The sequence below is a fragment of the Pantoea sp. Ae19-2 genome (genome assembly GCF_059801205.1).
Map to the genome: position 1 here is coordinate 3969953 of NZ_JBCHWE010000001.1, position 228307 is coordinate 4198259.

At 53.1% G+C, this 228307-nt stretch carries 209 protein-coding genes, 4 tRNA genes, 3 rRNA genes and 2 riboswitches (2 of these 218 cut by a window edge); of the genes, 100 read left to right on the top strand and 116 right to left on the bottom strand.

Translation table 11 applies throughout. The annotated features are described in order from the left end of the window. Both yihI and hemN read left to right on the top strand, forming a co-directional pair. Positions 1-418 carry the 3' portion of a Der GTPase-activating protein YihI gene (gene yihI / locus AAIE03_RS18215; RefSeq protein WP_014332987.1) on the top strand. It extends 104 nt beyond the left edge of the window, so the window shows 418 of its 522 coding nt (coding positions 105-522); the start codon falls outside the window, past its left edge; it ends in the stop codon at positions 416-418. Between the two features lie 234 nt (positions 419-652). Further along, positions 653-2026: an oxygen-independent coproporphyrinogen III oxidase gene (gene hemN, locus AAIE03_RS18220; protein WP_088900799.1), complete on the top strand. Its 1374-nt coding sequence runs from the start codon at positions 653-655 to the stop codon at positions 2024-2026. 40 nt (positions 2027-2066) lie between these two features. Here hemN and glnG read toward each other — a convergent pair whose 3' ends face one another. From glnG to glnA, 3 genes are all read right to left on the bottom strand, one after another. Continuing rightward, entirely contained in the window at positions 2067-3476 is a 1410-nt protein-coding gene (gene glnG, locus AAIE03_RS18225; RefSeq protein WP_014332989.1) for a nitrogen regulation protein NR(I), read from the bottom strand. A gap of 7 nt (positions 3477-3483) precedes the next feature. After that, on the bottom strand, positions 3484-4533 hold the full coding sequence (gene glnL, locus AAIE03_RS18230) for a nitrogen regulation protein NR(II) (RefSeq protein WP_014332990.1): 1050 nt from the start codon (positions 4531-4533) through the stop codon (positions 3484-3486). Positions 4534-4726: 193 nt separating this feature from the next. Then, positions 4727-6136 (bottom strand): glutamate--ammonia ligase, encoded by a 1410-nt coding sequence (gene glnA / locus AAIE03_RS18235; protein ID WP_014332991.1) that lies wholly within the window; start codon positions 6134-6136, stop codon positions 4727-4729. Positions 6137-6568: 432 nt separating this feature from the next. On the opposite strand from glnA, the gene typA reads away from it, so the two are divergent. The 5 genes from typA (at position 6569) to fabY (ending at position 11527) form a co-directional block, all read left to right on the top strand. Then, positions 6569-8392 (top strand): ribosome-dependent GTPase TypA, encoded by a 1824-nt coding sequence (gene typA / locus AAIE03_RS18240; protein ID WP_014332992.1) that lies wholly within the window; start codon positions 6569-6571, stop codon positions 8390-8392. Between the two features lie 224 nt (positions 8393-8616). Continuing rightward, entirely contained in the window at positions 8617-9213 is a 597-nt protein-coding gene (yihX, locus tag AAIE03_RS18245) for a glucose-1-phosphatase (RefSeq protein ID WP_014332993.1), read from the top strand. A gap of 3 nt (positions 9214-9216) precedes the next feature. Further along, positions 9217-10086 carry a virulence factor BrkB family protein gene (locus AAIE03_RS18250; RefSeq protein ID WP_013027778.1) on the top strand — a complete coding sequence of 290 codons (870 nt, stop codon included), beginning with the start codon at positions 9217-9219 and terminating at the stop codon, positions 10084-10086. Further along, the gene (gene dtd / locus AAIE03_RS18255) at positions 10083-10520 is read left to right on the top strand and encodes a D-aminoacyl-tRNA deacylase (protein ID WP_013027777.1); all 438 of its coding nucleotides are present in this window, start codon (positions 10083-10085) and stop codon (positions 10518-10520) included. The genes AAIE03_RS18250 and dtd overlap by 4 nt, the downstream gene beginning before the upstream one ends. A 59-nt stretch (positions 10521-10579) precedes the next feature. Beyond that, on the top strand, positions 10580-11527 hold the full coding sequence (gene fabY, locus AAIE03_RS18260) for a fatty acid biosynthesis protein FabY (RefSeq protein ID WP_026020958.1): 948 nt from the start codon (positions 10580-10582) through the stop codon (positions 11525-11527). A 32-nt stretch (positions 11528-11559) separates the two neighbouring features. On the opposite strand, the gene AAIE03_RS18265 is transcribed toward fabY, so the two are convergent. The 7 genes from AAIE03_RS18265 to gmk all read right to left on the bottom strand — a co-directional run bounded on the left by AAIE03_RS18265 (position 11560) and on the right by gmk (position 20677). After that, a complete protein-coding gene (locus AAIE03_RS18265; RefSeq protein ID WP_028715919.1) occupies positions 11560-13239 on the bottom strand; it encodes an AsmA family protein in 1680 nt (559 codons plus the stop codon). Between the two features lie 111 nt (positions 13240-13350). After that, on the bottom strand, positions 13351-14730 hold the full coding sequence (locus AAIE03_RS18270) for a nucleobase:cation symporter-2 family protein (RefSeq protein WP_498563112.1): 1380 nt from the start codon (positions 14728-14730) through the stop codon (positions 13351-13353). An 84-nt stretch (positions 14731-14814) separates the two neighbouring features. Beyond that, complete coding sequence (gene recG, locus AAIE03_RS18275; RefSeq protein WP_498563113.1) at positions 14815-16893, bottom strand: ATP-dependent DNA helicase RecG; 2079 nt, start codon at positions 16891-16893, stop codon at positions 14815-14817. Further along, the gene (gene trmH / locus AAIE03_RS18280; protein ID WP_014332997.1) at positions 16890-17591 is read right to left on the bottom strand and encodes a tRNA (guanosine(18)-2'-O)-methyltransferase TrmH; all 702 of its coding nucleotides are present in this window, start codon (positions 17589-17591) and stop codon (positions 16890-16892) included. The genes recG and trmH overlap by 4 nt, the downstream gene beginning before the upstream one ends. 3 nt (positions 17592-17594) lie before the next feature. After that, positions 17595-19703 carry a bifunctional GTP diphosphokinase/guanosine-3',5'-bis pyrophosphate 3'-pyrophosphohydrolase gene (spoT, locus tag AAIE03_RS18285; protein ID WP_426144394.1) on the bottom strand — a complete coding sequence of 703 codons (2109 nt, stop codon included), beginning with the start codon at positions 19701-19703 and terminating at the stop codon, positions 17595-17597. A gap of 20 nt (positions 19704-19723) precedes the next feature. Next, positions 19724-19999 carry a DNA-directed RNA polymerase subunit omega gene (rpoZ, locus tag AAIE03_RS18290; RefSeq protein WP_498563114.1) on the bottom strand — a complete coding sequence of 92 codons (276 nt, stop codon included), beginning with the start codon at positions 19997-19999 and terminating at the stop codon, positions 19724-19726. 54 nt (positions 20000-20053) lie between these two features. Then, positions 20054-20677: a guanylate kinase gene (gene gmk / locus AAIE03_RS18295; RefSeq protein ID WP_014332998.1), complete on the bottom strand. Its 624-nt coding sequence runs from the start codon at positions 20675-20677 to the stop codon at positions 20054-20056. A 240-nt stretch (positions 20678-20917) separates the two neighbouring features. On the opposite strand from gmk, the gene ligB reads away from it, so the two are divergent. Continuing rightward, entirely contained in the window at positions 20918-22687 is a 1770-nt protein-coding gene (gene ligB / locus AAIE03_RS18300) for an NAD-dependent DNA ligase LigB (protein WP_498563115.1), read from the top strand. On the opposite strand, the gene AAIE03_RS18305 is transcribed toward ligB, so the two are convergent. The 6 genes from AAIE03_RS18305 to AAIE03_RS18330 form a co-directional block, all read right to left on the bottom strand. Beyond that, positions 22601-23218: a trimeric intracellular cation channel family protein gene (locus tag AAIE03_RS18305; RefSeq protein ID WP_013027768.1), complete on the bottom strand. Its 618-nt coding sequence runs from the start codon at positions 23216-23218 to the stop codon at positions 22601-22603. The genes ligB and AAIE03_RS18305 overlap by 87 nt on opposite strands. Before the next feature lie 456 nt (positions 23219-23674). Beyond that, positions 23675-24337 carry an oligosaccharide flippase family protein gene (locus tag AAIE03_RS18310; protein WP_498563116.1) on the bottom strand — a complete coding sequence of 221 codons (663 nt, stop codon included), beginning with the start codon at positions 24335-24337 and terminating at the stop codon, positions 23675-23677. 760 nt (positions 24338-25097) lie between these two features. Continuing rightward, entirely contained in the window at positions 25098-26021 is a 924-nt protein-coding gene (gene lpxP, locus AAIE03_RS18315) for a kdo(2)-lipid IV(A) palmitoleoyltransferase (RefSeq protein ID WP_145033219.1), read from the bottom strand. 517 nt (positions 26022-26538) lie between these two features. Next, entirely contained in the window at positions 26539-26814 is a 276-nt protein-coding gene (locus AAIE03_RS18320) for a YmdA family protein (protein ID WP_019105388.1), read from the bottom strand. A 915-nt stretch (positions 26815-27729) separates the two neighbouring features. Then, positions 27730-28206, bottom strand: a complete 477-nt coding sequence (locus AAIE03_RS18325; protein WP_498563117.1) for a GNAT family N-acetyltransferase — start codon at positions 28204-28206, stop codon at positions 27730-27732. 92 nt (positions 28207-28298) lie between these two features. Next, positions 28299-29537: a hypothetical protein gene (locus AAIE03_RS18330; protein ID WP_498563118.1), complete on the bottom strand. Its 1239-nt coding sequence runs from the start codon at positions 29535-29537 to the stop codon at positions 28299-28301. Positions 29538-29563: 26 nt separating this feature from the next. Between AAIE03_RS18330 and AAIE03_RS18335 the strand changes: the two genes are divergently transcribed. Further along, positions 29564-29995, top strand: a complete 432-nt coding sequence (locus AAIE03_RS18335) for an ASCH domain-containing protein (protein WP_498563119.1) — start codon at positions 29564-29566, stop codon at positions 29993-29995. Next, the gene (locus tag AAIE03_RS18340) at positions 29992-30519 is read left to right on the top strand and encodes an AAA family ATPase (RefSeq protein WP_498563120.1); all 528 of its coding nucleotides are present in this window, start codon (positions 29992-29994) and stop codon (positions 30517-30519) included. The genes AAIE03_RS18335 and AAIE03_RS18340 overlap by 4 nt, the downstream gene beginning before the upstream one ends. A 418-nt stretch (positions 30520-30937) precedes the next feature. Here the strand turns inward: AAIE03_RS18340 and AAIE03_RS18345 are convergent, their stop codons facing one another. The 6 genes from AAIE03_RS18345 to AAIE03_RS18370 all read right to left on the bottom strand — a co-directional run bounded on the left by AAIE03_RS18345 (position 30938) and on the right by AAIE03_RS18370 (position 36145). Continuing rightward, positions 30938-31762, bottom strand: coding sequence for a hypothetical protein (locus AAIE03_RS18345; protein WP_498563121.1), 825 nt, complete (start codon positions 31760-31762; stop codon positions 30938-30940). 15 nt (positions 31763-31777) lie between these two features. Beyond that, positions 31778-32053 carry an ogr/Delta-like zinc finger family protein gene (locus AAIE03_RS18350; protein ID WP_110016039.1) on the bottom strand — a complete coding sequence of 92 codons (276 nt, stop codon included), beginning with the start codon at positions 32051-32053 and terminating at the stop codon, positions 31778-31780. Between the two features lie 366 nt (positions 32054-32419). Next, positions 32420-35092: a DUF927 domain-containing protein gene (locus AAIE03_RS18355; protein WP_498563122.1), complete on the bottom strand. Its 2673-nt coding sequence runs from the start codon at positions 35090-35092 to the stop codon at positions 32420-32422. 9 nt (positions 35093-35101) lie between these two features. Next, positions 35102-35479 carry a DUF5375 family protein gene (locus AAIE03_RS18360; protein ID WP_013027753.1) on the bottom strand — a complete coding sequence of 126 codons (378 nt, stop codon included), beginning with the start codon at positions 35477-35479 and terminating at the stop codon, positions 35102-35104. Then, complete coding sequence (locus tag AAIE03_RS18365; RefSeq protein WP_058701262.1) at positions 35476-35760, bottom strand: hypothetical protein; 285 nt, start codon at positions 35758-35760, stop codon at positions 35476-35478. Before AAIE03_RS18365 ends, AAIE03_RS18360 begins: the two co-directional genes overlap by 4 nt. Positions 35761-35788: 28 nt before the next feature. After that, positions 35789-36145, bottom strand: coding sequence for a hypothetical protein (locus tag AAIE03_RS18370; protein WP_498563123.1), 357 nt, complete (start codon positions 36143-36145; stop codon positions 35789-35791). A gap of 238 nt (positions 36146-36383) precedes the next feature. Between AAIE03_RS18370 and AAIE03_RS18375 the strand changes: the two genes are divergently transcribed. Continuing rightward, positions 36384-36572 (top strand): toxin-antitoxin system HicB family antitoxin, encoded by a 189-nt coding sequence (locus AAIE03_RS18375; RefSeq protein ID WP_210448616.1) that lies wholly within the window; start codon positions 36384-36386, stop codon positions 36570-36572. A gap of 22 nt (positions 36573-36594) precedes the next feature. Here AAIE03_RS18375 and AAIE03_RS18380 read toward each other — a convergent pair whose 3' ends face one another. From AAIE03_RS18380 to AAIE03_RS18405, 6 genes are all read right to left on the bottom strand, one after another. Beyond that, entirely contained in the window at positions 36595-36801 is a 207-nt protein-coding gene (locus AAIE03_RS18380) for a helix-turn-helix transcriptional regulator (RefSeq protein WP_013027749.1), read from the bottom strand. Positions 36802-37177: 376 nt separating this feature from the next. Next, positions 37178-37888 carry a hypothetical protein gene (locus tag AAIE03_RS18385; RefSeq protein ID WP_498563124.1) on the bottom strand — a complete coding sequence of 237 codons (711 nt, stop codon included), beginning with the start codon at positions 37886-37888 and terminating at the stop codon, positions 37178-37180. Continuing rightward, positions 37888-39108: a tyrosine-type recombinase/integrase gene (locus AAIE03_RS18390; RefSeq protein WP_498563125.1), complete on the bottom strand. Its 1221-nt coding sequence runs from the start codon at positions 39106-39108 to the stop codon at positions 37888-37890. Before AAIE03_RS18390 ends, AAIE03_RS18385 begins: the two co-directional genes overlap by 1 nt. A gap of 333 nt (positions 39109-39441) precedes the next feature. Further along, a complete protein-coding gene (locus tag AAIE03_RS18395) occupies positions 39442-39921 on the bottom strand; it encodes a DUF943 family protein (protein ID WP_019105390.1) in 480 nt (159 codons plus the stop codon). Next, positions 39918-40733: a DUF3289 family protein gene (locus AAIE03_RS18400; protein WP_019105391.1), complete on the bottom strand. Its 816-nt coding sequence runs from the start codon at positions 40731-40733 to the stop codon at positions 39918-39920. Before AAIE03_RS18400 ends, AAIE03_RS18395 begins: the two co-directional genes overlap by 4 nt. Positions 40734-41085: 352 nt before the next feature. Next, a complete protein-coding gene (locus tag AAIE03_RS18405) occupies positions 41086-41949 on the bottom strand; it encodes a YicC/YloC family endoribonuclease (RefSeq protein ID WP_013027746.1) in 864 nt (287 codons plus the stop codon). A 157-nt stretch (positions 41950-42106) separates the two neighbouring features. On the opposite strand from AAIE03_RS18405, the gene AAIE03_RS18410 reads away from it, so the two are divergent. Further along, complete coding sequence (locus tag AAIE03_RS18410) at positions 42107-42541, top strand: DUF3574 domain-containing protein (protein ID WP_498563126.1); 435 nt, start codon at positions 42107-42109, stop codon at positions 42539-42541. 35 nt (positions 42542-42576) lie between these two features. Here AAIE03_RS18410 and AAIE03_RS18415 read toward each other — a convergent pair whose 3' ends face one another. Continuing rightward, complete coding sequence (locus tag AAIE03_RS18415; RefSeq protein WP_498563127.1) at positions 42577-43761, bottom strand: NupC/NupG family nucleoside CNT transporter; 1185 nt, start codon at positions 43759-43761, stop codon at positions 42577-42579. A gap of 153 nt (positions 43762-43914) precedes the next feature. Here AAIE03_RS18415 and rph point away from each other — a divergent pair, with 153 nt between their 5' ends. Both rph and pyrE read left to right on the top strand, forming a co-directional pair. After that, on the top strand, positions 43915-44631 hold the full coding sequence (gene rph / locus AAIE03_RS18420) for a ribonuclease PH (protein WP_013027743.1): 717 nt from the start codon (positions 43915-43917) through the stop codon (positions 44629-44631). 49 nt (positions 44632-44680) lie between these two features. Next, complete coding sequence (pyrE, locus tag AAIE03_RS18425; RefSeq protein WP_013027742.1) at positions 44681-45322, top strand: orotate phosphoribosyltransferase; 642 nt, start codon at positions 44681-44683, stop codon at positions 45320-45322. A gap of 28 nt (positions 45323-45350) precedes the next feature. Here the strand turns inward: pyrE and slmA are convergent, their stop codons facing one another. From slmA to coaBC, 3 genes are all read right to left on the bottom strand, one after another. Beyond that, on the bottom strand, positions 45351-45947 hold the full coding sequence (gene slmA / locus AAIE03_RS18430) for a nucleoid occlusion factor SlmA (protein WP_013027741.1): 597 nt from the start codon (positions 45945-45947) through the stop codon (positions 45351-45353). A 120-nt stretch (positions 45948-46067) separates the two neighbouring features. Then, positions 46068-46526, bottom strand: a complete 459-nt coding sequence (gene dut / locus AAIE03_RS18435) for a dUTP diphosphatase (protein ID WP_014333008.1) — start codon at positions 46524-46526, stop codon at positions 46068-46070. Further along, positions 46504-47724 carry a bifunctional phosphopantothenoylcysteine decarboxylase/phosphopantothenate--cysteine ligase CoaBC gene (gene coaBC, locus AAIE03_RS18440; protein ID WP_228225475.1) on the bottom strand — a complete coding sequence of 407 codons (1221 nt, stop codon included), beginning with the start codon at positions 47722-47724 and terminating at the stop codon, positions 46504-46506. The genes dut and coaBC overlap by 23 nt, the downstream gene beginning before the upstream one ends. 180 nt (positions 47725-47904) lie before the next feature. Between coaBC and radC the strand changes: the two genes are divergently transcribed. From radC to mutM, 4 genes are all read left to right on the top strand, one after another. Next, positions 47905-48561, top strand: a complete 657-nt coding sequence (gene radC, locus AAIE03_RS18445) for a RadC family protein (protein WP_014333010.1) — start codon at positions 47905-47907, stop codon at positions 48559-48561. Between the two features lie 238 nt (positions 48562-48799). Continuing rightward, positions 48800-49036, top strand: coding sequence for a 50S ribosomal protein L28 (gene rpmB, locus AAIE03_RS18450; RefSeq protein WP_006121249.1), 237 nt, complete (start codon positions 48800-48802; stop codon positions 49034-49036). A gap of 20 nt (positions 49037-49056) precedes the next feature. Further along, entirely contained in the window at positions 49057-49224 is a 168-nt protein-coding gene (gene rpmG / locus AAIE03_RS18455) for a 50S ribosomal protein L33 (RefSeq protein ID WP_001051798.1), read from the top strand. Positions 49225-49293: 69 nt separating this feature from the next. Then, positions 49294-50103 carry a bifunctional DNA-formamidopyrimidine glycosylase/DNA-(apurinic or apyrimidinic site) lyase gene (gene mutM / locus AAIE03_RS18460; protein ID WP_498563128.1) on the top strand — a complete coding sequence of 270 codons (810 nt, stop codon included), beginning with the start codon at positions 49294-49296 and terminating at the stop codon, positions 50101-50103. Here the strand turns inward: mutM and coaD are convergent. From coaD to AAIE03_RS18490, 6 genes are all read right to left on the bottom strand, one after another. Next, a complete protein-coding gene (gene coaD / locus AAIE03_RS18465) occupies positions 50100-50579 on the bottom strand; it encodes a pantetheine-phosphate adenylyltransferase (RefSeq protein ID WP_014604743.1) in 480 nt (159 codons plus the stop codon). The two genes, mutM and coaD, sit on opposite strands and share 4 nt — an antisense overlap. Beyond that, positions 50576-51355, bottom strand: coding sequence for a glycosyltransferase family 2 protein (locus tag AAIE03_RS18470; RefSeq protein WP_498563129.1), 780 nt, complete (start codon positions 51353-51355; stop codon positions 50576-50578). Before AAIE03_RS18470 ends, coaD begins: the two co-directional genes overlap by 4 nt. Beyond that, complete coding sequence (gene waaA / locus AAIE03_RS18475; protein ID WP_013027734.1) at positions 51355-52629, bottom strand: lipid IV(A) 3-deoxy-D-manno-octulosonic acid transferase; 1275 nt, start codon at positions 52627-52629, stop codon at positions 51355-51357. The genes AAIE03_RS18470 and waaA overlap by 1 nt, the downstream gene beginning before the upstream one ends. A gap of 90 nt (positions 52630-52719) precedes the next feature. Beyond that, a complete protein-coding gene (locus AAIE03_RS18480; protein WP_013027733.1) occupies positions 52720-53856 on the bottom strand; it encodes a glycosyltransferase family 4 protein in 1137 nt (378 codons plus the stop codon). Then, the gene (gene rfaQ, locus AAIE03_RS18485; protein WP_128391685.1) at positions 53849-54925 is read right to left on the bottom strand and encodes a putative lipopolysaccharide heptosyltransferase III; all 1077 of its coding nucleotides are present in this window, start codon (positions 54923-54925) and stop codon (positions 53849-53851) included. The genes AAIE03_RS18480 and rfaQ overlap by 8 nt, the downstream gene beginning before the upstream one ends. Before the next feature lie 73 nt (positions 54926-54998). Continuing rightward, complete coding sequence (locus AAIE03_RS18490; protein WP_089517731.1) at positions 54999-55988, bottom strand: glycosyltransferase; 990 nt, start codon at positions 55986-55988, stop codon at positions 54999-55001. 175 nt (positions 55989-56163) lie between these two features. On the opposite strand from AAIE03_RS18490, the gene AAIE03_RS18495 reads away from it, so the two are divergent. Continuing rightward, complete coding sequence (locus AAIE03_RS18495) at positions 56164-57186, top strand: glycosyltransferase family 9 protein (RefSeq protein WP_072139127.1); 1023 nt, start codon at positions 56164-56166, stop codon at positions 57184-57186. 159 nt (positions 57187-57345) lie between these two features. Here the strand turns inward: AAIE03_RS18495 and AAIE03_RS18500 are convergent, their stop codons facing one another. Further along, positions 57346-58443 (bottom strand): glycosyltransferase, encoded by a 1098-nt coding sequence (locus AAIE03_RS18500; RefSeq protein WP_014594900.1) that lies wholly within the window; start codon positions 58441-58443, stop codon positions 57346-57348. A 326-nt stretch (positions 58444-58769) separates the two neighbouring features. On the opposite strand from AAIE03_RS18500, the gene AAIE03_RS18505 reads away from it, so the two are divergent. Next, the gene (locus AAIE03_RS18505) at positions 58770-59777 is read left to right on the top strand and encodes a polysaccharide deacetylase family protein (RefSeq protein WP_013027728.1); all 1008 of its coding nucleotides are present in this window, start codon (positions 58770-58772) and stop codon (positions 59775-59777) included. Here AAIE03_RS18505 and AAIE03_RS18510 read toward each other — a convergent pair. The 6 genes from AAIE03_RS18510 to rfaD are packed head-to-tail and all read right to left on the bottom strand — an operon-like array spanning position 59740 to position 66112. Further along, entirely contained in the window at positions 59740-60729 is a 990-nt protein-coding gene (locus tag AAIE03_RS18510) for a glycosyltransferase family 2 protein (protein WP_013027727.1), read from the bottom strand. The two genes, AAIE03_RS18505 and AAIE03_RS18510, sit on opposite strands and share 38 nt — an antisense overlap. After that, positions 60729-61985: an O-antigen ligase family protein gene (locus AAIE03_RS18515; protein WP_014594899.1), complete on the bottom strand. Its 1257-nt coding sequence runs from the start codon at positions 61983-61985 to the stop codon at positions 60729-60731. Before AAIE03_RS18515 ends, AAIE03_RS18510 begins: the two co-directional genes overlap by 1 nt. Beyond that, the gene (locus AAIE03_RS18520) at positions 61982-63151 is read right to left on the bottom strand and encodes a glycosyltransferase family 4 protein (RefSeq protein ID WP_029570790.1); all 1170 of its coding nucleotides are present in this window, start codon (positions 63149-63151) and stop codon (positions 61982-61984) included. The genes AAIE03_RS18515 and AAIE03_RS18520 overlap by 4 nt, the downstream gene beginning before the upstream one ends. Further along, complete coding sequence (rfaC, locus tag AAIE03_RS18525; protein ID WP_014594897.1) at positions 63148-64116, bottom strand: lipopolysaccharide heptosyltransferase RfaC; 969 nt, start codon at positions 64114-64116, stop codon at positions 63148-63150. The genes AAIE03_RS18520 and rfaC overlap by 4 nt, the downstream gene beginning before the upstream one ends. Continuing rightward, on the bottom strand, positions 64104-65162 hold the full coding sequence (gene rfaF, locus AAIE03_RS18530; protein WP_013027723.1) for an ADP-heptose--LPS heptosyltransferase RfaF: 1059 nt from the start codon (positions 65160-65162) through the stop codon (positions 64104-64106). The genes rfaC and rfaF overlap by 13 nt, the downstream gene beginning before the upstream one ends. 17 nt (positions 65163-65179) lie before the next feature. Beyond that, positions 65180-66112, bottom strand: a complete 933-nt coding sequence (rfaD, locus tag AAIE03_RS18535; RefSeq protein WP_014594895.1) for an ADP-glyceromanno-heptose 6-epimerase — start codon at positions 66110-66112, stop codon at positions 65180-65182. 228 nt (positions 66113-66340) lie between these two features. Between rfaD and kbl the strand changes: the two genes are divergently transcribed. Further along, positions 66341-67537: a glycine C-acetyltransferase gene (gene kbl, locus AAIE03_RS18540; protein WP_014594894.1), complete on the top strand. Its 1197-nt coding sequence runs from the start codon at positions 66341-66343 to the stop codon at positions 67535-67537. Positions 67538-67546: 9 nt separating this feature from the next. Continuing rightward, complete coding sequence (gene tdh, locus AAIE03_RS18545; RefSeq protein ID WP_013027720.1) at positions 67547-68581, top strand: L-threonine 3-dehydrogenase; 1035 nt, start codon at positions 67547-67549, stop codon at positions 68579-68581. A gap of 86 nt (positions 68582-68667) precedes the next feature. Here the strand turns inward: tdh and AAIE03_RS18550 are convergent, their stop codons facing one another. Beyond that, positions 68668-69579, bottom strand: coding sequence for a divergent polysaccharide deacetylase family protein (locus AAIE03_RS18550; protein ID WP_022622376.1), 912 nt, complete (start codon positions 69577-69579; stop codon positions 68668-68670). Further along, positions 69580-70881 (bottom strand): murein hydrolase activator EnvC, encoded by a 1302-nt coding sequence (envC, locus tag AAIE03_RS18555; protein WP_019105399.1) that lies wholly within the window; start codon positions 70879-70881, stop codon positions 69580-69582. It lies immediately after the preceding gene. Between the two features lie 252 nt (positions 70882-71133). Here envC and AAIE03_RS18560 point away from each other — a divergent pair, with 252 nt between their 5' ends. The 5 genes from AAIE03_RS18560 (at position 71134) to cysE (ending at position 74247) form a co-directional block, all read left to right on the top strand. Continuing rightward, entirely contained in the window at positions 71134-71565 is a 432-nt protein-coding gene (locus tag AAIE03_RS18560; protein ID WP_013027717.1) for a rhodanese-like domain-containing protein, read from the top strand. A gap of 16 nt (positions 71566-71581) precedes the next feature. After that, a complete protein-coding gene (gene grxC, locus AAIE03_RS18565; RefSeq protein WP_498563130.1) occupies positions 71582-71836 on the top strand; it encodes a glutaredoxin 3 in 255 nt (84 codons plus the stop codon). Positions 71837-71872: 36 nt separating this feature from the next. Then, positions 71873-72343, top strand: coding sequence for a protein-export chaperone SecB (gene secB, locus AAIE03_RS18570; RefSeq protein ID WP_013027715.1), 471 nt, complete (start codon positions 71873-71875; stop codon positions 72341-72343). Then, positions 72343-73359: an NAD(P)H-dependent glycerol-3-phosphate dehydrogenase gene (gene gpsA, locus AAIE03_RS18575; protein WP_013027714.1), complete on the top strand. Its 1017-nt coding sequence runs from the start codon at positions 72343-72345 to the stop codon at positions 73357-73359. Before secB ends, gpsA begins: the two co-directional genes overlap by 1 nt. A 66-nt stretch (positions 73360-73425) precedes the next feature. Next, on the top strand, positions 73426-74247 hold the full coding sequence (gene cysE / locus AAIE03_RS18580) for a serine O-acetyltransferase (protein WP_013027713.1): 822 nt from the start codon (positions 73426-73428) through the stop codon (positions 74245-74247). Here the strand turns inward: cysE and trmL are convergent. Genes trmL through cpxR form a run of 3 tightly spaced genes read right to left on the bottom strand, consistent with a single transcriptional unit; the run spans position 74244 to position 76827 of the window. Next, on the bottom strand, positions 74244-74717 hold the full coding sequence (gene trmL / locus AAIE03_RS18585) for a tRNA (uridine(34)/cytosine(34)/5-carboxymethylaminomethyluridine(34)-2'-O)-methyltransferase TrmL (protein ID WP_013027712.1): 474 nt from the start codon (positions 74715-74717) through the stop codon (positions 74244-74246). The two genes, cysE and trmL, sit on opposite strands and share 4 nt — an antisense overlap. 35 nt (positions 74718-74752) lie before the next feature. Next, positions 74753-76132: an envelope stress sensor histidine kinase CpxA gene (gene cpxA / locus AAIE03_RS18590; RefSeq protein WP_013027711.1), complete on the bottom strand. Its 1380-nt coding sequence runs from the start codon at positions 76130-76132 to the stop codon at positions 74753-74755. Continuing rightward, positions 76129-76827 carry an envelope stress response regulator transcription factor CpxR gene (cpxR, locus tag AAIE03_RS18595; protein ID WP_014604760.1) on the bottom strand — a complete coding sequence of 233 codons (699 nt, stop codon included), beginning with the start codon at positions 76825-76827 and terminating at the stop codon, positions 76129-76131. The genes cpxA and cpxR overlap by 4 nt, the downstream gene beginning before the upstream one ends. A 148-nt stretch (positions 76828-76975) precedes the next feature. On the opposite strand from cpxR, the gene cpxP reads away from it, so the two are divergent. From cpxP to AAIE03_RS18625, 6 genes are all read left to right on the top strand, one after another. Further along, positions 76976-77485 (top strand): cell-envelope stress modulator CpxP, encoded by a 510-nt coding sequence (gene cpxP, locus AAIE03_RS18600; RefSeq protein ID WP_013027709.1) that lies wholly within the window; start codon positions 76976-76978, stop codon positions 77483-77485. An 825-nt stretch (positions 77486-78310) separates the two neighbouring features. Further along, positions 78311-78472, top strand: coding sequence for a KGG domain-containing protein (locus AAIE03_RS18605; protein WP_029569270.1), 162 nt, complete (start codon positions 78311-78313; stop codon positions 78470-78472). Positions 78473-78705: 233 nt separating this feature from the next. Next, entirely contained in the window at positions 78706-79608 is a 903-nt protein-coding gene (gene fieF / locus AAIE03_RS18610; protein ID WP_014604761.1) for a CDF family cation-efflux transporter FieF, read from the top strand. Between the two features lie 206 nt (positions 79609-79814). Then, positions 79815-80777 carry a 6-phosphofructokinase gene (gene pfkA / locus AAIE03_RS18615; protein WP_006121288.1) on the top strand — a complete coding sequence of 321 codons (963 nt, stop codon included), beginning with the start codon at positions 79815-79817 and terminating at the stop codon, positions 80775-80777. A gap of 146 nt (positions 80778-80923) precedes the next feature. Continuing rightward, positions 80924-81913, top strand: coding sequence for a sulfate ABC transporter substrate-binding protein (locus tag AAIE03_RS18620; protein ID WP_015699313.1), 990 nt, complete (start codon positions 80924-80926; stop codon positions 81911-81913). Between the two features lie 108 nt (positions 81914-82021). Next, complete coding sequence (locus tag AAIE03_RS18625) at positions 82022-82795, top strand: CDP-diacylglycerol diphosphatase (RefSeq protein ID WP_041458036.1); 774 nt, start codon at positions 82022-82024, stop codon at positions 82793-82795. A 31-nt stretch (positions 82796-82826) separates the two neighbouring features. On the opposite strand, the gene tpiA is transcribed toward AAIE03_RS18625, so the two are convergent. Continuing rightward, positions 82827-83594: a triose-phosphate isomerase gene (gene tpiA, locus AAIE03_RS18630; protein ID WP_029570786.1), complete on the bottom strand. Its 768-nt coding sequence runs from the start codon at positions 83592-83594 to the stop codon at positions 82827-82829. A 120-nt stretch (positions 83595-83714) separates the two neighbouring features. Then, positions 83715-84305 (bottom strand): DUF1454 family protein, encoded by a 591-nt coding sequence (locus AAIE03_RS18635; protein ID WP_014604764.1) that lies wholly within the window; start codon positions 84303-84305, stop codon positions 83715-83717. 97 nt (positions 84306-84402) lie between these two features. Here AAIE03_RS18635 and AAIE03_RS18640 point away from each other — a divergent pair, with 97 nt between their 5' ends. Next, complete coding sequence (locus AAIE03_RS18640; protein WP_013027700.1) at positions 84403-84837, top strand: DUF805 domain-containing protein; 435 nt, start codon at positions 84403-84405, stop codon at positions 84835-84837. Here the strand turns inward: AAIE03_RS18640 and fpr are convergent. Next, positions 84828-85574 carry a ferredoxin--NADP(+) reductase gene (fpr, locus tag AAIE03_RS18645; protein ID WP_013027699.1) on the bottom strand — a complete coding sequence of 249 codons (747 nt, stop codon included), beginning with the start codon at positions 85572-85574 and terminating at the stop codon, positions 84828-84830. The two genes, AAIE03_RS18640 and fpr, sit on opposite strands and share 10 nt — an antisense overlap. A gap of 271 nt (positions 85575-85845) precedes the next feature. Here fpr and emrD point away from each other — a divergent pair, with 271 nt between their 5' ends. Continuing rightward, positions 85846-87039 (top strand): multidrug efflux MFS transporter EmrD, encoded by a 1194-nt coding sequence (emrD, locus tag AAIE03_RS18650; protein WP_019105403.1) that lies wholly within the window; start codon positions 85846-85848, stop codon positions 87037-87039. On the opposite strand, the gene glpX is transcribed toward emrD, so the two are convergent. The 3 genes from glpX to AAIE03_RS18665 all read right to left on the bottom strand — a co-directional run bounded on the left by glpX (position 87029) and on the right by AAIE03_RS18665 (position 90524). Further along, positions 87029-88039, bottom strand: coding sequence for a class II fructose-bisphosphatase (gene glpX, locus AAIE03_RS18655; protein ID WP_014604766.1), 1011 nt, complete (start codon positions 88037-88039; stop codon positions 87029-87031). The genes emrD and glpX overlap by 11 nt on opposite strands. A gap of 94 nt (positions 88040-88133) precedes the next feature. Further along, a complete protein-coding gene (gene glpK, locus AAIE03_RS18660; RefSeq protein WP_014594886.1) occupies positions 88134-89645 on the bottom strand; it encodes a glycerol kinase GlpK in 1512 nt (503 codons plus the stop codon). Positions 89646-89675: 30 nt separating this feature from the next. Next, positions 89676-90524, bottom strand: coding sequence for an MIP/aquaporin family protein (locus AAIE03_RS18665; RefSeq protein ID WP_013027695.1), 849 nt, complete (start codon positions 90522-90524; stop codon positions 89676-89678). Between the two features lie 417 nt (positions 90525-90941). On the opposite strand from AAIE03_RS18665, the gene zapB reads away from it, so the two are divergent. Continuing rightward, on the top strand, positions 90942-91181 hold the full coding sequence (gene zapB, locus AAIE03_RS18670) for a cell division protein ZapB (RefSeq protein WP_014594885.1): 240 nt from the start codon (positions 90942-90944) through the stop codon (positions 91179-91181). Positions 91182-91234: 53 nt separating this feature from the next. Here the strand turns inward: zapB and rraA are convergent, their stop codons facing one another. From rraA to priA, 6 genes are all read right to left on the bottom strand, one after another. Beyond that, positions 91235-91720: a ribonuclease E activity regulator RraA gene (gene rraA / locus AAIE03_RS18675; protein WP_013027693.1), complete on the bottom strand. Its 486-nt coding sequence runs from the start codon at positions 91718-91720 to the stop codon at positions 91235-91237. A gap of 161 nt (positions 91721-91881) precedes the next feature. Further along, positions 91882-93219: an ATP-dependent protease ATPase subunit HslU gene (hslU, locus tag AAIE03_RS18680; protein WP_013027692.1), complete on the bottom strand. Its 1338-nt coding sequence runs from the start codon at positions 93217-93219 to the stop codon at positions 91882-91884. A gap of 10 nt (positions 93220-93229) precedes the next feature. Beyond that, on the bottom strand, positions 93230-93760 hold the full coding sequence (gene hslV, locus AAIE03_RS18685; protein ID WP_024471414.1) for an ATP-dependent protease subunit HslV: 531 nt from the start codon (positions 93758-93760) through the stop codon (positions 93230-93232). A gap of 88 nt (positions 93761-93848) precedes the next feature. Beyond that, positions 93849-94811, bottom strand: coding sequence for a cell division protein FtsN (ftsN, locus tag AAIE03_RS18690; RefSeq protein ID WP_498563131.1), 963 nt, complete (start codon positions 94809-94811; stop codon positions 93849-93851). 153 nt (positions 94812-94964) lie between these two features. Continuing rightward, the gene (cytR, locus tag AAIE03_RS18695; RefSeq protein ID WP_014604768.1) at positions 94965-96002 is read right to left on the bottom strand and encodes a DNA-binding transcriptional regulator CytR; all 1038 of its coding nucleotides are present in this window, start codon (positions 96000-96002) and stop codon (positions 94965-94967) included. A 164-nt stretch (positions 96003-96166) separates the two neighbouring features. Next, positions 96167-98362, bottom strand: coding sequence for a primosomal protein N' (priA, locus tag AAIE03_RS18700; RefSeq protein ID WP_112900664.1), 2196 nt, complete (start codon positions 98360-98362; stop codon positions 96167-96169). A gap of 225 nt (positions 98363-98587) precedes the next feature. On the opposite strand from priA, the gene rpmE reads away from it, so the two are divergent. Next, positions 98588-98803 carry a 50S ribosomal protein L31 gene (rpmE, locus tag AAIE03_RS18705; protein ID WP_006121308.1) on the top strand — a complete coding sequence of 72 codons (216 nt, stop codon included), beginning with the start codon at positions 98588-98590 and terminating at the stop codon, positions 98801-98803. 72 nt (positions 98804-98875) lie between these two features. Here the strand turns inward: rpmE and metJ are convergent, their stop codons facing one another. After that, entirely contained in the window at positions 98876-99193 is a 318-nt protein-coding gene (gene metJ, locus AAIE03_RS18710; protein WP_013027687.1) for a met regulon transcriptional regulator MetJ, read from the bottom strand. Between the two features lie 271 nt (positions 99194-99464). On the opposite strand from metJ, the gene metB reads away from it, so the two are divergent. The 3 genes from metB to metF all read left to right on the top strand — a co-directional run bounded on the left by metB (position 99465) and on the right by metF (position 104168). Next, the gene (gene metB / locus AAIE03_RS18715) at positions 99465-100625 is read left to right on the top strand and encodes a cystathionine gamma-synthase (RefSeq protein ID WP_013027686.1); all 1161 of its coding nucleotides are present in this window, start codon (positions 99465-99467) and stop codon (positions 100623-100625) included. Positions 100626-100627: 2 nt separating this feature from the next. After that, on the top strand, positions 100628-103063 hold the full coding sequence (locus tag AAIE03_RS18720; RefSeq protein ID WP_015699320.1) for a bifunctional aspartate kinase/homoserine dehydrogenase II: 2436 nt from the start codon (positions 100628-100630) through the stop codon (positions 103061-103063). Positions 103064-103271: 208 nt separating this feature from the next. After that, a complete protein-coding gene (gene metF, locus AAIE03_RS18725) occupies positions 103272-104168 on the top strand; it encodes a methylenetetrahydrofolate reductase (protein ID WP_498563132.1) in 897 nt (298 codons plus the stop codon). Positions 104169-104261: 93 nt separating this feature from the next. Here metF and AAIE03_RS18730 read toward each other — a convergent pair whose 3' ends face one another. The 3 genes from AAIE03_RS18730 to argE form a co-directional block, all read right to left on the bottom strand. Beyond that, positions 104262-105896: a methyl-accepting chemotaxis protein gene (locus AAIE03_RS18730; RefSeq protein WP_498563133.1), complete on the bottom strand. Its 1635-nt coding sequence runs from the start codon at positions 105894-105896 to the stop codon at positions 104262-104264. Positions 105897-106258: 362 nt separating this feature from the next. Next, a complete protein-coding gene (ppc, locus tag AAIE03_RS18735; protein WP_498563134.1) occupies positions 106259-108907 on the bottom strand; it encodes a phosphoenolpyruvate carboxylase in 2649 nt (882 codons plus the stop codon). Positions 108908-109257: 350 nt separating this feature from the next. Then, positions 109258-110406, bottom strand: a complete 1149-nt coding sequence (gene argE, locus AAIE03_RS18740; protein WP_013027681.1) for an acetylornithine deacetylase — start codon at positions 110404-110406, stop codon at positions 109258-109260. Between the two features lie 168 nt (positions 110407-110574). On the opposite strand from argE, the gene argC reads away from it, so the two are divergent. The 5 genes from argC to oxyR all read left to right on the top strand — a co-directional run bounded on the left by argC (position 110575) and on the right by oxyR (position 116348). Further along, positions 110575-111579 (top strand): N-acetyl-gamma-glutamyl-phosphate reductase, encoded by a 1005-nt coding sequence (gene argC / locus AAIE03_RS18745; RefSeq protein WP_014594874.1) that lies wholly within the window; start codon positions 110575-110577, stop codon positions 111577-111579. A 14-nt stretch (positions 111580-111593) separates the two neighbouring features. Beyond that, positions 111594-112370, top strand: a complete 777-nt coding sequence (gene argB / locus AAIE03_RS18750; RefSeq protein WP_013027679.1) for an acetylglutamate kinase — start codon at positions 111594-111596, stop codon at positions 112368-112370. A gap of 24 nt (positions 112371-112394) precedes the next feature. Continuing rightward, complete coding sequence (locus tag AAIE03_RS18755) at positions 112395-113612, top strand: argininosuccinate synthase (protein WP_013027678.1); 1218 nt, start codon at positions 112395-112397, stop codon at positions 113610-113612. Positions 113613-113700: 88 nt separating this feature from the next. Beyond that, positions 113701-115074 carry an argininosuccinate lyase gene (gene argH, locus AAIE03_RS18760; protein ID WP_498563135.1) on the top strand — a complete coding sequence of 458 codons (1374 nt, stop codon included), beginning with the start codon at positions 113701-113703 and terminating at the stop codon, positions 115072-115074. Positions 115075-115430: 356 nt separating this feature from the next. Further along, the gene (gene oxyR / locus AAIE03_RS18765; protein ID WP_015699323.1) at positions 115431-116348 is read left to right on the top strand and encodes a DNA-binding transcriptional regulator OxyR; all 918 of its coding nucleotides are present in this window, start codon (positions 115431-115433) and stop codon (positions 116346-116348) included. Here the strand turns inward: oxyR and sthA are convergent. Continuing rightward, the gene (gene sthA / locus AAIE03_RS18770; RefSeq protein ID WP_013027675.1) at positions 116331-117731 is read right to left on the bottom strand and encodes a Si-specific NAD(P)(+) transhydrogenase; all 1401 of its coding nucleotides are present in this window, start codon (positions 117729-117731) and stop codon (positions 116331-116333) included. The two genes, oxyR and sthA, sit on opposite strands and share 18 nt — an antisense overlap. A 193-nt stretch (positions 117732-117924) precedes the next feature. Between sthA and fabR the strand changes: the two genes are divergently transcribed. Both fabR and AAIE03_RS18780 read left to right on the top strand, forming a co-directional pair. Beyond that, positions 117925-118572: an HTH-type transcriptional repressor FabR gene (gene fabR / locus AAIE03_RS18775; protein WP_013027674.1), complete on the top strand. Its 648-nt coding sequence runs from the start codon at positions 117925-117927 to the stop codon at positions 118570-118572. Positions 118573-118586: 14 nt separating this feature from the next. After that, positions 118587-118940 carry a YijD family membrane protein gene (locus tag AAIE03_RS18780; protein WP_014604773.1) on the top strand — a complete coding sequence of 118 codons (354 nt, stop codon included), beginning with the start codon at positions 118587-118589 and terminating at the stop codon, positions 118938-118940. A 32-nt stretch (positions 118941-118972) separates the two neighbouring features. On the opposite strand, the gene trmA is transcribed toward AAIE03_RS18780, so the two are convergent. Beyond that, the gene (gene trmA / locus AAIE03_RS18785) at positions 118973-120076 is read right to left on the bottom strand and encodes a tRNA (uridine(54)-C5)-methyltransferase TrmA (protein ID WP_013027672.1); all 1104 of its coding nucleotides are present in this window, start codon (positions 120074-120076) and stop codon (positions 118973-118975) included. A 121-nt stretch (positions 120077-120197) separates the two neighbouring features. Continuing rightward, a riboswitch (cobalamin riboswitch) is annotated at positions 120198-120380 on the top strand. A gap of 66 nt (positions 120381-120446) precedes the next feature. On the opposite strand from trmA, the gene btuB reads away from it, so the two are divergent. From btuB to AAIE03_RS18830, 9 genes are all read left to right on the top strand, one after another. Further along, entirely contained in the window at positions 120447-122303 is a 1857-nt protein-coding gene (gene btuB, locus AAIE03_RS18790) for a TonB-dependent vitamin B12 receptor BtuB (protein WP_013027671.1), read from the top strand. After that, positions 122248-123099, top strand: a complete 852-nt coding sequence (murI, locus tag AAIE03_RS18795) for a glutamate racemase (protein ID WP_013027670.1) — start codon at positions 122248-122250, stop codon at positions 123097-123099. The genes btuB and murI overlap by 56 nt, the downstream gene beginning before the upstream one ends. A 397-nt stretch (positions 123100-123496) precedes the next feature. Continuing rightward, a 16S ribosomal RNA gene (locus AAIE03_RS18800) occupies positions 123497-125036 on the top strand. Between the two features lie 73 nt (positions 125037-125109). Continuing rightward, positions 125110-125186 (top strand) — tRNA-Ile (locus AAIE03_RS18805). A 142-nt stretch (positions 125187-125328) separates the two neighbouring features. After that, a tRNA-Ala gene (locus AAIE03_RS18810) sits at positions 125329-125404 on the top strand. Between the two features lie 206 nt (positions 125405-125610). Then, positions 125611-128515: ribosomal RNA gene (locus AAIE03_RS18815) — 23S ribosomal RNA — on the top strand. A 229-nt stretch (positions 128516-128744) separates the two neighbouring features. After that, a 5S ribosomal RNA gene (gene rrf, locus AAIE03_RS18820) occupies positions 128745-128860 on the top strand. The 16S, 23S and 5S rRNA genes sit together here with 4 tRNA genes alongside, the layout of an rRNA operon. Before the next feature lie 235 nt (positions 128861-129095). Then, positions 129096-129172: transfer RNA gene (locus tag AAIE03_RS18825), tRNA-Asp, on the top strand. An 8-nt stretch (positions 129173-129180) separates the two neighbouring features. Further along, positions 129181-129256 (top strand) — tRNA-Trp (locus tag AAIE03_RS18830). A gap of 112 nt (positions 129257-129368) precedes the next feature. Here the strand turns inward: AAIE03_RS18830 and hdfR are convergent. After that, the gene (hdfR, locus tag AAIE03_RS18835; RefSeq protein WP_014604774.1) at positions 129369-130193 is read right to left on the bottom strand and encodes an HTH-type transcriptional regulator HdfR; all 825 of its coding nucleotides are present in this window, start codon (positions 130191-130193) and stop codon (positions 129369-129371) included. Positions 130194-130314: 121 nt separating this feature from the next. Here hdfR and AAIE03_RS18840 point away from each other — a divergent pair, with 121 nt between their 5' ends. Next, complete coding sequence (locus AAIE03_RS18840; RefSeq protein ID WP_006121163.1) at positions 130315-130653, top strand: MaoP family protein; 339 nt, start codon at positions 130315-130317, stop codon at positions 130651-130653. 23 nt (positions 130654-130676) lie between these two features. Here AAIE03_RS18840 and AAIE03_RS18845 read toward each other — a convergent pair whose 3' ends face one another. Further along, entirely contained in the window at positions 130677-132197 is a 1521-nt protein-coding gene (locus AAIE03_RS18845) for a YifB family Mg chelatase-like AAA ATPase (RefSeq protein ID WP_014604775.1), read from the bottom strand. Positions 132198-132527: 330 nt separating this feature from the next. Here AAIE03_RS18845 and ilvL point away from each other — a divergent pair, with 330 nt between their 5' ends. The 6 genes from ilvL to ilvA all read left to right on the top strand — a co-directional run bounded on the left by ilvL (position 132528) and on the right by ilvA (position 139084). Beyond that, a complete protein-coding gene (ilvL, locus tag AAIE03_RS18850) occupies positions 132528-132626 on the top strand; it encodes an ilv operon leader peptide (RefSeq protein WP_071785161.1) in 99 nt (32 codons plus the stop codon). 150 nt (positions 132627-132776) lie between these two features. Beyond that, positions 132777-134423, top strand: a complete 1647-nt coding sequence (gene ilvG / locus AAIE03_RS18855; protein ID WP_014594867.1) for an acetolactate synthase 2 catalytic subunit — start codon at positions 132777-132779, stop codon at positions 134421-134423. After that, positions 134420-134677: an acetolactate synthase 2 small subunit gene (ilvM, locus tag AAIE03_RS18860; protein WP_013027665.1), complete on the top strand. Its 258-nt coding sequence runs from the start codon at positions 134420-134422 to the stop codon at positions 134675-134677. Before ilvG ends, ilvM begins: the two co-directional genes overlap by 4 nt. An 18-nt stretch (positions 134678-134695) precedes the next feature. Next, positions 134696-135625, top strand: a complete 930-nt coding sequence (locus tag AAIE03_RS18865; RefSeq protein WP_014604777.1) for a branched-chain amino acid transaminase — start codon at positions 134696-134698, stop codon at positions 135623-135625. A gap of 59 nt (positions 135626-135684) precedes the next feature. Then, positions 135685-137535: a dihydroxy-acid dehydratase gene (gene ilvD, locus AAIE03_RS18870; protein ID WP_014604778.1), complete on the top strand. Its 1851-nt coding sequence runs from the start codon at positions 135685-135687 to the stop codon at positions 137533-137535. A gap of 1 nt (position 137536) precedes the next feature. Then, positions 137537-139084, top strand: a complete 1548-nt coding sequence (gene ilvA / locus AAIE03_RS18875; RefSeq protein ID WP_014604779.1) for a threonine ammonia-lyase, biosynthetic — start codon at positions 137537-137539, stop codon at positions 139082-139084. Here ilvA and ilvY read toward each other — a convergent pair whose 3' ends face one another. Further along, the gene (gene ilvY / locus AAIE03_RS18880) at positions 139085-139966 is read right to left on the bottom strand and encodes an HTH-type transcriptional activator IlvY (protein ID WP_014604780.1); all 882 of its coding nucleotides are present in this window, start codon (positions 139964-139966) and stop codon (positions 139085-139087) included. Between the two features lie 161 nt (positions 139967-140127). Between ilvY and ilvC the strand changes: the two genes are divergently transcribed. Beyond that, the gene (gene ilvC / locus AAIE03_RS18885; RefSeq protein ID WP_013027660.1) at positions 140128-141603 is read left to right on the top strand and encodes a ketol-acid reductoisomerase; all 1476 of its coding nucleotides are present in this window, start codon (positions 140128-140130) and stop codon (positions 141601-141603) included. A gap of 118 nt (positions 141604-141721) precedes the next feature. On the opposite strand, the gene AAIE03_RS18890 is transcribed toward ilvC, so the two are convergent. From AAIE03_RS18890 to AAIE03_RS18915, 6 genes are read right to left on the bottom strand one after another with little or no spacing between them, the layout of a single operon-like run. Continuing rightward, positions 141722-142963 (bottom strand): MFS transporter, encoded by a 1242-nt coding sequence (locus tag AAIE03_RS18890; protein ID WP_013027659.1) that lies wholly within the window; start codon positions 142961-142963, stop codon positions 141722-141724. A 46-nt stretch (positions 142964-143009) separates the two neighbouring features. Beyond that, complete coding sequence (locus AAIE03_RS18895) at positions 143010-144266, bottom strand: ATP-grasp domain-containing protein (RefSeq protein ID WP_013027658.1); 1257 nt, start codon at positions 144264-144266, stop codon at positions 143010-143012. Between the two features lie 48 nt (positions 144267-144314). Beyond that, positions 144315-145049: an SDR family NAD(P)-dependent oxidoreductase gene (locus tag AAIE03_RS18900; RefSeq protein ID WP_014604781.1), complete on the bottom strand. Its 735-nt coding sequence runs from the start codon at positions 145047-145049 to the stop codon at positions 144315-144317. Continuing rightward, positions 145037-145780: a 3(1)-hydroxy-L-isoleucine 4-dioxygenase HilB gene (hilB, locus tag AAIE03_RS18905; protein WP_014594864.1), complete on the bottom strand. Its 744-nt coding sequence runs from the start codon at positions 145778-145780 to the stop codon at positions 145037-145039. Before hilB ends, AAIE03_RS18900 begins: the two co-directional genes overlap by 13 nt. 47 nt (positions 145781-145827) lie before the next feature. Further along, positions 145828-146718, bottom strand: a complete 891-nt coding sequence (hilA, locus tag AAIE03_RS18910; protein WP_014594863.1) for an L-isoleucine 3(1)-dioxygenase — start codon at positions 146716-146718, stop codon at positions 145828-145830. A 29-nt stretch (positions 146719-146747) separates the two neighbouring features. After that, positions 146748-147719: an amino acid ABC transporter substrate-binding protein gene (locus AAIE03_RS18915; RefSeq protein ID WP_014594862.1), complete on the bottom strand. Its 972-nt coding sequence runs from the start codon at positions 147717-147719 to the stop codon at positions 146748-146750. 118 nt (positions 147720-147837) lie between these two features. Here AAIE03_RS18915 and AAIE03_RS18920 point away from each other — a divergent pair, with 118 nt between their 5' ends. After that, positions 147838-148749 carry a LysR family transcriptional regulator gene (locus tag AAIE03_RS18920; protein ID WP_013027653.1) on the top strand — a complete coding sequence of 304 codons (912 nt, stop codon included), beginning with the start codon at positions 147838-147840 and terminating at the stop codon, positions 148747-148749. A gap of 64 nt (positions 148750-148813) precedes the next feature. On the opposite strand, the gene AAIE03_RS18925 is transcribed toward AAIE03_RS18920, so the two are convergent. The 3 genes from AAIE03_RS18925 to AAIE03_RS18935 all read right to left on the bottom strand — a co-directional run bounded on the left by AAIE03_RS18925 (position 148814) and on the right by AAIE03_RS18935 (position 152380). Continuing rightward, entirely contained in the window at positions 148814-150145 is a 1332-nt protein-coding gene (locus AAIE03_RS18925; protein WP_013027652.1) for an MFS transporter, read from the bottom strand. Positions 150146-150422: 277 nt separating this feature from the next. Then, the gene (gene yhjD, locus AAIE03_RS18930; RefSeq protein ID WP_181416457.1) at positions 150423-151442 is read right to left on the bottom strand and encodes an inner membrane protein YhjD; all 1020 of its coding nucleotides are present in this window, start codon (positions 151440-151442) and stop codon (positions 150423-150425) included. A gap of 38 nt (positions 151443-151480) precedes the next feature. Continuing rightward, the gene (locus AAIE03_RS18935) at positions 151481-152380 is read right to left on the bottom strand and encodes a LysR family transcriptional regulator (protein WP_013027650.1); all 900 of its coding nucleotides are present in this window, start codon (positions 152378-152380) and stop codon (positions 151481-151483) included. Between the two features lie 115 nt (positions 152381-152495). Here AAIE03_RS18935 and AAIE03_RS18940 point away from each other — a divergent pair, with 115 nt between their 5' ends. Continuing rightward, a complete protein-coding gene (locus AAIE03_RS18940; RefSeq protein WP_014594859.1) occupies positions 152496-153254 on the top strand; it encodes an SDR family NAD(P)-dependent oxidoreductase in 759 nt (252 codons plus the stop codon). A gap of 39 nt (positions 153255-153293) precedes the next feature. Here AAIE03_RS18940 and AAIE03_RS18945 read toward each other — a convergent pair whose 3' ends face one another. Continuing rightward, positions 153294-154142 (bottom strand): PhzF family phenazine biosynthesis protein, encoded by an 849-nt coding sequence (locus AAIE03_RS18945; RefSeq protein WP_014594858.1) that lies wholly within the window; start codon positions 154140-154142, stop codon positions 153294-153296. Between the two features lie 105 nt (positions 154143-154247). On the opposite strand from AAIE03_RS18945, the gene AAIE03_RS18950 reads away from it, so the two are divergent. After that, entirely contained in the window at positions 154248-154871 is a 624-nt protein-coding gene (locus AAIE03_RS18950; protein WP_014604785.1) for a glutathione S-transferase family protein, read from the top strand. On the opposite strand, the gene AAIE03_RS18955 is transcribed toward AAIE03_RS18950, so the two are convergent. After that, positions 154838-156328, bottom strand: coding sequence for an aminotransferase-like domain-containing protein (locus tag AAIE03_RS18955; RefSeq protein ID WP_064411843.1), 1491 nt, complete (start codon positions 156326-156328; stop codon positions 154838-154840). The genes AAIE03_RS18950 and AAIE03_RS18955 overlap by 34 nt on opposite strands. 134 nt (positions 156329-156462) lie before the next feature. On the opposite strand from AAIE03_RS18955, the gene AAIE03_RS18960 reads away from it, so the two are divergent. Beyond that, the gene (locus AAIE03_RS18960; protein ID WP_498563136.1) at positions 156463-157050 is read left to right on the top strand and encodes a LysE family translocator; all 588 of its coding nucleotides are present in this window, start codon (positions 156463-156465) and stop codon (positions 157048-157050) included. A 108-nt stretch (positions 157051-157158) separates the two neighbouring features. On the opposite strand, the gene mqo is transcribed toward AAIE03_RS18960, so the two are convergent. Together mqo and AAIE03_RS18970 are read right to left on the bottom strand one after the other, a co-directional pair. Then, a complete protein-coding gene (gene mqo / locus AAIE03_RS18965) occupies positions 157159-158772 on the bottom strand; it encodes a malate dehydrogenase (quinone) (RefSeq protein WP_014594855.1) in 1614 nt (537 codons plus the stop codon). Between the two features lie 622 nt (positions 158773-159394). Beyond that, positions 159395-159637: a DUF1158 family protein gene (locus tag AAIE03_RS18970; protein WP_013027643.1), complete on the bottom strand. Its 243-nt coding sequence runs from the start codon at positions 159635-159637 to the stop codon at positions 159395-159397. A 305-nt stretch (positions 159638-159942) separates the two neighbouring features. Between AAIE03_RS18970 and mntP the strand changes: the two genes are divergently transcribed. The 5 genes from mntP to AAIE03_RS18995 all read left to right on the top strand — a co-directional run bounded on the left by mntP (position 159943) and on the right by AAIE03_RS18995 (position 164184). Continuing rightward, a complete protein-coding gene (gene mntP / locus AAIE03_RS18975) occupies positions 159943-160515 on the top strand; it encodes a manganese efflux pump MntP (protein WP_024472222.1) in 573 nt (190 codons plus the stop codon). Between the two features lie 109 nt (positions 160516-160624). Continuing rightward, complete coding sequence (gene azuC / locus AAIE03_RS18980) at positions 160625-160702, top strand: stress response protein AzuC (protein WP_112900613.1); 78 nt, start codon at positions 160625-160627, stop codon at positions 160700-160702. A 267-nt stretch (positions 160703-160969) separates the two neighbouring features. Beyond that, positions 160970-161806, top strand: coding sequence for a fumarylacetoacetate hydrolase family protein (locus tag AAIE03_RS18985; protein WP_210451134.1), 837 nt, complete (start codon positions 160970-160972; stop codon positions 161804-161806). A gap of 73 nt (positions 161807-161879) precedes the next feature. Then, positions 161880-162800 carry an alpha/beta fold hydrolase gene (locus tag AAIE03_RS18990; RefSeq protein WP_243408622.1) on the top strand — a complete coding sequence of 307 codons (921 nt, stop codon included), beginning with the start codon at positions 161880-161882 and terminating at the stop codon, positions 162798-162800. Then, complete coding sequence (locus tag AAIE03_RS18995; RefSeq protein WP_210451135.1) at positions 162793-164184, top strand: hypothetical protein; 1392 nt, start codon at positions 162793-162795, stop codon at positions 164182-164184. Before AAIE03_RS18990 ends, AAIE03_RS18995 begins: the two co-directional genes overlap by 8 nt. A gap of 10 nt (positions 164185-164194) precedes the next feature. Here the strand turns inward: AAIE03_RS18995 and AAIE03_RS19000 are convergent, their stop codons facing one another. Next, positions 164195-165544, bottom strand: coding sequence for an MFS transporter (locus tag AAIE03_RS19000; protein WP_015699336.1), 1350 nt, complete (start codon positions 165542-165544; stop codon positions 164195-164197). Positions 165545-165712: 168 nt separating this feature from the next. Further along, positions 165713-166615 (bottom strand): GntR family transcriptional regulator, encoded by a 903-nt coding sequence (locus AAIE03_RS19005; protein WP_210451136.1) that lies wholly within the window; start codon positions 166613-166615, stop codon positions 165713-165715. 137 nt (positions 166616-166752) lie between these two features. Here AAIE03_RS19005 and AAIE03_RS19010 point away from each other — a divergent pair, with 137 nt between their 5' ends. Next, a complete protein-coding gene (locus tag AAIE03_RS19010; RefSeq protein WP_072404726.1) occupies positions 166753-167781 on the top strand; it encodes a zinc-binding alcohol dehydrogenase family protein in 1029 nt (342 codons plus the stop codon). A 33-nt stretch (positions 167782-167814) separates the two neighbouring features. On the opposite strand, the gene AAIE03_RS19015 is transcribed toward AAIE03_RS19010, so the two are convergent. Continuing rightward, entirely contained in the window at positions 167815-168732 is a 918-nt protein-coding gene (locus tag AAIE03_RS19015; RefSeq protein ID WP_013027635.1) for a nucleoside hydrolase, read from the bottom strand. A gap of 244 nt (positions 168733-168976) precedes the next feature. Then, positions 168977-169053, top strand: a riboswitch (Fluoride riboswitch). A 93-nt stretch (positions 169054-169146) separates the two neighbouring features. Here AAIE03_RS19015 and crcB point away from each other — a divergent pair. Beyond that, the gene (gene crcB / locus AAIE03_RS19020) at positions 169147-169524 is read left to right on the top strand and encodes a fluoride efflux transporter CrcB (protein WP_015699341.1); all 378 of its coding nucleotides are present in this window, start codon (positions 169147-169149) and stop codon (positions 169522-169524) included. Positions 169525-169553: 29 nt separating this feature from the next. Here the strand turns inward: crcB and AAIE03_RS19025 are convergent, their stop codons facing one another. Further along, complete coding sequence (locus AAIE03_RS19025; RefSeq protein WP_072138376.1) at positions 169554-170159, bottom strand: alpha/beta hydrolase; 606 nt, start codon at positions 170157-170159, stop codon at positions 169554-169556. Between the two features lie 181 nt (positions 170160-170340). Between AAIE03_RS19025 and AAIE03_RS19030 the strand changes: the two genes are divergently transcribed. Beyond that, entirely contained in the window at positions 170341-171465 is a 1125-nt protein-coding gene (locus AAIE03_RS19030) for a GNAT family N-acetyltransferase (protein WP_029569256.1), read from the top strand. Here the strand turns inward: AAIE03_RS19030 and AAIE03_RS19035 are convergent. Then, positions 171462-173294: an ABC transporter ATP-binding protein gene (locus AAIE03_RS19035; RefSeq protein ID WP_014594844.1), complete on the bottom strand. Its 1833-nt coding sequence runs from the start codon at positions 173292-173294 to the stop codon at positions 171462-171464. The two genes, AAIE03_RS19030 and AAIE03_RS19035, sit on opposite strands and share 4 nt — an antisense overlap. A 71-nt stretch (positions 173295-173365) precedes the next feature. Here AAIE03_RS19035 and AAIE03_RS19040 point away from each other — a divergent pair, with 71 nt between their 5' ends. The 8 genes from AAIE03_RS19040 (at position 173366) to AAIE03_RS19075 (ending at position 182940) form a co-directional block, all read left to right on the top strand. After that, positions 173366-173869, top strand: a complete 504-nt coding sequence (locus AAIE03_RS19040; RefSeq protein WP_028724494.1) for a GNAT family N-acetyltransferase — start codon at positions 173366-173368, stop codon at positions 173867-173869. Between the two features lie 147 nt (positions 173870-174016). Then, entirely contained in the window at positions 174017-175183 is a 1167-nt protein-coding gene (locus tag AAIE03_RS19045) for an HD-GYP domain-containing protein (protein WP_019106351.1), read from the top strand. 110 nt (positions 175184-175293) lie between these two features. Beyond that, on the top strand, positions 175294-175383 hold the full coding sequence (gene kdpF / locus AAIE03_RS19050; protein ID WP_015699348.1) for a K(+)-transporting ATPase subunit F: 90 nt from the start codon (positions 175294-175296) through the stop codon (positions 175381-175383). Then, positions 175383-177065: a potassium-transporting ATPase subunit KdpA gene (kdpA, locus tag AAIE03_RS19055; RefSeq protein WP_013027627.1), complete on the top strand. Its 1683-nt coding sequence runs from the start codon at positions 175383-175385 to the stop codon at positions 177063-177065. Before kdpF ends, kdpA begins: the two co-directional genes overlap by 1 nt. 2 nt (positions 177066-177067) lie before the next feature. Continuing rightward, positions 177068-179113, top strand: a complete 2046-nt coding sequence (gene kdpB / locus AAIE03_RS19060; RefSeq protein WP_013027626.1) for a potassium-transporting ATPase subunit KdpB — start codon at positions 177068-177070, stop codon at positions 179111-179113. 10 nt (positions 179114-179123) lie between these two features. Beyond that, on the top strand, positions 179124-179693 hold the full coding sequence (gene kdpC / locus AAIE03_RS19065; protein ID WP_014594840.1) for a potassium-transporting ATPase subunit KdpC: 570 nt from the start codon (positions 179124-179126) through the stop codon (positions 179691-179693). Between the two features lie 13 nt (positions 179694-179706). Further along, the gene (gene kdpD, locus AAIE03_RS19070; protein WP_013027624.1) at positions 179707-182382 is read left to right on the top strand and encodes a two-component system sensor histidine kinase KdpD; all 2676 of its coding nucleotides are present in this window, start codon (positions 179707-179709) and stop codon (positions 182380-182382) included. 54 nt (positions 182383-182436) lie between these two features. Further along, complete coding sequence (locus tag AAIE03_RS19075) at positions 182437-182940, top strand: TIGR00645 family protein (RefSeq protein ID WP_014604798.1); 504 nt, start codon at positions 182437-182439, stop codon at positions 182938-182940. A gap of 61 nt (positions 182941-183001) precedes the next feature. On the opposite strand, the gene AAIE03_RS19080 is transcribed toward AAIE03_RS19075, so the two are convergent. Continuing rightward, complete coding sequence (locus tag AAIE03_RS19080) at positions 183002-183934, bottom strand: LysR family transcriptional regulator (protein WP_014594838.1); 933 nt, start codon at positions 183932-183934, stop codon at positions 183002-183004. A 93-nt stretch (positions 183935-184027) separates the two neighbouring features. Between AAIE03_RS19080 and AAIE03_RS19085 the strand changes: the two genes are divergently transcribed. From AAIE03_RS19085 to AAIE03_RS19100, 4 genes are all read left to right on the top strand, one after another. Continuing rightward, the gene (locus tag AAIE03_RS19085; RefSeq protein WP_014594837.1) at positions 184028-185236 is read left to right on the top strand and encodes an MFS transporter; all 1209 of its coding nucleotides are present in this window, start codon (positions 184028-184030) and stop codon (positions 185234-185236) included. A gap of 61 nt (positions 185237-185297) precedes the next feature. Then, complete coding sequence (locus AAIE03_RS19090) at positions 185298-186641, top strand: cation:proton antiporter (protein ID WP_013027620.1); 1344 nt, start codon at positions 185298-185300, stop codon at positions 186639-186641. A gap of 30 nt (positions 186642-186671) precedes the next feature. Beyond that, the gene (locus AAIE03_RS19095; RefSeq protein ID WP_015699351.1) at positions 186672-187010 is read left to right on the top strand and encodes a hypothetical protein; all 339 of its coding nucleotides are present in this window, start codon (positions 186672-186674) and stop codon (positions 187008-187010) included. 170 nt (positions 187011-187180) lie between these two features. Further along, positions 187181-188116: an alpha/beta hydrolase gene (locus AAIE03_RS19100; RefSeq protein WP_013027618.1), complete on the top strand. Its 936-nt coding sequence runs from the start codon at positions 187181-187183 to the stop codon at positions 188114-188116. A gap of 106 nt (positions 188117-188222) precedes the next feature. On the opposite strand, the gene AAIE03_RS19105 is transcribed toward AAIE03_RS19100, so the two are convergent. The 7 genes from AAIE03_RS19105 to AAIE03_RS19135 all read right to left on the bottom strand — a co-directional run bounded on the left by AAIE03_RS19105 (position 188223) and on the right by AAIE03_RS19135 (position 195286). Next, the gene (locus AAIE03_RS19105) at positions 188223-189302 is read right to left on the bottom strand and encodes a porin (protein ID WP_013027617.1); all 1080 of its coding nucleotides are present in this window, start codon (positions 189300-189302) and stop codon (positions 188223-188225) included. 199 nt (positions 189303-189501) lie between these two features. Next, on the bottom strand, positions 189502-190248 hold the full coding sequence (locus AAIE03_RS19110) for a glycerophosphodiester phosphodiesterase family protein (protein ID WP_013027616.1): 747 nt from the start codon (positions 190246-190248) through the stop codon (positions 189502-189504). A 37-nt stretch (positions 190249-190285) separates the two neighbouring features. Then, a complete protein-coding gene (locus AAIE03_RS19115) occupies positions 190286-191389 on the bottom strand; it encodes an extracellular solute-binding protein (RefSeq protein WP_014594836.1) in 1104 nt (367 codons plus the stop codon). Positions 191390-191420: 31 nt separating this feature from the next. Continuing rightward, positions 191421-192257, bottom strand: a complete 837-nt coding sequence (locus AAIE03_RS19120; protein ID WP_014594835.1) for an ABC transporter permease — start codon at positions 192255-192257, stop codon at positions 191421-191423. Next, entirely contained in the window at positions 192257-193123 is an 867-nt protein-coding gene (locus AAIE03_RS19125) for an ABC transporter permease (protein ID WP_014594834.1), read from the bottom strand. The genes AAIE03_RS19120 and AAIE03_RS19125 overlap by 1 nt, the downstream gene beginning before the upstream one ends. Continuing rightward, positions 193120-194220, bottom strand: a complete 1101-nt coding sequence (locus AAIE03_RS19130) for an ABC transporter ATP-binding protein (protein ID WP_014604801.1) — start codon at positions 194218-194220, stop codon at positions 193120-193122. The genes AAIE03_RS19125 and AAIE03_RS19130 overlap by 4 nt, the downstream gene beginning before the upstream one ends. 292 nt (positions 194221-194512) lie before the next feature. Beyond that, positions 194513-195286, bottom strand: coding sequence for an inositol monophosphatase family protein (locus AAIE03_RS19135; RefSeq protein ID WP_072139116.1), 774 nt, complete (start codon positions 195284-195286; stop codon positions 194513-194515). A gap of 299 nt (positions 195287-195585) precedes the next feature. Here AAIE03_RS19135 and AAIE03_RS19140 point away from each other — a divergent pair, with 299 nt between their 5' ends. Further along, positions 195586-196716 (top strand): ROK family transcriptional regulator, encoded by a 1131-nt coding sequence (locus tag AAIE03_RS19140; protein WP_014604803.1) that lies wholly within the window; start codon positions 195586-195588, stop codon positions 196714-196716. A 59-nt stretch (positions 196717-196775) separates the two neighbouring features. Here the strand turns inward: AAIE03_RS19140 and gorA are convergent, their stop codons facing one another. Then, the gene (gene gorA / locus AAIE03_RS19145) at positions 196776-198128 is read right to left on the bottom strand and encodes a glutathione-disulfide reductase (RefSeq protein WP_022622539.1); all 1353 of its coding nucleotides are present in this window, start codon (positions 198126-198128) and stop codon (positions 196776-196778) included. A 124-nt stretch (positions 198129-198252) separates the two neighbouring features. On the opposite strand from gorA, the gene rnz reads away from it, so the two are divergent. Further along, entirely contained in the window at positions 198253-199164 is a 912-nt protein-coding gene (rnz, locus tag AAIE03_RS19150) for a ribonuclease Z (protein ID WP_014604804.1), read from the top strand. Between the two features lie 3 nt (positions 199165-199167). On the opposite strand, the gene AAIE03_RS19155 is transcribed toward rnz, so the two are convergent. Further along, complete coding sequence (locus AAIE03_RS19155) at positions 199168-199983, bottom strand: CPBP family intramembrane glutamic endopeptidase (protein ID WP_145032897.1); 816 nt, start codon at positions 199981-199983, stop codon at positions 199168-199170. A 61-nt stretch (positions 199984-200044) separates the two neighbouring features. Continuing rightward, positions 200045-200887, bottom strand: a complete 843-nt coding sequence (locus tag AAIE03_RS19160; protein WP_013027606.1) for a 23S rRNA (adenine(2030)-N(6))-methyltransferase RlmJ — start codon at positions 200885-200887, stop codon at positions 200045-200047. Positions 200888-201258: 371 nt separating this feature from the next. Here AAIE03_RS19160 and prlC point away from each other — a divergent pair, with 371 nt between their 5' ends. Together prlC and rsmJ are read left to right on the top strand one after the other, a co-directional pair. Beyond that, positions 201259-203301: an oligopeptidase A gene (gene prlC, locus AAIE03_RS19165; RefSeq protein ID WP_210451138.1), complete on the top strand. Its 2043-nt coding sequence runs from the start codon at positions 201259-201261 to the stop codon at positions 203299-203301. A 7-nt stretch (positions 203302-203308) separates the two neighbouring features. Then, the gene (rsmJ, locus tag AAIE03_RS19170) at positions 203309-204058 is read left to right on the top strand and encodes a 16S rRNA (guanine(1516)-N(2))-methyltransferase RsmJ (RefSeq protein WP_014604807.1); all 750 of its coding nucleotides are present in this window, start codon (positions 203309-203311) and stop codon (positions 204056-204058) included. 53 nt (positions 204059-204111) lie between these two features. Here the strand turns inward: rsmJ and uspA are convergent, their stop codons facing one another. Continuing rightward, the gene (uspA, locus tag AAIE03_RS19175) at positions 204112-204549 is read right to left on the bottom strand and encodes a universal stress protein UspA (RefSeq protein WP_014604808.1); all 438 of its coding nucleotides are present in this window, start codon (positions 204547-204549) and stop codon (positions 204112-204114) included. 423 nt (positions 204550-204972) lie between these two features. Between uspA and uspB the strand changes: the two genes are divergently transcribed. Next, positions 204973-205308 (top strand): universal stress protein UspB, encoded by a 336-nt coding sequence (gene uspB, locus AAIE03_RS19180; RefSeq protein ID WP_014604809.1) that lies wholly within the window; start codon positions 204973-204975, stop codon positions 205306-205308. 36 nt (positions 205309-205344) lie between these two features. Here uspB and pitA read toward each other — a convergent pair whose 3' ends face one another. Further along, positions 205345-206847, bottom strand: coding sequence for an inorganic phosphate transporter PitA (pitA, locus tag AAIE03_RS19185; protein WP_128574381.1), 1503 nt, complete (start codon positions 206845-206847; stop codon positions 205345-205347). Positions 206848-207089: 242 nt separating this feature from the next. On the opposite strand from pitA, the gene AAIE03_RS19190 reads away from it, so the two are divergent. Next, the gene (locus AAIE03_RS19190; protein ID WP_014604810.1) at positions 207090-208274 is read left to right on the top strand and encodes a BaiN/RdsA family NAD(P)/FAD-dependent oxidoreductase; all 1185 of its coding nucleotides are present in this window, start codon (positions 207090-207092) and stop codon (positions 208272-208274) included. A 21-nt stretch (positions 208275-208295) separates the two neighbouring features. On the opposite strand, the gene AAIE03_RS19195 is transcribed toward AAIE03_RS19190, so the two are convergent. From AAIE03_RS19195 to AAIE03_RS19230, 8 genes are all read right to left on the bottom strand, one after another. Beyond that, positions 208296-209546: a D-amino acid dehydrogenase gene (locus tag AAIE03_RS19195; protein WP_110015619.1), complete on the bottom strand. Its 1251-nt coding sequence runs from the start codon at positions 209544-209546 to the stop codon at positions 208296-208298. A 73-nt stretch (positions 209547-209619) separates the two neighbouring features. Continuing rightward, positions 209620-210570, bottom strand: a complete 951-nt coding sequence (locus tag AAIE03_RS19200; RefSeq protein ID WP_210451139.1) for an ABC transporter ATP-binding protein — start codon at positions 210568-210570, stop codon at positions 209620-209622. Next, complete coding sequence (locus AAIE03_RS19205) at positions 210563-211549, bottom strand: ABC transporter ATP-binding protein (RefSeq protein WP_013027597.1); 987 nt, start codon at positions 211547-211549, stop codon at positions 210563-210565. The genes AAIE03_RS19200 and AAIE03_RS19205 overlap by 8 nt, the downstream gene beginning before the upstream one ends. Then, positions 211549-212442: a D,D-dipeptide ABC transporter permease gene (gene ddpC / locus AAIE03_RS19210; protein WP_014594822.1), complete on the bottom strand. Its 894-nt coding sequence runs from the start codon at positions 212440-212442 to the stop codon at positions 211549-211551. The genes AAIE03_RS19205 and ddpC overlap by 1 nt, the downstream gene beginning before the upstream one ends. Positions 212443-212445: 3 nt before the next feature. Beyond that, the gene (locus AAIE03_RS19215; RefSeq protein WP_026021054.1) at positions 212446-213462 is read right to left on the bottom strand and encodes an ABC transporter permease; all 1017 of its coding nucleotides are present in this window, start codon (positions 213460-213462) and stop codon (positions 212446-212448) included. A 54-nt stretch (positions 213463-213516) separates the two neighbouring features. Next, entirely contained in the window at positions 213517-215082 is a 1566-nt protein-coding gene (locus tag AAIE03_RS19220) for an ABC transporter substrate-binding protein (protein ID WP_013027594.1), read from the bottom strand. Beyond that, positions 215079-215663 (bottom strand): D-alanyl-D-alanine dipeptidase, encoded by a 585-nt coding sequence (gene ddpX / locus AAIE03_RS19225; RefSeq protein ID WP_442829114.1) that lies wholly within the window; start codon positions 215661-215663, stop codon positions 215079-215081. Before ddpX ends, AAIE03_RS19220 begins: the two co-directional genes overlap by 4 nt. Positions 215664-215681: 18 nt before the next feature. After that, a complete protein-coding gene (locus tag AAIE03_RS19230; protein ID WP_013027592.1) occupies positions 215682-216548 on the bottom strand; it encodes a MurR/RpiR family transcriptional regulator in 867 nt (288 codons plus the stop codon). Positions 216549-217179: 631 nt separating this feature from the next. Here AAIE03_RS19230 and AAIE03_RS19235 point away from each other — a divergent pair. From AAIE03_RS19235 to AAIE03_RS19250, 4 genes are all read left to right on the top strand, one after another. Beyond that, positions 217180-217377, top strand: a complete 198-nt coding sequence (locus AAIE03_RS19235) for a hypothetical protein (RefSeq protein WP_013027591.1) — start codon at positions 217180-217182, stop codon at positions 217375-217377. A gap of 1 nt (position 217378) precedes the next feature. Beyond that, positions 217379-218200: a hypothetical protein gene (locus tag AAIE03_RS19240; RefSeq protein WP_013027590.1), complete on the top strand. Its 822-nt coding sequence runs from the start codon at positions 217379-217381 to the stop codon at positions 218198-218200. 133 nt (positions 218201-218333) lie between these two features. Further along, positions 218334-219014, top strand: coding sequence for an SDR family oxidoreductase (locus tag AAIE03_RS19245; protein WP_015699365.1), 681 nt, complete (start codon positions 218334-218336; stop codon positions 219012-219014). Positions 219015-219137: 123 nt separating this feature from the next. Further along, complete coding sequence (locus AAIE03_RS19250) at positions 219138-219797, top strand: epoxyqueuosine reductase QueH (RefSeq protein ID WP_014594818.1); 660 nt, start codon at positions 219138-219140, stop codon at positions 219795-219797. Positions 219798-219813: 16 nt separating this feature from the next. On the opposite strand, the gene AAIE03_RS19255 is transcribed toward AAIE03_RS19250, so the two are convergent. From AAIE03_RS19255 to proP, 3 genes are all read right to left on the bottom strand, one after another. Further along, positions 219814-220278 (bottom strand): helix-turn-helix domain-containing protein, encoded by a 465-nt coding sequence (locus AAIE03_RS19255; RefSeq protein WP_024472236.1) that lies wholly within the window; start codon positions 220276-220278, stop codon positions 219814-219816. 287 nt (positions 220279-220565) lie between these two features. Then, the gene (gene hemB / locus AAIE03_RS19260; protein ID WP_014594817.1) at positions 220566-221543 is read right to left on the bottom strand and encodes a porphobilinogen synthase; all 978 of its coding nucleotides are present in this window, start codon (positions 221541-221543) and stop codon (positions 220566-220568) included. Between the two features lie 129 nt (positions 221544-221672). After that, positions 221673-223178, bottom strand: coding sequence for a glycine betaine/L-proline transporter ProP (gene proP / locus AAIE03_RS19265; protein ID WP_013027585.1), 1506 nt, complete (start codon positions 223176-223178; stop codon positions 221673-221675). A gap of 492 nt (positions 223179-223670) precedes the next feature. Here proP and AAIE03_RS19270 point away from each other — a divergent pair, with 492 nt between their 5' ends. Beyond that, positions 223671-223991 (top strand): hypothetical protein, encoded by a 321-nt coding sequence (locus AAIE03_RS19270; protein ID WP_498563137.1) that lies wholly within the window; start codon positions 223671-223673, stop codon positions 223989-223991. Positions 223992-224041: 50 nt separating this feature from the next. Here AAIE03_RS19270 and AAIE03_RS19275 read toward each other — a convergent pair whose 3' ends face one another. After that, positions 224042-225622 carry an EAL domain-containing protein gene (locus AAIE03_RS19275; protein WP_013027583.1) on the bottom strand — a complete coding sequence of 527 codons (1581 nt, stop codon included), beginning with the start codon at positions 225620-225622 and terminating at the stop codon, positions 224042-224044. 428 nt (positions 225623-226050) lie between these two features. Then, positions 226051-227235: a mannonate dehydratase gene (gene uxuA, locus AAIE03_RS19280; protein ID WP_014604819.1), complete on the bottom strand. Its 1185-nt coding sequence runs from the start codon at positions 227233-227235 to the stop codon at positions 226051-226053. 148 nt (positions 227236-227383) lie between these two features. On the opposite strand from uxuA, the gene AAIE03_RS19285 reads away from it, so the two are divergent. Next, entirely contained in the window at positions 227384-228067 is a 684-nt protein-coding gene (locus tag AAIE03_RS19285; protein ID WP_013027581.1) for a FadR/GntR family transcriptional regulator, read from the top strand. On the opposite strand, the gene AAIE03_RS19290 is transcribed toward AAIE03_RS19285, so the two are convergent. Continuing rightward, a protein-coding gene (locus AAIE03_RS19290; protein ID WP_013027580.1) for an AI-2E family transporter crosses the window boundary here: on the bottom strand, positions 228056-228307 show its end. Its footprint extends 804 nt past the window's final position; 252 of the gene's 1056 nt are visible here — the last part of the coding sequence; the start codon falls outside the window, past its right edge; it ends in the stop codon at positions 228056-228058. The two genes, AAIE03_RS19285 and AAIE03_RS19290, sit on opposite strands and share 12 nt — an antisense overlap.

The following is a 228307-nucleotide window of genomic DNA, read 5'->3' on the forward strand; positions in this document are numbered from 1 at the left end:
AAAGCATCGTGGCCATGCGTCAGGCAGCCGTGCTAATCCGCAAACGCAGAGCAACAACGGCAAGCAAAGCGCCGCTGCGAAAGACCCGCGTATTGGCAGCAAGAAGCCAGTGGCATTGATCGCTGACGAAAAGGCCGCACCGGCAAAAGCGAAAAACGTCGCGACCAAACCGGCGAGGGAGAAAAAAGTGTCTCTCACGCCTGAAGAGGAGCTGGCGCAGCTGGAGAACAGTGAGCGCCTGGATGCGCTGCTCGATCGTCTTGAAAAGGGTGAAACGTTGTCATCAGAAGATCAGGGCTGGCTTGACGTGACGCTGGATCGCATTGATGAACTGATGGAACAGCTTGGTATTGAAATGGACGAAGAGGAAGACCAGGAGGCGGAAGAGGATATGTATCGCCTGCTAAAAGGTAACTAAGCTGTATTGATCGGCATGCGCGCATGCGCATGCCATGCTTAACAGGTAAACGACAATGTTTTGGCCTGGATCAATTTTCGTGTTGTTGATGACATGTTATCTGCTGTGGTTATTGTTTAAACTACGGCGACTGTCGCGTCTGAAGCAGCGTTTACGTCGGGTTTCCGCCCGCTCACCTCTCTTTCCTTCTGGATCGCGACCTTTACGACGGCAACGTAAGCGGAAGGAGTGAGCATGTCAGCAATGCAGATCAAGTGGGACCAGGCGTTAATTGAAAAATATAACTCTGCCGGTCCGCGTTACACGTCTTATCCCACCGCCTTAGCGTTCAACGATAAGTTTACCGATAACGACTTCAGACACGCCATTGAACGTTATCCGCAACGTGCCTTATCGCTGTATATCCACATCCCGTTCTGTCATCGCCTGTGCTACTTCTGTGGCTGCAATAAGATTGTCACGCGTCAGCTGCATAAAGCCGACCGTTATCTGAATGCGCTTGAGCAGGAGATCACTGCCCGCGCACCGCTGTTTAAGGGTCGTCAGGTTAGCCAGCTGCACTGGGGCGGCGGAACGCCTACGTTCCTTAATAAACAGCAAATCAGCCGGCTGGTGGCGCTGTTGAAGCAGCACTTTACCTTTATCGACGACGCAGAGATGTCGATCGAGGTCGATCCACGTGAAATTGAACTGGATATGATCGATCACCTGCGCGCGTGTGGTTTCAATCGCCTGAGCATGGGCGTGCAGGATTTCAATAAAGCCGTGCAGGAGCGGGTGAATCGGGTACAGGATGAAGCGGTCATTTTTGCCTTGATGGCGCGGGCGCGCGAGCAGGGATTTCGTTCAACCAGCATCGATTTGATTTACGGGTTGCCGCTGCAAACGCCTGAAAGCTTCGCTTATACCTTGCAGCGCGTTATCGCATTGGATCCTGATCGCCTCAGCGTCTTTAACTATGCCCATCTCCCCGCGCTGTTCGCCGCACAGCGTAAAATTAAAGAAGATGAGCTGCCCTCAGCACAGCAGAAGCTGGATATCCTCCAGCAGACCATTACCACGCTGACCCAACAGGGCTATCAGTTTATTGGTATGGATCACTTTGCTAAACCGCAGGACGAGCTGGCAGTCGCGCAACGTGAAGGAAAACTGCACCGCAACTTTCAGGGTTATACGACACAGGGCGACAGTGACTTGCTGGGGCTTGGCGTATCTGCGATTAGCATGATCGGCGACAGCTATGCGCAAAACCAGAAAGGGCTTAACGACTGGTACAGTCAGGTTGAAAAACAGGGCCATGGCCTGTGGCGCGGATTACTGCTGAGTGAAGACGACTGCTTACGTCGCGACGTGATTAAAAGGCTGATCTGCAATTTCTCACTTGATTTCAGCACGGTCGAAGCGCAGTGGAATATTCAGTTTGAACGCTATTTTGCGGAAGACATGGCGCTGTTAGAACCGCTGATTAGTGATGGGCTGGTGGAGCAGCATGCAACGGACCTGAGAGTGACGGGAGCCGGACGCTTGCTGATTCGAAATATCTGTATGTGCTTTGATGCGTATCTACGTCACAAGGCGCGGCAGCAGCAGTTTTCACGCGTCATATAAAAAAGCCGGAGCAGCCTGCGCTGTTCCGGCAGTGGATTTCTTATTCCATCCCCAGTTCTTTGAGCTTACGCGTCAGGGTATTTCTCCCCCAACCCAGCAAACGTGCCGCTTCCTGTTTGTGGCCCTGAGTATGACGGAGCGCCGTGGTCAGCAACGTACGCTCCATCTCCGGCTGGGCTTCAGACAGTAGATTTTGATGACCGGAACGCAAGGCGCGGTCAGCCCACTGCGCCAGCAGGGTTGCCCAGTTATCCGGCAACGACTGAGTAGGGCTTTCCGGGGTACTGGATTCAAACAGCTCTGGCGGAAGATCCTGGATCAGCACTTCCTGTCCCGCAGCCATAACGGTTAACCACCGACAGGTATTCTCCAACTGGCGCACGTTACCCGACCAGTGCAGACGTGTCAGCGCGGTTTCGGTTTCCGCGTGCAGAATCTTGGCCTCAACCCCCAGTTCCCGTGCCGCAACCTGGAGGAAATAACGGGCCAGACGCGGGATATCCTCACGGCGCTCACGCAACGGCGGCAGATGCACGCGGATGACGTTCAGACGATGGAATAAATCCTCACGGAACTTGCCTTCCTGCACCCGCAGTTCAAGGTTCTGATGCGTTGCGGCAATAATACGGACGTCAACTTTTACCGGCGCATAGCCGCCGACGCGGTAAAATTGCCCGTCAGCCAGAACGCGCAGCAGTCGTGTCTGAACATCCAGCGGCATATCGCCGATTTCGTCTAAAAACAGCGTGCCGCCATCAGCCTGTTCAAAACGGCCCTGACGGATCTGATTGGCACCGGTAAACGCCCCTTTTTCATGACCAAACAGTTCTGACTCGATCAAATCCTTGGGAATCGCGGCCATATTCAGGGCAATAAACGGCGCTTTGCTGCGAGGGCTGTGGCGATGCAGCGCATGCGCAACCAGTTCTTTACCCGTACCGGATTCCCCGTTGATCAGGACGCTGATCGACGAGCGAGAGAGACGGCCAATAATACGAAACACATCCTGCATGGCGGGCGCTTCGCCGATAATATCGGTGGTCGGGCCGCTGACAGGCTGATTACGTGGCTGCTGCTGTTCCTGATAGTGGCTGATGGCGCGCTCGACCAGCGCAACAGCCTCATCAATATCAAACGGCTTGGGCAGATAATCAAAGGCCCCTTGCTGATAGGCACTGACCGCGGCATCCAGATCGGAGTGCGCCGTCATGATGATGACCGGGAGCATGGGATGGCGCTGTTTAATCTGTTTTAGCAGCGTCAGCCCGTCCATTCCGGGCATACGAATGTCTGACAATAAAACGTCCGGCGTTTTTGTCGCTAATGCGTTCAGCACGTCGTTCGCACTGTCAAAGGTCGCACAGCTCAAACCGGCTCCAGTGAGCGCGCGTTCAAGCACCCAGCGGATGGAGCTATCGTCATCGACGATCCAGACTATCCCTCGTTGCATAGAAACCTCACTGGCGAATAGGCAGGTAAACCGAAAATTCGGTATGACCTGGCCAACTGTTAAACTCAATTTTTCCTGAATGCTGATCAATCAGGCTACGGGCAATAGAAAGACCTAAACCGGTTCCGCCTTCACGTCCGCTTACCATCGGATAAAACAGCGTATCCTGAAGCTGAGCCGGAATGCCGGGACCGTCATCTTCGATATCAATACGGGCGACCAGGCGATACCGCGTACCGTGCAGCGTCAGCTGAAAGGCGGTACGGGTGCGAATGACTATCGTGCCACCGTCCTCGCCCAGCGCCTGCAGCGCATTACGCACCACATTCAGCAGTACCTGTTCAATCTGGTCGGGATCGTGGGGCAACTCCGGCAGGCTGGGATCGTAATCGCGGACCAGAGACACATTTTCTGGCAGCTCCATCGAGACCAGGTTGACCACCCGTTCGGCGACCTGATGAATACTCTGGGTGATGTGCATCCCGGGCTGTTGCGGCCCTAATAAGCGATCCACCAGATTCCGCAGGCGATCGGCCTGTTCAATAATGACTTTGGTATATTCATTCAGCGCGGGATCGGGCAGGGCGCGAGACAGCAGCTGGGCCGCACCGCGCAGTCCGCCTAACGGATTTTTAATCTCATGAGCCAGCCCACGCACCAGATCGCGTGCCGCAACCTGCTGAGCATGCTGGAGTTGTTCCTGGCTCAGGCGACGTTGATTATCCATGGGCGCCATTTCCAGCAAAATCAGGCCATCAGGCAAGCGCTGCGCTGTCAGCGACATAATATGTGCCCGACCATCGACCACCAGGGTAACTTCACTGTCCGTAAAGCCCTGGCCCGCCTCAAGACTCTCGCGCATTACCTCGACATTCAGCGAAAAGTAGCCGGTCAGTTCAGGTAACGGCGTGCCGAATAATTTACGCGAGCTTTGCGCCAGTAATTGCTGTGCCGCGGGGTTGGCGTAGTGAATAACCAAATCGTTATCCACCAACAAAATACTGTTGATTAAGGTATTGAGAATCTGCCCGGCATCGGGCAGTGAGGCAGTTGCCATACAGCGTTCCTCTGCACTGATTTAGTGCATTGTAATCTTTAAGCCGGAATTAAAGCGAATGAACGATGAATTCGCGGAGAAAAAAGCCCATCCGAAGATGGGCTAAAGTTTCCACGGCAACAAAAAAACGTTTCAGACTATCGGTGCCGCCTTTGCAAGATCTGTCTGCGGCACCCATTTGCTTATTCTGAAATTAAACGCTGTAGTACAGTTCGAACTCAACCGGGTGCGGCGTCATGCGCACACGATCGTTTTCGGATTTACGCAGTTCGATATAGGCATCGATCGCGTCATCAGTGAACACGCCGCCACGGGTCAGGAACTCGCGGTCTTCGTTCAGGGCAATCAGCGCTTCTTCCAGTGAACCTGCAACTTTTGGAATTTCAGCTTCTTCTTCCGGTGGCAGGTCATACAGGTTTTTGTCCATCGCATCGCCAGGATGGATCTTGTTGATGATGCCATCAAGACCCGCCATCAGCAGTGCGGTAAACGCCAGGTATGGGTTAGCCGCTGGATCCGGGAAGCGCGCTTCAATACGACGTGCTTTCGGGCTGGCAACAACCGGGATACGGATTGAGGCTGAACGGTTACGCGCTGAATAGGCCAGCATCACCGGCGCTTCATAACCCGGCACCAGACGCTTGTAGGAGTTGGTGGTTGGGTTCGCCAGGGCGTTAATAGCTTTAGCATGCTTGATGATGCCGCCAATGTAGAACAGCGCCATTTCAGACAGGCCGCCGTACTTATCGCCAGAGAACAGGTTCTGACCGCCTTTAGACAGCGACATATGGCAGTGCATACCGGAACCATTATCACCAAACATCGGTTTTGGCATAAAGGTCGCCGTTTTGCCGTAGGCATGAGCCACGTTGTGAACGACATATTTGTAGATCTGAATTTCGTCAGCTTTTTTGGTCATGGTATTGAAGCGAGTAGCCACTTCGTTCTGACCTGCTGTTGCAACTTCATGGTGATGGGCTTCAACAACCAGACCCATTTGCTCCATGGTCAGACACATGGCAGAACGGATGTCCTGTGATGAGTCAACCGGTGGAACCGGGAAGTAACCGCCTTTCAGGCCTGGACGGTGGCCTTTGTTGCCGCCTTCGTATTCTTTGCCGGTGTTCCAGGCTGCTTCGATATCGTCGATAGCAACATGAGAACCCGAAGTTGAAGAACCAAAACGAATATCGTCAAACAGGAAGAACTCTGGCTCTGGGCCAAACAGAACGGTATCCGCAATGCCTGAAGAACGCAGGTAATCTTCCGCGCGCTTAGCGATAGAACGTGGATCGCGGTCATAGCCCTGCATGGTGCCTGGCTCAAGAATGTCGCAACGAATGATCAGGGTAGAATCTTCAAAGAAAGGATCCATTACCGCCGTGGTTGCATCCGGCATCAGCACCATGTCTGATTCGTTAATGCCTTTCCAGCCGCCGATGGAAGAGCCATCGAACATCTTGCCTTCTTCGAAGAAGTCAGCGTTAACCTGGTGAGCCGGAATAGTAACGTGCTGTTCTTTACCTTTGGTATCGGTAAAACGCAGGTCAACAAACTTAACTTCATGCTCGTTCATCATCGAGAGAACGTGTTCAGCGGACATACTCAACTCTCCTGGAAATGGTCATTGTCTACATGGCGAGAACCGGGTTACGGAATAGACGACTGTTAACTGTCTTTCCTGAATCTGATCCTGACCAGCTCTGTAACCGTTGTCTTACATCGTTTTCATCTGGATAATACAAAGCGAATTCTGTGCCAACTTTATTTCTTTGCACAAAATCGCGCTGTCATGCACCTTTTTGTCATAAAGGTCATGCACCATGATAGTTGCATTGCACTGTTTGTGTGCGGTTGGGTTGAAAGTGAGCACTTTTTTGGTGCAAAACATCGACGCTGTGCAAATTTTGCACGCCTATTAGTGCGATTTTGCGACAATGCAATAAACTTTCAGTGAAAAGTGTGATCGTGTTCAGTCTCCCGCTTAATCCGTGTACAATACCGCGTTATTTCTAATGCCTGAGGCAAAAAAGCTGTGATCGAAAATTTGCGTAACATCGCCATCATCGCGCACGTTGACCATGGAAAGACCACCCTGGTTGATAAACTGCTGCAACAGTCCGGTACTTTCGATGCCCGTACTGAAGCCACCGAGCGCGTGATGGACTCCAATGATTTGGAGAAAGAGCGTGGGATTACCATCCTCGCAAAAAATACCGCCATTAAATGGAACGACTACCGTATCAACATCGTTGATACCCCAGGACACGCCGACTTCGGTGGTGAAGTTGAACGCGTAATGTCTATGGTGGATTCGGTACTGTTGGTTGTAGATGCGATGGATGGCCCTATGCCGCAAACCCGCTTCGTAACCAAAAAAGCGTTCGCGCATGGTTTGAAGCCGATTGTGGTTATCAACAAAGTTGACCGTCCTGGCGCGCGTCCTGATTGGGTTGTTGATCAGGTATTTGACCTGTTCGTTAACCTGGATGCGACTGACGAGCAGCTCGACTTCCCTATCATTTTCGCCTCGGCGCTGAATGGTATTGCCGGTCTTGAGCACACAGACATGGCTGACGATATGACCCCGCTGTATCAGGCTATTGTCGACCATGTATCGCCTCCACAGGTTGAAGCGGATGCCCCGCTGCAGATGCAAATCTCTCAGCTGGACTACAACAACTACCTGGGCGTTATCGGTATCGGCCGCATCAAGCGCGGTAAAGTGAAGCCTAACCAGCAAGTCACTATCATTGATAGCGAAGGTAAAACCCGTAACGGTAAAGTCGGTAAAGTGCTGACTCACCTGGGCCTGGAGCGTATTGACAGCGACCTGGCAGAAGCAGGCGATATCATTGCGATTACCGGTCTGGGCGAGCTGAACATTTCTGACACCATTTGTGATCCGCAGAACGTGCAGGCGCTGCCAGCACTGAGCGTGGATGAGCCAACGGTTACCATGTTCTTTAACGTCAACACCTCTCCGTTCTGCGGTAAAGAAGGTAAGTACGTGACGTCTCGTCAGATCCTTGAGCGTCTGAACAAAGAACTGGTTCACAACGTAGCACTGCGTGTTGAAGAAACCGAAGATGCTGACGCGTTCCGCGTATCGGGCCGTGGTGAGCTGCACCTGTCTGTTCTGATCGAGAACATGCGTCGTGAAGGTTTCGAACTGGCGGTATCCCGTCCGAAAGTTATCTTCCGCGAATTCGAAGGCCGTAAGCAAGAGCCCTTCGAGAACGTGACGCTGGATATCGAAGAAACGCATCAGGGTTCAGTCATGCAAGCCATGGGCGAGCGTAAAGGCGACCTGAAAAACATGGATCCAGATGGCAAGGGCCGCGTACGTCTTGACTACGTGATCCCAAGCCGTGGCCTGATCGGTTTCCGTAACGAATTTATGACCATGACCTCAGGTACCGGTCTGCTGTACTCCACCTTCAGTCACTACGATGATATTCGTGCGGGCGAAGTGGGCCAGCGTCAGAACGGCGTGCTGATCTCTAACGGTCAGGGTAAAGCGGTTGCGTTCGCCCTGTTCGGTCTGCAGGATCGCGGCAAGCTGTTCCTGGGTCACGGTGCAGAAGTTTATGAAGGCCAGATCATCGGTATTCACAGTCGTTCTAACGACCTGACTGTAAACTGCCTGACCGGTAAGAAGCTGACTAACATGCGTGCTTCCGGTACTGACGAAGCGACGACGCTGGTTCCACCTATCAAAATGACACTTGAGCAGGCTATCGAGTTCATTGATGATGACGAACTGGTCGAAGTGACCCCTCAGTCAGTGCGTATCCGTAAACGTCACCTGACTGAAAACGACCGTAAGCGTGCTTCACGCGGCGGTAAAGACGCATAACTGCGCTGTAGGAAGCCCCGTTTAAACGGGGCTTTTTTTTTCCTGCGCGATTGCTACCCAGAGTTAAATCTACCCTAAACCAGCCCGTAACTTCTTCTCTCCGCCCTTTCAACGTTGTGTCGTCGTGCCTTAATTTACTGTTTCTGTTTTTCTCGTCCAGGCTGCCTGTTCAGGCTGCGCTTTTACCGCTAGAGTGAATGATCCAGGGAACCCGAGGAGGCACCATGCTGTATATCTTTGATTTGGGCAATGTGATTATCGATATCGACTTTAACCGCGTACTGGGCGTCTGGAGTGACCTCAGCCGCGTGCCGCTGGCTTCGCTTCAAAGCCACTTCCATATGGATGACGCATTTGAACAGCATGAGCGCGGCGAAATCAGTGATGAGGCCTTTGCAGAAGCCCTGTGTGAGAAGCTGGATATCGCGCTGAGCTATGAACAGTTCGCGGCAGGCTGGCAGGCGGTTTTTGTGGGTGTCCGGCCGGAGACGCTGGCCGTAATGCACCAGCTAAGACAGGCGGGACATCGGGTGGTGATTCTCTCCAACACCAACGCCCTGCACTGTACCTTCTGGCCAACGCAATATCCTGACGTACAGCAGGCGGCTGACAAGATCTACCTGTCACAGGAGCTGGGCATGCGTAAACCTGAAGCGAGAATCTATCAGCATGTGTTAGATGCTGAAGGGGTGAGCGCCGATCAGGCCGTGTTCTTCGATGACAATGCCGCGAATATTGAGGGCGCGCGGGCGCTGGGAATTAACAGCGTGCTGGTAACCGACAGCACAACCGTGCCGGACTGGTTTGCAGGTCAGCATTAAGCCATGAAGTTACGTCATTTTCGCCCCGGGCTTCATGCGTTCTGGTTGTGGCTTAAGCTGCTGTGGAAGCGCATTGATAATGATGCCATGACGACGCAGGCAGGCAACCTGGCCTTTGTCTCGTTACTGGCGCTGGTGCCGTTGATTGCCGTGGTCTTTGCGCTGTTTGCTGCGTTTCCTGTGTTCTCTGATATTAGCGTACAGCTTAAGAATTTCATTTTTACCAACTTCATGCCCGCTGCGGGTAACACGCTGCAACGTTACCTTGAGCAGTTTGTGGCAAACGTGCACCGGATGACGGCCGTGGGCGCGGTGGGGTTGATCGTAACGGCGCTGTTGCTCATGCATTCCGTGGATTCGGCGCTGAATGCGATCTGGCGCAGCGACAAAAAGCGGCCGCTGGTCTATTCCTTTGCGGTTTACTGGATGATATTAACGCTCGGGCCCTTGCTGGCGGGTGCCAGTTTAGCCATTAGCTCTTATCTGCTGTCGCTGAAATGGATCAACGTGACGGGCGTAACCAGCCTGGTCGATCAGATGCTGCGTTTCTTTCCGCTGCTCTTATCGTGGCTGTCGTTTTGGCTGTTATACAGTATTGTCCCGACACAGCGGGTTCCTTCGCGCGATGCGTTGACGGGGGCGCTGGTCGCCGGACTGTTGTTTGAGCTGGGGAAAAAGGGCTTTGCGCTCTATGTTACGATGTTCCCGTCTTACCAGCTGATTTATGGTGTGCTGGCGGTGATCCCCATTTTATTCCTGTGGGTTTACTGGACCTGGTGTATCGTACTTCTCGGTGCGGAAATTACCGTGACCTTAGATGACTACCGCCAGTTCAAACGGCAGGAAAGAGAAAAAGAACGAGAGGACGGATGATTGCTTTAATTCAACGCGTTCAGCGTGCCAGCGTCAGTATTGATAACGCTGTTGTGGGTGAAATCGGACAGGGATTGTTAATACTGTTGGGCGTTGAAAAAGGTGATGATGACAAGCGCGCCGAGCGGCTGGCGGAGCGGGTGCTGGGCTATCGTATTTTTAGTGACGACCAGGGCAAGATGAACCTGAACGTCAAACAGGCGGGCGGCAGTGTGCTGGTGGTGTCTCAGTTTACGCTGGCTGCCGATACGCAAAAGGGCATGCGCCCCTCATTTTCCGGCGGGGCTGAGCCACAAGAAGCAGAACGGCTGTATGACTATTTCAGCGCGTGTTGCCGTCGCCATGACGTGATGACCGCGAATGGCCGTTTCGCCGCGGATATGCAGGTCGCGCTGGTCAACGACGGGCCAGTGACATTCTGGTTACAGGTATGACGCCGCATACCGCGCTGTTAAACCTCCGCCATCCCGCATCAGACCGAGAGAAACATTTTATGTATCATCTTCGTGTGCCACAAACGGCGGAAGAGCTGGATGTCTATTATCAGTTCCGCTGGGAAATGTTACGAAAGCCGCTGCATCAACCCCAGGGTTCTGAACGTGATGCCTGGGATGCGTTAGCGCATCATCAAATGGTAGTGGATGAGCAGGGTAAACCCGTTGCGGTAGGGCGACTTTACATCAATGCGGATAATGAGGCGGCGATCCGTTTTTTAGCCGTACACCCAACCGTTCAGGGGAAAGGCCTGGGCACGCTGGTGGCGATGACGCTGGAGTCGGTTGCGCGTCAGGAAGGCGTCAAACGTGTGACGTGCAGTGCGCGTGAGGATGCGGTGGCGTTCTTTGCCAAGCTCGGATATGTCAATCAGGGCGAAATTACTGCTCCACAGACCACGCCGGTGCGCCACTTTCTAATGATTAAGCCGGTTGTTACGCTGGATGATATCTTACACCGCGCGGACTGGTGCGGGCAGCTACAGCAGGCCTGGTACGAGCACATCCCCCTGAGTGAAAAAATGGGCGTGCGGATTCTGCAATATACCGGGCAAAAATTTATTACCACCATGCCGGAAACAGGTAATCAAAACCCGCATCATACCTTGTTTGCCGGAAGCCTGTTTTCGCTGGCCACGCTTACCGGCTGGGGGCTGATCTGGCTGCTACTGCGTGAGCGCCATCTCGGTGGCACCATTATTCTGGCCGATGCGCATATTCGCTATAGCCGTCCGATCACCGGCAGGCCGGGTGCTATTGCCGACCTTGGCTCACTGAGTGGCGATCTCGATCGCCTGGCACGGGGTCGCAAAGCCCGTGTTCAGCTGGACGTGCAGCTATTCGGTGATGATGAGTGTGGTGCGGTATTTGAAGCGGTGTACATCGTGTTGCCTGTGGATCCGGACGGGCCGCTCGAAGAGGGCGGCTCAGGGGCGCGCATCAATTAAACGACAGGGCCGCGATTGCGGCCCTGTGTGTTTTACCTCACCTGACCTGCCTGCATGGTCTGCTGCAGTTGCTGGCTGTCTGTATTCACCGACAGCGTAGCGTTAACCGACGGTGCCAGCGGCTGATCGGCCTTCAGGGAGGCATTCAGGCGCAGCTGGAAATTGCTGTCGCCTTCCAGAGGAAGGGCGGGCCAGCCCCAGTTTTGCAAGACATTGACGGGTACGCCGCGACCAGTCAGGTTAAGGCTAACCGGGCGGTCGGTTTGCTGACCTACGGTTGCCGTGCCTTCCAGTAAACCCTTAGCGCTAAACGCGCTGAGTTCCGTCACCCTGATCTGCCGATCGTCAGCCTCCAGCGCAATGGACGGATGGCGTAAATCCGTGCGGTTAAAAGTAGACTCCGCTGCATTCAGGCTCAGTTTCCCTGACCAGATCCCCCATTGATGCTGACGGGCCAACTGCAGATTCTCACCATTGCCATCCAGTGAGGTAAGCTGGAAAGGAAACGCAGGATTGATGTCGATAATCAAATTGCGGTTTGAGGTGAAACGGGTCACGGTAATCCCATCCAGCCAGTCAGGAAGGGGATCCTGCCATAACGCCCGCCAATTCTGTGGCAGCGTATATTCCAGGCCCGCGACGGCCAGGTTATTCAGTGTTAAGCGTCTGTCGTTACGTGACCAGTTACCGTCAGCCCGGATCACGCCGTTGGCCCAGCGTGAGCTGAACTGGGTCAGGGCAATCCCCTGTGGCGAGAAGTCCATATTGATAATGGGATCGTTGAGCTCGAATTTGCCATTGATAAAGTTGCCTGCGTTCATCGCCAGTGAGCCATCCTGACTCTGCCAGTCCCGGCCTTTCCAACTGATATTTTTCAATGTCAGATCGAGATCGGTTACCGCCCAGTCAGGGCCCTGCAGCCGGGCATCGGTAATATCGACGCGGTTCAGCGTAACTGAGGGCACCTCTTCAAACGGCTTCAGGAAATCGACAAGCGAGCTGGCGGTTTGCAAACGGATATCGTTCAGGCGGAGCTGATTGATCTTCCAGTTTCCCTGCGCATCGCGCTCTCCGTTACCGGTCATCGAGCCCCGGGCTAAATCCGCGCCGATGTTGCTAAACGTCATACGGCCCTGGGACACGTTGCCCTGAATCAGCACGTTTTCACCTGCCACGCTATTGAGCGTCATCTTGCCTGCACTCATCTGGAACTGTGCATCTCTACCCAGCACATCGTCGGGCAAGGGTTTCCACGGCAGAATGCCGCCATTCACCTGCAGTGCGGAAAGCGGTAAAACGGAAGCGGGACTGTCGATGCGCATGTTGTTCAGTTGCAGGCGATCGGCCTGCACGGGTAAGGCGCTATTCCTGGCCAGATTGGTCAGGTTAACCTCACCGTCACGGAGCTCTATGCTGGCAAAATGGAAGGGATCGCTGAACTGCATCAGGGCGATGCCAAGATCGACGCGTTTGGCGACCAGCACGGCCGGTTGTCCGTCATGGCCAAAACTGAAGTCATCCAGAATAATGTGTGTAGGTGATGAAAAGTTATGTTCGATTTTGCTCAGCGACAGATGCCATTCCGTTTTGTCGCTCACCCAACGGCTAAACCAGCCCGCGCCCCACTGTGTTTGCAGCAGTACATACAGCACCACTAACGCAAACAGTAGTAGTAACAATAAGGTAAGGAAAAACTTTCCTATAAATTTCATCGTATCCTTCCCGGGTTCAGTCCGCTGAAAGGTTGTTATGCCTGAATTATCGTTATAGCTCAACCGCCTGGATGTAAATCAGCATAAATAGCAGGCAGGCCGCAGCCTGCCTTAAAACGACTTTTCCGGTGGAAAGACGAGATTAAGCACAATCGCTGTGATGCCCCCTGCGGCAATGCCGGAAGACAGTAAGGTTTTCAACCAGTCCGGTGCAAACTGCAAAATCAGCGGTTGCTGTGACACGCCAAGTCCTGCGGCCAGTGAGAGGGCGATAATCATGATTGCACGCCGGTTGAGCGGCTCTCTGGAGACAATACGTACGCCGGATGCGGCGATGGTACCAAACATCACGATAGTTGCGCCGCCCAGAACCGGCTCAGGAATATGCTGCACCAGTCCACTCACCGCCGGAAACAGACCCAGCAGGATAAGCATCAGCGCTACAACAAAACCAACATAGCGGCTGGCAACGCCGGTCAGCTGGATAACGCCGTTATTCTGCCCAAAACAGGAGTTAGGAAAGGTATTAAACAGGCCAGAGACAAAGGAGTTCAGGCCGTTAGCGAGCACGCCGCCTTTCAGGCGCTTCATATAGATGGGGCCGCTCACCGGTTGTTCCGATACATCTGAGGTTGCGGTGATATCACCAATCGTTTCCAGTGAGGTCACCATAAACACCAGCATGAGCGGGATGAGCAGATTCCAGTCAAAACCCAGACCGTAATAAAGCGGAGTCGGCAACGCAACGATCGGCTGATCGGCCGGTGTGCTGATGGATGGCAGCATATTCATCGCCCAGGCCAGCAGGTAGCCCACCGCCATTGCAATCACCAGGGAGGCAACGCGGAGATAAGGATTTTTTTGACGGTTCAGAAGGATAATCACGACCAGAACGACGCCGGCCAGCAGCAGGTTTTTCGGTGCGCCGAAACTGTGATCGTTCATGGCGGCAAAGCCGCCGCCGACGGAGGTGAGGCCAACCTGAATAAGCGATAACCCAATGATCATTACGACAATACCGGACACCAGGGGCGTGATGATACGGCGAGCCAGGTGCAGCACCCGTGACAGTACCATTTCCGTGCAGGATGCGACCATCAGCGTTCCAAACAGCGCCGCCATCATCGTGGGCACATCTGCGCCGCCGTTCTTCAGCGCCATCCCACCCATAATCAGCGGTGTGACAAAGTTAAAGCTGGTGCCCTGAATAGACAGCAAACCTGAGCCAACCGGCCCCCACGTTTTAATTTGCAGCACTGAGGCTACGCCAGAGGCAAACAGGGACATGCTGATGATGTGCTGTGTGTCCTGCGCCGGTAAACCCAATGCCTGGCAGATGAGCAGCGCGGGCGTAATCACCGCAACGAACATGGCCAGCAAATGCTGACCGGCTGCAAACAGGGTTTGCGCAAGCGGCGGGCGATCTTCCAGGCGGTAGATCAGTTCACTTTTACTGACGGATGAGGAGGCTGTCTGCTGATTGGTCGACATTGTAACGGTTCCCAAAAAAAGTGAGGCGATTGTAATCTGCAACGGCTCAAAAGCAAACGTTTGCTAACGGTGGCAAAAAAAGTGTCAGGCGTTGCTGTAGCGGCCGGTTTCCGGCAGCCAGCGCTCGATTAGGGCCTGTGCCTGTTCAGGATAGTGCTGGTGGATATGCCGTGCGACGCGTTGAACTTCAGGAATCATGGCCTGATCGCGCAGGAGATCGGCAACCTTAAACTCAGCATTACCGGTTTGGCGCGTTCCCAACAGTTCACCCGGCCCCCGAATCTCCAGATCGTGTTGGGCAATCACAAAGCCGTCGTTGCTGTCGCGTAGCACCTGCAAACGCTTCTGCGCCGTTTTGCTCAGCGGCGCTTTGTACAGCAGCACACAGTGAGAGGCAACCGCACCCCGTCCCACGCGTCCGCGTAGCTGGTGCAGCTGAGCCAGCCCAAGCCGTTCCGGGTTTTCAATAATCATCAGGCTGGCGTTTGGCACGTCCACGCCGACTTCAATTACGGTAGTAGCGATTAACAGCTGGATCTCGTTCGCTTTGAAAGCCTGCATGACTGCCAGCTTTTCCGCCGGTTTCATACGACCATGCACCAGTCCCACCCGCAAATCAGGCAGCGCCACGTTGAGTTCTTCCCATGTGGCTTCTGCCGCCTGGGCTTCCAGCAGGTCCGATTCTTCAATCAACGTACAGACCCAGTAAGCCTGACGGCCCTCGTGACAGGCCTTTTGTACGCGCTCAATAATCTCACTGCGACGGCTGTCCGGAATGGCAACGGTCGTGACCGGCGTCCTGCCTGGCGGCAATTCGTCAATGGTTGATGTATCCAGATCGGCATAGGCGGTCATGGCCAGCGTGCGCGGAATGGGAGTGGCGGTCATGATCAGCTGATGGGGATGAAAACCCTGCTCCTCCCCCTTTTCCCATAGCGCGAGCCGTTGATGAACACCAAACCGGTGTTGCTCATCAATAATCACCAGCGCCAGCCCGTTGAACTTCACCTGCTCCTGAAACAGTGCATGTGTGCCAACGACCATGGCGACACTACCGCTCGCGATGGCATCCTGCTGCGCCTGACGCGCTTTGCCTTTTTGTTTACCTGCCAGCCAGCCAACTTCCAGACCCAGTGGCGCGAGCCATTGACGAAAATTGATTGCATGCTGTTCGGCCAGCAACTCTGTCGGTGCCATCATCGCCACCTGTTTGCCATGAGCAATAACGTTCAGGGCGGCGAGCGCCGCGACCAGCGTTTTACCCGATCCCACGTCGCCCTGGACGAGCCGCAACATGGGATAATCGTGCGCTAAGTCTTTTTCGATTTCCGCCACGACGCGTTTCTGAGCCGACGTGGGCGAAAAAGGCAGAGCGGCCAGTAACTGGTCACTCAATGTATGTCGGGCAGGCATGGGCAGAGCATAATGGCGCTGTGCGCCAGCCCGAACCGCCAACATACTCAGGTTATGCGCCAGCAGTTCTTCCAGAATCAGCCTGCGCTGCGCAGGATGGTGCCCGCTTTCAAGTTCGCTGAGTTTCTCATCTGGCGGTGGCCGATGCAGCGTATGTAAGGCCTCGGGCAGGCTGATCAGTCCGCCGCTTAACGCCTGCGGCAACAGCTCCGTAATCGGGCAGTTTTCCAGCAAAGTTAACGCCTGGTCGGTAAGGTTGCGCAGCGTCGCCTGACGAATGCCATCAGTTGTGGGATAAACGGGCGTCAGGGTTTCTTCCAGCGTCACGGTGCTGTGCTCGCCCTGTACACGGTATTCCGGATGAATGATTTCTGCACCGCGCTGGCCACGTTTTATTTCACCATAGGCGGTGACACGTCTGCCCGGCGCGAGGCTGTTTTTCATCCCGGCATTAAAGTTGAAGAAGCGCATGCTCAGCACGCCGCTGCCGTCACTGATTTGGCACACCATCATGCGCCGGCGGCCAAAAGTAATCTCGGTATGCAGGACATCGCCTTCAACAGTTGCCCAAATGCCCGGTAACAGGTCATTAATGGCATAAAGTTGGGTACGATCTTCATAACGCAGGGGAAGGTGAAGCAGTAAATCCTGAATGGTATGCAGGCCAATTTTAGCCAGCTTTGCCGCCTGACTGGCGCCGACGCCGGTCAGGGTACTGAGCGGGATGGCATCCAGCAGACGGCCTTTCATTTCTTACTTCTGCCTGTAGATTGCATCGTTGCCCACCAGGTTTCATCGGCTTCTATCTCGCCCTGAGCATTGATATAAGGATACGGCATGCGCTTGTGCTTTGCCACGCGGGCCAGAACGGGATAGCCACCCTCAAACAGCAGGCGCTGTTGCTCTTCCGGGGCTAAAAGGCTGGCCTGACGTTGATACATACCGGCATTTTGACGCTGGCGCTGCGCTTCATAAAGAATCAGGGCAGATGCAACGGAAACGTTGAGTGACTGAACCATACCGACCATCGGAATAATGATATGACGATCGGCCAACGCCAGAGCTTCATCAGTAATACCGGTTTTTTCCTGCCCCATCAAAATGCAGGTGGGTTTGGTGTAATCAATCTCACGAAAATCCACGGCGTCAGCAGAGAGGTTGGTCGCCAGTATCTGCATGTTTTGCGTTTTAAGATGGCTAATGGCGTCGTTGATTGAGCGGTGCGTTACCACGTTCACCCAGCTGTTACTGCCGGCCGATGCCGACGCCTGGGTGCGCATGCGCTGGCTGGGCCATACGGCATGGACCTCATGAATCCCTACCGCGTCGGCGGTACGAATGACAGCGGAAACGTTATGAGGCTTATGCACCTGCTCCATGCAGACGGTAAGGTCGTGCTGGCGCAGGGCCAGCATTTCCTGGATACGAGCAAAGCGTTGAGGATTCATGCACTAGTTACGGTTGCGGTGAACTTTGATCACATCCGGCATCACACGAATCTTACGCATGATATTCGCCAGGTGGACGCGATCGCGTGCGGTCAGACGGATAAAGGCACTGTAAACGCGGCCATCGCGCTCTTCGGTATTCAGACTCTGAATATTGGATCCGGCGGTATTAATGGCTGCCGTGAGATTAGCCAGTGCACCCTGGTGGTTAAACATATCCACCTTGATCTCAGCCACAAACTCCTGTTCGGTGACTTTATCCCACTCTACCGGCATGAATTTTTCTGGCTCTTTTTGGTAGCCGCGAATATTTCGACAGGATTCATGGTGAACAACCAGGCCTTTACCGGGGCTGACGTGAGCGACAATGGGATCGCCAGGAATAGGGCGACAGCATTTCGCAAAGGTAATCAGCACACCGTCTGCACCTTTGATGGGCAGCTTGCCTTGTTTTTTGTTATTGCTGAGCGTGCTGGTGTCGGTCTGGAGCAGGTTCTTGGCCACGACCACGCTCATTGCATTACCCAGACCGATTTCCGCTAACAGATCGTCCAGTGACGTCAGTTTCATGCGATCAAGCTCATGCTTGATGTTTTCAGCCGGTACTTCCGCCAGTTTACGACTGCCGCCTATTGCATGGCTGAGCAGGCGACGTCCCAGGTTTACCGAGTCTTCGCGCTTGAGGTTTTTCAGTAGCTGACGGATCTTAGCGCGAGCTTTGGAACTGACCACGAAGTTGAGCCAGGCGGCGTTAGGACGCGCGCCGGGCGCGGTGATGATCTCGATAGTTTGGCCGCTGGTGAGCGTCTGAGACAGCGGATAAGGCTGACGATCAACGCGCGCGCCTACACAAGCATGACCAATATCGGTATGTACCGCGTAGGCGAAATCGACCGGCGTGGAGCCTGTCGGCAGTTCGACGATACGGCCTTCTGGCGTAAAGACGTAGATCTCATCCGGGAAGAGATCGGATTTCACGCTTTCGATGAATTCAAATGAACTGCCGGCGCTCTGTTGCAGTTCAAGCAGGCTTTGCAGCCAACGCTGAGCGCGGATTTGCGCCGTGGTACCGCTTTCGCCTGCCTGCTTATAGGCCCAGTGCGCGGCAACCCCCATTTCAGCCATCTGATCCATATCTTCGGTACGGATTTGCACCTCAACCGGTACGCCATGTGGCCCGATCATCGAGGTATGCAAAGATTGATAGCCGTTAGCTTTGGGGATTGCAATATAGTCTTTTACCCGGCCCGGACGCGGCTTGTACAAGCTGTGCATCTGACCCAGCACGCGATAACAGGTATCTAAATCTTTGACGATAACGCGAAAGGCATAGATATCCATGATCGAGTGAAAACGCTGCTCTTTGAGCGTCATTTTGCGGTAGATAGAGTAAAGGTGCTTTTCGCGCCCACTTACCCGGCAGGGGATACCGGCTTCCTGCAGGCGGCCATCGATTTCAGAGAGGATTTTTTGAATCATCTCTTTACGGTTGCCGCGGGCCGCTTTCACGACCTCTTTAATCACCCGAAAACGATTGGGATAGAGCGCTTCAAAACCGAGCTCTTCCAGTTCTGTTTTTAGGTGATGAATACCCAGGCGGTGCGCCAGTGGACTGTATATTTCCAGCGTTTCGAGCGCGATGCGACGACGTTTATCGGGACGTAACGACCCGAGCGTTCGCATGTTGTGGGTACGGTCAGCCAGCTTGATGAGAATGACACGGATATCCTGCACCATTGCCATAATCATCTTGCGGAAGTTCTCTGCCTGCGCCTCTTTCTTGTCACGGAATTTCAGCTTATCCAGCTTTGAAACGCCTTCAACCAGTTCGGCAACGCTCTTGCCAAACAGCTGTTCCATATCCTGATAGGTGGCTGGCGTGTCTTCAATAACATCGTGCAAAAGCGCGGCCATGAGCGTTTCATGGTCGAGCTTCATTTCTGCCAGAATACAGGCTACTGCAACAGGATGGGTGATGTAAGGCTCGCCGCTGGAGCGTGTCTGTCCCTCGTGGGCATCACGTGACACAAGATAAGCTTGCTTGAGGCGCTTAATCTGGTCCTCAGGCAAGTATTGTTCAATCAGTTGATTGAGACTTTCAAACAGATACAAGGTTGACCTGCAGCTAGCTGTTAACGACGACCTTCAGCGATAGCGGTAACGGCCTTTAACTCAGCGGCTTCCTGCTCTTGCTGCTCCTGACGATCACGCACATCTAAAATCTGATTGGTGACCAAACCTTCTTCGATTTCGCGCAGTGCGATAACGGTAGGTTTATCGTTCTCTTCCGGAACCAGCGGATCTTTTCCGCCTACCTGCATCTGACGTGCACGACGTGCAGCGACCAACACCAGGTCAAAACGATTACCAACTTTTTCTACTGCGTCCTGAACGGTTACGCGTGCCATAGGTGTGCTACTCCACAGATGAAGAAATGACTCGGCATCATACTGAAACTGGGTTCAGACTGCCAACAGTTTGCTGATTAAAGCATCATGGCGCGCTTTCTGACGGGCCATGCGCAGACGTTCTGCGCGAATAATGGTTTTCAGATCCGATAACGCCAGATCAAAATCATCATTCACAATTAAATAGTCGTATTCGGCGTAGTGGCTCATTTCTGCCACGGCCTGTGCCATCCGACGTGCAATGACCTCTTCGCTGTCCTGACCGCGACCACGCAGGCGACGATCCAGTTCTTCTTTCGAAGGCGGCAAGACAAATATGCTGCGCGCTTCTGGCATCTTAGCGCGAATTTGCTGCGCGCCCTGCCAGTCAATATCAAGAAAAACGTCCACGCCGGTCGCCAGGACCTGTTCAATTGCCTTACGCGAGGTGCCGTAATAGTTGTCGAAAACTTTCGCGTGCTCCAGAAAAGCATCTTCCGCGATCATTTTTTCGAACTCATGCTGTTGAACAAAGAAGTAATGTTCACCATGCGCTTCGCCCGGACGCATACCACGGGTGGTATGGGAAACAGACACTTGCGTATCATACAGCGGCTGCGTTTTTAACAGTGCCTGAATCAGACTGGATTTTCCTGCACCACTGGGCGCAGAAACAATATAGAGCGTACCTTGGGCCATGATTTTCTTGAATTGATTAAGTGCGGAGTCGGTTTCCTGCACAGTATACACAGCTTCCCCGCCCCACGCAGCGTTTGCGCCATCCTCAAAGCGAAAAGTTTATGCGACATGCTACGCAGCCCAGTCCGCAGCAGCTGAAAACACAACTCTTTGTTCGCCTAACCCGTTCCAGAACACCGGAACAGGGCTGGCTCAGCCTGATGTTCAGAGATTGAATGGTTCAAAATCAGGAGGTGACGAATGAGAGGGATGTTTATTGTTGGGCTGCTACTGGTATTCAGCACGTTTTCTTCCCTTGCGGCTTTGTGCCCCGCCTGGACGTCAGCGCGTGCCGTCAGTGAGATCGCGCATTTGCAACAGCAACTTCGGCAGTGGGATAAGGCGTATTTCCAGCAAGGGCGCTCGCTGGTTAGTGACGCAGACTACGATAGCTTGCAGCAGCGGCTTAACCACTGGCAGCGCTGTTTTACTCAGGCTGCGGATGAATATGTGCCTGCCTTGCCTGAGGACGGTACGCAGTGGCATCCCGTTGCGCACACCGGCGTTAAAAAAGTACGGGATAAACGTGCGCTGGGTTACTGGATGCAGGCACGAAACGATCTTTGGGTACAACCAAAAATCGATGGCGTTGCCGTCTCCCTGATCTATCGACAGGGAAAACTGGTCTCGCTAATCAGCCGCGGCGATGGGTTACACGGCGAGCAGTGGCTGGCGAAAGCCCATCATATTCCTGCCATTCCATCGGTTATCGACAGTCAGCAAGGCAGCATCGTCCTGCAGGGCGAGCTTTTTTTGAAGATGACCGGTCATCAGCAGGCTGTGGACGGCGGCAGGAATGCCAGAGCCCGTGTGGCAGGGGCAATGATGAGCCAGGCTGACTCGCCGCTGCTGGCACAACTGGGTATTTTTATCTGGAGTTGGCCTGACGGGCCGGCGAGTATGCCTGAACGTCTGGCCCGGTTGAGCTCATGGGGCTTTGACCTCGCCAGCCACTGGACTCAACCCGTTCAGGATGAAGAGGATGCGGCAAGCTGGCGCGAGCGCTGGTTTCACGCGCCCTTGCCTTTTGTTACCGACGGTATTGTTGTGCACCAGGCTGCCCGCCCGGCAGGAAAGTACTGGCAGCCCGGTGAGGGTGAGTGGGCCATCGCCTGGAAATACCAGCCACCGGAGGTGAGCAGTGAGGTACGATCCGTAGATTTCTCAATAGGACGAACGGGAAAGGTGGCGGTCGTACTGAATATTCAGCCCGTTCAGCTTGATGACAAAACCGTCAGGCGTGTCAACATAGGGTCGTTAAAACGCTGGCGAGAGCAGGATGTCATCGCGGGAGATCAGGTGACGGTTAGCCTGGCAGGACAGGGAATTCCCCGGCTGGAGCGCGTTATCTGGCGCGTGGCGCAGCGTGATTACCCTGAGCCACCGGGTTCTGAGCACTTCACTCATCTGAGTTGTTATACGTTAACGCCGGATTGCCATCGCCAGTTACTGGCTCGCCTGAGCTGGCTGAGTCAAAAGTTCGTGCTGAATATTCCCAGCGTTCAGCGCAGCACCTGGCAGCGACTACTGGATACCGGTTGTATTACGCACCTGTTTTCCTGGCTGACGATTACGCCAGAACAGATTGCCGCTGCAGCAGGCATCTCCTCTGAAAGAGCACAGCAAATCTGGCATAGGTTCGAATTGACCCGCCAGCAACCTTTGCGTCGCTGGGTTAACGCATTGGGCATCGCGTTGCCCCAAAAGGCACTTCGCGCCTTGGCCGATAAAGAGTGGGAACCCTTGCTTGCTCGTGATGTGCAAACCTGGCAAGCGCTGCCCGGCGTGGGCGCAAGGCGTGCTGAACGCATTGCCGCACAATTTCAGGATGCCGGGCTGCGGAAGTTGATTACCTTTTTGCAGCAGCAGGGCATCCCGGCATCATCAGTGTTCAGGGTGGGGATAATTGAAGATGGGCAAGCCGAGTCGAAACCGCAGTGCCAGCAGGCGGGCAAAGAAACCGAAAAGTAAGGTGATGATGATCACCAGCTCATGTGCCAGAGGCGTTTTCAGTAGCAGGATGTACATCCAGCCAGAAGCGAAAGCGATACCGGCGTAAAGCTCTTTTTGAAAAACCAGCGGGATACGATTACAAAACATATCACGCAAAACCCCACCAAATACGCCGGTGATGACGGCACTTATCGCGGCAATGATCATGGCATGACCTGAATCCAGCGCAACCTGAGCGCCAATGATGGAGAACACCACCAGACCCAGCGCATCCAGAACCAGAAATACCTTGCGCAGATGTGTCATCAACGGCGCGGCAAAGGTGGTCACCACGGCAGCCGCGGCGACGATCATGATGTACTCAGGATGCTTTACCCAACCCAGTGGATAATGGCCAAGCAGAATATCGCGTACTGAACCCCCGCCTATCGCGGTCACAGAAGCAATAATGATCACGCCAAACAGGTCCATTTTACGACGGCCGGCGGCAAGTGCACCCGTCATCGCTTCAGCGGTGATACCAATGATATAGAGAACAGTAAGTAACATAGCAGGCTCCAGGAAGACGGCGGCAAGGCTACGCCACTGAAGAGCACGGCGCGACTGAGATTTTCTGTTAGTGACGTTAAAAGTATTAGTAAAAATTATCCCGTTCGGGATAAGGCATTAATAATCAATAAGGTGCATGGGGGAAGACACCAGCAGAGATGAAATTTTTTATTGGTTTTAATTCAGACACGCCAGGGGGCGCTGACGCATTGCCCTGATCTTGCACTCTGCCATGACATTATGTTGGTCTAAACAGGGAAAGGAAACAACGCAAGAAAGCTATGCAGGGTGAAACCCTGTTGGGTTAATGGCAGCCCGCATGCAGAGGCCGGTGAAAAGCAGGACAGAATCCGCAGGAATAACCAATAACGGAAAGGGCTGTGTGTTCTCAAAAAAACGTGCTGACTGGCAGCACGTGAAGACCTTTTTTCAGATGCCTGAAGTCCAAATACCTTCTTATCGCGGTACGTTCCTGATACAAACCTGGAAAAAGGTTTTCAGATTAAATTGATACTCGGGTTGAAACCAGACCCGGCCATAACAGCAGTAAGCCAGCATCTTTACTGAAATCATTGCCAGATAGCCCCATAACGCGCATAACACTGAAGGCGTGCTCCACACAGTCAGCAGCGTAATGATCAGTCCAACGAATACGGATGATATTTCACAAAAAGCGATATCGGAATACTGCTTTTCGCGCTGCAAGATCGCGCGGTAATGTTGACCCTGAGGGATGATAATAAAGATGACCGCTGCCATCTCCAGCATCATGGTAATCTCTGGCTGGTTAAAAAGATGATCGGCAACAATGCCGGAAATAAAAAGCGCAGAAAAAATCAGGAGGCCCATTAACACATTCCCCCAATATATGACGGACAACGTATTGTCGGAGAGGGGAGAATAGCGAATCACTTTGTTTGAAAAACCGCGATCCGCCAGTGTATCTATGACTAAAAGGCCGGCAATCACGACAGCCAGAAAATTGAATGCTTCTGCCTGCAGGATTTTACCCAGCAGGGAAAGTTGCAACACGCCAATGCTTAAGATTTTTATTGATGAAAGAAAGGGCCATTTAGCGTCAATAATATTTATTTTACGTATAGCCATGGTTTTTTCCATCGTGTAAATAATTATAGTGGTAAGCGGAGGTGAAATCCTGGCTTAGCGTTTGGTCTGTTTATACAGGTTATATTAACGGTCAAGCTGATGCTGTCGCGAACGGATCTATAGTGCGCATATTTCCCCTGGTGATGCTGAATCCCTGTTGTTGTTTTAATTATCCAGACGTCATTCATAATTATAACATTCATGATGCCATAATGAACATTACTGAACGCCTTTATTATATCGTTATATAAGTATTGCTGTGTGTAGGTGATTTATAGCGCTTTTTATTAGAAATAACATCATAAGGAAAATCTGATATACGATTTGAGATAGGCGTTAATATTGAGTGGCTGCATGATTTTTTTTGACTGACAGATAAAATCTACATATTTATTTGTGCCAGAATTCGGTGTGACTATCCAGCATAAAAGAGTGTGGAATAAAAAAGGCTTTTAAACACTGTACATAGGCACGCTGTGAAAGCGTGAGCCAGGATTTTTCCGCTATAAAATGCTTAAGCAGCGGCAAAGCATAAACACGTTTGTTACGCGCGTGAGGGGTAAATACTTAAACATTCTGAACATAAAAACCAGAGCGTAAGAATGACTCAACCGCTGTACTGGCAAAACAGCCTTTGGCAGTGATTAAAGAAAGCAGGGAAAGGCGGGGCTGGATAGGGGTTTCTGCTTTCAGGCTGAACCTGCCTTGTTTGCCGTAACGGTAAAACAAATCTCGCCTGAAAAAGTAAAGCAGGCCAGAGCCTGCTTTGTCTTTATACGTAAAGAGACGCTTCACCCGGTGGGCGCGTTTTAAACCGGCGATGTAGCCAGAGGTACTGCTCCGGCGCGCGCATAATCTGGCTTTCGATCACCTTATTCATGTAAGCAGCAGCGGCTGATTCATCTTTGTGAGGATAGTTTTCCAGAATCGGTTCAATAATCAGTTTATAGCCATCGTTGCCGGGATTACGAATCAGCATGATTGGCACCATAGCTGGCTTGGCCAGGCGAGATAAAACATAGGTACCGTTCGTTGTCGCTGCTTTCTCAACGGCAAACAGTGGCGCAAATGTACTGCCTTTAGGGCCGTAATCCTGGTCCGGTGCAAACCAGACGGATTCGCCCTGCTTAAGTGCCTGCACCATGCCGCGCAGATCGCGACGGTCAATCATCGCCTTGTTGGAACGCATCCGGCCTTTGGTTTGTACGTATTCCATCGCGCGGTTGTTATGCGGACGGTACATAGCCATCATCGGCTGACACAACCCGCTGATGCGGCCACCCAGCTCTAAGGACATAAAATGGATGCCGATTAACATCACGCCACGGCCTTCATTTTGAGCTGAATAGAGGTTTGCAAGGCCAGAGACGTTGAATAAACGTTTAACCGCATGATCAGGCCAGAACCAGGCAATACCCGTTTCAACCAGTGCCATACCGAGAGAGGCAAAATTACCCGCGATCATTCTTTCTTTTTCTTCGTCACTGATAAAAGGAAAGCAGAGTTCAATATTACGACGGGTTATACGCTCTCGGCGCTGAAGGAAATGACGGGAAAGTTTACCGGCACCTGCACCCAATCTCATCAGAACAGGATAAGGGAGTTGAACCAGAAGCCAGAGAATGCCTAGACCGAACCATGTAAACCAATAACGCGGGTGTAAAAGTGTGCTGCTGAACTGCCTGGTGTTTTTCATCATTGACCTTAAAGGATTGATGGATGTAACGCAAAAAGACCCATTCCTTAAGTTCCCAAGCGGTACGGCTGTACTAACTACGACCAGCACTTTATCAAAAAGTGCCCTCTGTCACAGTGAGCTTTCGTCATCCTGTGGATTAAGACGATCGATGGAATGGCCTACTGAACGAACAAAACAGGGTGGTGTTTTATTTTTTAATGATTTAAAAACAACGTCTTAAGTATACTCTTGTAAAGCCAGAACGTTAAGGGAAGCGTAGGGAAATTAAGACAGTTCTGTACTCACAAGCTAAAATCTTTTCGAAAAACTTACATTCAGAGTGGCAAAATTCTAAAAATTGGCTAAGGACGAGTATGCGCCGGGATGTGATGAAAAGCGACATGATCCGTGCGATAAGTGATTTCGGCAGATCATAAGAGGAGAGAGTAAGGACATGCGTCTTCACAGGCTATACACGTCTGTCCCCGTACGTCACATCATAGCCTGAAAGAACATGCTGTACAAAAAAGGAGCGCTAGTAGTAATTCACAGTCATCATGCGGTAATTACCGACTTTTTTTAACTGCATCGTGCCCAGCTTGAATGGCAAAGATTGCTGGCTGTCATTCAACCCTAGGGTGGCAGCTTCGGTTTTACCCCCTCTTGTGCAGCTTTGCTTAATCTGAGAATGAACAATCAGGGTATCACATCCGGTCTCCACAATAGCACCACGAAAAGTGATTTGGCCGCCAGTTGCAAATGACGAGGATGATAATGCCATTAAGACAAATACATAAGTTAGTTTTTTCATGGCTTGACACTCTGTGTTGATTTTCATAAACAAAGAACGGCACCAAATAATAAAACTTTAGTCGATCGTGCTTTTTTATTTTTTAAAAATTATTTTATACGATAGTGTGAGTGATTAGCACTTACAGACTCTTATTAATGCCGATTTCTGGAAGAAGCTTAGTGGATTATAGTTCAACACCTTATGGGCATTTTTTTTCTTAGTAAGATTTTCTCTTTTTTAACAAATTCGCCTGAATACTGGGCGGTCAATCACAAAACAACCCGTTTCAATAATGCGTATGAAAATTGGGGTGCAGGTAGGCTGAAATGCGGCATACAGGTCATGTATCACCCAGATGAAAACATGTTCATTATCCGTACTTGGATTGTTGTGCGTCTGGGCTTCTTCGCGTTTTAGTTTCCGGCCTGCTTATCACATCTCACTATTCGGTTGGCGAAGGTTCTTCGGTGAGGACGGTTTACTTAAGAAATAAGGAGGCCTTGCCGAGAGGGCTGCATAATACTGACGATAAAAATCAATTCCATGTTCCGTTAAAAAAGGGAGCACCGAAAATGATAAGTTAACACTAAAGGGTTACAGATTTTATCTGTCTGACCAGAAAGCATCAGTAAAACGGGCGCCCAGTGCGCTTACAGCAGGTTGTTGAGCCTTTTTTACGCGCCTAAATTTGCTGAGCAGCAATGTGAAAAGTCCGCTATTACAAGGACTTGATAATGATGAAGTGACGTAGTAAACGCTATAAAGCGAAATTATCTATTACTCGATATTTTGAATCTGAACGATTGTTTTTTGTTAACTCTTTGTTTTTTATGTTTAATTTAAATTTTATAAATTTATTGGTACATTAATTGGTACAAAAAAGCAGAGGGCTAGCCTCTGCTTTCAAAATATGGTCCTGCGATTTAAAGAGTCTTATCGAGTATAAAAATACTCAATAACGTCGTCACGATAGAGCCCTAATTGCTCGGAATCTAACCGGAAACCATTTTTTTGGAGAAAAGGCTTCAGGTCTGCATTGCGCTCTTCACATACTGTGATGTGCAGTGAGCCATCGAAGTTCGCCAATGAACTTTCCATTAACATAGTCCCGATTCCTTTTCCTCGATACTCGGGAGCAACAAAAAATGTACAGATTTTGTTTTCTTCTTTGGTCACTTTAAGCAATGAGATACCAGCAATCTCACCTTTTTCCTTTACTATCAGTACCTTACGTTCACCAGAGTTAAGGCCACTTAAGAATTTAAAATTGAACCATGTTTGGAATCCAGGATAGAAAGAAGAAACATGATTCAGGAACGGACGAACGTTTTGAGCTTTAAATTCAGTATAAGTGGCAATTTCTGTTGTAGGGTTTTTTTCTATTGTTAACATGTACTTAGCAGTATTCATGCATCCTCCTACCAATTGCGAATTTGTGTGTTCGATGAAAAATTTTACCCATTATAAAGCTTAATTTTTCAACGTCACGTTAATAATTTATGTCAGCAAGATTTAATTAAATCATAGAGCCCATTGGCTACGATGCTGAAGGCAAGGCCAATAACTATGCTCCTTAGTATGATCCAAGGAGAACGTCTTGTATGGCGAAATTTTGCAAAAGCAGAAAAATTTTCCAAAATTTCTGTTTTTTCATCGAGTTTACTATCATGTTTTACTTCTGATTTCCAATGAAAAATCAGCATCTTAGGTACATCTTTTATCGGTTTTATATGATGAGACTGTAAATATTTTTTCCATAAATCGCCTTCTAAAAGTCGACTTCTATTGTAACTTCTGTCAGACATCACATACTCAGATTTAACTTCTCTGATGATAAAAAAATGTACTTTTTTTAGAACACCTCGGAGCGTAAGTAATGAGTTAACATTTTCAGGAGTGTTTCTTATTTCGTTGACCCTAAAATCTATTATTTCTATCGACTCTTCGGTAGTAAGCATGAAGCTATCAGAAGGAACATAGTAAGTCGATAACGCTTTTTTACTTATTGAATCTAGGATTAAACGAAATCTAAAATAACCATTTTTATTGTCATTGGCTCTAAAGTTTTTCAAAGGGAAAGACAATATGCTACCTTCATCTTTCACTTCATTCAGTTTCACTCCCGATCCAAGTGGATTGTTATCATCTACCTGTAAGTCAATATTAGTATAAAATCTTACGCTATCAGCTTTTTCTTTCCCTGCATTAAGAAAAGTTATATCTGAGTGGTGGTAAAAGTTATCTCTGAATTCTATAGATTGTACTTCACTGTTAAATATAGTGGATAGCAGTAAAACATCATTTGCCACCTTAAGGCCTAACTGGCTATCGTAATCGCGTGGTTTAATTTTAAAAGGGAAGAAGATGTTTATAACCTGATCTTCTTGTGTTTTAGAAAATCTTACACCAACATCAAGATAAGTGGTGGTTTCTCTTTCTTTAGCAAAGCTAATAAGCCATTTTAATATGAGGTATATAGCTCTGAAAATCTTGAAAAAAATTTGAAGAGGACCAACCCATGTGTTTTCTTTAGTAGGTGTGTTTTTTCTATTTAAATTTTTATCATTAAGTACCCAGTAATTGATATGTAATTCTATTTCAGGATCATTACTTTCTAATACACCCTTGTCTTTAGTGTTATCTTTGGTTTCGTTTACCGTTTGCTCTTGCGGATCACGCCTTTGATTGTTAGGTGTTTTATCATTGGAATCGGTTACCCAAACTGCTAAGCTTTTTGCCATGTGTTTTCCAGTAAAAGTTAAAGTTTATGAATAAAATTTTACTTAGCGTGAAGCCAAAATACATCAAAGAAATTTTATTAGGTAATAAAATCATAGAGTTAAGAAAGAGGGTGGGTAGGTCTTTCTTGCCCGATACTGAAATTTATCTTTACTCTAGCTCACCTGTCAAGGCTTTGGTGGCAAAAGCACACATTAAATCTGTTGAGAAAGTTGATATAAATAAAATTAGTGATAGAAAGGCTCATATACTTCAGGCCGCATGTATAACAGAGCGCGACTTTGATGATTATTTTTTGGGGTGTGAATTCGCCTACTTGATACACCTTGAAAAAGTTAGCCCATTTAAGAAAATTTTTATTTTAAGTGAGTTAAAGACCTGCGGTTTTACTCCTCCTCAATCGTTCTGCTACGTCAATGAAAAATTGGATTGTTTTTTACAATCTAAGGGGGGCGCATGATTATAGGAATATATGGTATTTCAGGTGTAGGGAAGACTACTTTTTCTGGAAAAGTAAAGTCTAAGTATCCGGAGTTTAAATCTTATAGTGCATCAAGCCTTATTGAAAAATATAGCGGGTTTATTGATTATGATTTTTTAACAAGTGATGTCGTTGCCAGTAATCAAATCAAGCTTGTTAAGGCAATGAGTTTTTTAAAGAAAAGCCAGGGTTCTGATTTTTTTATTATAGAGCTTCATAATTTGATTGAGACAAAAGAAGGTATCGTTTTCATTGAAGAGGCTGTTTTAAAATCTTTGTGTTTAGATTTTGCTTTTTTTCTTAAAAAAGATGCTGAGTTGATCAAGGAGAATAGGGACCGTGATTCAAAAAAAAGAAATGCTGCGAGTGTCAACGATATTGATAGCATTCAAATGAAATCTTTGAATTATTTTTTGAAAATATATCAAGAAAAAGGTGGTAAGGTAATTTCTGGCTCCGATAAAGATATTTGTTTTTTTTCTAATTTTATTGATGGGCTTTGATTTTTAACCATTTAGGTTTAAGTATGCTTACTAGAAGCCTGTAAGGCCGATGTTGAGTCATAACTTGTGCCTTTTGAGGAAAGTTTTAGGGTGCGCTGTTAGTTACGGTAAAATCTTTACTAACAGCGCTTATGCTTCGACGATGTATTTAAAAAGTGAAGTAAATTTTGGATGTCATCCTACATGGATTATTTTCTTCGAGGGGTGCTTTTAGAGACTCAGCGCGCACTCGTAGCCCCGCCACGCCTGCGCACTTCATGCAGCGGTTTTCATGCACCTGCATGAGTGGCTCCGGGCCGCGCCGCTGCTGGCCTTTGCTGCCGCTTTTGGGTGCCTGAGACTCATGCGTTTTCATGCAGCATAGACATGCACTCACGCAGCAGACGTAAAAAAGCCCGGCAGGTGCCGGGCTGATGGGTTATTTCTGGCCGGGGAACCGTTTACGCTTGCGCCGGTCAGTTCCGGCCCCCCTGAAGGGGTACGGGCCTGCAAGGCTGATAACATCATCACGAAACATCAGCGGCAGCTTTGTATTTGTCCAGCTCAGCATCAGATTCATGATATATCCACGGTAGAGCGTGTCTGCATCGTTTGCCCCTTCAAGTACACCCGGCGCATGGGGTGAGCCATACCGTTCAAACTGGCTGTACTTCATTCTCAGCAGGCTGGTCAGCTCAATGGCGTGGAAGATAAAGAATTCATCAATGAGCGCATCGATGCGCTCGTCCATGATGCGCTCATGGCAGGTGATGTAAGCGTGAGCCTTTTGCCCGGTCACGTCGGCCAGCCCCGGCAGCTGCTTTTCCCTCTGGGTAATCAGTCCGGCCAGCTCGGTCGCCGTTTCCTGCTGCTCCAGATACTCCGCACGCAGCGCCTTCATCTCCGGCGTGACGGTGCCGCCGTTCTGCTCCAGCAGCTCACGAAAGCGCGCACGGTTGTCCTGGCCTGCCTGTTCCGTCTGTGCCTGGCTCTGGCGCAGCGCCTCAACGCTCTCCCTGGCGGCGGCTTCGGCCTTTTTGGCCTCCAGCCAGGCCATCATTTTTTTCTGGAGTTCCTGAATGCGGGGCAGCCAGCCAGCCGGAAGGCTTTTCGCCAGCGCGGCGCTCTGTTCTGCTAACTCATCTTCGGGAAGCTTCATGAGCCAGCCCGCATCCTTAAGCGGCTTCTGACTCCGTGCCACAAGCTGGCCCACGTACTGGCCGGTTGCCTTAATCTCTTCGTCGGTCATCTGCTTCTGTGTCATGTCTTTTCCTCTCTGTCAGGGCTGTGCGTGGCGGTCTTTACGGGTGCAGGCGGAGCCGTAGCGGCCCAGCGTCTGCGGCTGGCGCACCGGCGCATCATTTTCCGGCTCCGGCTCTGCCGCCACGGGCCTGTTGGGCTTCATGATGATTTTCTCGACGCTCTCCAGCGCAGTGAACGTGCAGGAGCAGTCGAGGTTCTGGCACTGATACCAGGTGCGCTTGACGGACGGTGCCTCGTAGGCGCTGGTGCGGGTGTGGGCCACCTGACCGCATTCGGGACATTTCAGGGCCATTTCGTTTTCCTGTGTGGTCGTTTTCAGTGAGTCAATTGTGCCGGGGCTGGCACAGGTGAGCCATGTGCGGGCCGTGTGCCGTGCCTGACACAACGCCTGCCAGAAAAGGGCGGCTGGCTGACTTACCTTCTGTTTGCGGTGTAACACGGGTAACAGGTGTTACAGCGATGAATTAAAAGCACTTTTTCTTATTCTTCTGGTGTAACACGACGGGTAACACGGTGTAACAGCGCGGGCGGGTGCGTTACACCTGTTACACCTCATCCGAAAGCGAGGTGTAACAGGCTGACGCCTTACTGAATGCGGCTGTTACACCCGTTACACCTGTTACCCTTTAAAAATAAGACTCACGCAAAGGCGTCTGCATCAGCCCGGCACCTCGCTGTTGAAGACGTACAGCCTGCGCACGTTCATCTCTGGCGGGCGGATGCTGGTCTGCAGCTTGCCGTCGGCGGAGGCCATCAGGTAGCCCCGGTCGGCGCAGAGACGCGCCACCTTGCGCGGGTCAAACCCCCTGCAGATTTCCTTCCACCCGGACGGCATGACGTAAAACGTCGTGGCCGCCTCGGTACCCTGCGCGGTGTTGCCTTTTTCCACCCTGCGCCAGCCCACCATGTTGCCGGGGCGGTTGCGCTCGTCGTGCCAGTCGGCAAACCGGCTGTACTGGTTGGCCGTGAAGAAGCTGCGCACCTGCTCCAGCGCCGCGATGTCCTCCTGGTTGGCCGTGTGGCCGCGGTCTTTCAGCCAGGCATTCAGGCACACGCGGGTTGCCCGCAGCGCTTCCCCCTCCTGCCAGCCGGTGATGCCGAGCCGGGTTGCCAGCTCGCCCGCCATCGCCACCAGGGCAAAGCGGTTGACCGCGCGGCCCACCTGATTGCCCGCATCCTGCGGCGTCAGGGCGGCGGTGTACTCCTTCATCAGCGCCTTGGCCTGGGCCGTCAGCCCGCTGAGGTCGGCGGTCAGCGCCCTGAGCCACTCGCGGAACGGCGCGCCGTAGTAGCTGGACGTCGCCCACTCCAGGTGTTCGGCCAGCGCCTTTCCGCTGTCGAAGCCGTGCAGCTCCTCAAACACGCCAAACTTCCCGGAGTCGCTGGGTATCTGGATCATCCTCACCTCCATCCCGGCAAACGTGCGTTCACCCGCCTTTGCGGCGTGCTCGGTCAGCGACAGCTCGCCGGTGGAGAAAAACAGCAGCCGCCACTGTTTCCGGGTGCGCAGCTCCCCGTCCGTTCCGGCGCGGCCCTTGCCCTGGCCGTTTGCCAGCATGTAGGCGATGTTGCCCGCCTCGCGGCCGTCCACTTCGCGGATTTCGTCGAGCATCATGGCGGCGTCGTTGCGGCGGCTGGCGCAGCCCTCCAGCGCGTTGCCGGTGGCGCGCCACGTCTGCCAGTAGTCCGGCCCGCCGCACACCGAGGTGGCCGCCTTCATGGTGGTGGTCTTGCCGTCCGTGGATTCGCCCTTGAGGTGATAGCCGCCGCCGTCCATCCCGACCAGCCGCAGCAGCGGGGCGGCAAAGGCCAGGCTGACCGCAAACGCCACGCGGGAATTGCCGGTGCAGAAGCGCGCCACGTGCTCGCGCCACTCCTCCACGGTGCCGGACACGCGGAAGTCGCGGCCCTGCACGGAGGTGGTCTGGAGAATGACGCCGTCCGCGCCGTCGCCGCTCACCTCGTCCTGGAGCACATAAACCTGCCCGTGCCAGCCGGTGCGGCTCACGCAGGTTACCCGGCGCTCCGGCTTGCACAGCGAGATGTACTCCATCAGGCGCGCGCGGGCCTCGCCGGTGGTGCTGATGTACGACAGGCCGTTGACCAGCAGCACGCGGCGCAGCTCCTCACCGCTGCCGCTCAGCATCTCCATCGGCATCGCCCAGCGCCTGCGCTCGCCCCAGGTGTCCTCCCACTCCAGCAGGCGGCCGAAGTTGCCGCCGTCGGCGTCGCAGGTGATGGCCGTGACGCGCAGCGGGTTGCAGATTTTCACGTTCTGGATTTCGGTTTCGCCGTTGCGCTGCACCTGCTTTTCGTACCAGAGATACTCCTGCGTCAGCCGGAATCCGTGCGGCAGCTGCGTGCGGCCCTCACCGCACAGCACCAGACCGTTACGGAAGGCTTCACGGGCGCGGGTCACGCCGTGCTCACGGTGAAAGTCGTTCCAGTCGGCCTTTATTTCGCCCGGCGGCAGGCTCACCCAGCCGCCGACCGCTCTGGCCGCCTTTTCCGCGAACGCCCTGCCGGGGTTTTCGCCACCGTCCTGAAAGTCGTTGTCACCGGCGATGACGATTTTTACCTCCGGCCAGCGCGCCCGCAGCGCCTGCGCCACGTTCGGCAGGTTGCCCGCCGAGACGGCCGCCACCACGCAACCGGCGGTCAGCTGGCTCACCGTCAGCGCCGTGGCGTAGCCCTCCGTGATGACCGCCTGCACCGGCGGCTCTGACGGCAGGGGGCTGAGCGCCGCGAATGCGGCCTTCATGACGCTGCCCGGCAGCAGGCTTTTCTCCCCGGTGGGGGCAATCAGCTGCGCGCCGGTCACCGCGCCGTCTGCTGTGGTCAGCGGCAGCAGCAGGGAACCCGCCGGAAAGGCCGTGCCGCTGATGCGCTGTGCGCTGCCGGTGAGGCAGGCGGGATAACCGGCAAAGCCTTTGCCTGCAAGATAGGCGCTTTCACCGCTGTGGCCGGCCTTCACCAGCGCGTCAACGACCGGCGCCATATCGCGTTTCGGGGCTTTTTCTCTGGCAGGCTTAACCGGCACGCTCTGCACGTCGCGCAAATCCAGCACCTCTGCCACCGCCTGCGCGGCCGCCTTCACGCCTTTGTCTTTGACCAGCTTCACCAGGTCAAGCCCGTCACCCCGGCCGCACTGGCTGCAAATCCAAGTTCCGCGCCCCTCAAGGTCATCCATGCGGAACCGGTCTTTGCCGCCGCAGGCCGGGCAGGGGCCGTGCCTGCCGCCGTCCGGCACGCTGATGCCGAGCTGCTGAAAAATCACCGGCCAGCGGCCGCGCGCAGCCGTCGTGATGTGTGATACTGACTGTACTGTCATAACGCCCCCTTAATGCCGGTACAGCGACGCGCCGGTGTCGCAGAAGGATTCAAACGCCGCCGGAAGCGTGGCGTACAGCCCGGCCATCACCTCACACCCGCGCGCCGTAAGCACCGGCGGTGCGGTCAAGAGCGTCGGCTCCACCATGTCGGTGAGCAGCGCCAGCGCCGCCGCCGCGCCCTGTGCCTCGCCGTACTCGTTCACCATCGTGCCCTCCAGATGCAGGGCGATGGCCATCTCGATGCGCTCCACCGTCATGCGGTGCGGGCCGCGCATTTCGCTGCCGGTGTCGGCCAGATGCTTTGCCCGCCAGGCGGAGGCAATGGCGCGGCGGTAAAGGGCGGTCGTCAGCTCCGCCGGAAAAACGGAAACCTGTGGCTTTTTCATGCGTGAGCCTCCCCGATGAGCGCGCAGCAGCGCGTGACGTCGGTCAGGTCGGCGCGCAGGTACTCCATCACCGCCGCCATGCCGGGAACGGTGTGGCCCGCCACCGAACCCGCATCGCCGGGATGCTCTGACAGCAGCAGCTGGAGCAGGTCGCAGGCGTGCATGGCCCGGTTGAGTTTTTCGAAAGCGTCGGCAGGAAGGCCGTATTCAAAGGCGCTGAAAACGCCGGATTCAGGCAAGGGGATGCCCTGAGCACCGTTGTGCCCGTGTGAAATATTCATGGTTTACTCCGTTAAAGCTGGCTGCGTGTCAGAGGTAGTTTGAGTAGTGGCCGTCGTCCGGCTCAGCGGGCTGGCGCATCACCGGCTCCCGCCAGCGGCTGAACGTCACCGAGGAATGCAGGTCAAGTGAGCTGAACCCGTCATGCTCGCCGACAGCAGACATATCGCTGCGCGGTGACGCCGCTTTAAGGGTGTAACTCTCCAGGAACCACGTCAGCGGGGCTGAGGTGACCTGCCCGTCACTGTCGTAGCGGTAGGTCACCTCATGACTGAATTCAGGGTTAGCACATGCAACGGAGAAGGGCGCAGCAGAAAGGCGCATCACCGCTACCGTCCAGCCCTGCGAATGCTGCCAGCGTTCACCATGCTGAGGATAATCAGGCATAACGACCTCCGTTGCAGCGACGGGAAGTGCTTAAAAGTTGAATGTGTTCTGCGGTCTGACTGTTGCTTGCGCAAAATATCCAAGTAGACTTTGATACAGCCATATATAGACCCTCTGGTTCAATTATGGTCAGGCTTTGTGAGGTATTGCGAGTACCTCGCATAGCCGCTTGTTTTCGGTCATCCGTTTGTATAAGGTACGTACCTTATACCAATCATTAAAATAGAAGGTACGTACAATGTCAAGGGTTAAAGATCGCACTCCAAAAACAGGCGGAAAGTCACCAACCTTCCAAATCCGCATCAATCCAGAACTTCGAGAACAACTAGACCAGGAAGCCGCTAAAGACCAAACCACCCTTGCAAACTGGTTTAAAGAACTTGCAAGAAATGAGCTCAAACGACGTGGAGTTGAGCCAAAAGGTTGAAGGCTAGCGATTTGCGTATTGGTTAGTGGGCGCATTGTTTGCAGATCCATTCTTTTACTTCCTCCACTCTCCAGGCGGTAATACGCGCAGAAATTTTTATAGGTTTAGGGAATTCTCCGGCAGCAATACGCCTCCAAAGCGTCGCAGAAGAAAAAGGCAAACACGGCATAAGTTGTTTTTGCCTAATAAACCCGTTTTCTGGGATTTTTCCATAAGGTGTGTGGTTCATGAGGGATCTCCTATCTCGTTGATTAAAAATGACATGTACTGAGATTAAAGGAGATGAGATGATGTGTTCCACTAAAAATGGAATTCCATCGTAATGAAAGCAATTCCATCAAAAAAAACCTATTCCAACGAACCTCAATATTTTATTAACTCAATAGAATCAATGAGTTAATTTTTATCATAACTTTCTGATTTTATATGTTTTTATCCGGTTTTATGCGATTTTAATTTACTACTTATTTTCGAGGGAAGTTTTTGTTTGGCAATCATTGGCAATCATTGGCAACTGAATGGTAATCAATGGCAATTGAAGGCAAACTGCGCGACTTCTCAGCACATGCTGTTTACCTACATTTGGCATTGTCAAGTTTGTAATTTCACTCGTCATGTACAGATGAAAGTGAAATTTTTAATTTTTCATAAAATGAAGATTTACCCAAGCCCTTTTTATTGATGCCTTTAGCATCGGCATAAGCAGTCAGAAGCTTAAAAAGAGGATCAATTGTCGGTGTTCCAGAATTATTAATCCATTTTGTAGAGCCGCTTGAAGATTTTTCGAGTGCTAGATTAATAGCAGGAAGTCCAATTATTTTATGTAAAGAAGCGCTTTCCTCATCTTTTTTATGGAAACCACGTCTGTCTTGAGAATTATCTTTAGCAACCAGAACTCCCTCTGTACCTGCGCACTGAAAAATAATTGACTCACCATGCTTTTTATAAATACTAACTAAAGATTCAATGCATTTTTCTATGATGATTTTAGGTGTTACTCCTTCCTCAATAAGTTTAAAGCATGAGGCGAAAAGAATTCCTGATTCAATAGGGCAGTTGGTTGCAATTAGTTTTGGGTAAAAAACATCCAACTCTTTTGTTTTTCCTTGTGATTTTAGGAAGCTGAATAAGTATCTATGTATTCTAACTAAATAATCGGAGTAGGCGCTTACAATACCAATTTTATCTTCTGGAAGTTCATCATTACGGATATGCGGGTCAACACTAGCCAATGCTCTTGCTAATTCTTTTATTTCAATTTGAGGATAGTAGGCCAACCTCTCAATGGCGCTTCCTTTTGAAAAACTAAATTCCATTACGATTCCTCCTCAATTTTAGCAAAAAAGTCAGATAGCTTTTGCATAGCAATTTTTCTTTCATCGAAATAATGATGTCGGTTATATATTCCTTCAACACCTTTAATGCGATGATTTAAGCACCTCTCAGCAACCACGGGATCAACCCCTAATGAAGCCAGGTATGTTCTAGCTGTGCGACGAAAGTCATGGATTGTGAAATTTTCTATATTTCCCATGTGGGGTTTGAGTTTGGCAAGAGCTACAGGTAGCGTGCTTTCTGCAATGTGGGGTATCATTCGGTCTTGTATTTTCCTTGCAGGAAGCACCCAATCACTATTTAAAGATAGGTCTTGTAATTCTTGTAACCATTTAATTGCTAATGATGAAAGTGGAATATCTAAATTATCTCCATTCTTTGTGTTCTTAAGGTGCCAAATCCCAGCGTCTAAATCGAAATCCTCCCACCGCGCGGCACATAACTCCATCTTTCTGCAGCAAAGTATTAAAAGTAATTTAAAAGTGATTTCATTCTGACGGCTAAATCCTTTAGCTGTTTTCATCGCGCGAAAAAGTAGCGTAATTTCCTCTTCTGAAAGAAAACGCTCTCTGGATTTCTCCTGGCCACCTGCATCATTATTATCAAAGGCTGCCGCTGGGTTAACACTCAAATAATGACGTTTTATACCATAGTTAAATATGCGCTTTATCCAACGTAACACATCATTAGCGATAGTTGGCGCGCCGCGTTGAACAATGCTCTGCAACATTATATCAATATCACCAGGTTTAACGTCTTCAACCTTTATGTTGCCTATATGAGGATTGATATCTTTTTCAATGCGCCTGCGAAGAATATCGGGGTGTTTCCAGCGTTCAACAATTTGTCTCTCGTAATACTCAAGCGCAAGTTCAGAAACACGACGAGCGTTCTTTTCTTTCTCGATTTTGGCAAGCGTAGAGGCTTTACGCTCCTGTTTCTCTCCGGCGACGTCATAGCCTAAAGCGACTCTTGCCGATAGCTCTCTGGCCCGTTCGCGCGCTTTTGCTAAGGACAGATCCCCGTACGAACCGATCCACATCGCACGGGCTTTTCCTCCGTAGCTGTAGCGAAAGCGCCATTTGGGTATTGAGAATTCTTTGCGGTAGCAAAGGTACAATCCGTTTCCGTCAGAGCGTCCTTCAAACCGTTCCTGAGACCTGAGCCAAGTTTTTATTTGAATATCTGATAGCTTTCCCATTTTTCCTACTTGTACCAAAACAATAACGGCTTTAAGTGTGGTTGGTACACTAGATGGTACAGTAAATGATTGAGATTTTGCGAGAAGGAATGATTCTTTATGAGAAGGTAAAACCCGTAAGATACGGGTTTTAATGGTTTTATGAAGCTATATGATAATTATTGAGAAGTTACTCAATATTCTGAATCTGAATGTTGATTAAAATAAAATAAATGCTATTTATCATAACCTTAATGATTTTATATGTGACGGGTTTATCATTTTACTCCCCAATCAACTCCCCATTTATAACAGTGGCAAGCTGTTCAGCTTGCCAGGTTACGATTACATATGTCATTGAATGGTTGTCTTTGATCTTTCACCTTGCATGAGTTCACCAGAAGGTTTCCGATAGTAAGATTCGGTTCCTATTCGGTAATAGGTATAGCCATCCTTTGTCTTAGTTATGTCCATGATCCAGTTAGACTTTTCAATACAATTTTCTTCTGTATTCATGTCATCAAAACATAGTAAATAATCAGTATCATGATCTGGAAAAATACCTGAATTTTTAGGAGCAAGCTTTTGATATTTTCCGTCAAACTTCCAGATTGAAACAAAGTAAGTTTCAGCGGATGAGAGAGTTTTAGTTCCATTATTATCCCACCACTCAATTTTACTACTATCACTGAAAGGCATGTTTTTAACTAAAAACTCTTTATTAGAGCCAGCTCCGTGAACGGCAAGGACTTTAGTAGAATTAAAAAAATTCAAATAAAAAAACACAAGAATAATAGCTGATAATATAAATATTATAATTTTTCTGGCTTTCATCCATTCCTCCGACTACTAATTTCAAACTCGGCTTTCATATTTGTAAAAAAAGGTTTAAATGAAAATTTTTCCCATCGTTGGAGCACAAACCAGATGCGAAATGCCCTAATATAGTGAAACTTCATATTCATAATGTCAGTTTTGTCGAGACCAAAATGGTCTTGTCCTGTAAAAGTTACTTTCGCTACATAACCACTCTCAGTGATATCAAGTTTAGTGAGTTGAATCTTTGTGGCATATATGTCATGTATAGACATTCCTAACCCATTGAAGCTATCTGCCCATCTGTTGAACTTAGGAAGTATTGAATTTCCTATTGCTTTAGTTATTGAATCTTTGTCGGCATCAGATAAGCCATTTTTTACATCAATGGCAACCTTATCGAGCATAGACTGGATTATTTTTAGCGAAGATAACGGAGAGGATTGTTCGTTTATTATCAAACTTTTATATGCACTATCAAGAAAAGGGCTGGAATAGCTTTTTCCATTGCCATGATAAAAATGCTTTACAAGATTATTAAATAAATTATGTTGCCCTAAGTAATATGTAGGCAATGACACTCGAAGAAACTCATCGAAAAGGATTTGAGCAATTACCGTTTTTGATTTTGGTTGGGATTTACGGAAGGAACTAAATATTGAGACTTCCTCTCCAGTCCACGGATCAACGACATCAGAAACATCATCAAGACCTAAGTCGCTTCTAAGCTGTTTTTCAGTAAGATCGCCACATTGCATATCATCAGAGCTGTGGTCATTGAACTGATGCTTAGTCTGATAAAGTGTGACTGGGAACACCATAGCTGACATAATAACTTCCTTATGATATTAATTTTCAGACCAAACTCTTACTTGTGAAGGTAGATCCAAATCTTTAAATATCGTCATGTCTGTAAACTCAGTTCCTTGTCATTACAAGATATTCATTTCTGACTCTTAACCTATAGCTGATTAGTGTAATAATAAACTTCATATACGGGAAAGGGAAGTGCTGAGAATCTCATCTTTTTCTCAAATTACTGTCATAGCCTGGTCTCAATACTTTGACGTGCTCACCGCTTGGATGAAACAAATTGAAACGTACAAAACAGGTTGGAAATAAAAAGCCCTGATAAATCAGGGCGTTGATAAATATTGAAAAGCTTTGGAAAACAAGAGAAAATTATTCAATATTCTGGATCTGCTCGCGCATCTGTTCAATCAGCACTTTCAGCTCAATGGCTGAATTGGTGATCTCTGCATTAATCGATTTCGAGGCCAGAGTGTTCGACTCGCGGTTGAACTCCTGCATCATGAAGTCGAGCCGACGTCCGACGGCTTCTTTTTTCTTCAAAATGTTGTACGTCTCTTTAACGTGCGCATCCAGGCGATCCAGCTCTTCTGCTACATCCACACGTTGCGCCATCATCACCAGTTCCTGCTCCAGGCGGTTGTTTTCCAACTGCACTTCGGCGTCCTCCAGTTTGGCGATCAGCCTTTCACGCTGCCACTTAATGACATCAGGCAGTTGAGCTCGCACTTTACTGACTTCATGCGTTACCGCTTCCAGACGCTGCTCGATCAGGGATTTCAATGCGCTACCTTCGCTCTCACGTGCAGCAATGAAATCATCCAGTGCGCCATCCAGCGCCTGAATCAGCTGTGTATTAATCGCGTCCAGATCCTGTTCTGGCGCAGACATCACGCCAGGCCAGCGCAAAATATCCAGTGGATTGATCTGGCCTTCGTCGCTCTGCATCTTCACCCAGTTAGCGGCCTGAACCAGCTGTTTAGCCAGCGACTCGTTCAGCATCAGCTCGCCTTGTGCGCCGGGATCGGCATCAAAGCGCAGATTACATTCGATTTTACCGCGCGTCAGACGCTGGCGAATGCGTTCCCGAATCATCGGCTCCAGTCCGCGGAACTGCTCTGGCAGACGAATATAGGTTTCAAGATAACGTTGGTTAACGGAACGCAGCTCCCAGGCGGCGCTGCCCCATTCACCTTTAACTTCACGGCGGGCGTAGGCGGTCATACTGCGGATCATAAGCGTTACTCATTTTCAGAAAGATTAAAGTCAGTATAACGAGGCAAAGCTAACCATAACAGGTGTAAGCAGCAGCAGGATGAGAGAACAAATTATTTCCGCTTTCAGCAACAGGCACTTATGCTGTTTACTGGCTTACTCGTTGAGGACCCCGTTTATGTCTCACGTATTACGCTTTCCTGTAATGCTGACCTTACTGCTGGCTGGCTGTCATTCGCCATCACCGCCACCTGTACCATCAACCCGACCTGTTCCCATATGTGCTGGCGGTGAGGTGATGATGCAAACCACATTGTGGTTTGGTCTCAGTAAGCCAAAAGGCGGTAGCGTGAGTTCGCTGGACTGGATGAATTTTATCGATAAACAAGTGACGCCTCGCTTTAAAGCCGGGCTCTCTGTTTATGATGCGCAAGGGCAGTGGTTGGGTGAAAACGGTCAGCTGGCGCGTGAGAAAAGCAAAGCGCTGGTGCTCATCTATAACTTTGACAGCGATAACAACAGCCGTGTCGAAGCACTACGCGAGCAGTATAAAAAACAGTTTGGTCAGGAATCGGTCATGCGTGTCGATTCGCCTTCCTGCGTGAGTTTCTGATGCCATTAACGGCGGCCCAGGCCGCCGTAAGATGATCAGATAAACAGTCCGGCGAATGCAGCCGAAAGCAGGCTTACCAGGGTCGAACCATATACCAGTTTCCAGCCAAATCGCGAGACGACGTTCCCCTGTTGTTCGTTCAGCCCCTTAATCGCGCCTGCCACAATACCAATCGACGCAAAGTTAGCAAACGAGACCAGGAATACCGACAGGATGCCTAATCCACGCGGCGTCATGCCTGCCGCCACTTTCTTCAGTTCGATCATGGCGACGAATTCATTGGCCACCAGTTTAGTGGCCATAATGCTCCCAGCCTGAAGGGCGTCTACGGCGGGGATGCCGATTAACCAGGCAAAAGGGTAAAAAACATAGCCCAGGAGCTGCTGGAAACTGTAGCCGAATAGCGCTGCGAACAGCGCATTGACGGCCGCGATCAGCGCAATAAAACCGATCAGCATTGCCAGAATGATCATCGCCACTTTAAAGCCCGCCAGGATGTACTCTCCCAGCATTTCGAAGAAACTCTGCTCCTCATGCAACTTATCCAGGGCTACAGGCTGTTCCTCGCTTTCCTTACCGGGATTGATAATCGACAGAATGATAAAGGTGCTGAACATATTGAGCAGTAGCGCCGCCACGACATAGCGAGCCTCAATCATCGACATGTATGCACCGACAATGGAAAGCGAGACGGTAGACATAGCGGTTGCCGCCATGGTGTAAAGGCGCTTCGGCGGGATATCCGCCAGAATACCTTTATATGCGATGAAGTTTTCAGACTGACCCAGTACCAGCGTACTGACCGCATTAAAAGATTCCAGCTTTCCCATGCCGTTGATTTTAGACAGGACAGTTCCCACCAGGCGGATTAGCAACGGCAGAATGCGCCAGTGCTGCAAAATACCAATCAGGGCGGAAATAAAAACAATCGGGCAAAGTACCCCAAGAAAGATAAAGGCCAGGCCCTGCTGACTCATGCCGCCAAAAACAAACTCTGTGCCTTGTGCAGCAAAACCCAGTAATCTTTCAAAGAAGCTGCCCACCGCTCCCACGACCGCCAGTCCACTGGCAGAATGAAGGAAAAACCAGCCCAGCGCGGCTTCAACGATAATGAGCTGAATGATATAGCGTGGACGAATGTGTTTACGGTCATGACTGACCAACAGCGCAAGGGCGAAAATCACCACCAGCGCCAGCAGGAAATGTAAAATAGCGGCCATAGTTTAATCTGTTCGTAAAATGCGGCAAAAGGTAGGGCATTTAGCCATACTCCCACATGAATTTCATCCTGAGCCTTACAGCCCACTGCAAGAGACAGCGGGCCAGGAAGTCCGTATAATACGCAGCCAATCATTTGCAAGCCGGAGATAACCATGCGTCCAGCAGGCCGTAGCGCACATCAGGTGCGTCCAGTCACATTGACCCGCAATTACACTAAACACGCAGAAGGTTCCGTTCTGGTGGAATTCGGTGAAACCAAAGTGCTCTGCACTGCCACGGTGGATGAAGGTGTTCCGCGCTTCCTCAAAGGACAGGGACAGGGCTGGGTCACTGCCGAATATGGCATGTTGCCGCGGTCAACGCATAGCCGCATGGCACGTGAAGCCGCGAAGGGCAAACAGGGCGGCCGCACGCTGGAAATTCAGCGTCTGATCGCCCGTTCACTCCGCGCAGCCGTCGATCTTAAAGTGCTGGGTGAATATACCATTACGCTTGATTGCGACGTCATCCAGGCTGATGGTGGCACCCGTACCGCATCTATCACCGGCGCCTGCGTGGCACTGGCGGATGCACTAAACAAACTGGTTGCCAGCGGTAAGCTCAAAGCGAACCCGATGAAAGGGATGGTCGCGGCGGTATCTGTGGGCATCGTTAACGGTGAAGCCCTGTGTGACCTTGAATATGTTGAAGACTCCGCTGCTGAAACCGATATGAACGTCGTGATGATGGAAGACGGCCGTATGATCGAGGTGCAGGGCACGGCGGAAGGCGAACCTTTCAGCCATGAAGAGTTGCTGGCACTGCTGGCGCTGGCCCGCGGCGGCATCGAAGAGTTAATTCAGGCGCAAAAAGCGGCGTTGGAAAAATAAAGTAACAGGCGACCGCAGAGTCGCCTTTTTTTTATCTGAGGAGTAAGACATGAAAGCCTGGCAGCGGCAGTTTATTGAATTCGCACTGAATAAGCAGGTGCTTAAATTTGGTGAGTTTACGTTAAAATCTGGTCGTAAAAGTCCCTATTTCTTTAATGCCGGTCTGTTTAACAGCGGGCGAGACTTAGCGCTGCTGGGGCGTTTCTATGCGCAGGCGTTAGTGGACAGCGGCGTGGATTTCGATTTGCTGTTCGGGCCCGCTTATAAAGGGATTCCTATTGCGACCACGACAGCGGTTGCCTTAGCCGATCATCATGACCGGGATGTGCCTTACTGCTTTAACCGTAAAGAGGCGAAAGATCACGGTGAGGGCGGTCTGCTGGTGGGAAGCCCGCTACAGGGTAAAGTTATGTTGGTCGATGACGTTATCACGGCAGGCACGGCAATCCGCGAGTCGATGGATATCATTAATGCCCATGATGCGAGTCTGGCTGGCGTCATGATTTCACTGGATCGTCAGGAGCGTGGCCGGGGAGAGCTTTCCGCTATTCAGGAAGTGGAACGTGACTATTCCTGCAAGGTTACCGCCATTATCACGCTCAACGACCTGATCGACTATCTGGCTGAAAAAACGCATATGGCCGATCATTTAGCGCAGGTGCGTGCATATCAAAAAGCGTACGGCGTCTGATTACAGGCGGGCGCAGCCCGCCTGCCTGTTACACCAGCTGTGCCGCAATCAGCGGCCAGCGGGTGTCAAAGTCAGCGGTGGGACTAAAGCGGAACTCCGAGCGAACGTAACGCGACAGTAATCCTTCACACAGAGCCAGTAGCTGACTGGCTAATAATGCTTCATCGGTTTGAAAGCCTTCACCCTCTCGCATTTTCCGCTCACGCATCACCTGACGTAACTGGACTTCAATGCGCTCAAACAGCTGGTTAATGCGCCCTTGTAAACGATCCTGTTCAAACATCAGCGCGTGACCCGTTAAAATACGTGTCAACCCCGGATTACGCTCACCAAACCCCAGAATCAGCTGCACAATAAGACGCAGGCGCGCCATTGTTTCTTTTTCATCTTTAAGAATGAGATTGATGCGGGTAATCAGACTGTCTTCAATAAATTCGATCAGGCTGTCAAACATCCGTGTTTTGCTGGGAAAATGACGATACAGCGCCGCTTCCGAAACACCGACGTTGGCCGCGAGCTTCGCGGTAGTGATTCGTTGGCTGCCATCGCTGGACTCAAGCATCTGCGCCAGCGCCTGCAAAATCTCTTCGCGACGATTCCGCTTTACGACTTTTTTTTCTGCCATGCCCTTAAAAACCCCTGAATTTCACCATAAACAGGCAACACCTACGCATCAGCCACAAGATAAACACCTATGGCGATGAGAAATAAAATGATGAGCGTAAGTGAAAATAGGTAGTGCTGGTTACTGACGACCTGAGTGACCGAAGCCGCCTTCACCGCGCAAGCTGGCATCAAACTCTTCTACCAGATTGAATTCGGCCTGAACGACAGGAACAAAAACCAGCTGGGCCATGCGGTCGCCCGGCTGTAGCGTAAAGCTTTCCTGACCCCGATTCCATACCGATACCATCAGTTGACCCTGATAATCGGCATCAATAAGCCCCACCAGGTTACCCAGTACGATGCCATGTTTATGGCCCAGTCCTGAGCGTGGGAGGATGACAGCAGCAAGGCTCGGATCGGCAATATGGATAGCCAGGCCGGTAGGGATTAATGTTGTAGTCCCGGGGGCGATTTCCATCACGTCATCAATACAGGCACGAAGATCTAACCCAGCGGAACCCGGTGTCGCATAGGTCGGCAATGGAAAATCTTTGCCGACGCGCGCATCCAGAATTTTAACGTCTATTTTTTTCATCATAACGGCTGACAATCTCGTCTATTAAAAGTTGACCAAGGAGTGACTTATCGCTGAGCGGTAAGGTCTTTTCTCCTTCCTGCCAAAAAAGGTGAAGAGCATTGGTGTCGCTATTGAACCCTTGTCCAGCTTTCGACACGTCGTTAGCACAGATCAGGTCCAGCTTTTTACGCGCGCGTTTTTTTCGGGCGTATTCTTCCACATTCTGGGTTTCAGCCGCAAATCCAACCACAAAAGGCCGGCCCTGCGTTAATGCGGCAACGCCCGCGACGATATCGGGATTTTTAATGAGCTGCAGGGTGACATTATCATCGTCATCCTGTTTCTTGATTTTCTCATCCGCAATGTCGGCTGCCCGGTAGTCTGCCACGGCTGCGCTTGCAATGAAAATATGTTGTTTATTTATCTCATCCATCACCGCAGACTGCATCTCCCGTGCCGACGTTACATCCACCCGCTTAACGCCCACGGGCGTTGCTAAGCTAACCGGGCCACTAATCAGTGTGACGCTGGCACCGCGTCTGGCGGCCGCGGCCGCAATGGCAAAACCCATTTTTCCTGAGCTGTGGTTGCTGATATAGCGCACGGGATCGAGGGCTTCACGAGTCGGGCCGGCGGTAATCATAATGTTGAGATGTTGCAGATCGTTGACGGGGCTGGCCCACTGAACCGCATGGTCAACGATAGCCAGTGGGTCGAGCATGCGGCCCGGCCCGACATCGCCGCATGCCTGGCTGCCGCTGTCAGGCCCCCAGATGAATACGCCGCGCGCCTGGAGCGTCGTCAGGTTCGTTTGCGTGATGGCTGCGCGGTACATCTGTTGATTCATCGCCGGCACAATCGCGACAGGCGACGCGGTAGCCAACACGGCGGTTGTCACTAAATCGTTCGCCATACCGGCTGTCACGCGCGCGATTAAATCCGCGGATGCGGGTGCCAGCAGAATCAGATCGGCCCATTTGGCCAGCTCAATATGGCCCATGGCGGCCTCGGCTGCCGGGTCGAGCAGATCGTCCATTACCGGGTAGCCCGATACGGCCTGGAGGCTGAGGGGCGTAATAAACGCTTTTGCTGCATGGGTCATCATCACGCGCACATCGGCACCGCGATCGCACAGACGGCGCACCAGCTCGGGGGTTTTATAGGCTGCGATGCCACCGCTTACGCCTAAAAGCACTTTTTTACCGGCTAATCCCATCATGCAGTTGACCTCGTTTTCAGTTGCCGTACAGCCACGGCGGAATGGGCGAATTTTATCACAAAACCTTGCCGTCACCTGTTCAAAGGCTGCGTTTGCGAGAAGTGCCGAAGAATCACATTTGCTCACTGGTCGCGTGTTAACTGCAAGAGGATGATACAGGGGGCGACAGGGAGAGCAGCAATGAATCATTTTCTACCACGGGAAAAACTCAAGCGACTGGGCGCAGATGCATTAAGCGATGCAGAACTGCTGGCCATCTTTTTACGTACGGGTTCAAGAGGCGTACCGGTGATGAAGCTGGCGCAGCAGATGTTGCAAGAGCTGGGGTCGCTTTACAACATCGTGAACGCCAGTGCGGAGGATTTCAAAGGAATCAAAGGGGCGGGGGAAATTAAGCTAATTCAGCTACGTGCCGTTGCTGAGCTGGCTAAACGGTTTTTCGCCAGCCAGTTGGCCCGTGAAAATACCCTCGACAGCCCGCTTGCGACACGCCAGTATCTGCAAACGCTGTTAGCAGAGCAGGAACGTGAGATTTTCATCGTGATGTTTCTGGATAATCAACACAGGGTGATAACCGCCCGGCAAATGTTCTCAGGCTCGATTAACAGTGTGGAAGTGCATCCGCGCGAAATTGTGCGCGAGGCGCTTAAAATTAATGCCGCAGCGTTAATCATCGCACACAATCATCCGTCAGGAAGAGCCGAACCGAGTCAGGCTGACCGCGACATTACCGTTAAAATCTGCGAAGCTTGTCGGCTGGTCAATATTCGCGTGCTCGATCATTTAGTGATTGGACGGGGTGAATCGGTCTCATTTACCGAGCGGGGATGGCTCTGAGCCTGAAAATCTGGTCCAGGTGGCGGATTTTTACACGATCATTCGGGATCTTTATCTGTTCGGGACTTGAGCACTTGGGCCGAGCGGCGTATACTACGCCACCTTTGAGAATCTCGGGTTTGGCGGTTAGGCCAGCTTAGCGGGTTCCATGGAACTCGCCTGGCGGGCTGTAAGCCTGACGAGGCGGCCAAAACCTAATTTTTAAAGCTCGAGCTGATTTGATTTTTGGAGAATAGACATGTCACGAGTCTGCCAGGTAACTGGAAAGCGTCCGGTGACCGGTAACAACCGTTCCCACGCAATGAACGCGACGAAACGCCGTTTCCTTCCGAACCTGCACTCACACCGTTTTTGGGTTGAGAGCGAGAAGCGCTTCGTTACTCTGCGTGTATCTGTAAAAGGTATGCGTATTATTGATAAAAAGGGCATTGATACGGTGTTAGCCGACATGCGTGCCCGTGGTGAGAAGTACTAAGAGTACTAAGGAACTGAATCATGGCTAAAGGTATTCGTGAGAAGATCAAGCTGGTTTCCTCTGCTGGTACAGGTCACTTCTATACCACCACGAAGAACAAACGTACTAAACCAGAGAAACTTGAACTGAAAAAGTTCGATCCGGTTGTACGTCAGCATGTGATCTACAAAGAAGCCAAAATTAAGTAATTTTGGTTTTCTGCAAAAAACCCGGCTCAGGCCGGGTTTTTTGTTTGTGTAATGCGCAGGGGAGAGGTTATGCCAGAGTTGCCAGAGGTAGAAACCAGCCGACGCGGCATTGAGCCACATCTGGTTGGTCAGACAATTCTTCACGCAGTCGTGCGCAACGCGCGTTTGCGTTGGCCAGTGTCACAAGAAATCCTGGCGTTAAGCGATCAGCCTGTGCTGAGCGTTCAACGTCGTGCCAAATACCTTTTACTCGAATTGCCGCACGGCTGGATTATTATCCACCTGGGTATGTCAGGCAGTTTACGTGTCCTTTCAGAAGAGTTGCCCGCAGCCAAACACGATCATGTCGACCTGGTCATGAGCAACGGTAAAGTCCTGCGCTATACCGATCCCCGGCGTTTTGGCGCCTGGCTGTGGAGCAGCGACCTGGCCGGCAGTAGCGTACTGGCACACCTCGGCCCAGAGCCGCTGAGTGAAGCGTTCAGTGGTGACTATCTGTTTGAAAAATCCCGCGGAAAGCGAACGGTGATTAAGCAGTGGCTAATGGACAACAAAATTGTCGTTGGCGTGGGTAACATCTATGCAAGTGAGTCATTGTTTACGGCAGGGATCATTCCTGATCGACCCGCAATGAGCCTTTCCCATGAAGATGCGGCGATATTAGCGAATACCATCAAAGCGGTACTGTTGCGCTCAATCGAGCAGGGCGGAACAACATTACACGACTTTTTACAAAGTGATGGCAAACCGGGCTATTTTGCACAAGAGCTACAGGTTTATGGTCGCGCGGGAGAGCCCTGCAGAGCATGTGGCACACCGATTGTCAGTGGCAAGCATGGGCAACGCAGCACTTACTGGTGCCCCAACTGTCAACACTAAGGCAGTTTTGCCAGCAGAGCCTGGTGGACAGGCGCGGGCAGGAAGGCCGAGACGTCGCCGCCGTGCCGCGCCACTTCTTTCACCAGGGTAGAAGAGATAAAAGAAAAGTTTTCCGATGGCATCAAAAACACGCTTTCCAGCGTCGGCAGCAAATGCCGGTTCATACGCGCCAGCTGTGTCTCATATTCAAAATCCGACACGGCACGTAATCCGCGCACCAGAATGTTTGCCTGCTGAGTGCGGGCAAAGTTCGCCATCAGATCGCTGAAACCTGTCACCTCAACGTTCGCCAGATGCGCGGTCGCCTGACGCGCCAGCGCAACTCTTTCATCAAGCGTGAATAAGGGCTTTTTGCTCGGGCTGGCGGCAATGGCTACGACCAGTCGGTCAAACATCTGCGCAGCACGCGTCACAATATCGATGTGGCCTAATGTGATGGGATCGAAGGTGCCTGGATAAATAGCTTTCGTGGTCATGTGCGCCCTTTCGCCGGAGCATGTGTCAGCGCCCATAGCGCTGCATATTTGTTGAAGGTGTACTGGGCATTGACGACCGCCAGCAGCCAACCCTGTTTACCATCAAGAAAGCCGGCACGCAGCAGCAGCGTTTTCGCGAAGGCGCCGAGCGCATGACTGAAGACCGAAAACAGGCTGCAGGTTTTTCCGCGCTGAAATCGTTCCTGTGCCCAGGCCTCCGCATAGGCCAGCTGCTTACGCTGGAAAGCCATCAGGTTACGACAGGTCAGGTGTTGTAAATCGCCTTTGAGGGCCTGCACGGAGGCGCCTTCGGTGTTGAGTGACTCATGCACGCTGTTATCGTTATAGCTTAACGTACGTGGGTAAAGACGCATCACTCGATCAGGGTACCAGCCGCTGTGGCGCATGAATCGCCCCAAAAAAAGATTACTGCGGCTGAAGCTGTAAACGGTGTCGCCTGGCGGGGCCTCGAGCACCCGTTCAATGGCCTGACGTAACTCTGGCGTGACTCGCTCATCGGCGTCGATCATTAAAATCATGTCGCAACTGGCAAAACTCTGCGCCCGCTGGCGCTGTTTGCCGTAGCCCTGCCATTCCGTCGCCTGAAAAACCTGCGCGCCTGCTGCCCGGGCCAGCGCCATCGTGTCGTCTGTGCTGCCAGAATCCAGCACGATAATCTCATCGGCCCAGCTCACTGATGCAAGACAGTCGGGCAGCAGCTCTGCTTCATTTTTGGCAATCATAACGACTGAAAGGCGTTGGCGAGTGGATGTCATTAATGGGCTCGTGGCGGCAGGTGTGGTTCAAGTAACTGCAGCAAACGCTGAAGGGCGCCCTGGTTTTGATGCAGCACTTCTACGGCATGGCGTCCGTAGTAGCGACGATAATCATCGTCCTGCAGCAGGTTCGTCACCTCTTTTACCAGCGATGCGACATCAGTAACGGTAATCAGCCCCTGTGCCTGTTGCAGCTTGCTACAAATATCTTTGAAGTTCCAGGTATGGGGGCCCATAAGCACAGGAATAGCATGAGCGGCGGGTTCGAGCGGGTTATGACCACCGCGCTCAACCAGGCTGCCGCCAACAAAGGCCAGATCGGCAATGCCATACAGCAACATCAGTTCACCCATCGAGTCGCCAATCACAACCTGCGTTGAGCCGGATGGGATTTCACCGCTGCTGCGCAGGGTAAAACTGAAGTTGCGCTTCTGCGTCAGCTCTCGGGCATCGTTAAAACGCTCCGGGTGACGCGGCACCAGAATCAGCAGCAAATCCGGAAAGGTTTGTAATAAGCGACGGTGCGTATCCAACAGGATAGCTTCCTCACCCTCATGAGTGCTGGTGGCAATCCAGACAGGGCGACGGGGTGCCCATTGCCGGCGTAGCGTTACTGCTCTTGCGGCCAGCTCGGGCGTAACAGAAATATCAAACTTCAGGCTGCCGGTAACCGACAGATGCGAGCGCTTCAGGCCGAGTTGCACAAACCGCTCACCGTCCTCGGCGTTTTGTGCGGCGATCAGCGTGATACTTTGTAAAAGATTACGCATGAACTTGCCAAGCTTGCGATAGCCTTTAGCCGATCGTTCGGAAAGTCGGGCATTAGCAATCACCAGGGGAATATGGCGCTGGTGCAGGATACGAATGATGTTAGGCCACAGCTCGGTTTCCATAATGATCACCAGGCGTGGATTGACCGTATCAAGAAAGCGATTGATGGCGTTGGGGAGATCGTAAGGCAAATAAACATGATGCACATCTTTGCCAAAAGCAGAGAGCGCACGTTCAGAACCGGTTGGCGTCATGGTTGTGACGGTGATAGGTAGCGTTGGATAGCGATGACGTAGCGCGCGCACCAACGGCACTGCCGCCAGGGTTTCGCCCACGGAAACCGAGTGTAAAACGATGCCTTCAGGCTTCACTTTTCCGGCGCAATAGCCATAACGCTCTGCCCAACGTTTACGGTAGGCAGGAGCTTTACGACCGCGCAGCCACAGGCGCAGCCAAATAAGTGGCTGAATGAGATAAAGCAATGCGGTGTAAATGGTCGTCATAGTTACCGTTATGACACGTTGGCGTCAAAAAAGCAGATTAAAGTCAGAATACAGCATCTTATCAGAAACAGCATAATCACTCATCCCACATCATGCGTGGCGACTCAGGACCTGCTGATAGAGCCTGTTCAGTGAATGTGCCAGGTTTTGCGGCGTGTAAGGTTCAATCCTGCGTCTTGCTGCTTCGCCCATTCTGCCGTCAACGGTTAAAGCAGAAAGGGCATTAATGGCCTGATTGAGTCCTTTTACATCCAGCGCATCACGAACAAACCCTTCCTGACCTTCGCGAATAAATTCAGCGCCGCCACACCCGGTGCTGGTGATCACCGGCAACCCGCAGGCCATGGCTTCCAGCACCACGTTGGGAAAAGGATCGTAAAGGGTGGGCAGAAGCAATCCATCAGCAGCATGGTAATAGGGCTGCACATCCTGCTGTACGCCGACAAAACGAAGCCGCTCACTGCAGTGAAGCTGACTGGCTAACTGCTGATAACGTTTTGCCTGTTTGTCCTGGCCGACCACGATCAGATAGCGGTTACTTTTGGCCAGCGCTTCAATGGCGGCTTTGAGGCCCTTACGTTCAAATCCCGAACCCACATAGATCAGAACAGTCGCGTTAGCGGGCAGGTTCAGCTGTGTCCGAACCGCATGGCGGGCGGCCTCTGTCGCAGGTTGAAAGCGCGTTGAATCAATGGCGTTGTGAATGACATGTATTTTGTCAGCCTGCAGTGCGAAGCAGCGCAGGATGTCTTTTTTTACCATCTCAGAATTACATATCACCGCTTTCAGTGCGGGGGAGTTAAACATATCGGCTTCTGCCTGCAGAACATAGCGATGATATGGGCTGAGGCTGGCGCTAAGACGCTGCAGGGGCGAAACAATACGTGCCCGTTGTTCAAGCCAGACACGATGAACGCCATCGCCTGCCCGAAAGATGTCACAACCAGCGATACGCTCATGGCTTTGAACAATATCGAACTTTTCACGTTCCCAGCAGGCCCGCGCCGCGTGGGCAAAACCGCGTTCACGTGAAACCCGTCCCAGTTTCCCTGGATTGCAGATATGCAGGTGCCAGTCCGGGTTGGGCTTTCCTTCCCAGCTTCGGGTGATGATATTGAGATCCAGTTTTTCGCTACCCAAGGCTTCCAGCGCGCGTGAAATAAAGCGTTCGGCCCCGCCATCAGGGCGGTATTTCTGCCGGACAATCGCCAGGCGTAACTTACTCATTTAGATAGCTCCTTGCTGCGGTAACGACATCCTCAACCGGGATAACGGACAAGTAACGTTGTTCGGTACGAGTATCAATGGAATCCGGAGAAGGAAGGGGGCCATAGTCACCAGCCCAGATGACCCGATTGTTGTCACCCCAGGGGCGCCAGTGCTGCAGTTTTGTCGGGCCGAAAAGCGCAATGCAGGGCGTGTCGAGCGCGGCGGCCATGTGCATCGGGGCTGAGTCAACGCCGATAAAGAGCTGAGCGCAAGCAATCAGTGCAGCCAGTTGTGGCAGAGAGAGTTTGCCTGCCAGCGAGATAACATGCGGAGACTGGCACTGCGCCAGAATCCGCTCAACCATCGCCAGCTCACTATCATCCGGTCCTGCTGTCAGGATGACTTTTCGGTCGGCTTGAGCCAGCTGGTCGATAGTGGCTGCAACCTTGTCTTCCTCCCAGCATTTGAACTGCCAGCGGGAGGTAGGCTGCAGCACGATATAAGGGGGCTTCACCTGCTGCTGAAGCAGCATATTCTGCACTTTTAACGCATCGTCCGGGCTGAAGTGCATCGAGGCTCTGGCACCGTCGGCTGAAATCTGCAGCGGTGACAGAGCGGAAAGGTTCTGTTCAACCGTATGTAAGTGCTCATGATTTTCAGTGGTAACCAAATGATTGTGGCATCCGCGCCAGAAGGCGTTATCACGCTTTTTAAACGCGAATCCAATGCGTACCGGCGCGCCAGACAGTCCGGTGAGAATGGCACTGCGCCACTGATCGGCAAGGTTAATCACCAAATCGTAATGACAGGCTCGCACTGCTGAGACCAGTGCGACTTCATGGCGAAACGTCTGCCAGCCACCTTCCTTTTTCCAGTTTCGATCGATGATGTGCAGATGACGGACAGAAGGATGTGCTTCCAGCATGGGCCGGGTTTCTTTGTAGAGCAGGACATCAATGCTGGCCTGCGGATAATGCTGATGCAAAGCATTAATGACAGGCGTAGTCAGCAGCATGTCGCCGTGATGACGTAGTTTGATTAACAGAATTTTTTTGGGTGCAAACTGGACTGGAATCGGGCTTGTCATACTCAAATGCTCTCAGAATTCAGTGAGCCGATTGTAGGGCAAACCCTTTTGAGGTTAAAGCAAGTGACGCCGCTTATTTCCTGCGCCAGTAATAAATTCGACCCAGCCATAGCAGCAGGTGATACCACTGTTTTACACCGCGCGCATTACGCAGCATACGCGTGTGTGTCTGGGTCGCGAAGATATCGGCAATCATCGCCTGTCGCGCTGATTCGTCCGGTTCGCGTCGAATACTGTGACAGACGCTCAGGGCTTCGTAAGTAATCTGATAGTGAAAGGCCGGATAAATTTTTACCTTATGGCGATAGCGGCTGTTAATTGACTCCAGCATTTGCGCAATTTTCAGATAGTGACGCTGATATTCAACGTTACGCAGGCCGGTCCGCTTGCGGTTGCTGATTGAAGCATCGTGCAGATAGTAGCGATACAGCTGTTTATCGGTATAGCGCGCGCGTTTTACATTCAGCATGAACTCTGTGGTCCACGGAATATCCTGATGGTGCAGGCCGGGTTCAAAATTTAGCTTCAGTTTTTCAATCAGTTCGCGTCGGTAAATACCAAGCCAGACAACATGTTTATAGCGATGAGTCTTCAGCGCCTTGTTAAGCCACTCAGGGCCGCTAAGGACGGATGTGCTTGAGAGTCGTTCAGGCGGTATCAACGGCTGGGTTTCATTGCTAGCCTGGAAAAACCATTCGGCATTGCATTGCGCCACATCGAGATCGTCTGCCTCTGCCATATCGACCAGTGTCTGATACATCTCTGGCTTCATGGTGTCATCAGCGTCTGGAAAGGTTACGTACTTACCGGATGCAACAGCCAGCCCGGCATTGCGTGCACGTGATACACCACCATTAGGTTGGTGAATGACCCGGATATGAGGATGACGTCGTGCGTAGTCATCCGCTCTCTCACCCGAGCCGTCAGTCGATCCATCATCGACAAGGATGATTTCCAGAGATGTCAGCGTCTGAGCCAGTAAAGACTGAATAAATGTCTCAAACATGACACCAGCGTTAAACATTGGTGTGATTATCGATAGTAAAGGCGAATTTTGTGACACAGCAGCATAACTTCAAGTGAAAAGAGACGGATTTCCGCCGACATTATTACGAATGCCGATAGAACTTTTTGTGCATTTAGGGTCAAACCTTGATAGGTAGCAGAAATTTATTTTTTCGCAACTTTATGGCGTGTGTACGCTCCAGTCCGGTCAGGTACGTTTAACCAGGTACAATATGAAAAATATCCTCGTCATCAGGCGCGACAACATTGGTGATATGGATTGTACCACACAGTTACTGGAAGGCATCAAAACGGCCTTTCCCGAAGCTAAACTGACGCTGTTGGTAAATAAAGTGGCGCAGGATGTGATACTGCATAACCCCCATGTCGATGCGCTTCATGTCTATAAGAAAGCCAAGCACCGTGGCAAGAACGAGACCGCAATTGGCGTTTACTGGCACCGTTTAAAGATCTTTTGGGCTTTACGTAAAACGAAGTTTGATGCGGCGGTACTGGCGAACCCGGTTCCCTGTAAATACAGCCTTCGCCTCGCGCGTATGGCGGGCGCAACCCACATCATTGGCGCTGGCGAAGCCGATAACGGGCTGACAAGAGTCTTTGGCAGAGACGATTTTTCTGGCAACCACCAAGTCGAACACACTTACTCGTATCTCTCAGCGCTCACTGCTCATTTGCCTGTCGTTCCCCCCGTCAGAGTCTATTTAACCCCACGAGAGCATGAACAGGCTAAAACGCATGTGCATTCACTGTTTACGGTATCGGGTCAGACATACGGTATACACATCAGTAGTCGCAGCCCAAAGCGCCGCTGGGATATAGAAAAGTATGCTGTTTTTATTCGTCATCTGTTAGAAGATGCGCAAGCCCGTGTGCTGATCTTTTGGTCGCCGCAGGGAGCGCTGGGGCCGGATGATCGGGGTGATGACGCCAGAGCCGAGCAACTCATGCAACTGGTCAATTCTTCACGAGTGGCGGCTTACACTACCACATCAGTGCGTGATCTAATGGCGGGTTTTAGTTGTTGTGACCAAATTCTGTGTAGCGATGGTGGCCAAATGCATATCGCGGCGGGTTTGCATAAAAAGCAGGTGGTGTTTTTTGGCGATACGGATGCGCCTGGGTGGCATCCATGGTCTGGTGAGTACAGGATTTTGCAGACACCTTCTGGTGAATGTAACGACGTTACTCCTCAAGAGGTGATGAGTGCGTGGCTGCAGCTTAAGGACATCTCTTGAGTGGCTACTACGTGACTGACACGCTCAATTATTTTCCGAAAATTTCTGGCTAAACGATGTCAATTACCTGAAGAACAACGCTTAAAACGTGCCGTTCCCTTGATCTGCTTATCGGTTCATGGGAACGACTGATTGATGCTATGAGCGGTCAACATGCATTCATTTGGACGCTCGGAAATCTGCCAACTGCAAGTATCGCTGACAGATAACGGAGAGGCTGTAGATACTCAGGTCAAGTTGATGCAAATCAGGCGGGTTATCGTAAATCTCTCGCATCTTTTCCGCCAGTGAGGTTGCATTCATCTCAGACAGCCCGCGACTCAGGTCACCCGTCAAAATACTCGCGGGCCCGCCGGGGCAACGTGTACTCACTACAGGTGTTCCGCAGCTCATTGCTTCGATCAAAACATTGCCAAAGCCTTCACTGTCAGAACTCAAAATCAACATCCGTGCATGATGTATCCAGGGATAGGGATTACGCTGAAAGCCTTCAAAGCGCACGCGATCTGAAACGCCCAGCTGTTCCGATAAACGATACAGTTTTTCTTTCATAGCAGGACTGCCCTGTCCCAGTAAGATTAAAGGAGCCTGAATGCCACTTTGCGCATAAGCTTCCAACAGGCGGTCATGGCGTTTAGTTTCATGGAAACGGCCAACATGAACAAGGAAATCCTCACCTGCCAGTGGGCAGGGTTCCAGTGAGAGCCTTTTGATTTCATTGAAATCAAAAGGGTTAAAGATAACATCCGTTCGCGATGCTTTTACGCCAATATGGTTGATCAAGTCATCAAGAGCATATTGGGAAACCGCGATCACCTGGCGATGGCGATAGACATGACGTATTTTCTGTCGCTTGAGCCATAATGAAAAACCCGATTTGCGAGCGAGATAAGAGGCAGAAAAAATGCCATGAATGCAATACCAGGTCCTGAGCGGATCGAGAGCACGCGAAGAAGACACTATTCGGTCCGTTTTATGCAGATGAGACAGCACAAGATCAAATTTGCCTTGGCGGGTTTCACTGTAACGGACGGCTTTATCCAGGAGCGCGGCGCGACGAGATGTTTCGGTAAGCTTACGCCATGGACTGCGACAACGGTCTTCAATCACCTGGTAATCAAGCCCTGACGGAAGGGAATAATCACAGACGTTACGCAAAGAAAAAAGTGATACCTGATGTCCACTGTTAATCAGGCCCTGTGCCAGGGTCAGTACTACTTTTTCAGCGCCGCCACCAGGCAGCCCGTCTATTATCATCAAAATACGCTTGGACAAATTATCACCTCAAAGACGCCGCCAGCACTGTGAATGGCCTAAAGCATAAAGCGCACGGCAGTAAACTCGCCATAACAGAGCAAAATAGTGGGGATCTGACGCAGTTTTTCAATAGGGAAAACACCACAACGCTATTTTATTCAAGGCGTTACAAAATAAAGGCCCCGCTGACTACGGGAATTATCTTAGGTTATCAGGCCATTGATGACTACGAATAAAAACCAAACCAATTGCAATTATATTTTTGCGCGGAATGACTACCCTGCGTAACATAGTCAGGATAATCTCTACCGATTATTGGATAAGTCATGGATAAACCGGCATTTTTAATCACTCTCGATACGGAAGGTGACAACCTCTGGCGCAACCGCAGCGGCAATGTCACCACACATAATGTCCGCTTTCTACCGCGTTTTCAGTCGCTTTGCGAGAAATACGCGTTCAAACCGACGTGGCTTACTAATTATGAAATGGCTTGCGATCCGGCTTATGTCGAGTTCGGACGAGATCTTCTTGAGCGTAATCAGGGTGAAATAGGCATGCATTTACATGCCTGGTACAGCCCTCCTGACTATGCACTTACGGAGGATGACTGGCGTTACCAGCCTTATTTGATCGAATATCCAGAGTCGATACTGCACGATAAGGTCGCCTATATGACCGACCTGCTTGAAACGGCATTTGAAACTAAAATGCGTAGTCACCGTGCAGGCCGCTGGGCCTTCAATGAAGTTTATGCACGTGCATTGATCGATCATGGCTATCTGGTCGACTGCTCTGTGACGCCGCGCGTGGACTGGCGTAGTTCTCCCGGTGCTCCCCAGGGGAAAGGCGGTACAGATTACCGCCATTTTCCTGACCAGGCCTACTATGTCGACATCAACGATATTTCCAAGCCTGGAAGCTCAACCTTACTGGAATTGCCGATGAGCATTCAGTACCGGCATGGCATGTTGAAAAACCAGTTTAAAAAAGTCTGGGACAACGTCAGGGGTAAGTCGAGAGGACCTCGGGTAAACTGGCTGCGGCCTGTGGGCGGGAATCTGGCGCAAATGAAGCATGTCGTTGAGCAAACGCTGTCGCAGGGAAACGACTATGTTGAATTTATGCTGCATTCATCGGAGTTTATGCCTGACGGCAGCCCGACGTTTAAAAACGACGCAGACATTGACCGTCTTTACGATGATTTAGAGCAGCTGTTCAGCTGGCTTCAGGAACGTACCCAAGGTATGACCTTGACCGAATATGCCCTGAAGAAAAAAACGGCACTCGGTGCCGTCACTGATTCGCTTCAGGAACAGATTTGCGGGCCTTAAATCGCAACCACGAAAAAAGCGTGTCGACTTCGGGATAGCGCATTTGCCAAAACTTTTTTGTTTTGCAATGGCCCCTACAAAGGCGTGCGGCTGACTTAATGGCCAGCCTGGTTTGTTTATCGTAATGATAATAACCAAAAACCGCTTTCGACATGCTTTTCACTTCATTAAAGCAGTTCACTATCATCCCTGCAGCCAGTCGACGCAGCTCAGTGTCAGACTGTGCCATTGCACACATTTTATTCATGGCGAATAGCATGTCCTCAATGTCACTCATACGGACATTCCGTGTGATGCCCTGCTGATTATCGCGGTAGTAGTAGAGCGTATTTTCAAGATGAGCGATACGCTGTGTTTTGAGATATTGAAATGGCGTAAAGATAACGTCTTCGTAACGTCTGCCGACTTCAAAAGCCTCACCTTCCAGCAGACTGTTTCTGTATATGCGGTTCCATAAATGCCACATCGATCGGATAAAAAGCGGACGCAGACAATTCAGCCCCTGAACGGAAAAATCGTAAGCGACACGTTGAGGCAATTCGTTTTCTGATGCTTCAGGGGGCGTGTTTTCAAAGCGTGCGTAGTTAAAATCAATCAGATCGTCTTGATCGGAGAGTAATAACGGTCGGATAACTGATAGATAATTTTTACTGAGTAGATCATCAGCGTCCAAAAAGGTAATAAATTTTCCTTTAGCTTTTGACAGGCCAACATTGCGGGTTGCGGCAACCCCCTGGTTAGCCTGCTGAATGAATTCAACACAAGCTGAAGGATAAGTCTTGAGAAATTCTTTCACACGCTGGGCTGAAAGGTCTGTCGACCCATCATCGATAATGATGACCTGAATATCAGGGTCAATTTGGGTAAACAAGGATGTCAGACAGGGAACGATATAATCCTGACTATTGTATAAAGGAATAATGATGCTTAGCAGCCAGTCACGCGTTTGCATTACTTCGCTTCCTGTAATACAGACGGTGTTTTAACTAATAAGCCACTGATGATGACGGCCAGACAATAGATGAGGGTTCCCTCAGTGCTGAAAAATATCACGTCGCTCAGGCCATAGGTGATCAAAGATACTGTGACTGCGAAGAGTGCGGGATTGCGGTAAGGCGTGAATGCGCTGCGTAATAAGCAAAGATATAAACCTGCCAACGCTAACAGACCCACAATGCCCTTAATCGAGAACGTTTCCATCACTTCATTGTGCATATGAACGGTAAGGTAGGGTAATGCCCCATAAAGCGAAGGTTCTTGTGCAACAATCACTTTTGCTTCTGCCGCTCGTTGCTCTGCAGACTCTCCCCACAGGGCTTCAAGGCTGGTGCGAAATGCAACGGTTTGCATGCTTAAGCGTGAGATGATTGAGTTTTCTCCCGTTTGCTCATGCATATGCGCAATATCCTGATTGAACTGCTGTATACGCATAGTGATGACTTTATGAAAAAGTGCAGCGCTGAGCAGGAGCATGATGGGCACCAGGATGAACAGAATAATTTTGTGACGACGATTAATCACATGTGTGCTCATGAGTACAATCATTAAAGCCAACACGGGATAAGCCAGCATAGCTGCACGGGTTCCAGTCAACAGAATGGAAGCATAGGTAAAGGCGAAAGCTGCCAAAAAAAGCAACACTCTGTGGCGGGTTTTTAAAAGTAATACGGCTTTAATGAATATCAGATTGACTGCGGTAATGATGTAGGCAGCAACCGTTGCTCGATCAAAATTCAGCTCTACACGCGCTATGTGTAAGAAAACCCCCTGATAAATGGCATAGCTATTTACCGCAAGCCCGCAAACAAGGGCTGCCAGCACGGTATTTTTTTGTAGCGCTATCTTTGTATTAAGCATCGCCAGTAGAACAAACGCTGCGGCGATTTGTAATCGTCCGGTTGATTGGTACTGCCGGTACAGACTAATGAAATCGCCAGGTTGTTTATACATGGCTGTCCAGATAATGCTGATGATCCCGACAGCAAAAAACGCACCAGGGAGAATCAGGTTTTTTTTGTCAGCAATGTAAAATCTGAGATGAAAAACGATGACCAGAAAAGCCAGATAGCTGGAAAGATAAAAAACGTTCCTGCCAAAGGCCCATCCAAATGGCGAAGTAATAAAGGCGATAGCACATCCGATAAAAATAAGCTGGCTGAAAAAGTTGGCAGGCGCTTCTTTTTTAAAGATTAAATGATTTAGTTTCATTTTTTAATTATAACATCCTTTAAAGCATCGTTGAATTCTGTCTTAAACAGCGCATAGTCGAAATGTTCTACTGTCCAGGCTTTGGCAGCTTCACTAAATCGCTGATACGTTTCAGGCACCGACAAGACTTCAACCGCGTTGGCGCAATCAATATGTGAAACCAGCCTGGCTTCTTCCATAACATCATGGACAGGTTCGTAGACCTGATAGGGGAAATCAACGCGTATACCAGTTAATTTCTCATGCTCATCAATTGTAACGGAGGGGGGTAATCCAATGCCACACTGCTGATGACCAACGACTTCAGGTTGGCCGTCAATCATGGGGAAAATAACCGGTACACCAAAATAAAGCGCTTCCATACAGGAAAGGCCAAATGGCTCAGTGACAGGTGTACTGAGATAGATATCTGTGCGATTAAAAAAGGCGCTCATATCATGCTGAAAACCGCTGAAGGTAACAAACTGACTAATATTCAAACGCTCAGCAAGCGCCACGAAGGCGTCATGATCGGGACCTTTTCCCGCAATTTCCAACACAACGTTGTGTCCACGTTGGCGTAATTCTTTAAGCGTTAAAAGTCCTACGCTAATGCCTTTCAGGCTAACCTGGCGAGATGCCGTTCCTAGCCTGAGCGGATTTTTTAGCGTTCTGATTGCGGAATTTATCCCCTGCGGCAACATGATTCGGTTTATCACGACGTGATGCGGGCAAGGTAGGTTGAAGCGGTGATGCATCACCCGGTTTGACGCGTATGAGGCTGAAATCACGCCGTCCAGCATTGCCATAAAGTTAAGCGTTTTTTTATTTTTTGGATAACGCCATGAGCAGCCATGATCGTAATAGACCAGAGCAGCCCGCCTGGGTTTTGCTGGCAGTCCTGGAATTAAATCCCAAACCACTATTACATCGGCATCACTTGCCTCAATGCGTTTTTTTAGCAAATATTTCCGAAGAAATTGCGGGACTTTATATTTCAGGCCATTTACCCAACGATTGGCAAAGGTGATTTTTTGTTGAGGAATGTGACGACGAATATCATCGTCTATCTCATTACTGATGCATATCACATCATCATTTCCGTCAGAAAAATCATTGATGTACTGCAGGAACAGGCGTTCAACACCACCCATTTTTTCAAGGTTAATGATGTGGAGTTTCTTCATACAAGAATCTCAAAGACCATATCTGCGACGTCCTTAGCGCTAATGTCTGCTAATTTGCTGCCCTCTGCAGGCCGCAAAACATACTGATTTTGCCCATAACCCCCAATCAAACCCGGATCGGTGGGGCCATATAACGTGATATTGGGCCTGTCTAGTGCGGCGGTCAGATGGCTCAGCCCTGTATCTACCGACACTACGGCATCTGCGCCTGCCAACTGCTGTGCTACGGCTTCAAGAGAAAGCTTAGGCAAGACTTCTACGTGCTCAAAACCTTCAGCCAGACGCAGCGCACGCTGATGTTCATGTTCAGCGCCCCACGGCAGCTTTACACGCAAGCCCGCTGGCCGGACACGTTCAATCAACTCTCGCCAGTGAGCTTCTGGCCAGTGCTTGTTATCACGGGTAGTGGCATGAAGAAATACCAGATAAGGGCTCTCATGCTGTGATAAGGGCTTCAGAAAATGGCCGGCAATTGCATAATCCCCCTGAGACGGGGGTTTATCGTAACCCAGACTTTTAGCAAACAGCTCACGCGTCCTCTCGACTGCATGTTGTTGCTTGCTGATCTCGTGCTTTTTGTCATACCACCAACTGGCGAAAGGTTCTCTCGCACTACGATTGTCCAGGCCGTGCTTAACGCCTTTAGCCAGACGAGTCACAAGCGCGGCGCTCTTAATCAGCCCCTGAGCGTCGATCACGATGTCGTAGTCACGAGACTGAAGCTCACGCTTGAAACGCACGCGCTCTTCACGCTGCAGGCTGCCAAACCAGTGTTTGCGCCAGCGTCGAATGGCGACAGGCAGAACCTTATCCACTGCCGGATGCCAGGTCGGGATTTGTGCAAAATTTTCTTCCACCACCCAGTCAAAGCGTATTCCGGGCAGGGCATGCATGGCATCGGTGAGTGCTGGCAGCGTATGCAGTACGTCTCCCATGGAGGAGGTTTTGACGATCAGGACGTGCATGTCCCCTCCTGGACTTCGCGCAACAACGTGCTCAATGTTTCATGAACCTGTGCGGGCTGAATATCGATAAGACTTTGGTGATAGCCCTGCCCGGCATCGCCTTTGCGTACACGATGATAGCCGCTAATTAAACGGAGAATACGTGCCCGATTAGACAGAGGCGGCGTAAAGTCAGGGCTGCTGGGACCATATAAGGCGACAAGCGGTCGGTTTAACGCTGCGGCAATATGCATCAGGCCCGAATCATTACTGACCACTGCGTGGCACTGAGCCAGCAGAATAACAGCCTGTTCCAGCTGCGTTTCGCCAGCCAGATTGCGGCAATGCGCACGGCTCGCTTCCGGTAGCGAAGACAGGATTTCTTCACCGGTGGAATGATCTTTTGCCGAGCCAAACAGCAGAATCTGATAACCCTCACTGATTAACTGCTGGGCAAGCGTCGCATAGTGAAAATGCGGCCAGCGTTTTGCCGGCCCAAACTCTGCACCGGGACAAAAACCAATCGTCGGCCGCTCGGGAGTCAGCTGAAACTGCGCGGACGTCTCACTTTTTTCCTGTTCACTGACCTGTAGCTGAGGCGTTAGCAGGGGTTGCGGCAGTTCCCGCGCTGAGCGGACTGGTGAGTCATAAGCCAGAGCCACATAGCGCTCAACCATAAGCGGAAACGCGGCTTTATCCAGTACCCGACAATCGTTTAACAGGCCGTAACGCATTTCTCCGCGCCAGCCAATACGGCGCTTGATCCCGGCAAAAAAGGGAACCAGCGCTGATTTAAAAGAGTTGGGTAAAACATAAGCGCGGTCATAATGGCTGGCCTGGAGCGATTTGCCCAGTCGACGGCGCTCGCCAAGCGCTAACGCGCCATGACCCAGCGGCATCGCCAGCGCCTGATTCACTTCAGGCATCCGTGAAAGTAAAGGACGGCACCACGCAGGTGCCATCACATCAATCACTGCGTCAGGATGTTCGGCCTTTAGGGTACGATAGAGACTTTGCGACATCATCATATCGCCGACCCACGACGGGCCGATCACCAGAATTTTCATTACCGGTATCTATTCCTTTAGACGTTGCGATTTAACCAAACCATATATTCAGAAACGCCCTGTGCCACGGTCTTAAACGGTTTGTCGTAACCCGCTGCGCGTAATTTAGACAGGTCGGCCTGCGTGTAAGCCTGGTAGCGGCCTTTCAGCTTGTCAGGGAAAGGAATGTACTCAATCTGGCCTTTCTGGTGAAAATTAAGCACCGCATCTGCCACTTCCTGGAAGGATTCGGCGCGGCCTGTTCCGCAGTTATAGATGCCGGAAATCCCATTCTCCCAGCACCACAGATTCACCGACACCACATCATCGACATGAATAAAATCACGTTTAAAGCCGTCGCTGCCTTCAAACAGCTTTGGATTTTCATCATTGCTAATCTGCGTGTTTAAATGAAACGCCACGCTTGCCATGCTGCCTTTATGACTTTCACGCGGGCCGTAAACGTTAAAGTAGCGAAAGCCGCATACCGGCGAGGAGGCTTCAGGCAGGATCTGACGCACGTAGTGGTCGAACAGCATTTTTGAATAGCCGTAGACATTCAGTGGCTGTTCGTACTGGCGCTCTTCAATGAAATTCTCATTGCGTCCACCATAGGTGGCGGCAGAAGAAGCGTAAAGGAACGGAATTTCACGCTCAAGACAGAAGTGCAGCAGATCTTTAGAATACTGATAGTTATTATCCATCATGTACTTACCGTCCCACTCGGTGGTGGCTGAGCAGGCACCTTCGTGAAAAACGGCTTCAATCGGACCAAGATCTTCGCCTGACATGATATAGGTCAGGAATTCTTCTTTATCCATGTAATCAGCGATATCCAGATCGGCCAGATTCACGAACTTGGTGCCATCTTTAAGGTTATCCACGACCAGAATGTCGTTGTGACCGCGATCGTTCAGCGTTTTGACAATATTGCTGCCGATCATTCCTGCGCCGCCGGTTACGATAATCATACTGTTACCTTTAAAGTTTTGAGTTGAAACGGGACATTTCACACGTAATGCCTACATCATAACATTTCATCCCGCTCCAGACAGCCAGATGACTCTGTAAGGTCCTGCACATCCAACAGAATGGCGTGAACTATGCTGCAAAATTAACATTCTTTTGGTCGATTAAGCGTAGAAAGGCGATATGTTCAGTAATATTTGCCAGATTTCCACCTTATCAGGAGCAGGATAATGCCAGCGCATTTTTACCAACATATCCGGCAGCAACTCGACGCCGCCCAGCGTGAAGGTTTATTCAAAAAAGAACGTATTATTACCTCCGCACAACAGGCAGAAATTGAGGTCGGGCCTGATCGTCCCGTAATTAACTTTTGCGCGAATAACTACCTGGGTTTGGCCAACCACCCAGCCTTAATTCAGGCAGCCAAAGAGGGCATGGATTCGCACGGTTTTGGCATGGCATCCGTGCGTTTTATCTGCGGTACCCAGGATATACACAAACAGCTGGAAAAAAAGCTCGCCGATTTTCTGGGAATGGAGGACGCCATTCTTTACTCCTCCTGTTTTGACGCCAACGGCGGGCTGTTTGAAACCTTACTGGGCGCGGAAGATGCCATCATCTCTGATGCACTCAATCATGCATCGATTATTGATGGTGTACGCCTGTGTAAAGCACAGCGCTATCGTTACGCTAACAATGATATGGCGCAACTGCGCGACCGCCTGAAGGAAGCCAGGGATAACGGGGCGAAGACCATTATGATTGCCACGGACGGCGTGTTCTCAATGGACGGCGTGATCGCCAATCTGAACGCCATTTGCGATCTTGCAGACGACTATTCCGCACTTGTCATGGTCGATGATTCCCATGCGGTTGGCTTTGTCGGAAGTACCGGTCGCGGAACGCATGAGTACTGCGACGTCATGGGCCGGGTCGACATTATCACCGGCACTTTGGGCAAGGCGCTGGGCGGCGCATCAGGCGGTTACACTGCTGCCAAAGCAGAGGTGGTGGAATGGCTGCGTCAGCGCTCACGGCCTTATCTGTTCTCTAACTCGCTGGCACCGGCAATTGTCGCGGCTTCTCTTCGCGTGCTGGATTTATTAAGCGAAGGCGACGGTTTGCGTCAGCGCTTGTGGGACAACGCACGTTTCTTCCGCGAAAAAATGACATCGGCAGGTTTTACGCTGGCCGGCGCCGATCATGCCATCATTCCGGTCATGCTGGGAGAAGCCAGCGTCGCGCAGGAATTTGCTCAGTTGTTACAACAGGAAGGCATCTATGTCACCGGGTTTTTCTATCCGGTTGTGCCAAAAGGTCAGGCACGCATCCGAACCCAAATTTCAGCAGCGCACAGCCAGCAGCAACTCGAAACGGCGGTGGCAGCTTTCACGCGCATTGGTAAACAACTTGGCGTCATTGCCTGAGGATTAACCATGAAAGCACTGGCTAAGTTGAAAAAAGAGCAGGGCATCTGGATGGTGACTGATGCGCCAGTTCCCGAGCCGGGTCACAACGATCTGCTGATAAAAATTCGTAAAACCGCCATCTGTGGGACAGACGTACATATTTACAACTGGGACGACTGGTCGCGTAAAACCATCCCGGTCCCCATGATTGTCGGCCACGAATATGTCGGTGAAGTGGTGGCTATTGGTCAGGAGGTTAAAGGGTTTAACATAGGCGATCGGGTTTCGGGCGAGGGGCATATCACCTGTGGGCACTGCCGAAACTGCCGCGCAGGCCGTACCCATCTCTGTCGAAATACCCAAGGCGTTGGCGTTAACCGCCAGGGATGCTTTGCAGAGTATCTGGTTATTCCCGCCTTTAATGCATTCAAAATTCCCGACAATATTTCCGACGAGCTGGCAGCGATTTTTGATCCCTTCGGCAACGCGGTACATACCGCCTTATCCTTCGACCTGGTCGGTGAAGACGTACTCATTTCCGGTGCCGGCCCTATTGGTATTATGGCGGCTGCGGTGTGCCGCCATGTCGGTGCGCGGAATGTCGTGATCACGGACATTAATGACTACCGGCTTGAACTGGCCCGCAAGATGGGCGTGACCTGCGCGGTCAATGTCGCCAGAGAAGATCTGCGTGAAGTCATGCATGCGCTGGACATGAAAGAAGGCTTTGACGTGGGATTAGAAATGTCAGGTGCACCGCCCGCTTTCCGAACCTTGCTTGAGGTGATGAATCACGGTGGGCGGTTGGCCTTACTGGGCATTCCTCCGGGAGAAATGGCTATTGACTGGAACCTGGTGATCTTTAAAGGACTGTTTATCAAGGGCATATACGGGCGTGAGATGTTCGAAACCTGGTATAAGATGGCCGCGCTGATTCAGTCAGGTTTGGATCTCACCCCGATTATCACTCACCGTTACCCGATTGATGACTTCCAGCAGGGTTTTGATGAAATGCGCTCGGGGCAGTCTGGAAAGGTGATTCTGGACTGGACGTCGCCTTGATCGCCCGAGTAGCGAGTAAGAAAGATAACGTTTGTCTGCGTAATGTGATTGCTCAGCACCAGGTTTAATGCCTGGTGCTGAGTGTTTTAGAACAGTTCATCAATACGATGATAAAGCGGACTTTCTGTAATGCTTTCACCAATAACGCTCAGCGCACGGCTAGCCGGAACTGGTGCCAGCGGCTGCTTCACTTTACATTCACCAGGCGGCTGGAAGCCCTGAAGTGGCTTGCTGTGTGGTGTGATCTTGGCTGGCGATGCGTTGCCGTTGCGTAGCGGTTCATTCAATAACTGACCCGGCGTCACCAGGGTGATATCTGCGGGCAGCGAGGGCAACATTTGTTGCAGCACCCGCACGGTATTGGGATGCGGATGACCGATCGCAATCGCGTAGCCATCACGCTGGGCCAGACTGACTGCCCGGTTGAACTGCTGTCGAATCGCATTGATATCCTGACTGTCATCTAAAAATACGCGACGCTTAAGCACCCTGACGTGCGTTCCCTGTGCGGCCTGCAGTGACTGACTGTTACCAATCGTCATGCTGTCGAGAAAGTACAGATTGTACTGATTCAGCGCCTGCATGACTTTTTGCATACCCGGCAGGCTCGATGTCATTTTGCTGCCCATATGGTTATTCAGCCCCACTGCATAGGGGACATTGTTGACCGCACTACGGATGATGCGATCGATTTCCGCGCGGCTCATTTCAGGCGTTAAGGTGTTTTTCTCAAGCGGTTGCTTACTTAACGGCGCCATAGGCAGGTGAATCAGAACTTCACGGCCGCCCTGATGCGCTTTGATGGCCATCTGACGTGCATAGGGCGCATCAGGAAGCACCGCGACAGAGATCGCCTGCGGCATTTGCAGCACTTTATTTTCTTCCGTGGGTCGATAGCCGAAATCATCAATGACGATGGCGAGCTTAGCGGCCTGGGACGCGAAACTGAGCAACAGTCCGCACAGCAAGGCGGTAATCTGGTAACGATGAACTAACACTTATTTTCCCAACCACGGAACTGGATTGACCGCTTTACCCTGACGTCGGATTTCAAAATAGAGCGAAGGCGTGCCGCGACCACCGCTGGTGCCCACCAGCGCAATGGGCTGACCGGCCTTCACCTGGGCACCTACGCTGACGAGGGCGCTTTGGTTATAGCCATACAGACTCATATCTCCTTTACCATGCTCGATAACTACGACCAGACCATAGCCCTGCAACCAGTCGGCCATCAATACACGACCATCGGCAATGGCTTTGACCTCTGTGCCTTCCGGAGCCGCAATGACCAGGCCTTTCCAGCGTAATTCGCCTTGCAGTTCCTCACCGAACCGATGTTCGACGCGTCCGCGTACCGGCCAGATATCCTGACCGTTGGGCCGTCCCAGTCCGCCCGTTCGCGCCATCAGCTCGCGCTCGCTTTGTGTTGGCTGATAACTGGAGCCTTTCGCTTTCGCCTGCACCTGACGCTGACGCACTTTTTCTGCCTCACGTGCCTCACGGGCGGCGCGTTCACGGGCTTCTCGCTCGGCACGAGCGATTTTATCTTGCAGGCGGCTTTCGTTCTGGCGCATCTCAACCAGGTCAGCCTGATCCTTCTGCAGTGCGCTTTCCAGAGACGTGAGCGTTTTTTTACGCGCGGCGCTGGCTTGCTGGAGTTTGTCTTGTTGTTCTTGCTGCTGGGTTAACAGCGTTTTCTGCTGTTGTTGCTTTTGTTCCAGCGAGGCGCGCTGTTGGGCTAATTCCTGACGGGTGGTTTGCAGGGCGGTGATATTTTCCTGACGTGCGGTGTTCAGATAGCCAAAGTAAGCGAGGATACGTTCGCTACGCTGACTCTCTTCACCGCCTAACAGAAGTTGCAAACCTTTGTGCTGCCCCTGGCGAAAGGCGGCGTCCAGCTGTTCAGCAAGCAGCTTTTCCTGCTGTGCCTGCTGCTTTTCAAGACGGGAAACCGAGGCGGTGACCTGGGTAATCTCACCCTTCAGGGCCGACAGGCTGTTACGGGTTTCCCGTAGCTGTCGACTTGCCTGAGCAATGATCTTTTCCTGACTTTGTAGCTGATTAAGTAACTGGCTGCGCTGAACCTTTTGGGCTTTTACGCTTTTTTCTTTTTCGGCAATTTCTTGCTGGATAGATTTCAGCTGGGCTTTGTTGTCATCCGCCGATAAGCCGGGTAGAGGAAACAACAATATGCCCGCATAAAGCAGGCTAAAAGACAGGGCGGACAAGCGTGTAAACAACGGCAGGGGACGACCGTTGTAACGAGTCCATGTTGGTAGAACGGTTGTCTTTCCCTTCATAGGCCGATGATTATTCCACGATGAACAGTTGCTTACCAGCATTGCCGACCGGCTTTTGCTTTCTCAGTGCGATCCATTTTCATCAGGACAAGGGACAAGCGCCACGACATTTTTGCCATTCAGCCAATTTTTTTGGAAAATGACGCACAAATCGTCACTCTGTCCGCTTAGCGTCTGTACATGCGAAGTGGCGCAGGTATACTCAGAAGCCTTGTTTTAGCTTATTAGCCCGGTCTGGAGTCGTTACCCCTCATGCAAGAAATTATGCAGTTTGCAAGCAATCACCCCATCCTGAGTCTGGCATGGGTCGTCTTACTCGTACTGGTGATTGTGACTACCGTTAAAGGAATGTTCTCTAAAGTAAAAACTATCAGTCGAGGCGAAGCAACCCGACTCATTAACAAAGAGGACGCGGTAGTGGTAGACGTGCGTTCGCGTGATGATTACCGCAAGGGGCACATTTCGGGCGCGATAAATGTGGCTGCAGCAGATATCAAGAAAGGCAGTTTAGGCGAGTTGGAAAAGCATAAAGCACAGCCCATAATTGTTGTATGCGCAACCGGACAAAGCGCGGCAGATCCTGCTGCCCATCTGAGCGCGGCTGGATTTACCCAGGTTGCCGTTCTCAAAGACGGTATCAGTGGTTGGAGCGGCGAAAATCTGCCGTTGGTTCGCGGTAAATAATCATCCTGAGGTCCCTATGACAAATGTTGAAATTTACATCAAAGCAACCTGTCCTTATTGCCACCGGGCAAAAGCGCTGCTGAGTCAAAAAGGCGTGGCGTTTCAAGAGATTCCCATTGATGGGGACATGGCAAAACGCGAAGAGATGATTAAGCGCAGTGGCCGGACTACCGTGCCGCAGATCTTTATCGACGGTCAGCATATTGGCGGTTGCGACGATCTGATGGCGCTCAACGATCGTGCAGGTTTAGATCCGTTACTTCAGGCGTAATTACGCCAGACATATTAACTTACAGGACTTAGTCACATGTCAGAACATAACACCAACGAAATGCAATTTCAGATTCAGCGCGTTTACACGAAAGACATTTCTTTTGAAGCGCCGAACGCGCCACAAGTGTTTCAGAAAGAGTGGGAACCAGACGTTAAGCTGGATCTGGACACGGCTTCTTCGCAGCTGGCTGATGAAGTGTATGAAGTGGTGCTGCGTGTGACTGTAACCGCGACCGTTGGCGAAGATACCGCTTTCCTGTGTGAAGTGCAGCAGGCGGGCATTTTCACCATCGGCGGTATCGACGGCACTCAGATGGCGCATTGCCTGGGCGCTTACTGCCCGAATATTCTGTTCCCTTATGCCCGTGAATGCATCACCAGTCTGGTTTCTCGTGGTACGTTCCCGCAGCTTAACCTCGCGCCGGTTAACTTTGATGCGCTGTTTATGAACTATCTGCAGCAGCAGCAAGGCGAAGAAGGTGCCGCGCAACATCAGGATGCCTGATGACTACTCACGCTTCGATTAGCGTCATCGGTGCCGGTTCGTACGGCACCGCTTTGGCGATTACGCTGGCCCGTAATGGCCATCCCGTGTTGTTGTGGGGCCATAATCCCGCCCACATGGCACAGCTGCAGTCAGACCGCTGCAATCTTGCTTTCCTGCCTGATGTTCCCTTTCCCGATAATCTGACGATTGAACCCGATCTCGCCAGGGCCATTGCGGCCAGCCGCGATCTACTGGTGGTCGTACCCAGCCACGTCTTTGGCGAAGTGCTGACGCAGATCAAACCTGGCTTACGTGAGGACTCGCGTATCGTCTGGGCGACGAAAGGGCTGGAAAAAGAAACCGGTCGTTTGCTGCAGGACGTCGCCCGGGAAATCCTGGGTGAGGCCATTCCGCTGGCGGTGATATCTGGCCCAACCTTCGCGAAAGAACTGGCCGCGGGTTTACCTACGGCGATTGCGCTGGCGGCAACCGATACGCAGTTTGCGGATGATTTGCAAACGCGGTTGCACTGCGGCAAAAGTTTCCGCGTGTATAACAATCCCGATTTTATCGGGGTTCAGCTGGGTGGCGCGGTTAAAAATGTGATCGCGATTGGTGCTGGGATATCGGACGGTATCGGATTTGGCGCGAATGCACGAACGGCATTAATCACCCGTGGACTGGCAGAGATGAGCCGTCTTGGCGCAGCGTTGGGTGCCGATCCCACGACGTTTATGGGGATGGCAGGCCTGGGCGATCTGGTGCTTACCTGTACCGATAATCAGTCGCGTAACCGCCGCTTTGGCATGATGTTGGGGCAGGGCGAAGAGGTCGATGGCGCACAACGCATTATCGGACAAGTTGTAGAAGGTTACAGAAATACGAAAGAAGTCAAAGCGCTGGCTGCACGTGTCGGGGTTGAAATGCCCATTACGGAGCAGATTTATCAGGTGCTCTATTGCGGAAAACCGGCACGAGATGCAGCATTAAGCCTGCTGGGGCGTTCGAGGAAGGACGAAAACAGTACAAACTAAAGCAGGAAGCCAGGCATCATCACCTGCAGCGCCGATCAAGGCGCTTTTTTATCGGGAGAAAACAGCATGTCGTCTGATGAGTTAGAACTGGTCTGGGACAATATCAAGGCGGAAGCACGCGCGCTGGCAGACTGCGAGCCGATGCTGGCCAGCTTTTACCATGCGACATTGCTTAAGCATGAGAATCTTGGCAGTGCTCTTAGCTATATGCTGGCCAATAAGCTGGCGAATCCGATCATGCCTGCTATCGCTATTCGTGAAGTGGTAGAAGAAGCATACCGTGAAGATCCCTCAATGATTGCGTCTGCTGCTTGTGATATTCAGGCGGTTCGCCTGCGCGATCCTGCGGTTGATAAATACTCCACGCCGCTGCTTTATCTGAAAGGCTTTCATGCGCTTCAGGCGCATCGTATCGGGCACTGGCTGTGGAATGAAGGCCGACGCGCTCTGGCCGTTTATCTGCAAAACGAAGTCTCAGTCTCCTTTGCGGTTGATATTCATCCGGCTGCCAAAATTGGTCATGGGATCATGCTGGATCATGCTACCGGGATTGTGATCGGTGAAACCGCCGTTGTGGAAAATGATGTATCAATCCTGCAGTCAGTAACGCTTGGCGGCACCGGAAAAACCAGCGGCGACCGCCATCCGAAAATTCGTGAAGGGGTGATGATTGGCGCGGGTGCGAAAATCCTCGGTAATATCGAGGTAGGCCGTGGTGCCAAGATTGGTGCCGGCTCCGTGGTGTTGCAATCTATCCCTCCACATACCACCGCCGCCGGGGTTCCTGCGCGCATCGTCGGCAAGCCCGGCAGTGAAAAGCCGTCAATGGATATGGATCAACACTTTAACGGTAACGGTGCAGGCTTCCAGTTTGGCGATGGTATTTAAGATTTAATCAGTGCGCCAGCATAGTCGAGTTGGCGCCACGCTTCGTAAACCACTACCGATACCGCGTTGGACAGGTTCATGCTACGGCTTTCCGCCATCATCGGAATGCGGATTTTTTGCGCTGCGGGCAGAGCCTGTAATATCTCTGCGGGTAACCCGCGGCTTTCCGGTCCAAACAGCAAATAATCCCCAGACTGATAGTTGACCGCACTGTGTGCGGGCGTGCCTTTGGTGGTCAGCGCAAACAGGCGCTCAGGCTGCTCGGTAGCGATGAAAGCCTGATAGTCAGCATGAAATTTGATCGCGGTAAATTCGTGATAGTCCAACCCGGCGCGACGCAGGCGCTTATCGTCCCAGGCAAAGCCCAGTGGCTCAATCAGGTGGAGCTGAAAACCGGTATTGGCGCACAGGCGAATAATATTGCCGGTGTTAGGTGGGATTTCTGGTTCAAATAATACGATGTTAAGCATAAGGCCCCCGATAACGAGGGCCGAAGCATAGCAAATTATTGCCTTGCAGAGGAGTAAAGTGGCAGCCAGATAGTGAGGCGCAGTCCACCCAGCGGGCTGTCATCCGCTTTGACCCACCCGCGATGTTGCTGTATTGCCGTTTCCACAATCGCCAGCCCGAGGCCAGTACCGCCGGATTCCCTGTCTCGCGCTTCATCAGTGCGGTAGAAAGGACGAAATATCTGCTCGCGATCCTCCGGGCTGACGCCAGGACCGTCATCATCAACGTGCACGGTAATACCCGAGATATCCACGGAAAAACTGACGCTGATATGCGTGTGCGAGTAGCGCAACGCATTACGGACGATGTTCTCCAGCGCGCTTTCCAGCGCATGTGGGTTGCCGTATAGCGGCCAGGGGCCTGGAGGATAAGGAATCTCCAGCGTCTTGCCCATTTGTTCCGCTTCAAACCTGGCGTCTTCCAGCACGTCATTCCAGAGCTGGTTTGCCTTCATGGCTTCGCTAACCAGCGCGTTCTTATGCTGGGTTCTCGACAGCACCAACAGGTCATTAATCATGCCGTCAAGCCGCTGAGCTTCCATCTCAATGCGCTCCAGCTCTTTGCCTTCACCCTGACGGCGACGCAGCAGGGCGGTAGCCAGCTGAAGTCTCGTCAGCGGCGTACGCAATTCGTGGCTGATATCGGAAAGCAGACGTTGCTGACCGTTCATCATGCGCTCCAGCGCACTCACCATTTGATTGAAGCTGGAACCGGCGGCCAGAAACTCCTGCGGGCCCGATTCCAGTTCAGGATGTTGACGCAGGTTGCCGCTGGCCACTTCATCCGCAGCGTATTTGAGTTTACGTGCAGGACGCGCCAGGCTCCACGCCAGCCAGAGCAGAAGCGGTGAGCTAATCAGCATGGTAACGATAAGCAGTAGCAAAGGCCGGTCAAACAGCAGGTTGATAAAGTCCAGTTGAGAACTGCTGGCAGGCCGAATCAGGTAAAGCTGATAGTTATCCTCCCCATCCCGAACGGCGAAAGGGCCCACCATTTCGACGCGACCATACTTTTTCTTCTGTGGATGATCGGCATTGTCTGACTGACCGATGAAGTTACGGATAACCTGCATTTCATTATGCTGCGCGCCAATAACCCGGCCTTCGCTGGTGACTAACAGCAAGCGCTGACCGGGCGGTGCCCATTTCTCAATCGCGCGAAATAAGCGCCGCCACCACATCAAATCGTTAGGGGGATCGCGCATTAACTCCGCTTCAACGTGCTGCTCTATCATCGTCCCCTGACGCTGCTCACTCTCCATCAGCGACGTCATCTGACGTGAATCAAGCTTGGGTACCATGAGCACCAGCATCAATACCAGTGCCAGCGTCAGCCAGAAAATAGCAAAGATGCGGGTAGTCAAACTTCCTATCATGATGCAGAAACCATCAGATAGCCGCGGCCACGTAATGTCTTAAACCACGGATGTCCGTCACGGCGGTCAGGGAGCTTACGGCGCAGGTTAGAGATGTGCATGTCAATGGCGCGGTCAAAAGGCGTAAGGCGTTTGCCCAGCACTTCCTGGCTAAGGTGCTCGCGAGAGACAACCTGCCCAAGATGCTGTGCCAGAAGATAAAGCAGGGTGAATTCCGTTCCGGTGAGATCCAGCGTCTCGCTGTCGAAACTGGCTTCCTGACGGCCCGGATTCAGGCGCAGGCAGTCAACTTCCAGCGTGGGTGAACTATTATCGTGCTGCTGCTGCTGTTCACTCCAGTTTGAACGACGCAGGATAGCGCGAATACGCGCGACCAGCTCACGATCGTTAAAGGGTTTAGGCAGATAGTCATCGGCACCCAGTTCAAGGCCCAGCACGCGATCCAGTTCGCTTCCGCGTGCGGTAAGCATAATGACGGGCGTCTGATATTGCTGGCGTAATTCTTTCAGGGTGTCGATACCGTTTTTCTTCGGCATCATGACATCCAGTAAAAGCAGATCAATTGAGTTATCAAGCAGGTTCAACGCTTGTTCACCATCGCTGGCGACCACGACTTCAAACCCTTCCATTTCCAACAGCTCTTTCAAAAGCGAAGTTAATTCGCGGTCATCATCTACCAACAGGATTTTATTCATTTTTGTAGCCCTCCGCAGGCAAAATAGCGTGTTCCCATGATACCAATCCATCGATTTACGTACTTTTACACCCCCTGACGGATGTTTGCAGCTATCGCCGTACACTGGCTATCGTTGAATCGCAAAACAGAACGAACTGGAGTAAACGATGCGCAAATTAACCGCCGTCGTTATTGCCTCAGCGATGGTTCTCTGTAACGCCAGCGCAAGAGCAGCAGAGCCGATGGCGCCTGATGATGTGCATCACGGCGAATTTACGACAGGCAGTATGACGCAAAATTCGCAAAGTCACATGTTCGACGGCATTGAGTTGACGGAACATCAACGGCAGCAGATGCGTGACCTTATGCAGCAAGCCCGACACGATCGTCCGGCAACGAATATTGATGATATCGCAGCCATGCATGATTTAGTGACTGCAGATAATTTTAACGAAGCGGCCATCCGCAGTAAGGCAGAAGCCATTGCCAGAGTTCAGGTAGAGCAGCAGGTTGAGATGGCGCGCGTTCGTAATCAGATGTACCACCTGTTAACGCCGGAGCAGCAGGCCGCGTTACAAAAGAATTATGAGCGGCGTATAAATTCATTACGCAAGCTTTCGAATCTGCAGCCAGCATCATCGCTGCAACCCGTGAGTCGTACCAGTAGTAACCAGTAGTAAATAGTATCCCTGTTTTCCTTGCCATAGACACATCCCTGTCTTCCCCCTCATGATGAGGGGGTTTTTTTTATCAGGTACTTATCCAAAAATCCTTTAAAATCAGTGCGTGACTAAAAACACGCCAAGCATTTGCAGACAGGTATAAGCGCCGCTGGTGTAGACAATATGTAGACAACATTAGCTACACATTTAGGCCACCTTCAAGCGGATTACGCGTAATCGCATCCCTCAAATCGTTAGGTGCAAGATGGGCATAAGCTGCCGTTTGCTCAATCCTTGCATGGCCTAAAATCGCCTGTACCGATATGAGATTTCTGCCGTCTATCATGACCAACGACTGAACGTATGCCGCAAGATATGCATAGCTTGATGCCTGGGTATATCTGGCTTCGCCAGTTTCATTAATTTGCAGAATTGTTCCGGGCTCACTTTGAACCAAAGATCCCTTTTCATCTCATGATGTTTTTTTCTGCGATTTATCATTTACGATGAATTTACAATTTATCGGGTAGTTAAAAAAATAGAAAACACCGTTGGTTTTATTCCTGTTTTTCAGGGGGCTGTTTTTCTTGCGCGTTTTTCCATCGAAGATATTTCACTTTTCTTTCATCTTTTAAATGCATGATAAGTAAAACTTATTTAACTTCCTGCTTTGTTTTTATTTATATTTCAATAAGCTGCAAATATCCCGCTCCGCTTGCACGCTAATTGCGCAGTTCTACACTTAAGTTGTCTCAGCATGGAAGCCGATGTACTTACGAAATTAACGGAGAGCAGCAACCACATCATGTAGTCCGAATTAACCTATTAACGGAGTAAATTATGGCAGAGCATCGTGGTGGTTCAGGCAATTTCGCAGACAACCCGCAAAAAGCGTCTGAAGCCGGTAAAAAAGGCGGTAAGAGCAGCGGCACAGGCGGCGGTAATTTTAAAAATAACCCCGAAAAAGCCTCCGAAGCGGGCAAGAAAGGCGGCAAAAAGTAACGGCTGCTAAGCACTGAACCAAATCTGCACGTTGATTTGGCGCTTACCCAAGGTAGGCAATTCGCCCCGTCTCTCTATGAGGACGGGGCGAAGTATTTTTTTTCCTTCAGAAATGCCATTTCATCCTGCTTCTTCGCCGTTCAGACAGTCAGGCGCGACGCCTGCTGTAGTGTTAAACTTAGCCTTTCTCTCATACTGCGTTACGTTTCAGTAATATGTCTATGGAGTTTGGCATGCAGGCTTCGTACGGAAAGTTAATTCAGTCTGCGGCAGTCGCGGCGACGCTGCTGGCTTCCGTCTTATTGGTTGTGAAGATTTTTGCCTGGTGGTACACCGGATCGGTTAGCCTGCTGGCCGCGCTGGTCGATTCCCTGGTGGATATTGCCGCCTCGCTGACCAACCTGCTGGTAGTGCGTTATTCCTTACAGCCCGCCGATGACGATCATACATTTGGGCATGGTAAAGCGGAGTCGCTGGCCGCGCTGGCCCAAAGCATGTTCATTTCGGGTTCAGCCCTTTTCCTCTTTCTTACGGGTATTCAACATCTCGCTTCCCCTAACGAACTGCGCTCGCCGGGCATCGGAATTGTTGTCACCGTCGTAGCGCTGGTTTCGACATTAGTACTGGTCACCTTCCAGCGCTGGGTCGTGCGTAAAACCCGGAGTCAGGCCATTCGCGCAGATATGCTGCACTATCAGTCAGATGTGTTTATGAACGGGGCTATCCTGGTGGCGCTGATATTAAGCAGCTACGGTTTCACGCGCGCTGATGCACTGTTTGCGTTAGGGATTGGCGTCTATATTCTTTTTAGTGCGCTGCGGATGGGCCATGAAGCCGTTCAGTCTTTACTGGACAGAGCATTACCCGATGAAGAGCGGCAACAAATTATTGCGATTTCCCTCAACTGGCCGGGTGTGCAGGGCGTACACGATGTGCGTACGCGTCAGTCCGGCCCGACAAAGTTTATCCAGCTTCACGTTGAGCTCGAAGATCAGTTACCACTCGTCCAGGCTCATCGTATTGCCGATCAGGTAGAGAAAGCGCTGCGAAAAGCGTTTCCCGGTTCTGACGTCATTATTCATCAGGATCCCTGTTCTGTGGTACCGTTTGAAAAGCAGGATTCTTTTAACTTTTAACTTACATGAATTAAGTTAATAAAATGGAAACGGCACGTTTTTAACATTGCTGCAAAAAATTAGTGAAAAGTTGTCTGACCTGAATCAATTCAGCCGCAGGCCTTTGATATACTATCTGCCATTATATGTTGCGCTCATCACAATCGTGTTTATCAGCGTTGAACAGGCCGGATTAACCCTTAGCTTTGAACAATCCAGAGGTTGTCATGATCAAAAAAATTGGTGTACTGACCAGCGGCGGTGACGCCCCAGGCATGAACGCAGCCATTCGCGGCGTGGTTCGCTCCGCGTTAAGTGAAGGGCTGGAAGTTTTTGGTATCTATGACGGCTATCAGGGTTTGTACGAAGACCGGATGATCAATCTCGATCGTTACAGCGTATCTGACATGATTAATCGCGGCGGCACTTTTTTGGGTTCAGCGCGTTTTCCTGAGTTTCGTAACGATGATGTCCGTCAGGTGGCCATTGAAAACCTGAAAAAGCGCGGTATTGATGCGTTAGTCGTGATTGGCGGGGACGGTTCCTATATGGGCGCCAAGCGACTGACCGAGATGGGGTTCCCCTGTATCGGCCTGCCAGGCACGATCGATAACGATGTTGCCGGCACCGATTACACCATTGGCTACTTTACCGCACTGGAAACGGTGGTGGAGGCGATTGACCGCCTGCGTGATACCTCTTCATCACACCAGCGCATCTCCATCGTTGAAGTGATGGGCCGTTACTGTGGCGATTTGACCCTGGCTGCCGCTATCGCTGGTGGATGCGAGTTTATCGTGTTGCCAGAAATTCCCTATACCCGTGAAGAGCTGGTGGCAGAAATTAAGGCCGGCATCGCGAAAGGTAAAAAGCATGCGATTGTTGCTATCACTGAACATATCTGTGATATCGACGATCTGGCGCGGTTTATCGAGACCGAAACGAAGCGCGAAACGCGCGCGACGGTACTTGGCCACATTCAGCGTGGCGGTGCGCCGTGCGCATATGATCGTATTCTTGCCTCCCGCATGGGCGCGTATTCCATTGAACTGCTCATGCAGGGCTACGGTGGCCGCTGTGTGGGTATTCAGAACGACAAAATGGTGCACCATGACATCATTGATGCGATCGAGAACATGAAGCGTCCATTCAAGCGTGACTGGATGGATACCGCGAAGCAGCTTTACTGATTTCACCGCATTAACGGGCATGCGCTTCAGGCATGCCCTTATACCTTCCGTATATTCCCCAAAGTTATAACCGCTTATTTTTAATTCTTTTAGCTCTGAAAAAGTTTATGTCACGCTTGTCCCATAATGAACTGGGAGAGTGCGCAATGAATAAATGGGCCATCGGTATTAGCTTGTTACTGGCATCAGGCAGTGTTCTGGCGAAGGATATTCAGCTGTTAAACGTTTCTTACGATCCCACCCGTGAGCTGTATGAGCAGTACAATAAGGCCTTCAGTGCGCACTATAAACAGGAAACGGGCGATAATGTGGTGATCCGTCAGTCGCATGGCGGCTCAGGCAAGCAGGCCACATCAGTGATAAACGGCATTCGTGCTGACGTCGTGACGCTGGCGCTGCAGTCTGATATTGATGCGATTGCTGAACGTGGCCGCATTGATAAGAACTGGATTAAGCGTCTGCCGGATAACTCGGCACCTTACACTTCCACGATTGTGTTCCTGGTCCGCAAGGGTAATCCAAAAGGGATCCATGACTGGAATGATCTGATCAAACCTGGCGTTTCCGTCATCACGCCTAATCCAAAAACCTCAGGTGGTGCACGCTGGAATTACCTGGCAGCCTGGGGCTGGGCGTTGGATCACAACAACGGCGATCAGGCAAAAGCGCTAAGCTATGTCAAAGCCCTGTTTAAAAATGTTGAAGTGCAGGATTCCGGTGCGCGCGGTGCGACCAACACCTTCGTTGAGCGCGGCATTGGTGATGTTCTGATCGCCTGGGAAAATGAGGCGTACCTGGCCGTGAATAAGCTGGGCAAAGACAAGTTTGAGATCGTTACTCCAAGCGAGTCTATTCTGGCAGAGCCGACGGTTTCCGTGGTGGATAAAGTGGTTGATGAGAAGGGAACGCGCCCAGTGGCTGAGGCCTATCTGAAGTATCTCTATTCGACCGAGGGACAGACGATTGCAGCCGAGAATTACTATCGTCCGCGCAATGCTGAGGTTGCGAAGAAGTTTGCCAGCACCTTTGCCCCTGTAAAATTGTTTACTGTGGACGAGAAATTCGGCGGTTGGGCTAAGGCACAAAAAACCCACTTCGCGGATGGCGGCACCTATGACCAGGTCATGAAGCCGTAACGATCGCCTGACACAATCTAAACCAGCGGAAACGCTGGTTTTTTTATGCGTGACATTCCGGCGCTGTCAGGCGAGGATGCTGACTGGTTCAGTATGGAGAGGGTAACTATGCAGGCAAATCGTCGGGCTTTCATCATCATTGCGTTTCTGCTGGTGCTTGTCGTGGCAGGAATGGGGATAGCTTCCCTTCATGTTAAAGGCAATGCCGATGCGCTTTGGCAGATCGTCAGCGAAAAGTGCGTACCCAATCAGCAGAATAACGGGCAACCTGCGCCTTGCCTGCGAGTTGATCTGCAGCAGCGTTATACACTGCTCAAAGACCGTAACGGTCCCTTGCAATACCTGTTAATTCCCGTTGATAAGATAACCGGCATCGAAAGCCCGCGGTTGCTCAGCACAGCCACACCCAATTTTTTCAGCTTTGCCTGGCATGACAGAGGCGTAGTGGCGCAGAAATTCGGCTCGCCCATTAAAGACACCGTGCTGTCGCTGGCGATCAACTCCGAGTACGGCCGAACTCAGAATCAGCTCCATATTCATATTTCCTGCTTACGGCCCGATGTCCGCCAGCAACTGGATGGACTGGCACCGACTCTCAATGCGCAGTGGAAGGATGTTACCTTTCTGAACCATCACTATATTGTGCGGGTGCTCAGTCAGGCGGAACTGGATCAACAGAGTGTCTTTATCCGGTTAGCGTCTGAAGTCCCTGATGCTAAGAATGCGATGGGGAAATACGGTATGGCACTGGCAAGCTTACCCGATGGCCGTCTGGTGCTGATGGCGGTAGCGCGCAACTGGCTTTTGCTGAATAAGGGATCGGCAGAGGAGGTGCAGGATCACGACTGCGCCCTGCTGCAACCCATAAAAAAAGCGGCCTGATGAGGCCGCTTATGCTGTGCTCAATCGCCGGTTAGCGTTGTTTAGCCGCCGCAGCAGCTTTAACGATCACGGCAAACGCATCGGCTTTCAGCGACGCGCCGCCAACCAGGGCACCGTCGATGTCCGGCTGAGTAAACAGCTCGGCAGCGTTTTTATCGTTAACTGAGCCGCCGTACTGAATAATCACTTGCTCAGCGATAGCCGCATCTTTTTTGGCAATGTGGTCACGAATAAATTTGTGAACTGCCTGCGCCTGAGCAGGTGTGGCTGACTTCCCGGTACCGATCGCCCATACCGGCTCGTAAGCGATGATCGCATCTTTGAACGCTTCTGCACCCTGAGTGGTCAGCACCGCATCAAGCTGGCGTGCACACACTTCTTCGGTTTTGCCCGCTTCGTTTTCCGCTTCAGTTTCACCGATGCACAGAACCGGCACCAGGCCAGCAGTTTTCAACACGGCATATTTTTTCGCAATGAACTCGTCACTCTCTTTGTGATAAGTGCGACGTTCTGAGTGACCAATGATGATGTATTTCGCGCCGATATCTTTCAGCATTTCAGCGGACACTTCGCCGGTAAATGCGCCAGAGAGGTTTACATCAACGTTTTGAGCACCCAGAGCGATGTGGCTACCGGAGATGGCGTGTTTAGCCTGATCAAGATAGAGCGCGGGCGGTGCAATAGCGATGCCACAACCCTCAACGCCCGACAGTTCTTTGCGCAGACCGTCGATCAGTTCGGCTGTCATATGCTTGCTGCCATTCAACTTCCAGTTACCCATAACCAGTGGATGTCGCATTCTATCCTCCGCATAACGCGATACATGAAATGGCGCTGCCCCGGGGCAACGTTGTCTGCCAGACAGTATAGAGATCAAATAACGTCGTGGCTTTGCTTTTCGTCATTTTTGCCCCGTCCATCAGGGCGCAGCCAGCGCAAGTTTTACCGGCTCAATGGCAAAGGTTAATCCTTTATCCCCGTTATCAGACACCACAAAACGCAGTGCGCCTTCAACGTGCTCGTAGTATCGTGAGCCTTTGCCCGCTTTAAGTAATGTTTCCAGCTTTTTACGCCCTTCTTCTGGCGTGAGTCCCGGCACAAAAAAACGTAATATTGCGGTCATATAATCCATGGCTCTGGCCTGGGACGCACTTTGATCCGGGCCCGGAACCGGAAGCCAGGTGACCTGCAGCGTTTTAATTTTACCTGTGCCAGGCTCAAGCGCGGTCGAGGAGTAAAGCGTTTCGTTGATCTTGGTGGCTGCCCGCGTCAGATCGGTTTTCTCATCGCGGGAGTCAATGGCGCGATACTCCAGCAGCGGCAGTTGAGGGTTCGCGAGATTATATTTTTCACGAAACTGGCCGATAGTCATATCCAGCGTGGGAGCGCCTGTTAACAGATAGGGCGCGGTAGGCATATGTTCGGCCTTGTCGAGTGGCGGCGGATCGGCAGCAAATACCGGAACCGTCAGCGCAAGACTCAGCAACAGTGCGCCTGGCAAATTCTTCATTTTGTCGGCCCTGACCAATAAACTCGGAATCAAATTAGAACGGTTTTTACCTCTAAGGTCAAAAGCGTGCAGGTAAAATTTTGTCTGGGGAGCATGCATGATATTACAGCAATGGTTTTTTTCGTTTCGTGGTCGCGTCGGGCGCCGTGATTTCTGGCTCTGGCAGGCAATCTGGTTGCTGTTAACCAGCGTCCTGTTCTTTTTAGCCGGTAACGATCTGGTGGATACGCAAATGGCTGCGTTTGGCATCGTGTGTTTATTGTGGCCGGCCAGCGCCATCGTGGTTAAGCGCCTGCACGATCGTGATCGCCGCGGTTACTGGGCGCTGTTACTCATCGCTGCCTGGTTGCTGATGGCAGGTAACTGGAGCATGACCGGCGCTGTCCTGCAGTGGGTTATTGGCCGCGCGCTGCCATTTATCATTCTGGCAGGACTGATCCTGGACTTAGGCCTGTTTCGTGGCACCGCTGGCGATAACCGCTTTGGTGCCGCACCGGTGCCTTTACGTCTGAAGCGGGCGACTTACCAGTAATTCTCGCTGGTGATATGACCGGGCTTGCGCTTCAGGTGCTTGCGCATGCCGCGTGTCTCTTTCAACAGCTGCTGCGTATCTCGTACCATCTGTGGATTGCCGCAGACCATCACATGGCTGGTTTCTGCATCAATAGTCAATCCGGCCGCACGCTCCAGCTCGCCACTTTCGATTAATGCCGGAACACGTCCGGTTAATGAGCCCATACTTTCTTCACGACTGACGACCGTGATCACCTGCAGCTTGCCGTTATAGATCTGCTGGAGCTGCTGCATTAGCGGTAAAAAGCTGAGGTCGGCTGCGTAACGTGCGGCATGCACCAGTACGATATGTTTAAAGCGATCCAGGCCTTCACCCTGCTGCAAAATGGACAAATAAGGCCCCACTGCCGTACCGGTTGCCAGCATCCATAAGGTCTGACATTCCGGGACTTCATCCAGAATAAAAAAGCCTGCAGCATCTTTGGTAATCATGACCTGCTCACCGGGGCGCAGCGCCTGTAAGTGTGGACTCAATTTGCCGTCGGGTACGGTGACTAAGTAAAACTCAAGCAGGTCGTCATTGGGCGCATTGACGTAAGAGTAAGCACGTTGCACTCGTTCACCTTCGATCTCCAGTGCCAGCTTGGCGTACTGCCCGGCACTAAACGGGGCGATAGGGGCCTTAACCCGCAAGCTAAACAGCGCGTCAGTCCAGTTTTTTACTTCCTTTACTTGAGCATTGATCCACTCGGCCATGGTTACTCCTTCAGCGTTGAATCGTCTGGCGAATAAACATCTTCTCTACTGCACTGGCAGATTACCAGTCCGTCAGGCTGCAAAGGCTCTAATCGACAAACTGTAATATTTAGTTTACATCCTGGTTGCAATTATTGACGTGAATTGCCCCGCCACTTTTTATGAATCACTCGCTTTGTCATGAAATCCTGATATTTTCCTGCCACAACGGGTTTCAGCCGTTATTTGTGCTGTTTAATCGTCCCTGTTCATACAGACCTTTCGTTAAAAGATGATGAAGAAAATAGAAAATCGTCCGTTGCTGATCATGCTCATTGCACTGGTCGCAGTCGGGCAGATGGCTCAGACCATCTATGTGCCCGCCATGGCGGCAATGGCGGATGCACTTCAGGTGCGAAATGGCATGATGCAGCATGTCATGGCGGCCTATTTAATCACCTACGGCGGATCGCAGCTGATCTACGGTCCGCTCTCTGACAGCGTGGGGCGCCGTCCGGTGATCCTGGCGGGGATGGCGATCTTTATGATCGGCGCGATTGCCGCCATGATGGCCTCGTCGCTGGATATGCTGGTCACGGGCAGTGCGATTCAGGGCGCGGGCACCGGCGTGGCCGGTGTCATGGCGCGAACCATGCCGCGCGATCTTTATCACGGTCATGCCCTACGCCAGGCCAACAGCTGGCTTAATATGGGCGTGCTCGCCAGCCCTTTAGTGGCACCGGTGATTGGCGCACTGTTAACGCAGCTGTTTGGCTGGCATGCCTGCTTTGCTTTTCTGCTGTTGCTGTGTCTGATGGTGACGGTCGCCATGGCGCGCTGGCTACCGGAGACGCGCCCGAACGGTGCCGAAGTCACGCCCTTCTTAAAACGCTATATCCGGCTGTTACGTGATGCGAATTTCGTCCGTTATCTGGTGCTGCTGATTGGCGCACTGGCCGGCATTGCCGTCTTTGAGGCCAGCTGTGGCGTGCTGCTCGGTGGCGTTCTGGGCCTGAACAGTTTCACTGTCAGTATTTTGTTTATCTTACCTATTCCTGCAGCCTTCTTTGGTGCCTGGTTCGCCGGACGTGAGCAGCGCTCCTGGCATAGCCTAATGTGGTTTGGCGTCAACAGTTGCCTGCTGGCGGCGGTGTTGATGTGGATACCTGCCTGGTTTGGCATCATGACAATCTGGACGTTATTGATACCGGCGTCGCTGTTTTTCTTTGGCGCGGGAATGCTGTTTCCCCTGGCCACATCAGGTGCGATGGAGCCCTATGCCTGGCTCGCAGGAAGTGCGGGCGCACTGATTGGGGGGTTACAGAATTTGGGTTCCGGGCTGGTGGCGTCCCTGTCGGCGTTAATGCCCCAGCGCGATCAGTTCAGCCTTGGCCTGCTGATGGTTATCACGGCTCTGGTGATGTTGCTGTGCTGGCTGCCGCTTTCGCGACAGCCTGCAGGCGAGAATCAGGCTGTTACAGGATAAAGGGATGCAAAACCGGATCTTTGCGGTCCAGGTAATGCACAGACTGGATGCGGCGAATCGTGCGTGATTTGCCGCGAATTAACAGGGTTTCACTGGTGGCCATATTGCCCTGACGGGTGATGCCTTTCAGCAGATCACCACTGGTGATACCGGTGGCGGCAAAGATCACGTTATCGTTTCGCGCCATCGCCTGCAGGGGCAGAACTTTTCCTGCCTCAATCCCCATGCCAGCGCAGCGTTTCAGCTCATATTCCCCAATCCGGCGGTTCTCTTCGCTGTCACCTTTTACGTGATGTCGTGCCAGTAATCTGCCCTGCATATCACCGTCCAGCGCACGAATCACAGCGGCCGATACCACGCCTTCAGGCGCGCCGCCAATACCGTACATCACGTCAACTTCGCTGTCGGGCATACAGGTAAGAATGGAGGCCGCCACATCGCCATCAGGGAACGCGAATAGTCTTACGCCCAGCTGTTTAAGCTGCTCGATAACGGCGTCATGGCGCGGCTTTGACAGAATGGACACGGTGAGTTGTGACAACGGCTTATTCATGGCGATGGCGATATTACGCAGGTTAATCTCAAGCGGGAGATCCAGATTGATATGGCCCCGCGCCGCCGGACCGACGATAAGCTTCTCCATATACATGTCAGGCGCATGAAGAAAACTGCCTTTGTCACCGACGGCCATCACGGCAAGCGCATTGGCCTGTCCCATTGCCGTCATGCGGGTACCTTCAATAGGATCGACGGCAATATCCACCGCGTCGCCCTGACCCGTGCCCACTTTTTCGCCGATGTAGAGCATAGGGGCTTCGTCAATTTCCCCTTCGCCGATCACTATCTGTCCATCGATCTGAATGGTATTTAAGACATGACGCATGGCATGAACGGCGGCACCGTCCGCCGCGTTTTTATCGCCGCGCCCTAACCACTTATAACCAGCCAGTGCGGCAGCCTCAGTTACGCGGGAAAATTCAATGGCAAGTTCTCGTTTCATTGCATGTACCTGACAAAAAACAGGCTGGCAGTGTAGCGGAGGGAGAAGGCGGGGAAAAGGCCCGTGACGGAGGACGTCACGGGCGCAGTGCGGATTACTCTTGTTCTTCCCACGCTTGCGCGCGCGCGACAGCTTTCTTCCAGCCGGCATAACGGACGTTACGCTCGGTGGTTTCAAGTGTTGGACGGAATTCGCGCTCAATCACGGCTTTGGCACGGACTTCTTCCAGATCCTGCCAGAAACCTACCGCCAGACCTGCCAGGTACGCGGCACCCAGCGCAGTGACTTCACGCACTTCAGGTCGCTCAACGCGTGTGCCAAGAATGTCTGACTGGAACTGCATCAGGAAGTTGTTAGCCACTGCTCCTCCGTCCACACGCAGAGCCTGCAGGCGCGTGTTGGCATCATTCTGCATGGCTTCCAGGACATCACGCGTTTGATAAGCGATGGACTCCAGCGTTGCACGGATGATGTGGTTCGCATTCGCACCACGTGTCAGGCCGAACAGCGCGCCACGTGCATAGGGATCCCAGTAAGGTGCACCCAGGCCAGTAAAGGCAGGAACCATATATACACCGTTTGAATCTTTCACTTTCATCGCGAAGTATTCTGAGTCAGCCGAATCGCTGATCAGCTTCATCTCATCGCGTAACCACTGAATGGCCGCGCCGCCGATAAAGACCGCCCCTTCCAGTGCATAGTTGACTTCACCACGTGGCCCGCAGGCGATAGTGGTCAGCAGGCCGTGCGTTGAGGTGACGGCTTCGGTACCGGTGTTCATCAGCATAAAGCAGCCGGTGCCGTAGGTGTTTTTCGCCATACCCGGCTGAACGCACAGTTGACCATAAAGCGCAGCCTGCTGGTCGCCTGCGATACCCGCGATAGGAATACGCGTACCGCCTTTACCACCAATGTTTGTCTGACCATACACTTCAGACGAAGATTTTACTTCTGGCAGCATCGCACGCGGGATATCCAGGATTTCCAGCATGCGCTCATCCCACTCAAGCTTGTGGATGTTGAACAGCATGGTACGTGAGGCGTTGGTGTAATCGGTGATGTGCACGCGCCCCTGGGTCATTTTCCACACCAGCCAGGTGTCGACTGTACCAAACAGCAGTTCGCCACGTTTTGCACGCTCGCGCGCGCCTTCTACGTTATCCAGGATCCACTTAACTTTGGTGCCAGAAAAGTAAGGGTTAATCACCAGACCGGTGGTGTGCTGGATATACTCTTCCAGTCCCTCTTTCTTCAGCTTATTACAGTAGTCAGCAGTACGGGGATCCTGCCAGACAATGGCGTTATAAACCGGCTTACCGGTTTCTTTATCCCAGACGATCGCGGTTTCACGCTGGTTAGTAATCCCAATCGCCGCGATTTCATCGGAGCGAATATCAGCATGTGCCAGCACTTCAACCAGCGTAGAACTCTGTGATGCCCAGATATCCATTGGGTCATGCTCTACCCAGCCCGCTTTCGGATAGATTTGGGTAAATTCGCGTTGCGATACCGCCACAATGTTAGCGTCGTGATCCAGCACCACAGCACGTGAACTGGTTGTGCCCTGATCGAGAGCGACGATGTATTTTTTATCGGTGGTAGTCATAAATTCATTCCTGATGATAAAAAGTGGAACTTACGCTTTACGTTCATGCGCGGACGCAATCGGTTTGTCACTGGTCGGTGGGGAAATCACCGCACCGGGTAAATGGCGGCCAATCAGGGCGCGATAACCAAAGGCTCCCAGGCAAGCACCGACCAGTGGGCCAAAAATTGGCACAAGGAAATACGGAATCTGATGACCGCCAGTGAAGGCAACGGTGCCCCAGCCAGCCAGCCACTCGAAGACTTTCGGTCCGAAGTCACGTGCCGGGTTCAGGGCAAAGCCGGTCAATGGGCCCATAGAGCCACCAATAACGGCAACCAGCAGGCCAATCAGCAGCGGTGCCATCGGGCCACGCGGGACGCCATTGCCATCGTCGGTCAGTGCCATAATCACGGACATCAGGACTGCAGTGATCACCATTTCAACCAGGAAGGCCTGACCTACGCTAATTTGCGGATTCGGGTAGGTAGAAAAAATGCCCGCCAGGCTCAGGCTTTCAACTGAACCCCGTACCATGTTATGACTTTGTTCGAAATTGATAAACAAGCTGTAGTAAAGTCCGTAGACCAGCGCCGCGCCACAGAAAGCACCGGCTACCTGAGACAGAATATAAGGGAGGACTTTACGGCCTTCGAAATTGGCGAACAGGCAGAGTGCGACAGTCACTGCCGGGTTGAGATGGGCACCTGACACACCTGCGCTGAGGTAGACCGCCATAGAAACGGCCAGCCCCCAGACGATACAGATTTCCCATTGGCCAAAAGTGGCACCAGCCAGCTTAAGCGCGGCAACGCAACCCGCGCCAAAAAACAGGATCAAACCGGTACCCAGAAATTCGGCAATACACTGACCTTTGAGTGTGGTTGTAGTCTGACTCATGATAGTTGTTCCTGAAGCGAGGTTAAATTTTATCAGTTTTTGTTCTCATTCCGTGAGTCACCCATCTTTGATGTAGGGCTGTTGTTAATTTATCGTTAACGAGCATAAACGAGAAATAGCGAAATCGATTTTTGTGTAGTGTGTCAAAAAAATGCGCGTTTTCGCGTGTTTTGATTTTCCTTAAGCGCCATTCGGGCCGTTTTCCTCCGCGTGATACCGGCTTCGCTACGCAAACAGGTGGGAAAGGAACATTTTAGGGATAGGCTGAAAAATGTTACTGACGGCGGTCTGCAGGCCCGCGTTGCTGGACTTGCGTGATGAGGCTACATACAATCGGGGCAACGTTGCTGGTAAACGCCTTGTGTGCGAAAGCTGGCATCATCAACGCCTTGCAAGATTTTAGGAGAGGTCAGAAAGATGTCATTTGAAGTGTTTGAGAAACTGGAAGCAAAAGTACAGCAGGCGATTGATACTATCACCCTGCTGCAAATGGAAATTGAAGAGCTGAAAGAGCAGAACAACAACCTGCGTCACGACGCGCAGAATGCTGCTGGCAACCATGAAGCACTGATGCGCGAAAATCAGCATCTGAAAGAGGAGCAGCATGTCTGGCAAGAACGCCTGCGTGCGCTGTTGGGAAAAATGGAAGAGGTATAAGCCTCAACTAATGCGAAAAACGGGTGCCTGGCACCCGTTTTCGTTTGCTGACATTATTCAATGTCGAGCGGATCTTCCGATAAAATCATACCGGTGTTATCCGCATAGAGATGGTCGCCAGAGAAGAAGGTGACGCCGCCGAAATTCACGCGCACATCGCTCTCGCCAATGCCTTCACCGGCCGCGCCTGCCGGAATAGCGGCGATAGCCTGAATGCCGATTTCCAGTTCTTCCAGTTCGTCTACCTGACGTACCGAACCGTAAACCACGATGCCTTCCCACTCATTCTGCGCTGCCAGTCGGGCAAGCTGCGCATCAACCAAAGCGCGGCGTACTGAGCCACCGCCATCAATCAGCAACACGCGGCCACGACCGTTCTCTTCCAGCAGATCGTAAAGCAGCCCGTTGTCTTCAAAACATTTCACTGTGGTTATCTGACCGCCGAATGAGGTCCGCCCACCGAAATTTGAGAAAAGCGGTTCAACAACGTTCACTTCTTCGTGGTAGATGTCGCAGAGTTCAGAAGTATCGTATTTCATAAGGGTTTCGTCTGTTTGCCACAGGAGCGCTAAGTATATCGCTTTATGCCAATTGTTGGCAAAATCATCAGCGGTTAAAAACCGGTACCGCATCAAGCGCATGCAGAAAAAAGCCCAGCCAAACTGGCCGGGCTTTGATACAGCACATAGACAGGTGAACGTTACAGGATGAAGCGGCTCAGGTCTTCGTCTGCAACCAGCTCATCCAGATGTTTACCCACATATTCGGCATCAATGGTGACGGATTCACCGCTCCGATCGCTGGCATCATAGGAAATATCTTCCATCAGACGTTCCAGCACGGTATGCAAGCGACGCGCACCGATGTTTTCAGTAGTTTCGTTGACCTGCCATGCGGCTTCCGCGATGCGACGAATACCATCGTCAGTAAAGTGAATGTTCACGCCTTCGGTATTCATCAGCGCTTTGTACTGCACTGTGACTGAAGCATTAGGTTCGGTCAGGATGCGCTCGAAATCATTCACCGTCAGGGCCTGGAGTTCAACACGGATCGGTAAACGACCCTGCAGCTCAGGAATCAAATCGGACGGGCTGGCAACCTGGAACGCACCTGAGGCGATAAACAGAATATGGTCAGTCTTGACCATGCCGTGCTTGGTCGACACGGTGCAGCCTTCTACCAGTGGCAGCAGGTCGCGCTGAACGCCTTCGCGTGAGACGTCCGGGCCGCCCGCGTTTTGTCCGCCGCGCTTACAGATTTTGTCTATCTCATCGATGAACACGATGCCGTGCTGTTCTACCGCATCAATGGCATCCTGCTTCAGCTCTTCCGGATTCACCAGCTTGGCGGCTTCTTCTTCAATCAACAGCTTAAAGGCTTCTTTGATTTTCAGCTTGCGCGGTTTCTGTTTCTGCCCGCCCAGGTTCTGGAACATGGACTGCAGCTGGCTGGTCATCTCTTCCATGCCCGGCGGTGCCATGATTTCAACGCCAGGGCCTGTTGCGGCTAAATCGATCTCAATTTCTTTATCGTCGAGCTGGCCTTCACGCAGCTTCTTGCGGAAAGACTGACGTGCAGATGAAGGCTCGCTGGTTTGTTCAGCCTGTCCCCAGTTATTTTTCGCCGGTGGGATAAGCACATCAAGAATGCGCTCTTCCGCCATTTCTTCTGCGCGATATTTGTTCTTCTCAATGGCCTGGCTGCGCACCATTTTGATCGCGGAGTCCGTCAGGTCACGAATAATGGAGTCGACTTCTTTGCCGACATAGCCCACTTCGGTGAACTTGGTGGCTTCAACTTTGATGAACGGCGCGTTGGCCAGTTTTGCCAGACGGCGAGCAATTTCTGTTTTACCCACACCGGTTGGGCCGATCATGAGAATATTTTTAGGGGTCACTTCGTGACGCAGCTCTTCGTCAAGCTGCATACGGCGCCAGCGGTTACGCAGGGCAATAGCCACGGCGCGCTTAGCGCTGTCCTGGCCAATAATAAAGCGGTTCAGCTCGCTGACGATTTCGCGTGGAGTCATCTCAGACATGTTTAGATCCTTACGACTTGGACGTTAATTCTTCGAAATTAACGTTGTGGTTGGTGTAGATGCAAATATCGCCAGCGATATTCAGCGATTTCTCAACGATGTCGCGCGCACCCAATTCAGAATTTTCTAACAGGGCACGGGCAGCGGCCTGGGCATAGGGACCGCCAGAACCGATAGCAATAAGGTCGTTTTCAGGCTGGATGACGTCACCATTACCGCTAATGATCAGCGATGCCGATTCGTCCGCCACCGCCAGCAGCGCTTCCAGGCGGCGTAACATTCTGTCGGTGCGCCAGTCTTTCGCCAGCTCAACGGCCGCTTTCACCAAATGGCCCTGATGCATTTCAAGTTTGCGTTCGAAGAGTTCAAACAGGGTAAAGGCATCTGCAGTGCCGCCAGCAAAGCCAGCAATCACTTTATCGTTGTAAAGACGACGCACTTTTTTGACGTTGCCTTTCATTACGGTATTACCGAGCGTAGCCTGGCCATCGCCGCCAATCACTACCTGGCCGTTGCGTCGAACACTTACTATTGTTGTCACGGGCAGACCCCTTTTACTGTCGGAAAAAAGCTCCGCGCCCAGGGCGCGGAGGATCATGCAGACAGATATGGGGCAGATTTGACGGGTTTCAACCCCCAACGGCGAGCGGAATGCAGCCGGAATGTCCTGAAGCGCGCAGACGTTTCAGCGTGCTGTCTGCGCTGGCGCGGTCTTTGAAGGGCCCTACCACGACACGATTCCATCCGCCGCCGGAGGTCAGACGGCTTTCAAACCCTTCAAACGCCAGCGCGGCGCGCACCGATTCAGCCTGCTCTGTTCCCTTAAACGAGCCACACTGAACCATCCAGCGTTGCGAGGCTGCTTTTTCAGCCGGTTTCGCTTTGGCGGTGTCCTGTGTTTTAGGCTGAGCAGTAGGTTCACGCGTAACAGGCGCGGGTTGTGTCTGCTGCACACTCTGCTGTTGCTGAGTATGTTGCTCCTGACGCTGCTGCTGTATTTGTTGCTGACGTTGCTGCTGCTGTTGTGCCTGCTGCTGACGTTGCTGCGACTGCAATTGCTGTTGCTGTTGCTGTTGCTGTTGCTGGAGCTGTTGCTGTCGCTGAAGTTGCTGTACCTGCTGCTGATGCTGCAGCGTTTGCTGGCGTTGAGCTGGCGTCTGCTCGTTCCACGGCACTTCATTTAATTGGGTGGGTTGCTGACGCATATCCGCCTGCATTTGCTCAAGCAGCTGGCGTTGCTCATCGGTCAGTTGCGTATGTGACTGCACTTCGCCACCGGAGGTAGGCTCGCTTGGGGTCGGCACAGTGACCTGACGGTTTTCCAGCTCTTTGATGTATTTCCAGCGTTCTTCAGGCTTTGGCGGTAAGCCATTCCCGTTGGCTTTATGATCCGTAATAACCGGCACGTCTTCTTTCTTGTGGTGCGCCAGGAACCATAAACCACCGGCAAAGGTCACCAATACAGCAACCGCCAGTACAATCATTAATTTAGAGGTGCCTGAACCGCTTTTTGTTTTTTTGCCACGGCTTGGGCTTTTCTTGCGACGCGTCCCTGTTGAACGCCCGCGGCCTACATAATCTTTTTGTGCCACTCTCGTCCTGATACCCTTGAAAATATGATGCCACGTAGGCGAATCCGTTGTTACCACACGCCCGGCAAGGAGCCCGCCATGTTACTTAAGGGCCGGAACTTTGACCAGCAATGATAGCCCTAAGAATCCCCTGAAAATAGCGGAACTTTTCGCTTATCTCTCATCCTTTTTTGCCAAAGTTGTGCTACCACGCACCACCAGTTCGGCATCCAGCAGCGTTGAACCGTTATGAATGCTATTACCCTGTAATTCATTCAGTAACAGCCGCACGGCTTCGCAACCTATCTCAAAACAGGGCTGTTTCACCGTGGTGAGCGGCGGCTCGCAGTAACGCGAGAGTTCGATATCGTCGAACCCCACAACCGACAGGTCTTCCGGTATGCGCAGGCCCAATCGTTTTGCCTGGCTGATAGCGCCGATGGCCATGATATCGCTATGACAAAACAGGGCTCGTGGCGGCTGTGGTAAAGCCAATAGCTGATTTATGGCATCAACGCCGGATTCAAAGGTGAAGTCACCCCGAACGATATAAGTGGGATCCACGCTGATGCCGCTGCGACGTAAGGCCTGCACATAACCCTGAAGGCGGTACTGGCACAGTGCAACGTCTTCCGGTCCGGTCAGGCAGGCAATGCGTTTATGACCCAACTGCAGCAGGTGATTGACCGCGACAAACGAGGCCGTCAGGTTATCGATATTGACGGTGGGCAACGACATTTCTGGCGAGAACTCAATCGCCATCACCATCGGCGGAAGATTGCGCTGCTCTTCAGGACTCACATCAAAGGGTAACTGGGCGCCCAGCAGCACGATGCCATCGATCTGCCGGGTCAGCATCAGGTTTAAAAACGTCCACTCCTGCGGTTTTTGGTGTGCGCAGTCGCCGATAAGCACCAGATAACCAGCCTTTGAGGCGGCGACTTCAACGCCACGGATAATTTCACTGAAGAAGGGATCGCAGATATTGGGGACGATCAGCAGCAGCGTCTGCGTGTCATTGCGCCTGGCATGGCGGGACATGCTCTGGGCGGCATAGCCGACGTCAGCCACGGCCTGTTCGACTTTCTGACGCGTGGCCGAAGAGACTTTTTCCGGATTCATGAGTGCACGCGACACGGTAGCGGTCGAGACGCCGGCTTTTTCTGCGACGTCTTTCATCGTGGCGGCAGCCGACGGTTGATTCTGATCCAACACATGCTCCTGATGCGTAATCGCGCATTCAACGTTCGTATTGTCTGAGGTAAAAACAGGCCAGGCACCATTGTTATCGATTGCGATGCCGGGCCGTTACTTAATTTGCATAAAAATTGTGACTTATGCGACGTTTTTCGATCCCTCTCACAACCTGCCCGGGCCTAGCTTTCGGTAGGATCCACGTCCAGCGTCCACTTTACCTTGCGTGAGGCCGGTAAAGTGCCAGTCAGCGGTAACGAACTACTCAGCAGCTGTTGCAGACGTTTGCGTGACGGATGCTGCACCAGCAACTGCCAGCGCCAGCGACCGCTCCGCTTTGGCTGCAGGGCAGGCAGTGGCCCCATGAACCACATTGCCGTGTCGTTAAGCGGGCTGGCTTCCAGCATATTACGCAGCTGTTGCAGAAATTCTGCAGCCTGATTGTTGTCCATGTCCTCCGCACGAAACAGCGCATGATGTGTCCACGGAGGGAGAAAAACCGACTGGCGCTCCAACAGCGTTTGCTGGGCAAAAGCGAAGTAGCCCTGGTGGAGCAGCGTTTGCAGAAGCGGATGCTCAGGATGGTGTGTTTGCAGCAAGACTTCGCCTTGCTTACCGGCCCGACCGGCGCGGCCCGCAACCTGAGTATAAAGCTGAGCGAAGCGTTCTGCGGCACGGAAGTCAGCGGAAAACAAGGCACCGTCGACGTCCAGCAGTGACACCAGCGTCACATCAGGAAAATGATGCCCTTTTGCCAGCATCTGGGTTCCCACAAGAATACGCGCGCCGCCGCGATGGACATCCGCCAGATGCTGCTCCAGCGCGCCTTTGCGGCTGGTGGTATCCCGGTCGATGCGCGAGACCGGCACACCGGGAAATAACGTGCCCAGCTGCTGTTCAAGCTGTTCCGTTCCTACGCCCACCGGTAACAGGTGAGTTGAACCACATTGTGGACACTGGTTGGGCAGCGGTCGCTGGCTGTCACAATGGTGGCAGCGCAACTGACGATGATGTTGATGCAGAGTGTAATAGCGATCGCAGCGCTGGCATTCGGCAATCCAGCCGCAGTCGTGGCAGAGCAGCGCAGGTGAAAAACCACGGCGGTTCAGGAACAGCAACACCTGGTTATCTGCTTTCAGATGCTGGCGCATTTTGAAGATCAGGGCAGGTGCCAGGCCGCCAGTCAGCTGTACGCCTTTCAAATCGATTAGCTGCTGCAGAGCGGGTTTAGCGTTACCGGCGCGTTTCATCAGGTCGAGCTGACGGTATTTGCCGTTACGCACGTTGTGCAGGCTTTCCAGCGCCGGTGTCGCGGAACCCATGATGACAGGAATATTCTCTTCATGGGCGCGAAACACGGCCAGATCGCGAGCCTGATAGCGCCAGCCTTCCTGCTGCTTATAAGAACTGTCGTGCTCTTCGTCGATAATAATGACGCCCGGACGCGCCATAGGGGTAAACAGGGCCGAGCGAGTGCCGATGATGATGGCATTCTCTCCTCTGCGCGCCCGTAGCCAGACAGAAAGGCGTTCGCTGTCATTCAGCGCTGAGTGCAGCACATCAACCGGCGCATCAAAACGTTCGCGGAAACGGGCAATGGTTTGTGGCGTCAGGCCGATTTCCGGCACCAGCACCAGGGCCTGTTTTCCTCTGGCCAGGACGTTTTCCAGCACGCTGAGATAAACTTCAGTCTTGCCTGAGCCGGTAATTCCCGCCAGTAGCCAGGCCGCATAATGCTCATCTTCACTGCGCATCGCCCCGACTGCCGTCGCCTGATCGGTATTGAGGCGCAGGCGTTCACCTTTGACCGCGAAGCTGCTGCGCCAGTCATGCCTGTGTGGCTGATGCTCATGTAATTCGCATAACCCTTTGGCACGCAGCGCCTGCATGGCAGCATCGGTGAGATCGTGCTCAGTGACTTCATGACGATAAAGCGGCCGCTGTCGCAGCGTTGCAAGCCCTTGCTGCTGTTTGGGGGCCCGCTTCAGGCTCTCGGGGGCAGTAGCCCGGCCCTGCTCGGTAATTTCCCAACGCCATAAGGGATTATCCTGGGCAGGTTTACCTTGTCTGAGCAGCACCGGTAGCGCATGGCTCAGTACCTCGCCGAGAGGTGAATGATAGTAGTTCGCCGCCCAGTGGAGAATGCGCCACAGAGACGGGGGAAAGAGCGACTCGCTGTCCAGTACCGATATCACCTGTTTGAGCTGGGTCGCGGGCAGGTCGCTGGTGTCAGGTAATGCCACCACGATACCGGTCATTTTTCGGTTACCAAAAGGCACGATCACCCGACCGCCAATGACCGGCTGCACGCCGACAGGAGGCAGGTAGTCAAACAGGCGAGGAAGGGGAACGGGCAGGGCAACCTGAACAACGGGCATAACAGTCTCTTTCCGGTTCATCTAGCAGGGCGGTTAGTGTACACGCTGACGCACACGGCGTGTATCTCAGGCGACATTTGCAGCATTAAACATTAGCCTGTATAATATGCCGCCTTCGGTAAGAAAGACCTTGCCGGAGTTCACCATTAATGTTCAATCGCGTGTGGTGCTGCGCAGGTTCACGTCCTGGCGCGGAGAGCGACACGGCCTTATATGAGGTTTCCCATGAAACAAGGTATTCACCCAAAATACGAAGCAGTTACCATCAACTGTACTTGCGGTAACGTGATTCACACTCGCTCTACGCTGACTCACGAACTGAACCTGGACGTTTGTGGTAAGTGCCACCCGTTCTACACCGGTAAGCAGCGTGAAGTTGCAACTGGTGGCCGCGTTGACCGCTTCAACAAGCGTTTCAGCGTGCCAGGCACCAAAAAATAAGAAACGGCATTCGAACATCTGTTCGGCGGCAAGAAAAACCCAGCTCAGGCTGGGTTTTTTTATGTCTGAAAATCAGTATTCCCAGGTATCCGGGTCGATGCCCATGTCACGCATAATTTTTTTCGCGGCTTCCGGTATTTCGTCGTTACGTTCTTTACGCAGGTCGACATCATTAGGTAACGGTTGTCCGGTAAAAGCATGCAAGAAGGCTTCGCACAGGAGTTCACTGTTTGTCGCGTGGCGCAGGTTGTTAACCTGACGACGTGTCCGTTCGTCTGTCAGAATTTTCAGCACGCTTAACGGAATTGATACCGTGATTTTTTTAACCTGTTCGCTCTTTTTGCCGTGCTCAGCGTACGGGCTGATATATTCGCCGTTCCATTCAGCCATGGGATACCTTAATCAATAAAAGTTAAAAGTTACGAAATCAGCCGATTATGCCTGATTTTCTTCTACCTGACCCCTTCTCTGGCGGGTTTCTTCGTTCAACGCACAGTGCTAATGGAGTTGAACGCCAGGTATGGGCGCATAATTTTAGCGGTTATTGCGACGATGCTCAATCTATACGCAAAGACATTTGGATGTCCAGATGTATTGACGTCTAAAAGCAAGATGATATCCTGTTGGCAAATTATTTCATACTTCAGGAACAGTTAGCCCTATGACGCGTAAACAGGCAACCATCGCAGTGCGCAGCGGTTTGAATGACGACGAGCAATACGGCTGCGTTGTCCCGCCCATCCACCTTTCCAGCACCTATAACTTCCATGATTTCAATGAGCCCCGTGCGCATGACTATTCCCGTCGTGGTAACCCCACGCGTGATGTGGTGCAGCGTGCCCTGGCAGAGCTGGAAGGCGGAGCGGGAGCGGTGCTAACCAATACCGGCATGTCCGCGATTCATCTGGTGACAACCGTGTTCCTGAAGCCTGGCGATCTGCTGGTTGCGCCGCACGACTGTTATGGCGGCAGCTATCGGCTGTTCGACAGTCTGAGTAAGCGGGGCGCTTACCGGGTGAAGTTTGTCGATCAGGGTGATAAAGCTGCGCTGCAGGCGGCACTGGATGAGAAGCCTAAACTGGTGCTGGTTGAAAGCCCCAGTAACCCGCTATTGCGCGTGGTGGATATCGCCGCCATTTGCGCAGCGGCGCGTGCGGCGGGCGCCGTCAGCGTCGTGGACAACACCTTTATGAGTCCGGCACTGCAAAATCCTCTGGCACTGGGTGCGGATCTGGTGATTCACTCCTGTACCAAATACCTGAATGGCCACTCTGACGTGGTAGCCGGTGCCGTGATTGCTAAAGATCCGCAGGCGGCGACCGATTTAGCCTGGTGGGCCAATAATATTGGGGTCACCGGCTCCGCTTTTGACAGCTATCTGCTGCTGCGCGGAATGCGCACGCTGGGCCCACGTATGGCCGCTGCGCAACGTAATGCGTTAGCCATTGTTGATTATCTCAAGCAACAGCCGCTGGTGAAAACGTTGTATCATCCTTCACTGCCGGAAAACGCGGGACATGAATTCGCTGCACGCCAGCAGCGTGGATTCGGTGCCATGCTCAGTTTTGAGCTGGACGGCGATGAAGCCCGGTTGCGCCGTTTCCTTAAAGCGCTTGAGTTGTTCACGTTGGCGGAGTCGTTGGGCGGCGTTGAAAGCTTGATTTCACACACGGCGACCATGACCCATGCAGGTATGTCTGCAGAGGCCCGGGCCGCAGCAGGCATCTCTGAAACATTGCTACGTATTTCAGTAGGTATTGAAGACCACGAAGATTTAATTGCCGATTTGGATAATGCATTCCGGATCGCAGCCGAGGATTGATGATGACGAGTTCAGCTGGCGCAGGAACGCCAAACAACAGACAGCTCCACAAGTTTGGTGGCAGCAGCCTTGCAGATGCACGCTGCTACCAGCGTGTCGCCAGCATTATGGCGGATTACAGCCAGCCAGGTGACATGATGGTCGTATCGGCCGCGGGCTCGACGACCAATCAGCTGATTAGCTGGCTGAAGCTGAGCCAGAGCGACCGACTGTCCGCACATCAGGTGCAGCAGACATTACGTCGCTATCAGAGTGAGCTCATCAGTGCACTGTTACCTGCCGAAATAGCCGAACCCTTAATTACTGCCTTTATTCGCGACCTCGAAAAACTGGCGGCGTTACTGGATGGTGACGTCACAGAAGCGGTCTATGCGGAAGTGGTGGGCCATGGTGAGATCTGGTCTGCACGTTTAATGTCAGCGGTGCTGAACCAGCAGGATCTTCATGCCTGCTGGCTGGATGCACGCGATTTTCTGCGCGCGGAACGGGCCGCCCAGCCGCAGGTAGATGAAGGCAAATCCTGGCCGTTGTTACAAACGCTGCTGGCCCAGCATCCGCATAAACGCATCGTGGTAACTGGCTTTATCTGCGGCAATGACGCGGGCGAAACGGTACTGCTGGGGCGTAACGGTTCTGACTACTCTGCCACGCAGATTGGTGCGCTGGCAGGTGTGGGACGTGTGACGATCTGGAGCGATGTGGCGGGCGTTTACAGTGCCGATCCCCGCAAAGTCTCTGATGCCTGTCTGCTGCCCTTGCTGCGCCTGGATGAGGCCAGTGAGCTGGCGCGTCTGGCAGCCCCGGTACTGCATACCCGCACCTTACAGCCGGTCTCGGGCAGCGATATTGATTTGCAGTTACGCTGCAGCTATCAGCCGGAACAGGGCTCTACCCGTATCGAGCGCGTCCTCGCGTCCGGTACGGGCGCCCGCATCGTCACCAGCCACGACGACGTGTGCCTGGTAGAGATCCAACTTCCTGAGCAGCACGATTTTACGCTGTTTCAAAAAGAGATCGACCAGCTGCTGACGCGCGCGCAGATGCGTCCGCTGGCGATGGGCATTCATCCCGATCGTCAGCTGCTGCAACTGTGCTACACCTCTGAAGTGGTGAACAGTGCCTTTACTTTATTGCAGGACGCCGGCTTACCTGGACATTTGCAGTTACGTGAAGGTTTAGCGCTGGTCGCGCTGGTTGGCGCTGGCGTCACGCGCAACCCGTTGCACACGCACCGTTTCTGGCAGCAGCTAAAAGATCAGCCGGTCGAATTTATCAGCCAGTCGCCAGAGCACATTAGCGTGGTTGCGGTGCTGCGCGTTGGCCCTACTCAGCATCTCATTCAGGGGTTGCACAGTTCCCTGTTTCGGGCAGAAAAGCGCATTGGCCTGATGTTGTTTGGCAAGGGCAACATCGGTTCTCGCTGGCTGGAGTTGTTTGCCCGCGAGCAGGAAACGTTGTCGGCGCGCACCGGTTTCGAGTTTGTGCTAGCGGGCGTGGTGGACAGCCAACGCAGCCTGCTGAGCTATGAAGGTCTGGACGCCAGTCGCGCACTGGCATTCTTTGACGATGAAGCGGAAGCGCGCGATGAAGAGTCGCTGTTTCTGTGGATGCGCGCGCACCCTTACGATGATCTGGTTGTGCTGGATGTGACGGCCAGTAAGCCGCTGGCACAGCAATATCTTGATTTTGCCAGCCATGGGTTTCATGTCATCAGCGCCAATAAAGTGGCGGGAGCATCGGATACGCAAACCTGGCGCGAGATTCGGGATGCCTTTGAAAAAACCGGCCGCCACTGGTTGTATAACGCCACCGTGGGCGCAGGTCTGCCGATAAACCATACGGTGCGCGATTTACGGGAAAGCGGCGACACGATTTTGTCGATCAGCGGTATTTTCTCCGGAACGCTGTCCTGGCTGTTTCTGCAATTTGATGGCACGGTGCCCTTTACCGAGCTGGTGGATCAGGCGTGGCAGCAGGGATTGACGGAACCGGATCCTCGCGTCGATCTGTCGGGTCAGGACGTGATGCGCAAACTGGTGATTCTGGCACGTGAAGCAGGCTATAACATCGAGCCGGATCAGGTGCGCGTCGAGTCGCTGGTGCCGCAGAGCTGCGAAGATGAATCAATAGATCACTTTTTCGAGAATGGCGACGAGCTTAATGAGCAGATGCTGCAACGGCTTGAAGCCGCGCAGGAGATGGGGCTGGTGCTGCGCTATGTTGCGCGCTTCGATGCTAACGGCAAAGCACGTGTTGGCGTCGAAGCGGTACGTCCGGAGCATCCTCTGGCCGCCTTACTGCCTTGTGACAACGTGTTTGCCATCGACAGCCGTTGGTATCGCGATAATCCGCTGGTGATCCGCGGACCTGGTGCAGGCCGGGACGTTACCGCCGGCGCTATCCAGTCTGATATTAATCGCCTTGCCCGACTCCTCTGACGTTGCTTTTCTCCAGGCGCTTCGGCGCCTGTCCTGCCCTAACATCCTCATATAAAAAGCCCTTTCACATCGACTGAATATTTGTCACTTCCTGGGATGATTTATCAGTTGACGCTTGCGGGAAAATGGTTCACTTTGAGTGTCTGGACGTCTAAACGTATAGATGTTTACAGGTTAACAGATAACCGATGTGGGCGGAGGTAGCAGGATGAGTTTCTTTCATGCCAATCAGCGCGAGGCGCTCAATCAGAGCCTGGCAGAGCTAAACGGGCGAATTAGTGTCTCTTTTGAGTTTTTCCCGCCGCGCACCAGTGAAATGGAAGAAACGCTGTGGAACTCCATCCATCGTCTGAGCAGCCTGAAGCCCAGTTTTGTCTCTGTAACCTACGGGGCGAACTCGGGTGAGCGTGACCGCACACACAGCATCATTAAAGGCATTAAGGAACGTACGGGGCTCGAAGCTGCGCCGCATCTGACCTGTATTGACGCTACCCGGGATGAGCTGCAAGCCATTGCACAGGATTACTGGAATAACGGTATTCGCCATATCGTGGCGCTGCGTGGCGATCTGCCACCCAATAGCGGTAAGCCGCAAATGTACGGCAGCGATCTCGTTTCGCTGCTTAAAGAGGTCGGTGACTTCGATATCTCCGTCGCGGCCTATCCGGAAGTCCACCCCGAAGCAAAAAGTGCCCAGGCTGACCTGATTAACCTGAAACGTAAAATTGATGCTGGCGCTAACCGTGCCATTACCCAGTTCTTCTTTGATGTTGAGAGCTATCTGCGTTTTCGTGATCGCTGCGTTTCCACCGGCATTGATGTTGAGATCGTGCCGGGCATTTTGCCGGTATCGAATTTCAAACAGCTGCAGCGTTTTGCCGCCCTGACCAATGTACGCGTTCCGGGCTGGATGAATGCCATGTTTGCAGGGCTGGATGAGGATCCTGAAACGCGCAAAATGGTGGGGGCGAACATCGCCATGGACATGGTGAAAATCCTGTCGCGTGAGGGCGTAAAAGATTTTCATTTCTATACTCTGAACCGGGCAGAAATGAGCTATGCCATTTGTCATACCTTAGGTGTGCGTCCGGGAATTGCCGCCTGAAGATGGCCATAAAAAAACCGACGTGTCCGCGTCGGTTCTGAATGTCTCATCCATTGCATATACAGGGCTGACAGCAGCCTGATGTGCCACGCATTAAAAATGTGTCCAGCCTTCATGGGTCAAGGGTTGAGCCGGTTTCACTCGCGAGGGGTTTTTGAGCGTCGGTACGCTATGCACCTGCTGTGTCGTGTTATTAAAGCGAAAGACTGAGACCGCCTGCAGCAGCTGTCGTGACTGTTCCCGGAGGCTGTTCGCGGCCGAGGCGGATTCTTCCACTAATGCGGCGTTTTGCTGTGTGGCGCTGTCCATCTCGGTTACCGCGATGCCCACCTGTTCTACGCCTCTGGCCTGCTCGGCGCTGGCTGAGGTAATTTCCTCAACGGTATCACTCAGGTGACCTACAGCCGTGACGATGCTCTGCATCGTCGCGGTGGCATGTGCAACCAGTTCGTCACCTTGCCCCACGCTGCGGGCGTTGGCGTCAATTAACTGGCGAATTTCACCTGCGGCCGTGCTGCTACGTTGCGCCAGGGTTCTGACCTCGCTGGCAACCACCGCAAAACCTTTACCGTGTTCGCCCGCGCGCGCGGCTTCTACTGCTGCGTTCAGCGCGAGAATATTGGTCTGGAAGGCAATACTGTCAATAACGGCGGTGATGTCGGCGATTTTCCCTGAGCTGTCTTTAATGGTGCGCATCGTGCTGGTAATCGCTGCCGTGGCATCATTGCCTTCGTTGGCGACATTACGCACATTGACCGCAAGCTGACTGGCCTGCTGCGCATTGCTGGCGTTATTTTTCACCGTCATGCCAAGCTGCGTCATGGTGGCTGCCGTCTGCTCCAGCGCGCTGGCCTGCTCTTCGGTTCTCTGTGACAGGTCGGCATTTCCCTGCGCTATCTGACTACTGGCAGAGGCGACGCTTTCCGCATTGGATCTCACCAGGCTGACCGTTTGAACCAGTGCCTCCTGCATCTCCCGGATTGCCACCAGCAGTTTGCCGGTTTCATCGGTGTGAGTGACCTGCACAGGCTCGCTGAGGTCACCTTTTGCCACGCGCTGTGCGGCAATCAGGGCCTGATTAAGGGGCCGGGTGATGCTGCGCGTAATAAGCCAGGCAGACAATCCCGCCAGAAATAGCGCAACGGCACCGGCGCCCGCCAGTAAACGCAACGCATTGGTTCGATCGCTATGGGAAGTTTGCTCTGCAACCTGCATCCGCGCTTCCTGGTGATCTTTTAATGCCTGAAGGGAGGCTATATAGCCCGTTTGAATGTTGTCTCCCGAGGCCTGTAACAGCTGGTCGGCCTCCTCTTTTTTACCTTGCTGAGCAAGTGCAACGACCTTATCCATTAGCGGCAGAAAAAGCGCCGCGTGAGACTGGATGTTGGAAAAAAGTTGTCTGCCAGTGACGGAGGCAACCTCTTTATCCAGCACCTGCATCAGGCTGTCGGCCTGGCTTCTGACCTGCTGATAGCTGTTAAGCGCTTTTTCTGTTTTTGCCGGATCCGGCTGGAGTACGGCAATGCGCGCCAGACGACTCATATCTTGCGCATAAAATGACAGCATGGCCGATTCGGATGCCTTGGCGTAAAGGCCCCCGGCGATCTCACTGTTAGCGTCGGCCAGAGAACGTGTTTTGGTAATACCGATCAGGACCATGAAAATGACAAGCATGCCCATGAAGCCAAAAGCCGCCACGAGCCGTATTCCTATTCTGATGTTATTCATACTGTTACCCTGATGTTAATGATAAGCACGAAGGCCTCACTGCCTTCTGTCAGTGTGGTTTTTGAATCAGTGTGTGGCTTTTTATCGAACAATCCGGGTGTTTTTTGACCCGTATAAAGAGTAACGACCACAAAGGCATAAGGTTTATAGGCTAACTGTAATCAAACTGTAATAATTTCTAAGGTAATGCACTTGACCAGATGAAATGGTCTCAAGGACGCTGTAGGTGAAGGGGTAAAACATTAGATAAAACAGCAGGCAATCATCAGAGGGTGCGTATTTGAGACGGGCAAACTCACCCGAGCGAGGGTGGGTTAAGGACGGCCGCACAGGCTGAGCGGACCGTCCTGACGAGAATGGACTTAACCCGTGTTACGCATGCCAGCAGCGACACCGGCAATCGTCACCATCAGCGCCTGTTCGACGCGCGCATCCGGTTCGTCACCGCGAGCTTCTTGAGCACGTGAACGGTGAAGCAGTTCAGCCTGCAGTACGTTCAGGGGATCGGTATACACGTTGCGCAGGGCAATGGATTCGGCAATCCACGGCTGATCCGCCATCAGGTGTGAATCGTTGGCGATGGTCAGCACGGCTTTGATATCGGCATCCAGCTGGTCACGCAGCTGTTGACCTAATGGCCACAAGGATTTGTCCACTAGTCGCTGGTCGTAATATTCCGCCAGCCACAGGTCTGCTTTAGAGAACACCATCTCCAGCATACCGAGGCGGGTTGAGAAAAACGGCCAGTCGCGACACATCGCTTCGAGCTGATCCTGATGGCCTGCCAGCATCGCCTGCTGCAGCGCCGCACCTGCACCCAGCCATGCCGGGAGCATCAGACGGTTTTGGGTCCAGGCGAAGATCCAGGGAATGGCGCGCAGGGATTCCACACCGCCGGTAGGACGGCGTTTGGCCGGGCGTGAACCCAGTGGCAGCTTGCCCAGTTCCTGCTCTGGGGTGGCTGAACGGAAGTAGGGCACAAAGTCGGCGTTTTCGCGCACGTAGCCCCGGTACATGGCACAGGAATCCGCAGAAAGCTGATTCATAATACTGCGCCATTCCGGTTTAGGTTCCGGCGGTGGCATCAGGTTAGCTTCCAGTATCGCACCGGTATAGAGCGACAGGCTGGCGATAGTCACTTCCGGTAAACCGTATTTAAAGCGGATCATTTCGCCCTGCTCGGTAACGCGCAGGCCGCCCTTCAGGCTGCCTGGCGGCTGAGACAGCAGCGCAGCATGTGCCGGCGCGCCGCCGCGACCGATAGTACCGCCACGTCCGTGGAACAAGGTCAGTGACACTCCGGCTTTTTCGCAGGTTTTAATCAGCGCATCCTGCGCCTGATACTGCGCCCAACTGGCCGCCATGACGCCGGCATCTTTCGCCGAGTCGGAATAGCCAATCATGACCATCTGTTTGCCCTGAATAAAGCCGCGATACCAGTCAATGTTGAGCAACTTGCTCATCACATCGTTGGCATTGTTGAGGTCATCAAGCGTTTCAAACAGCGGTGCAACCGGCATCGCAAAAGGTATACCGGCTTCTTTCAGTAACAGGTGGACGGCCAGCACATCCGACGGCGTTTTTGCCATCGAAATCACATAGGCGGCGATAGAGCCCTGAGGCGCTTCCGCTACCACTTTGCAGGTTTCCAGCACTTCGCGGGTTTCATCGTTCGGTTCCCAGCTGCGCGGCAGTAAAGGGCGCTTAGAGTTCAGCTCGCGGATGAGGAACGCTTGCTTGTCGGCTTCTGACCAGCTCTCATAATCGCCCAGCCCAAGGTAGCGGGTAATCTCTGCAATGGCTTCGGTGTGACGGGTGCTTTCCTGACGAACATCAATGCGGACCAGCGGCACGCCGAAGCATTTGACGCGGCGCAGCGTATCCAGCAGTTGGCCGTTGGCAATGATGCTCATGCCACACTGCTGCAAGGATTGATAGATCGCATACAGCGGGTCCCAAAGCTGAGCGTTAGAGACCAGTAGGTCAGCCGGACGTGGTAAACGTTCGCCTTTAAGGCGACGTTCCAGATAAGCCTGCGTGCTCATTAGCTGGCTGCGCAGACGCTTCAAAATCACGCGATAAGGTTCGAGCGCTTCAGGATCGCCACTGAGATCGGCCACTTCCTGGCTGCATTCAGACATCGACAGTTCTGAAATCAGTACGCCAATGTCACGCAGGAACAGGTCGGTGGCTTTCCAGCGGCTGAGCTGCATGACGTGGCGGGTGATGGAGGCCGTGACATTGGGGTTGCCGTCACGGTCACCGCCCATCCAGGAGGTAAACTGCACCGGAACGAAATCGACCGGCAGCTTAATGCCAAACGTCTCTTCTACCTGTTCATTCAGCTCACGCAGAAACGCAGGTACGCCTTCCCACAGGCTGTTTTCAACGACGGCAAAGCCCCATTTGGCTTCATCCACGGGCGTAGGACGGTATTTACGGATCTCATCCGTATGCCAGGCCTGAGCGACCAGTTGGCGCAGGCGACGCATAATCTGGTTACGCTCGTAGTCAGAAATATCGCTGTGATCGAGCTGTTCAAGACAGCTGTTAACTTCGCCCAGTTTATGAATCAGCGTACGACGCGTAATTTCTGTGGGATGGGCGGTCAACACCAGTTCCAGCGACAGGGATTCAATCGCCGCGTGAATAGCACTTTCACTAAGATTGTTTTGTTTGAGCGTTTCGAAGGTCTTTTTTAACAACTCGGGATGATTCGCGCCATCGCCGCTGCGGGAAATGGTTTGATACTGCTCAGCCACGTTAGTGAGGTTCAGGAACTGACTGAAAGCACGTGCGACGGGCAACAACTCGTCATTTGACAGGTTCTGCAGCGTATTCAGCAACGCCTTACGATGCGTGTCATTGCCAGCACGGGATGATTTAGACAGCTTACGGATGGTTTCCACCTGGTCCAGGATGTTCTCTCCCAGCGCATCCTTAATCGTATCCCCGAGCAGTTTGCCGAGCATACTGACATTACTTCGCATTGCGGAATATTGTTCGTTCATGTGACCCTGACACCCTTATCGTCTTGATAAACCTCTATACCCGGTCTTTTCAGGCAGCACAAAAGCCAGCAACGTTGTCCTCTCGGTACTGCCCGAGGTTCTTCAGTTGCTGCCTGTCGCAAGCTGAATAAAGTGGGATGATTGCCCCGTAGGTATAACATCGTCTTTTATCTAGCCACGTAATCATCCGTTCGTCAATTGACTTAAAGTGAAGGAAACATGCAGCTAACTGCTGGAAATTCATGGAATTTGATAGGGGAGAAGCGGGATAAGTTATTCTTATTATCAAATCCCGCAGAATGGCGGGGCATTTTGCTGTTAATTCAGTGAAATGCCCCGATTAATGATAATTAGTGACAGAAATGCTGCACAACCTGGCTTATCAGCGCACGGGTAGGCTTAATAAATGCGGTATCGATAAACTCGTCTGGCTGGTGCGCCTGATTGATCGATCCTGGGCCCAGTACCAGGGTTGGGCAGAGTTGCTGAATGAAAGGCGCTTCAGTGCAGTAATTCACCACTTCCGTCTGAATCCCCAGCAGCGTTTCTACCACTTTAACCAGTTCATGATCAGCGGGGCACTCGTAGCCGGGAATCGGTGGATGCAGTTCTTCAATGGTGATCCGTCCCGGCCAGCGTTCGCTTACTGGTGCCAGTGCTTCATTTAGCAGCCCGTCGAGATCGCTCAGCGTGAGGCCCGGCAGGGGCCGGATATCCATATGCAATTCGCAGCAGGCACAGATACGGTTTGCCGCATCGCCGCCGTGAATATGACCAAAGTTCATGGTCGGATAGGGGATGGCAAAGCCATCGTGGTGGTAACGTGATTTGAGTGTGTTACGCAACTGCATGAGTTCGGTAATCGACTCATGCATTAGCTCAATGGCATTGACGCCGCGTCCGGGATCGCTGGAGTGGCCCGATTGTCCCTGAATACGAATCGCATTAGATATATGGCCTTTGTGCGCCCGCACCGGCTTTAGCGAGGTCGGTTCGCCAATAATGGCGCAGTCGGGGCGAAGCTGGGTGGACTCTGCAAAATATTTCGCCCCTGCCATCGTGGTTTCTTCATCGGCGGTCGCCAAAATGTACAGCGGCTTACTCAGGGTTGTCACATCCACATCACGTAGCGTGTCCAGAATAAACGCAAAGAAGCCTTTCATATCGGCGGTACCCAGACCGTACAGCTTGTTGTCATGTTCGGTCAGGGTAAAGGGATCGCGAGTCCAGCGACCATCATCAAACGGAACGGTATCGGTATGCCCGGCAAGCAGCAGGCCGCCCGCGCCGTTTCCGGTGCGCGCCAGCATATTAAATTTATGACGCGTTCCGGGTACGGGCTGTACTTCCACAGCAAAACCCAGGTCGCGGAACCAGCCAGCCAGTAAATTGATTAAAGTTTCATTGCTCTGATCGAGTGCGGCATCGGTTGCGCTGATTGACGGCGTAGCGATCAACTGGCGGTATAGTTCGATAAAAGGCGGTAATTTTGTCTTCACTGTTGACGGTCCTTGAGTTAGGATGTATCAATATTCATGCATTAATAGTGAATAAAAATACATTAACGTCGTGTGCATGTGAACCTTAAATCGCTGCAAACGACATCGTGGGCAACGGGGCAAGGCCGCGACCCGGAACGTGTGACTGTAATAAAGGTATACAGCCTGATGTTGAATACGCTGATCGTTGGTGCCAGTGGTTACGCTGGCGTAGAGCTTGCCACCTTCCTTAATCGCCATCCACATATCAACATAACCGCTTTGGCGGTATCTGCGCAAAGTCCCGATGCGGGCAAGCGCCTGTCCGATCTTCATCCACAGCTTAAAGGCGTGGTGGATTTGCCGCTGCAGCCGTTGAGTGATGCCGCCGAATGGGCAGACAAAGTGGATGTGGTGTTTCTGGCGACCGCCCACGAAGTCAGCCATGACCTGGCCCCTGAATTTCTTAAAGCCGGTTGTGTGGTGTTCGATCTGTCAGGCGCGTTTCGCGTCAACGATGGCGATTTTTACACCCAGTTTTATGGCTTTACGCATCAGCACGGTGACTGGCTGGATAAAGCCGTTTACGGTCTTGCTGAGTTCCAGCAGGAAAAAATTAAAGAAGCACAGCTGGTGGCTGTACCGGGCTGCTATCCCACTGCCTCCCAGCTGGCGTTGAAGCCCGTGTTAGATGCGGGTTTGCTAAATGACGCGCAGTGGCCGGTAATTAACGCCACCAGCGGCGTGAGTGGGGCGGGGCGCAAAGCGAATGTCGGCACCAGCTTCTGCGAAGTCAGCCTGCAACCTTACGGTATTTTTAATCATCGTCATCATCCTGAGATTGTGGCGCACCTGGGAACGCCGGTGATTTTCACCCCGCACCTGGGCAGTTTTCCGCGTGGGATTCTGGCGACCGTTACCTGCCGCCTGAAGGCCGGCGTAAGCCGTGATGATGTTGCTGAAGCTTTTCATAACGCCTACCACGATAAGCCGCTGGTACGCGTGTACGAACAGGGCGTGCCGGCTCTGAAAGCGGTTGTCGGGCTACCCTACTGCGATATCGGGTTCGCCGTTCAGGGCGAACACCTGATTGTGGTGGCTGCAGAAGATAACCTGCTCAAAGGCGCGGCCTCCCAGGCGGTGCAGTGCCTTAATATTCGTTTCGGTTTCCCTGAAACGCAGTCACTGATTTAACGGACGAGTAAACCATGACCAATCCATTGATTATCAAGCTGGGCGGTGTGCTGTTAGACAGCGAAGAAGCGCTGGCCCGTTTATTTGACGCGCTGCTGGCCTATCGCTCCGCGCATCAGCGCCCGTTGATCGTCGTTCACGGCGGCGGCTGTCTGGTCGATGAACTGATGAAAAAACTGGCGCTGCCGGTGCAGAAAAAGAACGGCTTACGCGTTACGCCTGCCGACCAGATCGACATTATTACCGGCGCACTGGCGGGTACCGCGAACAAAACCCTGCTGGCCTGGGCGAAAAAATATGGCATTCACGCGGTAGGCCTTTGCCTGGGCGATGCAGGCCTGGTTAATGTCACGCAGCTGGATGAAGCACTCGGTCATGTGGGCCACGCCACGCCGGGTAATCCCGCGTTGGTCAATACATTGCTTGCGGCGGGTTATATGCCTGTTGTCAGCTCAATTGGCATTACCGATGACGGCCAGTTAATGAACGTCAATGCGGATCAGGCCGCCACGGCGCTGGCATCAACGCTGGGTGCTGATTTAGTCTTGTTATCGGATGTCAGTGGCATTCTCGATGGCAAAGGCCAGCGCATTGCAGAGATGACGGCTGACAAAGCTGAACAGTTGATTGCGCAGGGCATCATCACCGATGGCATGATTGTTAAAGTGAACGCAGCGCTGGATGCTGCGCGCACGCTGGGCCGCCCGGTTGATATCGCCAGCTGGCGTCATGCCGAGCAACTGCCCGACCTTTTTAACGGTGTGTCCATTGGCACCCGGATTCTCGCTTAACGACTCAGATTCAAGGATTACGAAATGCAAACGCAAAACATCAAAAAAATCGTTCTGGCTTACTCTGGTGGTCTGGATACTTCTGCCATTATTCCCTGGCTGAAAGAAAACTATGGCGGCTGTGAAGTGGTCGCGTTTGTGGCTGATATCGGCCAGGAACGTAGCGATCTGGAAGGCGTTGAGAAGAAAGCGCTGCAGTCGGGTGCATCAGAATGCCACGTGGTTGATCTGCGTGAAGAGTTTATCAGCGACTACGTTTATCCGGTGCTGCAGACCGGTGCGCTGTATGAAGGAACTTACCTACTGGGCACCTCAATGGCGCGTCCTATCATCGCTAAAGCGCAGGTTGAGCTGGCGCTGAAAGTCGGTGCTGATGCCCTGTGCCACGGTGCGACCGGTAAAGGCAATGACCAGGTACGTTTTGAAACCACCTATACCGCGCTGGCACCCCAGCTGAAAGTGGTTGCGCCATGGCGCGAATGGAACCTGCGTTCACGTGAAGCGCTGCTGGATTATCTGAAAGAGCGCAATATCCCGACCACCGCTTCGCTGGAAAAAATCTACAGCCGTGATGAAAACGCCTGGCATATTTCTACCGAAGGCGGCGTGCTGGAGAGCCCGTCTAATGCGCCGAATAAAGATTGCTGGGTCTGGACCGTTGATCCGCTGGAAGCCCCGGATCAGCCTGAAGACGTGACGGTAACCGTTGAAAAAGGGCGCGTTGTCGCGGTGAACGGCGAGAAACTGAGCCCGTTCCAGTGTCTGGAAAAGCTGAACGTGCTGGGTGCTAAACACGGCGTAGGTCGTATCGATATCGTTGAAAACCGTCTGGTGGGCATTAAATCACGCGGCTGTTACGAAACTCCCGGCGGCACCATCATGGTTAACGCACTGCGTGCGGTTGAGCAACTGGTTCTGGATCGCGACAGCTTCAAATGGCGTGAGCAGCTGGGCCATGAAATGTCCTATGTGGTTTACGATGGTCGCTGGTTTGCACCGCTGCGTAAGTCTATCCAGGCGGCGGCAGAGTCGCTGGCAGAAGAAGTCAACGGTGAAGTGGTCCTGCAACTCTACAAAGGCCAGGCCACGGCGACGCAGAAGCGTTCAGCCAACAGCCTGTATTCCGAAGAGTTTGCAACCTTCGGCGAAGACGAAGTTTACGATCATCGTCATGCCGGCGGCTTTATCCGTCTGTTCTCACTCTCTTCACGTATTCGTGCATTGAACGAGCAGAAGAAGTAATCGCAGGCGAGGATCGCCTCGCCTCTCAGTATGACCTCAGGGGCGGCTTTCAGGCCGCCCCTGGTTTAACGACTTGAAGGAGATTCACATGGCACTTTGGGGTGGACGCTTTACCCAGGCAGCAGATCAACGTTTCAAACAGTTCAACGACTCGCTGCGTTTTGATTACCGCCTGGCTGAGCAGGACATCATTGGCTCAGTGGCCTGGTCCAAAGCGCTGGTGACGGTAAATGTTCTGACCGGTGATGAGCAGCAGCAGCTGGAAGCCGCATTGAGTGCATTGCTGGAAGAGGTTCGTGCCAATCCTGAGCAAATTCTGCAAAGTGATGCCGAAGATATTCACAGCTGGGTTGAAGGCCAGTTGATCGAGAAAGTCGGCGCGCTGGGCAAAAAACTGCACACCGGCCGTAGCCGTAATGACCAGGTAGCCACCGACCTGAAGCTTTGGTGTAAGGAGCAGGTCGCCGCACTGCTGGGGGCCACACGTGAGCTGCAGCAGGCGCTGGTCGCCACCGCCGAAGTGAACCAGGACGCGGTGATGCCGGGCTATACGCATTTGCAGCGGGCGCAGCCGGTGACCTTTGCGCATTGGTGCCTCGCCTATGTTGAAATGCTGGCGCGCGATGAAAGCCGTTTGCAGGATACGTTGAAGCGTCTTGATATTAGCCCACTGGGTTGTGGCGCGCTGGCAGGAACGGCGTATGACATCGATCGTGAGCAGCTGGCTGGCTGGTTAGGTTTTGCTTCTGCCACGCGTAACAGCCTGGACACCGTGTCCGATCGTGACCATGTTCTGGAACTGCTCTCGGATGCGTCAATCGGTATGGTACATCTGTCGCGCTTTGCTGAAGACATGATTTTCTTTAACACAGGCGAAGCCGGCTTTATCGAACTCTCAGATAAAGTCACCTCGGGTTCATCCCTGATGCCACAGAAGAAAAACCCGGATGCGCTGGAGCTGATTCGCGGCAAGTGTGGCCGTGTACAGGGCGCGTTAACCGGAATGATGATGACGCTGAAAGGTCTGCCGCTCGCCTACAACAAAGACATGCAGGAAGACAAAGAAGGGCTGTTCGACGCGCTGGATACCTGGCTGGACTGCCTGCACATGTCGGTTCTTGTCCTGGATGGCCTGCAGGTGAAACGTCCTCGCTGCCAGGAAGCGGCAGAGCAGGGCTACGCTAACTCAACCGAGCTGGCTGACTACCTCGTTGCCAAAGGCGTGCCGTTCCGTGAGGCTCACCACATTGTCGGTGAAACGGTCGTTGAAGCGATAAAACAGGGCGTTGCGCTGGAAGCGCTGACGCTGGCGCAGTTAAAGCAGTTTAGTAGCGTGATAGAGGACGATGTCTATCCTGTTCTGGCCCTAAAATCCTGTCTGGATAAGCGTAATGCGCAGGGTGGGGTTTCGCCCGGTCAGGTTGCCCGTGCTATCGCGGATGCCAAAACACGCTTAGCGTAAACGGCAGGCAAAAAAAAGCGGGCATCAGATGCCCGCCAACCTCTAGCTTCAGAAACTACTTTTATTTTAGGCACATCATCAGAGCCGCGGCGCTCCCGGCCGATGCTCAGATTCGTAACGTTTACCCTCTACGCGTTTTAGGGAAGCGCTGACAGCGCTTCTCGTCTTTTTTTTGGCGAAGGGCTCACGACTGTTGAAAACAGGGAGAACACCGTTTTCAACGTTCAGAAAACATTTCCCTGGGTGGCAATGAATCTGAATTGATGTGGGCATTATTCCCATCCGCTCTTGATAGGGCCAATCGTTGGTTGCTATTCTATCTATCGCCACGAGCTATCGTGGAATGGAGGGTAATAATGAATATCCGTGATCTTGAATATCTGGTTTCGCTTGCTGAACATCGTCATTTCCGACGTGCAGCGGATGCCTGCCATGTCAGTCAGCCCACGTTGAGCGGACAGATCCGTAAATTAGAAGACGAATTAGGTGTCATGCTGCTGGAGCGTACCAGCCGCAAAGTGCTGTTTACTCAGGCCGGCCTGTTGCTGGTCGACCAGGCGCGTACCGTTCTGCGTGAAGTCAAAGTGCTGAAAGAGATGGCCAGTCAGCAAGGCGAAGCGATGTCAGGGCCACTGCATATTGGGCTTATCCCCACGACCGGCCCTTATTTGCTGCCGCAGATCATTCCAATGCTGCATCAGACCTTTCCAAAGCTGGAAATGTATCTGCATGAAGCGCAGACGCAGCAACTGCTGGCGCAGCTCGACAGCGGCAAACTGGACTGTGCGATTCTGGCGTTGGTGAAAGAAAGCGAAGCCTTTATCGAGGTCCCGCTGTTTGATGAGCCGATGAAGCTGGCCGTCTATGAAGATCACCCATGGCGCGATCGTGACCGCGTGCCGATGTCCGATCTGGCGGGCGAAAAGCTGCTAATGCTGGAAGACGGTCATTGCCTGCGCGATCAGGCGATGGGCTTTTGCTTTGAAGCAGGTGCAGACGAAGATACGCATTTCCGCGCGACCAGCCTGGAAACCTTGCGCAATATGGTTGCGGCGGGAAGCGGGATCACGTTACTGCCTGCACTGGCCGTACCGGATCAGCGTATTCGTGACGGCGTTTGTTATCTCCCGTGCTACAAACCGGTCCCCCAACGCACTATCGCACTGGTATACCGTCCCGGTTCACCCCTGCGCAGTCGTTATGAACAACTGGCAGAGGCAATCCGAACGCACATGCAAGGCTATTTCGATACGACGTTAAAACAGGCGGTTTAAGCCGTTTAACGCCGCAACACGATAGGCTTCGGCCATGGTGGGATAGTTAAAGGTGGTATTCACAAAGTACTCGATTGTGTTGCCACCATTTTTTTGCTCCATAATCGCCTGACCGATATGGATGATCTCCGCCGCGCGCTCGCCAAAACAATGAATGCCTAAAATTTCTTTGGTTTCGCGGTGGAACAAGATCTTCAGGCTACCCACATTCATTCCAACGATTTGCGCACGCGCCAGATGTTTGAACTGAGCACGACCCACTTCGTATGGCACTTTCATTGCCGTCAGCTGCTGCTCGGTTTTCCCCACAGAACTGATTTCCGGAATGGTATAGATCCCGGTCGGGATGTCTTCTATCAGATGCGCTGAGGCTTCACCTTTCATAATGGCCTGCGCGGCAATACGGCCCTGATCGTAAGCAGCGGATGCCAGACTTGGATAACCAATCACGTCGCCTACCGCATAAATGTGCGGCTGAGCTGTCTGATACATGCTGTTCACTTTCAGCAGGCCACGTCCGTCTGCTTCTAGACCGACATTTTCCAGCGACAGCGAATCAGTGTTACCGGTACGACCATTCGCATACAGCAGGCAATCCGCTTTTACTTTCTTGCCGGATTTAAGGTGCATGATCACGCCGTCATCTACGCCTTCAATTTTCTCGAACTCTTCATTGTGACGAATCACCACGCCGCTGTTCCAGAAGTGATAGGACAGCGAGTCGGACATCTCCTGGTCAAGAAATGCCAGCAGCCGGTCACGGGTGTTAATCAAATCAACTTTGACGTTAAGTCCACGGAAAATAGAAGCATATTCACAGCCAATGACACCGGCGCCATAAATGATCACGTGGCCAGGTTCATGGTGCAGGTTGAGAATAGAATCGGAGTCGTAAATGCGTGGATGGGTAAAGTCGACATCGTGGGGATGATAAGGGCGTGAACCGCAGGCGATGATAAACTTCTCGGCGGTCAGTTTTTCGCGCGTACCGTCATGATGTTCTACCTCGACCGTGTTGGCATCAACAAAATGGGCATCGCCCTGAAAGAGTTCGCAGCGGTTACGCTCGTAAAAACCCTGACGCATCGCCGTTTGCTGGTTGATCACGCTCTCCGTGTGATTAAGGATATCGGCAAAGGATGAACGAAGCAGTCGGGTGTGGTCGCTGTAAAGGGGATTTTGATTGAACTCGATGATGCGGCTAACAGCGTGACGGAGGGCTTTTGAAGGGATGGTTCCCCAGTGAGTACAGCCGCCGCCGATGTTGTGATAGCGTTCGATAACCGCGATGCGTGCGCCTTGCTTGACCAGTCCCATCGCCGCACCTTCGCCGCCGGGTCCTGAACCAATCACTATAACATCGTAATCGTAAGACTTTTGCATACCGATACGTCCTATTATTTATACATTTTTACAACGAGATTCTAACATCTCACCGCGCACTTCTGAATTCTAACAGCGATTTTCATCACGTTTTGCCTTTCAGTGGTGTTTAACAAGCCGTCACAAAGTTTGCCCGACTGTACGCTGAATATTTTGTTATAGTGCTGTTTCAGAACCTCACAAGGCAGAGAGAATGGGTGTCAGAGCGCAACAAAAAGAACGTACAAGGCGTACACTCATCGAAGCTGCATTCAGTCAGCTCAGCGCCGAGCGCAGTTTTGCCAGCCTGAGCCTACGTGAAGTTGCCAGGGAAGCCGGCATTGCGCCCACGTCTTTTTATCGGCATTTCAAAGATGTTGATGAGTTAGGTCTGACGATGGTTGACGAAAGTGGACTGATGTTGCGCCAGCTGATGCGCCAGGCACGCCAGCGTATCGCAAAAGGTGGCAGCATTATTAAAACCTCTATCGCCACATTCATGGAGTTCATCGAGAATAACCCCAATGCGTTTCGCTTGTTATTGCGCGAACGTTCAGGGACTTCTGCGGCCTTTCGCGCTGCTGTTGCACGTGAAATTCAACATTTTATTGCTGAACTGGCTGACTATCTTGAGGTCGAAAATCGCATGCCGCGCAGCTTCACCGAAGCGCAGGCTGAAGCGATGGTGACGATTGTTTTTAGCGCGGGTGCTGAAGCGCTGGACATTGATATCGAGCAGCGACGTAAGCTGGAAGATCGTCTGGTATTACAGTTACGCATGATCGCCAAAGGCGCTTATTACTGGTATCGCCGGGAACAAGAACGTCTGGCGGTAACCCTGGATAAACCTGAAGAGATATGAATAAGGACCCTGCCATGACCCACCCAAGCTCCCGTGATAAAGGCACGATGTTGCTGGCTTTTATTACCGGCCTTGCTATGAACGGCTCGTTCTCCGTGCTGTTTAGTGCTTTTGTTCCTTTTTCTATTTTTCCACTGATTGCGTTGGGGCTGTCGGCCTGGTGCCTGCATCAGCGTTATCTGAACAAAAACATGCCGGATGGCGTTCCCGGCCTTGCTGCCGCCTTTTTCCTGCTGGGCATTTTGGTTTACAGCGCGCTGGTCAGGGCAGAGTACCCGGATATTGGCTCTAATTTCATCCCGACCATTTTGATGGTTGGGCTGGTGTTCTGGATTGCCCTGCGTTACAAGCGAAACCGCAATCGGTAATTAAAAACGGGAACCTTCAGGTTCCCGTTTTTTTACGCTTTACGCGTCAGCAGCACGCCGCATTCCATATGGTGGGTGTACGGGAACTGGTCAAACAGCGCCAGCCGCGTGACGTCGTGGGTTTGCGCCAGTATCCGCAGATTGTCGCACAGGGTTTGCGGATTGCAGGAAATATAGAGAATGGCAGGATAAGCCTGCACCATCTTAACGGTTTCCTCATCCAGCCCGCTGCGCGGCGGATCGACAAAGATCGTCTCGCAGTCATAACTCTTCAGATCGATCCCTTCCAGCCGGTTAAAGCTGCGCACGCCATTCATCGCCTGCGTAAACTCTTCGGCCGCCATGCGAATAATCTGCACGTTATCAACCTGGTTGGCGGCAATATTGTACTGCGCTGACGCTACGGAAGGTTTGGCGATTTCTGTTGCCAGTACCCGGCGGAAATTTCGGGCCAGCGCCAGCGAGAAGTTGCCATTACCACAGTAGAGCTCCAGCAGATCGCCGCGAGAACCCGTGGTGACGTCCAGTGCCCATTCCAGCATTTGAATGTTCATGGCGGCGTTAGGCTGCGTAAAGCTGTTTTCTACCTGACGGTAAATCATCTCTTTACCGGCCACCGGCAAACGCTCATCGACATAATCCCGATCAAGGCAGATTTTGGTCTTGGTCGCTCGGCCAATCAGCTGGACATCAATACCTTCGGCCCGCAATTGATCGCGTAACGTGCTGGCGGCCTGCTGCCATTCCTCATCCAGTTTGCGGTGGTAGAGCAGCGAAATCACGATCTGATGACTCATCGTGGACAGGTAGTCGATCTGAAACAGCTTGTGGCGCAGCAGACGATTGTCCCGAATGGCCGCCATCATTTTTGGCATGACCTGATTGATTAACTCACTGGCCGCAGGAAACTGATCGACGCGTATGCGCTGTTTCGTCTCCTGATCGAAGATAATATGGTAGAGGTCATCACCTTCGTGCCAGATGCGGAATTCTGCTCGCATGCGGTAGTGACTGACGGGTGAACGAAACACCTCCACGGCGGGCGCAGCGAATGGCGTCATCATCGTTTCTAACCGACTGACTTTTTCCGCCAGCTGCGCGTCATACTGTTCAACAGGGAGATGTTCGGGTGTCATGTTTAATCCTGGTTAAGAGCTTACTTGCCGGGCGATTGTAGGCATTCACCTGCCGATGTCCAGTCTTGTACGCTGGCGCAGAAAGACGACGTGCGGAAGTCTGGACTTGCTCATGCGCTCTTCGTAGACTGCTGGCACCGGCCTCAGCCTTGAGTTAATAGGGAATCCAGTGTGAATCTGGAGCTGACGCGCAGCGGTAAGGAATGTCAGGGTGATTGCAATTGCAGACACTGTCCTGCGGGATGGGAAGTCATCACCTGCTATGATTCCCAGCCCGAAGACCTGCCGGTGTGACGTCGCCACTCTTACAATCATCGCGTGCTATCGATTGTATGCCTGCGGCATCCTTTTTCTTTTGGATGCGATAAAAATGAGTAAAACAAAAGCCTCGCTGTTTGCCTTCAGCGCAACGGCGATTTCCCTCTGGGCGCAAAATGGCTTTGCGCAGGGTAATGATGATACGCAAATCGTGACCGCCAATCGTTTTCAACAGCCAGTGTCGTCGGTGCTGGCCCCGACGACCGTGGTTACGCGTGAAGAGATTGATCGCTGGCAGTCCAAAAGCCTCATTGATGTCATGCGGCGTTTGCCGGGGGTGGATATTGCTCAAAACGGTGGGCTGGGTCAATTAAGCTCCATGTTTATTCGTGGAACCAATTCCAGCCATGTTCTTGTGCTGATCGACGGTATTCGTCTTAACCAGGCTGGGATTTCGGGTTCTTCCGATCTCAGCCAGATCCCGCTGTCGCTGGTGCAACGAATCGAATACATCCGGGGTGCACGTTCGGCGGTTTATGGTTCAGATGCCATCGGCGGCGTCGTGAATATTATTACGGGCCGCGATAAGCCCGGCACCACGCTGACCGCAGGTGTGGGTTCTAACGGCTATCAGGCATACGATGGGTCCACCCAGCAGCGGCTGGGTGAGGCGACCACAGCCACTCTGGCGGGGAATTATACCTATACCAAAGGGTATGATGTGGTGGCTAACCTGCCTGATGCCTTTAGCGCGGCCCAGCCTGACCGTGATGGTTTTATGAGTAAAACCCTCTTTGGCACGGTGGAGCACCAATTTAACGATCAATTTAGTGGTTTTGTCCGTGGCTATGGTTTTGACAACCGCACTGCCTACGATGGACAGCAGGTATCTTTCGATCCCAATGCGTTTGTTGATACTCGCCAACTCTACAGTCAAAGCTGGGATAGCGGCTTGCGCTTCAATCAGGGCATCTATTCAACGCAGTTGGTGGCCAGTTACAGCCATACCAAAGACATTAACTACAGCCCTCAACTGGGGCGATATGACAGTACCGCGACCTTTGATGACATTGAGCAGTATAACGTGCAATGGGGCAACACATTGCAAGCAGAGCACGGCACCTTCAGCGGCGGCGTCGACTGGCAAAAAGAAGCGACTCAGCCCGGTACAAACTTCCTGAGTGAGGGCTACGAACAGCGCAACACTGGCCTTTACGCGACGACCCAACAAAAATTTGGCGATGTGACGCTGGAAGGCGCACTTCGTGGGGATGACAATAGCCAGTTTGGCTGGCATACCACATGGCAGACAGCCGCAGCCTGGGAATTTGTAGAAGGTTATCGTGTCTTTGCCAACTATGGCACGGCATTTAACGCCCCTAATTTTGGACAGCTATACAGTGGCTTTGGCGGTAACCCGGATCTCAACCCAGAGAAAAGCAAACAATGGGAAGGGGGTTTTGAAGGCCTGACAGGCCCGGTTAACTGGCGAGTGTCGGGATACCGCAATGATATTGATGATTTGATCTCCTATACCAATAATCGCTATTACAATGTCAACCAGGCCCGGATAAAAGGCGTTGAAACAACGGCATCTTTTGATACTGGCGTGCTCTCTCATTCATTATCTTTTGACTATCTTGATGCTCGCGATGCGACGACAAATCAATGGCTGGCTCGTCGGGCAAAAGAACAGTTTAAATATCAGCTGGATTTAACGCTGTATGATTTCGACTGGTCAGTGAGTTATCAGTATCTTGGCCAGCGTTACGACACCAATTTCAACACGCTTGAAACGGTAAAGCTGGGCGGTGTCAGCCTGTGGGATCTCGCCGTATCGTATCCGGTCACATCACATCTGACCGTTCGTGGTAGAATCGCCAACCTGTTCGATAAAGATTACGAGACAGCGTATGGCTATCAGACTCCAGGAAGAGAGTATTACCTCAGCGGAAGCTACAGCTTCTGACCTGCGCCCGACTGTGCTGGTGTTTGACTCCGGCGTCGGCGGGCTTTCTGTCTATGATGAGGTTCGGCAACTTCTGCCGGACCTGCACTATCTTTATGCGTTCGACAACGCCGGTTTTCCCTACGGAGAGAAAACCGAGACCTTTATTGTCGAGCGCGTCGTGGCGATTGTTGATGCCATTACCCGCCGTCATCCCATTTCCCTGGTCATCATCGCCTGCAATACCGCCAGCACCGTGACACTGCCCGCCTTACGTGAGCGATTTGCCTTTCCTGTCGTCGGCGTAGTGCCTGCGATTAAACCTGCTGCGCGTCTAACGCGTAATGGTGTCGTGGGGCTGCTTGCAACGCGCGCGACGGTTCGTCGCTCGTATACGCATGAGCTGGTGTCGCAGTTTGCCAAAACCTGCAAGATTGAAATGTTGGGTTCAGCCGAACTGGTTGAGCTGGCTGAGGCCAAACTGCATGGCGAAGAGGTGTCGATAGATGAAATCAGGCGCATTGTGCAACCCTGGTTACGTATGGCGGAGCCGCCGGACACAGTGGTGTTAGGCTGTACGCACTTTCCTTTACTGCGCGATGAGCTGCAGCAGATCCTGCCGGAAGGGACGCGTTTAATTGATTCTGGGGCAGCCATAGCCAGACGAACGGCCTGGCTACTGGAAAATGAAGCCCCTGAAGTCCGATCGTCACTGCAAAACGTGGCGTTTTGTACCGAGCTGGATGGCGAAGCGGTGCAATTGTCACCGGTTTTGCAGCGTTATGGCTTCCCATTGCTTGAAAAACTGGCGCTTTAGAAGGTTTTCGTTGAAAAAAACAGCACTCGGAAAATTTATTGAAATTAGCCCTTGTCAGCCGAAAAGAACTCCCTATAATGCGCCTCCACTGACACGGCACAACGGAATACGAAGCGCCGGGTTAAGTAAGGTTCAGAACGATTCGAACCGGTCAGTTAAGCAAAAATAAGTGCTTGACTGATAAAGCGGAAAGCGTAATATATGCAGCCCGCGCCACAGAGAAGTGTGGCACTGCTCTTTAACAATTTATCAGACAATCTGTGTGGGCACTCGCAGGATTGATATCAGCGTCTCCGGACGTAAAAAATATCAAAGCCTCACGAGTGAACACATAATGAAATTCATTATGACGTTTTACAGATGAGCACCGCTGAACTTGTTTCAGCAAATCAAACTTAAATTGAAGAGTTTGATCATGGCTCAGATTGAACGCTGGCGGCAGGCCTAACACATGCAAGTCGGACGGTAGCACAGAGAGCTTGCTCTCGGGTGACGAGTGGCGGACGGGTGAGTAATGTCTGGGGATCTGCCCGATAGAGGGGGATAACCACTGGAAACGGTGGCTAATACCGCATAACGTCGCAAGACCAAAGAGGGGGACCTTCGGGCCTCTCACTATCGGATGAACCCAGATGGGATTAGCTAGTAGGCGGGGTAATGGCCCACCTAGGCGACGATCCCTAGCTGGTCTGAGAGGATGACCAGCCACACTGGAACTGAGACACGGTCCAGACTCCTACGGGAGGCAGCAGTGGGGAATATTGCACAATGGGCGCAAGCCTGATGCAGCCATGCCGCGTGTATGAAGAAGGCCTTCGGGTTGTAAAGTACTTTCAGCGGGGAGGAAGGCGATGTGGTTAATAACCGCATTGATTGACGTTACCCGCAGAAGAAGCACCGGCTAACTCCGTGCCAGCAGCCGCGGTAATACGGAGGGTGCAAGCGTTAATCGGAATTACTGGGCGTAAAGCGCACGCAGGCGGTCTGTTAAGTCAGATGTGAAATCCCCGGGCTTAACCTGGGAACTGCATTTGAAACTGGCAGGCTTGAGTCTCGTAGAGGGGGGTAGAATTCCAGGTGTAGCGGTGAAATGCGTAGAGATCTGGAGGAATACCGGTGGCGAAGGCGGCCCCCTGGACGAAGACTGACGCTCAGGTGCGAAAGCGTGGGGAGCAAACAGGATTAGATACCCTGGTAGTCCACGCCGTAAACGATGTCGACTTGGAGGTTGTTCCCTTGAGGAGTGGCTTCCGGAGCTAACGCGTTAAGTCGACCGCCTGGGGAGTACGGCCGCAAGGTTAAAACTCAAATGAATTGACGGGGGCCCGCACAAGCGGTGGAGCATGTGGTTTAATTCGATGCAACGCGAAGAACCTTACCTACTCTTGACATCCACGGAATTTGGCAGAGATGCCTTAGTGCCCTCGGGAACCGTGAGACAGGTGCTGCATGGCTGTCGTCAGCTCGTGTTGTGAAATGTTGGGTTAAGTCCCGCAACGAGCGCAACCCTTATCCTTTGTTGCCAGCGATTCGGTCGGGAACTCAAAGGAGACTGCCGGTGATAAACCGGAGGAAGGTGGGGATGACGTCAAGTCATCATGGCCCTTACGAGTAGGGCTACACACGTGCTACAATGGCGCATACAAAGAGAAGCGACCTCGCGAGAGCAAGCGGACCTCATAAAGTGCGTCGTAGTCCGGATCGGAGTCTGCAACTCGACTCCGTGAAGTCGGAATCGCTAGTAATCGTGGATCAGAATGCCACGGTGAATACGTTCCCGGGCCTTGTACACACCGCCCGTCACACCATGGGAGTGGGTTGCAAAAGAAGTAGGTAGCTTAACCTTCGGGAGGGCGCTTACCACTTTGTGATTCATGACTGGGGTGAAGTCGTAACAAGGTAACCGTAGGGGAACCTGCGGTTGGATCACCTCCTTACCTGAAGATACCTTCCCGCGAAGTGCTCACACAGATTGTCTGATAGAAAGTCACGAGCAGAAAAAACCTCTACAGGCTTGTAGCTCAGGTGGTTAGAGCGCACCCCTGATAAGGGTGAGGTCGGTGGTTCAAGTCCACTCAGGCCTACCAACTTCGCACTCATGCTGCGTTATGTCTCCGGCTCGCATAGTTCACTATGCTTCGCGGACACACGCCTTGCCTGAGCACGAAGTGCACTTCTCACGAAGTGTACTCGGTTGAGTGGTAGTAGTGGTCTCTGCAGTAACTGTATGGGGCTATAGCTCAGCTGGGAGAGCGCCTGCCTTGCACGCAGGAGGTCAGCGGTTCGATCCCGCTTAGCTCCACCATACTCACTACTGTTTTTTTCTGAAAATACTTCAGAGCGTACCGGCAACGGTGTGCTGCGAAGTATTCTGCTCTTTAACAATCCGGAACAAGCTGAAAATTTGAAACGACGCATTGTCGTGTTCCTCCGTAATAAGGAACACAGCACAACGCGTTCGAGTCTCTCAAAAGCTCATGACACGCAGCGTAAAACGCCTGTGGGTTGTGAGGTTAAGCGACTAAGCGTACACGGTGGATGCCCTGGCAGTCAGAGGCGATGAAGGGCGTGCTAATCTGCGATAAGCGCCGGTAAGGTGATATGAACCGCAATAACCGGCGATACCCGAATGGGGAAACCCAGTGTGTTTCGACACACTATCATGCAGTGAATACATAGCTGTATGAGGCGAACCGGGGGAACTGAAACATCTAAGTACCCCGAGGAAAAGAAATCAACCGAGATTCCCCCAGTAGCGGCGAGCGAACGGGGAGGAGCCCAGAACCATCATCAGCTTGTGCATCAGTGGAAGCGTCTGGAAAGTCGCAGGGTACAGGGTGATACTCCCGTACACAAAGGTGCACAGGCTGTGAGTTCGATGAGTAAGGCGGGACACGTGGTATCCTGTCTGAATATGGGGGGACCATCCTCCAAGGCTAAATACTCCTGACTGACCGATAGTGAACCAGTACCGTGAGGGAAAGGCGAAAAGAACCCCGGCGAGGGGAGTGAAACAGAACCTGAAACCGTGTACGTACAAGCAGTGGGAGCCTCTTTATGGGGTGACTGCGTACCTTTTGTATAATGGGTCAGCGACTTATATTCTGTAGCAAGGTTAACCGTATAGGGGAGCCGCAGGGAAACCGAGTCTTAACTGGGCGTTAAGTTGCAGGGTATAGACCCGAAACCCGGTGATCTAGCCATGGGCAGGTTGAAGGTTGGGTAACACTAACTGGAGGACCGAACCGACTAATGTTGAAAAATTAGCGGATGACCTGTGGCTGGGGGTGAAAGGCCAATCAAACCGGGAGATAGCTGGTTCTCCCCGAAAGCTATTTAGGTAGCGCCTCGTGAACTCATCTCCGGGGGTAGAGCACTGTTTCGGCTAGGGGGCCATCCCGGCTTACCAACCCGATGCAAACTGCGAATACCGGAGAATGTTATCACGGGAGACACACGGCGGGTGCTAACGTCCGTCGTGAAGAGGGAAACAACCCAGACCGCCAGCTAAGGTCCCAAAGTCATGGTTAAGTGGGAAACGATGTGGGAAGGCCCAGACAGCCAGGATGTTGGCTTAGAAGCAGCCATCATTTAAAGAAAGCGTAATAGCTCACTGGTCGAGTCGGCCTGCGCGGAAGATGTAACGGGGCTAAACCATGCACCGAAGCTGCGGCAGCGACACTATGTGTTGTTGGGTAGGGGAGCGTTCTGTAAGCCGTCGAAGGTGTGCTGTGAGGCATGCTGGAGGTATCAGAAGTGCGAATGCTGACATAAGTAACGATAAACAAGGTGAAAAACCTTGTCGCCGGAAGACCAAGGGTTCCTGTTCAACGTTAATCGGAGCAGGGTGAGTCGACCCCTAAGGCGAGGCCGAAAGGCGTAGTCGATGGGAAACAGGTTAATATTCCTGTACTTGGTGTTACTGCGAAGGGGGGACGGAGAAGGCTATATCAGCCGGGCGACGGTTGTCCCGGTTTAAGCGTGTAGGTGTGTGTTCCAGGCAAATCCGGTTCACTTTACACTGAGGCGTGACGACGAGGCACTACGGTGCTGAAGTGATAAATGCCCTGCTTCCAGGAAAAGCCTCTAAGCATCAGGTAACACAAAATCGTACCCCAAACCGACACAGGTGGTCAGGTAGAGAATACCAAGGCGCTTGAGAGAACTCGGGTGAAGGAACTAGGCAAAATGGTGCCGTAACTTCGGGAGAAGGCACGCTGGCGCGTAGGTGAAGGGACTTGCTCCCGGAGCTGAAGCCAGTCGAAGATACCAGCTGGCTGCAACTGTTTATTAAAAACACAGCACTGTGCAAACACGAAAGTGGACGTATACGGTGTGACGCCTGCCCGGTGCCGGAAGGTTAATTGATGGGGTTATCCGCAAGGAGAAGCTCTTGATCGAAGCCCCGGTAAACGGCGGCCGTAACTATAACGGTCCTAAGGTAGCGAAATTCCTTGTCGGGTAAGTTCCGACCTGCACGAATGGCGTAATGATGGCCAGGCTGTCTCCACCCGAGACTCAGTGAAATTGAAATCGCTGTGAAGATGCAGTGTACCCGCGGCAAGACGGAAAGACCCCGTGAACCTTTACTACAGCTTGACACTGAACACTGAGCCTTGATGTGTAGGATAGGTGGGAGGCTTTGAAGCGTGGACGCCAGTCTGCGTGGAGCCGGCCTTGAAATACCACCCTTTAATGTTTGGTGTTCTAACGTAGGCCCGTAATCCGGGCTGCGGACAGTGTCTGGTGGGTAGTTTGACTGGGGCGGTCTCCTCCCAAAGCGTAACGGAGGAGCACGAAGGTTGGCTAATCCTGGTCGGACATCAGGAGGTTAGTGCAATGGCATAAGCCAGCTTGACTGCGAGAGTGACGGCTCGAGCAGGTGCGAAAGCAGGTCATAGTGATCCGGTGGTTCTGAATGGAAGGGCCATCGCTCAACGGATAAAAGGTACTCCGGGGATAACAGGCTGATACCGCCCAAGAGTTCATATCGACGGCGGTGTTTGGCACCTCGATGTCGGCTCATCACATCCTGGGGCTGAAGTAGGTCCCAAGGGTACGGCTGTTCGCCGTTTAAAGTGGTACGCGAGCTGGGTTTAGAACGTCGTGAGACAGTTCGGTCCCTATCTGCCGTGGGCGCTGGAGAATTGAGGGGGGTTGCTCCTAGTACGAGAGGACCGGAGTGAACGCACCGCTGGTGTCCGGGTTGTCACGCCAGTGGCACTGCCCGGTAGCTAAGTGCGGAAAAGATAAGTGCTGAAAGCATCTAAGCACGAAACTTGCCCCGAGATGAGTTCTCCCTGAGCCTTTAAGGCTCCTGAAGGGACGTTGAAGACGACGACGTTGATAGGCCGGGTGTGTAAGCGCAGCGATGCGTTGAGCTTACCGGTACTAATGACCCGTGAGGCTTAACCTTACAACGCCAGAGGCGTTTTGGTAGAGAGACGACTTGAATTTTCAGCATTGTTTACCGGATAAAGAATTTAGTTCTGTTCTGCGGACGTGAGTCCGAAGGATTTTGCGCTGAGTGCAAGGCGGCAACCGAGACGGGGTGAAGGAGCATACTGAGGTATGTGACGGAGCGGCGCGAGGGAAGCCAACGCGGCAGCAGCGTGAAAGACGCAGGACGGAGCACAAAGAATTTGCCTGGCGGCTTTAGCGCGGTGGTCCCACCTGACCCCATGCCGAACTCAGAAGTGAAACGCCGTAGCGCCGATGGTAGTGTGGGGTCTCCCCATGCGAGAGTAGGGAACTGCCAGGCATCAAATTGAAGGACCTGCACGTAACCTCGGGCAGTTCACTACTCAGTAGAGTAGGACAAAAGCGAATGCTTTTGAACGCTGCGAAGCAGCGGCCCGAAGGGTGAATCACAGCGTGATTCATAAACTGCCAGGCATCAAATTAAGACCAGTACGCTGGTCATGACCTTACCGGTGACGCGGAAGGGCGATATACCTGATATCAGAACGTTTTTCTGACGTCAGTACAGAATCGGTGGAGCGGTAGTTCAGTTGGTTAGAATACCTGCCTGTCACGCAGGGGGTCGCGGGTTCGAGCCCCGTCCGTTCCGCCACCCTTTTTAGGGGCGTAGTTCAATTGGTAGAGCACCGGTCTCCAAAACCGGGTGTTGGGGGTTCGAGTCCCTCCGCCCCTGCCAGAAAGAGAAAAATCCTTTGCTTCGGCGAAGGATTTTTTTTTGCCTGCAGAAAAGTGAAAAAGAAAACCAGCCAGCAGATACTGGCCCAATCCTCTTTGACTTCCCCCTGTTTTTAATTAGGTACCACAGGAAACTTTAACAGCTGACGGATGTACGTTTGCTGATCGCTGTTTTGTAACCACACAGCATAAAGAGGGCGAACGGCTACAGAAGTATCAGGCATTAACATCAGATCGCTGTAAAGGCTTTGCCAGAAATCAGGTAGAAACGCACATGCACCTGTCGTATGAAGCAACTCACGCGTCACCTGAGCGGATGTGGTTGTTAACACGGGCACATCGTCACCGCCAGAGAGATAGCTTTGATGCTGATGAAAGTCGGCTCCCCATTCCAGTTTTATATAATCATATTTTTCACGCTTGTCTGTCTGTCGTGAGCGAAACAGCGCCAGTGAAATATGACCGATCTGCTGACTGGTTAACTCATCCATCTTCGGCGCTTCAGTGGTGATTAATAAATCCAGCTGACGTTCGTGAAGCTGCTTAACCAGTAAATGGCGTTGTGCCACACGCGCTTCCAGATGGAGGCTCTCACGGTTCTCATAGAGCGTCTGAAGCCAGGGTGTTAAATACGCCTCCCATAACGAGGCACTGGCACCAATGGAGAGCTCGTGGTGCTGCTGCGTATGCGACACTTCTTTCTTGGCCATCAGCCACGTATTCATCAGGCTTTCCGCATAGGGCAGCAGCCGCTCACCTGCGGAGGTCAGACGGATATTGTTACGATGTCGGGTAAAAAGATTAACACCAAGCTGATTTTCTAACTGGCGGATGCGAAAACTGACAGCAGACTGCGTTAAGTAAAGTGCTTCTGCAGCGCGCCCGAAATGGCGAGTTCTGCTCACTTCCAGGAAAGTTTTCAGTAATTCCGTATCCACAGCGTTCTCCCAAAATTTGTTTGTCGTATAGATTTAAATGTTTTGTTTTACACTCTGTCAAGCCTATCTAATACTCCGCGCCATAAATAGCACGGCCATAAGAGAAACAGGAGCGTGTAACATGGCGGAAAGCTTCTCAACGGAAAATCGTTTCTTTGACAACAAACATTACCCACGCGGTTTTTCGCGACATGGTGACTTTACGATTAAAGAAGCACAGCTACTTGAACGTCACGGCGTAGCGTTTAATGAGCTGGACCTCGCCAAGCGTGAGCCAGCGACAGAAGAAGAGCGTCTGTTCATTGAGGTTTGTCGTGGCGTGCGTGAGCCACAAACGGAAGCAGAACGTGTATGGTCCAAATACATGACACGTATTAAGCGTCCTAAGCGTTTTCACACGCTGTCAGGCGGTAAACCACAGATGGATACCGTTGAAGACTACACCGAAAGCGACGATTAACGAGAAGGGGTGAAAGCCCCTTTTTACTGCAAGCTTTTGTGCAAATAGATCATCAGTCGGTCAATGCTTCGATAGCTTACGGCCTCCTGAAGATGATGACGTCCAATCACCTCTTCCCCCGCTAAATCGGCCACCGTGCGCGCCACTTTCAGGATACGTTGCCACGCCCTCACCGATAAGCCCAGCTGATTTAAAACAGACTCAAGCCACCGTGCATCCGACGGCGAAATCTGACACCACTGTAGTACATCTGAATTAGCCAACTGCGCATTAATCTTCCCTGAGCGCGCCATCTGTACCTGACGCGCGGCAAAAACGCGCTCACGCACTTCTGCAGAGCTTTCCCCTGCCTGCCGTTGCTGACTCAGCATTCCTGCAGGAAGCAGCGGAACTTCCAGTGACAGATCAAAGCGATCCAGGAAAGGACCAGAAAGTTTACTGAGATAGCGTAAAACCTGCTGTGGCGACGTACGGTTATGTTGTCCCTGATAGTGTCCGGTTGGGCTGGGATTCATTGCTGCGATTAACTGAAAGCGTGCGGGATAAACGACGTTGGCCCTGGCCCGCGAAATGGCCACTTCGCCGGACTCAATGGGTTCACGTAACGCGTCCAGCACGCTGCGCTGAAACTCAGGCAGTTCGTCCAGAAACAGCACGCCGTTATGTGCCAGCGAGATTTCTCCGGGTCGTGGTAACGCACCGCCCCCGATAAGGGCATACAGCGAAGCGCTGTGATGAGGGGCTCTAAAAGGCCGCTTACGCCATCGCAGATGTAATGGAGATGTCTGGCTCAGGCTGGCGATGGCGGCGCACTCCAGGGCTTCCTGATCGCTTAACGGCGGCATGATACCGGGTAAGCGTGTGGCGAGCATGGTCTTACCGGTTCCCGGCGGACCGATCAGCAACAGATTATGTCCACCTGCAGCGGTAATCTCCAGGGCACGCCGTCCCTGCTCCTGACCCACAATATCGCGAAGATCTTCGGTAATGCCGTCATCATCTTTAACATGAGCGGTTGCGGTCGCTAACTCACACTTACCGTGCAAAAAGGCACAAATCTCGATCAAATGTGCGGCGACTAAAGTCGCGCCCTGACGTATCAATCCCACATCAGGCTGGTTTTCAGCAGAGAGCACCAGCTGCCGGCCGGCTCCTGTCGCAGCCAGTGCCGCCGGAATGGCGCCTTTAACGCCACACAGGCCACCGTTAAGCGCCAGCTCACCCAGAAACTCGTAGTGGTTGAGCCTGTCCGCAGGAAGCTGCTCAGAGGCCACCAGAATGGCGATAGCCATAGGCAAATCATAGCGGCCGCCTTCTTTGGGTAAATCTGCCGGGCCTAAGTTGATGGTGATACGTCGGGCAGGGAAGTCAAAACCGCTGTTGATAATGGCACTGCGTACGCGTTCACGCGCCTCTTTCACGGTCGTTTCAGGCAACCCTACCAACGTGAGGGCGGGCAATCCGTTACTGATATGTACTTCAATCGTCACCAGCGGCGCTTCAACACCGATGGCTGCCCGTGTCAGCACCTTTGACAATGACATAGCGGCCCCCAAATGCGGCCATTCTGTACCCGGAATTCAGGTGTAGCGAAGCCCAGAACAAGGAAATGTATGTCGCCCAGCAAACTTTTTATCTGCCATACATCGGGTTTCACATTTTGCAGAAGCAGACTGTGAAATCGTCAAAATGCAATGAGCGGCCTTTTTTTGTCCGGAACCCCGGATGATAAAATAATCTTTTAATAACAATTCGATAATGAATACGGTAAACCTGCGTGATTAAAAAACCTGATAAAAAATATTGTAATTAGAGAGGTAACTATGATAACTCTGTAGGCATTACTTCGAACGAGTTAAAGAATCGAATACGTTATGAAAGCCCTTCTACTAGTGATTAGCCTTGTCGTGATTAGCGTGGTGGTGATTATTAACCCACTGTGCGGGGCAACGCTTGGAGCAAGAAAGGCTTAAAAATCAAGCCAGAACTCTAAAAAACCCCCCGCACCGAAAGGTCCGGGGGTTTTTTTTTGACCTGGCAAAAACTCAGTAAATCTGCAAGGAACAAACAATGAACAGTAGCATAAAATTCTGTTGTTCCCCTCGGAATACAGGAGAATAGCGATGACAGGTGCACAATGGGTAGTTCAGGCTTTACGCGCACAGGGCGTTGATATCGTATTTGGCTATCCTGGTGGCGCGATCATGCCAGTATACGATGCGCTATACGACGGCGGCGTTGAACACCTGTTGTGCCGTCATGAGCAGGGCGCGGTAATGGCCGCAATCGGCTATGCCCGTTCAACCGGCAAAACCGGCGTTTGCATCGCAACCTCTGGCCCCGGCGCGACGAATCTGATCACCGGTCTTGCCGACGCCATGATGGACTCTGTTCCGGTCGTCGCCTTAACCGGGCAGGTCGCCTCTGCGTTCATCGGCACGGATGCATTCCAGGAAATCGATGTTCTTGGCCTGTCATTAGCCTGCACGAAACACAGCTTTATGGTTGAGTCTCTGGACGAGTTGCCTTCCGTCATGGCCGAAGCCTTCGCTATTGCCCAGTCAGGCCGCCCCGGTCCTGTATTAGTGGATATCCCGAAAGATATCCAGATGGCAAAAGGCGAGCCTTCGCCGCAGTTGATGCCGGTCGAAGAAGTGATGTCGATGCCGCACCAGGCCATTGTTGAAGCGCGCGCCATGATGGCTCAGGCTAAAAAGCCGATATTCTATGTGGGCGGCGGTGTAGGGATGGCGCAGGCCGTGCCGGCGCTGCGCGCGCTGATGCAGGAGACCGGCATCCCTGCTGTCGCCACGCTGAAAGGCCTGGGAAGTGTTGACGCCCACAGCGAAGGCTATCTGGGCATGCTGGGCATGCACGGTACTAAGGCCGCAAACCTTGCCGTGCAGTCCTGTGACCTGTTGATTGCCGTTGGCGCGCGTTTTGACGACCGCGTCACCGGTAAACTGGATACGTTTGCCCCGCTGGCCAGCGTGATTCATCTGGATGTTGATCCCGCAGAACTGAACAAGTTGCGCCGTGCGCATGTTTCACTGCAGGGCGATCTTAACCATGTCCTGCCAGCCTTGAGCCAGCCTTTACAGATTCAGACATGGCGTGACGAAGTCGCCGCCCTGAAAGCCCAGCATGCATGGCGCTACGATCATCCCGGCGAAGCGATCTATGCGCCGTTATTATTGAAACAACTGTCCGACCGCAAGCCTGCTAACACCGTGATCACGACCGACGTCGGCCAGCACCAGATGTGGGCGGCCCAGCATATCTCCTGTGACGCGCCTGAAGATTTCATCACCTCCAGCGGATTAGGCACCATGGGCTTTGGGCTGCCCGCGGCGATCGGTGCGCAGGTTGCGCGTCCCAACGATACGGTTATCTGCGTCTCGGGCGATGGCTCGATCATGATGAACATTCAGGAGCTGGGCACCATCAAGCGTGGCAAGCTGCCTGTAAAAATTCTGCTGCTGGACAACCAGCGTTTAGGCATGGTGCGCCAGTGGCAGCAACTGTTTTTTGATGGTCGCTACAGTGAAACCATCCTGACTGATAATCCCGACTTCCTTACGCTGGCCAGCGCGTTTGATATCCCAGGCCAGCGAATCACCCGTAAAGATCAGGTCGACGCCGCACTCGATGCTCTGCTGAGCAGTGAAGGACCTTACTTCCTGCATGTTTCAATCGATGAGCATGAAAACGTCTGGCCATTGGTACCGCCTGGTGCCAGCAACGCCAACATGATGGAGAAAACCGTATGAACCAGCATCAATTGTCTATCGAAGCGCGCTTTCGACCTGAAATATTGGAACGTATTTTACGTGTGGTACGCCATCGTGGTTTTCAGGTGTGTTCCATGAACATGGCCACCGTGGCTAACACTGAAAACATTAATATCGAAATGACCGTTGCCAGCCAGCGCTCTGTCGATTTACTGTCTTCCCAGCTAAGAAAACTGATGGATGTCGCCTGCGTCCAGACTCAACAACAGACATCACAACAAATACGCGCGTAGTCGCTATAGGAAATAATAATGAGCACGAAGAAAGCAGACTTTATTTGGTTCAACGGCGAAATGGTTAAGTGGGAAGAGGCAAAAGTCAGCGTGATGTCTCACGCTTTGCACTACGGCACATCGGTATTTGAAGGCGTTCGCTGCTATGACTCCCATAAAGGGCCGGTTGTATTCCGTCACCGTGAGCACATGCAGCGCCTGCACGATTCCGCCAAAATCTACCGTTTCCCAATCAAACACAGCGTTGATGAACTGATGGAAGCCTGCCGTGAAGTCATTCGCGTCAACAACCTGAAAAGCGCCTATATCCGCCCGCTGGCTTTCGTCGGTGATGTGGGACTGGGCGTGAACCCGCCGGATGGCTTTACGACCGACGTGATCATTGCGGCCTTCCCGTGGGGCGCTTATCTGGGTGCTGAAGCGCTGGAAAACGGTATTGATGCGATGGTTTCTTCATGGAACCGTGTTGCGCCCAATACGCTGCCAACCGCGGCGAAAGCAGGCGGCAACTACCTTTCCTCACTGTTAGTGGGCAGCGAAGCGCGCCGCCATGGTTATCAGGAAGGCATTGCACTGGACACCAATGGCCTGATCTCAGAAGGCGCAGGCGAAAACCTGTTTGAAGTGAAAGACGGTGTGCTGTTTACCCCGCCGTTTACCTCATCTGCACTGCCGGGCATCACCCGCGATGCCATTATTACGCTGGCGCGTGATATGGGCATCGAAGTACGTGAACAGACGCTGTCCCGTGAGTCGCTCTATCTGGCTGATGAAGTCTTTATGTCTGGCACCGCAGCTGAAATTACCCCAGTGCGTAGCGTTGACCGCATTCAGGTTGGCGCAGGCAAATGCGGCCCCGTCACCAAACGCGTTCAGCAGGCCTTCTTCGGCCTGTTCACCGGCGAGACTGAAGACAAATGGGGCTGGCTGGACCCGGTTAACGCATAACCAGACCTGCGCGGATGTCGCTGGATGTCCGCGAACTTATTTTCACTGGAGTAAAGAGCATGCCTAAGTACCGTTCCGCTACCACCACCCACGGCCGCAACATGGCCGGTGCCCGTGCCCTCTGGCGCGCAACAGGAATGACCGACGATGATTTCGGCAAACCGATTATCGCCGTCGTGAACTCCTTCACCCAGTTTGTGCCGGGCCACGTTCACCTGCGTGATCTGGGTAAGCTGGTTGCCGAGCAAATCGAAGCGGCTGGTGGCGTGGCCAAAGAGTTCAACACGATAGCGGTGGATGACGGTATTGCCATGGGCCATGGCGGCATGCTGTATTCTCTGCCTTCCCGGGAACTGATTGCTGACTCCGTCGAGTACATGGTGAATGCGCACTGTGCCGATGCCATGGTCTGCATCTCTAACTGCGACAAAATCACCCCCGGCATGTTGATGGCGTCACTGCGCCTTAACATTCCGGTTATCTTTGTGTCCGGCGGCCCGATGGAAGCCGGTAAAACCAAGCTCTCCGATCAGATCATCAAGCTGGATCTGGTGGATGCCATGATCCAGGGCGCTAACCCGAACGTCAGCGATGCCGACAGCGAGCAGATTGAACGCTCCGCCTGTCCGACCTGCGGCTCCTGTTCAGGCATGTTCACTGCAAACTCCATGAACTGCCTGACCGAAGCGCTGGGCCTGTCGCAACCGGGTAACGGTTCCCTGCTGGCCACTCACGCCGACCGTAAAGAACTGTTTATCAACGCCGGTAAGCGCATCGTGAGCCTGACCAAACGCTATTACGAGCAGGACGATGCCAACATGCTGCCGCGTAACATTGCCACTAAGGCTGCGTTTGAAAATGCCATGACGCTGGATATCGCCATGGGCGGCTCCACCAACACCGTGCTGCACTTGCTGGCTGCCGCGCAGGAAGGCGAGATCGACTTCAATATTTCTGATATCGATCGCCTGTCGCGCAAAGTGCCTCAGCTGTGCAAAGTCGCACCCAGTACCCCGAAATATCACATGGAAGATGTGCACCGCGCCGGTGGCGTGATCGGTATTCTCGGCGAGTTGGATCGTGCCGGACTGATTGACACCAGCGCACGCAACATCCTGCAGCAAAGCATGCGTGAAACGATCGATCAGTACGACATCATGCTGACCCAGGACCAGGCCGTGAAGGACATGTTCCGCGCGGGCCCGGCCGGTATCCGCACCACCCAGGCGTTCTCACAGAATTGCCGTTGGGATACGCTGGATGATGACCGTACTGAAGGCTGTATCCGTACGCGCGAAAACGCCTATTCTCAGGATGGCGGTCTGGCCGTGCTGTACGGCAACATCGCCGAAGATGGCTGTATCGTGAAAACGGCGGGCGTCGATAAAGAGATTCTGACCTTCAGCGGCCCGGCCAAAGTGTATGAAAGCCAGGATGACGCAGTAGAAGCCATCCTCGGTGGCAAAGTGGTGGCAGGTGACGTGGTTGTGATTCGCTACGAAGGGCCAAAAGGCGGACCGGGCATGCAGGAAATGCTGTATCCCACCACCTACCTGAAATCGATGGGGCTGGGTAAGAGCTGTGCCCTGATCACCGACGGTCGCTTCTCTGGCGGTACCTCTGGCCTCTCCATTGGTCATGCCTCACCCGAGGCAGCTAATGGCGGCACCATCGCGCTGGTTAAAGATGGCGATACCATTGAAATTGATATTCCTAACCGCGGCATCAAGCTGGCCGTGCCGGATAATGAACTGCACGCGCGCCGTGAAGAGCAGGAAGCACGTGGCGATGCCGCTTACACGCCGATGAACCGTCAGCGCGAAGTGTCGTTTGCCCTGCGCGCCTATGCATCGCTTGCCACCAGTGCCGACAAAGGTGCCGTGCGCGATAAGAGTAAGCTGGGAGGCTAAAATGGCTGAGGCTCAACCGCTACCCGAGGCGCCCTGCGGCGCCGAGTATTTGCGCGCTGTATTGCGTTCACCGGTATACGAAGTGGCACAGGTTACCCCACTGCAGAAGATGGAAAAAATCTCTGCGCGACTGGGCAATACCATTCTGGTCAAGCGAGAAGATCGCCAGCCGGTGCACAGTTTTAAACTGCGCGGTGCTTACGCGATGATTGCCGGACTTAACGAAGAGCAGAAAGCACGCGGCGTCGTCACCGCGTCTGCGGGTAACCATGCTCAGGGCGTTGCCTTATCCGCCACGAAGCTGGGCATCAAGTCGCTGATCGTGATGCCGCTTGCCACTGCCGACATTAAGGTGGATGCCGTGCGTGCATTTGGCGGAGAAGCCTTTCTGTTTGGTGCCAACTTTGATGAGGCAAAAGCTAAAGCTATCGAGTTAGCGACGCAGCAGGGTTACACCTTTGTCCCACCGTTTGACCATCCGGCGGTTATTGCCGGACAGGGTACGCTGGCGATGGAACTGCTGCAGCAGGACGCCCATCTCGATCGGGTCTTTGTCCCGGTGGGCGGCGGCGGTCTGGCTGCCGGTGTGGCCGTCCTGATCAAACAGCTGATGCCGCAAATCAAAGTGATTGCCGTAGAGTCAGAGGATTCAGCCTGCCTGAAGGCAGCGCTGGACGCCGGTGAGCCGGTAGATTTACCGCGCGTGGGATTATTTGCCGAAGGTGTGGCGGTGAAACGCATCGGTAATGAAACCTTCCGCCTGTGTCAGGAATTTCTCGACGATATCGTCACCGTGGACAGCGATGCGATCTGCGCGGCCATGAAAGATCTGTTTGAAGATGTGCGCGCCGTGGCGGAGCCTTCAGGGGCGCTGGCGCTGGCAGGCATGAAGAAATACGTTCAGCAGCATGACATCAAAGGCGAGCGCCTGGCGCACGTGTTGTCGGGTGCTAACGTTAACTTCCATGGCTTGCGCTATGTTTCTGAACGCTGCGAGCTGGGTGAACAACGTGAAGCGCTTCTGGCCGTCACCATACCGGAACAGCAGGGCAGTTTCCTGAAGTTCTGCCAGACGCTGGGTGGTCGCTCGATTACCGAATTCAACTATCGCTATGCCGACACCGACAAAGCCTGCATCTTTGTGGGGGTGCGCCTGACGCGCGGGATGGAAGAGCGAGCAGAGATCATTAGTCAGTTAACGGAAAACGGCTATCAGGTGGTGGATCTGTCTGACGATGAGATGGCGAAGCTGCATGTGCGTTACATGGTGGGCGGACGGCCTTCCAAGCCGCTGCGTGAGCGTTTGTTTAGCTTTGAATTCCCGGAAGCGCCCGGTGCGTTGCTCAAATTTCTGCAAACGCTGGGCACGCACTGGAATATCTCGTTGTTCCATTACCGCAGCCACGGCACGGATTATGGTCGGGTGCTCACGGCGTTTGAGCTCGGCAGCGATGAGCCACGTTTTGAAGAGCACCTTACCGACCTGGGCTATGATTTCCACGACGAAACCCATAACCCGGCGTTCCGCTTTTTCCTGGCCGGTCAGTAACTACAACTGATGCCAGAACGCACTGATAAGCGGCTCCCCGAGCCGCTTTTTTTGTACGCAAACTCCCAGCTCCAGTGGTGCAACGGACTCCACGTTCTCCAGCGGTAACACCCGGTTACGTACCGGCTCAGGGCTGTTTTCCAGCACCACATCCGGCAACAGGGCAATGCCACAGCCAAGCGCCACCATGGAAACGATCGCTTCATGGCCCGCAACCGTGGCGTAAATCAACGGGTTAACAATGCGGTGACGACGAAACCACAGCTCAATGGCCCGACGAACCGGCCCCTGCTCGGGCAAAATAAACGGAATCTGCGTCCAGTCAGGTGCCTCTTCCGTTGCCTGACTGCGTACCGGGCAGGGCATCGCAGGCGCAATCAGCCCCAGCGGCAGCAGCCCCAGCGTGGTGAAGTCGATGCTGGCCGGTAGCGACTCAGGCCGGCCCGCGATAGCCAGGTCTGCATTGCCCGACTGCACCGTTTCAATCGCATCCGCCGCATCGCCGGTGGTGAGTTTGATTTCGACCTGAGGATGCTCGGCGCGAAAGCGATCCAGAATAGGGGGCAGATGGCTGTACGCGGCGGTCACCGAGCAAAACAGGCGCAGTTCACCACTAAGTGAAGGACCATTGAGATCCATAGCATGGCGCAATTGTTGATACTGCAGTAAGGTTTGTTGGGCAAACAGCTTAAGTCTTTCGCCCGCTTCGGTGAGCGCCACGGTGCGGTTATCGCGCAGAAATAAGGCGTGGCCCACATCCTCTTCCAGGCGTTGGATCTGGCGCGACAGCGTGGAAGGGCTGACGTGCATGGCGCGTGCGGTGCGGCCAAAATGGCAGCTTTCTGCCAGATGCAAAAACAATTTGAGATCGCGTAAATCCATAGGGGGTCCACCTCAGGACGGCATTGCAATTATTGCAATGTAACGTTGTTAATATATCAATTTAAGCAACAGAAATCCTGTCATATGATGGGGTCATTCGCGGCGCTGAACCTTATGCCGTCATCAGACAAAAGCAAACACAACATTTAACCGGAGTACCCATGGCTAATTACTTCAATACACTGAATCTGCGCAACCAGTTAGCGCAACTGGGCAAATGTCGTTTTATGGGGCGTGACGAATTCGCGGATGGCGCCAGCTTCCTGAAAGGCAAAAAGATTGTGATTGTGGGCTGTGGTGCTCAGGGTCTGAATCAGGGCCTGAACATGCGTGATTCGGGTCTGGATGTGTCCTATACGCTGCGTGCAGAAGCCATCGCTGAAAAACGTGCCTCATTCCGTAAAGCGACAGAAAATGGTTTTAAAGTTGGCACTTACGAAGAACTGATTCCACAGGCGGACCTGGTGGTCAACCTGACGCCGGACAAACAGCACTCCGCCGTTGTTCAGGCTGTACAGCCACTGATGAAAGACGGTGCCGCGCTGGGCTATTCACACGGTTTCAACATTGTTGAAGTGGGCGAAACCATCCGTAAAGACATCACCGTCGTGATGGTTGCGCCGAAGTGCCCCGGCACCGAAGTGCGTGAAGAATACAAGCGTGGTTTCGGTGTTCCGACGCTGATCGCGGTTCACCCGGAAAACGATCCAAAAGGTGAAGGCATGGCTATCGCCAAAGCCTGGGCTTCTGCCACCGGTGGCGACCGTGCTGGCGTGCTGGAATCCTCTTTCGTTGCGGAAGTGAAATCTGACCTGATGGGTGAGCAGACCATTCTATGCGGCATGCTGCAGGCCGGTTCTCTGCTGTGCTTCGACAAGCTGGTGGCAGAAGGTCACGATGCGGCATACACCGAAAAACTGATTCAGTTTGGCTGGGAAACCATCACCGAATCCCTGAAGTTTGGTGGCATTACGCTGATGATGGATCGCCTGTCGAATCCGGCCAAACTGCGTGCTTACGCGCTGTCTGAGCAGCTGAAAGGCATCATGGCCCCTCTGTTCCAGAAGCACATGGATGACATCATTTCCGGCGATTTCTCTGCGGGCATGATGGCCGACTGGGCTAACGACGATAAGAAACTGCTGACCTGGCGCGAAGAGACCGGTAAAACTGCGTTCGAAACCGCACCTCAGTTCGATGGCAAAATCGAAGAGCAGGAGTACTACGATAAAGGCGTTGTCATGGTTGCGATGGTCAAAGCGGGCGTTGAGCTGGCATTTGAAACAATGGTTGATGCAGGCATCATCGAAGAGTCGGCTTACTACGAATCGCTGCATGAGCTGCCGCTGATTGCCAACACCATTGCCCGTAAGCGCCTGTACGAAATGAACGTGGTGATTTCTGATACCGCTGAGTACGGTAACTACCTGTTCTCCTTCGCGGCCGTTCCACTGCTGAAAGAGTTCATGACCACGCTGCAGCCGGGCGATCTGGGCAAAGCCATTGAAGGCACTCAGGTGGATAACGCACAGCTGCGCGACGTTAACGAGGCCGTTCGTCAGCATCCTATCGAGCAGGTAGGTCGCAAACTGCGTGGCTACATGACGGATATGAAACGCATCGCGGTTGCGGGCTAAGCCGCACCGCCACTGTTTTCAGCAAAACAGCACATGCAAAAAGGGCGCAGCCATCTGGCTGCGCCCTTTTTATGTATTAAGCCTGCGGCTTGTTATGAAAATTCAGGTATGAAAAAAGTTAACAGGATGGCTCTGACACGATCACTGGGGGTAATAAACTTTTATAGCCAAAGACACGGCGCCCGAAGAAAATCAAAAGCAAGCCAAACACTAATGCGGCAACCAGAATAATGCTAATGATTTGCAGCGGCATAAAATGCCCGGACAGCAGCGATACCACAGCCCCACTCGCCGGTACTGAACACATGTTCATCAAGCCAATAATTCCCATGGTTTTCCCTAAATGTTCTTTAGGAATGACCTGGCTTCTCAACGTGCGCAAATAAACACTGAATGCACCGTCAAAAGCCATCAGCACAGCATAGCCTGCCAGATACATTGCGTAATCAACGGACAGCGACATTATGGCACCCGCAAGAATCATGGCGCAAAACGAAAATGTTCCCAACGTGGACAAACCAAAGCGGCTGGCAAACCTGGGAACAAAGAAGAATGCCACGATAGTGACGAGAGCTGCTGTTGTCTGCAAGGCGCCAAAGTAGCGATCGGACAGGTTGAACTCTTTTAAAATGACCGCTGCGCTCACGACCAGTGCCGCGCCGTAAACCAGATTCACGACCCAGGTCAGGGCGCAAAGATGCAGCAGTATTTTGTTTTTCTTGAGCACGTGCAATGCCGTTCGGTTAGATGCCAGTAAGGTATGAAACCCTAGCTTTTCCGTCACCTCTAGATCGTGTGTTTCCAAAAAAAGATAATTAATAGCCGAAATGGCAAACAGAACAGCTGCGACGATCAAAATGCTGTCGATGCCGCCCCACGAAGAAATCGCAACCGCGATAGCAGGCCCCAATACCATAGTGATTTGATCGACGCCCTGGAGCATGGAGTGGGCTTTCGGCAAGGCTTCACTGGACAAATGACGAGGCAAGAGGGCATCCGTGGCCACAAAGTTGAGTACATAGGCTACAGACAACAAAGCCATCATCGCGGCCAGGGCCGGAAAAGTTGACCCCGGATACCAGTAAAGAAGGGCGAAGACGGCCCCCATCAGTAAGGCACGAAGAGCATCGACATTGAAAAAGATGAAACGGGGCTTGATGCGGTCAGCCATAAATCCCGATAACGGGAAGAAAATAATGCGTGGCAGCCATTCAATGACAAAGGCCAGGGATGAAAGCGTAAGCGACCCTGTCGCCTTGAGAATAGCCAGAGGAACAGCAAACAGTAAGAACTGATCGCACAACGCGCCGACAAAACGGGAAAAAACGAAGCGCTTTAAACCGAAGTTTTCAGCAGACATAAGGGTACTCCTGCTTGAAAGCCGCTTTGCAGCGGCTCAAAAATAATTACGCCTGGCGTAAGGTAAAGAGCGTAGTCGCCAGGTCATCCGCTGTGCGTAGATGCTCATTAAAACCGGTTTCCGGTTTCCGGCTGGGCCAAAAAAACTCTACCGATCCCTCACGTGTTTTCCAGGACTCGAGCTTCTTCGATGTATCCAGCGGTTTTGCGGTGATCTGCATATTCACAATGTGATCAGGAAGGCTGGCAGGAAGTGTCACTTTCTCAATTGTACCGACAGGCGCTTTTATAAAGGCCACCGCACTCAGGCCTTTCGGCACTAAAGGTTCTGCAAGAGGTTTAAGGGCGTTTAAATGGCTTGCTACATGCAGCTCATAAGGATTAATGCCATAGCTCCGTTCAACCAGATCCATAATCGTGTCGCCGCCGGTGCGGGCACCCACTTCAATGATTTTGATCTCTCCGGCGGGGGTAATTCGCGCTTCAAAATGCGCCACGCCATAATGAATGCCCAGGGCATGACAGGCGCGCTCCGCGATATCCCGCAACTGTGGGTTACTGGCATGAACGGAAGGGACACTGTGCCCCACTTCAACAAAATGAGGTTCCTCGCCCAGGTATTTATCCGTTACCGCAATAGCTTTGTGGTAGTCACCTTGATTTATTACCTCGACGCTGACTTCCTGAAGGGAGGGAATGTACTCTTCCACCTGGAACAGGTCTTCGGGAGCATAGGATTCACCGTTAAGTGAGATGACGTCAGCCACACTTCTGGCAAAGCTCGGTTCAATCTCCTCTTCACGGGTAATCTTCAGAACACCAAGACTACCTGCCATTTCACGGGGCTTAATAACGACAGGCAGCCCAATATCACGAATATGGTGTCTGAGTTCTTCCAGCGTACTGAATGCGGCAAAACGTGGCACCGGTAATCCGGCCTTCTCCAGCAGTTGCTTCATGACAAACTTGTCACGGCAATTATGAATAGTCTGACGACTATTACCGTGAAGCTGATAATGTTCAGCCACCAGACTGGCGGCGCGGACAGTGAAATCATTCATGGGGATAGCCGCGGCGGGTTTGCATCCGGTTGAGGCCTCATGGGCTTTTACCGCATCCAATACGGCGTTTTCATCGGCGACATCACCTGACAAATAGCCGTCAAAAAATTTGATTGCGGCACTGGTACGATTTTTTGCCATGGTGAGCACCTGCATTCCGCCTGCTGCGCGCAGTGCACCGGCTAATACACGTTCACGAAGGGAAAACTCGCCGCCTAAGATTAATATATAACGCTTATCCATGTTGCTTCTCCTGCAAAGAGGTTGGGCCGTTTATCTGACCCAAGAAAGTTAAAGATCTTTTCCCAGCGTCCAGCCACCATCGATGACCAGTGTTGAACCTGTGACAAAACGATTCTCCGGGGCGGTCAGATAAAGTGCCGCTGCGGCAACGTCACCTGTCTCACCTAGTACCGGTAAAAACTGGCCACGCTTAATTTTTTCAAGCTGCGAGTCATCGTGGTAATAAGACTCCGTCAGTGGCGTACGAATAACGCCGGGCGCAATCGCATTGACACGAATACCGTGTTTGCCGTATTCGAGTGCCAGTTGTTTCGTCAGGCCGATGACGGCGTGTTTTGATGAGACATAAGCCGTTCGATCAGGCTCGCCCATCAATCCTGAAACGGAGGCCAAATTAACCATATTTCCGGGGCGGTTCTGGTTTACCAACTGTTGGCAAAAAGCACGACCTGCTATAAAACTGGCTGTCACGTTAAGGGCAAAAACGGATTCCCACTGCGCCAGCGTTAAATCCGCGATACTGCAAATTTCACGCGTACCGGCACAGTTAATCAGAACGTTATTAGCCTCGCCGTACTCCAGAGTTTCGAAAAGTGCAGCCAGGCTGACTGAGTCAGTCACGTCCAGCTGATGATGGCGATAGGCTGACGTATCGTTAAATTCCGATGATGAACGATCGATACCCTCAACCTGATAACCTTTGTCCAGGAAAGCCTTGACCAGCGCGCGGCCAATTCCGCTGGATGCCCCCGTGATAATGGCTTTAAGCTTCAGACCGGACATGCTGTCTTCTCCTCGTTTTTCTGAAACGTGATCAGAATGATGTCGCGTTGAGCAGGGCCACTGTTTTCACGTGCGCCAACGGGAGTGACGGCATGAAGTTTGTCGTGATTAACCACTAAGGTGTCAAAAAGCTGTTCCAGACGCAGCACGCGATCAATGCTGCGAGGATGGCTGGCAATCAGACTGTCTCCGCCCAGCATATTCGGTGAGGCATTAATCATATGCACAAACACCACGTCTTCATCGTCTTTATGCAGCCAGACGGGCGAGCTATAAGCAGGCTCATTTTCCGTGGCCTGATAACGAAAAAAATGAATGCCAATGGTCAGGCTGTCGACAGGGCCAATGCTTTCATAAGCGTCTACTAACGATAAATCATCGTGCAACAGCGTTTGAAACAGACGATTGCGGGTGATCGCTTCAGGCAATAGCGGATAATCGCGAATAATATCACCAGTATCAGGATTAAAGGCTTTTGTTTGTTTATAAGGGTTGAATTTTCCAAAGGTTAATTCGCCCTTTTCATTTTTTTTGCATTGAGCATAACCGCGCCAGCGGTTTCCTGGCGAATAAGGATCAAGAAGTAAATTCTCATAGCCTTTTTTTAATTCTTCCAGCTCATCTAAGAAATCTTCTTTATTCGAAAACTGCATGGCTTCAGTTGAACGATAATAATCACCGGGAATAAAGGCATAGCCTTGCCTGGAGAGATGCGTTGCATATTCCATCATTTATTTATCTCTGCATTAAAAGGATAGTTTTAAATACATTCCATAAGCTATGTCCAGTAAACCACCTTACGGTCATTCAGTTTTCCAATAAATCGTCCAGCAGTAAGTCGGCTTCCTTCACTTACACTGCTTACGCCGTGTAAGTGACAAGCATTCATAAAGTAAAGATCGCCAGCATTAAGCTGAACAGAAAGGGATTCGGTTTCATTTAACAGATGGGGTGGATAAGGATAACCTGTTCGTGTTACGCCAAGTGTTTCACGGCACACCTGGTCGGGAATGAGATTCCAGATTTTAAGTTGGCCACCACCCTGCGCAGCTTCCAGACAAACATTATAGGCTGTTACAGTTTGAGTATTCGCAATCTCAAAGCCGTCTTCTTTTGCAAAGTCAACCTGTGCCATATCTTCATGTGGCATAAGTGACATCACACCGTTATCAAGCCAGCGACGAAAGGTTGCAAAACAGGCATAGCCGTTTTTGAATCGTGCCGGACCAAAATGAATACCTCGTTCTAAAAATTCTTTTTCCAGCGTCAGGTTGAGGAAAAGTGATTCACTATCTTCTGCGCTGGTTGCTTTCATCAGGTCGGCGACGCTTTGGTTCACACGATTGACCTCATGAATATATTGTTCACCATTACGCGAAAACTGCGTTGCACCGATCTGATTGGTTAAAACAAAGCCATCGTCAGCGCGATTCCCTCCACTTTGGGTGACCCTGTAATCAAAGTTTTTTGCAAGTTTTTCGCACACGGCTTTTGATGCGTAATTACGAATAACATATAAAACATTGCCATGATGATGGCCGTTAAGAATAATGTTTTTAACAATGGAGAAGTTAATAACGCCATCTGTTGATTCCAGATAGCCAAAGTTTGTTTTTTTTGAACCCGTTAATATTGTTTGCGTAGGTTCTAAGGTCAGTAAATCAGTCATAATGTTTCCATGCCATTGAATTTAAGAAATCAAATAAAAAGAGGTGACCAGAGCATTCCGCCTTCCGCCCAAGGTTTATTGTCGCGGCGCTGTTGTTTTAATTCTGAGTTTTTACCCAGGTTACGCTCAAAAATCTCACCATAGTTGCCAATTTTACGTATTATCTCTCTAATAAAGTCAGGTTGTAGACCGAGTTGCGAACACAAATTCACATCGGGATAGAGAAACGTTTTTAAATAACCCTCAGGATTATCACTTTTTTCTAAAATGTTTTTTTGGGTAATACCCAGATTCTCAGCTTCAATCAGTGCGCGCATAACCCATTTTGTCGCAATATACCACTGTGAATCACTGGCGCTAACGGCGGGTGCCATTGCCTCAAGTGAAATGCGATCGTCCAGGATAAGATGTTGGCTGCTATCTGTTAACTGGTGATGTTCACCCGCTAGCAGATAACCATCCAGACAGTAGATATCACATTCTCCTGATTCGTAGGCTTGCCTCGCTTGCTGCGGAGAGTCAAATAGCAGAATCTCACAGGGCAGGTTAAGTTCATCAAAATAGCGAGTGAGGTTCTCTTCAGTTGTTGAGCCACGCATCGCAGCAATACGACGCTGACGAGTGAACCTGGCTTGTGGCGTTTCTTCAGTGAGGTTACTGCGCGGAGTCATCAGCACTTCCCCATCAAACAACATCGGATGTAGGAAATTAATGCCGTACTCCGCTTCGCGCTGAAAGGTCACGCTAGCGTTAAAGGTGCCAAGATCGATGACGCCATCACGTAGGGCCTGGAAGCGATCAGCCGATTGCAAAGGAATAAAATGGATTTTGCCGCCGTCTCCCAGCACGCTGATAGCCACAGCGCGTGCCAAATCAATATCAAATCCATTCCAGCTGTTGTTGAGGGGATCGCGCTGCGAAAGGCCTTTAAAACCTAAACTCACACCAACATTTAATACGTCATGTTGTTCAATGCGTTTGATTACTGCATGTTCAAACATAGCTAGCCTGTAATTAAAGTATTAAGAATAATAAGGTTTCACGGATGTAAACCTCTGTTGAACATCATACTGTTCAGTGCTAGCTTGGCTAGATAGTTGAGATGCAAAAGAGCTGTGCGTGAAGAACATAAATGAATTAACGGAAGTCTTGCCTGGATTGGTTTTGTTTGTTCAGGTGGTTGAAAGTGGTAGCTTTTCCTCAGCTGCCAGAGCGCTATCCATGACGCCGTCTTCAGTGAGTCGTATGATAGACAGGTTGGAAAAAAGGCTAAATGTTTTACTCTTTACCCGCTCGACGCGCGCGCTCGCTGTGACCGAGGCCGGACAGGAAATATATCACCAGGCTTTATCAGTTATCGCCGCAACTAAATCCCTGTTTTCTCAGGCAGACAGTTACAGCGATGTCCCTAAGGGGTTACTGCGTATTACTGCGCCGACAACGCTTGGGAAGATTTTACTGACGCCGTTCCTGCCTGGTTTTCTGCGACGCTATGCTGAAATCAATATTGAGCTCAATCTCACTGACCATCTGATTAATCTCACGCATGAGTCGTACGACCTGGCATTGCGCGTCACGGATACACCACCCATCAATATGGTAGCGCGGGCATTAATGCCTGTTGACTATGTTTTAGTATGTGCAGAGCACTACGATCAAAGGCTGCCTGATATGCCGGGCGACCTCAAACAGCATAATATTTTCTTCCCTGACGACGCACAGTTTCGCGGTGAATGGCGTTTCTGGTTAAACGACACGATGGAGAGCGTTACACTCACGCCCCGGCTGATGATAAATAACAGTGATGCCATGATCGATGCGATATTGCAGGGTGTGGGTATTGCGTTAATCCCCACCTTTATTGCAAATGGTTATTTGCTCAACGGGCAGTTACGCCGCGTGTTACCAGACTGGCGGATTGAAAATACGCTCTCAATGACCACTTACGCCATTACCTTACCCAACCGTCTGTTACCACTAAAAACCCGTGTCTTTATCGACGATTTTATGGCCTGGCTTAAAGCGAAATAGCGTGATCGGAAACGATAAAAAACCCGGCCTGAGCCGGGTTGAGTATCTTTAGCGTTATCGGGTATCACACTTCATACAGCGTTTGATGCCGGGTTTCTTTGCAGGCAATCAGTGCAATCAGCGTCAGGAAAGCCATGGAAGCCAGGTACAATCCGACAGCGTACAAGCCATAGTGCGCGTTCAGCCAGGTCGCAATATAGGGCGCAACCGACGCACCTAAAATCGACGACAGATTATAGGAGAAGGATGCGCCGGTATAACGCACTTCCGTCGGGAACAGCTCAGGCAGCAGCGCACCCATCGGGCCAAACGTCAGCCCCATAATGCTCAAGCCCAGCAGCAGGAACGCCATCACCAGCGCCTGAGAGCCGGATCCCAGCATGGCCGGAAACAGGAATGAAAAGCCAATAATCATCAGCGTAATGACGATCATGGTTTTACGGCGACCAAAGCGGTCAGCAAGCAGGCCCGCAATCGGCACCATCACGCCAAATCCAATCACCGCCATCATCAGCATCCACAGCATACTGTTACGGGATATCCCCAGTCCGGCTGGCGCGGCGGCGGTGCCGTAACTCATTGAGTAAACGGTCATGATGTAAAACAGCGTATAGGTGGCAAGCATGATAAAGGTGCCAAGTATCGTTGCCGTCAGATGTTTGCTCAGGAGCGAGGCAATCGGCACACGTACCTGTTTCTTCTCTTTCTGTACTTTGGCGAATACCGGGCTTTCATGCAGCGATACGCGTACGTACAGACCAATCAAGACCAGTACGGCAGACAGAACAAAAGGGACGCGCCAGCCCCATTGCATAAATTGCTCATCGGTCAGCAGCCAGGAGAGCAGTAGAAAGGTGCCGTTGGCAAAGAAAAAGCCAATCGGTGCGCCCAACTGCGGGAAGGAGCCGTACAGCGCCCGCTTTTTGGCAGGTGCATTTTCCGTCGCCAGCAGGGCTGCGCCGCCCCACTCACCGCCCAGGCCCAACCCCTGACCAAAACGCGCCAGCGCCAACAGCAGCGGAGCCAGAACGCCAATGCTCTGGTAGCTGGGTAATAAACCGATAACCACGGTCGAGATCCCCATCGTCAGCAGTGAGGCAACCAAGGTGGCTTTACGGCCTACGCGATCGCCAAAGTGACCAAACAGGGCAGAGCCGATGGGACGGGCGATGAACGCAATCGCAAAGGTGGCCAGCGACTGCAACGTCGCGACGGTCGCATCACCCTGAGGAAAGAAGATATGAGGGAAAACGATGACGGCTGCGGTGGCATAAATATAGAAATCGAAGAATTCGATAGCGGTGCCAACCAGCGAGGCGATAACCACTTTACTTCGTGAGTTTACTGGCGTGGGATCGTTTTGCTGATCGAGCGGTTCTGAGATGGAGGCTTGCATAAATGTTTCTTATTTTTAATGACAGATAGGGAATCTTACGCACCTGTATTACGGCATTCAATGGCGGAAAGCCGCGTGGTTAGCGACGTTGCGCCGGCAAAAGTGGAAAATTTTTGTGATGTGTTAAATGCCGGAGAATGGCAGCGTTAAGTGACGCAAATATGGCGAGATACTCTAAGAAAGCGCTGAAGAAAAGTGACCCCTCAGTTATTCATCCTGTAAGTTGATGAATAAATAACCGGAGGGGGATATTTTTCGCTGGTTTAACGCAGTATTGTCATTTGTGAGTGGTTAGCGCGCCTTTTTCCGGCATACGCGGATCGTCTTTGTATTTCGCGGTGGCAATCCATGCGGCGCAAAACAGCGTCAGACGAGCAAAGAAATAAAAGAAGGCCATTAATCCCAATACCGACCCAAATGCGGCACCTGAGGGCGAGGTGGCCAGTTTTGGTAAGGTCAGCGTCATGACAAACTTGATGATTTCGAAACCCACTGCCGCCAGCAGCGTACCGCGCAGCAGCGCCTTCTTACGGGGCTTATGGCGAGGCAAAATCCAGAAAATCCACAGGAACAACAAATAGTTTGCCATTACGGAAATCGAGGTCGCGATAATTGTCAGCGCAGGACGTAACCATTCGATGCCATCCAGACCTAACGCGCTCACGATCATCGCCTGGGCAGAGCCTGCGACAGAGGTTAACGACAGGGTAATAACCAGAGCCAGCATCAATCCTGTCAGCGATAAGAAGTCGCGAATATAGCGTTTCCAGATTTTCTCTTTATCGTCGGGCTGGCGTTCCCAGACGTCACGCGACTGAGCGCGAATCGCTTCCCGCAGGTTGCCCATCCAGTTCAGGCCCGAATATAGCGCCAACAGCAGACCCGTAATCCCCACGGTCGCACGCTGTTGAATGGCCGTGTTGACGGTATTTTTCAAGGTCGTTGCCAGTGAGGGATCGCTGATGCTGCTGACGATTTTGTTGATGATATCGGTCAGCAGATCCTGATTCGATGCCAGCACAAAACCCACGGCGGCAAAGGACACCATTAAAATCGGGATTAATGATAAAAATGAAAAATAGGTAATGGCTGCGCCAAACTGGCTACCGAGACGATCGTTAAACCGGTCAAGCGCACGAATAAAATGGGCAACGGCGGGTATGGCCTGAAGCCAGGTGGCAAAACGTGAAACCCGCACGATCGAACGATCGACAGACTTGTTGCCTGTTTTGATATCAATCAATGGCTTGGGTGACTGTGCATCTTTTGCGTTGTCCTGTTCGTCTGTCATAGACATTCACTTCCTGTTAAACGTAAAAAACACATTATAGCCTCTCAGGTGACATACTCCTGAAGCACCTGACTTAACCACTCCATAAATACCCGAACGCGACGGGCGACGTTACGGCGATGGGGATAAAGTAAATGAATCGGCATCGGTTTTGCCGGGAAGGCATGCAGCACCTCCACCAACTCACCGCTTTCCAGATATTTGTGAATCCCCACGGTCGGCACCTGTATAATGCCCAGCCCCGCGAGGCAGGCCGCGCGATAGGTTTCGGTGCTGTTGACGGTGACAACCCCGCCGGTGTGCACATAGTGGCACTGCTTGCCATCGAAAAACTCAAAGCCCTGGGCAGGCTGGCCGAGCTGCTGACTGTAATGCACCATGGCATGCTGCGACAGCTCTTCAAGCCGAATCGGCCGGCCAAAACGTGAAAGATAGCCAGGGCTGGCGCAGTTAATTAAGGTGTGGGTGCCGATACGGCGGGCGATGAGGCCCGAATCCTTCAGCTCGCCAACGCGGATCACGCAGTCAAACCCTTCGCGGATAACGTCAACCTGGCGATCGTTGCTGCTGAGCTCGATTTCAACGCCGGGATAATGCTGCAAAAATTCTGGCAGGCGGGGCAGGATCAGATCGGTCGCCATCGCGGCGGACATATCCACCCGTAGCTTACCGCTTAAAGTGGCGGGATCGTGCTGGAACAGGCTATCCATATCACTAATCATCGACAGCAAATCCAGACAGCGGTCGTAATAAACTAAGCCATCCTGGGTAAGTTGCACCCGACGAGTGGTGCGGTGCAAAAGACGCGTTCCCATCTGATTTTCCAGCGCCTGAATTTGTCGCGAGACGCTTCCTTTTGGCAGCCCAAGACTTTCTGCTGCTGCCGTAAAACTGCCCATCTCTGCAACTCTGACGAAAACCTGCATTGCATGAATTTTATCCATATGGCCTGCCGATTGTTGTTGTAAGTGGAACAGTGCTGCTCGTTCTTAAGCGTTTATAGAACAATTATTAAAGAATATCCTCAACCTGTGTTCAATTTTGCAACAGGAAATCAACATGAATCGTAAAATCGTCTTGATCACGGGCGCTAATCGCGGTTTAGGCCGGAATGCAGCGGTAAAACTGGCGGCTAAGGGCCGGGATATCATTCTGACCTACCGCAGTCATCAACATGAAGCGCAGGACGTGGTAAGGGAAATTGAAAGCGCAGGCGGCCGCGCAGTGGCGCTCCAGCTGGATGTCGGCGACCTTAGCCAGTTTGATCGTTTCATGTCTGAAGTGAAAAATGCACTGCAACAGCACTGGCAGCGTGAGACGTTTGATTATTTAGTGAACAATGCCGGCCATGGGCACTATAAACCTTTTATTGAGACCACCGAGGCTGAATTTGATGCGCTGATGAATGTGCATTTCAAGGGGCCTTACTTCCTGACTCAGACGCTATTGCCTGCGATAGCAGACGGCGGGCGCATTCTGAATATCTCCAGCGGATTAACCCGCCTGACGTACCCCGGTTCCGGAACCTATGCCTCAATGAAGGGCGCGATGGAAGTGCTGACGCGCTATCAGGCTAAAGAACTGGGCGAGCGGCGCATTCGCGTTAACATCCTGGCGCCGGGTGCCATTGAGACCGACTTTGGCGGCGGGCGCGTGCGCGATGATAAAACGGTCAATGACACTATCGCCGCATTAACCGCCCTGGGCCGGGTGGGCCTGCCAGACGATATCGGCGATGCCGTTTGCGCCATCCTCAGTGAGGAAACCAGCTGGATCACTGCGCAGCGTATCGAAGCATCGGGTGGTCAGGCGCTGTAATTTTAGGGCGGCTTTGCCGCCCTTGTGCCAGCTTCCGGGTTAGCGCCTGATGGTGCCCTCTATCACCGTCACGGTTTTCCCCCCGATCCAGATCGTATCGCCCTGATATTCCACCGTCACGCGTCCCTGTCGGTTTACCTGAGTACCCTGACGGACGCGATAATCCTGCGTTTTGCCCTGAGCGGCGAAGTAACGTGCCAGACAGGCATTGGCGCTGCCGGTGATCGGATCTTCGGTCAGGCTTCCATGCTCAATTATCAGGCCGCGAACCTCGTACTGTTCCGCTTCTCCTGCGGGCAGTGGGCCGAATGGCATAATGCCAGTGACGTTGGCGTGATGGACAAGCCGCTGTAAATCCGCAATATCAGGCTTAATTGCCAGGACCGCATCGGCACTGATCATCGGGATCAGCAGCCAGCGGATGCCCATATCGACCACCACGGCATCCTGCGCGGTATCGAGCGCATGGCTGTTGAGCGCCGCGCTGATAAGCGCATCATGAAACGGTGTTAAGGTGGCTTTTGGCGCGGCAAAGGCCAGCGTGCTGTCGTCGGCAATTTTTATCTTCACGTTGCCCACGCCGCATTCCTGAATTATTACCCCCGGCGTTTTTGTCTGGAAGCCCGCTTCCAGTAAAGCATGAGCGGTACCGAGCGTCGGATGGCCGGCAAAGGGCAGTTCGCCCTCTACGGTGAAGATACGCACGCGGTAGTCGGCCTGATTATCCTGCGGCGGCAGGACAAAGGTCGTTTCAGATAAGTTAGTCCAGCGTGCGATGGCCGCCATCTGGCTGTCGTCCAGACCTTGTGCATCCATGATGACGGCCAGGGGATTGCCGTTAAACGCGGCCGAAGTAAATACATCTACTTGTTTAAACGCAACGTGCATTTTGACTCCTTGTGAATGAGGTAAAGATGTTTTTTCTTGCTCCGGCAATTGCTTATGTCAGTTAACAGGGCTATGAATAAGTTAAGCAACTGGATGGAGCCTGCTATGTTAAAAATTCTTGGACGCGCCTCCTCAATCAACGTGCGCAAAGTACTTTGGCTGTGTGACGAACTGGACCTGCTCTACGAACGTGAAGAGTGGGGAGAAGGGTACAAATCCACGCACTCTCCTGAATTTATCGCGCTTAATCCTAACGCCATGATCCCGGTGCTGATTGATGAAGACCTGACGATGTGGGAGTCCAACGCCATTCTACGCTATCTGGCCACCGCCTACGGTGGCGACTGGCTCTATCCCGACAATCCGCGTGCGCGTGCGCCGGTGGATCAGTGGATGGACTGGCAGTCGACGGAACTTAACACCTCATGGCGCTATGCGTTTATGTCACTGGTGCGTAATTCGCCCGCCCATCAGGACCCAAGACTGTTGGCCGCCGCCTGTAAAGGCTGGTCCCACACCATGGGCATCCTCAATCAGCAGCTGGAACATACCGGTCGCTACGTTGCCGGGCGTAACTTCAGTCTGGCGGACATCCCTATTGGGCTGGCCGTTAACCGCTGGTTTGAAACGCCGCTTGACCATCCTGATTTACCGGCCGTGCGGACCTACTACGAACGCCTCACTGAACGGCATGGCTATACCATTTGGGGACGTAATGGCACGCCCTGATCCCGGCCCGGTGGCAGGCCAGCGAGTTCGCAGGCAACCGCCCCCGCGCGGATGATGGCGCGAACATAGCGCTGATCAAACGGATAGCAGCATGAGAGGCGCAATGCATGGTTATAGCGCTCGCTCAGCGAATACAGTGCACCTGGCGTGACACAAATCTGCTCTTTCAACAGACGGGTAAACATCTCTGTGGTATTCACATTGCCGGGCAGTTCGACCCAAAAAACGAAGCCGCCGCGCGGTAACGTAGCCCGGGTACCCTGAGGAAAATGCTGCGCAATCAAACCGCGCGCTTCATCCAGATTGCTGGCATAGCTACGGCGCAGGCTGCGCAGATGGTGGTCGTAACCTCCGTTGGCAAGAAATTCTGCCAGGGTTTCAGACAGCAGGGCCGATTCCGCCATGGATGACACGGCTTTAAGGCGTGCAATGGCATCATGAAAGCGGCCGGCTGCAATCCAGCCGATGCGAAAATCGGGCGCAACGGTTTTCGTGAAACTGGTGCAGTAGAGCACCCAGCCATGCTGATCGAATGACTTCACCGTAGGAGACAGCGGCCAGTCAAACTGCAACTCATCGTAAAGCCCGTCCTCAATCAAAGGAACGTTGTAAGTGTTTACTAACTTTGCGAGCCTTTTCTTGTCGGGCAACGACATTCCAAAGCCCAGCGGGTTCTGCGCAGAGGGCATGGCAACCAGCGCCTGAATACGCTTTTCCTGGAGCAGCATCTCAAGTGCATCCAGCGACAGGCCGCGCTGAGGATCGGTAGGAATCTCCAGTGCCTTCAGGCCCAGCGATGCCAGCAGGGGAAACAGGAAGAAATAGGTGGGGGATTCCAGACCGACACAATCACCCGGCCGGGTCACCGCCCTGAGTGCCAGCTGAAGTGCCTCCATGCAGCCATGGGTAAGGGTGATCTCATCGGCGGCGAGCGACTGGCCACTATGCAAGGCACGTCGCGCAATCTCCTCCCGTAAGCGCTCACTACCCGGCGGAAGCGCGTAGCGACCAATAAGTTGTGGATCGCGACGTAGCAGAGAGGCCGTAATGCGCGCCAGTCTGGCTGACGGAAACAGGTCACTGTCCTGCGGACAGGCCAGCGAAATATTGGTGTAATCCGGATGATTTTGTGCGGCGAAAACCTTATCAATCAAGTCCAGCTTCTCGTTGCCTGGATCGCGAACCACCCGGGAAGAGTGCTGGGCATCTCGCGTCACCACCGGCAGCACGCCGCGCACGTAGTAGCCCGATTGCGGGCGCGCCTCAATCAGACCGCGATTCTCCAGCAGCTGCCAGGCATTCAGCACGGTGTTCACGCTGACTTGATGTGACTGAGCAACGCGCCGGATGGCGGGCAAGCGCTTGCCCGGTTTTAGCGTGCCCTTGTGAATGGCCTCGGCAAAGCTGTCGGCCAGTTGCTGATAAAGTCTGTGCTCGGACTGGGTTTCAGGGGACACAATTGCCTCCGCAGGTAACAGGTACAGTTGGAATCAGTTCTGATTGTACCCATCAAAATAGCGATTTCTTGTCTCTGTTACCATAGCTTTTCTGATCGTAGCATGGTGTTCTCTCTTTCATCAGGAACGCCACTATGCTCGATCCTTCCTTCTTTAGTTATGTCACCGTGATGTCGATTACGCCGGGGCCAAATAATCTGTTGCTCGCCACTTCCGGTGTTAACTTTGGTATGCGCCGGACGTTACCGATGGTGTTTGGCATTTTGATTGGCTGTGCGCTACAAACCGCCATTGCGGGGCTGGCGCTGGAAGTCCTGCTGCACTGGATGGCATCTGTGCGTCTGCCGCTGACGCTGGTGGGATGTGGTTATTTGTTATGGCTGTCATGGAAAATATTTCGGGCGAATGCCCCCGAAGCGCGCGCAAAGCCGCAGCCCATGACCCTGGTGGGTGGGGCCTGTTTTCAGGCTATCAATCCAAAAGCCTGGTTAATGGCCAGCAACGTGGCACTGCTCTACAGCGCCAGCAGTGGCGTGCTGACCGTGATGGGGGCTTTTATGTTGCTCAATCTGCCGTGCATTTTATTGTGGGCTGCACTGGGTGACCGCCTGCGCGGTCACCTGCAAATCAACTGGAAACGCCAGCTGTTTAACAGCCTGATGGCGCTGTCGCTGGTGGTGACCACGATCTGGATGCTGGTCGATGCCTTCAGGCTTCTCTAGTCCGGTGGGCCTGACGCGGTCGTCAAGGGCGACGTTTCGTTCTGGATTTCCGACACATCATCGCCACGAATGCGCACGTAGCGATGATGTTTTGCGAGCTGCCGTGGGTTATTTGCCTATGACATAGGCGGTTTCACGGCCTTCATCGTTGGCAGCCACTGGCGTAACCGGCGTGTATTTGAGCTGCAGGATACGGCTGGTTTCTGCCAGTACTTTTTCAGTCAGCGCCACATCGCCATTCAGCTTACGGCCCCAGGACGGCACCACGGCACGGATTTTATTTTGCCACTCCGGCGACGCCATCTGCTCCGGATAGACCTTATGCAGCAGCTCCAGCATAATCGGCGCGGCGGTCGAGGCACCTGGCGAGGCACCCAGCAGCGCTGAGACAGAGCCGTCTTCGGACGACACCACTTCCGTGCCTAAACGCAGCACTGCGCCTTCTTTCTCATCTTTCTTGATGATTTGCACGCGCTGCCCGGCCGTCACCAGGCGCCAGTCTTCCTGTTTCGCCTGTGGCACATAAGCACGCAGTGCATCCATACGATCGCGGTCACTTTGCAGCACCTGATCCATCAGGTATTTCACCAGATCAAAGCTTTTCAGTCCGACCTTGATCATGGGCATTACGTTGGTGCTGTTGAGTGAGGCAAACATATCCAGCAGCGAGCCCTGCTTCAGGAATTTGGTCGAGAAGGTCGCAAAGGGACCAAACAGCAGCACCTGCTTGCCGTTCAGCACACGCGTATCGACATGGGGCACGGACATCGGTGGCGCGCCCACGCTGGCTTTGCCATAGACTTTCGCCATGTGCTGTTTCACGACGTCTGGATTCTCGGTGACCAGGAAGGAACCGCCAACCGGGAAGCCCGCATAGCCGTTGGCTTCCGGAATGCCGGCCTTCTGCAGCAGCGGCAGCGCCGCACCGCCCGCGCCAATAAAGATCTTTCCAGCCGTCAACGTGCGGCGTGTACCCTCTTTCATGCAGACGAGCGTCACCTGCCAGCGGCCATCATTAAGGCGGGTAATCTCGCGCACTTCCTGATGCATCCGTAAACGGAAGTTGGCTTTTTGCTCCAGTGAAGCAATCAGCTGGCGCGTTACTTCACCGAAATCGACGTCGGTACCCATGTCTGTCCAGGTTGCTGCCACTTTCTGATTCGACGCACGGCCTTTCATGACCAGCGGAATCCACTGTGCGATTTGTTGCGGATCTTCAGAGTAAGCCATGCCGCGGAACAGCGTGCTTTTCTGTAAGGCAGTAAAGCGCTTGCGCAGGAACGCGACATTATCATCGCCCCAGACAAAGCTCATGTGCGGAGTGCTGTGAATAAAGCTTTTCGGCGTATGCAGGTTGCCTTTCTGAACGTGATAAGCCCAGAACTGGCGAGAAATTTGGAATGACTCGTTAATCGCAACGGCTTTGGCGATATCGATACTGCCATCGGCTCGCTGAGGCGTATAGTTCAACTCGGCCAGCGCCGCATGGCCTGTACCCGCGTTGTTCCAGCCATTTGAAGACTCTTCCGCTACGTGTCCCAGCCGCTCCACCATTTCGATGGACCAGTCAGGTTCCAGATCCTGAAGCCAGGTTCCTAACGTAGCACTCATGACGCCTGCGCCAATAAGCAGTACATCAACGTCTTTACGCTCCTGCGCCCTGGTGGTGTCCTTTCCGCTAACACTCATCATGAGCGCAAGATTTACAGCTGATTTGCACATGAGGCGACATCTCCTCTTCTGTTGACCTGAAGCTCAACAGCGTTGCAGGCGAAATAGTCACGCTTCTGATGAGCGCGTTGCGCTATTTCCGGGTTAAGACTCAGGTATGGGTTAAAGCGACGATAACGAGTTAACTCAACGTTATGCTTTGTTGCCCAAATATAACATTCTCGTATCGGATTTAAACATTTGTTTATTTTTTAAATGCAGAAATGATTCAGCATAAGAAATAATCATAATGCCTGGCTGGGTATAAGGGAGATTTTTCTTTTAACTCAGTGAGTTAAGTTGAAATGGATGTTGCGAGATTGCCTCTTTATGGTGCAGGGTGAAAATGTCACCCAAGGGAAGGAATAATTTAAACTTATGAAAAATGGCGTTTATTTAATTTTATTCTTTGAGGTGAATTTTTAATCGTTGGTGTATCTGGCCCATTTGTGTAAAACAAATGTTACATTTTTGTGACCTCAGGAGTGGCCCCATGCAGGATGCCAGCACGGTTGCGACGCCTCAGGAAATACGCGTGACAGCGTAATTTTAAGATTTTCTTCAGAACAGAAAACCGGCCAGGGCCAACCGCCCGGCAGCCCTGTATCCAGGCCGCTTTTGCAGGACAGCGTTGTCACACCTTGAACCAGCGACGCCAGACAAAGCGGATAACAAAAAACTCCAGCGCGCCCAGCACCAGGAACCACAGGCAGAACACCAGGGTGTACAGCTGGCTCAGATCCTGTAAATGAAACAGCTGCTGCAAATGCTGCGCCACCGTCAGGCTAAAAGCCGGTGCGGGTAGCAGCAGGGCAGACAGAAAGCCCAGCAGTAAAATGCCACCGGGAAGGATTAAGGACTCGAAAGGGTTATTCATGAGCAGTGTTCTCTGTTTATCAGCCGGACATTTTCCGGTATTCCGTGCAGAGGTTCAATCATGCTCTGCCGCTACCTGTCATTCCCGGAGGAAAGCTGTCGAGAAAAGGCTTAAATGACATTAACTTAGCGGCATTCATAGCGACTGTTATGAGTTATAGCCTTTGCTATACTTAAATCCCTGATTTTATTGTCTTTTTATATCGATTATCGCGTGATAGACTGCGCGCACTTTTTAAATAACCGAGCAAATTGTGTGATGGATTTAGCATGAAGCCGTGCTTTTTCATCCCAAGTGAACGAATCATGACCTTTATTGCCACGCTTATTCTTGCTTTTGGAATGTCAATGGACGCGTTTGCCGCCGCACTGGGCAAAGGTGCAACCTTGCATCGTCCTGGCCTGAAGGAAGCCGTGCGGACCGGTCTGATTTTCGGTTGTATCGAAGCCCTGACGCCGCTTATCGGTTGGGCGCTGGGCCTGGCGGCCAGCCAGTACGTAGCGGCATGGGATCACTGGATTGCCTTTTTCCTGCTGGCCTTTCTTGGCGCGCGTATGATGATGGAAGGCTTCCGCAAAACAGCCACAGAGCCTTGTGAAGCACCGCAGAGTCACGGCTTCATGGTACTGGCCACCACGGCGGTCGCAACCAGTCTTGATGCCCTGGCCGTCGGGGTTGGACTGGCGTTCCTGCAGGTAAATATCGTGACCACGGCCCTGACTATCGGTGCGGCAACCACCGTAATGGCCACCACCGGCGTGCTGATTGGGCGTTTTATCGGACCGGTGTTGGGCAAATGGGCTGAAGTGCTGGGCGGCCTGGTCCTGATTGCTATTGGGTCAACCATTCTTGCAGAGCACCTGGCCCTGTTTCAGTAACGCAGTTAAAAGTGAATTTTGTGATCTGGTTCAAAATTTATTGATGCTTTAAACAGCAGGCGCTATACTTTTGCTGTAGATATTCAACAAAATTTTAACCGGATGATGTATGAAACGTTTTTTTAAGTACGTGTTCCACGCTTATGTCGAAACCTTTAAACACGTACCGCCAGGCGCGCTGAACTAAGCGCCCACCGAATACCCTCGATAGTCGCGGTCAGGGATTGACCGGTGATTATCACCTCGTTATCTCGCCCCCCCTTTTGATTGTCCCCTGTCATAACGACAACCTTATCTGCGTGACCTTCCTGACATCCTCCTGCTGACACAACGTGATACATCTGGACATCCGATGTGCCAAACGAGGTACGATTTTCATCGCTATTTTTGCTACTCTGCGCGCCAATTTCTTGTAAAACATGCGGTTATAACCCGTAATCATCATGAGGCGGTCATGCAGCTATGCAGTTTTTACCTTCCTGAACAGGGGAAGAAAAGCTTTGGTATCGTTAAGGCTCAAGGCGTAGTGGATGTCGGTATGCGCCTGGGAAAAGCCTGCCCGGATTTAAAAACCTTCCTGACGCGCTCGTCACTGGCCGACCTGACTGCTTTTGAGGCGATGCCCGCCGATCATGTTTGGTCAACTGTGCAGTTTCTGCCCGTCATCGAGCAGCCTGGTAAAGTGTTTTGCGTGGGCATGAACTATGCCGATAAACGCCAGGAATTCGCCGCCACGCTGGATGCCCCCACGTTATTTGTACGCTTTGCTGACTCCCTGGTCGGCCATGAGCAACCGTTGCAAAAACCCACCACCACCCAGGAGTTTGATTACGAGGGGGAACTGGCGGTGATCATCGGCCAGCCTGCGCATCAGGTTAAGGCGGAAGAGGCGCTGAGCGCGGTGGCAGGATACAGCTGCTTTATGGATGCGACGGTACGCGACATGCAGTTTACCTGGTTTACCGCAGGGAAAAACTGGCCGCAAACCGGAGGCTTCGGGCCCTGGATGACTATCGCCGACGAGATCCCTGATCCGCAGCAGTTGACCATTAAAACGGTGCTGAACGGTCAGGAAGTACAAAACGATACCACCGGCAGCATGGTGCATCCGGTAGCCAACATTATTGAATACGTTTCCGCCTTTAGCCCGCTGTCGCCAGGCGATGTGATTATCACGGGTTCACCGGGCGGCGTGGGTAAAAAACGCACGCCGCCGCTGTTCATGTTCAGTGGCGATGTGGTTGAGGTTGAGATCGAAAAAATCGGCCGCCTGCGCCATACCATTGCCTGACCCAATGCATTAACCGCCTGCCTCTGCCATTCCCGTCCTACACTCAATGGATACCCAGGAACAGGAGCAGCTGATGAGGCGTACCATCCAGTGTAGAAAGCGGCAGGGCATGGCGCTTGCCGCCGGGATCGGCTTAGGTGTCGCGGCGGTCATGTGGGGCACGAAACGCTGGCAGCAAATGAAGCAAACGCCGCCGGTTTCACCACGCAGTCATCACGCGGGATTGGCGGGTTATTATCAACAGATCGGTGACTGGCGCATGTTTACCCGCGTCACGCCTGAGGAACCTCAGGGGTTGCCCGTGGTGCTGATTCACGGCCTGGTAATGTCGGGGCGGTCGATGGAATCACTGGCATTGGCGCTGGGACGGGATTATCACGTTCTGGTGCCCGACCTGCCAGGCTTTGGCGGTAGTGCGTTGCCCGCATCCGCACCGGTTCTTTCGGTGAAAGCGCTGGCCGATATCCTGTGGCAATGGTTACAGCATAACGGATTTCAGCGGGCGATCTGGGTTGGGAGCGCTTTTGGCTGCCAGGTGCTGGCGGCTCTGGCGGATAAATACCCCGAAGCGGTGGCAGGCCTGGTATTACAGGGGCCCACCGCCGATCGCCACGCGCGCAGCGTGGTTCGTCAGATATGGCGAGGCTGGCGTAACAGCCGAATGGAAGCGCATCGATCGCCCGACTCGCTGGCCCGAATTGACTGGGCGAAAGCCGGTTTGCCGCGAGCCTTTGGCACCCTGCGCGCCATGCTGAACGATCCTATCGAACACCACCTGACCTATCTCACCGCGCCAACCCTCTTGCTGAGAGGCTCGCGCGATCCGGTTTGCCCGGCGCGCTGGCTGGATGAGCTGGCGGGGCTGCTGCCGCACAGTGAAAAAATCACCCTGCGCGGCGGCACGCACCGGCTGCACTATGTCTATCCGTGGAGTTTCTGCCACGCCATCCGACCTTTTTTGGTGCGTATTCAGCAGGAGAGCCAGCATGAGTAAACCTCCCAAGGGCATTGCCCGGTTTGATTCAGCCGCCACGATGCTGCTGGCCTTAGCGAATGCGCTGCACGATCGGCCTTTTGCCAGTCCAGGCCAGTCGCCCATGTTAGACCGCTTACTGCCTTCACTTGATCGGTTACCGACCCGGCTGCGTGAGTGGGGCTATGCGGTCAGTGGCCTGGCCGAGGGCATCAGTCACAAACAGGCCAGTGAACTGGACGTCGAAGGCATCGCCGAATGGATGGTCAGTACCTATCCGCAGCGCGATTATCCGGCTGCGTTTGTCGGTGCCACTAACGGTGCCATGGTGCATCTGGCCGCGGCGATGGGAACGCCGTGGCTACCGCAAACGTTTTTGTGCCCGGTGCGGGTACAGCAGAGCGATCCGGATGACGCCCAGTCCGAATTTGAAAACGGCAAGGCCGTGGCAGCAGCGTTGCTGGCGACCTGGCCTAAGCTTGCCGTGCACCACATGCAGGATCCGAGTCAGGATCGCCTCCTGCTGGAAAAAATGCACTATTTCCGCCTGAAGCTGCGCGACATGCCGCTGGCCTTCAATGAGTTTCTGCTGGGAGGATTACCGGCGGGATCAACACTATTCATTAATCACTGTACGCGACAGTGGCCGGTAACGCGCACCAGTGACCGCTCTTTCTTTCAGTTTGGCGCCCCCGGCGGCGCAACCGAAAAGGAGTATTTGCAGGGCGGGCCGAGAGTGGCGGAATATCTGGCGCGGGCAGGCGTGGATCGGGCGCGTTGGGAACCGCCTGCTATCACCGACCACGTCCCTGAAGCCGAATGGGGGCTGGATGGCTACCTGATTTCGCCACTGAAAAAGCTGGCAGAAGCCCAGCGCTGGCGGCTGATGGAGATTCGCTACGACCATCCCGAAGCGCTGAGTTTCGTGGTCGCTGAAATTTATCGCGACTGGTATCTGGCGGCGGGCATATTGCCTGCCCGGCTGACGGTAGACAGCTTTTTACTCATGGATCCTTGGTGCAGCATGCAGCAGCACGCGATTCCGTTCTGGCTGATGTTTCCATCCGTGCCGTCGGCTGATGCGCTGCAGCGCTTTCTTGTAAAGCAGCCGCCTTTCAACCATATCGATATGATGCTGTATTCGCACGGCACCGACAGCATTGGCCTGGCGGACGTCGATCGCTGGAAACAGCTGTTAGCCTTCGCCAGGGAAGAGGGCGCATTAGTCGGGGTAGATGAAACGCGCTTCCCCCACGATTTTGCCACCTTTTCCCGGTTCGATTCGGCGCTCCGGGAGCGCGCCCCGCTACTGCCTGCGCCGCCGCCGCTCAGTATTGATAAAGCGATTGCGGGCATTCAGCGTTATGGTGCGCGCCATGGCGTGACCCTCCACCCGCTGACCTGAATCGGGGATATCAGGCGCCGTCCGTGATGGGTTTGCGCACCAGCAGCAGGTACGCCAGGGCGCCAACCAGGGTGACGCAGGCGCAAATCATCAGCGCCAGGCTGAATGATTTGGTGGTATCCAGCACCCATCCGGTCACGACCGGCGCAAACGAGGCAAAGATAAAGCTGGCGAAGTTTTGAATGCTGCCCACGGACGCCGTCATACGCGCGGTGACGTTGGCATGAATCAAACCCCAACAGGAAGTACCGGCAAAGTGGATGCAAAACAGCGCCATCCCAATCAGCGTCACGGCGCTGGTGGTGTCGGTCGCGCGCGTCACGATAGCGGTAAACCCGGCAGACAAAATCATACCGCTGACAATGCAGACTTTACGGGTTTTTACCGCATCCCAGCCGCGCCTGACCAGCGCATCAACCACATAGCCATTTAACAGCATGCCTGCGGCACCGAACAGGAAGGGAATGGCCGCCAGTAATCCCGTGCTTTTCAGGTCGAGATGATAGGTGGATTGCAGATAGCCCGGCAGCCAGGCGATATACAGCCAGGCGGTATAGTTGATGCCGCTGAAGCCAATCATCATGCCCCACATGGTGCGTTGTTTAAACAGCCCACGCCATTCTTGAAAGCTGATCGGCTCTTTACGCGATGCCACGCTGCCTGCCTGCAGGTAGTGGATCTCTTCAGCGCTTAGCTGTTTGTTATCGCGATCGCGGTAAACCAGGTACCAGCCGATGGCAAGAAACACACCCAGAATCCCGATGGTGACAAACATGCCGCGCCAGCCCAGAACCAGCATCATGGCCGCCAGGATCGGCGGCGCGATGGATAAGCCAATCATCGAGGCGGCGTTAAACATCCCCATCGGCATACCGCGATCTTTAATGTTAAACCAGTCGTTGATGACCTTGACCCCGCACGGATTCATGGGGGCTTCACCAATGCCGAGCCCAATACGCACCAGGACAAACTGCGTAAAGTTATGCACCAGTCCGGACGCGGCCTGGAACAGGGACCAGATAAACATTCCCAGGCCCAGCATAATGCGCGGTCCTTTACGGTCCAGCAGCGCACCGGCGGGCAACTGCGCCAGCCCATAGGCCAGCGAAAACGCAGACAACAGCACGCCGATCTCGGTGGCGCTCAGCCCCATTTCATCACGAATGGTCATGTTGGCCACAGACAGCGAACTGCGATCCAGGTAGTTAATGACGGCAGCAAACAGCAGCAGCAGCATGGCGGTAATCTGGACTTTACGAATGCGCGGCGAGCGCACGATATCACTGCGCCACGGCACAAACGCCTCATCGGGCGAAGTGTCGGACGGGTTCGCGTGATCAACAACCGATCTGTGTTCCATGGCAATCTCCCCGGGCAGGCGATTCATCATTATTGTGAGTATTACGGTCGCCCGGCGGTACAAGGCCGTCGGGGCGTTGCGCTGAGAGTAGGGGGAATGAACAGGATATGTTGTAAAGTTGTTTCAAAATCGTGCGGGAGCTAATGCTTTGTGGTTTTTAATCGGGTTTTAATTGTACTGATTAATGCTCCGTACCATAGAGCGCTTGGCGGTAGCCAGGTGGTTATGCAATGCGCACAGCGCATCCACATCCCGGCGGCCAATCAGGGCGGACAGAATCGACATATGCTCTTCCAGCGCGACGATGTTGCGCTGCTTAAGATCGCTTTCATCCCACTGATAATGCGAATGAAAAATCACTGAAATAATCTCCAGCGACTGATTAAAAAAGGGGTTGTTGGCGGCAGACAGGATCAGCCAGTGCAGCTCTTTATCGAGGGCAGCAAAATGGCGATAGTTGCTGGCGATCGTTTCGCGCATCGATCGGTGGCGATCCAGCAGATCTCTGGCCTGGATCCAGCGTTCATCCTCTCTGGGCAAATTTAGAAAGCGGGTAAGCGCATGAGTTTCCAGCATCTCGCGTAGCTCAAATAACTTTTCGGCGTACTCCTGTGAAAACTTTTTCATCTGCCAGTGGCCGCGTTTAACCGGTTCCAGCAGGTTATAACGCATAAAATGCAGCAGGAATTCCCGTACCGCTACCGGGCTGACGTTGGCCTGTTTTGCCAGTTGCAGTTCGCTGAACGTGTCACCGGGCTGCAGCAGTCGCTGATTAATCATATCAAAAAAGCGTTTTTCCACCTGGCTGGCCTGCAGCTCTATGGCTGGCGTGACGGTGCTGAGGCTGTCTTGCTCTTCAGGCTCGCGCACGATGACCCAGCTCTCTTTTACGTTCTCCAGCACGCCGCGTTGGTGCAGATAACGCAGAGCATGCCGCACCGTAGTGCGGCTGATATTAAACATTTCAGCCAGGGCGGCCTGTGGCGGCAGGGGCGACTGAATATGACCCTGGGCAATGCTTTCCAGCATATGGTTGATCACGTTATGACGTAAATTCTGACTACGGCTCATGAGCGGCTCCGGTTTTTTATGCATTAAAAACCATTGAAGGCCCAAAAAAACCGTCACGCTTCACAGAACGCGCAAAGGAAATGCCTTGTCACGGCAAGATTAGCCATAACTGCGCTAACGATAACGGGAGTCTTACCATGACAACAATGAAAGCATTAGTCATCGCCGAACCACGCAATATGGTCTGGACCACGCGCGCAACGCCTCAACCCGCGCCAGGGGAGGTGCTGATTAAAATTGTCAGCGCGGGCATCTGCGGCACGGATATCCATGCCTGGGCGGGAAACCAACCTTTTTTTAGCTATCCACGGGTACTCGGGCATGAACTCTGCGCAGACATTGTTGAAACAGGCAGCGCCGTGGAGGGGTTTGCCGTTGGCCAGCGCGTGGCGCTGATCCCCTATCTCTCCTGTTATCAGTGCGATGCCTGCCAAAGTGGTAAAACCAACTGTTGTGAACATATCTCAGTTATTGGCGTACATCAGGATGGTGGCTTTTGTGACTATCTGAGCGTGCCTGCGTCAAACCTGTTGGCCGTGGATGCGCTGGCACCTGAGGCGGCGGCGCTGATTGAACCCTTTGCGATTAGCGCCCATGCGGTAAGGCGTGCGGCAGTGGCACAGGGCGATGCCGTGCTGGTGGTGGGCGCTGGCCCTATTGGGCTGGGGGCGGCGGCCATCGCGGCGGCCAATGGCGCGCAGGTCATCGTGGCGGACACCAGTGAATACCGCCGCCAGCACGTCAGTCAACAGCTGGGTCTTCCCGCGCTTAACCCGGCTGACGCCGATTTCATCACCAAGCTGCGCGCTGGATTTAACGGTCAGCTGGCGTTAACCCTGATCGATGCCACGGGCAACCCGGCGGCCATGAACGCGGCGGTTAACCTGATTCGGCATGGCGGTACGGTGGTTTATGTAGGCCTGCACAAAGGCGATCTGGTCATCCCCGACAGTGAATTCCACAAAAAAGAGAGTACGTTGATGGGCAGCCGGAACGCTACGCGCGAAGATTTTGACCGGGTGCATGAACTTATGGCCGCCGGGAAACTGCGAGCAGACATGATGCTGAACCGCCGTTTCGCCTTCTCTACGCTGGCAGAGCATTTTGAGGAAGCGGTTATCAACAATCGTGAGTTGATTAAAGGCGTTATCGATTTTGATCGCTAACGGTGGATGACAGGAGCCGTCTCGCCGCCAGGCTTATCGGCTGAGCAACTGAAAAAAGTGTTTCCGCACGGCCTCCGCATCAACCCCCAGTGCGATGCGCTGTCGAGGCAGATTGCGGAAGGGATCATGCCGGGACGCCAGGGCACTCAACTGACGCACCGTCTGGCCGCAGGCAATGCCTTCCGTAATGACACGAAGCGGGCTTTCCACCAGCGTGAACGCGTCAGGCAAACACAGCCAGGATATCGTCAGCGTGTCATGCAGCGCCATACCAGAAAAGCCTTCTTTCTCAAGGCTGTATGCCAGATAGGGGCGGCAGATCGCATGCAGGACGGGTTGATGAAGTCGATCGACCTCATCGCTGTGGATCAAGACGTTATGCGTGACATCGAGCGGGATCACCACGATCGGCAAGGTGGAAGAGAGAACCTGATCGGCGGCGTGAGGATCTTTCCAGATATTAAATTCGCTGAAGGGCGTGACATTCCCGCTGTGCCCATCCGTGCCAAATGCGCCACCCATCATGACCAGCTCTTTCACCAGCGGAATAATATCCGGCGCCTGATTGATTGCGCTGGCGATATTGGTCAGCGGACCTATCGCGACAAGCGTGATTTCACCAGGACTGGCCCGCACGCTGTCGATAATAAACTGAACGGCACCGGGTGCCTCATCGCTGAAGGGATTATCAAACGCGTCCCCTAAACCATCTTCGCCATGCAGTCGGGCAGGCGCGCTCGGCGCCTGGGCCAATGGACGTGAACAGCCCCGGTATACCGGTACCTCAATCGCCATTTTGTGGCAAAACAGTCGGGCATTTTTCACGGCCTGCCCCACCGCAACGTTGCCAAACACCGTAGTAATGCCCAGCAAATGTTGGGTGCGGGCGGCATAAGCCAGAGCAAAGGCATCGTCTACGCCGATATCAGTATCTAAAATGACAGTTCGCACAGGCCGCTCCAGAACAGGCTCATCCCTTCGCTATGCGTGAAGGGCATTAAACGGCCCTTTAAGGCCGCTGGCAGGTCACCATTTAAGCGGAAAACGGCTCAAGAGGAAACCTGAATTGTGTGGCCCAAAACCGTCTGCTTTGCGGCAGCCTGAGCGGGGTCATCTGTCCAGGCGGCGTCGGTTGGCATTGCTGATTTCCCCGCTCAACTGTGGTTGCCAGTCAGAAAAAGGCGTCGTATTATGGCGCGCATAAGGTGATGGCGTTCCACCTTTCCCAACCGCCTGCAGGCGAAACCTGCGGCTGATGACGCCTGACATTATCCTTAATCCTTTCGCGGGAGCTGGAGTGTCAGGTGCATGCATTTTTTCTGGCCCTCCACCCTCTTCTGCGCAAATCCTGAAATGGAGTCTGTGATGTTAAAACCGCTATTGGCTGTGATTTTGGGCGGCAGTGTGGGCTGTGTACTGCGTTGGTGGTTCGGTATGCGCTTTAATGCGTTTTTCCCCAATCTGCCACCGGGGACTTTGCTGGTGAATTTGATTGGCGGATTCGTGATTGGCGGTGCAATGGCCTGGTTTATCAAAAATCCCTCACTCGATCCCGCCTGGCGGTTACTCATCATTACGGGCTTATGCGGCGGGCTCACCACGTTTTCCACGTTTACAGCAGAGTTAATGACCTTATTGCAGACCGGCAAATACCTGTGGGCGATGAGCAGTGCGCTGGTGCATGTCATTGGCTCGTTACTGATGAGTTTTGCCGGTTTCGCGCTCATTAACCTGTTGGGCTAGCCTGAGGGCCAAACCGGCATGTCTGCGGTTTAGTCCTGCAAGCACTGAGCAATAAACCCGGCGGCGTGCATCGCGCCCTGACCCGAAATCGTGTGACCGGTCTGCGGCTCAAATACCGCTTCGACCAGGACGCCAGCCGCCTTCAGGCGAGTGGCCGCCGACTCGCTTTCACTGGCCGGTATGACCGTATCAGCACGGCCATGAATTATCAGGGCTGGCGTGTGAGGTGCTGGCGTCAGCGGGCCGTCAAAGGCCAGGCGTCCGGAAAACGCCACCACGCCCGCGAGCGGATAACGCCCGGAAGCCAGCAGATCCAGCGCCATAATTGAGCCCTGCGAAAAGCCCACCAGAATGACGTTTTCCCAGCGATCTGCCATTCCGTGCTGCGCCATCAGATGACGAATAACGTGGTCAAAGGCCTCGCGGGCTTCACGCACCCGACCCGGGCGATTTTCCGGCGTAATCCCGGCCAGGCTAAACCACTGATAGCCCGCGCCATGCTCAAAGACGTAAGGCGCATCCGGTGAGGCAAAGGCCACATCCGGGAGCAGGGTTGCCCAGTCGTCGCCAATGGGGGCCAGATCGTCGCCGTTACTGCCCACGCCGTGCAGGAAGATCACCAATGCTTTTGCCATGTCCGTTCCTTCGCTGTTTTGTCAGATTCTGCAGGCATTTGAACAGCTGGCGGGATTAACGTCAAAACCTAACGACGCTTCAGGTCGCGCGTTGGCATGAGGCATTCCGTGCCGTTCTGCTTTCCCTGAACCCTAAAACCTGCTTGACTGACGTGTCATCGGTTGCTGTCTGGAGTTATGCATGTCGTTGTTCCACCTGAGTTCGCTTTCAGATATCTCTGCCGCTGAATGGGATGCGCTGTTACCCGATCAACAGCCTTTTTTACGCCACGCGTTTTTGCTGAGCCTGGAAGAAAGTGGCAGCGTCCGGCCGGAAAGGGGCTGGCAGCCCGATCACCTTCTCTGGCGTGAGGCCGGTGTGCTTCGCGCCGCGCTTCCCGGTTATCAAAAGTTTCATTCTCAGGGTGAATACGTTTTCGATCACGCCTGGGCAGATGCCTGTCAGCGCGCCGGGATTCCGTACTATCCGAAATGGCTGGGCGCGATTCCTTTCAGCCCGGTCACAGGGGCACGCGTACTCGGCGCAGCGGATGCCGCCGCCCGACTGCTTGCGGCTCTCCCGGACGCGCTGGCTGAACAGGGGCTGAGTGGTGCGCATATCAACTTCACCGACCCGCAAGCGAACGCCTTGCTGGCGGCGCAACCTGACTGGCTGTCACGCCTGGGCTGCCAGTATCACTGGCACAATCGAGGCTATCGCGACTTTCAGGATTTCCTGGATACGCTGATGTCGCGTAAACGTAAACAGCTGCGAAAAGAGCGCGAGCAGGTGGTGCAGAGCGGTTTTGAATTTGACTGGTATCGCGGCGATCAACTGCGCGAGGATCAGTGGGACTTTGTCTATACCTGCTACGCCAATACTTATGCAGTGCGCGGCCAGCGGCCCTATCTGACCCGCGCCTTCTTCAGCCTGCTGGCTGAGAGGCTGCCGGACAATATTCGCGTGGTCATTGCCCGTCTGCAGCAACAACCGGCGGCGATGGCCTTTTACCTCAAGGACGGCCAAAGCCTGTATGGCCGCTACTGGGGCTGCCTGGCGGAATTTGACCGGCTTCACTTCGAAACCTGTTTTTATCAGGGGATGGATTTCGCCATTGCGGAAGGGCTGCAACGCTTTGATGCGGGCGCGCAGGGCGAGCACAAACTGGTACGTGGTTTTGAACCCCAGATGACCCACTCCTGGCACTATCTGTGCCATCCCGGCCTGCGCGCGGCCGTGGATGACTTTCTGCAGCAGGAGCGGCAAGGCGTCCATCTTTGGGCCGAAGAAGCCCGTGACGCCCTGCCATATCGACGCGGCGATTAATCTGCGCCAACAAATCCTCCCGTCTGATGCTGCCACAGACGGGCATACAGGCCATTTTGAGCCAGTAGCTCAGAGTGACTACCGATTTCCACAATCTGGCCTTTTTCCAGCACCACCAGACGATCCATTTTGGCAATGGTGGACAGGCGGTGGGCGATGGCAATCACCGTTTTGCCCTGCATCAGGGATTCCAGGCTTTCCTGAATCGCGGCTTCCACTTCGGAATCGAGCGCGGACGTCGCTTCATCCATAATCAGGATCGGCGCATCTTTCAACAGGACACGGGCGATAGCTACGCGCTGGCGCTGCCCGCCTGACAGTTTCACCCCGCGTTCGCCCACGTGTGCATCCAGACCAAACCGGCCCTGAGAATCCGACAGCAAGGGGATAAACTCATCGGCGCGGGCGCGATGAATGGCTAACTGGAGTTCTTCTTCGCTGGCATCTGGTCGCCCGTACAGCAGGTTTTCGCGAATAGAGCGATGCAGCAGCGAGGTATCCTGGGTGATCATCCCGATCTGGCTGCGCAGGCTCTCCTGCGTCACTTCAGCAATATTTTGACCGTCAATCAGGATACGACCGCCGTTGAGGTCGTACAGGCGCAGCAGCAGGTTCACCAGGGTGGATTTACCCGCACCGGAAGGCCCAATCAGGCCAATTTTTTCTCCGGGTTTGATGGTCAGGTTCAGGCCATCAATGACCTGACGGCCGCCGCCATAGTCAAAACGGATAGCGTCGAAACGAATCTCGCCCTGCGTCACCTTTAGCTGTGTTGCCTTTGAGGAATCCTGCACGCTAAGCGGTTGTGAAATGGTATTCAGCCCGTCCTGCACCATACCGATGTTTTCAAAAATCCCGTTTACCACCCACATCACCCAGCCGGACATGTTGACCAGGCGGATCACCAGGCCGGTTGCCAGGGCAATGGCACCAACGCTGATCAGCGACTCGCTCCACAGCCACAGCGCCAGTCCTGACGTTGAGACAATCAGGATTCCGTTCAGCGTTGATAAGGTGAGGTCCATGCTGGTCACCATCCGGTTAGCCTGCTGCGTCTTATCCGTCTGCTCCTGAATCGCTTCGCGGGCATACTGACGTTCCAGATCGCTGTGCGCGAAAAGCTTGATGGTGGCGATGTTGGTATAGCCGTCAACAATGGTGCCCATCAGCTTCGAACGGGCCTCCGATGACACCACCGAACGGGCTTTTACCCGGGGGACGAAAAAGCGCAGCGCGGCAACGTAGGCCACAATCCAGATTATCAGCGGAATCATCAAACGCCAGTCGGCTTCTGCAAACAGGACCATCGCCGTTGCGGCATAGATCAGCACATGCCAGATCGCATCCACCAACTGTACTGCCGAGTCGCGCAGCGAATTACCGGTTTGCAAAATACGTTGCGCAATCCGCCCGGCGAAGTCGTTCTGAAAAAAGTTCATGCTCTGCCGCAGGACATAATTATGGTGCTGCCAGCGGATCATACTGGTCATGCCGGGGTTAATGCTCTGATGGACCAGCATATCGTGCAGTGCAATAAACACCGGGCGCAGTATTAGCGCAACACAGCCCATCCATAACAACGTTTGCCAGTTATCCCTGAACAACGTTGCTGGCGTAGCGTGATTCACCAAATCGATAATGCGGCTCAGATAACTGAACAGTGCAACCTCAATCAGTGCGCCAATTAATCCCACCACCAGTAGTGCGGCGAAGCTCGGCCACACCTGACGCAGATAGTAAAAGTAAAATGGCCAGACCCGTGAAGGCGGCATATCGGTTGGCGCATCCTGAAAAATATTGATAAAACGTTCGAAACGACGATACAACATAGAGTCACTCTTTCCGTTCGGGAAGAGTTACAGCTTAGTGCATGTGTACGCCCGATTAAAAAGGATTAAATATGGATATCACTCTGCGCGGCCGCGAGCCTGGCGATGCTGCGGCATACCAACGTCTTTACGGTAATCCGGCGGTTTATCCCTGGACGCTTCAGTTGCCTTTCCCCAGCGTCGCGACCTGGGAAAAGAAGTTTGCAAAGATGGATGCGGAAGGCTTTATCAATTTTATCGCCGAAGTTGAGGGGGAAATGGTGGGCGAACTCACGCTGTTTACCAATCATAATCCGCGTACCCGCCACTGCATCAGTTTCGGTATTGGCGTCGATCCCGCCTTCTCTGGTCGGGGAATCGGAGAGCATTTGATTCGTAACGCCATGGATTATGCGCGCAACTGGCTGGGCATCACCCGTATGGAACTGGAGGTGTTTCACGATAATCACCGGGCGCTGGCGCTGTATGAGCGACTGGGTTTTGAACGCGAAGGCATCCGCCGCCAGGCGTCACTGCGTGAAGGCAAATTTCACGATGTGGTGATGATGGCAAAATTGCTCACTGAGACAGCCTGACCACGCTCTTTTTTACCGGTTAACAGGAAAAATCTCCCTTCGACGACTAAAATTTGTGCTGTGCCACAGTTCGCACAAAATGACCTGCACAAAACCGAGTGCCTGCCGATATCACGATATCACCCGCTGATACTCTGGAGGGAGATTGTGATTAAACTCATCACCATTGACGAACTAAAACCGGGTATGTTCGTCCACAAGCTTGAAGTCTGGTGGTTTAAAGACAAACGCATTCGTAATCAGATGTTGATCACCGATCAACGTCAGGTTTCGATGTTTCGTCATGAGGGCATACAGCGTTTATGGATCGATATGGAGAAATCGATTTCAGTGACGCCATCTGTGCCGAAAAAGGTCGATTCAGGCCTGCGTGCGCCTTTTTCTCAGGAAATGGAGCAGGCGCAGCATATCTTTGAACAGGGAAAGCCAAAAGTGCTGGCCATGTTCAGCGAGGCACGCCTGGGCCATGGTCTGAATCTCAATGACATGATTGCCATTGTCGATCAGATTGCGGGCTCTATTGAGCGTGAGCCCTCTGCGCTGTTACGCGTTGCGCAGCTAAAGGATCATGACAATTACACCTACCTGCATTCCATGGCGGTCTGTGGGCTCATGATCGCCTTTGGAAAAAAACTGGGGCTGGATGCTCAGCAGCTTCAGCGGGTGGGGATGGGCGGATTACTGCACGACCTGGGTAAGGCAGCCGTACCACTCGCTATCCTCAACAAACCGGACACGCTCAACGACGAAGAGTTTAAGATCATGCGTGAACATCCGATTGCCGGTGCGCAAATGCTGATGGATGCACAGGCAGGCGATGATCTTGTGGATATCGCGCTGCATCACCATGAAAAATATGACGGTAGCGGCTATCCCTATGGCCTGAAAGGCCATGAGATCAGCGTGTATTCCCGCATGGCGACGATTTGTGACGTTTACGATGCGCTGACCTCAACGCGGCCTTACCGTAAAGGCTGGACCCCAGCCAAAACCCTGCAAATGATGTTGAGCTGGCCGGGGCATTTCGACAGTACCTTACTGCACGCTTTCGTCAGTACGATAGGGATGTATCCCGTCGGTTCCCTGGTTCGCCTGGCGTCTGGACGCATTGCGCTGGTGGTGAAGGTCGGCGATAAGTCATTACAGCGACCTACGGTGCATGTCTTCTGGTCACTGCACGCGCAGCGGGAAATCAAACCTGAGGTGCTGGATCTGGGCGACAGTTTTTGTACTGACAGCATTGTGTGTGCCGAAGATAACGGCCGTTGGGACAACGTCGATCTGCGCCGAATCTGGTTGCTGGACGCCGCCTGATATTGCGGGTCGTTTTTATACATTTTTTACATCCCCGACCCGCATTTTAACCCTTTCTTTATGTGCGCCAGCGCAAGCTACTCAGCAAATCCAATCCTCTGGAGGTTGCTGTGAGTGCAGGCGTAATAACCGGCATTGTGCTGGTAGTGTTGTTGCTGGGCTATCTGATCTATGCCCTGTTAAATGCGGAGGCCTTCTGATGGCGGCCAATGCGTTTTTACTGATCGCGGTTTATCTGCTGTTGCTGATGGTGATGGCGCAACCGCTGGGGCGTGGGCTGGCCGCGCTGGTTGCCGATAAACCCCTCTTTGCACGTGCTGAAGCCCTGCTGTGGCGTTTTTCGGGTGTACAAGAAGGCGGTATGCGCTGGCAGCACTACCTGCTGGCAATTTTGGTGTTCAACTTGCTTGGCTTCGTGGTGCTGCTCGCCATCCTGATGTTTCAGGGAGCGTTGCCGCTCAATCCGCAACATCTTCCCGGACTGAGCTGGGATTTGGCGCTGAATACCGCTATCAGTTTTGTCACCAACACCAACTGGCAGTCTTATGCCGGTGAAAGCACCCTGAGTTACTTCAGCCAGATGGTCGGGCTGACGGTGCAGAACTTCGTTTCCGCCGCCACCGGCATCGCCGTGGCGTTTGCGCTGATTCGCGGTTTTGCTAATCGTTCGGTGGCAACCCTGGGCAACGCCTGGCGCGATTTAACGCGCATTACACTCTATGTCCTGTTGCCGATCAGCCTGCTGATGGCGCTGTTTTTTGTCAGCCAGGGCAGCATCCAGAACTTCCTGCCGTATCACAACGTCACCAGCCTGGAAGGTGCGCAGCAAACGCTGGCAATGGGGCCGGTTGCCTCTCAGGAAGCCATCAAAATGCTGGGCACCAACGGCGGCGGCTTTTTCAACGTCAACTCTGCGCATCCGTTTGAGAACCCTACCGCGCTGAGCAATTTCGTACAGATGCTTAGTATCTTCCTGATTCCTGCAGCACTCTGCTTTGCCTTTGGCGAAAGCGTTAAAGATCGGCGCCAGGGCTCAATGTTGCTGTGGTCCATGACGTTGATGTTTGTCGTGGCTGCTGCGCTGGTGATGTGGGCCGAACTACGTGGCAACCCGCACTTTCTGACGCTAGGGGCTGACAGCGCCATCAATATGGAAGGCAAAGAAACGCGCTTCGGCATTCTCAACTCCAGCCTGTTTGCGGTGATTACGACGGCGGCGTCCTGCGGTGCGGTAAACGCGATGCATGACTCGTTTACGGCGCTGGGCGGTATGGTGCCGATGCTGCTGATGCAACTGGGCGAGGTGGTGTTTGGCGGCGTGGGTGCCGGTCTGTACGGGATGCTGCTGTTTGTCTTACTGGCGGTGTTTATTGCCGGGTTGATGATTGGCCGCACACCGGAATTCCTCGGCAAGAAAATCGACGTATGGGAAATGAAAATGACGGCCCTGGCGATTCTGGTCACGCCCGCGCTGGTGTTGATCGGTACGGCGATTGCGATGATGACCGACGCCGGACGCGCAGGTATGGCAAACCCCGGAACGCATGGCTTTAGTGAAGTCCTGTATGCCGTTTCGTCGGCCGCCAATAACAATGGCAGCGCCTTTGCGGGCCTGAGCGCCAATACGCCGTTTTGGAACCTGCTGCTGGCGGTGTGCATGTTCGTAGGTCGCTTCGGCATCATTATTCCGGTCATGGCGATTGCGGGGGCAATGGCGGTGAAAAAAGTGCAGCCGGTAGGTAACGGCACGCTCCCTACGCACGGTCCGCTGTTTATCGCACTGCTGGTTGGTACCGTCTTGTTGGTCGGCGCGCTGACCTTTATTCCTGCTCTGGCGCTGGGTCCGGTCGCCGAGCACCTGCAACTTATTCAGGGACAATAATCATGAGTCGTCAACAACAGGTGTTTGACGCAGCGCTGTTACGTACCTCAGCGATCGATGCGGTAAAAAAACTCGATCCTCGCGTGCAGTTTCGCAATCCGGTCATGTTTGTGGTTTACCTGGGCAGTATCCTGACCTCGATTCTGGCCATAATGATGTTTACCGGACACCAGAGCGGCAGCGCCAGCTTTACCGGCGCGATTGCCCTGTGGTTATGGTTCACCGTGCTGTTTGCCAACATGGCAGAAGCCCTGGCGGAAGGGCGCAGTAAAGCCCAGGCAAACAGCCTGAAAGGCGTTAAAAAGACCAGCTTCGCCAAAAAACTGTCGGCGGCGCACTACGGTGCAGCGTGGCAGCAGGTGGCGGCCGATGCGCTGCGTAAAGGGGATGCCGTGCTGGTAGAGGCCGGTGATGTGATCCCCTGCGACGGTGAAGTCGTGGAAGGGGGCGCATCGGTAGACGAGAGCGCGATCACCGGTGAATCGGCACCGGTGATCCGTGAATCGGGCGGGGATTTCGCCTCGGTGACCGGCGGGACACGCATTCTGTCTGACTGGCTGGTCATTACCTGCAGCGCCAACCCAGGCGAAACCTTCCTGGACCGGATGATCGCCATGGTCGAAGGCGCACAGCGTCGTAAAACCCCGAATGAGATTGCCCTGACCATTCTGCTGGTGTCGCTCACCATTGTGTTTCTGTTAGCCACCGTCACGCTGTGGCCTTTTTCAGCCTGGGGCGGCACGCCGGTCACCATCACCGTACTGGTGGCGCTGCTGGTATGCCTGATCCCGACCACCATTGGCGGTCTGCTGTCCGCTATCGGCGTGGCCGGGATGAGCCGGATGCTGGGCGCTAACGTCATTGCCACCAGTGGCCGCGCTGTTGAAGCCGCTGGCGACGTGGATGTGCTGATGCTGGATAAAACCGGCACCATCACGCTGGGTAACCGTCAGGCAACGCAGTTTTTACCGGCTCCCGGCGTCACGGAAGAACAGCTGGCGGATGCGGCGCAGCTGGCGTCCCTGGCGGATGAAACGCCGGAAGGGCGCAGCATCGTGGTGCTGGCGAAGCAAAAGTTTAACCTGCGTGAACGTGACCTGAGCAGCATGGGCGCCAGCTTTATTCCCTTCTCGGCTCAAACCCGTATGAGCGGCGTCAACGTACAGGACCGCCTGATCCGTAAAGGTGCGGTCGATGCGGTGCGCCGTCATATTGAAGCCAGCCACGGTGCCTTTCCGGCTGAGGTGAACGCCCGGGTTGAAGAGGTGGCGCGGGCCGGTGGCACACCGCTGGTGGTGGCGGAAGGCGCAAAGGTGCTGGGCGTGGTGGCGCTAAAAGATATCGTTAAAGGTGGCATCAAAGAACGTTTTGCGGAACTGCGCAAGATGGGCATTAAAACCGTGATGATCACCGGTGATAACCCGCTCACCGCCGCCGCCATCGCGGCAGAGGCAGGGGTGGATGACTTTCTGTCAGAAGCGACGCCGGAAGCCAAGCTGGCACTGATTCGTCAGTATCAGGCGGAGGGGCGCTTAGTCGCGATGACCGGTGACGGCACCAATGACGCGCCAGCGTTGGCCCAGGCGGACGTGGCGGTCGCCATGAACTCGGGTACTCAGGCGGCGAAAGAAGCGGGCAACATGGTCGATCTGGACTCGAACCCCACCAAACTGCTGGAAGTGGTGCACATTGGTAAGCAGATGCTGATGACGCGCGGTTCCTTGACCACCTTCAGTATCGCCAATGACGTTGCCAAGTATTTCGCCATCATCCCGGCCGCCTTTGCTGCAACCTATCCACAGTTAAATATGCTCAACGTGATGCAGCTGCACTCGCCCGCATCGGCCATCCTGTCGGCCGTGATTTTTAACGCCCTGGTGATTGTATTCCTGATCCCTCTGGCGCTTAAAGGTGTCAGCTATCGCCCCTTGAGTGCCGCATCGCTGTTGCGCCGTAATTTACTGATTTATGGGTTAGGTGGGCTGCTGGTGCCCTTTGTCGGCATCAAAGCGATTGATATGTTGCTCGTGCTGTCTGGTATGGCCTGAGGAGATTAAAATGAGTCAGTTACGTCCGGCGATTTTCCTGCTTTTGCTGCTAACGGTTGTGTGCGGCGTCGTTTATCCTTTGCTTACCACGGGACTGTCGCAACTGCTGTTTCCCTGGCAGGCTAACGGGTCAGTATTGAATGTCGATGGCGAAGAACGGGGATCAGCGCTGATTGGTCAGAATTTTAGCCAGCCCGGTTATTTCTGGGGGCGTCCTTCTGCAACCGGTGATAAGCCTTATAATCCTCTGGCCTCCAGCGGCAGCAACCTGGCGGCCAGCAACCCGGCGCTGGATAAGGCTGTAGCCGAGCGCGTGGCGGCTTTGCGCACGGCGAATCCGCAGGCTAACGGGGCGGTACCGGTCGAGCTGGTAACCACCTCGGCCAGTGGACTGGACCCGGAGATTTCGCCTGAGGCTGCGCTGTGGCAGGCACCGCGTATCGCGGCGGCACGTCAGCTGCCGCTGGCGAAAGTGGATGCCCTGGTAGACAGCATGACGCAGCGCCCGCTGCTGCCCTTTATCGGCGAACCGACTGTCAATGTGCTGCAGCTTAATCTGGCGCTGAACGACCTCAAATAACTGTAAGGATGCTATGAACCACGAACCGCTGCGCCCCGATCCGGATGCGCTGCTGCAGACCAGCAGCGACAGCCATCGCGGCAAACTGAAAATCTATTTTGGCGCCTGTGCGGGCGTAGGAAAAACCTATGCCATGTTGCAGGAGGCGCAGCGGCTGCGTGCCCAGGGGCTGGATGTGCTGGTGGGCGTAGTGGAAACGCACGAACGTCCGGAAACAGCGCAGCTTCTTAACGGACTGGTGCTGTTGCCGCGCCGGGCGACGGGCCGTTCGCGGCATGCGGAGTTCGACCTTGATGCCGCGCTGGCGCGCCATCCGGCAGTAATTTTGATGGATGAGCTGGCGCACACGAACGTGAAGGGCTCACGTCATCCCAAACGCTGGCAGGATATTGAGGAACTGCTGGAGGCGGGCATTGATGTCCTGACGACAGTGAATGTTCAGCATCTGGAAAGTCTGAATGATGTGGTCGGTGGCGTCACCGGCATTCAGGTGCGTGAAACCGTTCCCGATCCCTTTTTCGACGCTGCCGATGAAGTGGTACTGGTTGATCTCCCGCCTGACGATCTCCGCCAGCGCCTGAAAGAGGGCAAGGTCTACATTGGCGATCGTGCCGAACGCGCCATCGAAAATTTCTTTCGTAAGGGCAACCTGTATGCCCTGCGTGAGCTGGCGCTGCGCCGCACTGCCGACCGGGTCGATGACCAGATGCGCGCCTGGCGCGACAGTCAAGGCCGCGATCGGGTCTGGCACACGCGTGATGCCATTTTATTGTGTATTGGGGACGATACCGGCAGTGAAAAACTGGTGCGGACGGCGGCGCGGCTGGCCGCCAGGCTGGGCAGCGAATGGCATGCCGTTTACGTGGAAACGCCCCGGCTTAACCGGCTACCGGAAGCGCGGCGTCGGGCCATTTTACGCACGCTGAAGCTGGCGCAGGATATGGGGGCGGAGACGGCGACGCTGTCCGACCCTGATGAGGCGCAGGCGGTCCTGCGTTACGCGCGGGAACACAATCTGGGTAAGATTGTGACAGGCCGACGCCCGGCGCGCCGCTGGCGGCGTGACAGCTTTGCCGAGCGGCTGGGGCAGTTGGGTCCCGATCTGGATCTGTTGGTCGTGGCGCTCAATGAGCCTATCCAGGATGCGCCCCATCCGTTAGCCGAGGATCGGGTTAACAGCGACAAATGGCGGCTGCAGCTGCGCGGCGTACTGATGGCGCTGGTGCTGTGTATTGTGGTCACCGCCGCAGGGCAGTCGGTGCTGATCAGCTTCGATCCGGCCAACTGTGTGATGATCTATTTGCTGGCGGTGGTGATCGTCGCGTTGCGCTATGGACGATGGCCCTCCGTTATCGCCACCGTTATGAACATCATTGCCTTTGACCTGTTTTTCGTCGCACCTACCGGCACGGTCGCGGTCTCGGATTTGCAATACCTGGTGACCTTTGGGGTGATGCTGGCGGTCGGGGTCATTGTTGGCAACCTGACGGCCGGCGTCCGCTACCAGGCGCGGGTTGCCCGTTACCGGGAGCAGCGCACGCGGCAGCTTTACGAAATGGCCAAGTCGCTGGGAAGCGGCCTGACGCCTGAAGATATCGCCGCAACCAGCCAGCGGGTGCTGGAGGCGACCTTACAGGCGCGATGCCTGCTGCTGCTACCCGATGAGCAGGGCGAACTGCACACGCTGGGCAACGCGCTGCCGGGCAACGAACCGGATTGGGCTATCGCGAAATGGAGCTTCAGCAAGGGCCAGCCAGCAGGCGCAGGCACGGACACCTTACCGGCGGTGCCCTACCAGATTCTGCCGCTGAAAGTGGGCGATCTGTGTCGCGGATTGCTGGTGGTTGAACCGCAGAATGTGCGTCAGCTGATGGTGCCGGAACAGCAACGGCTGCTGGAAACCTTCACCGTGCTGATTGCCAATGCCCTGGAGCGGATGGCGCTGTCCCAGAGTGAGGCGGCTTCCCGGCTGTCAGCTGAACGTGAGCAGCTGCGTAATGCTTTGCTGTCGGCGCTCTCCCATGATTTACGTACCCCGCTGACGGTGCTGTTTGGTCAGGCAGAAATGCTGATGCTGGACCTGGCCAGCGATAACTCAAAGTATGTGCCCCAGGCCAGCCAGATTCGTGAACAAACCCTGAGTACCATTCGTCTGGTCAGCAACATGCTGGATATGGCGCGTATTCAGTCAGGCGGCCTGAATTTACGCGAAGAGTGGCTGGCGCTGGAAGAGGTGATTGGCGGTGCGCTCAGTAGCATGGCGCCGTCGCTCAAGGGAAGAGAGGTCGAACTCGACCTGCCTGAAGATATTGTCCTGATCAAAGGCGACAGTACGTTGCTGGAGCGGGTATTTACCAACCTGATTGAAAACAGCCTGAAGTACGCTGGCAACTGTGCGCCCCGCGGCATACGTGCCTGGTGTGAAAATACCCGGCTGGAAATCGCCATCTGGGATGGCGGGCCGGGCATCGCCCAAAACGACCTGACGCGGATTTTCGATAAATTTTCACGCGGTGATAAAGAATCGGCCGTACCGGGCGTTGGGCTGGGACTGGCGATTTGTAAAACGATTATCGAAAGCCACGGCGGTCAGATCTGGGCGGAAAATCGTGCTGAAGGCGGTGCCTGCTTTCGTCTCTCTTTACCACTTCCACCCGTTCCTGAAATTTCTCCTGAAGGCTTGAAATAACTTCACAGATGATCGGTTATAATGCGCGACCTTACTGATTATGATTGGGAAATTATGGAACGTTTTACCGAAAACCTGATGTATGCATCGCGCTGGTTGTTGGCTCCGGTTTACATTGGACTTTCGCTGGGACTGCTGGCGCTCACCGTCAAATTTTTCCAGGAAATTTTTCACCTGTTGCCCAACATTTTTAGCATTGCAGAAAACGATCTGATTTTGCTGCTGCTGTCGCTGGTGGATATGACGCTGGTGGGTGGGTTGCTGGTCATGGTTATGCTGTCAGGCTACGAAAACTTTGTGTCCAAACTCGACATTGACGAGGGCAAAGAGAAGCTGAGCTGGCTGGGCAAGATGGATTCCGGCTCGTTGAAAAATAAAGTCGCGGCCTCGATTGTGGCGATTTCCTCCATTCACCTGCTGCGGGTGTTTATGGATGCGCGCAATGTCGAAAACGACAAGCTGATGTGGTACGTCATCATCCACCTGACCTTTGTCCTGTCTGCCTTCGTGATGGGCTGGCTGGACAACATGTCGCGAGCGGAAAAGAAAAACGTCTGATCGACGGCAACCCCCTGGACGCCGTCCGGTGACACGGCTTCCCCGGTGGGGGAGGCCTTTTTCAGCCTGAAGCGGGCCGCGCGCCCGTCAGATGCGGAAATACCGCTTTGATCATGGCAAAGAAGGCGGTCAGCCTGGCGGGATAATAGCTCGCCCACGGATAGGTCAGCCAGACTGGCAACGGGGGAGCCTGCCATTCCGGCATAAGCTGAATCAGATTGCCCTGTGCCAGATCCTCCTGAATGACCCATGTCGACAGAATAGCGGTTCCCAGCCCCGCCAGCGCAGCTTTGCGCACGGCGAAGAGGCTGTCGCTGCTGAGCAGGGGAACGATAGGCAGATTCATCGGTTCCCCCTTGTCTTTATGTTGTAATGCGATCTCGTTACGGTAGAAACTCGTCAGCGCCAGCCACGGCAAATCGCCCAGTTGCGCCACCTGGTTAATCGGGGGATATTGCTGAAGCAGCGCGGGCGCAGCGACAACAATGCGCGGCACTTCGGCCAGCAGCACGGCTACAACAGAAGGGTCGGTCAGTGCCCCCACCTGAATCGCACAGTCCACGTTCTCGGCGACGAAGTCTGGCGTCCTGTCGTTCAGCATCCATTCAATGCGCAAACGCGGATAGCGGCGCATAAAGTTCACCAGCGGTGTGACCAGCTGATCCTGGCCAAAAGCGTGGGGCGCGCGCACCCGCAAAATGCCAACCGGATCGCTGCCGGCGCCGGTCAGTTCATCTTCCAGCGCGTGCCAGGTTGCCAGGAGCTGCCGGGCCTGTGCATAGCAACGCTCACCATCATCAGTCAGCTTTAGCGCATGGGTGGTGCGCAGAATCAGTTTCAGCCCCAGCCCCTGTTCAAGAGACTGCAACCGGCGACTGATTGTCGGTTGCGTAATACCCAGTTGCAACGCTGCGGCAGACAAACTGCCGCTTTCGACAATGCGAATAAAGGTGTGCATCAGTTCGATACGATCGCTGTTACTGAAATTGCTCATGCGTTCCACGTATAACCGTTTTGCTTTTTATTAGTCTACCGCGTATGTCAAAAACAGGCTTTACTTGCCACACTATTTTTTGAGGATGTAACCATGTCAGCGGTAAAAACTATGACTCCCCACTCAACTGAACGCCTGCCCGCCCCCCTGGTCTTTACGCTGGCTGCCGGCGCGGGCCTGAGCGTGGCCTCGATTTACTACAGTCAGCCGATGCTGGATATCATCGGTAAGCAGTTTCAGGTCAGTGTGAGCACCGTAGGCATGGTGCCGATGTTAACGCAGGCCGGGTATGCTTTAGGTATTCTGCTGCTGGCCCCGCTTGGCGATCGCCACGATCGCCGCACGATAATTTTGATCAAAGGGCTGCTGTTGGTGATGGCGCTGCTGCTGTGTGGGTTTTCCGGCGGCATCAGCGCGCTGCTCATCGCCAGCTTTGTCACCGGCCTGACGGCGACCGTGGCGCAGGATATTGTTCCGGCATCGGCGGCGCTGGCACCGGCGCACAGCCGGGGTAAAACCGTGGGTACGGTAATGACGGGATTACTGGTAGGCATTTTACTCTCCCGGGTCGTCAGCGGCGTGGTGGCAGAGTATTTTGGCTGGCGCACCATGTATATTATCGCGGCTCTGGCTGTGTTTCTGATTAGCCTGACGTTGTGGCGTGTGCTGCCGCGCTTTACGCCCGGCACGTCGGTAAGCTATCCCCGCCTGCTTTTATCGCTGGTTCACCTGTGGCGCGAACACCAGACCCTGCGGCGCGCGGCCCTGGCTCAGGGACTGCTTTCTGTCAGCTTCAGCGCCTTCTGGTCTACGCTGGCGATCATGCTCAGCGAACGTTTTCACTTTGACAGTGCCATCGCCGGTGCCTTTGGTCTGGCAGGGGCGGCGGGTGCACTGGCCGCGCCGCTGGCGGGTAACCTGGCCGATCGACTCGGCCCGGCACGCGTGACCCAGTTTGGTGCCGGCCTGGTCACGGCGGCCTTCGCCCTGATGTTTTTGCTGCCGCTGCTGTCGCTCCCCGGTCAGTTGGTCGTCATCGTTATCAGCACGCTTGGTTTCGACTTAGGCGTGCAGGCCACGCTGGTCGCCCATCAAACGCTGATTTATGGTCTGGTACCCGATGCACGTAGTCGTCTTAACGCCCTACTGTTTACCATCGTGTTTATCGGCATGGCCAGCGGTGCGGCGCTGGGCAGCCTGGCGCTTGCCCACTGGGGCTGGAATGGCGTTGTGGTGTTGTCCACGCTCGCCGCCGCTGCCAGCCTGATGGTGCGGCTCGCCAGTCGTCATCTCAAGGACTGATCCTTCCGCCCGTCAGCAAATGTGCCAGGCTTAGTCATAAACTCAATTAAAACGGTGCGTTATGAACTTTATTGCCTGGACAGCTGCGACGGGCTGTCTTCTGTTATTAATGTCACTGGCATCAGGGTGGATCCACCGTGGCCCAGTGACCTCTTTTGGTCTTTTCTTGTTAGCCGGGATCGCCTGTGGGCCGTGGATGTTTGATGTTATCGAGATTGATATCATTCGCCATGCGGAACTGGTGACGCACATTACCGAAATCACGATGGCTGCGTCACTGTTTATTACGGGGCTCAAATTACGCTTGCCGCTTAAAGCGAAAAGCTGGCGAGCCGGAGGCTTACTGGCCTTTCCGGCGATGTTGATGACGGTGGCGGCCATGACGCTGCTGTCTCATTGGCTGGTCGGGTTGTCCTGGCCCGTTGCACTGGCGTTTGGCGCAATTGTTGCGCCCACCGACCCGGTACTGGCTAGCCTGATTTCGGTGAGCGACGCGCAGGACGATGACGCCTTGCGCGTCGCCATTTCTAGCGAGGCGGGCATGAATGATGGTTCAGCGCTGCCGTTGCTGGTGCTGGCTTTGCTGCTGTTCAACGGCGAAAACCTCAGTGCAGGCATGCTGGCGCACTGGGCTGCTGTCGACGTCGTGTGGGCCATCGGCGGCGGTATCCTGCTGGGATTTGGCCTGGGCCGACTCGTTGGCTTACTGGCCACCCGGCTTCGCAATGCGCATGGGGATTGCGCCCCCAACGACTTTCTGGCGCTGGCGTTGATCGCGCTCAGCTACGCCCTGGCGGAATGGCTGGGTGCTTCAGGCTTTCTGGCCACCTTTGCCGCCGGTCTTGGGCTGCGCCGTGCTGAGCTGGGCGTCTTTAAGCGTTACCAGCCAGACGATATGTCGGACGACGATCGGTTACTGCCTGCAGAGGCATTGGTCAATCCCAACAAGCGCCTGCAGCAACGCAGCAGTGGCATGGTGAAATCCGTTGGTTTAGTAGTAGGCGACGCGCTTTCTTTTGGCGATACTATTGAACGTTTGCTGGCTGCCATCATGATGGTGGTACTGGGCGTAACCATGGCATACCACTGGAACATTCAGGGCATCTTCCTTGGACTGCTGCTGTTTATCGTGGTGCGCCCCCTGGCGGTATGGTTGGTTACCCTCGGGACGGGCATGCCGCTTCCTCAGCGGTTGCTGATTGGCTGGCTGGGTATCCGCGGTATTGGGAGCCTTAACTATATTGCGTTCGCCTGGGTCCATGGCATGGGGGGCGCAGAAGCAACGATAATGGCTGATATGGCGCTGACGCTGGTGGTGTGCAGTATCGTGGTTCACGGTATTTCGGTGACGCCGCTGCTCAACTGGCGCCAGGCCCGACTGGAGGCGAAACAACGCCAGTCATGAGAGTGAATTAACTGATAACGGGAGTAGATGATGAAGATATCTCAGATACTGTTGCTGAGCATGCTGGCGTCGGGCAGCGCGCTGGCGGAAGACAATAGTGAAGAAAGCGTGTATGCAAGCCAGCTGTGTCACATTGTCAGCAGTGAAAAAAGCGTTTCGACAGCCGACCAGTATGTGGAAAAAATGAAGGCCAGCGTGGCAGGATCGCAGTCCTCCTCTGCCGTCAGCAAGCCTGAATTTGATGAAGAGCTGGCCAATGAAGTGGCCAGCGCCTGGCTGCAGCTGGGTGATGAAGAACGCGCCAAACTCCGCACCAATACTCAACAGTGTGAACAAACGGTGATGACGCAGTTTCAGCAGGAAGATTAACCGCAGTTAATTCGCCAATAAACGCGCTAAAATGGCGCGTTTTTTAATGGATTTTCCCTACCGATTGCGTACATAATCGCCAGCGTCTTAACCAAATGTGCGATACATAATAAAAACGCAGCGGGCCAAAAGGGTCGGCTGACCTTTATGGCATTGATTTAACAGGCATCATGATTACGCGTCGACGCTTTATTTTCGGCACAGGAGCGCTTGCGCTTTCACTGGCTACCAGCAAACTGTTTGCCCGCGATGATATTATTCCTCTCTGGCCGGACGAACCGCCCGGCGGCGGTGGGCCGTCTGGAACATTGCGCGTGGACGCCTGGGGTTCATGGTCGAATATTGTCAGCCCGGCGATTCAACGCTTCAGGCCAGAAAATCCCAATGGCGAAGCGGTGCTGATTGCGGCCGGGGGAGGCTATCGGTGGATTGGTATGGGACGCGAAGCCTGGCCCGTCGCGCACTGGTTAAATGCTAACGGTTATACCGCCTATGTGCTCAGCTACCGCTTACCGCGCGAGAAATGGCAGGCTGGCAACCTCGCGCCCTTACAGGATGCACAGCGCGCGCTGCGCCTGATACGTTCGTTTGAACGAAAAGTGCATGTCCTGGGGTTTTCGGCTGGGGGGCATTTACTGGGCATGGCGGCGGCGCGCCCGGAATTTCAGTCATATCCGCCGGTGGACAGGCTGGATCAGGAAGTCCCTAAAGCCGACAGTGTTGGGCTGATTTACCCGGTGATTACGCTTGAAGCGCCCTATCAGCATACCAACACGCACCTGATGATGGTGGGCAATGACGCCAGTCCGCAAGAAGAAGCCAGCTGGTCAGTACAAAACTATGTGACGAATCTCTATCCGCCCACGTTCCTGGCTCAGGCCGGAGACGATCACACCTCAAAACCCTTTAACACCCAGCTCATGCGTGACACCTGTCGCCGCAACCGCGTACCGGTGCAGCTGATTCAGCTGTCCAGCGGGGGGCATGGTTTTGGACTCGGCAAAGCGGGTACACCTGCCGCGCTGTGGGATCAGGCCTATGTTAAATGGCTGGAAAACCTCAGTCAGGGCGCATTGGCGGTCAGGCACGCCTCCGTTCTGTCCTGACTGACGCTTCCTGCGGCAGGCGTAAAAAAAGCCGGCATTTGCCGGCCTCGCTAAATGAGCGATGATCAGGATTGAAGCAACACAGGACGAAGCAGCAACAGGCGGATCAGAATTGATAGGTCAGGCCCATACCGATACTGTTTTTCGTCGTAATGCCGGTGGCGCGCGTAAAATCGTTTTCCTTCAGTAAGTTAATGCGGTAGTCCACGTAGGTCAGCATGTTCTTGTTGAAATAGTAATAGGTGCCCACCGCAATATATTTCTGCATCGTCTGGCTGCCCCCGGCAAAATTCCCAGCGCCCTGCAGGTTTTCGCCACGCTGCGTGACAAAACCGACAGAAGGGCGCAAACCGTTCAGGAACTGGTACTGTGCAATCGCCTCAAAGTTATGGGTTTTGTCGGCGACCTGTGCCAGCTGTCCATAAGGCGTAACGTCATTGGCTTCGCCATACATGGCGGCCAGATAGATCTGGTTGGCGTCATATTTTGCAGAGGTTACCCAGGCTGTGGCATCGTCTCCCTGACCGTCAGCTTGCTGAGTCAGTGTCCGTTTTGCTTTCATCCCTGCTGCCGCAATGCTCAGCCCATCGGTAATGCTGTAAGTCAGGCCAGCACCGTAACCATCTCCGTTAGCCAGTTTGGCGGTTGAGCGGTCATTTTTCCCTTGATACTGCAGGGTTAACTTTAACCCGCCCCAGTCCGGAGAGTGCCAGGTCGCGAGGCCGGTTGAGCGTTTTGACAGGAAATTATCGTTGGTGGTCATGGTGCCGGAACCGTAGATCGGTGCCATATCCGTATAGGCAGAGGCAACATACAGTACCCCAAAGCTACGGCCATAATCGAACGAGCCGAAGTCGGCGAGTTTCAGACCGGCAAACCCTAAGCGTGTGGCATTACCCGTTTGCGCATCGCTACCGCCTTCACTGTGATTCAGCTGGAAATTATATTCCCATTGACCATAACCGGTAAGCTTATCATTAATTTGCGTCTCACCTTTAAAACCCAGGCGTGCATAAGAGTTGTCGCCATCTTCTGCAATATTATCTGAGAAAACATGGCGCGCATCGACTTTACCGTACAGGTCGAGCTTATTTCCACTTTTATTATAAATCTCGGCGGAGCATGCAGAAAATGAGACCAGAAAACACATTGCATACGGCGCGACTGTTTTTATTTTATTGTGCATATCATCTACCCTTATCAGTTAACTGAAGCATGAGGATGTTACCGCTCAGGGCGGTATTTATTTCAATATCACTTTCGTCTTATTTAATGACTAAATAATAAAATAGGTATAGCGGCCATAAAGTTTATGGCCATTTTTTATAATGGCTTTCCCTGGTGTTATTGCATTCAGGCAGAGAACATCCTGATGAACTTTTTATTCAAAATGCCAAGTCGGGTATATCGCTTAATACCGTTTGTGCGCCCGCATCAATATATTTTCGGGCAAGCACCGGGTCGTTGATCGTGGCAATCGCGAATTCAATACCTGAACGGGCCAGGCGCGTCAGGTCTTCGTCCGTTGCGAAGTCACCCAGGAAATGCAGGATCTGGCAACCTGTTCTGGCGAGGAGCGCCGCCGGGTCTTTTGGCGGGACGCAAACCGCCAGCCCACGCGGTACGTCAGGCATCAGCCTGGCGGCAACCTGCAGCGAAATCTCAGAGAAGCTACTGATAAATAACTTCTTCTCGCTCGCTGGCCACAGCGACTTCAACTGAGCGATCGCAATCTCCGCCGTTTCCACTTCCTGCCCGGAGGTGGGTTTGATTTCCAGTTGCAGCCCGACGCCTTTATCCAGTACAAAGCCCACAGTTTCAGCCAGCGTAGGCACTTTCACGCCTTTAAAGAGGTGGCCGTAACACACGCCAGCCTCCAGCGACCGGATCTCATCCAGGGTTAAATTTGCCACATAGCCTTTGCCATTCGTTGTCCGGTCTACGGAATCGTCATGAATAATGACCGGGTGCATATCTTTGGTGAGTTTGACATCCACCTCTATCCACGTCGCTCCGCGTTCAACCGCCGCCTGAAACGAAGGCAGCGTGTTTTCCGGTGCCAGCAGCGGTGCTCCCCGATGGGCAATCAGGCGGGCGTTCACTACGCGTGCAGGGTGTTTTTTGGTCGACATTCTTGGCTTTACCTTCTGTTAGGGTTTTATCGCAGGTCTACTTAAGCAAAACCTGGTTAGAGAATTCGGTCCTGACTTCATCACCCAGCGGTTTAGGCATGAACTGAGTGCCATGAACGCGCTCTTTGCTATTGATCAGCCCGGCATCACGATTCACTTCTTTGTTTTGAGGCGTAATGCCATAAACCTGCTGGAACAGCCGTTGGGTGGTGGGCAGCGTCAACCAGTGGATAAACAGCAACGCTGCCGCTTTGTGGGGCGCGTTTTTAGGTATCGCCACCATATTTCCGCCGCCGGGCATGCCGAAATCGGGGATATACAGCCGGATAGTTTTCGGGACTTCACCGTGGTTTTCTAATCCCACCAGGTAATCTTCCCAGGCGGGGACCAGCAGGAACTCACCGCTGACCAGTCGGGTGACGCTGTCGGCGTTGGAGGCCGTAATGATGTAGTTGGGGCGCTGCTGTTTGAACCAGTTCCAGGCGGGCTGCAGAGCCGTCAGGCTTTTTACATCAGCGTCGCCTTTGGTGAAATCAAAACCCGGTACCAGCGTGCGCGTTACCGATTCAATAAAGGCCGGGCCGGAACCGCCGTTTTCAACGTTGAAGCCAAATTCCTGAGGATGACTTTGCAGGAAGGACGTAATCTGCGGCAGGGTTCGTGGCAACTCACTTTCTTTCAGGCGGCGCGAATCGTAGGCCAGACCGGTCTGGTTGCCCCAAAATGCCACGCCATAGCCTTTACTGTCCGTTCCCTCAATGGTGTAGTTCAGGGTTTTGCCTTCCGGCAGCAGTGTATTAAGCGGGCCAAAAAACGTTTGCTGAGGCGATACGGTACCGAATGCGCCCCCGCCAATCGAAAACACATCAATATCGCCCGTTTCCCGTCCCCGGTCAGCCATGAGTTTATTAATGTTGCCCTGCAATGTGCCTTCAGACAGGGTAACGTTAATACCGTACTGTTTTTCAAACAGGCTGACCTGCTCTTTTAAACGGTCCTGGTAATACCATTGATACCAGGTTAATTTCCCTTCTTTTTTCGCCTGTTCGACAATCTGTTCCCAGTTCATCGAGGTTAAATCCTGAGCCTGGCTACAGAAAGCCCCGGCCAGCAATAATATTGCAGCAACGAGTCTGAACATATTTTTCCCCAATAACGCGTGTTAAAGACTGTCAGCCTTTTCCTGCAAAGGAGGCGACAGGATTTTTTGTCAGTAATTTTTCTGCAATCAACATCAACATGACATTTGGCACAACCAGCATTAAAGAAATAACCGCCGCATTGGGTCGAATAAAGTTATAACCCAGATAAGAATACAGAATAGTAGGGACGGTAATAAAATCGGGTGAGCCAACAATGAAACTTATGGCGAACTCTTCTATTGATAACGTAAAGACAATAATTAATGCAGCAAATATTCCCGGTCTGATGGTGGGCAGGCAGGCCACTAAAAAACGGTTGATCACCGAAGCGCCCATATCTCGTGCTGCATCGAGCGTGTCCTGGCGTATCTGCGAAAATGACAGGGTCAGAATGCGCACGGCATAAGGCATCAAGATAATAATATGCCCCAGCAAAATGCCACCAAACCGGCTGTGAATGCCCGCCACGTTGAGCAACATGGAAAAAAACAGCGCGACGACAAAGCCCGGAACGATAAGCGGCAGTAAGATCGCATTCTGTAAAAGGTGTTTGCCCGTAAACGACATTCTGCCAAACGCCCACGCGGCAGGCAGAGCCAACATCAGCGTGCAGACGGAGACGGTTGCCGCCAGTAAATAGCTGTTCCTGAGCGCCTGGGGTAACGCGGTCGTGGTCCATACCTCCACCCAGCGTCCCAGTGAGAGAACCGGCGGCAGGGCATCTGGCCATGCCCACGGATGGGTTTTATCGACCAGTGACCACAGGACGGTCAACATAAAGGGAATAACCAGCCACAGCATAAACAGGGCGGTGATAAGGATCATCATGACGATTCGCAGCGGGGATAACGTCTCTCTGGCTTTCATTATCTCTGTTCTCCGGCTTGTTGTAGCCACTTCGCCAGGGTGGCAAGCACCACTGCACCGATAAAAGCCGCCAGCATCAAAATTACCGCGACAACGGCCGCAAGATTCCAGCCCTGCGCGCTGATTTCAGGGAAGCGCAGCATGTATTGCGAAAGAGAGAACACGCTGGTTGGCCCCGCAACGACCTGAAATGAAAAGTCACCCAAGGCGCCGATGAAGATCAGCACCAGCGATACCTGAACGGACTTGATAGATAAGGGCAGGATGATCTGTAACAACCGGGCAGTCTTGCCGGCGCCTAAATCCCGCGCGGCATTAAAAATTTCGTCACCAATCGCGCGCAGGCTGCCGGTAATGATAAGCAGCGCATAGGGAAGCTGTTTCCAGACCTGCAAAATAATCACGCCAATTCCCCAGCGGTCATTCTGCATTCTGATGGGGTGCGAGATGATCCCCAGCTTGAGCAAGCCCAGGTTAATAAAGCCCTGCCAGGAAATCAGGTTGATAAACAGCAGCGCAGCCACCAGTCCGTGTACCATCAGCGGGGCTTTGAGTAAGCCGCCCATCAGCATCGAGCCGGGAAACGGCTTTCTCAGCCACAGTGCCAGCGGAAGCGCCAGGGCAACGGACAGCACTGCACTGAGCACGCCGATTCTGAGCGAATAGCCTGTCGCGCGCCACAGCTGGCTGTCATTCAGAATGGTTTGCCAGTACTGAAGCGTGAAGTGCGCCGGTGCGCCAAAATTAAACAGGCCAACGGATTGCGCCAACGCCATGATCACAATCAGCACCAGAGTGATGATGACCGGCGCGACCGCAGGCAGGACCAGCAACCAACAGAGCCTGTTCCGGTTGCGCGTTTTCATGAATAGCTTTCCCGTAAAAAGCGGATCTTGTCTGGCGCAATAGAGAAATTAACGTTGTCACCTTCGCGAATGTGGTTTTTACCGACCAGCTGGATACACCACTGATATTCCGTTTCTTCATGGCCCAGCGGATGAACCTGGAGTTCAGAAAGGTTGCCCAGAAAACTCACCGCACCGATCTCGAAGGCCAGCGTGTTTTTCCCGGCACTGTGTTCGCTGAGTAAGGCATCCTCAGGGCGCCAGAAGGTATAGACCTTGTCCGAGACGGGCGGCACATGGCTATGGATCTCCATTTCGCCCAGTACGCACGCAATGCGATAAATACCGGTGCTGCTGTCGCTATCCACTACGCGGGCTTTCATGACGTTAGCCTGACCGACGAAACCGGCGACAAAGCGGTTTACCGGGGAATAATAGATCTCATCCGGCGTACCGGTTTGCTCAATTTTTCCGGCATTCATGACCACTACAATGTCAGACATCGACAAGGCTTCTGCACGGTCGTGGGTAACATAAATGGCGGTAAACCCATGGGAGCGCTGAAGCTGTCTGATCTCCAGTCGTACCTTGTCGCGTAATTTGGCATCCAGATTTGACAGCGGCTCATCAAACAACACGATTTCCGGACGCACGGCCAGCGCTCTGGCAAGCGCCACGCGCTGCTGCTGACCGCCGGATAACTGCGCGGGCAGTTTAGGCAAATGCGCATTCAGCGATACCTGAGCGGCGGTCTGCGCGACGCGATCGTGAATGTCCGTTTTCGCCATCTTCATTTGCTTGAGGCCAAACCCGATATTTTCAGCAACGGAAAGGTGAGGAAAAAGCGCATAGGACTGAAAGCACATCGCCGTGTCGCGATGTTCAGGTTTTACATGATGCATGTCCTGCTGGTGGATCAGTACTTCGCCACTATCAAGACTGTAAAAGCCGGCAATAACTTTAAGCAGCGTGGTTTTGCCACAGCCAGATGGGCCAAGCAGGGAAACAAATTGTCCTTTTTTGGCCTGCAGTGAAATGCCGTTCAGCGCGACAAAATCGTCGAACGTCAGCATGGCATTGTGTATTTCTAGCGTGTTCACGTTGGGCTGCTCCGTCATATAATGCCAGGGACTTCTTAATTAATGCGAGACGCATAATAATTTGCTGTAGTGAATTTAAGCAATTTCAGACAGGTTAAGAATTTATTAAGTTTTTAAAACCTATATATAACAGCTAAATGAAGGATCACTTTGAAATCGTACGTTTAACGTGCTAACCATTTTAATGCGTTGTGATTAATATTTGAGGCGAAGGACAAGGTTGTTGTATCAGCAAGCGCACAGAGGGCAGGACAGCGGGGGAACGCTGTCCTGAAATGCAGTGATGAGGTAAGCCGGGGGCAATGCGTGGTCAGGCGGGAGTAAAACGAGGGTGAGGGATAAACTGAGCGGAAAGGCGGTTCATTTCAGCCGTACCGACACTAACATGTGTACTGCTTTTTTCCTGTGTGCCGGCAAGATGCGCATCCAGTCCGGCCGCTTTACAGAGTGCATAACCCGCAGAAACGTCCCACATGCTGCTAAAACATTCCTGATAACCGTCAACGTAACCCAGCACGCTAAAGGTTAAACCTACGGTGGCACAGCGATAGCGCACCACATTCCAGCCGTCGTCCCGATAGACCTTTTCAATACAGAGCTGATGGGTGAAATCCCATGATGGACTGTCGCCAATCGCCACGGTTTTCAGCGCCTCGGCAACCACTGGCCGTTCAAAGGGTTCACCATTCAGATAAACCCCTGTCTCTTTGCCGCCGCTCACCATGAGGTTTAATACCGGATGGACGATCACGCCCATAACCGGCTCGCCATTGTGCACATAGCCAACAGAAATCCCCCACAATGACGAGCCGCGCAGGAAGTTACTCGTACCATCGATAGGATCAACAGACCAGTAGCTGGCGCTGAGCTCACCGCCATGCTCTTCCCCAACAACAGAATCCTGTGGGAAATGGTGTTCCAGGCGCTGCCGAATCAGATTTTCCACTTCCCGATCGGCTTCACTGAAGACATCCTGCGGCCTTTTTTCGCAGATCGCTAATTCACTCAGCTGTCTGAAATAGTCAAGAGCCAAAAGTGAAGCCTCTTGTGCGATGCGTTCAGCAACCTTTAAGCGCGTTTCCATTGTTTACCTGATGTATAAGAAGAAGCATGTGAATGAAGACAGAACCCTACGCACATGAAAGTGCCCATCCGGACATAAGGCTCGCTTTTAATATAATGCTCATTGCATGATATTAGAGTGTCTCTCCGTTATGTTTCACTATTATGATGCTTTTATGATCGGGAAAAACCGGGCCGGAGAAGCTGAAAAGCAGCACATTTTATTAAAACGTAAAGGCGGGGGCCTTTACTATTCGTCCTGCATAAAAGCATGCTAGGGTATTAACAGAACCCATTATTAAATACGGTGAGGACAACGCTGTGGTTCATGGATATTCCGCTGGTCATGAAGTCGAACTTAATCGCAGTGAAAAACTCATTCTTGAGCTTGTCCGCCGCAACGATGGCATTTCCCGCTCCTCGCTGGTTTCGCAAACCATTCTGAATCAGTCATCTGTTCACCGCATTGTTGATACGCTGACCGAAAACGGCTTTCTCAGCCTGGGGGAATCACCGTCCCAGGGAAGAGGCAAGCCCAGCCCATCGTTATCACTGAATGCGAATGCGCGTTATGGTTACGGCATCTCTATTAACTCAGACAGCGTTGCCGCCAGCCTGATTAATTTCCGGGGCGGTATTACAGAATACTGCGTACTGGATACGCATCCGCGCGATCCTGCCCGTACCTTACTCAATATCAAACATCACTATCTGGATACCTTGAAACAATACGGTATTTCGCCGGACAAAGTCTGTGGTGTGGGATACAGCATGGCGGGCTTTCTTTATGAATCACGAAAGTATTTCAATCCGCCTGAACCTTTAAAAAACTGGATGGGCATCGATCTGCGCCGTGAAATTACCATGTTATTTGATCGACCAGTATGGATTGAAAATAACGCCACAACGGCGGCGCACGCTGAAGCTTTTTTAGGCGCCGGGCTGAAATACGATACCTTTGGCTATCTCTCTTTTAATTATGGTTTTGGCGGTGGCATCGTGATTAACGGTAAACCGTTCCAGGGTGCGTTTGGAAATGCGGGGGAGATCAGCCGTATTTTTACGCCGGAAGAGGGCAAGCTGCGCCCGGCCCTGGGGATCTTGATCGATCGCTTACGTAACGGTGGTATTGAAATTAAAGATATTCGCGATCTCAATCATAAATTCGATCCGGCCTGGCCGATTGCGCAACAGTGGGTAGAAGACGTCACGCCAAACCTGCATCGGGCAATGGATGCCATGAATGCGGTGATCGATCCCGGAGCCATCATATTAGGGGGCGAGATTCCCCGTAAGCTGGGCGAAATGTTTTTAGCCATGCCGCGCATCAGTTCGGGTAAACGCTGGAATATTTCTGCGGAATATCCGGATATTCTGCTGAGCGAGATCGAAGGGGACAGTTCGGCGCTGGGGGCGGCGTTGACGCCGCTGCGGGAGACCTATTTTAATTGAGGCTGCTGCCCGCAGACCACAGGGTCAGCGGGCAGCGCTACGTTATGCGCGTAAGCGGATTAACGCATCGTCACAAACTCTTCTGCCGCCGTCGGGTGAATCGCCACGGTGTTATCAAAGTCTTTCTTGGTCGCGCCCATTTTCAACGCCACCGCAAAGCCCTGCAGCATCTCGTCCATTCCGCCGCCGATGCCGTGAATACCCACAATCTTCTCCTCCGGGCCGACGCAGACTAACTTCATGCGGCACGGCTGGCGATGTTGGGTCACCGCGGTATACATTGCGGTAAAGGACGATTTGTAGACTTTTACCTGGTCATTACCGTACTGCTCGCGCGCCTGCGGTTCCGTCAGGCCCACGGTGCCGATCGGCGGATGGCTGAACACCACGGTAGGAATATTGCTGTAATCCAGGTGCTCATCGGGTTTGTTATTAAACAGCCGCTCAGACAGGCGACGACCTGCCGCCACCGCTACCGGCGTCAGCTCAACGGCGCCGGTATTATCACCAACGGCATAAACGCCTGGCACGTTGGTATTCTGGAATTTATCGACCTTGATATAGCCTTTTTCATCCAGCGCAACGCCCGCCGCCTCGATATTCAGGCTGTCGGTTTCCGGCACCCGGCCAATCGCCCAGACCAGGCAATCCACGGTGTATTCACTGCCGTTTTCCAACTGCAGCGTCAGGCTACCATCGGCATTTTTCACGACGGCTTTTGGTGTCGCCTCGGTATGCAGCGTTGGGCCTTCCGCATTCATGACCTCAACCAGCGTATCGGTAATCAGCGGATCAAAGCTGCGCAGCGGGGCATGTTTACGGACGAATAAATGGGTTTCCGAGCCCAGCGCATTGACCACGCCTGCCAGCTCAACCGCGATATAACCGGCACCGATCACCGCGGTCCGTTTTGGCAGCGCATCCAGTTCAAAGAAGCCGTCTGAATCAATTCCGTATTCCGCTCCGGGGATAGAGGGATGGCTCGGACGTCCCCCGGTGGCGATCAAAATATGGTCGGCCGTAATGGTTTCGCCATTGACTTCAACGGTATGCGCATCAATAAAACGGGCAAAGCCGGTGATGACATCGACCTTATTTTTCCCCAGAACATTGTCGTATGATTGGTGAATACGGTCGATGTAGGCGCTGCGGTTTTTGACCAGCGTGCCCCAGTCGAAGCGGTTTACCGTAGTATCAAAACCATAATCAGGCCCGTAAAGATGAATGGCCTCGGCGATTTGCGCGGCATGCCACATGACTTTTTTCGGCACACAGCCTACGTTGACGCAGGTTCCGCCAAGCGCTTTGGCTTCTATCAAGGCACACTTCTGGCCATAGCTTGCTGCACGGTTAATCGAAGCAATACCGCCGCTGCCGCCGCCGATGGCGAGATAGTCATAATGTCGGGTCATTGAAGTATCATCCGGTTACATGGAAATTGATATAGAGTGTAACGCCGCAGGGCACGGTGTCGCAAAAATTGCGCCTATGATTGTAACAGGCCATATTTTTCCACTACTTACAGAGAAGCATAGCATGCACCTGACTTTTCTTGGCACGGGCGGTGGCGCGCCCAGCTTGCAGCGTAACGTCACCGCCATTGCCTTCACCCGGGCAAGCAGTGGCGACACCTGGCTGTTTGACTGTGGTGAAGGCACTCAGCTTCAGTTTATGCGATCCGATCTTAAACCCGGCAAGCTCGATAAAATCTTTATTACCCATTTGCACGGTGACCATATTTTTGGCCTGCCGGGCCTGCTCACCAGCCGTTCAATGGCCGGGCTGACCACGCCGATGACGGTTTACGGCCCAAAAGGACTGAAAGCCTTTGTTGATAGCGCACTTTCCCTGTCCAGCTCGTACACCGACTATCCGCTTGAGGTGATCGAGATTGCGGCGGGCGAGGTGCTGGATGATGGCGAGTTTCGTGTCACGGCCTGGCCGATGAATCACACTATTGACTGCTTTGGCTATCGTATTGAACAGCGAGACAAGCCCGGCTTTCTGGATGCCGCACGTCTCAAAGCGGAAGGTGTGCCACGTGGCCCGTGGTATCAACAGCTGAAGCAGGGAGAACGTATTACGCTGGAAGATGGACGCACCATTGATGGCGCGGCGTATTTGGGGCCGTCCACCAAAGGAAAAACCCTGGCGATTTTTGGCGATACGGCACCCACCGAGGTGGCGTTACAGCTGGCGGCCAATGTGGATGTGATGGTGCACGAAACCACGCTGGAGGATGCGCTGGCGGAAAAAGCCAACGGGCGCGGTCACTCAACTACCGTGCAGGCCGCTACAGTAGCAAAGCAGGCCGGTGCAAAACGGATGATCGCCACGCATTTTAGCTCACGCTATCTCGCCAGAGATATGACGCGTTTGCTGGCAGAGTGCCAGGCCATTTTCCCCGAAACCGAGATGGCGTATGACCTGGCCGTCTTTACGCTGTAACGACTAATGCATCAGTGCCGGGTAGGTAAACAACAACAGATGAACCATGTTGAGTGCAAAATGGCAGGCTGTTGCCAGCCAGAGCCGGCCGCTCCAGTGCCAGACCAGGCCATAAATGAGCCCGGCCAGTCCGGCAAATATCATCAGCAGTACGCCGCCGGACGCATGCGCCAGGCCAAACAGCAAGGCGGTGGCCACCAGGGCGATTGTGCCGCCCCATTTCTGGCGCAGCCGCTGCTGTAGATAGCCACGAAAAAATGCTTCTTCTGCCAGCGAGACAAAAAACAGGTTGGCCAGTGCGAACGCGCCCAGCCAGTCAGGCAGGTGTGGCTCAAACGCCAGGCCACCCAGTCCTACCGCGCTGACTAACAGCAGCGGAATCGCCGCCACGGGTACCAGCCATAACAGAGGCGTGGGCGGTGGGTGCGCTTCGGCTTTGAACAGCGTCGGCATACAGGCCAGCAACAGGAAGGGGATCAGGGCTTTGTCAAAATTAAACGAAAAAGAGAAGGGCAGGCTGCGTGCGCCTACCTGAACGGCATCGATTTGACGCGGATTGTTAAAGCCGGGAATAACATGCAGCAGCAGCGCAGCGGCCATCACGACCAGGAGCACCTCGCTTATGCCCTGCCACAAGCGACTGCGGCGATCGTAAATACGAAACGCGACCAGCGCTGCCACCGCAGCAAAAACGAGGGTAACGGGCCAGTCCAGCACGTTCTGGTACACACCCAGAGCCGTTGCCAGTGCCAGCAGTAACAGAGAGAGGCGTTTCGCCGGTTGCAGAGCCGCCAGGGCGCCTGCCAGAATAATCCACATAAAAATGACCTGCGATATCACGCCGCCGTAACTGAACCGGCGACGCTAAACGGGAAAGGCGTTATTCAGGAACGATCTGGTTTACGCTGAAATGACCTGTACCTGCCGGTACCAGTTTCTGGTGTAACCACGGCAGCAGCGTATTCATCTGATCGGCCAGCTTCCAGGGGGGATTGATCACAATCATGCCGGAGGCTGTCATCCCGCGCTGATCGCTGTCAGGACGCACGGCCAGTTCAATTTGCAGGATATTTCGAATGCCGGTCGCCTGCAGATCGCGCAGCATATGCTTGATTTGCTGACGCATGACAACCGGATACCACAGGGCATAAACGCCGGTGCCAAAGCGCTTGTGGCCTTCCTGAATGCCTTTGACGACCGCCTGGTAATCACTCTTCATTTCATAAGGCGGATCGATCAGCACCAGCCCACGGCGTGAAAGCGGGGGCAGCTTTGATTTTAACTGCTGATAGCCATCGGCCTTTTCAACGCGCGCGCGGCTGTCTTTACTGAACTCAGTGCGCAGCATGGGAAAATCGCTGGAATGCAGCTCGGTCAGTTGAATCTTATCTTCCGGGCGAAGCAAGTGGCGGGCGATCAGGGGGGAGCCTGGATAGTAACGCAGCGTTCCACTGCGGTTCAGGGCATGAATCGCATCAAAATAGGGTTGCAGCAGTGCGGGCGCATCCGGCTGCTGCCAGATGCGTCCAATGCCTTCCAGATACTCGCCGGTACGCTCTGCATGCTCGCCGCTCAGTTGATAACGTCCTGCGCCTGCATGTGTATCAAGATAGAAAAACGGTTTTTCTTTCTCTTTCAGGGCGGTGATGATGAGGCTTTGTACGGTGTGCTTAAGCACATCGGCATGGTTGCCGGCGTGAAAACTGTGGCGATAACTCAGCATAAAAAAGGGGATTTCCGCGGTTGAAGCTAAAAATAGTGATATTGGCCCGATTATACCGACAGACGGGAATAATTGCTGGCATTTCGCGCATCCGTCGCCCGTGAAGCCGGTTTTCCCTGTTCAGACCGCTTTACACTTTGCATAGCAATCTGCCACAGGCTGTTAACCTCCGTTACGTATTCAGCGACAGGAAAGTGATAGCCTGTTTTGGCGTCAGCTATGATTGATCTCATTGTCAGAAGGATCACTATTCGCACCATTGTTGAAATCACCGCCGGTCGCGCCATTGATTTTCGTGATATCCGACCGCATGTTAATTAAATTGCGTCGCGCGAGCCGTCGCGCCCCACACATTGTTAAAGGACTGCGCTATGACCAATCCGTTACTCACCTCGTTCACACTTCCCCCGTTTTCAGCGATTAAGCCTGAACATGTGGTGCCCGCCGTAACCGACGTTTTGAATGAATGCCGCGCAATGGTGGAAAAAGTGGTGGCGCAAGGCGCACCTTACACCTGGGATAACCTGGTTCAGCCGCTGGCAGAAACCGATGACCGCCTGAGCCGTATCTTTTCACCGGTCAGCCATCTGAACTCGGTTAAAAACAGTCCGGAACTGCGCGAAGCCTACGAACAAACGCTGCCGCTGCTGTCTGAATACAGTACCTGGGTGGGCCAACACGAAGGGCTTTATCAGGCCTACCGCGATCTGAAAGAAGGCAGTCATTATGCTTCGCTGGATCAGGCAAAGCAGAAAGCGGTCGATAACGCACTGCGTGATTTTGAGCTTTCCGGTATCGGTCTGGAAAAAGACAAGCAGCAGCGTTACGGCGAAATTGCCGCGCGTCTTTCCGAGCTGGGCTCGGCCTACAGTAACAACGTGCTTGATTCCACAATGGGCTGGAGCAAGCTGATTACGGACGAAAGCGAGCTGGCGGGCATGCCGGAAAGCGCGCTGGCCGCAGCGAAAGCCCAGGCGGAAGCCAAAGGGCAGGAAGGCTGGTTACTGACGCTGGATATCCCCAGCTATCTGCCGGTCATGACCTATTGCGATAATGCCGCGCTGCGCGAAGAGATGTACCGCGCCTATTCGACCCGCGCCTCCGATCAAGGCCCTAACGCGGGTAAATGGGATAACGGTCCGATTATGGCGGAAGAGCTGGCGCTGCGGCACGAGCTGGCGCAGCTGCTGGGCTTCGACTCCTTCGCGGATAAATCCCTGGCCACCAAGATGGCACAGAGCCCGGCACAGGTGATCGATTTCCTGAACGATCTGGCCGATCGCGCCCGTCCACAGGGTGAGAAAGAGCTGGCGCAGCTGCGCGCTTTTGCGCAGAAAGCGTTCGGCGTAGAAACCATGAACCCATGGGATCTCAGCTACTACGGCGAAAAGCAGAAGCAGCATCTTTATACCATCAGCGATGAACAGCTGCGCCCTTACTTCCCGGAGTCGCGTGCAGTGTCCGGCCTGTTTGAAGTGGTGAAGCGCATTTACGGTATTACTGCGAAAGAGCGCACTGACGTCGATGTTTACCATCCGGATGTCCGCTTCTTTGATCTGTTCGATGAAAGCGGCGAGCTGCGCGGCAGTTTCTATCTCGATCTCTATGCTCGCGAACACAAACGCGGCGGCGCATGGATGGACGACTGCGTGGGCCAAATGCGTAAAGCGGACGGGAGCCTGCAAAAACCGGTGGCTTACCTGACCTGTAACTTCAACCGTCCGGTAAGCGGCAAGCCTGCGCTGTTTACGCATGACGAAGTGATTACCCTGTTCCACGAGTTCGGTCACGGCCTGCACCATATGCTGACGCGCATCGAGGCGGCGGGCGTGTCCGGCATTAATGGCGTGCCATGGGACGCCGTGGAACTGCCTAGCCAGTTCATGGAGAACTGGTGCTGGGAGCCGGAAGCACTGGCGTTTATTTCGGGGCACTACGAAACCGGTGAGCCACTGCCTAAAGAACTGTTGGACAAAATGCTGGCGGCGAAAAACTACCAGGCGGCGCTGTTTATCCTGCGCCAGCTTGAGTTCGGCCTGTTCGACTTCCGCCTGCATACCGAATTCAATCCGGAAAAAGGTGCACAGATTCTCGAAACCCTGCGCGAAGTGAAAAGCAAAGTCGCCGTGGTCCCCAGCCCGGAGTGGGGACGTTTCCCTCATGCCTTCAGCCATATCTTTGCGGGTGGCTATGCAGCGGGCTATTACAGCTATCTGTGGGCCGATGTGCTGGCAGCAGATGCCTATTCGCGCTTTGAAGAAGAGGGGATTTTCAACCGGGAAACCGGGCAGTCCTTCCTCGACAATATTCTGACGCGCGGCGGGTCAGAAGAACCGATGGAGCTGTTTAAACGCTTCCGTGGCCGTGAACCACAGCTGGATGCCATGCTGGAACACTACGGTATTCAGGGATAAGCCGTACGTGAAAATCTGTTTGCTTGATGAGACAGGCGCCGGTGACGGCGCCTTACCTGTTTTAGCCGCACGCTGGCAACTGACGCACTGTGATGACGCCGCGCTGGCGCTGGTGAAGACCGCCACACATCTTGAACTGCGCAAACGGGATGAGCCCAAACTGGGGGGCATCTTTGTGGATTTCGCCTCCGGTGCCCTGGCACATCGACGTCGTTTTGGCGGTGGCCGCGGTGAAGCCGTCGCGAAAGCGGTGGGGATAAAAGGGACCTACCTGCCCGATGTGGTGGACGCCACCGCCGGATTAGGACGGGATGCTTTTGTGCTGGCCGCGCTGGGCTGTCGGGTTCGCATGCTGGAGCGCCATCCGGTGGTGGCCGCACTGCTGGAGGACGGGCTGACGCGTGGCTATGAAGATGCAGAAATTGGCGGCTGGTTGCGCGAACGCCTGACGCTGATTCATGCTTCCAGCATTCAGGCTCTGACCGATATTACCCCGCAGCCGGACGTGGTATATCTCGATCCTATGTATCCCCATCGGCAAAAAAGCGCCATGGTAAAAAAAGAGATGCGGGTCTTTCAGTCGCTGGTGGGGGCGGATGAAGATGCCGACGCACTGCTGGCACCGGCTCGCCGTCTGGCAAAGAAACGTATTGTGGTGAAGCGTCCCGACTACGCGCCACCGCTGGCCGGTGTTGCCACGCAGTCTGCGGTGGTCACCAAAAGCCACCGCTTCGATATCTATCCGCCTCTGTCTTAATCGTGGTTTTAAGCCGGTCGGCACCTCAGTCGCACCGGCTTAACGCTCGCGAATTATTCATCCTCTTCGTCACGCAGCGGCACAATCAGCATGTCGATGTGCACGGTATTGATCAACTGGCGGGCAGACGACATCAGCTTGCTCCAGAAATCCTGATGATGACCGCACACCACCATGTCCACATCGTATTTCTTAATCGCATCCACCAGCACCTGCCCCAGGTCGCCACTGCCGCTCAGGGTTTCGGTGATAGGGTAGCCCGCGGCATCGGACAGGCTTTTTAGCGCCAGATGCGTTTCCTCAGAAATACGCTTTTGCATATCTCCCAGGTTGACATCAATCAGGCCGGTGTAGAGATCCGAGTAATTAACATCGACATGAATCAGCGAGATTTTTGCGTCGTAAGGGCGCGCGAGTGAGACAGCTTTATCCACTAACAACTGGCTTTCTGGCGAAAGATCGACTGCAATCAGGATATGTTTATAAGCCATGATATTACTCCTTCCACGAGATTCAGAATGGCAGCGGTTTCCAGACGCGTCACAGTTGCGAAATCCATTGCGCGAACGGGCGATGAGCGCCACCGAGATGATTAATGTACAGCACAGGCGATGATGTTGTTATACCTGAAAGTATAGCCCTGTGTGTTAACAAATGCTTCTGAAGCCGCCTGGGTTGTGAATAAGATCAATGATGAACGATTTTTACTCGTATAAAACGAAAATCCTCGCTGGTAAAAAATTGAACATTTCTCCTAAACTGAAAAAAGCAGCCTGCGTCACACGGTTGCTACTTTTCTGATGATTCAAAATAAAACTACAAATCGCTTTACGGGGTTGTTGGCTAATTCTGCAGGGACTGTTCAACAGGTTGCGCGCTCAGCACCCTGCTGCGGTGCCGGTAAGGAGGATGACATGATCAGCACTATCGCGCTTTTTTGGGCTCTTTGTGTGGTATGTATTGTGAATATGGCGCGCTATTTCTCATCGCTGCGTGCGCTGTTGGTGGTTCTGCGTGGCTGTGATCCGCTGCTCTATCAGTATGTTGATGGCGCGGGGTTTTTCACATCCCATGGTCAGCCCGGCAAGCAGGTGAGGCTGGTGCGTTACATCTGGGCTAGGCGCTATCTTGATCATCATGACGACGAATTCATTCGCCGGTGTGAGCGGGTGAGAGGTCTGTTTATCTTAACCAGTTCACTGTGTGGATTGGTGATTATCAGCCTGATTGCGCTGGCCATCTGGCATTAAAAAGGGCGACCGAAGTCGCCCTGGTATGACGCCGAATCAGATGAGTTTCAGCGCTATCCAGTAGAGCGAACCCGATAACAAAATACAGACCGGCAGGGTAAATACCCACGCCATGGCGATGTTTTTGATGGTTTTGCTCTGCAAGCCGCCACCGTCAACCAGCATGGTGCCGGCAACGGAAGAAGAGAGGATATGCGTGGTGGAGACCGGCATGCCGGTGTAGCTGGCAATGCCTATCGACACGGCTGCCGTCACCTGCGCAGACATGCCCTGCGCATAGGTCATGCCCTTCTTACCAATTTTCTCACCGATGGTGGTGGCCACGCGACGCCAGCCGATCATGGTGCCGACGCCTAATGCCAGCGCAACCGCCATGATGATCCATACCGGCGCGTACTCAATGGTGTTCAACAGATCGCCTTTGAGCTTGCCCAGGAAACGTTTATCGTCTGGAGAGGTTTCCGGCAGCTTCGCCGCTTTATCGGCGGTGTCGGAAATACACAGCAGCAGGCGACGCATCTGACTACGCTGCTCGACGGACAGATCGCTGTAGCTTTGCAGGTTGTTCAGCAGCAACTGAGCACGTTGCACGGCCTGCAGCGCACGTGCACTGTCGCAATGAAACTCTGTCGATGATACCGGCGCCACTTCTTCCGGCGTAGGCAGCTTAGGCGGCGCCATCTCGATGATGTGGTTCAGTGAGGCCTGGTGCTGTTGATAATACTGCTCAAGATGATTGACCGCGTCCCGTGTACGCGTAATGTCATAACCCGATGCGTTCATATTCACCACGAAGCCGGCTGGCGCAACGCCTATCAGAACCAGCATGATCAGGCCAATGCCTTTCTGCCCGTCGTTCGCACCGTGTGAATAACTGACACCAATGGCGGAGATAATCAGTGCCGTGCGCGTCCAGAAAGGCGGTTTTTTCTTGCCATCAATCTTCTCGCGATCGGCGGGCGTCATATGAATACGCGCACGCTTTTTGGTGTTACTCCAGTAACGGCGGAGAAGAAAGATTAGGCTGCCCGCTATCACCAGTCCGACAATAGGGGAAAGAATCAGAGACAGGAAAATATTCAGCACTTTCGGGATGTTAAGCGCATCAACGACCGATGTGCCGCTCATCAACGCGTTCGTCAGGCCAATGCCGATAATCGCGCCGATTAAGGTATGGGAACTGGACGCGGGCAGGCCCAAATACCAGGTACCCAGGTTCCAGATAATCGCCGCCAGCAGCATGGAAAAGACCATGGCGAGACCGTGGGCCGATCCGACATTCAGCAGCAGATCGGTAGGCAGCATATGCACGATAGCGTAAGCCACGCTTAATCCGCCGAGCAATACACCAAAGAAGTTGAAGACGCCTGCCATTAAAACGGCAAGCTGCGCCCGCATGGCACGGGTATAGATGACCGTCGCAACCGCGTTGGCCGTATCATGAAAGCCGTTAATTGCTTCGTAAAACAATACAAACAGCAGAGCAAGTATCAGTAACAAGCCGGTGCTAAGATCTAGACCAGCAAACAGATGTAGCATAGACGTTACGCCATTTTTGGAGGACATGAACGCGGCGCATTATCCGCGACAACATGCTGTCTGGGAAAGGAAAATATAGTCATGATTTGGACTAAAAGTGTCAATTAACCCGGTGAACAGATACAAAAGCTATAAAAATTAGCTGGTTACATTGTGACATATTTACGGCAAAATTTTGACACTGGCATCCACAGGAGCAGATCACTACAATCTGCCCCTCTCTTACCTGGTGGGCAAAAGCAGTGGAACAGTTTGACGTTATCGTAATTGGGGCAGGCGCTGCCGGGCTTTTTTGTGCTGCGCAGGCCGGACAGCGTGGTCGCCGCGTGTTACTGCTGGATAACGGCAAGAAGCCGGGACGCAAGATTTTGATGTCTGGCGGTGGGCGCTGCAATTTCACCAATCTCTACACTGAACCGGCCGCTTACCTGTCGAATAATCCCCACTTTTGTAAGTCGGCCCTCGCGCGCTATACCCAATGGGATTTTATCGATCTGGTGAATCGCCACGGTATCGCTTGGCATGAGAAAACCCTGGGGCAGCTGTTTTGCGATGATTCTGCCCAGCAGGTGGTCGATTTATTAATGGCCGAATGTGACAAAGGTGGCGTCACCGTTCGGCTGCGCAGCGAAATACTGAGCGTAACCCGGGATGATGCGGGCTACAGCCTGCAGCTCAACGGCAGCGCGGTTCAGGCTGAGAAGCTGGTCATTGCCAGTGGCGGCCTTTCCATGCCGGGCCTGGGTGCATCACCGTTTGGCTATAAAATTGCTGAGCAGTTTGGGCTGAAGGTGCTGCCCACGCGCGCGGCGCTGGTGCCCTTTACCTTACATAAACCACTCCTGGAACAGTTGCAGACGCTGTCAGGCGTTGCGCTGGATACGACCATTGCGGCAAAAGACGGCACCCTGTTCAAAGAGGCGATGTTGTTCACCCACCGCGGCCTGTCCGGCCCGGCAGTGTTGCAGATTTCCAGCTACTGGCAGCCGGGCGAATACCTCACTGTGGACCTCTCTCCGGCCACCCGTCTTGAGGATTTCCTGACGATTCAACGTGAGGCGCATCCGAATCTGAGCCTGAAAAACAGCCTGGCGAAAATTCTGCCCAAGCGCCTGGTGGAGGTCCTACAGGATATGAACGTCGTGCCGGATGTGACGCTGAAGCAACTTAACCGCAAGCAGCAAACAGAGCTGGTGCAGACGCTGCACGGCTGGCAGGTTCAGCCTAACGGCACCGAAGGTTATCGCACCGCCGAAGTGACCCTCGGTGGCGTTGATACTACTCAACTGTCATCGAAGACAATGGAAGCGCGGGACGTACCGGGGCTGTATTTTATCGGTGAGGTGGTGGACGTGACCGGCTGGCTCGGCGGCTATAATTTCCAGTGGGCCTGGAGTTCGGCCTGGGCCTGCGCCCAGGCGCTGTAAGGTCGCCATCTCGCCCTGCACTCAGGCATAACGCGAAACCGCATAGTCCGCATGGGCAATCTCGGGCGGTTTGCCTGAAATCACATCACTCAACAGCTGGCCGGAGCCGCAGGCCATCGTCCAGCCCAGCGTACCGTGGCCGGTATTCAGCCACAGGTTGCTGAAATGTGTATGGCCGACGATGGGCGTGCCGTCAGGCGTCATGGGACGTAACCCGGTCCAGAAGGTTGCCTGCTCAACGCGACCGCCACGGGGATAAAGGTCGTTCACTACCATTTCGAGTGTTTGCCGTCTGGCAGGCAGCAGGGTGTTGCTGTATCCCACAATTTCCGCCATACCGCCCACGCGAATGCGATCATCAAAGCGCGTAATGGCAATTTTGTAGGTTTCATCCAGCACCGTGGACACCGGCGCGGCTGACGCATCGGCAATGGGGATCGTCAGCGAGTAGCCTTTGAGTGGGTAAACCGGAACAGACATGAGTGGCCGGAGTAATGGCGTGGAGTACGAACCCAGCGCCATGACGTATCCGTCCGCCGTCAGCGTTTTGCTGCCACAGGTCATACCGCTGATCCTGTCTCCCTGTGTCAGCAGCGCATCCACGGTTGTGTTAAAGCGAAAGTCGACGCCCGCCTCGCGCGCCATTGCCGCAAGCCGCTGGGTAAATAACTGGCAATCGCCGGTTTCGTCATTAGGCAGTCGCAGCCCGCCGGTCAGCTTATGCTTAACCGCCGCCAGCGCCGGTTCAACCTCGGCCAGTTGTGAGGCTTCCAGCAGTTGATAAGGAACGCCGGCGTCCTGCAACACGGCGATATCGCGTGCCGCATTGTCAAACTGCTGAGCGGTGCGAAACAGCTGCAGCGTGCCGCCCTGACGTCCTTCATATTCAATGCCCGTGCTGGCCCGCAGTGCTCTGATGCAGTCCCGGCTGTACTCTGCCAGCCTGACCATTCTGGCCTTATTTTCGGCGTAACTCTGCGGATTGCAGTTTTTCAGCATTTGCATCATCCAGGCAAGTTGAAAACGTGAGCCATCCGGGCGCACGGAAAGGGGAGCATGACGCTGTACCATCCATTTCACCGCCTTTAAGGGAACGCCCGGCGCGGCCCAGGGCGCGGCATAGCCTGGGGAAATTTGCCCGGCATTGGCCGCGCTGGTGCCTAATGCCGGACCGGCTTCTTTATCAATCACGGTCACCTGATGTCCGGCCTGCTGCAGATACCAGGCGGTTGTTACGCCCACGACACCACTGCCGAGTACAATAATTTTCATGTTGATCGTTATCCTGCATGCGTTATCGCTCAATGGCGCAGGCGTTGCCTGGGCCATCTGTTCTCGTTGTGGCTTATGCCTGAACCCGGTTTTGTGCCTGCCAGCATCGCACCGCGCTGCCTTTTTCCTGCGACAGGAGTAACTGAGGCACCTCGCAGCCGCTTGTGGCTTGCGGACAGCGGTCGCGGAAATAGCATCCCGTTGGCAGGTGGCGGTTACCCGGTAGCTCGGTGTTCACAGGCGCGCCATCCAGCACTGCGCCGATGCGCGGCACGGACGCCATCAGTAGCTGGGTATAAGGATGTTGCGGGGCGTCAAGGACGCGCTGTGTTTCACCCAGCTCCACAATTTGTCCCAGATACATGACTGCAACGCGATCGCTCATATGGCGCACGACCGACACGTTGTGCGAAATCAGGATATAGGTCAGGTTTTGCTGTTTTTGCAGTTCTACCAGCAGATTCAGAATCTGCGCCTGAACAGAAATATCCAGTGCCGAGGTCGGTTCATCCAGCACGATAATATCGGGCTGCGATGACAGGGCCCGGGCAATCGCGATGCGCTGACGCTGGCCGCCGGAAAACGCATGCGGCGGACGGTCCAGATATTCGGGGCGAATACCGACCTGGTGAGCCAGTGATTCCGCCAATGCGCGCCGCGTTTTTTCTGAAGCACGCGACTGAATCCACACCGGCTCGGTGATAATGCGCCAGACGGGCAGGCGGGGGTCGAGTGAAGAGAGCGGATCCTGAAACACCATTTGCATGCGACGTCCCCGGTTATCGGCAGGCGCTGTTGCCAGTTCGAGCTGGCCTGAGGTTGGGCTGAGCATGCCCATCAACAGTTTCGCCAGGGTGCTTTTTCCACAGCCGGATTCGCCAACAATCCCCAGCGTTTCTCCCTGTCTGACCTCTATATCCAGGCCATTCAGCGCATGGACCTGTTCCGTGACTTTGCCGCGCCAGTTCTTTTTGGCCGGGAAGGTGACATGTACGTTTTGCAGCGTAAGCAGAGCGTCAGACATGCTGCGCCTCCTGTTGTGGATACCAGCAGGCAACCTGCTGCGCGGCGTTGTCGGTAGTATGCAAGCGCGGCGTGGTGGTGCAGCGTTCTCCTGCCGCAAAACAGCGATCGCGAAAGGCACAGCCTGCGGGTAAACAGGCCAGATTAGGCACGGTGCCGGAAATGGATGCCAGCGGAGCACGCGGTTCAATCGCGTCAGGCGAGCAGGCCAGCAGACCAATGGAATAGGGGTGGCGCGGTGAACGCAGCACGGTTTCAGTGACGCCGCTTTCAATGACGGACCCGGCATACATAACGTAGATCCGATCGCACAGCTGTGAAACCACAGCCATATCGTGACTGATAAACAGCACGGCGGTGCCGGTCGCTTCGGCTTTTTGTTTCAACAGGCGCAGTACCTGCCGCTGAACGGTAACATCCAGTGCGGTCGTGGGTTCATCCGCAATCAGCAGGTCTGGCTCACAGGAAAAGGCCAGGGCAATCATGACGCGCTGACGCATTCCGCCTGACAGTTCAAAGGGATAGCGCTCCATAACGTTCTTCGCATCCGCAATTTGCATATCGCCCAGCAGCGTAAGCGCCCGGGCTTTTGCCTCACGGACAGACAGAGGACGATGCTGTCTGATCACATCGACCATCTGTTTGCCAATGCGGCGGGTCGGATTCAGCGCGGTCATGGGCTCCTGAAAAATCATGGCAACACGATTGCCGCGCATTTTGCGCATGTCCACTTCACTCGCGGCGAGAACATCCTGACCCGCCAGCTCCAGCCTGCCGCCTTTGATGTGATAGCTGTGTTCCGGAATGAGCCGCATCGCCAGCATGGCGGTGACGGATTTCCCCGAACCTGATTCGCCGACAACGCCCACAATCTCGCCGCGATTGATGTGCATTGATACGCTATTCAGTACGTTCACCTCTCCCTGATAAACCGGGAAGCTGAGACGTAAATCCTCGATCGTCAGAATTCTTTCTTGCATCAGTTACGTCCTCCCGCTTTGGGGTCCAGCAGGTCCTGGATGCCATCGCCAAACAGATTGAATCCCACCGCTGTGATCAAAATCGCGGCCCCGGGAAAGGTGCAGTACCACCACTGGTCAAGAACATAGTTACGTCCGTTAGCCACCATTGCGCCCCATTCCGCCGTCGGTTGCTGAGCGCCCAGCCCGATAAAACCCAACGTGGCCGCCATCAAAATGGCGCTGCCAATATCCAGGGAGGCTTGCACCACCAAGGGCGGCAGAGCATTGCGCAGGATATGCCAGCTAATCAGGTGCCAGCGCGAAGCACCGAACGTTTTTGCCGCTTCAACAAAGGTATGCTGTTTGACGATTAACGTCTGACCGCGCGCCAGCCGGACATAAAAAGGGATGCGCACAATGGCGATAGCCAGCATGGCGTTGAACAGGCTCGGCCCCAGCGCGGCAGCCAGCGCCATGGTCAGCACCAGAGAAGGAATAGACAGCATGATGTCCATCAGGCGCATAATTATTGCATCGCTGCGGCCACCTAATACGCCGGACAGACAGCCCAGTAACGAGCCGCTTATGCCTGCCAGCAGCACGACCGCCAGCCCTGCCGCGACCGACTGCTGGCTCCCCACCAGGACACGGCTGAACAGATCCCGCCCCACCTCATCAGTCCCGAACCAGTGCGCGGCACTGGGTGGCTGGAGGCGATCGGTCAGGCTAATGGCGTTGGGATCGTGCGGCACAATCCACGGTGAAAACACCATTAATCCCAGCATCAGCGTGATGATGGCGGCACCCAACAGGGTCAGAGGGCTTTTACTCAGCATCCACAGGCGGCGTTTCCAGGCGAACAGGCTGGGTTTTGCCTGACGCACGGCGGGCTGCTCTTGCGTTATCATCATGTTCTACGCTCCCCGACCCATTCGCGGGTCAATCCACAGATAAAGAAGATCCACGAACAGGTTTACCAGCACGTAAGCAAAGGAAACCACGATGGCGAAGCCCATCACCGCCGGGAAATCAAGCGCCTGAATAGAAGACACCACATACGCGCCCATACCTGGCCAGGCAAACACGGTTTCGGTTAATACTGCACCATACAGCAGGTCGCCTAATGCCAGCCCCAGTACGGTTACGGAGGGAATCAGGGCATTGGGCAGGGCATAGCGCACGACGATAGTCCATTTCGGCAGCCCGCTGGCCAGCGCGGTACGAATATAGTCTTCGCTCAACTGCTCCAGCATGGCCGAGCGAATCTGGCGCGCTACAATGCCAAGGTGAACAAAGGCCAGGGTGGTGGCAGGCAGGATCAGATGCTGAAGCGCATTAAAGAAGACTTCGATGTTGCCTTCCAGCAGGGCATCGATCAGATAGAAGCCGGTAACGCGCGTAGGGGGATCGAGCCAGTCATCCAGCCGTCCGCCGCCGGGCAGCAGGTTTAACTTGCCATAGAACAGCACGATCGCCCCCAGGCCCAGCCAGAAGGCCGGTGTGGAAATCCCGGTCAGCGCCAGCAGACGAACCAGATGATCGAGCCAGCGGTTACGATACACCGCAGAGAGCACGCCCAGCGGCACGCCAACGAGCAGGGCGATGGTCAGCGCACAAAAGGCCAGTTCCAGAGTCGCGGGAAAAAACGCCCGCAGATCGTCCAGGACCGGGCGACCTGTCCGGATAGAGGTGCCCAGGTCGCCATGTAACAGCTGCTCCACATAACGGATAAATTGTTGCCATAACGGTAAATCCAGCCCCAACTGCTGACGGATGTGCTGGACGATTTCATCACTGGCGCGGTCGCCCGCCAGCAGCCTGGCAGGATCCCCGGGAATAAGATGCGAAATAATAAATGTAATGACGCAGACGCCGGCGACCACCAACAGTAGTCCCCAGCTACGCTGTCTTAATAAACTCCAGTAACTCATCATGTCTTCCTCAGCAGGGCCAGGCAGGCCCTGCATGAACGGGCGTGAGCGGTGTTATTCTTTATGCATGGTGGCGATGTTAAATATTTGCTCGAGCATCGGGTTAAACACGTAGCCTTTAACCGATTTGTTCATCGCAACCTGATAATTTTTCTGGAATAAGTAAACGTAAGCTGCATCGTTAATCACGATATTTTGCGCTTGCTGGTAATCGGCAGTCCGCTCAGCCTGATTCGTGGTCGATACCGCTTTTTTCAGCAGCGCATCGACTTCAGGGTTGGAATAAAAGGAGCGGTTACCCGGCAGGCCTTTTTTATCTGACGCAAACCAGTAATTCATAAACATGTAGGGATCGGCGAAGTCCGGGCTCCAGTTACCAATCGCGATGTCATAATCTGCTTTACCGATGCGCTCACGCATGGTGGCGTTGGCCAGTTTTTCCAGCTTCACATTGATGCCAATAGCCTGAAGGTTGGCCTGCATCGACAGGGCAATCGGCTCCCAGTTGGGATCGTTGTCAGAATAGAGGAACGACAGCGACTGTGGTTTAGTGGCCACTTTATCCATCTCCGCTTTGGCTTTCGCAAGATTAAAGCTGTACTGCATGGCCTTGGCATCGTAGCCCCACATGCCTTCCGGAATCGGTCCACGCATCTGTTTACCGTTGCCGCCCAGAATGCCCTGCACCATTCCCTGATAATCGGTGGCCCAGGAGATCGCTCTGCGCAAATCGGGCTGGTTCAGTGGCGGTTTACTGTTGTTGAGATAGAGATAGGTCACGCGCAGAGCGGGATAATCCCGCACTGCCACCTCATTTTGCTTTTTCAGGGCGGCAAACTGGTCCATCGGCAGGGCGTCCGCAATGTCCACATCACCTTTTGCCAGCTGCAGGCGTCGGGCCGAACTTTCACTGATAATCTTTACGGACACGCGCTTAAAGGCAGGCTTAGGTCCGGAGAAATGTGGATTCGGCACCAGCACGAGCTGCTGACCTTTCTGCCAGCGCTGCAGCATGTAGGCGCCAGAGCCCGCGGTATGGTCGGCCAGATAACTGCGCGCGTCGTCAGCGGCATTCGCTTTCAGCACGGCAGGGTTAATGATGGAAGCGCCGTCGTTAGCGAGAGTGTAAAGGAAAGGCGCAAACGGCGTCTTCAGTGTGAAGCGCACGGTAAGCGGATCCACGACCTCAACGTTGAGATCGGACGGGAACGCTTCTGAAGGCCCCTGCTTAATGCGCAGCAGGCGCTCAAACGACAGCTTAACGGCCTCCGCGTTAACGGCTGACCCATCCGCAAACGCGGCGCCGGGACGTAATTTAAACGTCCACACCTTTCCGTCCTCGCTGCTCTGCCAGCTTTCCGCCAGATCGCCTTCAACGTCTGTCGAACCCTTCCCGTCCTCGGTTTTGTATTTGATCAATCGTTGGTAGGCAGGATAGGTAACGGTCCAGTCGTTATTATCGATAGTCACGGCAGGATCAAGCGTCTGGGGATCGGCAGCTTTACCTATCACCAACATGTCTTTGGGAACCGCCGCCAGGACGGATGTCGTGGTGGCTGCAAGGGTCATGGCCAGTAACAAAGGGCGAAAATAGCCGGGTGCTGTGTGCGTCATTTTCATGGTAATACTCCGTCAGTCTGGGCTGGGGATATGCAGGTAAAAACATCATTGAGCAGCGGATAACGGGCCGCTTCCGGTAATTCGAAATGCCACCATTCCGTGGCAATGCCAGTGAAGCCGCCGCCAAACATCACGGCATTAAGCAGCAGCCTGTTACGTTGAGCCGTTAGCGGTACGTCGGGATGATAGGGATGGGACAACGCCTGCATTTCATCGAATCCGGTACCCATATCCAGGATCTGACCTTCGGCATCGACCAGCGTGACGTCAATGGCGGTACCACGACTATGGTTGGATCCTTGCGATAAAGGCACAACGTAATTCTGATCGGGGCAGGCGTGCCACAGCAGCTCCTGGGCTTTTTGCGGGCGATAGGCGTCCAGCACCAGCAGACTCAATCCGGCCACTTTTGCGATCGTGATGCTTTTCGCCAGCGCGCTGACCGCATCGGGGTGCAGCAGACAGCGGGCGACGCTGTAGATGGGCTGTCCCGTGATGTTATCGGCGGTGGCATATTTCAGGTCGATAGTGAGCGCGGGAAAGGCCGCTGCAATATCGACCAACTCTGTTTCCTGCATCATGCTGTAATCCCTGTTTTGTTAATGTTCAAACTGGCCAAATTCCTGCTGCAACAGTCGGTTCTGTGCCAGACGCTCAGAAAGCGCCGGGCCAAGTCGTTCCACGATGGCAGACAGCAGCAGGTTGAAAAGGCAACTGATGGGCGCAAGAGAGTCCCAGAAATTGGCGGTATCCGTTTTTACCTGAAGCAGATCAACCGGGTAATCACGCGCCCATGGGCACCAGATATCGGTGACGAGCGCCATCGCGACCTGGCGCTCGGTGGCAATCCGGCAAAACTGCCTTGCTACAGTGGAATAGGCCCGGGTATCGGTAAGAATGACGTAAGGCCTTGAAGACTCGGAATTCAGCGACTCCAGCCAGCTGCCTGAGCTGCCATCGGCGTAGGTAACGCGCGGGCGCAAATATTCCAGATGACTGAAAAAGGTGTTGGCAATGCCGCGTGTAGACTGAATACCCAGCACGATGACCGTGTCGGCATCCGCGATTTGCTGGCTGATATGGCGGAAAGTATCCGTTTGGGCCAGCTGATAGACATAGCGAATGGCATCCAGCTCCATCTGCAGGGACTGGCTGGACAGGTCGGGCAGGGTGCGTTGCTGCTCCCAGGAATCAAGACGGTCAATAACGCCCCATTGCTTGTAGGGCGTATTGGGGACGTCGCGCAGCAGGTTTTTCACATCATCAAGGTTTTTAAACCCCAGCTTACGCAGGTAACGCCCTACGGTTATACCGCTGGTACCGGTCGCCTGGGCGATGCTGTCAGCCGTTTCAAACGGAATTTGCTCGGGATGACTTAACAGCCACGAACTAATCCGCTTTTCGCTTGGCGTTTGCAGGCTAAAAGCGGCTTCGATTTTTTTGAACAGGGCTTCGTTCGCGCTCATGTTGTCCTCAATGTTACCTGGCTGTCATTGTCCGCTGCGTTGTTAGTCAGGTAACAAGCACAATGCATGCCATATTTCTGAGGTGCATGAAAATAAGCCGCACGTCAGAGGATTCAGTAAAGGGAGTGAGAGGAGTGAATAGCCCGTCCATCAATCTGGCGCAATTAGGGTGCAACATATTTGAAACCTGCATCACATTGGGGCAACAAAATCGGCGGGAAATGTGATGCAGGTGAAGAAAACGGTTCAGCACGGCGCGGACCCGGTCAGCGCGGTTAAGGCCGTTGCGCTACGAGGTCTGAGGACAAGGCCTGAGTGGCCTGAACGGTGCGGAGACATTACTCGTCATGCTGAGGGCCAGTCAAAGACGATCGGTTTTTCAGGTCGCTTTTGAACCTCAATGAGTGAGGTAAAGCAAAAATCAGCGGTGGCCGCGCAGGGGAAAATTCAGCGTTAAAATAACCTGTTTCTGGCGTGATTTTTTAAAAACGGCGGCCTTTTACATGCAGAAAAAATTATGGCTGATTACCGCTTCGCTAAAGTGACTTTTAAGAATGTTTACCGGCAATAAAATGGCAGTAAACACGATTCAGTCACATACTTGCTTTTTTGACTCGTTAAGTGACACATCATGATTAGCTTCGTTCGTTCTTTGTTCGCCAGCCCGGATAAATTCCTGCAGATAATGAGCCGCCAGGACATAAACGACTCCATTGCGGATGGTGAGCGCATAATTATTGATGAAAATGGCAATGCTGCCGTCAATATTCTCAGTGATGAAGTAAAGGAAGATTTTAATCGGCACGTCAATACCTTAAAGGGAGTTTGAGGTGGGAACCGCAATTTTTATGGTACTGATGGTGAGTGGTTATTGGTACACCAGCCGGGATCTGTCCAGCCGTTTCAAAATGCGTCGTTCTTCAGGATGGGATGTCTATTTTCTTGTCGCACTTTACGGCTGTATTTTTGTACTGCAGGGCGTTTTCGTCACCGCCCTTATCTGGTTTATCTTGTTTATTATTTCAAGCGTTTCCAATTTCCTGTATGCGTTTCCTGGCGATCATTTGCAACTGCAAATGAAGTTCATGAACTGGAGTTTTCTCGGTATTCAGGCCCCAGTGGTAATCATGCTGGGCTTTGCCATCCTGTTCTGTCTCTACCGGTCAAACTGGGCAGGCAGCGCACAACTGAACGTGTCAGGTCGCAAAGATCTTTATCAGAAGCTTTCACGATCCAATGGTGTTGAACAGATGCTGTTCCAGTGCATGGAAGAAGGAGAGCTGGCGTGGATCACCTTAAAATCCCGTCGTATTTATATCGGCATGGTACACGCTGCCACCTTTGAATATGAGCGCACGGCCAATATCGTGCTCATCCCGATGCTGAGCGGCTACCGCGACAGCCATACGCTGAAACTGTCGGTCGAGCATAACTACAGCAGTTGGTATGCCGAGCACGACATCACACTGGATTCTGAGCCGAAAAACGCGATGGCATTTCGAAAAGTCATCATGGTGGATCAGATTGAAAGCTTCTCACTGTTTGATCCCGCCAGCGCAACGGCACTGTCAATGGGCGAAGACCATCCGCAGAGCGTTGAGAAAAGTCGTGAAGGTGACCATTCATCCCCGCCAGACCAGCAAATTGAATAATACAGCAACACCTCTGTCCGTACGTATTCACTGCCCCATCAATGCTGTCTGAATGCAAAATAGCATTGATGATGCAGTGTGTTTGCCAATACGTATCTACGCTGTTTACTGCGTTCATCAACGAGGAAACTCTATGGCTTATCAAGGCAAAGCGTTAGTGATTGGTGCATCACGTGGCATTGGACTGGCGGTCGTCAAGGCGTTTGCGGCCAACAACTGGCAGGTCACGGCAACCCATCGCAGTGAAGTCCCCCCGCAGGGGGAAATCCCGCAGGTTGACTGGCGTCGGCTCGATATGACGCAGACCGAGGCGGTCAAGCAATTTGCGGTTGGGCTGAGCGGGCAGCCTTTTGACGCGATTCTGATCAACGCCGGCATTTACGGGCCTGCGCATCAGAAGCTGTCAGAGAGCAACGATGCTGAGCTAATCCAGCTGTTTATGACCAATGCCGTTGCGCCGATACGAACCGCAGAAATTTTGCTGCCGTTACTGAACCAGCAACACGGCGTACTGGCGTTAACCTCATCTCAACTTGCCAGCCTGAATGAGAATCGACATGCAGAAGCGCCACTTTACTCAGCCAGCAAAGCGGCTCTTAATATGCTCACGCGCTCGCTGGCCAGACCGGTGGCGGCGCAAAACGGCACGCTACTAACCCTGCATCCCGGTTGGGTCAAAACGGATATGGGAGGCGATGCGGCACCGCTCACGCCTGAAGAAAGCGCCAATGGGATTGTCACGCAGTTAACCGCCAGTCGGGGACGTGGCGGCCACCACTATCTGGACTACGCGGGCAAAACGCTTCAGTGGTGAGGTAAAGGTTGCAGCAACGCTGACGGGCTGACAGGGATAATGGCAGCCCGTCAGCGTGAAATTTTGCAACATCCACGCCCCGGCATTACACTGCGCTTTTGATTACATTGATTGAAGGTGCTTATGTCTCAGCCCTACGAGCGACAACCGCTACCCTTACCGGGTGGCCATAAAAAAGTGCTGTTGCACTCCTGCTGCGCGCCCTGTTCGGGAGAAGTCATGGAGGCGATGCTGGCATCCGGCATTGAATACACCATCTATTTCTATAATCCGAACATCCATCCGCTTAAAGAGTATGAGCTGCGCAAAGACGAAAATATCCGCTTTGCCGAAAAGTTTGGCGTGCCGTTTGTCGATGCGGACTACGATCGTGACGACTGGTTTAAACGTGCCAAAGGGATGGAGTGGGAACCGGAGCGCGGTGAGCGCTGCACCATGTGCTTCGATATGCGTTTCGAGCGCACGGCGCTGTACGCCCATGAAAATGGTTTCCCGGTGATCACAAGTTCACTGGGGATTTCCCGCTGGAAGAACATGCAGCAAATTAACGACTGCGGCGTCCGTGCTGCCGCACATTATCCCGATCTGTCCTACTGGGAATTCAACTGGCGTAAAGGCGGCGGATCGGCACGCATGATTGAAATCAGTAAGCGTGAGAGTTTTTATCAGCAGGAATATTGCGGTTGTGTTTACTCCCTACGGGATACCAATCGTCATCGCGTTGCCAGTGGTCGCGAGCGGATCCAGATTGGCGTACAGTACTATAAGCCTGATGATAACTAGTTTTTTGCTGCCACGGTTAAAGCAAGCGGACTAAATGACCAACCCCGAAGGTTTCGTTTATTCCGCTAAATAACTTCTTTTTTGGGTGGTTTTCAGCCTTACTACATACGCTGCAAGGATGGGCGTTGCTGTCGGTAACGTTCAGTCGCTGGCTTTTACGGCATACGCTAGGCGTACAGCCCATCATCTGCTTAAAGGAGCGGGTAAAAGACTGCTGACTTTCAAAGTGGTATTTAACTGCCAGGCTGATAATGGGCGCATGGCTGTATTTTAAATCATTAATACAGGCAATTAATTTCTTTCTACGGATGTAATGGGCCAGCGTTTCATTATGATAACGGGAAAATAACTTTTGTAGATACCATTTTGAATAACCCGCCTTTTCAGCAATGTCGTCAATGCTTAAGCGCTGGTCCAGATTCTTATTAATCCAGTCAGTAACAGAAATAATCACGCTCTCATTGTATTTGTTCTCATTCATAACACCCCCTTAAATTTCGAAGGTGATTGTAAATTATCCTGTGTTTCTCAAAACATTACATACGTAAAGATTCTTAAGGAAGTGAATGGTTATTTCCTGCGATGTGGAAGTAAAGGCTAAAAGATTATATTACGTTGCGATTTGTGTATTATTTGTTTACTGAATAGAGTGCATAATGAGTGATGTGATTAATTCACGCCAATAAGCATCGCGTTCATTTCCCCGTTTACCGGACAGGAATAACGCCTTCTGCGAGGGTGCAGGCACCGTCGCAGAAGGGCCATGGCTCAGAGCAGGTTGTTCTCGGCCAACTCAAGTGCAAAATAGCTGAAAATCAAATCTGCGCCAGCCCGCTTGATCGCGCCAAGGCTTTCGAGCACGACATTACGCTCATCGATGGCGCCCGCCTGGGCCGCGAATTTAATCATCGCGTACTCACCACTAACCTGATAGGCCGCCAGCGGAAGTTCGGTGCGCTCGCGGATATCGCGCAGAATGTCCAGATAGGCTCCGGCCGGTTTAACCATCAGTGCATCGGCACCTTCAGCCGCGTCAATTAGCGACTCGCGAATAGCCTCACGACGGTTCATCGGGTTCATCTGATAGGTTTTACGATCGCCTTTCAGGGCCGTACCTGCCGCTTCCCGGAAGGGGCCATAGAAGGATGATGCAAACTTGGTGGAATAAGACATGATCGCTGTCTGGGTAAAGCCTGCGGCGTCCAGCGCCTGGCGTATCGCCTGAACCTGGCCATCCATTGCGGCAGAAGGCGCGATAAAGTCGGCCCCCGCCGCCGCCGCCACAACGGCCTGCTTGCCCAGATTGATCAGGGTGGCATCGTTATCGACGCCGTGGTCACACAGCACGCCACAGTGGCCGTGGCTGGTGTATTCGCAGAAGCAGGTATCCGACATCACGATCATTTCAGGCACGGTGTCTTTGCAGATTTTCGACATACGCGCCACCAGGCCGTTTTCATTCCACGCATCGCTGCCGGTCGCGTCGGTATGATGGGAAATCCCGAAGGTCATGACCGAGCGAATGCCCGCCTTAGCGATACGTTCAATTTCATAGGCAAGACGTTTTTCAGGAATACGTCTTACGCCAGGCATGGCCTGAATATCTTTATAGTCATCAACACCTTCCTCAACAAAAATGGGCAGGGCCAAATCGTTCAGGCTAAGGCTGGACTCCTGAAACATTGCACGCATTGACGCGCTGGCGCGCAATCTTCTGGGACGTTGGGTAAGGGAAAAATCAGACATAGACACTCACGTAGCCAGTTTAAATAAGACGCACAGTCTACTCCGATTAGGTGCAGGCGATGAAGGTTTGTGTGCGGTGTGCAGAGGCAGCAAAAGATTCTCCCGCCTCAGGGGCGGGAGAGAGGGGCGTTACTCGTTGATATTTGGGTGCTGTTCAACCAGATTTTTACGTTTGGCTTCCAGGCGGGCCATCTCGGCGTCGATATCTTCGATTTTCTGCTCGATGTTATCGTGATGCTCCTGCAGAATTTCGCGCGCTTCTTCCATGTCAGAGGCGGCGGGAGTTGCACCTTTCAGGGGCTTATTCGCCGTCTCTTTCATGTAGAGGCCGGTAATCAGGCCAATGACTGCAACCACCATCAGATAGTAAGCGGGCATATAAAGATTATTGGTCGATTCTACCAGCCAGGCCGCTAACGTTGGCGTCAGGCCTGCAATCAGTACCGATATGTTGAAGGCGCTGGCTAATGCACTGTAGCGAATGTGCGTCGGGAACATAGCAGGCAGTGACGAAGCCATCACGCCGGTAAAGGCATTAAGGATAACGGCCAGCAGCAACAACCCAGCGAAAATCATTCCCAGCATGCCACTGTTGATCATCATGAAGGCCGGAATGGCGAAGATCATCAGGGCGATACTGCCGATAATCACAAACGGACGACGGCCAAAGCGGTCGCTCAGCAGCCCCATCACGGGCTGGACAAACAGCATGCCCATCATGATGGCGATGATAATCAGCACGCCATGATCTTCAGAGTAGTGCAGGTTGTGCGACAGGTAACTTGGCATGTAGGTCAGCAACATGTAATAGGTCACGTTGGTTGCAATAACCAGACCGATACAGGCTAGCAGGCTACGCCAGTGTTTCGTGGCGATTTCTTTGAAAGAGACTTTCGGACCGTCACGCAGGCCTTCGCGATCGCCTTGTTCCAGTTTGTCGACGTGCTGCTGGAACGCGGGGGTTTCTTCCAGGGCATGGCGCAAATACAGGCCAATAATACCCAGTGGCAGGGCCAGGAAGAACGGAAGACGCCATCCCCACGCAAGGAAGTTCTCTTCGCCGATGATGGTAGAGATTAAGACGACGACGCCCGCGCCCAGCACGAAGCCGGCGATAGAACCGAAGTCCAGCCAGCTTCCCATAAAGCCGCGCTTACGGTCAGGCGAATACTCGGCCACAAAGATAGAGGCACCGGTATATTCCCCACCGACTGAGAAGCCCTGGGCCATTTTGGCCAACAGCAGCAGAACCGGCGCCCAGATGCCAATGGAGGCATAGGAGGGAATCAGGCCGATACAGAAGGTACTGACCGACATAATGACGATGGTAATCGACAGGATTTTCTGACGACCATATTTATCCCCCAGCATGCCGAAAAACAGGCCGCCTAAAGGACGAATCAGGAAAGGAACGGAGAAGGTTGCCAGTGCGGCAATCATTTGAATCCCTGGAGAGGCATCCGGAAAAAACACCTTACCTAAGGCATAAGCCACAAAGCCATAAACACCAAAATCAAACCACTCCATGGCGTTACCCAAAGAGGCGGCGGTAATGGCTTTACGTAAACGGGAATCATCAATGATGGTGACATCATCTATCCCAATCGGTTTTACACGCTTCCTACGCAATTTCATAGAATTACCCTGTAATGGAACATGAAAGTCCTCAACGGCGCGAACCGAAAACAGCGTTCAGACCGCTGCGTTGAGGAAATCTAAGCATAGCCGTAAAACAGCATTATCTGTCGATCCATCAAAACAACAAATACTGTTGTTATCTGATTTATCGGCCGCAGAGTATAACGTTTTTGTGTGATATTTGTCATGTTTGACCTGAAAACGAACAATTTTACCGGTGGTTTATAGCAGCCCCTGAAGCGAAAAAAAGTCAGGTTCTGCGCGCGTTTGCGTGTTAAGTGAGCGCTGCGGTTTGAGCTCACTCAGCCGTCTGGCTTAAAGCTATTAATAAAGATTAAGGATTGGGCGGGTTAAGGTTTGAGGCTTGCCTATCAGAACGCCTTCGGCAATACTCTTTCACCTTGATTTGGAGGAAGAATGTCAAGGAACTCCCCCCTTACTTGCCAGAGCCCTTGGGTGGCGCAGATAGATAGTGTAGAAAGAAAATTAATGAATTCTTCTGAGGTGCTCACGGCTTCCCGGTCTCCTGAGGCGCAGCTCAGTTCTGGATGGCTTAGCTGCCGCACGAAATACTGGATTGACCGCCTGGCTCAATTGAGCGAAGCATTACAAACATCGACCGTGACAGGTAAGCAACGCTCGGAATACGAGGAGTGCCAGCAACTGTTGCAGCAGTCGATGCCTACGCTGCAACGGCTGAATCAGCGCGCCAGTGCGCCTGTTGAGCACGTCATTCAACAGGAAGAGGCCATTGCGGTGGCAATGCGGGCGGCGAGTAAGCAGCGTGCAGCACAGCGAAAAGCGCGTTGATTTAGCGCTTCTTCGCCGTCATTGTGCCGCGTGCGTCAGTAAGTTGCGGCTCAGGTGTTTTCAACCTCAACCGGCAAATGACCATATTGTTTCATCCATGCCACGATCGTGGGGTTATCCATGGGCCTGGCGTAAAAATAGCCCTGGATAAAGGTGACACCATGCTGCTGTAAATAGCGGAACTGCATTGCCGTTTCGACGCCTTCTCCCAATACCTGCAGCTTCAGTTTATGGCTCAGACTGATAATGGCGTCCAGCACCGGCGTTTCCCCCTCCAGGGATTCGATGGCATTGATAAAACCCTGATCGATTTTTAGGTAGTCCAGCGTAAAAGTTTGCAGGTAACTGAGAGAGCAGTGCCCCGTACCAAAGTCATCAATAGCGACTTTCATGCCTGCCTGACGCAGTTGCGCCAGCTTAGCCGCGACAAGGCTCCCTTCTTTGATCAGGCTCCGCTCCGTCAGTTCCAGAGTAATGTTGAATTCGGTTCTCGCCATCCTGTCAGCAAAATTAAGCATATCGTCAACAAAATCCGGGTGCTGAAGATGCTCGGCAGCCACGTTAATCGCCAGATGAAAGCCGGGGTTAGGCGCCCAGCTTTGCGTGTCTTCAACGATCAACGCCATCAAATGATGGGTAATCGGGATAATCATCCCTTCCGCTTCTGCGGCGGTAATAAAGGTGTCCGGGCGCACGCTGTTACCGTTGGGCAGAGTCCAGCGCAACAGGGCTTCTGCGCCCGTGCAACGTTGCAGCGTGCAGCTGTAGGTAGGTTGATAATGCACGCTGAACTGACGGGACTGAATGGCGCGACGAATTTCATCTCCCCAGGAAAAACGTCTGCGAAGCCAGGAGGCGGTAAGAATCATAAACAGCACGGAAAAAATCGCCGCCATCGGCATAAACACGAAAAGAAGCTGCGTCCATGTTTTAACCAGCTCAGCACCGGGCGCTATCAGGGTGACCTTGATGCTATAGCGGGAAGAGGTGGCATGATAGACCTGAGGCTTAAGCCACCTGTCGTCGGCCATTTCACGATCGCCTGACACGATTGGCGCACCGTTACTAAAACGCATGGTTATCTGATAATGATGCGTACTGCCCAGCGCGCTCATAAAATCAATAAGATACTGCCCTTCAACCATCACCCAGAGGGCTCTGCCAGCTGCCAGCTGGCGCACAAATATCACGGCAGGTCGGTCTGGCACGATGTAAGAACCCGCGATGGACAGGCTCCACCAGTCTTTGCCGGTCACGGGCGGGGCGACGCCAATCATGGCTTTAAGCGTAGCGGGCTTGTTACCGTAAGCAGAAGAGCAGCTTACCGTGTTACTTTCCAGTTTGCCGATACCGCGAAAATAGGGATGGAGAGTGCTATTAACCCGTAGCGTATTTTCTATCTTTTCACAGGGTTGGTACTCATACTGGCGCAGCCAGGCGATCATGCTCCAGGCGTTATCGCTGATTTTTTCTGCCTGAGACAGTAAGGTCGCGGCCGTATCAATTTGCTGTTCTTTTACTGTTTTTCTGGCATCAATTATCGTGAACAACAACCCCAGGAGCAGCGGCAATAGTCCTGCGAGGACAATGAGCGATTTGGCATGCTCATGTTTTCTTTTTATTAGCGGCACCGTAAAAACCTCTGAATCGTGATCGTGTTTTGAGAGGTGCTAAGGGTTAATGCAGCATAGCACGCCAGTTCACGCCGCTGGTGAACGGTCGGAAATCCCTTATTCTCCGATATGGTCAATTATCGACCTGGCAGGCAATTAATTGACAAAAAATTCATGCTATTAGTGAATGCTCACACATTAGTTTGATGGCGGCTGTAAACCGGTCGTGGAAAAGGTGAGCTTGGGGGTGTCCTGAAAAGGGTGCCGCAGCGAAGCCGTGGGAGGAGTAATCCAAAACACGGCAGCCAGAAGGGAGAGAAATGAGAACCCTCTTGTTACCTGGAAAGCGCGGCTGACCAACTGATGACGCGCCATAAATATGAGTACAGCAACCTGTCTAAACTACCCTGTGCCCCGACAGCATAACGACGTCGGGGCAACAACGTTTAGTCCTGGAAATAGATCTGCTTCAGGGCAACTTCGACGCCGCGCAGTTCTGCAAGCCCTTTAAGGCGGCCAATGGCGGAATAGCCTGGGTTGGTGCGCTTACGCAAGTCATCCAGCATCTGGTGACCATGATCGGGGCGCATCGGGATGGCCCGCTGTTCGCCCGCCCTACGGCGACGCTGCTCCTCGGCCAGGATCACTTTGATGACGCCAACCATATCCACATCGCCTGTCAGATGGGCCGCCTCGTGGAAGCTGTTGGGGTTCGTTTCTCGCTTTGTTGCCCGCAGGTGCACAAAGTTAATGCGGTCGGCATAGGTTTCTGCCATCTCGATAAGGGCATTATCCTCACGTACGCCGTAGGAACCGGTACAGAAACAGAATCCGTTATGCAGGCTGTCTACCGTTTCTTTCAGCCACTGCATGTCCTCTTGCGTGGAGATAATGCGCGGCAGGCCAAGAATTGGACGGGGAGGATCATCAGGATGGACGGCCAGCTTAATGCCGACTTCTTCCGCCACCGGCACGATGGCGCGCAGAAAGGTGGCCATATGCTCGCGCAGCCTGGCTTTATCAATACCGTCGTATTGCGCCAGCTGTGCCTGAAATTGTTCGAGCGTATAACCCTCTTCTGCACCGGGTAAGCCTGCGATGATGTTGCGCACCAGCGTGGCTTTCTCTTCCTCGGTCATGGCGGCGAAACGCGTTGCGGCGGCCTGTTGTTCGGCGGCGCTGTAATCTTTTTCCGCGCCGGGGCGTTGTAACAGATGCAGTTCAAACGCGGCAAAGGCATCGGCATCAAAGCGCAGCGCTTTAGCGCCGTCCGGCAGTTCCCAGGCCAGATCGGTACGCGTCCAGTCAAGAACCGGCATAAAGTTATAGCATACGGTATCAATCCCGCAGGCTGCCAGGTTGCGAATTGACTGCTGATAATTGGCGATGTAGTGCTGATAATCGCCGCGTTGGGTCTTAATCGTTTCGTGCACAGGAATGCTTTCAACGACTGACCAGGTAAGACCTTTTTCCGCCAGCAGCGCCTGACGCGCTTTGATTTCGGCTACAGGCCACACTTCTCCGTTAGGGATGTGATGAAGTGCTGTGACAATTCCTGTTGCACCTGCCTGGCGGGCATCGTCAAGTGACACAGGATCGTTCGGGCCGTACCAGCGCCATGTATGTTCCATTATTGCTCCTTGTTGGACGTGTGGCCCAGTGGTCAGGCCGCTGGACCAAGAGTAAGATAGCGCGTAAATTAAGGCCGTGATCCGGATCGCAGCAATATAAATACGTATCATCTGATGCCCGAAAGGCGGCCTGCAACAGGAGAGAGTTATGGGGTTAGCGGTACTGAAAACTGAGCGGCTTTATCGGCAAATTGCTAATGCCATCATTGCGGGCATTCATGGCGGCGATTTCGTGCCGGGCGGGGCGCTGCCGCCCGAACGGGAACTGGCCCGACAACTGGGCGTCAGTCGTTCATCGGTGCGTGAAGCCCTGATAGCGCTGGAGATGACGGGTTACGTCAGCATCCACACCGGTACGGGGGTTTTTGTCGCTCAGACCTTACCGCAACCTTCAGCAGGCAAAGAAACCGAGAACTTCAGCCTGCAGGATCTGCTACAGGCGCGCGAAGCCTATGAGAGCATGCTGGCGGGCATGGCGGCGCGAAACGGCAGTGAGGCCCAGCGTCAGCAGCTGCTGTCCCTTAGCGCAGCGCTCCAGGCATTTAATGAAAACGACGCGGCTTTCATCGAGCAGGATAAAGGCTTTCATCTGCTGATTAGCGAGATGAGCGGCAATGATCTGTTGCGGGAAATGATGGAAAATCTGTGGAACAAACGCGACAGCGCCCATTTCCGCCGGCTGGAACGTCATTATGCCGACAATACCTTTGCAGATGAAATGAACGCGGACCATCAGCGCATCGCCGAGGCAATTGCGTCCGGTGATGAGCAGGCTGCACAGGCGGCGATGAGAGATCATCTGCAGCATGTGCAGCAGCGTTTACTTGGTTAACAGCCGCGAAGGCTTGGGGCGGCCGGTTCCCAGCATAATGGCCAGACGGCTCCCGCCCGGGGTAGTTTCCATTAAAATTTTAGTGATGCTGGTCAGAGGAACGGACAGCAGCATGCCGACCGGGCCCAGCAGCCAGCCCCAAAATATCAATGACAGAAACACCACCAATGTTGATAAGCCCAGACCGCGCCCCATGATGCGTGGCTCAAGCATATTGCCGAAAACCATGTGAATGGCAGT

What these genes read in the sequence shown, in the direction of transcription:
- hemN (WP_088900799.1), top strand. Translation starts at nt 653, where the DNA reads ATGTCAGCAATGCAGATCAAGTGGGACCAGGCGTTAATTGAAAAATAT.
- glnG (WP_014332989.1), bottom strand. Translation starts at nt 3,476, where the DNA reads ATGCAACGAGGGATAGTCTGGATCGTCGATGACGATAGCTCCATCCGC.
- glnL (WP_014332990.1), bottom strand. Translation starts at nt 4,533, where the DNA reads ATGGCAACTGCCTCACTGCCCGATGCCGGGCAGATTCTCAATACCTTA.
- glnA (WP_014332991.1), bottom strand. Translation starts at nt 6,136, where the DNA reads ATGTCCGCTGAACACGTTCTCTCGATGATGAACGAGCATGAAGTTAAG.
- yihX (WP_014332993.1), top strand. Translation starts at nt 8,617, where the DNA reads ATGCTGTATATCTTTGATTTGGGCAATGTGATTATCGATATCGACTTT.
- AAIE03_RS18250 (WP_013027778.1), top strand. Translation starts at nt 9,217, where the DNA reads ATGAAGTTACGTCATTTTCGCCCCGGGCTTCATGCGTTCTGGTTGTGG.
- dtd (WP_013027777.1), top strand. Translation starts at nt 10,083, where the DNA reads ATGATTGCTTTAATTCAACGCGTTCAGCGTGCCAGCGTCAGTATTGAT.
- fabY (WP_026020958.1), top strand. Translation starts at nt 10,580, where the DNA reads ATGTATCATCTTCGTGTGCCACAAACGGCGGAAGAGCTGGATGTCTAT.
- AAIE03_RS18265 (WP_028715919.1), bottom strand. Translation starts at nt 13,239, where the DNA reads ATGAAATTTATAGGAAAGTTTTTCCTTACCTTATTGTTACTACTACTG.
- AAIE03_RS18270 (WP_498563112.1), bottom strand. Translation starts at nt 14,730, where the DNA reads ATGTCGACCAATCAGCAGACAGCCTCCTCATCCGTCAGTAAAAGTGAA.
- recG (WP_498563113.1), bottom strand. Translation starts at nt 16,893, where the DNA reads ATGAAAGGCCGTCTGCTGGATGCCATCCCGCTCAGTACCCTGACCGGC.
- trmH (WP_014332997.1), bottom strand. Translation starts at nt 17,591, where the DNA reads ATGAATCCTCAACGCTTTGCTCGTATCCAGGAAATGCTGGCCCTGCGC.
- rpoZ (WP_498563114.1), bottom strand. Translation starts at nt 19,999, where the DNA reads ATGGCACGCGTAACCGTTCAGGACGCAGTAGAAAAAGTTGGTAATCGT.
- gmk (WP_014332998.1), bottom strand. Translation starts at nt 20,677, where the DNA reads ATGGCCCAAGGTACGCTCTATATTGTTTCTGCGCCCAGTGGTGCAGGA.
- ligB (WP_498563115.1), top strand. Translation starts at nt 20,918, where the DNA reads ATGAGAGGGATGTTTATTGTTGGGCTGCTACTGGTATTCAGCACGTTT.
- AAIE03_RS18305 (WP_013027768.1), bottom strand. Translation starts at nt 23,218, where the DNA reads ATGTTACTTACTGTTCTCTATATCATTGGTATCACCGCTGAAGCGATG.
- AAIE03_RS18310 (WP_498563116.1), bottom strand. Translation starts at nt 24,337, where the DNA reads ATGGAAAAAACCATGGCTATACGTAAAATAAATATTATTGACGCTAAA.
- lpxP (WP_145033219.1), bottom strand. Translation starts at nt 26,021, where the DNA reads ATGAAAAACACCAGGCAGTTCAGCAGCACACTTTTACACCCGCGTTAT.
- AAIE03_RS18320 (WP_019105388.1), bottom strand. Translation starts at nt 26,814, where the DNA reads ATGAAAAAACTAACTTATGTATTTGTCTTAATGGCATTATCATCCTCG.
- AAIE03_RS18325 (WP_498563117.1), bottom strand. Translation starts at nt 28,206, where the DNA reads ATGAATACTGCTAAGTACATGTTAACAATAGAAAAAAACCCTACAACA.
- AAIE03_RS18330 (WP_498563118.1), bottom strand. Translation starts at nt 29,537, where the DNA reads ATGGCAAAAAGCTTAGCAGTTTGGGTAACCGATTCCAATGATAAAACA.
- AAIE03_RS18335 (WP_498563119.1), top strand. Translation starts at nt 29,564, where the DNA reads ATGAATAAAATTTTACTTAGCGTGAAGCCAAAATACATCAAAGAAATT.
- AAIE03_RS18340 (WP_498563120.1), top strand. Translation starts at nt 29,992, where the DNA reads ATGATTATAGGAATATATGGTATTTCAGGTGTAGGGAAGACTACTTTT.
- AAIE03_RS18345 (WP_498563121.1), bottom strand. Translation starts at nt 31,762, where the DNA reads ATGACACAGAAGCAGATGACCGACGAAGAGATTAAGGCAACCGGCCAG.
- AAIE03_RS18350 (WP_110016039.1), bottom strand. Translation starts at nt 32,053, where the DNA reads ATGGCCCTGAAATGTCCCGAATGCGGTCAGGTGGCCCACACCCGCACC.
- AAIE03_RS18355 (WP_498563122.1), bottom strand. Translation starts at nt 35,092, where the DNA reads ATGACAGTACAGTCAGTATCACACATCACGACGGCTGCGCGCGGCCGC.
- AAIE03_RS18360 (WP_013027753.1), bottom strand. Translation starts at nt 35,479, where the DNA reads ATGAAAAAGCCACAGGTTTCCGTTTTTCCGGCGGAGCTGACGACCGCC.
- AAIE03_RS18365 (WP_058701262.1), bottom strand. Translation starts at nt 35,760, where the DNA reads ATGAATATTTCACACGGGCACAACGGTGCTCAGGGCATCCCCTTGCCT.
- AAIE03_RS18370 (WP_498563123.1), bottom strand. Translation starts at nt 36,145, where the DNA reads ATGCCTGATTATCCTCAGCATGGTGAACGCTGGCAGCATTCGCAGGGC.
- AAIE03_RS18375 (WP_210448616.1), top strand. Translation starts at nt 36,384, where the DNA reads ATGTCAAGGGTTAAAGATCGCACTCCAAAAACAGGCGGAAAGTCACCA.
- AAIE03_RS18380 (WP_013027749.1), bottom strand. Translation starts at nt 36,801, where the DNA reads ATGAACCACACACCTTATGGAAAAATCCCAGAAAACGGGTTTATTAGG.
- AAIE03_RS18385 (WP_498563124.1), bottom strand. Translation starts at nt 37,888, where the DNA reads ATGGAATTTAGTTTTTCAAAAGGAAGCGCCATTGAGAGGTTGGCCTAC.
- AAIE03_RS18390 (WP_498563125.1), bottom strand. Translation starts at nt 39,108, where the DNA reads ATGGGAAAGCTATCAGATATTCAAATAAAAACTTGGCTCAGGTCTCAG.
- AAIE03_RS18395 (WP_019105390.1), bottom strand. Translation starts at nt 39,921, where the DNA reads ATGAAAGCCAGAAAAATTATAATATTTATATTATCAGCTATTATTCTT.
- AAIE03_RS18400 (WP_019105391.1), bottom strand. Translation starts at nt 40,733, where the DNA reads ATGTCAGCTATGGTGTTCCCAGTCACACTTTATCAGACTAAGCATCAG.
- AAIE03_RS18405 (WP_013027746.1), bottom strand. Translation starts at nt 41,949, where the DNA reads ATGATCCGCAGTATGACCGCCTACGCCCGCCGTGAAGTTAAAGGTGAA.
- AAIE03_RS18410 (WP_498563126.1), top strand. Translation starts at nt 42,107, where the DNA reads ATGTCTCACGTATTACGCTTTCCTGTAATGCTGACCTTACTGCTGGCT.
- AAIE03_RS18415 (WP_498563127.1), bottom strand. Translation starts at nt 43,761, where the DNA reads ATGGCCGCTATTTTACATTTCCTGCTGGCGCTGGTGGTGATTTTCGCC.
- rph (WP_013027743.1), top strand. Translation starts at nt 43,915, where the DNA reads ATGCGTCCAGCAGGCCGTAGCGCACATCAGGTGCGTCCAGTCACATTG.
- pyrE (WP_013027742.1), top strand. Translation starts at nt 44,681, where the DNA reads ATGAAAGCCTGGCAGCGGCAGTTTATTGAATTCGCACTGAATAAGCAG.
- slmA (WP_013027741.1), bottom strand. Translation starts at nt 45,947, where the DNA reads ATGGCAGAAAAAAAAGTCGTAAAGCGGAATCGTCGCGAAGAGATTTTG.
- dut (WP_014333008.1), bottom strand. Translation starts at nt 46,526, where the DNA reads ATGATGAAAAAAATAGACGTTAAAATTCTGGATGCGCGCGTCGGCAAA.
- coaBC (WP_228225475.1), bottom strand. Translation starts at nt 47,724, where the DNA reads ATGATGGGATTAGCCGGTAAAAAAGTGCTTTTAGGCGTAAGCGGTGGC.
- radC (WP_014333010.1), top strand. Translation starts at nt 47,905, where the DNA reads ATGAATCATTTTCTACCACGGGAAAAACTCAAGCGACTGGGCGCAGAT.
- rpmB (WP_006121249.1), top strand. Translation starts at nt 48,800, where the DNA reads ATGTCACGAGTCTGCCAGGTAACTGGAAAGCGTCCGGTGACCGGTAAC.
- rpmG (WP_001051798.1), top strand. Translation starts at nt 49,057, where the DNA reads ATGGCTAAAGGTATTCGTGAGAAGATCAAGCTGGTTTCCTCTGCTGGT.
- mutM (WP_498563128.1), top strand. Translation starts at nt 49,294, where the DNA reads ATGCCAGAGTTGCCAGAGGTAGAAACCAGCCGACGCGGCATTGAGCCA.
- coaD (WP_014604743.1), bottom strand. Translation starts at nt 50,579, where the DNA reads ATGACCACGAAAGCTATTTATCCAGGCACCTTCGATCCCATCACATTA.
- AAIE03_RS18470 (WP_498563129.1), bottom strand. Translation starts at nt 51,355, where the DNA reads ATGACATCCACTCGCCAACGCCTTTCAGTCGTTATGATTGCCAAAAAT.
- waaA (WP_013027734.1), bottom strand. Translation starts at nt 52,629, where the DNA reads ATGACGACCATTTACACCGCATTGCTTTATCTCATTCAGCCACTTATT.
- AAIE03_RS18480 (WP_013027733.1), bottom strand. Translation starts at nt 53,856, where the DNA reads ATGAGTAAGTTACGCCTGGCGATTGTCCGGCAGAAATACCGCCCTGAT.
- rfaQ (WP_128391685.1), bottom strand. Translation starts at nt 54,925, where the DNA reads ATGACAAGCCCGATTCCAGTCCAGTTTGCACCCAAAAAAATTCTGTTA.
- AAIE03_RS18495 (WP_072139127.1), top strand. Translation starts at nt 56,164, where the DNA reads ATGAAAAATATCCTCGTCATCAGGCGCGACAACATTGGTGATATGGAT.
- AAIE03_RS18500 (WP_014594900.1), bottom strand. Translation starts at nt 58,443, where the DNA reads ATGATAATAGACGGGCTGCCTGGTGGCGGCGCTGAAAAAGTAGTACTG.
- AAIE03_RS18505 (WP_013027728.1), top strand. Translation starts at nt 58,770, where the DNA reads ATGGATAAACCGGCATTTTTAATCACTCTCGATACGGAAGGTGACAAC.
- AAIE03_RS18510 (WP_013027727.1), bottom strand. Translation starts at nt 60,729, where the DNA reads ATGCAAACGCGTGACTGGCTGCTAAGCATCATTATTCCTTTATACAAT.
- AAIE03_RS18515 (WP_014594899.1), bottom strand. Translation starts at nt 61,985, where the DNA reads ATGAAACTAAATCATTTAATCTTTAAAAAAGAAGCGCCTGCCAACTTT.
- AAIE03_RS18520 (WP_029570790.1), bottom strand. Translation starts at nt 63,151, where the DNA reads ATGAAGAAACTCCACATCATTAACCTTGAAAAAATGGGTGGTGTTGAA.
- rfaC (WP_014594897.1), bottom strand. Translation starts at nt 64,116, where the DNA reads ATGCACGTCCTGATCGTCAAAACCTCCTCCATGGGAGACGTACTGCAT.
- rfaF (WP_013027723.1), bottom strand. Translation starts at nt 65,162, where the DNA reads ATGAAAATTCTGGTGATCGGCCCGTCGTGGGTCGGCGATATGATGATG.
- rfaD (WP_014594895.1), bottom strand. Translation starts at nt 66,112, where the DNA reads ATGATTATCGTAACCGGCGGCGCAGGAATGATCGGCAGCAATATTGTC.
- kbl (WP_014594894.1), top strand. Translation starts at nt 66,341, where the DNA reads ATGCCAGCGCATTTTTACCAACATATCCGGCAGCAACTCGACGCCGCC.
- tdh (WP_013027720.1), top strand. Translation starts at nt 67,547, where the DNA reads ATGAAAGCACTGGCTAAGTTGAAAAAAGAGCAGGGCATCTGGATGGTG.
- envC (WP_019105399.1), bottom strand. Translation starts at nt 70,881, where the DNA reads ATGAAGGGAAAGACAACCGTTCTACCAACATGGACTCGTTACAACGGT.
- AAIE03_RS18560 (WP_013027717.1), top strand. Translation starts at nt 71,134, where the DNA reads ATGCAAGAAATTATGCAGTTTGCAAGCAATCACCCCATCCTGAGTCTG.
- grxC (WP_498563130.1), top strand. Translation starts at nt 71,582, where the DNA reads ATGACAAATGTTGAAATTTACATCAAAGCAACCTGTCCTTATTGCCAC.
- secB (WP_013027715.1), top strand. Translation starts at nt 71,873, where the DNA reads ATGTCAGAACATAACACCAACGAAATGCAATTTCAGATTCAGCGCGTT.
- gpsA (WP_013027714.1), top strand. Translation starts at nt 72,343, where the DNA reads ATGACTACTCACGCTTCGATTAGCGTCATCGGTGCCGGTTCGTACGGC.
- cysE (WP_013027713.1), top strand. Translation starts at nt 73,426, where the DNA reads ATGTCGTCTGATGAGTTAGAACTGGTCTGGGACAATATCAAGGCGGAA.
- trmL (WP_013027712.1), bottom strand. Translation starts at nt 74,717, where the DNA reads ATGCTTAACATCGTATTATTTGAACCAGAAATCCCACCTAACACCGGC.
- cpxA (WP_013027711.1), bottom strand. Translation starts at nt 76,132, where the DNA reads ATGATAGGAAGTTTGACTACCCGCATCTTTGCTATTTTCTGGCTGACG.
- cpxR (WP_014604760.1), bottom strand. Translation starts at nt 76,827, where the DNA reads ATGAATAAAATCCTGTTGGTAGATGATGACCGCGAATTAACTTCGCTT.
- cpxP (WP_013027709.1), top strand. Translation starts at nt 76,976, where the DNA reads ATGCGCAAATTAACCGCCGTCGTTATTGCCTCAGCGATGGTTCTCTGT.
- AAIE03_RS18605 (WP_029569270.1), top strand. Translation starts at nt 78,311, where the DNA reads ATGGCAGAGCATCGTGGTGGTTCAGGCAATTTCGCAGACAACCCGCAA.
- fieF (WP_014604761.1), top strand. Translation starts at nt 78,706, where the DNA reads ATGCAGGCTTCGTACGGAAAGTTAATTCAGTCTGCGGCAGTCGCGGCG.
- pfkA (WP_006121288.1), top strand. Translation starts at nt 79,815, where the DNA reads ATGATCAAAAAAATTGGTGTACTGACCAGCGGCGGTGACGCCCCAGGC.
- AAIE03_RS18620 (WP_015699313.1), top strand. Translation starts at nt 80,924, where the DNA reads ATGAATAAATGGGCCATCGGTATTAGCTTGTTACTGGCATCAGGCAGT.
- AAIE03_RS18625 (WP_041458036.1), top strand. Translation starts at nt 82,022, where the DNA reads ATGCAGGCAAATCGTCGGGCTTTCATCATCATTGCGTTTCTGCTGGTG.
- tpiA (WP_029570786.1), bottom strand. Translation starts at nt 83,594, where the DNA reads ATGCGACATCCACTGGTTATGGGTAACTGGAAGTTGAATGGCAGCAAG.
- AAIE03_RS18635 (WP_014604764.1), bottom strand. Translation starts at nt 84,305, where the DNA reads ATGAAGAATTTGCCAGGCGCACTGTTGCTGAGTCTTGCGCTGACGGTT.
- AAIE03_RS18640 (WP_013027700.1), top strand. Translation starts at nt 84,403, where the DNA reads ATGATATTACAGCAATGGTTTTTTTCGTTTCGTGGTCGCGTCGGGCGC.
- fpr (WP_013027699.1), bottom strand. Translation starts at nt 85,574, where the DNA reads ATGGCCGAGTGGATCAATGCTCAAGTAAAGGAAGTAAAAAACTGGACT.
- emrD (WP_019105403.1), top strand. Translation starts at nt 85,846, where the DNA reads ATGATGAAGAAAATAGAAAATCGTCCGTTGCTGATCATGCTCATTGCA.
- glpX (WP_014604766.1), bottom strand. Translation starts at nt 88,039, where the DNA reads ATGAAACGAGAACTTGCCATTGAATTTTCCCGCGTAACTGAGGCTGCC.
- glpK (WP_014594886.1), bottom strand. Translation starts at nt 89,645, where the DNA reads ATGACTACCACCGATAAAAAATACATCGTCGCTCTCGATCAGGGCACA.
- AAIE03_RS18665 (WP_013027695.1), bottom strand. Translation starts at nt 90,524, where the DNA reads ATGAGTCAGACTACAACCACACTCAAAGGTCAGTGTATTGCCGAATTT.
- zapB (WP_014594885.1), top strand. Translation starts at nt 90,942, where the DNA reads ATGTCATTTGAAGTGTTTGAGAAACTGGAAGCAAAAGTACAGCAGGCG.
- rraA (WP_013027693.1), bottom strand. Translation starts at nt 91,720, where the DNA reads ATGAAATACGATACTTCTGAACTCTGCGACATCTACCACGAAGAAGTG.
- hslU (WP_013027692.1), bottom strand. Translation starts at nt 93,219, where the DNA reads ATGTCTGAGATGACTCCACGCGAAATCGTCAGCGAGCTGAACCGCTTT.
- priA (WP_112900664.1), bottom strand. Translation starts at nt 98,362, where the DNA reads ATGCCCGTTGTTCAGGTTGCCCTGCCCGTTCCCCTTCCTCGCCTGTTT.
- rpmE (WP_006121308.1), top strand. Translation starts at nt 98,588, where the DNA reads ATGAAACAAGGTATTCACCCAAAATACGAAGCAGTTACCATCAACTGT.
- metJ (WP_013027687.1), bottom strand. Translation starts at nt 99,193, where the DNA reads ATGGCTGAATGGAACGGCGAATATATCAGCCCGTACGCTGAGCACGGC.
- metB (WP_013027686.1), top strand. Translation starts at nt 99,465, where the DNA reads ATGACGCGTAAACAGGCAACCATCGCAGTGCGCAGCGGTTTGAATGAC.
- AAIE03_RS18720 (WP_015699320.1), top strand. Translation starts at nt 100,628, where the DNA reads ATGACGAGTTCAGCTGGCGCAGGAACGCCAAACAACAGACAGCTCCAC.
- metF (WP_498563132.1), top strand. Translation starts at nt 103,272, where the DNA reads ATGAGTTTCTTTCATGCCAATCAGCGCGAGGCGCTCAATCAGAGCCTG.
- AAIE03_RS18730 (WP_498563133.1), bottom strand. Translation starts at nt 105,896, where the DNA reads ATGAATAACATCAGAATAGGAATACGGCTCGTGGCGGCTTTTGGCTTC.
- ppc (WP_498563134.1), bottom strand. Translation starts at nt 108,907, where the DNA reads ATGAACGAACAATATTCCGCAATGCGAAGTAATGTCAGTATGCTCGGC.
- argC (WP_014594874.1), top strand. Translation starts at nt 110,575, where the DNA reads ATGTTGAATACGCTGATCGTTGGTGCCAGTGGTTACGCTGGCGTAGAG.
- argB (WP_013027679.1), top strand. Translation starts at nt 111,594, where the DNA reads ATGACCAATCCATTGATTATCAAGCTGGGCGGTGTGCTGTTAGACAGC.
- AAIE03_RS18755 (WP_013027678.1), top strand. Translation starts at nt 112,395, where the DNA reads ATGCAAACGCAAAACATCAAAAAAATCGTTCTGGCTTACTCTGGTGGT.
- argH (WP_498563135.1), top strand. Translation starts at nt 113,701, where the DNA reads ATGGCACTTTGGGGTGGACGCTTTACCCAGGCAGCAGATCAACGTTTC.
- oxyR (WP_015699323.1), top strand. Translation starts at nt 115,431, where the DNA reads ATGAATATCCGTGATCTTGAATATCTGGTTTCGCTTGCTGAACATCGT.
- sthA (WP_013027675.1), bottom strand. Translation starts at nt 117,731, where the DNA reads ATGCAAAAGTCTTACGATTACGATGTTATAGTGATTGGTTCAGGACCC.
- fabR (WP_013027674.1), top strand. Translation starts at nt 117,925, where the DNA reads ATGGGTGTCAGAGCGCAACAAAAAGAACGTACAAGGCGTACACTCATC.
- AAIE03_RS18780 (WP_014604773.1), top strand. Translation starts at nt 118,587, where the DNA reads ATGACCCACCCAAGCTCCCGTGATAAAGGCACGATGTTGCTGGCTTTT.
- trmA (WP_013027672.1), bottom strand. Translation starts at nt 120,076, where the DNA reads ATGACACCCGAACATCTCCCTGTTGAACAGTATGACGCGCAGCTGGCG.
- btuB (WP_013027671.1), top strand. Translation starts at nt 120,447, where the DNA reads ATGAGTAAAACAAAAGCCTCGCTGTTTGCCTTCAGCGCAACGGCGATT.
- murI (WP_013027670.1), top strand. Translation starts at nt 122,248, where the DNA reads ATGGCTATCAGACTCCAGGAAGAGAGTATTACCTCAGCGGAAGCTACA.
- AAIE03_RS18840 (WP_006121163.1), top strand. Translation starts at nt 130,315, where the DNA reads ATGGCGGAAAGCTTCTCAACGGAAAATCGTTTCTTTGACAACAAACAT.
- AAIE03_RS18845 (WP_014604775.1), bottom strand. Translation starts at nt 132,197, where the DNA reads ATGTCATTGTCAAAGGTGCTGACACGGGCAGCCATCGGTGTTGAAGCG.
- ilvL (WP_071785161.1), top strand. Translation starts at nt 132,528, where the DNA reads ATGAAAGCCCTTCTACTAGTGATTAGCCTTGTCGTGATTAGCGTGGTG.
- ilvG (WP_014594867.1), top strand. Translation starts at nt 132,777, where the DNA reads ATGACAGGTGCACAATGGGTAGTTCAGGCTTTACGCGCACAGGGCGTT.
- ilvM (WP_013027665.1), top strand. Translation starts at nt 134,420, where the DNA reads ATGAACCAGCATCAATTGTCTATCGAAGCGCGCTTTCGACCTGAAATA.
- AAIE03_RS18865 (WP_014604777.1), top strand. Translation starts at nt 134,696, where the DNA reads ATGAGCACGAAGAAAGCAGACTTTATTTGGTTCAACGGCGAAATGGTT.
- ilvD (WP_014604778.1), top strand. Translation starts at nt 135,685, where the DNA reads ATGCCTAAGTACCGTTCCGCTACCACCACCCACGGCCGCAACATGGCC.
- ilvA (WP_014604779.1), top strand. Translation starts at nt 137,537, where the DNA reads ATGGCTGAGGCTCAACCGCTACCCGAGGCGCCCTGCGGCGCCGAGTAT.
- ilvY (WP_014604780.1), bottom strand. Translation starts at nt 139,966, where the DNA reads ATGGATTTACGCGATCTCAAATTGTTTTTGCATCTGGCAGAAAGCTGC.
- ilvC (WP_013027660.1), top strand. Translation starts at nt 140,128, where the DNA reads ATGGCTAATTACTTCAATACACTGAATCTGCGCAACCAGTTAGCGCAA.
- AAIE03_RS18890 (WP_013027659.1), bottom strand. Translation starts at nt 142,963, where the DNA reads ATGTCTGCTGAAAACTTCGGTTTAAAGCGCTTCGTTTTTTCCCGTTTT.
- AAIE03_RS18895 (WP_013027658.1), bottom strand. Translation starts at nt 144,266, where the DNA reads ATGGATAAGCGTTATATATTAATCTTAGGCGGCGAGTTTTCCCTTCGT.
- AAIE03_RS18900 (WP_014604781.1), bottom strand. Translation starts at nt 145,049, where the DNA reads ATGTCCGGTCTGAAGCTTAAAGCCATTATCACGGGGGCATCCAGCGGA.
- hilB (WP_014594864.1), bottom strand. Translation starts at nt 145,780, where the DNA reads ATGATGGAATATGCAACGCATCTCTCCAGGCAAGGCTATGCCTTTATT.
- hilA (WP_014594863.1), bottom strand. Translation starts at nt 146,718, where the DNA reads ATGACTGATTTACTGACCTTAGAACCTACGCAAACAATATTAACGGGT.
- AAIE03_RS18915 (WP_014594862.1), bottom strand. Translation starts at nt 147,719, where the DNA reads ATGTTTGAACATGCAGTAATCAAACGCATTGAACAACATGACGTATTA.
- AAIE03_RS18925 (WP_013027652.1), bottom strand. Translation starts at nt 150,145, where the DNA reads ATGCAAGCCTCCATCTCAGAACCGCTCGATCAGCAAAACGATCCCACG.
- yhjD (WP_181416457.1), bottom strand. Translation starts at nt 151,442, where the DNA reads ATGTCTATGACAGACGAACAGGACAACGCAAAAGATGCACAGTCACCC.
- AAIE03_RS18935 (WP_013027650.1), bottom strand. Translation starts at nt 152,380, where the DNA reads ATGGATAAAATTCATGCAATGCAGGTTTTCGTCAGAGTTGCAGAGATG.
- AAIE03_RS18940 (WP_014594859.1), top strand. Translation starts at nt 152,496, where the DNA reads ATGAATCGTAAAATCGTCTTGATCACGGGCGCTAATCGCGGTTTAGGC.
- AAIE03_RS18945 (WP_014594858.1), bottom strand. Translation starts at nt 154,142, where the DNA reads ATGCACGTTGCGTTTAAACAAGTAGATGTATTTACTTCGGCCGCGTTT.
- AAIE03_RS18950 (WP_014604785.1), top strand. Translation starts at nt 154,248, where the DNA reads ATGTTAAAAATTCTTGGACGCGCCTCCTCAATCAACGTGCGCAAAGTA.
- AAIE03_RS18960 (WP_498563136.1), top strand. Translation starts at nt 156,463, where the DNA reads ATGCTCGATCCTTCCTTCTTTAGTTATGTCACCGTGATGTCGATTACG.
- mqo (WP_014594855.1), bottom strand. Translation starts at nt 158,772, where the DNA reads ATGTGCAAATCAGCTGTAAATCTTGCGCTCATGATGAGTGTTAGCGGA.
- AAIE03_RS18970 (WP_013027643.1), bottom strand. Translation starts at nt 159,637, where the DNA reads ATGAATAACCCTTTCGAGTCCTTAATCCTTCCCGGTGGCATTTTACTG.
- mntP (WP_024472222.1), top strand. Translation starts at nt 159,943, where the DNA reads ATGACCTTTATTGCCACGCTTATTCTTGCTTTTGGAATGTCAATGGAC.
- azuC (WP_112900613.1), top strand. Translation starts at nt 160,625, where the DNA reads ATGAAACGTTTTTTTAAGTACGTGTTCCACGCTTATGTCGAAACCTTT.
- AAIE03_RS18985 (WP_210451134.1), top strand. Translation starts at nt 160,970, where the DNA reads ATGCAGCTATGCAGTTTTTACCTTCCTGAACAGGGGAAGAAAAGCTTT.
- AAIE03_RS18990 (WP_243408622.1), top strand. Translation starts at nt 161,880, where the DNA reads ATGAGGCGTACCATCCAGTGTAGAAAGCGGCAGGGCATGGCGCTTGCC.
- AAIE03_RS18995 (WP_210451135.1), top strand. Translation starts at nt 162,793, where the DNA reads ATGAGTAAACCTCCCAAGGGCATTGCCCGGTTTGATTCAGCCGCCACG.
- AAIE03_RS19000 (WP_015699336.1), bottom strand. Translation starts at nt 165,544, where the DNA reads ATGGAACACAGATCGGTTGTTGATCACGCGAACCCGTCCGACACTTCG.
- AAIE03_RS19005 (WP_210451136.1), bottom strand. Translation starts at nt 166,615, where the DNA reads ATGAGCCGTAGTCAGAATTTACGTCATAACGTGATCAACCATATGCTG.
- AAIE03_RS19010 (WP_072404726.1), top strand. Translation starts at nt 166,753, where the DNA reads ATGACAACAATGAAAGCATTAGTCATCGCCGAACCACGCAATATGGTC.
- crcB (WP_015699341.1), top strand. Translation starts at nt 169,147, where the DNA reads ATGTTAAAACCGCTATTGGCTGTGATTTTGGGCGGCAGTGTGGGCTGT.
- AAIE03_RS19025 (WP_072138376.1), bottom strand. Translation starts at nt 170,159, where the DNA reads ATGGCAAAAGCATTGGTGATCTTCCTGCACGGCGTGGGCAGTAACGGC.
- AAIE03_RS19030 (WP_029569256.1), top strand. Translation starts at nt 170,341, where the DNA reads ATGTCGTTGTTCCACCTGAGTTCGCTTTCAGATATCTCTGCCGCTGAA.
- AAIE03_RS19035 (WP_014594844.1), bottom strand. Translation starts at nt 173,294, where the DNA reads ATGTTGTATCGTCGTTTCGAACGTTTTATCAATATTTTTCAGGATGCG.
- AAIE03_RS19040 (WP_028724494.1), top strand. Translation starts at nt 173,366, where the DNA reads ATGGATATCACTCTGCGCGGCCGCGAGCCTGGCGATGCTGCGGCATAC.
- kdpA (WP_013027627.1), top strand. Translation starts at nt 175,383, where the DNA reads ATGGCGGCCAATGCGTTTTTACTGATCGCGGTTTATCTGCTGTTGCTG.
- kdpB (WP_013027626.1), top strand. Translation starts at nt 177,068, where the DNA reads ATGAGTCGTCAACAACAGGTGTTTGACGCAGCGCTGTTACGTACCTCA.
- kdpC (WP_014594840.1), top strand. Translation starts at nt 179,124, where the DNA reads ATGAGTCAGTTACGTCCGGCGATTTTCCTGCTTTTGCTGCTAACGGTT.
- kdpD (WP_013027624.1), top strand. Translation starts at nt 179,707, where the DNA reads ATGAACCACGAACCGCTGCGCCCCGATCCGGATGCGCTGCTGCAGACC.
- AAIE03_RS19075 (WP_014604798.1), top strand. Translation starts at nt 182,437, where the DNA reads ATGGAACGTTTTACCGAAAACCTGATGTATGCATCGCGCTGGTTGTTG.
- AAIE03_RS19080 (WP_014594838.1), bottom strand. Translation starts at nt 183,934, where the DNA reads ATGAGCAATTTCAGTAACAGCGATCGTATCGAACTGATGCACACCTTT.
- AAIE03_RS19085 (WP_014594837.1), top strand. Translation starts at nt 184,028, where the DNA reads ATGTCAGCGGTAAAAACTATGACTCCCCACTCAACTGAACGCCTGCCC.
- AAIE03_RS19090 (WP_013027620.1), top strand. Translation starts at nt 185,298, where the DNA reads ATGAACTTTATTGCCTGGACAGCTGCGACGGGCTGTCTTCTGTTATTA.
- AAIE03_RS19095 (WP_015699351.1), top strand. Translation starts at nt 186,672, where the DNA reads ATGAAGATATCTCAGATACTGTTGCTGAGCATGCTGGCGTCGGGCAGC.
- AAIE03_RS19100 (WP_013027618.1), top strand. Translation starts at nt 187,181, where the DNA reads ATGATTACGCGTCGACGCTTTATTTTCGGCACAGGAGCGCTTGCGCTT.
- AAIE03_RS19105 (WP_013027617.1), bottom strand. Translation starts at nt 189,302, where the DNA reads ATGCACAATAAAATAAAAACAGTCGCGCCGTATGCAATGTGTTTTCTG.
- AAIE03_RS19110 (WP_013027616.1), bottom strand. Translation starts at nt 190,248, where the DNA reads ATGTCGACCAAAAAACACCCTGCACGCGTAGTGAACGCCCGCCTGATT.
- AAIE03_RS19115 (WP_014594836.1), bottom strand. Translation starts at nt 191,389, where the DNA reads ATGTTCAGACTCGTTGCTGCAATATTATTGCTGGCCGGGGCTTTCTGT.
- AAIE03_RS19120 (WP_014594835.1), bottom strand. Translation starts at nt 192,257, where the DNA reads ATGAAAGCCAGAGAGACGTTATCCCCGCTGCGAATCGTCATGATGATC.
- AAIE03_RS19125 (WP_014594834.1), bottom strand. Translation starts at nt 193,123, where the DNA reads ATGAAAACGCGCAACCGGAACAGGCTCTGTTGGTTGCTGGTCCTGCCT.
- AAIE03_RS19130 (WP_014604801.1), bottom strand. Translation starts at nt 194,220, where the DNA reads ATGACGGAGCAGCCCAACGTGAACACGCTAGAAATACACAATGCCATG.
- AAIE03_RS19135 (WP_072139116.1), bottom strand. Translation starts at nt 195,286, where the DNA reads ATGGAAACGCGCTTAAAGGTTGCTGAACGCATCGCACAAGAGGCTTCA.
- gorA (WP_022622539.1), bottom strand. Translation starts at nt 198,128, where the DNA reads ATGACCCGACATTATGACTATCTCGCCATCGGCGGCGGCAGCGGCGGT.
- rnz (WP_014604804.1), top strand. Translation starts at nt 198,253, where the DNA reads ATGCACCTGACTTTTCTTGGCACGGGCGGTGGCGCGCCCAGCTTGCAG.
- AAIE03_RS19155 (WP_145032897.1), bottom strand. Translation starts at nt 199,983, where the DNA reads ATGTGGATTATTCTGGCAGGCGCCCTGGCGGCTCTGCAACCGGCGAAA.
- AAIE03_RS19160 (WP_013027606.1), bottom strand. Translation starts at nt 200,887, where the DNA reads ATGCTGAGTTATCGCCACAGTTTTCACGCCGGCAACCATGCCGATGTG.
- prlC (WP_210451138.1), top strand. Translation starts at nt 201,259, where the DNA reads ATGACCAATCCGTTACTCACCTCGTTCACACTTCCCCCGTTTTCAGCG.
- uspA (WP_014604808.1), bottom strand. Translation starts at nt 204,549, where the DNA reads ATGGCTTATAAACATATCCTGATTGCAGTCGATCTTTCGCCAGAAAGC.
- uspB (WP_014604809.1), top strand. Translation starts at nt 204,973, where the DNA reads ATGATCAGCACTATCGCGCTTTTTTGGGCTCTTTGTGTGGTATGTATT.
- pitA (WP_128574381.1), bottom strand. Translation starts at nt 206,847, where the DNA reads ATGCTACATCTGTTTGCTGGTCTAGATCTTAGCACCGGCTTGTTACTG.
- AAIE03_RS19195 (WP_110015619.1), bottom strand. Translation starts at nt 209,546, where the DNA reads ATGAAAATTATTGTACTCGGCAGTGGTGTCGTGGGCGTAACAACCGCC.
- AAIE03_RS19200 (WP_210451139.1), bottom strand. Translation starts at nt 210,570, where the DNA reads ATGTCTGACGCTCTGCTTACGCTGCAAAACGTACATGTCACCTTCCCG.
- AAIE03_RS19205 (WP_013027597.1), bottom strand. Translation starts at nt 211,549, where the DNA reads ATGCAAGAAAGAATTCTGACGATCGAGGATTTACGTCTCAGCTTCCCG.
- ddpC (WP_014594822.1), bottom strand. Translation starts at nt 212,442, where the DNA reads ATGATGATAACGCAAGAGCAGCCCGCCGTGCGTCAGGCAAAACCCAGC.
- AAIE03_RS19215 (WP_026021054.1), bottom strand. Translation starts at nt 213,462, where the DNA reads ATGAGTTACTGGAGTTTATTAAGACAGCGTAGCTGGGGACTACTGTTG.
- AAIE03_RS19220 (WP_013027594.1), bottom strand. Translation starts at nt 215,082, where the DNA reads ATGAAAATGACGCACACAGCACCCGGCTATTTTCGCCCTTTGTTACTG.
- ddpX (WP_442829114.1), bottom strand. Translation starts at nt 215,663, where the DNA reads ATGATGCAGGAAACAGAGTTGGTCGATATTGCAGCGGCCTTTCCCGCG.
- AAIE03_RS19230 (WP_013027592.1), bottom strand. Translation starts at nt 216,548, where the DNA reads ATGAGCGCGAACGAAGCCCTGTTCAAAAAAATCGAAGCCGCTTTTAGC.
- AAIE03_RS19235 (WP_013027591.1), top strand. Translation starts at nt 217,180, where the DNA reads ATGATTAGCTTCGTTCGTTCTTTGTTCGCCAGCCCGGATAAATTCCTG.
- AAIE03_RS19245 (WP_015699365.1), top strand. Translation starts at nt 218,334, where the DNA reads ATGGCTTATCAAGGCAAAGCGTTAGTGATTGGTGCATCACGTGGCATT.
- AAIE03_RS19250 (WP_014594818.1), top strand. Translation starts at nt 219,138, where the DNA reads ATGTCTCAGCCCTACGAGCGACAACCGCTACCCTTACCGGGTGGCCAT.
- AAIE03_RS19255 (WP_024472236.1), bottom strand. Translation starts at nt 220,278, where the DNA reads ATGAATGAGAACAAATACAATGAGAGCGTGATTATTTCTGTTACTGAC.
- hemB (WP_014594817.1), bottom strand. Translation starts at nt 221,543, where the DNA reads ATGTCTGATTTTTCCCTTACCCAACGTCCCAGAAGATTGCGCGCCAGC.
- proP (WP_013027585.1), bottom strand. Translation starts at nt 223,178, where the DNA reads ATGAAATTGCGTAGGAAGCGTGTAAAACCGATTGGGATAGATGATGTC.
- AAIE03_RS19270 (WP_498563137.1), top strand. Translation starts at nt 223,671, where the DNA reads ATGAATTCTTCTGAGGTGCTCACGGCTTCCCGGTCTCCTGAGGCGCAG.
- uxuA (WP_014604819.1), bottom strand. Translation starts at nt 227,235, where the DNA reads ATGGAACATACATGGCGCTGGTACGGCCCGAACGATCCTGTGTCACTT.
- AAIE03_RS19285 (WP_013027581.1), top strand. Translation starts at nt 227,384, where the DNA reads ATGGGGTTAGCGGTACTGAAAACTGAGCGGCTTTATCGGCAAATTGCT.